Source organism: Pseudomonas sp. Pseu.R1 (assembly GCF_045764065.1).
Taxonomy (GTDB): domain Bacteria; phylum Pseudomonadota; class Gammaproteobacteria; order Pseudomonadales; family Pseudomonadaceae; genus Aquipseudomonas.
The window spans coordinates 1021231-1249323 of record NZ_JBJGEE020000001.1 but is presented as its reverse complement, the minus strand read 5'-3'; the positions used below and the strand labels follow the sequence as shown (position 1 = coordinate 1249323).

The window sequence follows — 228093 nt, the reverse complement described above, 5'->3', positions numbered from 1 at the left end:
CAACCTTGTCGGCTTCGGTGACGACTTCATCCGGGTAGTCCGGAACGTCGTAGCCCTTGGCCTGCAGTTCCTTGATGGCTGCTTTCAGTTGCGGTACCGAGGCGCTGATGTTCGGCAGCTTGATGATGTTGGCTTCTGGGGTGGTCGCCAGTTCGCCCAGCTCGGCCAGATCGTCGGAAACCTTCTTGTCGCCCAGGCGCTCGGGGAAGCCGGCCAGGATACGAGCTGCAAGAGAGATGTCACGGGTTTCGACGGTGATGTCGGCGGAGGCGGTGAACGCTTCGATGATGGGAAGCAGTGAGTAGGTGGCGAGGGCAGGAGCTTCGTCGGTGAAGGTGTAGATGATCTTCGAGCGGTTGGACATTTTTCGGAATACTCTCTTCTTTGCTGAGCGTACACAAAATTTCGAGATGCGCAGGGTAGGCACTTTCGCCCAGATATCAATGAGCCGAAAGTCGAGAATTTCGTCGCGTGATATGGGGTGCATCAGTCGAGCGTCAAGCGGTTGAACCCCGGTAAGAGTTCAGCCTGTCGAGGGCTGAAAGTCTCGTTTCAGATGGCTTGGCCCCCAATGACCCTATGGTCACCGGCGGCGAGTATACCACCGGTCCCGGCCATTAATACGATAGTAGTGTGAACGCTTGACACTCGCGTTGATCGATTCAGCCTCCAGGTCGCTACGCCAGAAAATCCGCAAAACCTTGAAGCCCGCGTCTTACGGGGCCTGCGGCAGACTGTCGCAGTCGTTCAAGCGTAGTGAAGGGCTGTCGAACCGCAAGTCGATTTTCGACTAAAGGAGCATTCTTTCGTCTCTGTGCTCAGGTGCGAGCCAGATGAGTGTCTTTGCGAGCCTGCGGGAAATACGCTGATAAAAAGAAGGGAATGAGCGTGTAGGGCAAAAAAAACCGGTCAGTCCCGGATGGACTTGACCGGCTTTCAGGTCTCGCGCTTGAACGGTCCGGCTCAGGCGTGATCTTTGCTGTGTTCGTGCTGCGGGTGTTGCTGATGAGCGTGCTCTTTAGTGGCCGCAGGCTGTCCGCTGATTTTCACCGCGTGCATGCCTTTGGGACCCTGGATGATTTCGAATTGAACCGGCTGGCCCGCCTTGAGCGTTTTGTATCCGTCCATTTCGATCGCCGAGTAATGAGCGAACAGGTCCTCGGACTTGCCGTCTTCAACGATGAAGCCATACCCCTTGGCGTTGTTAAACCACTTGACCTTACCGCTTAGCATAGTCACATCCCTCTGCAAAGGACTCCGATGGGAGTATCATCACCTCTCATCCGCCGGACCTAAAAAATTTTGGTTGACTGCGCGGACCCTTTTTACCCAATGTGGGTTCTATTGTTTGTAACACCGTTTAGCCGTTAGTCAAGGTCATGCGACGGTCCAATCGATAACGTGCATGATCATGACCAATCTATTTAATTTCGTCCCCAACGAACCTTCTTTACCATGCATGCAATGAGCAAGATTCGACTAACATTCAATCAGGATGACTCGCAGCCTCACGATGACGAGGCGGCGGGCATCGCGGTACAGGAAGCCAAGCCGATATTGCAGGTGCCACCGATGTACAAGGTGGTTTTGTTCAACGATGACTACACCCCGATGGATTTCGTTGTTGAAGTGCTGGAGGTGTTTTTCAACCTGAATCGTGAGCTGGCGACCAAGGTCATGCTGGCCGTCCATACAGAGGGACGGGCAGTGTGCGGATTGTTTACCCGCGACATCGCCGAGACCAAGGCAATGCAGGTCAACCAATACGCCAGGGAAAGCCAGCATCCGCTACTCTGTGAGATCGAGAAGGACGGTTAACGCCGGACACTTGGGTATGAGGTGAAGCTATGTTAAACCGTGAGCTCGAAGTCACCCTCAATTTGGCTTTCAAGGAGGCTCGCTCCAAACGTCATGAGTTCATGACCGTCGAGCACCTTCTGCTGGCCCTATTGGACAATGAGGCTGCCGCCACTGTTCTGCGTGCCTGCGGCGCAAACCTCGACAAACTCAAACACGACCTTCAGGAGTTCATTGACTCCACCACGCCGCTGATCCCCGTGCATGATGAGGATCGCGAGACCCAGCCGACCCTGGGCTTCCAGCGCGTATTGCAGCGTGCCGTGTTTCATGTACAGAGCTCCGGCAAGCGTGAAGTCACGGGCGCCAACGTGCTGGTGGCGATTTTCAGTGAGCAGGAAAGTCAGGCCGTATTTCTGTTGAAACAGCAGAGCGTGGCCCGCATCGATGTCGTCAACTATATCGCCCATGGTATTTCCAAGGTGCCGGGGCATGGCGATCACTCTGAAGGTGAGCAAGATATGCAGGATGATGAGGGCGGCGAGTCTTCTTCTTCGGGCAATCCTCTGGATGCCTATGCCAGCAACCTGAATGAACTGGCTCGTCAGGGCCGCATCGATCCTCTGGTCGGTCGTGAGCTGGAAGTCGAGCGTGTCGCTCAGATTCTCGCGCGTCGCCGCAAGAACAACCCGTTGCTGGTCGGTGAGGCCGGTGTCGGTAAAACCGCCATCGCCGAAGGGCTTGCCAAACGCATCGTCGATAATCAGGTGCCAGACCTGCTGGCCAATAGTGTCGTCTACTCGCTGGATCTGGGCGCCTTGCTGGCCGGGACCAAATACCGTGGCGATTTCGAGAAGCGCTTCAAGGCGTTGCTCGGAGAGTTGAAAAAACGCCCTCACGCCATCCTGTTCATCGACGAGATCCACACCATCATTGGTGCCGGTGCTGCGTCGGGCGGGGTGATGGACGCCTCTAACCTGCTCAAACCGTTGCTGTCGTCGGGAGATATCCGCTGCATCGGCTCGACCACGTTCCAAGAGTTCCGTGGCATCTTCGAAAAAGACCGTGCGCTGGCGCGTCGTTTCCAGAAAGTCGACGTCACCGAGCCTTCGGTCGAAGACACCATCGGTATTCTGCGTGGCTTGAAAGGCCGTTTCGAGCAGCATCACAACATCGAATACAGCGATGAAGCCTTGCGTGCCGCTGCTGAGTTGGCGTCGCGCTATATCAATGATCGCCATATGCCGGACAAGGCGATTGACGTGATTGACGAGGCGGGCGCCTTCCAGCGTCTGCAACCGGCCGACTTGCGCGTCAAGCGCATTGATGTTGCTCAGGTCGAAGACATCGTGGCGAAGATCGCGCGGATTCCACCAAAACACGTCAACAGTTCCGACAAGGAATTGCTGCGCAATCTGGAGCGCGACCTCAAGTTGACCGTGTTCGGTCAGGATGCGGCCATCGATTCGCTGTCCACGGCGATCAAGTTGTCCCGTGCCGGTCTGAAGTCGCCTGACAAGCCTGTCGGTTCGTTCCTGTTCGCAGGTCCGACCGGTGTCGGTAAAACTGAGGCTGCGCGTCAGTTGGCCAAGGCGCTGGGAATCGAGCTGGTGCGTTTCGACATGTCCGAGTACATGGAGCGTCACACCGTTTCGCGTCTGATCGGTGCGCCTCCGGGGTATGTCGGGTTCGATCAGGGCGGTCTGTTGACCGAAGCCATCACCAAGCAGCCGCACTGCGTGCTGTTGCTCGATGAGATTGAAAAGGCGCATCCGGAAGTCTTCAACCTGCTGCTGCAGGTGATGGACCACGGTACGCTGACCGATAACAACGGTCGCAAGGCGGACTTCCGCAACGTGATCATCATCATGACCACCAATGCCGGTGCCGAAACGGCGGCGCGTGCTTCGATCGGCTTCACCCATCAGGACCACTCGTCCGATGCGATGGAAGTCATCAAGAAGAGCTTTACGCCAGAGTTCCGCAACCGTCTGGACACCATCATTCAATTTGGTCGCCTCAGTCACGAGGTCATCAAAAGTGTGGTGGACAAGTTCCTCACCGAACTTCAGGCGCAGCTGGAAGACAAGCGGGTTCAGCTCGATGTGTCCGACGCGGCAAGAAGTTATCTGGCCGAGGGTGGTTACGATGCGGCAATGGGCGCCCGCCCGATGGCGCGTCTTATCCAGGACAAGATCAAGCGTCCACTGGCCGAGGAAATCCTCTTTGGCGAGTTGTCCGAGCACGGCGGTGTGGTGCACATCGATTTCAAGGACGGCGAGATCACGTTCGAGTACGAAACCACGGCGGAAATGGCCTGACGTTTCGATGCAACACAACAAAAAGGCGCCGATGGCGCCTTTTTGCTGTATTGCGAACCCGTACCCTCCTACCATGCGTAGCTGCTTACAATTGTGGACAAACAAAAACGCCCGGCATATGCCGGGCGTTTCTGTCGTAGCCTGTTAGCGAGCGCGGTAGGTGATGCGCCCTTTGCTCAGGTCATACGGCGTCAATTCAACGCGGACCTTGTCGCCGGTCAGAATGCGAATGTAGTTCTTGCGCATCTTGCCGGAGATGTGCGCGGTAACGACGTGCCCATTTTCCAACTCCACACGGAACATGGTGTTGGGCAGGGTGTCGACGACAGTGCCTTCCATTTCGAAGCTGTCTTCTTTCGACATGCAGTAAAGCCCTCGGTATCCAATGAATGGCCCGGTGCAAACGGCAGCCGAGCAAAAGCGGGCTGCATTGTGCCCGAAAAGTGGGGTTCACGCCAAGGGATTCAGTAAAGAGTGACCCATCTTTGATTGGTCAGCAGCTCAATGGGTCGATATTGGGTCTTGTAGTTCATCTTTTTGCAGTTTTTGATCCAGTAACCCAGGTAAACCGCATGCAGTTGCAGACGTGCTGCTTCGGCGATTTGCCAGAGGATCGCGTAGCGTCCCAGGCTACGGCGTTCTTCGGATGGCTCATAAAAGGTGTACACCGCCGACAGACCGTTGGGCAGCAAATCAGTCACGGCGACGGCGAGCAGTCGGCCTTCGGCCCGGAATTCGTAAAAACGGGCAAAGGGCAGGTCACGGACCAGAAAGGTGGAAAACTGTTCACGGCTGGGCGGGTACATGTCGCCATCGGCATGACGTTGCTCGATGTAGCGCTGATAGAGGTCGAAGTATTCTTCGCTGAAATGCGGCTTGGCGCTGGTGACTTCGATGTCGGCGTTGCGTTTGAAGATGCGTTTCTGTTGGCGGTCAGGCACGAACAGGCCGACCGGAATGCGCGCGGGCACACAGGCGCTGCAATTCTGGCAGTGCGGGCGATAGAGATGATCGCCACTGCGACGGAACCCCATGTCGGAAAGGTCGGCGTAGACCTGCACATCCATGGGCTGGCTGGGATCGAGAAACAGCGTGGTGGCCTGTTCCTCGGGCAGGTAGCTGCAGGAGTGGGGTTGAGTGGCATAAAACTTAAGCCGCGCCAGCTCGGTCATGATCAACCCTCGAGAAAACGTTAGCTAAGAGTGTATGCCAGCCGACTCAAACTCGCCTAGGTAACCAGTCGGCGGAGTTTGTCAGATCCAGATGTTTTTTCAGGTAGTGGGCAAAGGTATTTCGAGAAATCGAGCGCGCGCCCAGACTTTGCAAGTGTTGAGTCGGCATCTGGCAGTCGATCATCACGAAGCCCCATTGCTTCAAATGTTCTACCAGGGTGGCAAAACCTGCCTTGGACGCGTTGTCTGCCCGGCTGAACATCGATTCACCGAAAAACAGTTGCCCCATCGCCAGGCCGTAAAGCCCGCCAACCAGTTCATCCTTATCCCAGACTTCAACGCTGTGGGCGTAGCCTCGGGCGTGCAGTTCTATATAAGCAGCCTGCATCGAGCCGGTGATCCAGGTCCCGTCAGCGTAGGCGCGAGGCTCGGCACAGGCGCGAATCACGGCAGGAAAATCCTCATCGAAGGTCACCCGATAGCGTTGTTGGCGCAGGAGTTTGCGCAAGCTTCGGGAGACGTGCAGTTCATCGGGGAATAGGACCGTGCGCGGATCCGGCGACCACCATAGAATCGGTTGCCCTTGCTGATACCAAGGAAAACAGCCGTGACGATAGGCCTGAATCAATCTGTCTGCCGACAGGTCGCCGCCGCCCGCCAGCAAACCGTTGGGCTCGCGCAGCGCTTTTTCCAGGGGCGGAAATTCGAGTGTGTCGCGTTGTAACCAGGTCAGCATGGGATTCCAGCTTGGCGAGAGGGGAGGGGAGTGCGCCCAAGTGTGCAACTACGGCGCGTGATTGCGGTCACACGCGGTTGACCGGCGCTGGATTGTGTAAAGACAGGCAAGTTCGTTCCGTTCACGGGAGTCATGGCCATTCGACAGTTCTGTTACGGGGTAAAAACACGTCATAAGCCTTTGTCAGCAAAGAAAATGCATGCTCAAATCAGCCATTGTCATCGGCGCTTGAAGATCGGCAAGGTCCACGCCAGACTATCGTGGCGTGCAGCGTGCAATTCCGTACAATGCCCGATGTCGTTTAACCTCATTTCAAATCACCTGTCGAGCGTGTATTAAACGCCATCATGTCAGGGACCGGTTTGCGCTATTTCGTCAATGCAGTCGTATATAGTCAACCCTTAGATGTTCGCGCCAACGCGCAGGAATTGAAGCGTTTTGAAGAAATCCACCGCAGCACCCAGCCCCGTTCCGCTCTGGCGGCAGCATTTGCACTACCGACTCAAGGAAGGTGCGCTGATCGCATTCGGCTTTTTGTGCCTGTACCTGATGATGGCCCTGTTGACCTACGATCAGACCGATCCAGGCTGGAGCCACACCAGCAGTTCCGTGCAGGTGCAGAACGCTGCCGGTCGTGCCGGAGCGTTCGCCGCCGACATTCTGTTCATGGTTCTAGGCTACTTCGCCTACATCTTCCCGATGCTGCTGGGCGTGAAGGCGTACCAAGTCTTCCGCCAGCGGCACGAACCGTGGCAATGGAGCGGCTGGCTGTTTTCCTGGCGCATGATCGGTCTGGTGTTTCTGGTACTGGCCGGTGCGGCGCTGGCGCACCTGCATTTCCATTCCATGTCCGGGTTGCCGGGTTCCGCAGGCGGTGTGCTGGGCGAGGTACTGGGCGATCTGGCCAAGCGTGCGCTGAACGTGCAGGGCAGCACCTTGCTGTTCATTGCCCTGTTTCTGTTCGGGCTGACCATCTTCACCGACCTGTCGTGGTTCAAGGTGATGGACACCACGGGCAAGATCACCCTCGACCTGTTCGAGCTGTTCCAGGGCGCGATCAACCGCTGGTGGGCCGAGCGCAACGAACGCAAACGGATGGTCGCCCAATTGCGTGAAGTCGACCTGCGTGTCGACGAGGTCGTGGCGCCGGTCGTGCCGGATCGCCGCGAACAGGTCAAGGCCAAGGAGCGCATCATCGAGCGCGAGCAGGCGCTGACCGAGCACATGAGCGCTCGAGAGAAGCACGTTCCTGCCGTCATCGCCCCTGTTCAAACCCGCCCGCCGGAACCCAGCAAGCGTGTGCAGAAAGAGAAGCAGGTGCCATTGTTCGTCGACAGCGCCGTGGAAGGCACGCTTCCGCCGATCTCCATCCTCGACCCGGCAGAAAAGAAGCAGCTCAACTATTCGCCCGAGTCCCTGGCCGCGGTCGGCCATCTACTGGAAATCAAGCTCAAGGAATTCGGCGTCGAGGTTTCGGTGGATTCGATTCACCCTGGCCCGGTCATTACTCGTTATGAAATTCAGCCAGCGGCGGGCGTCAAAGTCAGTCGCATCGCCAACCTGGCCAAAGACCTGGCCCGTTCTCTGGCCGTGACCAGCGTCCGCGTGGTCGAGGTGATTCCGGGCAAGACCACCGTCGGTATCGAGATTCCGAACGAAGACCGTCAGATTGTGCGCTTCTCCGAAGTGCTGTCGACCCCGGAGTACGACAACTTCAAATCCCCGGTCACCCTGGCTTTGGGTCATGACATCGGCGGCAAGCCGATCATCACCGACCTGGCCAAGATGCCACATTTGCTGGTGGCCGGTACCACCGGTTCCGGTAAGTCGGTGGGTGTGAACGCGATGATCCTCTCGATCCTGTTCAAGTCGGGGCCGGATGACGCCAAGCTGATCATGATCGACCCGAAAATGCTCGAACTGTCGATCTACGAAGGCATTCCTCATTTGCTGTGTCCTGTCGTGACCGACATGAAAGACGCTGCCAACGCCCTGCGTTGGTCGGTGGCAGAAATGGAACGCCGCTACAAGCTGATGGCCAAGATGGGGGTGCGTAACCTGTCGGGTTTCAACCACAAGATCAAGGAAGCGGAAGACGCCGGTACCCCGATTCCGGACCCGCTGTATCACCGCGAAAGCATCCACGACGAAGCGCCGCTGCTGACCAAGCTGCCGACCATCGTCGTGGTGGTCGACGAATTCGCCGACATGATGATGATCGTTGGCAAGAAGGTCGAAGAGCTGATCGCGCGTATCGCCCAGAAGGCGCGTGCTGCCGGTATCCACCTGATTCTCGCGACCCAGCGCCCGTCGGTTGACGTGATCACCGGTCTGATCAAGGCCAACATTCCGACTCGAATGGCGTTCCAGGTGTCGAGCAAGATCGACTCGCGGACCATCATCGATCAGGGCGGCGCCGAGCAGTTGCTGGGGCACGGTGACATGCTCTACATGCCGCCCGGTACCAGCCTGCCGATCCGTGTGCACGGCGCGTTCGTCTCCGACGACGAAGTGCATCGCGTGGTCGAAGCCTGGAAACTGCGTGGAACGCCGCAATACAACGACGACATTCTCAATGGCGTCGAAGAGGCGGGCAGTGGCTTCGAAGGTGGCGGCGGTGGTGGCGGGGACGGCGATGACGCCGAAACCGATGCGCTGTACGACGAAGCGGTGAATTTCGTGCTGGAAAGCCGTCGTGCCTCGATCTCCGCCGTGCAGCGCAAGCTGAAAATCGGCTACAACCGCGCCGCGCGCATGATCGAAGCCATGGAAATGGCCGGCGTCGTGACCGCCATGAACACCAACGGCTCGCGGGAAGTGATTGCGCCAGCCCCCATGCGTGATTGACACTTCCATTCATGACACATGACTGGATGGCGCCCGAGGGCGCCGTCCGTCTTAATCGACCCCAAAGAGGACTCCCATGCGTCTTATCCGCATGTTGTTGGTATCTGCACTGGCTTTTTCCGCTCTTCCGGCCCACGCCGACAGCAAGGACGTGGCGCGCCTGACCCAACTGTTGGAAAACTCAAAGACCCTGAGCGGTCGTTTCTCGCAGATTTCCCTCGACGGTAGTGGCACCCAGATGCAACAGACCGAAGGTGACATGACGCTACAACGTCCGGGGCTGTTCTACTGGCACACCGATGCGCCGCAGGAGCAAACCATGGTCTCCGATGGCCAAAAGGTCACCCTGTGGGACCCGGATCTGGAGCAGGCGACGATCAAGAAGCTTGATCAGCGTCTGACGCAAACTCCTGCGCTGCTGCTTTCCGGTGATGTTTCAAAAATTAGCGAAAGCTTCGACATCACCGCCAAGGAAGCAGGCGGGGTGATTGATTTCACGCTCAAGCCCAAATCCAAGGACACGCTGTTCGATAACATGCGACTGTCGTTCCGCAACGGTGTGATCAACGACATGCAGTTGATCGACAGCGTCGGCCAGCGCACCAACATCCTGTTCACCGGTGTTAAGGCCAACGAGCCGGTGCCAGCGAGTAAATTCCAGTTCCAGATTCCGAAGGGCGCTGACGTCATTCAGGAATAAGCGCCTGCAGCGTCCTTAGGAACACAAGGTAAGAGCGTTATTGATGGACCTGTTCAGCAGCGAACCGATTGCCCAGCCTCTGGCCGCGCGTCTACGGGCGACCAACCTGGACGAGTACGTCGGTCAACAGCACCTGCTCGCCCACGGCAAGCCATTGCGTGAAGCGCTGGAGCAGGGTGCGCTACATTCGATGATTTTCTGGGGGCCGCCCGGCGTGGGTAAGACCACGCTGGCGCGTTTGCTGGCGAAAGTCTCTGATGCGCACTTCGAGACCGTTTCTGCGGTGCTGGCAGGGGTCAAAGAGATTCGTCAGGCGGTCGAGGTTGCCAAGCAGCAGGCCGGGCAATATGGCCGTCGGACCATTCTGTTCGTTGACGAAGTTCATCGCTTCAACAAGTCTCAGCAGGACGCGTTTCTGCCCTATGTTGAAGACGGCACGCTGATTTTCATCGGCGCGACCACCGAAAATCCGTCGTTTGAGCTGAACAATGCGTTGCTCTCAAGGGCGCGGGTGTATGTGCTCAAGAGCTTGGATGAAGCGGCGTTGCGCCAGTTGGTTGATCGCGCGCTCACCGAGGAGCGAGGATTGGGTAAACGCCACTTGAGTGTGGGTGACGAGGCGTTCAAGACGTTGCTGGCCGCCGCCGACGGCGATGGCCGCCGCATGCTCAATCTGCTGGAAAATGCGGCGGATCTTGCCGAAGACGACAGTGAAATTGACCCTGAGTTGTTGCAAAGCCTGCTGGGCGACAGCCGCCGCCGTTTCGACAAGGGCGGCGAGGCGTTCTACGACCAGATATCCGCCTTGCACAAATCCATTCGTGGCTCGAACCCCGACGCTGCGCTGTACTGGTTTGCGCGGATGATCGACGGCGGCTGCGATCCGTTGTATCTGGCGCGTCGCGTGGTGCGCATGGCCAGCGAGGACATCGGCAACGCCGACCCACGCGCGCTGCCGTTGTGCATGTCGGCGTGGGACGTGCAGGAGCGCCTCGGTAGTCCGGAAGGCGAGTTGGCGGTGGCCCAGGCCATCGTCTATCTGGCCTGCGCACCGAAAAGCAACGCCGTGTACATGGGCTTCAAGATGGCCATGCGCGAAGCGACCGAGTTCGGTTCGCTGGAAGTGCCGCTGCACCTGCGCAACGCGCCGACCAAACTGATGAAGCAACTGGGTTATGGCGAAGAGTATCGCTATGCTCACGATGAGCCGGAGGCTTATGCGGCCGGTGAAGACTACTTCCCGCAAGAGTTGGAACCCCGCCAGTATTACCAGCCGGTGCCCCGTGGCCTTGAGCTGAAGATCGGCGAAAAACTCAAACACCTGGCCGCCCTTGATCGCGCCAGTCCTCGTCAGCGGAGAAAGTAGTGATTCAGTTGATTCTTGCTGTGTCCGCAGGGGGCGTGGCTGGTACATTATTGCGCTTCGCCACCGCCAACGTTGTGGCTGCGAACTGGCCGCGGCATTTCTACACCGCGACGCTGGCCGTCAACCTGGTGGGCTGCCTGCTCATCGGCTTTCTGTACGGGCTGTTCCTGATTCGCCCGGACGTGCCGATCGAGCTGCGTGCTGGCCTGATGGTGGGTTTTTTAGGCGGATTGACGACGTTTTCGTCCTTCTCGCTGGACACGATACGTCTGCTGGAAAGCGGTCAGGCGCCCTTGGCCATTGGCTATGCCCTGATCAGCGTCCTCGGCGGCCTGCTCGCGACCTGGGCAGGCCTGTCGCTGACCCGAATTTTATAGTTTCTATTTTCATAGCCCCGAATACCTAAAACGAGAGACCGATATGCTCGATTCCAAACTGTTACGTACCCAGCTTCAGGACGTAGCGGATCGCCTGGCTTCCCGTGGCTTCACACTGGACGTGGCCCGCATCGAAGCGTTGGAAAACCAGCGCAAGACTGTGCAGACCCGCACTGAGCAGCTTCAGGCCGAGCGTAACGCCCGTTCCAAATCCATCGGCCAGGCCAAGCAGCGCGGTGAAGACATCGCGCCGCTGATGGCCGACATCGATCGCATGGCTGAAGAGCTGACCAATGGCAAGAAGGAGCTGGACGGCATTCAGTCCGAACTCGACGCCATGCTGCTGAGCATGCCGAACCTGCCGCACGAATCCGTGCCGGTCGGTGCTGACGAAGAAGAGAACGTCGAAGTGCGCAAATGGGGCACCCCGACGGCCTTCGATTTTGAGGTTAAAGATCACGTCGCACTGGGCGAGAAGTTCGGCTGGCTGGATTTCGAAACCGCCGCCAAGCTGTCCGGCGCCCGTTTCGCCCTGCTGCGTGGCCCGATTGCCCGCCTGCACCGCGCACTGGCGCAGTTCATGATCACCACCCACATCAATGAACACGGTTACGAAGAGGCTTACACCCCATACCTGGTTCAAGCCCCTGCGCTGCAAGGCACGGGTCAGTTGCCGAAGTTCGAAGAGGATCTGTTCAAGATCGGTCGCGAAGGCGAAGCGGATCTGTACTTGATCCCAACCGCTGAAGTGTCGCTGACCAACATCGTGGCCGGTGAAATCGTCGACGCCAAGCAACTGCCACTGAAGTTTGTGGCCCACACCCCATGCTTTCGCAGCGAGGCGGGTGCGTCGGGTCGTGACACGCGCGGCATGATCCGTCAGCACCAGTTCGACAAGGTCGAGATGGTGCAGATCGTCGAGCCGGAAAAATCCATGGAAGCCCTGGAAAGCCTGACCAGCAACGCCGAGCGCATCCTGCAACTGCTGGAACTGCCGTATCGCGTACTGGCCCTGTGCACTGGCGACATGGGTTTCAGCGCCGTGAAGACGTATGACCTGGAAGTGTGGATTCCGAGCCAGGACAAATACCGCGAGATTTCCTCGTGCTCCAACTGTGGTGATTTCCAGGCCCGCCGCATGCAAGCCCGCTGGCGTAACCCGGAAACCGGCAAGCCTGAGCTGGTTCACACCCTCAATGGCTCGGGCCTGGCGGTGGGTCGTACCCTGGTCGCCGTGCTGGAGAACTACCAGCAGGCCGACGGTTCGATTCGCGTGCCGGAAGTCCTGAAGCCGTGGATGGGCGGTATCGAGGTCATCGGCTAAATGGAATTTCTGCCACTGTTCCACAACCTTCGGGGTGCCCGTGTGCTGGTGGTGGGCGGCGGCGAGATTGCCTTGCGCAAGTCTCGCCTGCTGGCCGATGCCGGGGCGATCCTGCGGGTGGTTGCACCCGAGATCGGAACGGAGCTGCGCGAGCTGATCGACAGCAGCGGTGGCGAACAGATTCTGCGTGGCTACAACGAAGCCGATCTGAACGGTTGCGTGCTGATCATCGCGGCCACGGACGACGAATCCCTCAATGCACAGGTGTCCAGCGATGCCCGTGCGCGTGGGGTGCCGGTCAATGTGGTGGACGCGCCTGCGCTGTGCAGCGTGATCTTTCCGGCCATCGTCGACCGTTCGCCGTTGGTGATCGCGGTGTCCAGCGGCGGCGATGCGCCGGTGCTGGCGCGACTGATCCGCGCCAGGATGGAAAGCTGGATTCCGCCGACTTATGGCCATCTGGCCGGTCTGGCGGCGAGGTTTCGCCACCAGGTGAAGAAGCTGTTTCCGAATGTTCAGCAACGCCGGGCATTTTGGGAGGACGTGTTTCAGGGGCCTATCGCTGATCGCCAATTGGCCGGGCAGGGGGCTGAAGCCGAACGCCTGTTGCAGGCCAAGCTCGACGGCGAACCGCCAGTTGCGTCAGGCGAGGTTTACCTCGTCGGCGCGGGGCCGGGTGATCCGGACCTGCTGACTTTCCGTGCCTTGCGACTGATGCAGCAAGCAGATGTCGTGCTGTATGACCGTCTGGTCGCTCCTGCGATTCTCGAACTGTGCCGCCGTGATGCCGACCGTATTTATGTCGGAAAGAAGCGCGCGGATCACGCGGTGCCTCAGGATCAGATTAATCAGCAGTTGGTTGACCTGGCCAAACAGGGCAAACGCGTGGTGAGGCTCAAAGGGGGCGACCCGTTCATCTTTGGTCGAGGCGGTGAGGAAATCGAAGAGCTGGCGGCTCATGGCATTCCGTTTCAGGTGGTGCCTGGTATCACGGCAGCCAGCGGTTGTGCGGCGTACGCCGGAATTCCGCTGACCCATCGCGACTATGCGCAATCGGTGCGTTTCGTGACGGGACACCTGAAGGACGGCACCAGCGATCTGCCGTGGAAAGACCTGGTGTCGCCTGCGCAGACTCTAGTCTTCTACATGGGGTTGATCGGTCTGCCGATCATTTGCAGCGAACTGGTCAAGCACGGGCGTTCTGCCGACACGCCAGCCGCACTGATTCAGCAAGGCACCACGTCGAACCAGCGCGTCTTCACCGGCACCCTGGCCAACCTGCCGCAACTGGTGGCGGAGCATGAAGTGCATGCGCCGACGCTGGTCATCGTAGGGGAGGTGGTGACGTTGCGGGACAAGCTGAAGTGGTTTGAAGGGGCTCAGGGGACCGTTTGACCCCAGCATACCCTTAAGCCAGGAGCAATACCTGTGGGAGCCGGCTTGCTGGCGAAAGCGGTGTATCAGCCACCATCACAGTGACTGAATTACCGGTTTCGCCAGCAAGCCGGCTCCCACAATAATTCGTGTCGTCCTCAACCGTTCTGCAAAATCCCTTGCCCGCTCAACCGCCCACGGTCATGCGCGCCACTGAAATCCTGCTCCGGCCCTTTCGGCACCACGCCCGTCGGGTTGATGGTGGCGTGGCTGGCGTAGTAGTGGTGCTTGATGTGCTGGAAGTCGACCGTGTCGGCCACACCTGGTAGCTGATACAGCTCTCGCAGCCAGTTGCTCAGGTTCGAGTAGTCGGCGATCCGGCGCAGGTTGCATTTGAAGTGGCCGTGATACACCGCATCGAAGCGAATCAGCGTGGTGAACAGGCGTACGTCGGCTTCGGTCAGGTACTCGCCCGCCAGATAGCGCTTCTCGCCCAGCAGCTTTTCCAGAACGTCCAACTCGGCAAACACCTCATCGAACGCCTCTTCGTACGCGCCTTGCGACGTCGCAAAACCTGCGCGATACACGCCGTTGTTCACGGCAGGGTAAATGCGGTCGTTCAGCCGATTGATTTCGGGGCGCAGTGCCTCGGGATAGAGGTCCAGCGTGTTGCCGGTCAAGTCGTTGAACGCCGAGTTGAACATGCGGATGATTTCCGATGACTCGTTGCTGACGATCCGGTTGAGCTTCTTGTCCCACAGCACTGGCACGGTCACACGGCCGGTGTAGTCGGCGGTGTCTGCCAGGTAGCGCTGATACATGTAGGTGTGACTGTCGAGGGCGTCGCCCGTCGACCCGGTCTGTTTGTCGAAGGTCCAGCCGTGTTCGCGCATCAGCCAACTGACCACCGACACATCGATCAGGCCTTCCAGCCCTTTGAGCTTGCGCACGATCAGCGTGCGATGCGCCCACGGGCAAGCCAGGGAAACATACAGATGATAGCGACCGGCTTCGGCCTTGAAGCCACCTTCGCCGGAAGGCCCCGGGCGCCCATCAGCGGTGACCCAGTTGCGACGTTTGGCTTGTTCGCGCTGAAACGCCCCGTCTTTGCTGCTTTCATACCACTGGTCGTGCCAGCGTCCTTCAATGAGAAGGCCCATGTCTGACTCCAATAACTGTGTACGTTCGTACGTTGGAGACCAGTCTAAAGACAATCGTTCGAAGAAATAGCGCAAAGAATGGGGTGTAATGATCGATTAAATCGATTTATCTCGGTTCGCCCAATACTGCTCGGCACGCTCGAAGGCTTCAGCGCGAGGCATTCCAAGGCCTCGCAGGGCCAAAGCGATGGTAGAGATCAGTGCCAGTTGCGGGTAGCTGTCTTCGGTTTCACCCTTCCAGATGGCGATGAGTTGCTGTGGATCAAGGCTGGCCGGTTTGACGTGGCGACGCTCCGACAGCGCGGGCCATTCCTCGTCCCATGGCTGGCCATCCGTAGTGCCATAGAGGTGACTGATGGTGTCCGGGTTGATTTCCACTTCGCCGCCATCGCCCTTGATGACAATGGAGTGATCGCCCAGCAGGCTGCTGGCATCGCGGTGAACGGCCTGATAACCGGGGTGGAAAATGCTTTGCAGGCCACAACGTGCATTTAGCGGGTTGAGAATACGAGCCAACGAATGAATTGGCGAGCGCAGGCCCAAGGTGTTGCGCAAATCGATCATGCGTTGCAACTGCGGCGCCCAGTCACCCAGCGGAATGAAGGCGATGTTGTGGTGCTGCAACGCCTCGTCTACGGCGTTCCAGTGGCGGCAGAGTGGAATGCCCAGCAGGTCCAGCAATTGCTCGCTGTACAGACGGCCCGCTGTGTGGGCACCACCACCGTGCATTAAAACCTTCACGCCATTTTGAGCAAGGCATTTGGCCGCGAGCAGATACCACGGTAAATGGCGCTTTTTACCCGCATAGGTCGGCCAATCGATATCGACTGTTATCGGAGGGGCGGTCAGACGCTGACGCACTGCCTCAGTGAAACCGGCCAGCTCTTCAGCGGATTCTTCCTTGTGACGCAGCAGCATCAGGAAAGCGCCGAGCTGGGTGTCCTCGACTTTTTCGTCGAGCACCATGCCCATGGCTTCGCGGGCTTCCTCGCGGGTCATGTTGCGCGCGCCGCGTTTGCCTTTGCCCAGAATGCGCACGAACTGCGCAAACGGGTGCTCGGCCGGGGTTTCAGTGACGAGGGGGGCGAATTCGGTCATAAGCAATTGGTCGGCTTGGGCAGGCCCGCCAGCTTGGCGGCGAGTTTGGCGGGAGTGCCATTGAACAGACGGTTCAGGTGCAGGCTGTTGCCTTTTTCAGGGCCGAGCTTCTGCGCTGTGTACTTCACCAGCGGACGGGTTGCCGGAGAGAGTTGGTACTCGGCATAAAACGCCCGCAGCACCGTCAGGATTTCCCAGTGATCGGGCGTCAGGGCGATGTCTTCTTCCAGCGCCAGTGCCTCAGCCACGCCATTGGACCAGTCATTGAGGTCGGCGAGGTTGCCGTCTTTGTCCAGCGCGATGGTACGCCCGTCGACGATGAGTTGTTTCATAACCAGGTGTTGACCTTGTCGTAGCTCACCGACAGTTCGACGAAACCGGGGTAATCCACGAGGGTGACCCAGTCTGGCAGTGCAAGGTTTCGGGCCTTGGCGTCCTCATCGAGCACGAACAGGCGCATGCTCTCGGCCCTGGCGTCCAGTAACTGACGTGCTGCCGTTGCCGCGTTCAGGGCATAGGTCGCATCGCCGCACAGCAAAATCGCGTCCTCATGGCCGAGCACCCGCAGGCAACTGCTCAGGCGGGTGTCAGCGAAGGGGGAGTGGGATAACACATGCAAGGTCGACATCAGATCGTGATCACCTGGTCATAACGGTCGATGAGCGCTGCAATCTCTTGATCGCGCAGCCCACCCAGCGACTCAACGCTCAGTTCGGTGGACAACAGGCCGCGTTCCGCCAGGCTGGTGTGGCAGGCGAACAGTTCTTCGACACCGAACATCTCCAGCGCCTGAAGGTTGGCTGTCAGGTCTTTCTGTTGCAGCGTTTTGGCGTCTTGCGAGGGCAACAACTGCAACACGCCATCGTCGAGAAACAGCATGCCCACTGGCAGATCGAATGCGCCGCCCGCCAGCGCGATGTCCAACGCCTCGCGAGCGCTTGGGCCTGACCAGGGCGATTGGCGGCTGATGATCAATAGCGATTTAGGCATCTCAAGGACCTCCAAAGCTGATCAGGCGATCGGCGGCTTGCACGGCATCGTGCAGTTGCCCCAGGCCGGACAAATCCCACGGTGGGGTGAGGTTGGCGGCTGGCCGTGAATAACGGTCGGCTTCCTCCTGATTCAACACGCCGCGCCGCAAGCCGGCCGCGATGCACACCACCCCATCCAACTGATGAATGGTGACGAACTCGCGCCACTGGGCAGGGATGTCTAGCTCGTCCTGGGGCGTCACGACGTTGGCTGACGCGCTGTGCACGCCGTCCTGATAAAAGAACAGCCGCACGATCTCATGCCCGGCGGCCAGCACGGCCTGTGCGAACAGCAACGCACGGCGCGAAGAAGGCGCGTGAGCGGGTGAATAAAGGGCGATGGCGAACTTCATGACAGGCTCGGTCAGCGGATGGCAGGAGTGAATGGAGCCAATGATAAAGAATTCAACGGGCCTACACAGTAACCAGATAGCAAAAAGCCCGCCGAAGCGGGCTTTTTGTCGGGGCGCTATAGCGATCAGTCGTCGCTGCTGCCCATGATGCCGAATATCTGCAACAGGCTGATGAACAGGTTGTAGATCGACACATACAGGCTGATGGTCGCCATGATGTAGTTGCGTTCGCCGCCGTGGATGATGGCGCTGGTCTGGAACAGGATGCACACCGACGAGAACAGGACGAAACCTGCGCTGATCGCCAGTTGCAGCCCACTGATCTGGAAGAACATGCTCGCCAGTACCGCGGCCAGCAGGACGAAGAAACCGGCGGTGATGAAACCACCGAGGAAGCTCATGTCCTTGCGGGTGATCAACACGTAGGCCGACAGGCCACCGAATACCAGCGCAGTCATGGCGAATGCCGAAGAGACGACTTCAGCACCGCCTTGCATGCCCAGGTAGCGATTGAGGATCGGACCGAGGATGAATCCCATGAAACCGGTCAGCGCGAACGCCGACACCAGACCCCACGCTGAATCGCGCAGTTTGTTGGTCAGGAAGAACAAGCCGTAGAAGCCGATCAGCACCACGAACACGTTCGGGTAGCGAACGTTCATCTGCTGTGCGACAAAAGCCATGATGCCACTGAAGGCAAGGGTGAGGGCCAGAAGGCCGTAGGTGTTGCGCAGGACGCGGCTAACCTCTAGCTGCTCGACCTGCACGCGGTTGTTGACTGCGTAATCCTGTTCGCGCATGGCGCTACTCCTGATGGTTGAAATGAGTGGTTTGAAATCTCAAGTTGCAAAGATCATAACAGAGCCTACGGGCGAGGCGAGTCGGAGAGTTTGACAGCTTGTTTCATTACGGTATTATGGCGCCCGCTACGCGATTGGAGGTGTGGCTGAGTGGGTAAAGGCAGTGATCTGGAAAGCTGCCGATTGTGACCGGTATCCGAGTTCTTATCTCAGCCTGGTTGCCCACTACACCTCTGTTATCAGCAGCATCCGGGAAATTGGCAGAGTGGTTGAATGCACCGGTCTTGAAAACCGGCGTACGTTAATAGCGTACCCAGGGTTCGAATCCCTGGTTTCCCGCCACACTCAGTAAAATCAAGGGCTCAGAGCAATCTGGGCCCTTTTTTTGTCCGAGAATCCCCTAGACGGATCGTACTCCTCACCTGTCTCCGGTCGAGCGTGCGTCTGTGTGGGCGCTGTCATCGACTTTTCTTTCACTCGCATCAGCGGCGCGGTCGAGTTTTTCGACATCCTGCTCCTTTGTACGGATGGATGACGGCGTAACGATCTCATCCACGGCACGGGTTTGTTTCTCTTCGTCCGCTATGTCTCGTTTGACAACGTCGACAGGCTTGCCCGACGCGTCCACAGCGGGAGCCTTTGGTGAGAGGTCATCAGAGGGTTTGGATTTATCGATGCTCATGTCATAACTCTCCTGGGAGTTGTAGGTAGGAGACCGGTCACCGGTGTGAGTTCACTCGATTCGTTGTCCGACTGCAGTCGGCCGCGCGGAGCGCTGGGGCGAAAGATGAAGCGGGACCGGCCATCGATCGGGAATGCGAAACAAGTTTAATTTCTCATTCCCTAACGGTTACCTGACCTGCGGATGTAAACGATGCCTGGCATGTACTGTTGGTTGAAGACGAGGAGATGCTTCGCTCATTACTTGTCGAGGTATTGACCCTAATCGAGCTGGACTCCGTTGAATGCGTCAATGCGGAGACTTTTATCGGGTAGTCATTGAGCGCCTGAAAGACTAACGGTGGGCCTATAGTGTTAGGCTATTGAGGCTTGAATTTTTAAGAGAAGGGAGTTTGGGCAGAACGCTGTCGACCGCTTTTAAAGCGATCAGGCATAACGCAATTCAGTCACATACTTGTGCAATAGCTTGCTCGCTGCGGATTTGACATTCCCAAGCGTTCGGAAGATGGAAAGCAGCCATAGACGAAATGGGAGAAGTGCCAAGCTGTTGTCGCGCTGTACCGCTGCGCATTGGTAAACGCTATCCTGAGCCGCTTCCAAGGCAAGCTCTGACGCGGTGAAGGCGTTTACGTCGGCCAGCTCCATTTCCAGCAAGAGCTTCATAGTCTCCAAAACCTCGGCAGAGTCATCCACCAGTAACACCCTTACGCCCTCCAGCATGCCTTCCGATGATTGATCGTCCTCGGAATTCGATAACAATTCGGTCGTCGTGAGCGGGAAACGGACTGTGAAAGTGCACCCCTTACCGATGCCCGCTGAATGGACGTGCACGGTCCCGCCGTGAGCCTCCACGAGCTGTTTTACCAAGAACAGCCCGATTCCCAAGCCTTACCAAAAAGGTCGAACACCTTATCCAGATGCTCTGGTGCGATACCTGCTTCACTGTCAGCGACGTCCAACACGACTTCGTCGTTTGTCTTCCGGCCTGTGATATGGATCGACCCTGATTCAGGGGTGAATTTGATGGCGTCGTTGAAAAAATCATCTCTGCGCCTTTGTTCCAGCCCGTCACGACACCCGCTTCGTCCTGGATGATGATGCGTAATCGCGCGCACTTTCCGCGACCAGGCTGACCCTGCCGTCGAAGGCTGCGTAAGGATGAAGACATGTCGGATGTGGAGGCCAACGATTCGGTGTCTCAGGAGCATCCGCCTCAGCGCTGAGGCATAACCGGATGACAGTTGGGCTGAACTTTGGCGTGCCCTCAGCTTCTCTTCTGGACTCACGCGGATAAACGTACGCCTGGCGAGGGCACTCGAATGAATAGCGTATGGCGCAGTATCCCGGTGTTTTCCGCCTGGTTGGTGTTGATCGTCGGGATCATTCTGTTCGCGGGAGGCGTGTGGCTGGTGGTCTCTGGGGGATCGCCTTATCGCCTCCTGGCAGGGGTTGCCTCGATTGTGACCGGCACAGGGCTGATCAAGGGGCGACATTGATCATTATGGGGCATGGTGTGGCAGGGTCGGGAACAGAGGCGTGGGTACGACTCATCCGTGAAGGGTAACTCCGGACTACGTCTGGAGGCGATGTCGAAGCCTTTGCCCTGTCTGGAGGAGGTGAGTGATGAGCGAGATTATCAGTGCGACGGATCTAGGCATTCAGTTGGGCAAGGATGACGAACATGCCTTGTTCAAATGGTTGATCGCAAGCTTCTTGATGGGCAAGAGAATCCGCGCACAGCTCGCCGTCGAGGCCTATAAGGTGATCGTTGAGCATCATGAGCGTGATACGCCTCGCAAGCTTGTGATGTGCACCCACTCGCAGTTGGTCAAAATGCTGGGCGAGGGCGGTTACGCGCGATATGACGAGTCCACTGCCGAGCGTCTGCTGAAGTTGAGCAAAAAGCTGATCGATGAGTATGGGGGCAAGCTCATCAACATCCGTGAAGCGAGCGAGAATCAGGCGGATTTTGAGATGCGGCTGGCAGCGTTTGAAGGCATCGGCCCGAAGACCGTTGAGATTTTCATGCGCGACGCCCGAGAAGTGCTCTTTTGAACGCCAGGCAGCTATACGTAGGATGCGCCGGCTGGACGCTTGGTCGTGAATATGGGTCAGAGTTTGAAACCGTTGGGAGCCATCTGGAACGCTACTCCAGAAGGCTCGACGCCGTCGAAATCAACAGCTCTTTCTACCGCTCCCACAGACCTGCCACCTACAAACGATGGGCGTCATCGGTGGGTTCCGATTTCAGGTTTTCGGTGAAAATGCCCAAATCGATTACTCATGAATGCCGCTTGGAAAACTGTTTTGATCTCCTCGACAGCTTTCTCTCAGAGTGCGGCGAGCTCGGAGGGCATCTTGGGTGTTTGCTGGTTCAATTGCCCCCTTCCTTGGTTTACGACACGCGCCGTACGAGCCCGTTTTTTGAAAGGCTCCGTGCAAGATTTTCTGGGCATGTCGTTATCGAGCCGCGTCACCCGACTTGGATTGAAGCCGATCGGCTATTGATCGAGCACAAGATCGCACGAGCAGCCGTCGACCCGCCCAGGATGGACGTCGACAGCTCACCGGGCGGATGGCCAGGCCTTCGCTACTGGCGGCTGCATGGCTCGCCCAAAATCTATTACAGCGACTACGCGCAAGGCTGGCTTGAAGAGAAAGCGGCGCAGATCGTGTCCAGCGCCATCGAGGGATCGCCGACCTGGTGCATTTTCGATAACACTGCCCAAGGTGCTGCATTGGGCAACGCCTTGCTCATGCAGCGACTCCTGAATCGTTGAATTTCCCGGCAGCGGTCTAGTCGTTGAGTTCGTGGCAGTCCCGACACCTCGCCCGATGAGGATTAGCCGCATAACGCCTAAAGGTCGGTGACCGAGTGTGTCTGCCATTCAACATCGGTTGCTGATTTTGTGAAAACTGCGAAAAAGGGCTGACCGGCTTTTGCCTCACCGCAAACCCGGGCAGTGCAGGGGCCGCCTACGGTTTCGCCGGTATGGGGCCGTATCAGGGTGGGCAGGCCGAGCTCCTGCGAGTGCCTTATGCAGACTTCAATTGCCTGGTGCTTCCCGAAGATGCGCTGGAGCGCGAGAACGATTACGTCTGCTGTCCGATATCTTCCCCACAGGCTGGCACGCCACCGAGCTGGCCGGGCTCTTGCCCGGGGAAAGTATCGCCATTTACGGGGCAGGCCCAGTGGGGCTCATGGCAGCCCACTCGGCGATGATCAAAGGCGCTTCTCAAGTCTTCGTGGTCGACAATCATCCTGATCGTTTGAAGCTAGCCGCGCAGTTGGGTGCGACACCGATCAATTCGCTGGAGAAGGAAGCGGTCGATCAGATCCTTAACCTGACTCACGGCAAAGGCACTGATCGGGGGGGCGAATGCGTAGGCTACCAGTGTTGCGACAAACACGGGCATGAGATTAACCACCTGACGATGAACAATCTGGTCGCCTCGACCAAACCTACCGGTGGCATCGGCGCGGTCGGGGTCTTTGTGCCGCAGGATCCCGGCGCGCAAAATGACTTGGCGAAAGAGGGCAAGATGGCCTTCGATTTTGGCGCGTTCTGGTTCAAGGGGCAGCAAGTCCGAACCGGGCAAGCCAACGTTAAAGCGTATAACCGTCGTCTGGCCGTGCCAAGCCCTCCCAGATCATCTCTCACAGTCTGAAACTGTCGGAGGGGCCAGACGCTTACAAGCACTTCGATGCCCGGGACGAAGGCTGGACGAAGGTCATTCTCAAGCCAGCAGCCTGAGGTGATCTCACCGGAAATGTTGGACGGCTTTTATGGCCGAGGTGCTTGAGTCCCGTATTCCAAGAGCTTCAGCTACGCGGCAACGCCACGTCACTTTGGCGCGCGCTGATTGCCTCCTTCAGGGTCGACAGCAGCAGCTCTTCGGAAAAGGGCTTGGACAAGCAGGCGTGGGCGCCGCATTCATAGGCTTCGGCCGTGGCTGCGTCGTTCCAGAAGGCAGACATGCAGACAATCGCAGGCCCTGCGGGTGTCGACTGCAAATGACGTTGCACGTCGATGCCTTGCATGCCGTCCATTCTTGAGTCGATCAGCACGCAATCGGGAGCATTCGCCGCCAAGGACTGGATGAATGCGTCACCCGAGGCGAAGCTGGCGGTGGTGTAGCCCACAGCGCTGAGGAGATTGACCAAGCTTTTGCGCACCCGTAAATCGTCGTCAACAATGCTGATAGACCACTCGGCGGGTGAATGGGGCAGTCCTACGTTCGATGAGCACACATTCCTGTTCCTGCGGTCAGTGACCGCCCAATGATCGATAAAACGATGCGAAGCCTCGCGGCACTCAGTTAGCTGGCAATGGGGCGGCCTTTACATCATCGCTTTCCATCGATGCTGAAATAGCAGAAACGTGCGGAAAATATTTCAAACAGACGTTAACCGTTCAGGCACAAAACCTGCTTTGGACGCATACAATGACGCCTCTCCACCGCATTTCTGAAAGGCCAGGCAGTTTATGGCGCTCGACCCTATCACCCTGTTGACCCTCTCGATCGCCCTCGCGGCCGCCGCAGCGCTGTATCTGGCGGCCGAATGGCGTCACGTCAGGGAAGCGTCACTGGTTTTCTGGAGCGCCGGTTTTGCGACGATCACCGTGGGTTCGACCCTGGCGTTGCTGCGCAGCAGCGGCGTTCTGTTGATTGGCATCTGGTTCGCCAATGGCTTGCTGGTGACGGCGCATTGGCTGTTCTTGCTGGGCGTCGCGCGCTTTACCAAAGCGAAGCTGTCCCGAGGCTGGTACCTGATTTTCGCGGTCTGGGTCGGCATGTTGCTGCTGCCGGAAGCGCCCTGGTGGTCGAAGGTGATGCTGGCGGTCAACTCGTCGCTGGTGGCGCTGCTGATGTTCAAGGCCAGCGCGCTGCTGCGGCCCCACGGCAAATCCCTGAGCGTGGGCGCCGGGCAGTTGCGTTACGTGCTGTTGGGACACGGCTTGTTTTATCTGGCCAAGGCGATTACGGCTGTGATGCCGGGGACCTTGATCGATCTGGCGGCATTTCGCGGGGAAATCATTCAGATTTCGCTGGTCGAGGGGGCCATGGCGATCATGATGATTGCGCTGTCGATGACCGGTTCCGAACGCTATCGTCGGGAAAAACGCATCGAACGGCTGGCCGCCCGAGATCCGCTCACGGCGTTGTACAACCGCCGAGCGCTGGAAGTGCGCGCCCCACGTTTGCTTGAGGATGTCTCGGCTTCGCGCCCTGGGGCGTTGCTGCTGATCGACATCGACAACTTCAAGTCGGTCAACGACCTGCACGGGCACATTGCCGGTGATCAATTGCTGATTACCCTCGGCGAGATGATTCGTTCGCTCCTGCCCAACGGCTCGCTGGCCGCGCGGCTTGGGGGCGACGAGTTCGTGATTCTGCTGAACGATGCTTCTCGCGAGCAGGTTGTCGAGTTGGGTGAGCGGTTGCGCCAGCGTTTTCATGACGCCGCATCGCAAGCCTTCGCAACCCCCGAGGCCGTAACCCTGAGCATCGGCGCCAACCTGTTCGATCAGGCGCCAGCCAGCCTGGGGGCGCTGATCGAGCAAGGCGATGCCGCGCTGTATGACTCCAAGCGGGGCGGGCGCGACAGTATTCGTCTGGTGGACCGCACCCACGCTGTTGGAGCCACTTCGCGGGTGTCCTGACGTCACGGGCGTGCAGTTGGTCTGAATGGTTTCACGTCGGCTTGGCACTGGTCTGAACATTGCTATGACCTTGAGGCAGGGCGCCGCAATCACCGGTTTTTGACGTTGACGCCGCCTTGCGACTTCCCCGCAGCCATGTATCGGCGCGCCACCGATCCGCGCGCCCTGGAGCCCGTTGTGAGCACCCTCTCGGAAATTGCAGCAAACCTGTTGAAGCGTGAACGTATGGCAGAAGCGGCCAATGAAAGCAGCGCCGCACCGCAGGGGATGGGCTGGCAGGAACTGTTGGCGTTGTCGCAGGAAAAGGACATTCACAAATGGCAGGCCGCGCTGAATGAACTGATCGCCGATAATCCGGGAAAGCGCCGTGTGACCGTGTTGCGGGTGATTGAGGGCGGACTGGCCTGAGCAGGCTGTCCTTTACGCGCTATTAATGGACTCATTGGCGTTAGTCGGCACTTGTCTTGAGGCGTACAGTCGCAACACTGTCCATGCCTTGACCGGATAACGTCCATGAGTCGTCCTCGCTTTCTCCCTGATAACTTCACCCTGACGCTGGTCGCCGTGGTGATCATTGCCAGCTTCCTTCCCGCCAGCGGCCAGGTCGCGGTCGGCTTCAGTTGGCTGACCAACATTGCCATCGCACTGCTGTTTTTCCTCCATGGCGCCAAGCTGTCCCGTGAATCGATCATCGCGGGCGCCGGCCACTGGCGCTTGCACCTGTTGGTGTTCGGCCTGACCTTCGTGATTTTTCCGTTGTTGGGCCTGGCGCTCAAGCCGGTACTGTCCCCGCTGATCGGCAAAGACCTGTACATGGGTATCCTGTACTTGTGTGCGTTACCTGCCACCGTGCAATCGGCCATCGCCTTCACGTCGCTGGCGCGTGGCAATATCCCGGCGGCGATATGCAGTGCAGCGGCTTCTAGCCTGTTCGGTATTTTCATCACGCCGCTGCTGGTGACCTTGCTGCTGAACGTGCACGGCGACGGCGGCTCGACAGTTGATGCCATCGTGAAGATCAGCATTCAATTGCTGCTGCCGTTCGTGGCCGGTCAGATCGCCCGCCGCTGGATTGGCGCGTGGGTGGGGCGTAACAAAAACTGGCTGAAATACGTCGACCAGGGGTCGATCCTGCTGGTGGTGTACGGCGCGTTCAGTGAGGCGGTGAACGAAGGCATCTGGCACAAGATTCCGCTGTGGGACCTGGCCGGTCTGGTGGTGGTGTGCGGCGTCGTATTGGCGCTGGTGCTGGCCATCTCCACTGTGCTGGGCAAGGCGTTCGGCTTCAGCCAGGAGGACCGCATCACCATTCTGTTCTGCGGTTCGAAGAAAAGCCTGGCGACCGGCGTGCCAATGGCGCAGGTGTTGTTCGCAGGCAGCACCATTGGCGTGTTGATTTTGCCGTTGATGCTGTTTCACCAGATTCAACTGATGGTCTGTGCGGTGCTGGCCCAGCGTTATGCCAAGCGGACCGAGCCGGTGCCGGAGTTGATGGCGCAGGTGGATCCGTAACGAGTGTTGACTCATTCCTGTGGCAGCGCCGAATGGTATGAGTCGAATGCAACTCCTGTGGGAGATTCTATGGTGGCTGGTCAACAGCATTCGCCAGCAAGTCGGCTCCCACAGATTTAGCGTCGAACATTAGATTTGGATTCGGCGTGATACCTGTGGGAGCCGGCTTGCTGGCGAATGCGTCAGATCAGACACTGACGCGTTGAATGACACACTGCCTTCGCCAGCAAGCCGGCTCCCACAAAAGCCACGCAGGATCCCAGAGTCTTCGTCCCACAGAGATGAGGGGTAGCTCAGTCCTCCGCCAACTGCTCTTCATACTCCTTCACATAGCGCCCCGCCAACGCCTCTTTCTGCTTGTCATCCAGCAGCTTCCCGGCCATTTGAAAGAACTTCTGCTCTTCTTCCTTCAAATGGTGATGCACTTTCTCGGACAGCTTCTTCGCCGTCGCCAGCCAGGCTGGGCTGGACATGTCGGTTTGATCGAGTTCTTCCATCATCTCGTCCATTTCATGGTGTTCCGAGATCGCATGGCGGCTGAGGTCGACGCCGTTGTCGTATTCCATCAACGGGATATAAAAGAAACGCTCTTCTGCGGTTTCGTGGGCCTGTAGCTCGGCTTTAAGCTGCTCATAGGCCTCGACCCGTTCTTTACTGTCACCGTGGGTCTTGATCAGGGCGTCAGCATAACCGCGCTGGCGATCATGGCTTTCTCTCAGGGCTTCGAAAATGTTCACGCTTACGTCCTCGGTCAGGTTCGGGTTGCTCAGTGCTAGACCGTTTCGGTCGATCAAGCGTTCCATGGCGCGGCGGGCATAAGCTTAGAGCTATACGTTTCTTTCATAATTCCTGCCTGTTTTTATAATCAAAAGGACTTTGAGAACGTGCGCTCATAGCGTTGTGTACTGAGCGCGTCCGTCCGACACCTCTGAAAACCAAGGATTGTCATGTCCCTCCGAAAACTCTTCGTGGCCGCTGCGCTGCTGTTGACCACTGTTGCGGCGCAGGCCGAGCAGGTCATCAATATTGGCTACCAGCGCTCGTCGACGCTGTGGATCCTGCTCAAGAATGATGGCCAGATCGAACAGCGACTCAAGCCGCTGGGGTTTACCGTCAACTGGCATGAATTCAGCAGCGGCCTGTTGAGTGCAATGAACGCCGGCAGCGTCGATCTGCATGCCGATGTAGCAGACGCTTTCGCGCTGTTCACCCAGGCTGCCAATACGCCGCTGACCTACTACGCCCGCGAAAATCCGTCGCCGAGCGCCCAAGCGATCATTGTGCAAGACGGCTCGCCGATTCACAGAGTGGCTGACCTCAAGGGCAAGCGCGTGGCCGTGTCCAAAGGTTCGGGCAGCAATTTCCTGTTGATTTCGGCCCTCAAGAAAGCCGGATTGACCCTGGCCGATATCACCCCGGTGTACCTCGAAGCGCCCGACGGCGTAGCGGCCTTTTCCAGCGGCAATGTCGATGCGTGGGCGATCTGGGACCCGTTCCTGGCGACGCAGCAGCGCGAGCATCACGTGCGCGTGATCGCCGATGGCAGTGAGGGTGTGGCCAATTACAACCGTTTCTACGTCGCCAATACGAGTTTCGCCAAGGCCCACCCGGAGGTGCTGCAAGTGGTGTTCGACACCCTTCACGATGCCGGGCAGTGGGTCAAAGGCCATCCCAAGGAGGCGGCAAAAAACCTCGCGCCGCTGTGGGGCAATATTCCGCCTGAAACCGTGGAACTGGCCAACAGCCGCCGCAGCTACGACATCGTGCCGGTCAAGATCGACCAGTTGGCCGAGCAACAGCGTATTGCCGACTATTACTACGACGCGAAGCTGATTCCCAAACCGCTGAAGATTTCCGACATCACCGTCTGGACGCCCAAGGCCAAATAACTCAGGAGCAGCTTCATGAGTCGTCAAATTCACCTGTCGGCGTTTCTTCTGAGCGGGCCGGTCATTCACAGTCACGCGGCATGGCGTCACCCGGAAACCGTTGGCGACTACCTCGATCCCGACTACTACGCGCGCACCGCTCGCGTGGTGGAGGAAGGGTTGTTCGATTTTCTTTTCTTCGCCGATCGCCTTGCGGTGGGCGACCAGATGGGCGGCTCTCGCGAGACCGCGCTGCGCTATGGCGCCCAGGACGCCACGCGGCTGGACCCGTTGCCGATCCTGTCGTATCTGGTCGGTCAGACGCGCAAACTGGGTCTGGGTGCCACGCGTTCGACCACCTACTACGAGCCTGCACACATCGCCCGCGAATTCGCCACCCTCGATCATCTGTCAAAGGGCCGTGCGGCGTGGAACATTGTCACCTCGATGAACGACAGCGAAGGGCGCTTGTTCGGCAAGGACAAGCACCTGGAACATGATCTGCGTTATGACCGCGCCGATGAATTCGTCGAAGTCGCGCTCAAACTGTGGAACAGCTGGGCGCCAGGAGCGTTGAAGCTGGACCGCGAAAATGGCGTGCTGGCCGATCCGTCGAAGATCACTTCCGTGCAGCACCAGGGTGAGTGGTTCAAGGTTGAGGGGCCGCTGAATATTCCGCGCACGCCTCAGGGCAGGCCAGTGTTGATTCAGGCCGGATCGTCCGGGCGCGGGCGTCGGTTCGGCGCACGCTGGGCCGAGGCGATTTTCACCATTCATCCGCATTTGAAGGCCATGCAGGCATTCCGCGAAGACGTGCGCGGGCAGGTTGTGCAGCAAGGGCGCAGTGCCGACAGTTGCAAGGTGTTGACGGCGGTGATGCCGTTCATTGGCGGCAGCGAAGCCGAGGCGAGTGCCAAGCGCGATAAGCACAATGCGTTGGCGCGGCCGGAGTTGGGGCTGGTCACATTGGCTTCGCAGTTAAATGTGGACCTGTCACCGTTCTCGCTGTCTTCGACCTTGGCCGAAGTCGCCCGCGCGCCTTCGATTCACCCGGCAGCGGCGGAAAAACTGCTGATGCAGGGACCGGACACCACACTGGAAGAGCTGGGCAGGATCTTTGCCAGCAGCGTCCGCGTGCCCCAATTGGTGGGCACCGGTGCTCAGGTGGCTGATCAACTGGCCGAGTTGTTCACTCAGGGTGGCTGCGATGGTTTTGTGATCTCGCCTGCGTATTTGCCGGGGTCGTTCAGCGAGTTCGTTGAAAGCGTGATTCCGCATTTGCAGCGCAAAGGGTTGTTCCGCACGGCGTATGAAGGCTCCACGTTGCGAGAGCATCTAGGGTTGGCGGCGTTGGATGGTTCATGATGAATGACGCCTTATTGTAGGAGTGAGCTTGCTCGCGATGGCATCCTGTCTGACAAAACATCCGTCACTGACACAACGTCATCGCGAGCAAGCTCACTCCTACAGAATGGCGCGCTTGAGGCAGGGAAATCTTCACGCTGTACAGCGATCTGACAGCATCCCCCGGTCGATTGCGGGCTGACATCCGAAACATGCTGCGTATGATGGGCCGACGTTTTTCTCAAAGGGCCTGTCCTCAATGATGAAGTTTTTTGCCGCGCTGCTCTGTGTCTTCACAGGCTTCGCCCGTGCTGAACCTGCGTTGCTCACCGACCTCGCCCTGCCTTATCTCGCGGCAGCCCCTGCCGATTCCAAAGACAAACCGCTGATCATCTTCCTGCATGGCTACGGCAGTGACGAGGGCGATTTGTTTGGCATCAAGGACGAATTGCCGAAGGACGCCACCTACCTGTCGGTGCGCGCGCCGCTGGAGGTCGATGGCGGTGGCTACAAGTGGTTCACCCAGGACACCGACCAGGCCGAATACGAAGGCGTGACCAGCGATGTCGACAAGAGCACCGACCTGCTCAGGACCTTTATCGAACAGGCCACGGAAAAGTACGCCACGCAGCCGAACAAGGTAATTCTGGTGGGCTTCAGCCAGGGCGCGATGATGAGTTATCAGATCGGTTTGCAGCACCCGGAACTGGTGCGTGGCATTGCGCCGTTGAGTGGCAAGATTCTCGCGTCGCTCAATGCGAAGCTCAAAGCGGAGGACCGACGCAAGGCCTTGAAGGTTTTCATCGGCCATGGTGAAGCAGACAACCGCGTGCCGTTTACTGGGGCGACCGAAGCGCGCACGGTGTTGGAAAATCTGCTGATCAGCCCGGAGTTTCACTCCTACGCGGGGGCGGGGCACACCATTACGTCGGATGAGGTGCGGGATTTGAAGCGGTGGGTTGAGGCGCAGTTGAAGTAACGCGTTCTCCAGCGGTATACACATACCCCCTGTGGGAGTGAGCTTGCTCACGAAGGCAGATGGCCGGGCACTGCATGTGCTGTGACTTTACTGGCCCTATCGTGAGCAAGCTCACTCCCACAGGTCAGGTGATTACTTTGAGCAATCACAACCCCTGACTCCCCCGAATCAACTCATACGCCCGCCGCGCCAGCGGGTTCACGGTGTTGGGGCGGATCCACAGGTGGTAGGTCACGTCCGGCAGCCTCGGCAGGCCATCGGCTTCCCCTAACACCCGCATGTCCGGCCCGAGCATTTCCATGCTGCGGGCCGTCACTCCCAGTCCTGCGCGGGTCGCGGCCTTGATGCCGATCAGGTTCGACGCCAGATACGCCTGCCGCCAGGCAATGTTCGCCCGCTCCAGCGCTTCGATGGCGTAGCGCCGATAGATGCTCGGCTCGTCCACCAGAATCAGCGGAATCGGCTCGTTCGGCACGTGCTGGTATTGCGCCGAGCAGATCCACCACACCGGCGACGTGCGCAGGGCGAAGCCTTCCAGGCCGGGGTCTTCGCGGGTGGAAATCACCATGTCGACCTTGCCGCGGTGCAGGTCTTCCATCAGGAACGGGCTGCGGCCCACGTCGATTTCCAGTCGCAGCTTCGGCGCGGAGCGGGCGATGTGGCTGAGAATCGGCGGCAGGATGGTGTCGGCAATGTCGTGGGGCGAGCCGATGCGCAAGACGCCGCTGAGGCTGCTTTCGCGTAATGAATTCAAGGCGTCGTCGTTCAGCGACAGCATCTGACGGGCGTGGCGCAGCAGTTGGCGACCCGGCTCGGTGAGCTGTTTCTGGCGGCCCTGTTTCTGAAACAGGCTGACGCCGATCTGTTGCTCCAGACGCTGCATGTGCTGGGTCACCGACGACTGCGTGCGCGACAACTGCGCACCGGCCCCGGCGAAGCTGTGGTGGTCGACGACGGCGACGAAGGTGCGCAGCAGTTCGAGGTCGAGGGTGGTGGACATGAATTTTCACTCATCACAGGGGCTGGAATACGGTCTTTGTGGGAGCCGGCTTGCTGGCGAAAGCGGTGTGTCATTCATCATCTCTGAGTCCGGATTGACGCCATTCGCCAGCAAGCCGCTCCCACGTAAATGTGTTTGATCAACCCAGTCTGTTACATCAGTCGAGAGGGTTAATACATTACGGATATTTATGGTTTTTAAAAGCGCTATTCAGATAAGCAGCTTTTCGGCCAATAATTACTGGCTTATTCCATTTTGTTCCACCCTTCAAAACCAGAAAGTTATAACCATATTTGATATTTGAATTTCCGTTCCCCGTATACCCTCCCTAGCATGCCGGTCATGACGAGGCGCTGAGACAAGCGCCCGGCCGATGACCATTCGAGGGGAAAGTCCATGCCATACACGCGCTCGCCAGTTACCCGTTTTCTGCCCTTGCTGATGGGCGCCGCCGTGGCCCTGGGTGCCAGTGTCGCGGCCTATGCCGATGCCACGCTGGACAAGATCGAGCAACGCCACCGCCTGGTGGTCGGCGTGTTGCTGTCGGGCGGGCCGTTCGGCTCCATCGACCCGAGCAACCAGAAACCCAAAGGCCTGAACGTCGACATGGCCGAAGACTTGGGCCGCCGGTTGGGCGCAGAAGTCGAGCTGGTGCCGGTGCTGCCCGCCAATCGCGTGCAGTTTCTGCAACAGGGCAAGGTCGATCTGCTGATTGCCAACATGGAGTGGACCCCGGAGCGCGGCCAGCAACTGGGCTTCGTGCCGACGCCGTTTTATCGCGTTGGCGGCACGGCAGTCGTGCTCAAGGACAGCAAGATCACCCGTTGGGAAGACCTCAAGGGCCAGCCGGTCTGCACCTCCCAAGGCAGCAGCTACGTCAAGCCGCTGACCGAATACGGCGCAGAACTCAAGGCGTTCAAAAGCTCCTCCGAATCCCTGCTGGCCTTGCGCGGTAACAACTGTGTCGCCGCTGTGCACGACGCCACGCTGATCAATCCACTGGTCGCCGACAGCCCTGAATGGAAGGACTACCGCGCCATTGCCCCGGAACTGAACCCGGCGCCATCCGTGATCTGGACCCGTCCCGGCGAGACCGACACCCAGGCCAAACTCGATGCCATCGTCAAAGACTGGCACCGCACTGGCTGGCTAATCGAGGGCGAGAAACGCCACCACATCACCCCGGCGTCTCCGGCGTTGGTCGAGCTGCATGACACATTTCAGGCCGCTGGCGCCTGAGCCGTTCTCTAATAATTAAGGCATTTGGTATGAGCAACGTTTCATTCGGCAAGACGCTGGCGGCTATCGGCCTTTGCATCGGTTTTGCCTTGAGCACCAGCGCGGCCCACGCCGACGCGACGCTGGACAAGATCCAACAGCGCCACAAGATCAGTATCGGCGTGATCCTCAGCGGCCCACCGTTCGGCACCATCGACCCTAAAACCGGTGAACACCTGGGTTACAACGTCGAGCTGGCCAAAGGCATTGCGCAGAAACTGGGCGTCGAGGTCGAAACGGTTTCAGTGTTGGCGCCCAACCGCGTGCAGTTTTTGCAACAGGGCAAGGTCGACATCCTGATCGCCAACATGCAGTACACCGACGAGCGCGCCGAGATTCTCGACTACGTGCCTACGCCTTATGAGGAAGTCGGCGGCGCCGCGCTGATGCACAAAGGCGCGGGCATCACGAAGTGGGAAGACCTCAAGGGCAAGCCGGTCTGCGTGTCTCAGGGCAGCAACTTCATCAAGCCGTTGCAGGAAACCTATGGCGCGCAGATCAAGGCGTTCCGCAGCCAGTCCGAATCGCTGCTGTCCTTGCGCGGCAATGGTTGCGTGGCGGCGGTGCACGTCAGCCCGACCATGCACACGCTGCTGGGTGACCCGGAATGGGCCGATTACAACATCCCGCTGGCCAGCGACCTGATCCCGTCGAAATCGGTGATCTGGGTGCGCAAGGGCGAACACGACACGCAGGCGAAACTCGACGCGATCATCCGTGACTGGCATCGCAGCGGCTGGCTGATCGAGGTGGGCGAGCGCACCGGCATGGCGCCGTCCCAGGCCCTGCGTGATCTGCACGAGCAATTCCGCAACGCCGCGCCATTGGCCTCTCAATAAGGAGTGCGGAAGATGAGCGGTGATCTGTTCAGCACGTTGCAACAGTTGCTCGGCGCCGATTACGTGGTCTCGGGCGATGAACCCAACGACCGGCTGACCGACAAACAGGGCACCTACGTCGGCAAGGTGCTGGCAGTGGTGCGCCCGGCCAATACCGAAGAAGTGGCGGCGGTGGTAAAGGCCTGCGTTGCACATCGCGCACCGGTCGTGGTGCAGGGCGGCAACACCGGGCTGATGGGCGCAGCAACGCCCGACGCGAGTGGCCGTTCAGTGCTGCTGGTGCTGGACCGTCTGAACCGTGTGCGTCAGGTCGACACCGACAACGACACCCTGACCGTCGAGGCCGGGTGCATTCTGCAAAACGTTCAGGACGCGGCCCGTGACGCCGGGCGCCTGTTCCCGCTCAGTCTGGGCGCAGAAGGCAGTTGCACGATTGGCGGCAATCTGGGCACCAATGCCGGAGGCACCGCGGTGTTGCGCTACGGCAATACCCGCGAGCTGACGCTGGGGTTGGAGGTGGTCACCGCTGAGGGCGAAATCTGGAACGGCTTGCGCGGATTGCGCAAGGACAACACCGGTTACGACCTGCGCGACCTGTACATCGGCAGTGAAGGCACGCTGGGCATCATCACCGCTGCGACGTTGAAGCTATTCCCGTTGCCCAAAGCCCAATCCACCGCGTTTCTGGCTTTCGATTCATTGGCTCAGGCGGTGAGTTTTCTGTCCCACGCCCGCGCCGGTTTTGGCGCGAGCCTGACGGCCTTCGAGCTGTTGACCGCCGATTGCCTGGCGCTGTTGCGCGAACAGTTTCCCGAAGGCCCGCAGCCGTTTGCCGACGCGTCGCAGCCTTGGTTCGCGCTGCTGGAACTCTCTGACAACCACAGCGAGGCCCATGCCCGACAGGCGTTCGAAGAGGTGCTCGGCAGTGCGTTCGAAGCCGGGCTGTTGGCCGATGCGTTGATCGCCGAAAGCCTGGCCCAGAGCGAGGCGCTGTGGCTGCTGCGCGAGAACATGAGCGAAGCGCAGAAGCGCGCCGGTCGCAACATGAAGCACGACATATCGATCCCGATCTCGCGCATCGTTGAATTCGTCGAGCACACCGACGCCTTGCTGCAACAGCGCGCTCCCGGTGTGCGCCATTTCACCTTTGGTCATCTGGGCGATGGCAACCTGCATTACAACGTCGCCCACCCGCTGAATTCCACGGTCGAAGCGCACATGGCGCGCTACGCCGAACTCAGTGAAATCGTCCACGACAGCGCCCATGCCTTCGGCGGTTCGATCAGCGCCGAGCACGGCATCGGCCAACGCAAGCGGGCGATGCTGCCGCGCTACAAGAGCCCCGTCGAGCTGGACCTGATGCGCCGCATCAAACAGGCGTTGGACCCGCTCAATCTGCTCAATCCGGGCAAGGTGCTAAACCTTGTCGACCACGGGAGTCCTTCTGCATGAGCATTCGTCTGTCCCGACGCATACAGCGCGTCAACTTGTCTGCCAACGCCGCGGCCAAATCCCGCGCCACCGAGCTGCGCGAGGCCGGTCACGACATCATCGACATGACCACCGGCGAGCCGGATTTCGACACCCCGGAGCACATCAAGCAGGCAGCCTATAAAGCCATCGATGGTGGCGCGACCAAATACACGGCCACCCCGGGCGTGAAAAAGCTGCGCGAAGCGATCCAGCGCAAACTCCAGCGCGAAAACCGTCTGGATTACGCGCTGCCGTCCATCGTGGTCGGCAATGGCGCCAAACAGATCATCTTCAACGCCTTCGCCGCGACCCTGGATGACGGCGATGAAGTATTGGTGCCGGTGCCCTACTGGCCGTCGTTTCCGGACATCGTGCGGGTCAATGGTGGCGAGCCGGTGTTCATCGAATGCGGTCTGGAGCAGGGCTGCAAACTGACGCCACGCCAGCTGGAAGTGCACATCAACGAGCGCACCCGCTGGCTGATTCTTAATGGTCCCGGCAACCCGAGCGGCGCGGTGTACAGCGAAGCAGAACTGCTGGCGCTGGCAGACGTGCTGCGTCGCCACCCGCAGGTGCTGGTGTTGCTGGACGAGTTGTACGAGCACATCCGTTTCGACGGTCAACCGGCTTTGAGCCTGCTCAACGTTGCCCCCGATCTGCAATCCCGCGCGCTGTTGGTGGGCGGGGTCTCCAAGACTTACGCCATGACCGGTTGGCGCATTGGTTTTGGCGCCGGTCCCAAGGAGCTGACCAGCGCCATGGCGGTGATGCAGTCGCAGTCGACGTCCGGCGCGTCGTCGGTGGGGCAGGCCGCTGCGCTGGCGGCATTCGAAGGCGGGTTGGGTTTTTTGCCGGAGCAGGTTCAGGCCTATCAGCAGCGTCGTGATGTGCTGGTGTCGGCCCTGAAAGACGTGGACGGTCTGGATGTGCTGACGCCGGACGGCGGTTTCTTTGTCTTCGTCCGCTGTGGCGGTTTGCTGGGGCGCGTACGTCCGGATGGCCAGCGTCTGAACCATGACGGCGACGTGGTGGATTACCTGCTGGAGCAGGGCGTCGCAGGTGTTGCGGGCAGTGCTTATGGCCTGTCGCCGTGGTTTCGTCTGTCCATCGCCACGGCCACCGACAGCGTGATCGAGGCGGGACGGCGCATTGCTCGCGCCTGTGCCGAACTGCGGGTCGAGGCGCTGGCATGAGTCATTGGTTAGACGTATTCGTACAGTGGACAGCGAAGTTCGGCTTGAACTACAGCTTTCTGCTGGACGCCTATCAGCGCGGTTCGATGGTCGAGGGTGCGATCACCACGGCGTTGCTGTGCCTGTTCACCATCGTGGGCAGCCTGTTGGCCGGGGTGGCGCTGGCGGCGATGCTGACCAGTGGCAAGCCGTACCTGGCCAAACCGGCGCGGGTTTTCATCGAAGTCACCCGCAACACGCCGACGCTGGTGCAGTTGTATTGCGCATTTCTGGTGTTGAACATGCTGTTGACCCAGGCGGTGGGCGCGGCCAACCCGCTGACGCCCTTCGCCTGGGTGGTCATCGTGATTTCGCTGCACAAGGGCGCGTTTCACGCGGAGGCCCTGCGCGCCGGAATCGAAGCAGTGCCTGCTGTCACGCTGGAGGCCGCCAGTTCGCTGGCCTTCAGCAGTCGTCAATTGCTGTGGAACGTGCAACTGCCGCTGGCGTTGCGCTTCGCCTTGCCGTCGCTGATCAACAACCTGATCGACTTGGTGAAAATGACCGCCGTGGCCTCGGCCATTGCCGTGGGCGACATCACCTATGCCTCGATCATGATCTGGACCCAGAGCGACAACGTGCTGGAATTGATGATCCTGCTGCTGACCTTCTTCGGTCTGCTCAGCTTCATCGTCAACTGTGTGGGCCGTGCCCTCGAAGCCAAATTGAGGATGCCCGGTTATGGCCATTGATTCGTCCGCGAGCTTGCCGCTGTCTTGGCCTCGTCGGCATTCGGGCAAGCTGATGGTGCTTGTCGCGCTCCTCGCTTTTGTGCTGTGGGGCGCGCCGCAAAGCCCGGTGTTCGCCGCGCTGTACGAGTGGTCCCCGGCGCTGGCCGTGGGTTTTGGCCAGAACATTCTGATCAGCCTGCTGGCGATTGCCATTGGCTCGGTGCTCGGCCTGTTGATCGGCGCGCTGGCTGTTTCGCCGTTGTGGATCACTCGCTTGCCTGCGCGAATCTGGGTGCAGGTGTTTCGCAACGCGCCGTGGTTGGTGCTGATCTACTTCACCACTTACGTGTTCCCGTTCGAGCTGCACATTGGCAAGTCGTGGATCGCCTTTCCCGACTGGGTGAAAGTGACCCTCGGCCTGGCGCTGCCCGCCAGCGCCAACGTCGCGGAAATCTTTCGTGGGGCCATCGGCTCGATCCCCAGCACCCAGTGGGAAGCCTCGCGCTCGCTGGCGTTCACCCGTGGGCAGATTTTCCGCTCGATCATCCTGCCGCAGTGCTTCAAGCGCATGTTGCCCCCGTGGATGAACCTCTACGCCGTGATCACGATGGGCACTGCACTGGCCTCGCTGGTGGGCGTGCATGACTTGATCGACACCGCGCAGATTGCCAGCAACACCGTCAACCGCACCGGCTTTACCGTGCTGATCTACTTCAGCGTGCTGGCGCTGTTCTTCGCCTATTGCTACCCGATTTCCCGATTCACTCAATTCTTGGAGCGACGTTATGCCTTCTCCTGAAACGCGCGCCGAGCAGCCCCTGATCAGCCTGCGCGACATTCACCTGTCGTTCGGCAGCAACCGCGTGCTCAAGGGCATCGACCTTGATGTGCAGCGCGGCCAGGCGGTGTCGATCATCGGCCCGTCGGGTTCGGGCAAGTCGACCATCCTGCGTTGCATCACCGGTTTGTTGCAGCCCCAGCGCGGCACGATTCGTGTCGGTGAAACCGAGGTGCACACGCTGGCCAACGAGGCCCAGCGCATCGAACTGCGCAAGCGCGTGGGGTTCGTGTTCCAGCAGTACAACCTGTTTCCGCACCTGTCGGTGCTGGAAAACCTGGTGATCGCGCCGCGCAAGGTGCTGGGGCGCAATTCGGTGGACGCCGAAAAAGACGCCCGCGCCTTGCTGGCCAAAGTGCGCATGGAACACAAGGCTGACGCCTACCCGGGGCAGTTGTCCGGTGGGCAGCAGCAACGGGTGGCGATTGCCCGCGCCTTGGCGATGCGCCCCGAGCTGATCCTGTTCGACGAAGTGACCTCGGCCCTGGACCCGGAAACCGTGGGCGAAGTGCTGACGGTGATTCGCGAGCTGACCGAGGAGGGTATGACCTGCGTGCTGGTGACCCATGAAATGCGTTTCGCCGAGGACATCAGTGACGTGGTGTATTTCACCGAAAACGGCCTGATCGTCGAGCACGGCAGCGCCGAACAGATTTTCCAGCGCCCGACGAGCGAACGGACCCAGACGTTTTTGCGCCATGCGCTGGGGGATGCCGGACGGCGGCCTGCTGCCGGTGGGGATCCGTTTCTGTTGAGCAATATCAGCCGGTATAGCTTGTCGGTTTAGCAGGCTACGCAGAACCTTTGTGGGAGCCGGTTTGCTGGTGAGCGCGTCAGAACATACACATTGATGTTGACTGACCTGACGCCTTCGCCAGCAAGCCGGCTCCCACAGGGATTACGTCGAATCCAAATCTCTTTTTCGACGCTGTAACTGTGGGAGCCGCCTTGGTGGCGAAAGCGCTCGGCAGGGCACCGTAGAATTTCCCACAGGGTGAAGCGTCGGGCGAGAAGTATCTATTCCGAGCCCCGAATATCAATAAAAGGAGCACCTGATGAGCATCGAAACCCGCAGTCCTGTGATCGAAGATTTCCTGCAGAAAATCCGCGCCATTCACCAACGCGGTGTGGACCGTGACGCGTTGAAAGAAATCGTCAGCCTGCTGGAGGGGCTGGCCGAGCGTCGCGACTTGTTCAACTTCGACACCTTCCCGTCGCCGGTTCCGGGCGAGGGTGATACCGCTTTCCGCTATCGCTTGAACGACGATGGCGAAAGCCCGACGCTGTACATGAACTCGCTGCTGCCCGGCAAAAGCACGTTGCCGCACAACCACGAAACCTGGGCGGTGATCGTTGCAGTGCAAGGTCAGGAGATCAACTACGTCTGGGCGCGAACCGACGATGGCAGCGACCCGACCTTCGCCAAACTGGAGCTGGAAAAGGAAGTGGTCGTGCAACCGGGCACTTCGATCAGCTTCCTCGGTGAAGACCTGCACGGCATCAAGGTCGATGGCGAAACCCCGACCCTGCATTTCCACCTCTATGGTCGTCCGCTGGAATCGTTGAACGGTCGTTATGGCGTCAACACCGAAGGCAAGATCCTCAATTACAACGCTTCGCAAATGGCCCCTTCGATCAAGGCCTACGCATGATCGACCTCTATTACTGGCCCACCGGCAATGGCCTGAAAGTCGGCATCCTGCTCGAAGAGCTTGAGCAGGAATACCGCGTGCTTCCAGTCAACATCCGCACGGGTGAGCAGAAGCGGGACGGCTTTCAGAAGATCAGCGCCAACGGGCGGATCCCGGCGATTGTCGATCACGCGCCGGAGGGCCTCGATGCGCCGCTGAGCCTGTTCGAATCCGGGGCTATTCTCACGTATCTGGCTGAAAAGGCCGGACGCTTTCTGCCGCCGCACAACAGCGTCGAGCGCCAACGCGTTCAGGAGTGGTTGTTCTGGCAGGTGGGGCACGTCACGCCGTACCTGAGCCAGTGGCAGGTGTTCCGAGAAAAGGCCCCTGAGCCTATTCCGTTCGCCCTTGATCTGCTGGGGGCTGAAGCGGCCCGTTTGTACGGCGTACTGGAAAAGCGTCTGGGCGAGGTGGCCTATGTGGCGGGTGAATACTCGATTGCCGACATGGCGATTTTTCCGTGGATTCAGCCGTTGCGCCAAGGCCAGGACCTGGCGGATTACCCGAACATCAGCGCCTGGCGCGAACGCATCAAGGCCCGCCCGGCGGTGCAGCGCGCGTATGAAAAGGGGCGGGAAGTGGCGGCGGGAGAGCGGTCGTTGGTGTTGCAGTAGAACCCCTAATCGCCACGCTCCTACAACGTTATGCGCAAGCCATTGAATCCTGTTACAAAACAGAATCACGAGAACCCCATGAACCAATACGTCACCCCGCAACTCCTGCAAGCCTGGCTGTTCGACGGGCAGGAAATCGCCTTGTTCGATGTGCGCGAGCACGGCCAATACGGCGAGGCCCACCTGTTTCACGGGGTGAACCTGCCCTTCAGCCGCCTTGAAATCGAGGCTCGCCGACTGGCGCCCAATCCGAACGTGCGTCTGGTGATCTACGACCAGACCGGTCACGACGTGTCGATCAAGGCCGCGCAGCGTCTCGCCGAGCTGGGCTACAACCGCGTGCACGTCCTTGAAGGTGGCGCCGATGGCTGGCAGGCGGCCGGTTTGCAACTGTTCGCCGGGGTGCATGTGCCGTCCAAGGCCTTTGGCGAGTTGGTCGAAGAAGCCAGTCACACGCCGCACATCAGCGCCACCGAGCTCGCGCAATGGCAGGCGGACGGCAAATCACTGGTGTTGCTCGACGGACGTCCCTTCGACGAATACCGCAAGATGACCATCCCTGGTTCCGTGTGCTGTCCCAACGGCGAGCTGGGTTATCGGCTGAAGGAGCTGGTGCCCGACGAGGTTACTCCCATTGTCGTCAATTGTGCCGGTCGCACCCGCAGCATCATTGGCGCGCAAACCCTGATCGACCTGGGTGTGAAAAACCCGGTCTATGCGCTGGAAAACGGCACGCAGGGTTGGTATCTGGCTGACCTGCCGCTGGAGCACGGCAGCACGCGGCGTTATCCGGAAGTTTCTCCGGGCGCATCGCTGACTCAGCAACGCGATGCGGCCCAACGGCTGGCTCAACGCGCAGGTGTGCAAACCGTCAGCGCCGAGCAGGCGCTGGCGTGGTCTCGTGACACTTCCCGCAGCCTGTTCTTGTGCGACGTGCGCACCCCGGAAGAGTTCGCCCTCGGCAGTTTGCCGGGTGCGCAACACACGCCGGGCGGGCAGTTGATTCAGTCCACCGATCTGTATGTGGGTGTGCGGGGGGCGCGCATGGTACTGCTCGACAACGATGGCGTGCGTGCGCCGATTGTGGCCGGTTGGCTGCGTCAGCTCGGGCATGAGGCCTATGTGCTGGAGGGTGGTGTGCAGAGTGGTCTGGCGTTGTCGGTCGACACCTCATCGACCGCACCTGTGTTGCCTGAAATCAGCGCCACGGCTCTTGAAGATGCGTTGCGTGACGACGCCGTTGCGCTGATCGACCTACGCGGCAGCATGGCCTTCCGCAGGGCGCACATTGCCGGTTCGCGCTGGTCGATCCGCTCGCGTCTGGCGCCTGATCTGGCCAGCGAGACGCGCCCGGTGGTGCTGGTCGCCGATCAGGCTCAGGTCGCCGCAATCGCTGCGCTGGAATTGCCCGAATCGCAACGTCAGCAAGTGCGCTGGCTGGACTTCAAACAGTGGCAGTCGGCAGGGCTTGCGCTCAGTGAAGATGCCCAAACGCCGCCGAACGAGCAGTGCATCGATTTCCTGTTCTTCACCCACGATCGCCACTCCGGCAACAAGGACGCGGCGCGCCAGTACCTGGCTTGGGAAATCGGCCTGTTGGGGCAGATGACCCAACAGGAAATCGCCAGCCTCACACCGCTGGCCTCCCAAGGCGATCAAAGCCGGGTGCGCACGCGCCTCATTCATGCGGCTCGCCGCGAGAAGGGCAGTGGTACGCGCTGGGTCAACCCGCCGGTCTCGCGCATGAGCACGGTGTTGTTCGACAGCCTTGGCGAGATGCGTGACGCCCGCAAACGTCGGGACACCGAGCGCGTGTTGAGCTACGGCGCCCGTGGTAACCCGACCGCATTTGAACTGGAAGACCTGGTGACCGAGCTGGAAGGCGGTTATCGCACCCGGCTGTTCAGCACCGGTCTGGCGGCGGTGGCGCAAACGTTCCTGGCGTACCTGCGGCCCGGCGATCATGTGCTGATCACCGACGCGGTGTATTCGCCGGTGCGACAAGTGGCCGAGGAGTTTTTGAAACCGTTCGGTATTCAGTACAGCTATTTCAATGCCGATGGCAGCGGCTTGGAACAGCAAGCGCAAGCCAACACCAAAATGGTCTACGCCGAAGTCCCGGGTTCGCTGCTGTATGAACTCGCCGATCTGCCCGCCATGGCTGCGGTGTGCAAGTCGCGGGGGATTCTGTTGGCCGTCGACAACACCTACGGCTCGGGCTATCAGTACCGACCGCTGACGCTGGGCGCGGACATCTCCATCATGGCGCTGACCAAATACCTGGCCGGCCACAGCGACGTGGTGATGGGCAGCGTCTGCACCACGCAAGCGGTGTGGCAGCCACTGGCGGTCATGACTGACACCTTTGGCAGCGTGGTCAGCCCGGACGATGCGTACCTCGTCCTGCGCGGCGCCCGCACCTTGGCCACTCGGTTGGACGTCCATCAGCGCCAGGCGTTACAGGTCGCCCATTGGTTGCAGCAACACCCGCAGGTCAAACGCGTGTTCCACCCGGCGTTGCGCGATCACCCGAACCATGCGCTGTGGAAGCGCGACTTTACCGGCAGCAACGGCCTGCTGACCTTCGAGCTGGCGGACAACGACCCCAAGCACCTGGACGCCTTCATCGACGCCCTGCATCTGTTCGGCCTTGGTGCGTCTTGGGGAGGGTTCGAAAGCCTGATCATCGTCGCCAACGTGCGGGATCGAACGAACGCCAATGACAAGACGCTGAACCCGCTGCTGCGGCTGCACATCGGGCTGGAGGATGTCAGTGCGTTGATCGAGGATCTTGAGCGAGGGTTTGCGGCGATTCGGTGAGTTGCAGATCGTGCCTGCTTCTCGGACCAGGGGGCGGTCGATAAATATGTACCGCACATGCTTTTCTTCATGCCGTCATCATTCGCCCTTGAGTTTTCAATGAACACTGGCAATGAGACGACATGGAAAGGCCACGGCGCTAAGGGATCAGATTTTTCGGTCCCGAGCCCGTGCACTCATTAACGAAAAAATGGGCAGTGTGTTCGCAGCGGGCGTGCTCGGCATTGACGGTCGACAGGTGAAATTCGAGCCTATTGATCGAACTGCCATCTCAGCCTGCGAACACTGGGAAGGCAGCACTTACCCTTGGGAAAATGTTTCAAGTTGGAAGAGGTTGGATGCAAAGGGTTTTGACCTCGCCATTTGGTACAACCAGACACTGTGCGGCTTGTGTTATGCGACGCCACGTCAAAGTCGGCTTACGATCAAAATTATTCTTCTCGAAGGAAAACCGGGAAGTGAGCATCCGCTCAAAGGGCTTATTGCGCCGCTCGCCTTAATGGGAGTCGACCTATACGCACAAATGTTGGGTTGTCGCGAGATTGAGATACAGCAGCCAGCGGTGAATGCCATTAAGTATTACAAGGCTCTGGGATTCCAGTTTGACGAGGCCCGTCGCCTTGTCATTTCAGTAGGTGGCTCCTAAGATAGCCGTCATTGGGCAGACGCAGGAGGTGTCTATGACCGCCAAAAAACGCAAAGCAAAAATGCAGTCAATGGTTGAGCTAAAAGCAGAGGCACGGATGCTTGCCGATGTTTTTTCAGAGAATCAGAAGCGTTTTCTACAAGTAGGGCTTGCTCTTGGTAAAGAACTTGAGCCAACAGGCCCGCTGGCAGGGCCTAGCGCTTGAGTACTCAAATAAAAACCGCCGAAATCGGCGGTTTTTATTTGCAGTCATAGTCGTTCGCTTAAATCCCCGCCTTACCCACCGAAGCCCCGCCATCGACAAACAGCGTCTGCCCGGTGATGAACCCACTCTGTTCCGACAGTAAAAACGCAATCGCCGAGGCAATTTCGTCCGGCTGGCCGAAGCGGCCCATGGGCACGCCTGAGAGGTAGCGTTTTTCACCTTCGCTGCCCACCGGGTTGTTCTGGCGGAACAGTTCGGTTTCAGTCGGGCCGGGGGCGATGGCGTTGACGGTGATGCCGGTTTGCGCCAGTTCCAGCGCCCAGGACCGGGTGAAGCTGATCAGTGCAGCCTTGGCGGCGGCGTAGGCGGTGCGTTGGGTGATACCGAGCACCGTCAGGCTGGAAATGTTGACGATACGGCCCCAGCCTTTTTCACGCATGTTCGGCAGCAATGCTTGAGTGGCAAGCAATGCGGAGTGCAGGTTGACGCTCATCACCGCGTCGAAGTCGTCCAGCTCGATCTGCCCCAGCGGCTGCGGGCGCACGAGGCCGACGTTGTTCACCAGACCGTCGAATTGATAATGCTGCGCGAGTTCGGCCAGGCCGCCGCGGGTCTGGTCCTTGTCACTCAGGTCCAGTGCCTTGAGTACGCCGGGAAAGGTCGGATCGTCGGCATTGCGGGCGATGCCCACCACGGTGTGGCCTGCGGCGGCCAGGTGTTCCGACAGTGCGCGGCCAATGCCTTTGCTGGCGCCGGTGATGAGGAAGGTGCGGGTGGTCATATGAAGCTCCGTAGATATCAGGTCCTATAGGAGTGTGTCGGTTAGCGCGATCCCGCCGAATTCTTCAAAAACACCAGCAACGCCAACAGCGGAAACGCGCTGCCTGCGATCACGATCCAGCCCCAGCCGCCGTGGTCGTAGAGGGCGCTGGCGATCACCGAACCGCTGGCTCCGCCGATGAAAATACTGGTCATGTACAGCGCGTTCAGGCGACTGCGGCTTTTGGCATCCAGCGCGTAAACCGCACGCTGGCCGAGGACCATGTTCATCTGCACACAGAAATCCAGCACCACGCCGGTCACCGCCATGCCAATCACTGCGTAAGCCGGTTCGATCAGGCTAGGCAGAAAACTCAGCGCCGCGAACAACATGGCACAGAGGCTGGCGACACGGGTGTGCCCGGCATCCGCCAGACGCCCGGAAATCGGCGCTGCCACCGCACCAATCGCCCCGACCAGCGCGAACAGCGCGATCTGGCTTTGCGACAGCCCATGATTGCGCGCCAGTTCCAGCGGCACGGCCGTCCAGAACAGGCTGAAGGTGGCGAACATGCAGGCCTGATAAAACGCCCGCTGACGCAACACCGGCTGCTTGCGCAACAGCGTCCACAGGGATTTGAGCAGTTGCCCGTAACTCGCGTTGTGGGCCGGTTGGTGCTTGGGAATGGTGGTGGTCAGCACCAGGCTGATGACCAGCATCACCACCGCCGCCGTGCCGAACACCGCACGCCAGCCAAAATGGTCGGCAATCAGGCTGGAGGCCGGACGCGCTAGCAGAATGCCCAGCAACAGGCCGCCCATGATGCTGCCGACCACGCGACCGCGGGTTTCTTCAGGCGCCAGATGGGCCGCAAGAGGAATCAGAATCTGCACCGCCACCGAACTGAACCCCACCAACAGCGACGCCAGCAAAAACACGTTGGGCGACTGCGAAAAGGCAGCACTGAGCAAACTCAGAATCGCCACACCTGTGGTGACGATCATCAAACGGCGGTTCTCCAGCAAATCGCCCAGTGGCACCAGGAAAAACAGGCCCAGCGCATAACCGATCTGCGTCAGCGAAACGATGAAGCTCGCCAGCGTGCTCGACAGTCCGATGTCCGGCGCAATCAGCCCGATGATGGGCTGGGCGTAATAGATGTTGGCGACGATCGCGCCGCAGCAGAAGGCGAACAGCATCGCCAGCCCCTTGGTCATGGTCGCGGTGTGTGATGTTTGGCTCATGGCGTTCATGGTGTGCTCAACCGGGAGTGGAGGCGTGGATGCAGTGCGTATCCAGGCGCTCATCAATGGAATGTCGCAGAGGCTAACGCGTTTTCGTTGCGTTAAGAAGGTGGGTCGAGGGGATAAGGGTTATGCCTTGCAGGAATAGGCAATCATCCGGCGCGCAGTCATCGTGCCATCGAAACTTTTCGCTCTCCGCCCCGGTCATTCCAGTATCTACCCCTTGGGAATTCACACCATGGCTCGGGCAATCTGGAAGGGCGCGATCAGTTTCGGGCTGGTGCATATCCCTGTGGCGCTGGTGTCGGCGACGTCGCAGCAGGGCGTCGACTTCGACTGGCTGGACAAGCGCAGCATGGACCCGGTCGGTTACAAGCGCGTCAACAAGAAGACCGGCAAGGAAGTGAGCAAAGAACACATCGTCAAAGGCGTGCAGTATGAGAAGGGCCGCTATGTGGTGATCAGCGAGGAGGAGATTCGCAAGGCTCATCCTCAGTCTACCCAGACCATCGACATCTTCGGCTTTGTCGACAGCGCGCAGATTCCCCTGCAAAACATCGACACGCCGTACTTCCTGGCACCCGACAAGCGCGGCGAGAAGGTCTACGCTCTTCTACGACAGACGCTGGTGGACACTGGCAAGGTGGCGCTGGCCCATGTGGTCATCCGTACCCGCCAGCATCTGGCAGCCGTGATGCCACTGGAGTCGGCGATTTTGCTGGTGTTGTTGCGCTGGCCCTCGGAAGTGCATGGGCTGGACAGCCTGGAGCTGCCTGAGGGCGTGACCGATGTAAAGCTCGGCAAGAGCGAGCTGGACATGGCCAAACGATTGGTCAAAGACATGAGCGCTGACTGGACACCGGATGCTGACGAGTACCGCGACACGTTCCAGGACCAGATCATGAAGCTGGTCGAGACCAAGGCCCGGGAAGGCAAGATCGAAGACGTGGAAGCCGACGCCGATCAGGCCGAGCGCAAATCCGCTGATGTCATCGATCTGACTGAATTGCTCAAACGCAGTCTGGGCGCCCGCGGCGGTTCTACCAAGGCCCCAGCTAAAACCAAACCTGCCGGCAAGAGCAAAACCGTAACCGTTGATGATGCAGTTCCGGCCAAACGGCGAGCCCCTGCAAGGAAGAAAACGACCAAGGCGTCCTGAATGCAGATGCCTTGCTCAAGGCCGATCCTTGAAATCAAACCTTGAAATCAAGGCGCAGAGGTTGAATCGATCATGGCAAAACCCGTGAGTGAATACACCCGCAAGCGCAATTTCGACATCACGTCCGAACCTCCCGAAACGCCCGGCCGTGTTCGCAGCAGCAAAGGCCGCGCGCTGACGTTCGTAATTCACAAGCACGATGCCCGCAACCTGCATTACGACTTTCGCCTCGAACTGGATGGCACCCTGAAAAGCTGGGCCGTGCCCAAGGGGCCGAGCCTGGACCCGAAGAACAAGCGTCTGGCCGTGCATGTCGAAGATCATCCGCTGGGTTACGGCAGTTTTGAAGGTCACATTCCCGAAGGGCAATACGGCGCAGGCGATGTGATCGTCTGGGATCGGGGCATCTGGCAACCCCACGGTGACCCGCGAGAAACCTACAAGGCGGGCAAGCTCAAATTCACCCTGATCGGCGAAAAACTCACGGGGGATTGGGCGCTGGTGCGCACTCATCTGCCGGGCAGCGGTGACAAGGAACAGTGGCTGCTGATCAAGGAGAAAGATGCCGCCGTGCGTTCGGCGCAAGATTACGACATTGTGGTCGACAAGCCACAAAGCGTCGTCAGCGGCACGACGGTGGGTGATGATCGCAGGTCGGGCAAAGCGGGAAAGCGCAAGGTGGCGGCTTCAGCGCCTGCCAGGTCGCCCACGACCAAACCCGCGCGTAAAACGGTCTCGGCGAAGAAGACGTCTGTTCCAGAGAAGCTTTCACCACAACTGGCCACGTTGATGGACACCCCGCCAGAAGGGGATTGGCTGTACGAGATCAAGTTCGACGGCTACCGGATCATGACCCGGATTCTCGATGGCGAGGTGCGCATGATCACTCGCAATGGTCACGACTGGACCGAGCGCTTGCCGTTGCAGGCCAGGGCGATCAGCGAACTGAACCTGGGCGATGGTTGGCTTGACGGCGAAGTGGTGGTGCTCAACGACGCCGGGCTGCCGGATTTTCAGGCGTTGCAGAATGCGTTCGAGACGGGGCATGCCAAGGACATCGTGTATTACCTGTTCGACGTGCCATTCCTGAATGGCGAAGACCTGCGGCAAAAGCCTGTGGAGGAGCGCCGCGCCGCGCTGAAAAAGCTGCTGGGCAAGTCAAAAAAGGGCCTCTTGCGGTTTTCCGATGCATTTTCTGCCAGCCACCGGGACATCATCGAGAGCGCGTGTTCGCTGTCCCTGGAAGGGGTGATCGGCAAGCGAGCGGGCAGCGTTTATCAGTCCCGCCGTAGCGCTGACTGGATCAAACTCAAATGCAAGCTGCGTCAGGAGTTCGTCATCGTCGGCTACACCGCGCCGCAAGGCGCGCGCAGTGGGTTTGGCGCGCTGTTGCTGGCGGTGAACGAGGAGGGCGCAGGCCTGGTGTACGCCGGGCGCGTCGGCACCGGGTTCAAGCACAAGACCCTTGATGACGTGCTCGAACAGATGAAACCGCTGGCACGGGACGCCTCGCCCCTGGCGAAAAAACTTACCTCTGCTCAGGCCCGGGGCGTGCACTGGATCAAGCCGACGCTGGTGGGCGAAGTGGAGTTCAGCGAGTGGACCCGCGAGGGCATCATCCGCCACTCTGCCTTTATCGCGTTGCGCAAGGACAAGCCTGCCAGCGAGGTGGTGCACGAGTATCCCAAGACCCCGAAAGACATCAAGGCGCCGTTCAAACCCAAAGCGAAGGCGGCTAAACAGGATGAGGAGCGAGTTCCCGAGAAGCCCAGACCCGCAGCCAAGCGCACAAGCAAAGATACCTTTGAGGTGGCGGGTGTGCAGATCACCCATCCCGAGCGGGTTATCGACACCCAGAGCGGGTTGCACAAGATCGATCTGGCGCATTACTACGAATCGGTGTCCGACTGGATCCTGCCCCATCTTGATCACCGCGCCGTCGCGCTGCTGCGTTGCCCGGACGGTGTCGAGGGCGAGCAGTTCTTTCAGAAACACACCCAGCGGATGGCTATTCCCAATATCAAGCAACTGGACCGCAAACTGGACCCTGGCCATGCCCGGCTGATGGAAATCGACAGCGTGCAGGCGTTGGTCGGTGCGGCACAGATGGGCACCATCGAGCTGCACACCTGGGGTTCGACCTACGACAAGATCGAGTTGCCGGACCACTTCGTCCTCGACCTTGATCCGGACCCGGATTTGCCGTGGCGCAGCATGATCGAAGCGACCCAGTTGACGCTCTCGGTGCTCGATGAACTGGGGCTGGAGGCGTTTCTCAAGACCAGCGGTGGCAAGGGTATGCACATCATCGTGCCGCTGGCGCGCAAGGCCGATTGGGATGAGGTGAAAGCGTTCAGCAAAGCGCTGGCTCAATTCATTGCACAGCCGTTGCCAGAACGCTTCACTGCCATCTCAGGACCGAAAAACCGCGTGGGCAAAATCTTCATCGACTACCTGCGCAACGTCCGAGGCGCCAGCACCGTCGCTGCCTATTCCGCACGTGCAAGACCGGGACTGCCGGTGTCTGTGCCCGTTACACGAGAGGAGCTCACCAGCCTCAAATCCTCGGCGCAGTGGAACATCGGCAACCTGCTCAAACGCTTGCGCAAGCTTAAGGCTGATCCGTGGGCGGGATACAAGAACACCCAGCGCATCACCAAGACCATGTGGAAGCGGTTGGGCGGCAGGGCGCCGAAGGCAACATAAACATGTGCCCACTCACGCTCGTCTATGGACCTGTGGGAGCGAGCGCTCTCACGAATGGAGCAGGCAACGCTCGAAAAGGGGGGGGCTTGGACTGCTGCTTCGTGAGCAAGCTCACTTCCACAAACACCTCATCCTTGCAGCATAGTTCTGTTGCCGGCCTCCAACTGTCGCCGCATCTGCCCCGGCGCCATGCCGTAGGTCTCCTTGAACACCTTGCTGAACGCCGCCTGTGATTGATAGCCCACCTCGGCGGCGATGTCGCTCAATCCGCTTTTCGACCGGCTCAACAACCCGTACGCCATCTGCATACGCACTTGGGTCAGCAACGCCCAGGGTGAGCTGCCGCTGAGTTTGCTGAATGCGCGCATGAACGTGGCGCGGGACATGGTTGCCAAATCGGCCAGCGCGTCGATGGTCCACTCCCGAGCGGGGTCGGCGAGCATGGCTTGCCAGGCGCGGCTCAAACGACGGTCGCCCAACAACGCCAGGCTGCCCTCGCTCTGGGGTGATTGCGAAAGATGAGCGCGCAACACCAACGTGAACAGCGCCGAGGTCAGCGCGTTGAGCATGTATTGACTGCCTGCCTGATTGAGATTGGCTTCGCTGCGCAGCAGTGCGACCAGTGAGGGCAGGGCGTGGCCGCCATCCAGGGTTTGGGTGGATATCAGCAAGTGGTCAGGCAATGCCGAAAACAGCATCGACCCCTGCTGATAATGAAAACTACCGCACAGCAGATCCAGATCATCGCCGTTGCCGAACCGCTTCACGTCCAGTAATCCGCCAGACTCCAGGCGCGGGACGGACGGCATGACCCGATTCCCGGGGCTGAGCAGCAAATGAGGCAGCCCCTCAGGCAGTACGAGGATGTCGCCGGCCACCAGTTTCAACCGGCGCCCATCGCGCAATTCCACCCCGCATTCGCCCGCCAGAACGATGTGATAGGGCGCAAGCCCCACGGCGCGTTGGTCGTGATCCAGCGCCCAGTCGCCCTGAAACTGGCAGCGCAGGTCCAGACTGCCCCGGACGTCGGCTAGCGTAATGAGCGTATCGATGGCGTTCATATGAGATTTTCGGACAAAAAAATGAGCTAAACGTGCAAGTTACACCAACGCAGTTGGACCAGACTGATCGTGTTCCCGGCGCAGTCTAGTCGCCGCTCTCAGGAGATACCACCATGTTCAGCAATTGGCCCGACCTTGTTTCTACCATCAAGAAATCCTTTGGCTCCCTGTCCAAATCCAACCCGAAAATGGTCAAGGCCTACATGGCCCTTGGCGATGCTGCGGCGGAGAACAATGTCCTCGACGCCAAGACGCGCGAGCTGATTTCCATCGCCGTGGCCATCACCACCCGCTGCGACGGCTGTATCGGCGCCCACTCCGAAGCGGCCATCGCCGCTGGCGCGACTCGCGAAGAAGTGGCGGCGGCGCTGGCCACCGCGATCTCGCTGAACGCGGGCGCGGCGTACATCTACTCGATGCACGCGTTGGAGGCGTATGACGCGTTGAAGAAGTGAGGGGGGCTTTCGCGCTTTAGGTAAGCGTTCGGCTTGTCGAAGGTTGCGATCATAAGGCGCTCGCCCTGTAACAGTACGGCTTACCGGCGGTGGCGGTTTTGCGGACGCCACCGCCCGGCCGGGCCGCTACAGGGAGAGGTCTATCTTGTCGGTAACAACCCCCAGGATGAATGCTGCCAGCAAGATGAATGCTCCTCCAACATTGGGAATCACAATCCAACACTTAAGTGATTTCGGCATGCGCTTCACATCGTCAGGATCGACCAGTCCATGCTTGGCATAGAGTTTTGTGAACAGCACCGCGCTCGTCGCCATGGCTAGCCGGTATTGACGACCCACCAAGCCTGCGTTTCGCCACTGCCGTTTGGCATCAGTATTGAGCTTGCTGTTCGCCAATGCCTGCTCAACTTGGTCCAGTCTGTAGATCGCTGCCCATATCAAAGCTGCCACCCCAACAATCAAAAGAAAGGCGGTCAAGACAGTGGCAAGTTTCAGGATGAAATCAACGCTCATGGGTCGCCTCGTACAAAATGGTGGCCGAGCCATCTCCAATTTCCGAGCCCGCTTTTCCTCCACCCCATGCCAACAGCGCACCTCCTACTATGGCGCAGGCTACGGTAATCGTGCCACCTGAAGGAAGTCCAAGCCCGATACAAATCGTTGGACCTGCTGACGCCCCAAGAGCGCCTCCATACCATGACCCGGCGATTCCTCCCGCTGCTTTCCCTGTCTCCACATACTTAGCCCTGCTACATTCCTCTTCTCGCCCAGTCGAACAAGCCTCCTTGATCTCCAACGCCCCCGCACCGACATCCAGCGCTATACCCACGTAAGTTCCCTTGCTCATCGCACTCGCCACTTTGGAAACGCCCTTAACGTTCTTGGCATAGTCTGCAATCTCGCCGGTGTGCAAGTAGCTCTTGCTCGAAATCCCGAGAATGCGCTTCATCTTCCCTTGATTATTCAGCCCGGTCCCAAATCGTCCGATGCCTTTCAAGTGGGTCTCCATCCGGGTGAACAATGTGCGGCGCTGCGCGAAAAACTGGTCATTGCTCAATCCACCAGCTCTCCAACGCTGATGGAGCGCTTCGATTTCCTTGAGCGTGCTTTCAACTTGGTTAAGGTGCTTGTTCCACGCCCCGGTGGCGGCACCGATTCCGATCGAGCCATAACTCATGATGCTCTGGATCATGTCGTAGTTGCGCAACATGACTTCATGTTCGCTGGGTAACGTCCACATCATCGACCAGCGCACGTCCTGCGCGAGCTGCATCAACTGCGCTTCTTCGAACGTGCACATATGTGCAGGTCCGTCACCTACGATAACCACATCGCCGGGCATGACCGTGCCATTGACAAGCTGGGGATTGAGTTGATCGACCTTGGCACGTGCGCTGACAGGAATGTCCAACAGGTGGTTGCGCAGGTAGGTGTAGTTCTGAACTCGCTCATTGACGAACGCATAGGGTTTGGACATGGCCGGGTCTCCTTTTCGGCGAAATGAGGAGGCGACCATAGGGGCGGAAATTGGCCGATGTCATTAAACAAACCGCTGAAAACGGCATGACTACGATACTTTCGGAAAGCTCCTACGCAGAGCTTCCCGAAGTCTCATTCGGCTGAATCCTTAGCGCTCCGGCAACTCAGCCACCGGCCCTGTTGCACTGAAATCCACCGACGCACTTACCGCTTTCCAGCGCTCGGCTGTCTCAGCCCTGTTGGCTTCCACCGGCGCCAGGTAATGCAGGGCGTCACTGCCCAGCAGCAGGCGCAGCGGCGGCTGTGCGTGCTCAGCCACTTTGAGGACGACCTGTGCAACGCGATCCGGGTCGCTGTTTTCGTTGCCTGCAATCTTGCGCAACAGGTCCCGCATCTGGCCGACGTTCTGCTCGTAAGCCGCCATGAATGGCACGTTGCTGCCACGGGCGCGTACCGCCCAGTTGGTGCGCATGCCGCCCGGTTCCAGGGTGGTGACGTGTATGCCCAGCGGTTTGACTTCTGCCGCGAGTACGTCCGAGAACCCGCCCACGGCCCATTTCGCCGATTGATAGGCGCTCATGCCCAGTGTCGCCAAGCGCCCGCCCACTGAGGAAATCTGGACGATGCGGCCCGCCCCCTGTTCCCGCATCACGGGCACAGCGGCGCGACACAGATTCACGACGCCAAAGAAGTTGGTTTCGAACTCCAGGCGGAAATCCGCTTCTGCGGTTTGTTCAAAGGGCAGCATGTGACCGAAACCGGCGTTGTTGACCAGTACGTCCAGACGGCCGAAGCGTTCCACCGCTGCCTGCACTGCAGCTTCGGCGGCGGTGGGGTCGGTGACGTCCAGTTCGAAGGGCAGGATGTGTGAGGGGTAGCGTTGGAGCAGATCGTCGAGTCGCTGAATGTCGCGGGCCGCCGCGAGCAGGCGGCCACCCGATTGCAGGACGGCTTCGGCGATGTTGCGACCCAGGCCGCTGGCACTGCCGGTGATCAACCAGACTTTGGACATGATGAATCTCCCAGTGGATTAGCTTGTGAGTGAGTAATCACTCAATTAATGGGTAAATAAAAACTCAATCCTTTGCGATTGCATTCCAATAGGCGGCGAAGCCCGCGTCGCAGTAACGCTCGGCGTGCTCCGGTTCGTTGCTCATGAAATCCATGGTGGTCTCGGCCAGCGAGCGCATGATCGCCGCGATAAAGGCCGTGGGCTGATCACGCAGTGCGCCGCAGGCAGTGCCTTCCTGCATGTGGCGATGGATGTCGTTGAACGCTTCGCTGCCAGACTGCTTGCTGGCATCGGTTACGCGGTCGGACATCATCAGCAGGGCCATGGCCTTGCGTTCCTGTGGATGGGCCACGCCCCAGCCGACATAGGTGTGCCAGGCATGGTGCAGTCGGGATTTGAGGTCGTGATCGCTCGGATAGCCCGGCATCATCACGTCGCGCAATTGGGCCTTGAGTTGCAGATAGACCTGATTGAGCAGGTCGTCCTTGGTTTCGAAATAATTGAACAGCGTCCCCTCGGACACACCCGCGCGTTTGGCGATCTTCGACGTCGGCGCGCCCAGGCCCTGTTCGGCGAACACGCGCAGAGCAGAGTCGATGAGGGCGTTGCGTTTGTCTTCGCTTTTCGGGCGTGCCATGAGAAATATCAAGTAATAAGTGAGTGATTGCTCATTTATACGCCCGGTTTGGTGTAACTGCAAATGTCAGCCCATCGACGCCTGCCCATCGCCGATCTCCGCCGGGTAGAATTCGCCCTTCAGCCCCAGTGCATTCAGGCGTTCTCGCACGCTGTCTTCGATCGCCATGATTTGCTCCGGGTCATCGATATCGTCCACCACCAACCAGACGCCGTAGAGGTTCTGATCGTGGGTGCCTTCGCTGAGCATGTCGTGGGTGAACGCCTGGTCCGCGCGCCAGAGGCACATTTCGTCTTCGCGATGTCCGCTTTCGGCCAGCGCTTCGGCGGAAGTCAGCCAGACTTCCTTGTACGGCCTCAGGTCCGCTTCGGCGAGTTCTTGCAAGGTGATCACTGTTTTCATGTCGTGGCCTCCCGGGTCAGTGCTTAAGGTGTGACGCGCGAAGACGCGGTGCGTTCCATTCTCATGTCCGGGCGCGAGGCAGGGATGTTGAACCGATGCCGATCATCGAAGGTCGACCAATCTTTGTCCGATCAGGAGACTCCCATGACCGGCTCGCAGCTCTTTACCCGCAGGCGGTTGCTGACGCTCGCGGCGGGCGTTTCGGCAGCACTGGCGTTCGATTCGGCAGCGGCGGCCAGCAACGAACCTTCGACATCCAGCCCATCAGGAGGCCGAACAATGCTGACCCGAGACATCCCTTCCAGTGGCGAAGCGCTGCCAATGATCGGCGTAGGCACCTATCGCAATTTCGATGTCGGGCCTGGTCGCGAGGAATACCAGTCGTTGCCTCAGGTGCTTGACGCGCTGTTTCGGGCAGGCGGCACGGTCATCGACAGCTCGCCCATGTACGGTCGCGCCGAGCAGACGACCGGAGAATTGCTGTCGATCCATCGGCCACGCTCTCCCGCGTTTCTTGCCACCAAGGTATGGACCCGCGGGGCGAAAGAGGGTATCGCGCAGATGGAGGCCTCTTTTCGTCTGTTGCAGACCGATCGCATCGACCTGATGCAGATCCACAATCTGCTCGACTGGAAAGCCCACTTGCCGACCTTGCGCCAGTGGAAGGAGCAGGGGCGCATTCGCTACATCGGCATCACCCATTACACCTCGTCGGCCTATGACGAGGTGGAGGCGGTGCTCAAGGCTGAAAAGCTGGACTTCTTGCAGATCAACTATGCGCTTGACGACCGGGCTGTCGAAGCGCGGCTGTTGCCGTTGTGCCGGGAGCGCGGCGTGGCTGTCATCTGCAATCGACCGTTTGGCGGCGGCGGCTTGCTTGGGCGCTTGCGTGACACACCCTTGCCGGGCTGGGCGGGGGAGGTGCAGGCGACCAGTTGGGCACAGTTGGCGCTGAAATTTCTGATTTCCCACCCGGCGGTAACCTGCGCCATTCCGGGAACGGGAAATCCGAAATACATGAAGGAAAATGCCGCCGCTGCGCAAGGACCATTGTTGACCGATGCGCAGCGGCAGCAGTTGATGGCGTTAGTGGGGTGAAATAGGAAGACGGATGTACATTCTGTGGGAGTCGCGTCGGTGGCGAATGCGGTGTGTCAGTCACCCAATGTGATGCTGACCCAACGCATTCGCCACCAAGGCGGCTCCCACTGAGGAGCAGACGTGATCTGTTCAGCGCTTCACCGGCGCAGGCAGCGTCACCAGGTTCACGTACTCATCCCAGAACTGCTTCTGATCGACTGCGTACACCACTTTGGCCTTCTGCGTGCCCACTGGCGCGCCTTTCTTGTAGCCCATCGAACGCCCGTAATCCGGGCCGAAATGGGTGTCGACATCGACCCACAGATCCTTCGATTCGGTGATCAGTTCCGGGTGCACCAGGTACAGCGCAGGCAGGCTGTCCCAAGTGAAGCTGTGGTAATTCGGATCGTTGGCGAATTCAGGTCCGAGCACAGCTTTGTACAGGTCCGGGATGACCCCGGCTTTGGCCGTGATGCGCTGATAGACCGAAGCGTCGAAGATGACCTTCTCACACACGTCATTCGGGAAGATCACGTGCTCGATGGGCGAGCGTAGGACAATCCTTGCGGCTTCCGGGTCGAACCACCAGTTGAATTCCGCTGCCGGGGTGGTATTGCCGGGAATCTCGATGGCGCCGCCCATGTACACGATTCGCTTGATCAATGGCACGATTTCCGGCGCGCTGCGAATGGCCAGCGCGATGTTGGTCAACGGACCGACGGCGAGAATCGTGACTTGGTGAGGATTCTTTTTCACGCTGTCGACGATGAACTGAGCGGCGGATTCACTGCGCAGTTTCGTGTGCGTGGCCAGGCCGTCCGGCGGGGCAACCAGTTGCGAAGTCGAAGTAGGGCGAGGGTTCTTGAACGCCCCCGGCCAGCCTGCGCCGAACAGGGCTTTTTCCTGTTCATAGCTGGCGTAGTCGTGAAGCAGCGGGTAGGCAGCGCCCGAGTACACGCCGATGTCCTTTTCCACGCCCATACGCTCGACGGCCCTGAGCGCGTCGACCTGTTCCTGATCGACCCACGCGTTGCCACTGACCAGCGTCATGCCCAGAAGGTCGATGCGTTTTTGTGCGTGCAGTTGCGCCAGCATGATGAAGGCCTGGCCGTCGTCGTTGAGAACGTTGAAATCAGTGTCGAAGATGATCTTTTCTGCGGCCTGCAAAGACGTGGCAGACAGGCCCAGGGTCAGGGCGAAGGCGCAGCGTTTGAGGAATGTGTGCATCATTTTTCCTTGTAGATGCGATCGGGCGAATACGTTTTGTGGAGCCGGCTTGCTGGCGAAAGCGGTGTGTCAGTCAATACTGATGATGCTGATCCACCGTATTCGCCAGCAAGCCGGCTCCCACAGATTGACGCGGTACGTCTGTTTATCGGTTAACCAGTTTCGCAGGCAACGCCACCACCAACAGGCTGCTCAACACCAGGCACCCGGCGAAGAACCACAACGCGCCCGCGCTGCTGCCGGTGACGTCGATGGCGATGCCCATCATCGAGTTGCTCACCAAACCGGCAATGTTCGCCAGCGAACAGGCCAGGGCAAAACCGGTCGCTGCTGCGCGGCCTTTGAGGAAGGTCGCAGGCAGGCTGAAGAACACCGGCACCGCGCCGATGATCGCGGCGGAGGCAACGGCGAACAACGCAACGGTCGCCACCACGTTATGGGTGAAAAAAGGGCTGGCACCCATGGCCACGGCACCGATCCAGAACGGAACGATGATGTGCCAGCGACGCTCGCGACGGCGGTCGGAACTGGCGCCGATCATCAGCATGCCAATCAGCGCGGCGACACTCGGCAAGGCGGTCAACACACCAATGTGAAACGTGTCAGTGACGCCTGCGTTCTTGATGAAGGTCGGCATCCAGAAGCCCATGGCGTAGGCGCTGAGCAGGATCGAGAAGTCGATACCGCCGAGCATCCACACTTTCAGGTTGAAGAAGCCGTCACGGAAACTGTGTTTGCTGTCCTTGCCCTCGGCCTCGTCCAGGCGCAGCTCGCCTTCCAGCAGGGTCTGTTCCTGGCTGTTCAGCCATTTGGCGTCTTTGGGTGCATTCGGCAACGCCCAGAAGGTCAGGACACCCAGCAACACGCTCGGCACGCCTTCGATCAAGAACAACCACTGCCAGCCGCGCAGACCGGCCGTCTGGTCGAAGTGGCCCATGATCCAGCCCGACAGCGGACCGCCGATGACGCTGGACAGCGGCAGGCCGATCATGAACAACGCGATGATGCGGCCGCGGCGGTAGGTCGGGAACCAAGTGGTCAGGTAAAACAGCACACCCGGCAGGAAGCCTGCTTCGGCAGCACCGAGGAAGAAGCGCAACACATAGAACTGCATCGGCGTGGTGACGAACAGGGTGCATACCGACAGCGCGCCCCACGTGATCATGATGCGGGCGATCCAGATCTTTGCCCCGATTTTTTCCAGCACCAGATTGCTCGGTACTTCAAACAGGATGTAACCCACGAAAAACAGCCCGGCACCGAGGCCGAATGCGGTTTCGCTGAAGTGCAGTTGGTCGAGCATCTGCAGCTTGGCGAAGCCGATGTTGATGCGGTCCAGGTAGGCAGCCAGGTAGCAGAAACACAGGAACGGAATGAGCTTCCAGGTGATCTTGTGGTACAGCGCTTTGATCGGGTCCGCGGCGTCAGCCGCAGAGGTTTCTACATTCGCAGAGGGCATGGGTGTCTCCTGGCGGTTCTTCGACCGTTGAGTGCAGTGGCGGCTGATAGTGCCTGTGTTCGCTGCATACTCATACGGCCTGTTGTGGTTTTTGTTTGCCGCGCATTCAGTACTTTGGCAAGCACCGGATGGCGACTTCCAAAGGCAGTGTCAGAAGACTGGACGGAGCACGCTGTCCAGTGGTGTGCGCATCCAGGTTGCGCGACCCGTGCTCTGTGGCCGGGTTCTATGGGTGAGCATTGCAATACGCGGTCGATCACCGATCTCTTTGTGGGAGCGAATTCATTCGCGATGAGGCGGTGGCAGGCGATAGATGAACATCGGCTGTACAGACGTCTCGCGAGTGAATTCGCTCCCACAGGGTCAGGACAAACCGCACCTTATTTGCTGAACTGTGTGATCGCCTCCTGTTTGCTGACGACATCCCCATACTTGCTGTCGATGTCGAACAGGTTCGCCTCATGGGGATCGGGGTGGCGATCGCCCACGCATTCGCGCACGACGATGGTCCGAAATCCGTGTTGCACGGCGTCTACCGCTGTGGCGCGGATGCAGCCGCTGGTCGAGCAGCCTGCCAGCACCACGGTGTCGATGCCTTGGGCGTGTAGCATCGAAGCCAGCGACGTACCGAAAAACGAACTGGCGTATTGCTTGCTGATCACCACTTCTTCCGGGAGTGGCAGCACTTCCTCGCAGAACGCCGCCAGCGGATTGCCTTCCACCATGTCTTTCATCACCGGGGCTTTTTTCACCCAGATGCCGCCGTCGGCGAAATGCGCCGGGTGGTAGCGGATGTTAGTGTGCACCACCGGAATGCCATGCTTGCGCGCGGTAGCCAGCAGCTCGACGCTCTCGGCCACTGCACTGACCACACCGGGCGCAAACAACGGCGCGCCGGGTTGGGTGTAGCCTTGCATGAAGTCGATCATCAGCAGGGCTGGTTTCTGCCCGAAACCGATGCGGTTGCCCCACACGCCCTGATAGTTGGCGTTGGCGGTTTGTTGTTCAGTCATTCCGTTCTCCTTGACCCGGTTGGGGGGCTGGTGAAATTCCTGTGGTAGTCGGCTTGCTGGCGAATGCTGCGTGTCATTCACAGATGCATTACCTGACACCCTGCATTCGCCAGCAAGCCGGCTCCCACGCGTTGAGTTCTGCGTTAACTCAGCGGCGTACCCAGAAAATCCCCAAACGCGGCAAAGAACCCCGGCAGGTTGTCCCATGGAATCATGTGCCCGGCGTCTTCCACGCGAACGATCTGAATCGCAGGTTGCAGCGCGCGAATTTCGGCTTCGTCCTCCGCCAGAATCACCCCGCCGCGTGTCGCGACGATCAGCAGGGTAGGGACCGGCAACTTCGGCAGGTCCTGATGGAAATCCTCTTCGTGGAAGTCGTTGAACGCGCGCACGATGGCCGGCTCGTAGCAGGTGTGCAGCCACTCGGCGCGCAACTGCAATTGCTCCTCGGTCCAGGTTGCGCAGAACGCGCGCATGTCGTCAGCCGTCATGCCTTGCTGCGACTGGCGAATCGAATCGACGTACCACGGCAGCTTCGACGGGTACTCGCGACGACCCGGCCCCGAGACCGGCGGGTCGATCAGCACCAGGCTTTTCAGGCCCTGGGCATTGCGAACAGACATACGTGCCGCGAAACGGGCGCCCATTGAATGACCGAGCAGGTGATAGCTGTCGATGCCCATGGCCTCGGCAAACGCGCTGATGTCATCGGCGCAGGTGTCGACGCTGTAATCCAGCTCCGGCCCGGTGGACGACAGGCCGCGACCGCGCGCGTCGAGCACGTAAGTGTCGAACGACTGGCCCAGATGCTCGGCCACGAAACCCCAGGTGATCGCCGGGCTGGTGATGCCGGGGATCAGGATCAGCGCCGGTTTGCCTGTGTGTTGCGGGCCACCGTAGCGCAAGTAGTGTTGACGAATGCCGTTGGCCTGGACGTTGCCGCCGTGGATAAAAGTGCTCACGCAGGCACCTCCGATTTCAGTGCTTGGCCGTAGAGGTCATAACCAAAGACCCACGCCGGATCTTCCTGAGTACGCAGCCAGGTGTTGGCGTTCGACACGGCCTGCACCCGGGAAGCGCGTTCCTTGCGGTTGGCTTCGTACAGGCTGAATGCGGTGCTGTAATCGGTCAGCCCTGTTTCTTGCAGGCAGCGAGTAAGCATCGCGGCGTCTTCGATGGCCATGCCTGCGCCCTGGGCCATGTGTGGCTTCATCGGGTGGCAGGCGTCGCCCAGCAGCACCAGACGGCCACGGCTCCACAGCGGCAGCGGGTTGCGGTTGAGCAATGGCCACTTGGTCACGGTTTCGGTGGACTCGATAAGCGCCTGAACGGTGGGGTGATAACCGGCGAAGGCTTCGTACATCTCTGCCTGGCTGCTGTCGACGAAGTTACCGTCGAAGTCCCACGCCGGGTGCGGCACGCCGGTCACGTAGTAGTACTCATCGCGCTTGCCGGTGGTGTGGTAGACCATCATGTGACGGTCCTCGCTCCACCATTTCACGCAGTTTTCGAAGTCCAGGTTGTACTTGGTCAGCACGTCGCTGCGGATCAGCGCGCGATGGGCGACCCAGCCGCTATACAGCGGTTTTTCAAAGCCGAGCAGTTCTTCGCGGATCTTGGAGTTGATGCCATCGGCGCCGATCACGATGTCGGCGTCGGCGTGGGTGCCGTCGGCGAAGTTCAGGCGCACGCCGTTGTCGCGTTCTTCAAGGGTGGTCAGGCATTTGCTGAAGTGCACGCTGCCCGGTGCCAGGGTCGACATTTGCAGCGCGTGCAGGTCGCCACGGTGCACGGTTATGTAGGCCGCGCCGTATTCCTTACGTGAGAACTCGCCCAGTTTGATGCGCGACAGGTAGTCACCGCTGGCGCCATCGCGGCTGAACCAGAAATCCGGGTGCGAGCCCATGTCGCTCAGTTGCTGCTCGATGCCCATGCGGCGAAAGATTTTCATGATGTTCGGACCCATGTGGATCCCTGCGCCAATACGCGAAAACGCCGGTGCCTGTTCGTAGACATCCACCTGGAAGCCCGCTTGCTGCAACAGCGTGGCGGCGGCAGCGCCCCCCAGACCGGCTCCGACGATGGCGATTTTTTGAGAATTTGGCATGGCGCGCATTCCTTCGTATTTCGTGAATCAGTGATGGACGGAGTGGCGAATCGGGTCATCGCCGTTTTGCGTTTTTAAAGTGTATACGCTGTTTTTTTGAAATGTGAATAGGTATTTCAAAAAAGACCTTATGACGTCGCAAATAGGTATGTCACCCTTTGTAACCCTCAAATTACGCGGGATGTGTGCATGAGTAACAAACTGGCGCGCCTATTGCAGACGGCCTTCAATTGATGTCTTATCGCTTTTAATTAGTGTGTACGCTTTAAAAACGCACTAGTCTGAAGCGCGATGCCTTTCAATGGTGCATTTGGGCTGTATAGATAAATAAGGCCGAATGACGAGGAGACGAGAGATGCCGGTAAGCGATTGCGAATTGACCCAGATGTTCGAGCACGTGCTGAAACTGTCGAAAGTCGACACGACCCAGAGCGTTGCAGTGCTCAAGAGCCACTACTCCGATGCGCGCACCGTGCGTGCCGCCATGGATGCCGCCCAGCGCCTGGGCGCCAAGGTGTATGCGGTGGAACTGCCATCGTTCAACCATCCCAAGGCGATGGGCAACGACATGACCGCCTACTGCGGCGACACCGCCTTGACCGGCAATCTCGCTGCGCAACGGGCGTTGGAAGCGGCGGACCTGATCGTCGACACCATGATGCTGCTGCATTCGCCGGAGCAGGAGCAGATCCTCAAGACGGGTACGCGGATTCTGCTGGCCGTCGAGCCGCCGGAAGTGCTGGCGCGCATGTTGCCGACCCTGGCCGACAAAGAGCGGGTGTTGGCGGCAGAGCAGGTGCTGAAAGGGGCACGCTCGATTCATGTGAAGTCCCGCGCAGGCAGCGATTTCCGTGCGCAACTGGGGCAGTATCCTTCAGTCACCGAATACGGTTTCGCCGATGAGCCGGGGCGTTGGGACCACTGGCCGAGCGGCTTTCTCTTCTCTTGGCCGAATGAAGAAACCGCTGAGGGCACGTTGGTCATCGACGTCGGGGACATCGTGCTGCCGTTCAAGAACTACGCTCGCGAGCAGATCACGCTGGAGATCGAAAAGGGCTTCATCACCAGGATTCACGGTGGTTTCGAAGCCGAATACCTGCGCGATTACATGAAGTATTTCAACGATCCGGAGGTTTACGGCATTTCCCACATCGGCTGGGGCCTGCAACCTCGCGCGCAGTGGACTGCCATGGGCCTGCACGACAAGAACGATGGCATGTGCATGGACGCCCGGGCGTTCTACGGCAACTTCCTGTTCTCCACCGGGCCGAACACTGAGGTCGGCGGGACGCGCAAAACGCCGTGTCACCTGGACATTCCGCTGCGCCATTGCGACATCTATCTGGATGATCAGGACGTGGTGCTGGGTGGGGATGTGGTGGCGCCGGAGGCGTCGAAGGCCTGATCGAGACTTGGCATTGCGTCGCGGCATTCGCCAGCAAGCCGGCTCCCACGGCCTTCGGCCAGAAACAGATCTGCTTGAGACGCAAGATCTGTGGGAGCCGGCTTGCTGGCGAACGGCTTTTCCGGCAACGAAGATTCCCCTGTCACCCCACACCCGCTAATGTACCCACCATTCCCCACAGCCCGCCGAACGAGTCATCTGTGTCCACTGACAACCCTTTCAATAACGATCAGTCCTACACCTTTTCCGAGCAGGTCGGCCATTTGCTGCGCAAGGCCTACCAGCGGCACCTGGCGATCTTTCAACAGAACGTTGGCGATTCACAGCTCACGGCGGTGCAATTCGTCACCCTCTGCGCCCTGCGCGATCACGGTCCCAGCTCACAGACCGAACTGGTCAAGGCCACAGCGGTGGACCAGGCGACCATTCGCGGCATTGTCGACCGGCTCAAGGCCCGCGACCTGATCAGCCTCGACCCGGATCCGCAGGACCGGCGCAAGGTCATTTGCAGCTTGACCGACAGCGGCCTCCAATTGGTGCAGGAAACCGTCCCCCGCGCAGCGCAGATCAGCGAAATCACCCTCGGCAAGCTCAACCCCGCCGAACGCGTGGCGGTGTTGTTTTTGCTGCGCAAGTTGATTGATGAGCCGGAAGAGTAAGGCCGGAGCGTTCCGTTTGTAGGAACGGTCTGCGTTTCAGCAGAACTACCTCCCATTTCTTACAGCCATTTCCCCGCTGGCACGCTTCCTGCTCTCTTTTCATGAAGTAAGCACTTCATTAAAAGCCGGATACGGCCAGTAACACATGGGGAAGCAGAATGAGCGAGCAACAGGTGGCGGGGGAGAAGACCCTGACGCTACAGGTCAACGGTCAGGCCGCGTCGGTCACGGCCATGGCGGACACGCCGCTGTTACTGGTGTTGCGCAATGATTTGCAGCTCAACGGCCCCAAATACGGCTGCGGTCTGGGCGAATGTGGCGCCTGCACGGTGATCATCGACGGCGTGGCCGCGCGCTCGTGCGTGTTCCCGCTGGCAGGCGCCGAAAACCGGGAAATCACCACCCTCGAAGGCATCGGCTCCCGTGCATGCCCGCACCCGGTGCAGCAGGCGTTCATCGACGAGCAGGCTGCGCAATGCGGTTACTGCATGAACGGCATGATCATGACCGCCAAGGCCTTGCTCGACCGCAACCCGCATCCCAGCGAAGCCGAGATCCGCAACGAACTCTCGTCCAACCTCTGCCGTTGCGGCACCCACATCGAAATTCTGCGTGCGGTCATGCGGGCCGCCCGTCACCCGCTTTGAACCGGATGCACTCATGACCCAGACCACGCCCACCCGCGATTCCCTGTTGGCCAAAAACGGCGTCCTGCTCGTCGTCGATGACATCCTGCCGCCGTCCGGCCCGGTCGCCAAAGGCGGCACGCCCACTGTCAAACCCAAGGAACTGGGGCTGTTCATCGCTATCGATGAAGACAACACGGTCTACGCCTTCAATGGCCACGTTGACCTTGGCACCGGCATTCGCACCTCGCTGGCGCAGATCGTCGCTGAAGAGCTCGACCTGCGAATGGATCAAGTGACCATGATCCTTGGCGACACCGAGCGGGCGCCGAACCAGGGCGCGACCATCGCCAGCGCCACCTTGCAGATTTCCGCGATTCCGTTGCGCAACGCCGCTGCCGAGGCTCGCCGCTATCTAATAAAGGAAGCGGCGGAGCGCTGGGCGGTCGATGCCGAGTCGCTGGTGATCGAAAACGGAGTGATCAATACGCAAGACGGCCGTAGCTGCCGCTTTGGTGAACTCATCACCGGCCAACACATCGAGCTGCGCATCTCCGGCGACGCACCGCTCAAACGCCTTGAAGACTACAAGCTGGTAGGCACTGTCGCACAACGGGTGGACATTCCGGGCAAGGCCACCGGGGAACTGACCTACGTGCACGACATGCGCCTTCCCGACATGCTCCACGGTCGAGTCGTGCGCCCACCGTACGCCGGTTACGACACCGGCGAGTTTGTCGGCACCAGCCTGCTGGGCGTCGACGAGTCGTCCATTGCGCACATCCCCGGCATCGTCAAAGTGGTGGTGATCGGCGATTTCGTCGGCATCGTGGCGATGCGCGAGGAGCAAGCCGCCAAGGCTGCGAAAGAGCTGAAAGTCAGCTGGAAGCCCTGGCAGCATCAATTGCCGGACCTGTCGGACATTGAACAGGCGATTCGCGACAACCCGCGCATTCAACGGGTGGTGCTGGATAAAGGCAATGTCGATGAAGCCCTGGCCAACGCCAGCGAACGGATAACCCGCACCTACCTGTGGCCCTATCACATTCATGGCTCCATCGGCCCTTCTTGCGGGTTGGCGGACTACCGCGAAGACGGCATTCGCATCTGGTCCGGTACGCAGAATCCTCACATGCTGCGCGCCGACATCGCCTGGCTGCTGGAATACCCGGAAGAGCAGATCGAGATCATTCGCATGGAGGCGGCGGGCTGCTATGGCCGCAACTGCGCCGATGACGTGTGCGCCGATGCGGTTCTGTTGTCAAAGGCGGTCGGGCTGCCGGTGCGCGTGCAACTGACCCGCGAGCAAGAGCACGCGTGGGAGCCCAAAGGCACTGCGCAGTTGATGGAAGTCGATGGCGGCCTCAGCGCCGAGGGCGGCATCGCCGGTTACGACTTCAGCACCAGTTACCCCTCCAATAACTCGCCGACCCTGGCCTTGCTGTTGACCGGTCGAGTGGAGCCGGTGCCTGTGATGTTCGAAATGGGCGACCGCACCTCGATTCCGCCTTACGACATCGACCACATGCGCGTGACCATCAACGACATGGCGCCCATCGTGCGCGCCTCGTGGATGCGTGGCGTGTCGGCCTTGCCCAACACTTTTGCTCACGAATCCTATATCGATGAACTGGCCTTCGCGGCAGGCGTCGATCCAGTCGAGTACCGACTGCGTTACCTGCATGACGACCGTGCCTCCGATCTGGTGAAAGCCACCGCCGAGCGGGCGCAATGGTCGCCGCGCACCCAGCCAATGCAAACCCCTGAAGAAAATGGCGTATTGCGCGGGCGTGGCTTTGCGTACGCCCGTTACATCCATAGCAAGTTCCCCGGCTTTGGTGCAGCGTGGGCGGCGTGGGTCGCGGATGTGGCAGTGGACAAGCACACCGGCGATGTCTCTGTGACGCGGGTGGTGATCGGTCATGACGCGGGGATGATGGTCAATCCGGCAGGGGTGCAGCACCAGATTCACGGTAATGTCATCCAGTCCACCAGTCGCGTGCTCAAGGAACAGGTGACGTTCGAGGAGTCGACCATCGCCAGCAAGGAGTGGGGCGGTTATCCGATCCTGACCTTCCCCGAGGTGCCGAAAGTCGACGTCATGATGATGCCGCGTCAGGCCGAACCGCCCATGGGCGCGGGTGAATCGGCGTCGGTGCCCAGTGCGGCGGCGATTGCCAACGCGATTTACGACGCCACCGGGATTCGGTTCCGAGAGTTGCCTATTACGCCAGAGCGGGTGCTCGCGGCATTAAAAGCCACGGGTGATGCGGCCAACAGTGCGCCGCCCGAGTCGCCGAAAGCCAAACGTTCGAAATGGCTGTTTGGCTCGTTGTTCGCGGCGTTCGGCGCGGTCCTGTGCATGGCGGCAACCGCCTTGCCTTGGCGTGCCGAGATTGCGCCGATCACGCCGCCCAGTGCGGGCACCTGGTCAGCCGCAACGCTGGAGCGCGGGCGATTGCTGGCCTCGGCAGGGGATTGCGCGGTTTGCCACACCGCGCCGGGCGGGGTCAAGAATGCGGGCGGGCTGGCGATGGACACGCCGTTCGGCACCTTATATAGCAGCAACATCACGCCGGACCCTGAAACCGGCATCGGCAACTGGTCCTATCCGGCCTTCGAACGGGCGATGCGTGACGGCATCAGTCGCGATGGCAAACACCTGTATCCGGCGTTTCCCTACACCGCGTTTCGCAACATCGACGATGCCGACATGCAGGCGCTGTATGCCTACCTGATGTCGCAAACCCCGGTCAAACGGGTGCAACCGGCCAATGACATGCAGTTTCCGTACAACGTCCGGCCTTTGATGGCGGGCTGGAACGCGCTGTTTCTGCGCAAGGGCGAAGTGCAGGCTCAGCCGCTGCAAAGCGCGCAGTGGAATCGCGGGCAGTATCTGGTCAACGGTTTGGGCCACTGCGCCGCGTGCCACTCGCCGCGCAATTTCATGGGGGCGGAGAAGGGCGGAACGTCGTTTTTGGCCGGGGGCATGGTCGATGGTTGGGAGGCACCCGCGCTCAACAGCCTGTCAAAAGCGCCAACGCCGTGGACCGAAGATCAGCTTTTCAATTATCTGAGCACGGGCTATTCCGATGCCCATGGCGTGGCGGCAGGGCCGATGGGCCCGGTGGTGTCTGAACTGTCGAAGTTGCCGAAATCGGATGTGCGGGCGATGGCGGTGTACCTGGCGTCGTTGAATGGTTCAGCGGATGCGGCACCCATTACCGCGAGCGAGCCTATTGCGAAGCCGAGCGTTTCAGCCCAGTCGCTGAGCAACGGCCAGCGGGTGTTTGAAGGGGCTTGTCAGGGGTGTCACGCCGATGGGTTGGGGCCAAAGCTGTTTGGGGTAAGCCCGTCGCTGGCCAGCAACACCAACGTGCACAGCGCCTTGCCGGACAACCTGATCAAAGTGATTCAACAGGGCATTGCCAACCCGGCGACGCGGGATTTGGGCTACATGCCAGGATTCAAGGACAGCCTGACTGACACGCAGATCAGCGATCTGGCGGCCTACCTGCGCAACCGCTTCGCGCCGAACGAGCCGCAGTGGACGGGGTTGCAGGAGAAAGTGGCGTATCTAAAAGCCAATCCCGGTACTCACTGACTTCGGTGGCTATTGGATATCCGCGGTTGGATACGCTTCTCGTGGGAGCCGGCTTGCTGGCGAAAGCGTTAGGTCAGATAAGCAGGTGTCGACTGATGCACCACATTCGCCAGCAAGCCGGCTCCCACAGTTTTAGCGTCGATATCAATATCTGGATTCGCCGCAAACCTTGTGGGAGCCAACTGGGTGGCGAAGGCAGTTGACCATGCAACATAGAATCTCCCACGGGTGTGGTGGTGTACCTGAAGTGTCGCGGTCGGGGTCAAGCCGTGGCATCGGGCAACACCCGAACCCCCCGCACCACCAGATCCTGAATGAACGCCAGCCAGTCCTGCCGTTGCCCCTGAGCGCCCATGTCCTGTCCCAGAAATGAGGTCAGGGTGTGCAGGTTGGAGTTATAGAAGTAGCAGAGCGAGGCGATCATCAGGTACACGTGCTTGAGGTCAACGTCGTGGCGGAACAGCCCTTGCTGCTGACCCGCTTCAATGATCGGCCGCAACACGCCAACCGCCTCACCCGACAAGCGACGCAGTTCGCTGGACTGCTTGGCATGTTTGCCTTTATGCAGGTTCTCGATACTGAGAATGGCGACGAATTCCGGGTGGGTGACGTAGTAGTTCCAGACGAACGCCACCACTTGACGCAAGGTTTCAACCGGAGTCGACGGGTCGAGCTGCAACTGGCTCTCAGCAACGTTGAAACGCTCGTACGTGTGCTCCAGCACTTTGACGAAGAGCTTTTCCTTGCTGCCGAAGTAGTAATAGATCATCCGGTCGTTGGACTCGGCCTCTGCCGAAATCTTCTCGATGCGGCCCCCCGAATACCCGTCGCGGGTGAACACCGTAATGGCCGCTTGCAGAATCCGCGCGCGGGTTTCCTCGGCCTGTTGCGCACGCACCCCTGTGTTTTTGCTCATCTGCCCTTGCTCATCAGAGAATCCGGTACAGCAGGCGTTCGACGCGCACCCGGCTGACACGACGCAAGAACGTGCGCACGCCAAGGGGGTATTCGCTGAGGGTGTCCAGTTCGTCGAACTTGCCCACGCGGTGGGTGTTGCGCATCAGTTGGCTGATTTCTTCGGCGCGAGGAGCGAGCCACTCGCCTTTGGGGTCGTCGATCAGCACCGCGTTTTCCAGATCGAGCTGGAAGGCACGCGGGTTCAGGTTGTTGCCGGTGAGCAGGGTGTAGCGCTCATCCGCCCACAAGCCCTTGAGGTGAAAGGTGTTGTCGCCGTCTTTCCACAGGTGAATGTTCAGCTTGTGTTTCTCTACAGCAGTCTGATGCTTCTGCATGAAGCGGCGCAGGCTGATTTCGTACAGGTACGGCAGCGCCGAAATGACCTTGAACGGCTCTTGCGGCGGGATGAAGAAGTCGTTGGCGGTCTTGTCACCGATGATGATGTCGATTTTCACGCCGCGCTTGAGGGCGCGGTTGATCTCGCGTTTGACCACCAGCGGCATGTTGAAATATGGGGTGCACAGCGTCAGTTGCTGGCGCGTTCCGGCGATCAGGTCGCACAGCACCTTGCTCAGCGGGTTCTTGTTGCCGATGCCCAACAGCGGAATCAGGCGGAATTCGCCATTTTCACGAATTCCTTCGTTGATGTCATAGCTGGCGCGCTTGAGGCGCTGACGGAACTGACGGATTTCCCCGCGAATGCTGCGCGAGGAGGGCGGCGAAGGCAGATCGAGGCGATGCACGGCGTCGGACGGCAGAATCTCCTTGTGCACCAGGCGCAGAAACGAGTCGGCCAGGTCCTTGTTTTCCAGCACCTGATAGCGGTCCAGACGGTACTTGCCCAGTTTATGCAGGTACACGTTATTGATGCTGGCGCCGGTATAAATCACGCAGTCGTCGATGATGCTGCCTTTGAGGTGCAGCACGCCGAATAGCTCGCGGGTTTGCACGGGCACGCCGTAGATCGGCACCTCCTGATCGTGCTCCAGGTTCTGCGCCTGATACCACGCCGAGTTCCCCGCCTGCTTGCCTGCGCCGATCAGCCCGCGTTGAGCGCGGAACCAGTCCACCAGTACAACGATTTCCAGCTCGGGTCTTGCCGCTTTGGCGGCGTAGAGCGCGTCGAGGATTTCCTGACCTGCTTCGTCCTGCTGCAAATACAACGCAACGATGCAGATACGTCGGGTCGCCGAAGCGATCTTCTCCAACAGCGTGCGCCGGTAATCGGCAGCGCTCGGCAGAAGGGTGATCGCCGCGCTGGACGATTCGAAGCCGCGCAGCGCTGCAAGGGTAGAACGTCGGAAGGGAGCCCGCATAAGCCTCTCGATGGATCGAAAATCAACAGCGCACGAGCTTACACCAGAGTGCGCCTTGTGGTGGCTTTGGCAGCAGTATCAGTGACGTGTTCAGCGCAATTTCAGCAAATGAACAGGCGAACCCCCGATCTCTATAGTTACGCGCTCGCCCGCGACAGCCGGGTGTCAGCCAATGTCTATGTCACAGGCATGTCACATCCGCGGGCAAGCGCGCCCTCACCACAACCCGCTCGCGTCAGACCTTCAACACCAACTTCCCGTGGTTCTCGCCGTTGAACAGCATCTGCAGGGTCTCGGGGAACGTCTCCAACCCATCCACCACATGCTCCTTGCTCTTGAGTTTGCCCTGCGCGAGCCATCCCGCCATTTCCAGGCCCGCCTTGCCGAAGTGCTCGGCGTGGTCCATCACCACAAACCCCTCCATACGCGCCCGGTTCACCAGCAGTGACAGGTAGTTGGCCGGACCCTTGACTGCCTCTTTATTGTTGTACTGACTGATCGCGCCGCAGATGACGACGCGGGCCTTGAGCGCCAGACGAGTCAGCACGGCGTCGAGAATATCGCCGCCGACGTTATCGAAATACACGTCCACGCCCTTGGGGCACTCGCGCTTCAGCCCCGCGTGGATGTCTTCGTTCTTGTAGTCGATAACACCGTCGAAACCGAACTCGTCGATCAGGGTCTGGCATTTGTCTTGGCCGCCCGCGATACCGATCACCCGGCAGCCTTTGATTTTGGCGATTTGCCCGGCGACGCTGCCCACCGCACCCGCTGCGCCGGAAATGACGACCGTTTCCCCGGCCTTGGGTTGGCCGACTTCCAGCAGCGCGAAATACGCCGACATGCCGGTCATGCCCAACGCGGCAAGGTAGACCGGCAGCGGCAGCAATTTGGGGTCGACTTTATGAAAACCTCTGGGTTCTCCGACGAAATAGTCCTGCACGCCCAGCACGCCCTGCACGTAATCGCCCACACTGAATTTTGGGTTCTGCGATTCGATGATTTTGCCGACCCCCAGCGCCCGCATGACTTCGCCCAGACCCACCGGCGCGATGTACGACTTGCCCTCGTTCATCCAGCCGCGCATGGCCGGGTCCAGCGACAGGTATTCGCTCTTCACCACCACCTGACCTGGGCCTGCTTCGGCGACGGGTACAGTCTGGAAAGTGAAGTCATCACGACTGGCCGCACCTTTCGGGCGGCGGGCCAGCAGGAATTGGCGGTTGTTCAAAGCGGTCATGGCAGTGTCCTGAGCGAAGAGGAAAAGCCAGTCATAGCTCCGCTCCGGGGCGCCTCGCAAGCAAAGCCGGTTCAGCGAATGCGCACCGATCCATTGGAATGATGTGAGCGCAGTCGCGCTATCACCACAATGCATGAACCGGTAACCGGGGCTTTGATAGTGCTGATGCAGATACAACCTCCCTCGCTAGACTCACGTCATTCCTTGTGGGAACCGGCTTGCTGGCGAATGCGGTGTGTCATTGAGCGGGGATGTGTCTGGCAAACTGGATTCGCCAGCAAGCCAGCTCCCACAACATCGAGTTGCCTATACCCAATAACAAAAAGGACTCATCCATGAGCATGACGTTTTCCGGGCAGGTCGCCCTCGTCACTGGCGCCGCAGCGGGCATTGGCCGGGCCACCGCGTTGGCGTTTGCCGAACAGGGCTTGAAAGTGGTGGCGGTCGATCTGGACGCCGACGGTGGGGAGCAGACCGTCGAACAGATTCGTCAGGCCGGTGGCGAGGCGCTGTTCCTGCGCTGCGATGTGACCAAAGAGGCCGATGTGCAACAAATGACGGCCAAAGCCGTCGATGCCTATGGCCGGGTGGATTACGCGTTTAACAACGCTGGAATCGAGATCGAGAAAGGCCGTCTGGCCGAAGGCAGCGAAGCGGAGTTCGACGCGATCATCGGGGTCAACGTCAAAGGCGTCTGGCTGTGTATGAAATACCAGTTGCCGGTCATGCTGGCGCAGGGCGGAGGGGCTATTGTCAACACCGCGTCGGTCGCGGGCCTCGGCGCAGCGCCAAAAATGAGCATTTACGCGGCGTCGAAACATGCGGTCATCGGCCTGACCAAGTCAGCGGCCATCGAATACGCCAAGAAGCACATCCGGGTCAACGCCGTATGCCCGGCAGTCATCGACACCGACATGTTCCGCCGCGCCCACGAAGCGGACCCGCGCAAGGCCGAATTCGCCGCCACCATGCACCCGGTCGGCCGCATCGGCAAGGTCGAGGAAATCGCCAGCGCGGTGTTGTACCTGTGCAGCGACGGGGCTGCGTTCACCACCGGGCATTCGCTGGCGGTGGATGGCGGCGTAACAGCGTTCTGAAGCACGGCAAAATCCTGTCGCCGCACGGCTTGTATTTAAATGCACCGCCGAGGGTATGCCGGACTGCTACGCTGCATGAGCCATTCACTGCCAGAGTCCCTCGATGGATCACCTGTGGTTCGCCTATCCACTCCTCAGTGCGTCGGTCTTGCTGATCATCGATCTGGTGCTCTGGCAATGGATGCACCCCCGTTTTCTGCGGCGCAAGCTGGCCTGTCGGCTGGTGCTGTTCCTGCTGTTCAGCATGGCGCTGCTCGACGGCGGCCTGAGTCCGCTGTATCAGGTGCCCGCCGAATGGTCGGTGGCCCGGCATGTGCTGGCGACGATCCTGACCATTGCCTGGTGGCTGTTCGGCGCGCGGGCGCTGACGGTGTTGATCGTGGTGATCATGGAGCCCCGCATCGGCGGCAAGGGCCATCTGCTGCAGGACGTCATGGGTGCCATCATCTTTCTCGTCGCGGCGGTGGCTGCGGCGGGTTACGTGCTCGATCTGCCCGTCAAAGGCCTGCTGGCAACCTCTGGCGCGGTGGCGATCATCTTTGGTCTGGCGGTGCAGAGTACGTTGGGCGATGTGTTTTCCGGGATCGTGCTCAACGCCACCAAACCGTTTCGTGTCGATGACTGGATTCGCGTCGATGACATCGAGGGCAAGGTCATCGAAATCGACTGGCGTTCCACCCACCTGCTCACCTCTGAAGGCAGCATGGCGGTCATTCCGAACGCGATGGCGGCCAAGACCCGAATCGTCAACTTCAGCCGCCCCGACCACTTTCATTCCATCACCCTGAGCATTGAACTTTCGACCCGCTTGCGACCCAGTCTGGTGCTCGACTCGCTGGACAAGGCCATCCTCGGTTGTCGCGAATTACTGCCACAGCCCAAGGCTTCAGCCGTGGTCGTGAGGTCGGGGCTGCGCAGCGTGGAGTACGAAGTCACCGGCTATGTGAAATCCCGTGATCGGCGCTCAGCGGTGCGCAATCAGCTCTATGACCTGATCCACCGGCAACTGGCCGCCACCGAGACCCGGGCCGATCAGACACGCCCGGCCACGCGCCAGTCGGCCGTGCTCAATACGGTGGGCGCGCTGCGCATGCTGGGCGATGATGACCGCGCCCAACTGGAGCAGCACATGCACCTGGGGGCTTATGCGGCCAAGGACGTGGTGCTGGCCGAAGGGGTCATCCCTGAGGCGCTCTACATCATTGAGTCCGGCGTGATGTCGGTGTCTATCCAGCGCCCCGATGGCTGGCTGGAAGTCGGGCGCATGGGGCCGGGCGAGCTGTTCGGCGAGACCGGTTTCGTCGACGGAACGCCCACCGTCGGGCGCTTCTGTGCCTACACCGACTGCATGATCTATCGGATTGACAAGGCCGACCTTGAACCCTGGCTGCAGGAACACAGTGAGTTGATCGGTGCTCTGGCGGGGCTGGCGAAATTTCGTAGCAAGGCGCGGGCCGCGATGCTGGAAACCAAGCCGGTGGTCGTGGACCCGAGAGGGTTCATGGGCTGGCTGCGCAAAAACGTCACGCGCTTTCAGGTCAACCGTGGGCCTGGGCCGAACGACAGGATGAGTTGACTTTTCTCACGCCGTTTCTGGGTATGTCCGGACTGTCACGGCGGCGTTCGCCACTGGATTCAATGCAGGGACTGCTCTAAATTGCCAGCTCATTCGAACATCAGCCGAGTTGTTGAAATGCCTGTTTCCCGTCCCGTCCTGAACCCCTCCGTCCTCCGTGCAGGCGATGCCGTTGCGCTGGTGTCGCCTGCCGGACCCGTCGCCGAGTCGAGGGTGCAGGCCGCGGTGCGTGAACTGACGTCGTGGGGGTTGCAGCCCAGGATTTATCCTCACGCGCTGGATGCCGAGCACTACCTGGCGGGCAGCGATGCTCACCGCACGGCAGACCTGAACGACGCCCTTGCCGATCCCGAGATTCGCGCCGTGCTGTGCAACCGAGGTGGCTACGGTGTGCAACGGATTCTTCAACACCTTGATTACGACGCCGTGCGGCGGGATCCGAAACTGGTGACGGGTTTCTCTGACATCACTGCATTGCATGCCGCGTTGTGGCATCACACCGGTCTGGCGACTGTCCATGGTCCGGTCGCCGCGCAACTGGAGCGGGGCGGGCTATTCGCCAGTACCTTGAAGCATGCGCTGATGAGCACCGAACCGACGCGGATACAGGCCGATCCCGATGAACCCACTTACCGCGTCCGCACCTCCGGTGTCGCCAGGGGCACGTTGCTGGGCGGCAATCTCAGTATCCTGAGCACCTGCGTGGGCACGCCGTTCATGCCCGACCTGGACGGCGCGATTCTGCTGATCGAAGACGTGGGCGAATTGGCTTACCGAGTCGATCGGCTGCTCACTCATCTGGGCAATTGCGGGCTGTTGCAGCGCGTGGCGGGCATTGCCGTTGGGCAGTTCAGTGAGCCGGGCCATGGCAACAACCCGATCCGTCCGCCGGACGTATTGATGGAGCGCCTGGGCTCACTGGGTATCCCGTTGCTGGGCGGACTTTCCATCGGCCATGGCGACCGCAATCTGGCCGTGGCGCTGGGTCGCGAGGCGACGCTGGATGCCGATGCCGGAACGCTGACCGTGGCTGCGGCAGCGCGCTGATGTCCCGGCCTGATCGTCCTCGGGTGATGGGCCGGCGAAAACGAGCGTTACCTGCGCACAGGTGTCACTAAAACGCCCGCTTGCGCGCCACTTTCGCCCATCACCTTCTGTCGCTTTTCCGCTGTTTCCGGGCATGGGGAGCCATTGACGGCCTGTTGAACATTCAGGATACGCCGATAACCATTCTGGAAGCGACCTTGGCGTAGCTATTTGCCATTAATCCGACGTCAAACTCTTGTTTTGCCGCTGACCCGTTGCGAATCTGCACGAAAATTGAATGGCCGTGCTGAACATGGCCTCGCCTTGGGCGCCTTTTACGCTGTGATTGGGGATGATCGTATGATGTCGGCCGTGCAATCGCGTTTTGCCAATCTCGGTATGGCAAAGAAACTGGGTATCGGATTTGTCCTCGTTTTGCTGCTGACCGCGCTGGTCGCTGCGATTGGTGTCTGGTCGCTGCGCTCGATCAGCGTGCACTTCGACAGCCTCAAGGAGATGACGGCGCTCAACACCGGCCTCAATCGCGTGCGCCTGATGGAGCAGGATTACGCCTTGCACAGCGACCCGAAAGTGGCGGACGCAGTGCATGCGGGGCTGGATGCGCTGAATACACAGGCCGAACAACTCAAGGCCAGCTCCGCCGTCAACTTGCGGGTCATGGGCGAAGTGCAGCAAGCGCTGTCGGCCTATCGCAAGTCCTTCGATGAATTCGTCAGCATCAGCCAGAGCAAGGACTTGGCGCTGGAAATGGCCAGTTGGTCGGTGTCCAGCGTGGCCAACAACCTTGACGTGTTGCAGGCCGGTCTTGCCGATGACGGCGCCTACAACCTCAAGGACTCCCAGGGGCAGCAGGGCTCGGAATTCATTGAGCAATCCGGGCAGATCAGCCAGATCTCCAAGTTGATGATGCAGGCCATGGACGAGGCGCGGGTGCGTCTGGACAAGAGCCGCAAGACGGGGTCCGGCGAAGAGGCCAAGACCGGCAAGATCGAGCAGGCGGTTCAGGCCCAGGACATGGCCAATCAGCTCAAGGACGTGATCAAGGACCCGGGTTACCTGACCGTGCTGACGGAAGTCATCGGTCACATCACCAATTTCAGCGACAAGCTCAACGAATACACCGGCCTGCTGACGGACGAAGCCAAGGTCTCCCAGCAATTGGCCAGCAATGCCAAAACCGTGGTGCAGCAGGTCAATCAAGCCTACGACGCCGAAGACCAGTCGATGCTCGGCGAGTTGCAGGCCAACTCGCTGAAGATCATCGGCTCATCGATTCTGGCGCTGTTCGTCGGCCTGATTGCGTCATTCGTCATTACCCGGATCATCGTTGCTCCGTTGCGCAGCGTGATTGCCATTGCTCAGCGCATTGCGGCGGGCGATCTGAGCGGCAACGTGCAGGTCACGCGCAAGGATGAAATCGGCCAGTTGATGCAGGCCATGCAGCAGATGGGCGCGGGCCTGAGCGGCATCGTCAGCGGGTTACAGGCGGGGATCGAGCAACTGGCCACTGAAGCGCATTCACTCTCGGCAGTGACAGAGCAAACCAATCTGGAAGTCAGCACCCAGAAAGAAGAGACCGAGCAGGTCGCGACCGCCATGAACCAGATGACCGCCACTGTGCACGATGTGGCGCGCAACGCCGAGGAAGCCGCATTGGCCGCGCAGACCGCCGACACCAAGGTCGACAGCGGCCAGGCGGTGGTGCGTCAGAGCATGCAGCGTATCGAGCAACTGGCGACATCGGCGAACTCGGCCAGCGACAGCATCGAAAGTCTTAGCGCCGAGATTCAGAACATCGGCAAGGTGTTGAGCGTGATCAAAAGCGTGGCCGAGCAGACCAACTTGCTGGCCCTCAACGCGGCCATCGAAGCGGCGCGGGCGGGCGAGCAGGGCAGGGGCTTTGCGGTGGTGGCCGATGAGGTTCGCGCACTGGCCAAGCGCACTCAGCAATCGACCGAAGAAATCGAGCGTCTGGTTACCCGTCTGCAAACCGGTGCTCAAGCGTCGGTGACCCAGATCCAGAGCAGTGGCGAATTGGTGAAACTGGCGGTCAGCGACGCGTTGCAGACCGAAAGTGCGCTGGGCAGTATCGCGGCGGCCGTGTCGTTGATTCAGCAAATGAACCAGCAGATCGCCGCTGCGGCGGAAGAGCAAAGCTCGGTGGCCGAAGAGATCAACCGCAGCGTCACCAGCATCCGCGCCAGTGCCGACCAGTCAGCGCTGGCCATGCAGGGTAACGCCGCGTCGAGTATTCAACTGGCGTCGCTGGGGATGGAATTGAAAGGGATGGTGGGGCATTTCAGGCTTTGATACCAAGCGCATCACCTTGTGGGAGCCGGCTTGCTGGCGAAGGCGTTGGGTCAGTCACCTCTATGTTGCATGACACACCGCTTTCGCCAGCAAGCCGGCTCCCACAGGTTCAACCGCAGGGCATGAGAATCAGAAATGCATCACTTCCGGTAATTCAAGATCACCAGCGTCAACACCCCCGCCACGATCCCCCAGAACGCTGAACCGATGGAGAACAGCGTCAGGCCTGAGGCCGTCACCATGAAGGTGATCAGCGCTGCCTCACGTTCCTTGGGTTCGTTCATCGCCACGGTCAGGCCGTTCATGATCGAACCGAACAATGCCAGTGCGGCAATCGACAACACCAGTTCTTTTGGAAACGCTGCGAACAGCGCCGCCAGCGTTGCGCCGAACACCCCGGCGATGGCGTAGAAAATCCCGCACCAGATGGCCGCCGTGTAACGTTTGTTGCGGTCTTCGTGCGCGTGGGGGCCTGTGCAGATTGCGGCGCTGATTGCCGCCAGGGTGATGCCGTGGGCACCGAACGGTGCGGTGAGCATCGAAACCAGGCCCGTGGCGGAAATCAACGGTGAGGCGGGCACGTGGTAATCGTCTGCCCGCAAGACGGCAATGCCAGGCATGTTCTGGGATGTCATGGCCACCACGAACAGCGGGATGCCGATGCTGATGGTCGCGCCTAGCGAGAACGACGGTGTGGTCCATTCAGGAATGGCGACTTCCAGTGTAAAACCACTGAAGTTCAGCATGCCGAGCATCGCGGACAGCCCCACGCCGACCAGCAATGCCAGCAACACGGCATATCGCGGCGAGTAACGTTTGACGATCAGGTAGGTGAAAAACATGCTCAGCACCAGGCCCGTGCGATGCTGGGCAGCGACGAAAATCTCGCTGCCGATCTTGAACAGGATCCCCGCCAGCAGTGCCGCCGCAAGGGAGGTCGGCAGGCGTTTGACCATCTTTTCGAAGCTGCCGGTGATGCCGCAAATGAACACCAAGGCTGCGCTGGTGATGTACGCGCCAATGGCCTCTGGGTACGCCACGTGCCCGAGGCTTGTGATCAGCAGGGCTGAGCCGGGCGTCGACCAGGCCACCGAAATCGGCGAGCGATAACGTAGCGACAGGCCGATGCTGCACACCGCCATGCCCATGAACAGCGCCCAGATCCACGAGGAAATCTGCCCCGACGTCAGCCCGGCGGACTGGCCCGCCTGAAAGATCAGCACCAGCGAACTGGTCACGCCGGTCATCATCGCGATGAAGCCTGCCACGATGGCCGAAGGGGAGGTATCGGCCAGAGGGCGCAGCGGCGTGTGGGTCGCGTCGGTCATGCGGTGTTTCCTTGGGACGATGAGTGAGGGGAGTGGCAAGCCTATACGCAGTTGTCACAATTCATTGCAATACAGCCGTAAACGCATTGATCGGCACAGTTGAGCAGGCGTGCCGATACCCTTCTGTGGGCTCACTCCTACAGCCGTCAGCCGCGACTTAAGGTATTACCCAACGCCTGATTCACCGCCAGCCAGCCATCCACCGCTTCACGACCGGCCTCCGCGAACACCCGTTGCAGCAGTTTCACCTGCTCGCGTCGCAACGACTCTTCCAGTTTCGCCCCCTCCGCGGTCAGCTGCAGCAGACGTTTGCGCTTGTCGTCCTCGGGGGCAACGCTGAGCACCAGTTCCATTTCCACTAATTGGCGCAGCGGCGTGTTCAGCGCCTGCTTGCTAACGCCCAGAACGGTGAGCAGTTCCTTCACGCTCAGGCCGGGGTAGCGTGCGATGAAAAACACGATGCGCTGGTGAACACGGCTCAGGCCTCGACGATCGAGCATCTCGTCGGCCTTGGCGGTAAACGCCTGATACCCGAAAAAGAACGCCTCCATGGCGATCTGCTGGGTCGATGAATTTTTAAGGTCAAGCATATTGACGTATCCGGGTGTGTCGTCGTAAGTTCGGTCAACCAGTTTGACGTATTTCCAATTATGTCCGCCAGTGGTGATCTCATGGCTTTTTCCGAACGCGTCACCCGTTTGAAGAGTTCCCTGATTCGCGAAATCCTCGCGGCTGCCCAGCGCCCGGAGATGATGTCCTTCGCCGGTGGCCTGCCCGCCGAAGCGATGTTGCCGCAAACCGAATGGGCAGAAATGCCTCGTAGCATCGGCCAATACGGTATGAGTGAAGGCGAGCCTCAACTGCGCGAGGCGCTGGCAGCACAGGCCCGAACGCTGGGCATTGAGTGCGAGGCGAGTCAGGTGATGATCGTCAGCGGCTCGCAACAGACCCTGGATCTGGCGGCCAAGCTGTACATCGACAAAGGCACCGAAATCCTGCTGGAAGGCCCGACCTATCTGGCTGCCCTGCAGATTTTCCAGTTGTTCGGCGCCGATTGCCTGACCGTGCCATTGCTCGCTGACGGACCGGATCTGGATGTTCTGCGCCAGCGTCTTGAGCGCCACAAGCCCTCATTCGCCTACCTGATTCCGACATTCCAGAACCCGTCCGCCGTGCGTTACAGCGAAACGGCGCGGGTCGCGGTGGCGGCCTTGCTGGACGAGTTCAACGTTACGCTGATCGAAGACGAACCCTATCGCGACCTGACCTTCGATGGTGGCAGCGCTCGACCGATTGCCGGGCGTCTGAAGAAGGCCAGTTGGATCTACACCGGCACCGTATCGAAAACGTTGATGCCCGGCCTGCGCGTGGGTTTCCTGATCGCCTCTAAAAACCTGTTCCCGCATCTGCTCAAACTCAAACAGGCCGCCGATCTGCACACCAATCGAGTCGGCCAGTGGCAGGCGTTGCAGTGGATCGGCAGCGAGCGCTACGAGCGGCATTTGGCGGATCTGCGGGACTTTTATCGCACCCGCCGCGATCTGTTCGAAGCGGCATTGCAGCGCCATTTCAGCGATTTGGCCGAGTGGAACAGTCCTCGGGGCGGCCTGTTTTTCTGGCTGGAACTCAAAGAAAAACTCGACACGCGCACACTGCTCAACACGGCGCTTGCACAGAACGTCGCGTTCATGCCCGGCGAGCCCTTCTTCACCGAACCGGACGCCAACCCCGGCTATTTGCGGCTGAATTTCAGCCACATCGATCCGACACGACTTGACGAAGGGCTGAAGCGACTGGCGGCGGTCATCCGACAGGCACAAGCGGCCCTTGCGGCCTGATACATTACGCACACGCACCATCTGAGCGGCATTGAGGGGAGAGCAGCAGATGTACAAGGTTTACGGCGATTACAACTCGGGCAACTGCTACAAGATCAAGCTGATGCTCAACCTGCTGGGCGCAGCTTATGAATGGGTGCCGGTGGACGTTCTCAATGGCGAAACCGAGACCGAAGCGTTTCTGGAAAAGAACCCCAACGGCAAGATCCCCGTACTGGAGCTTGAAGACGGCACTTGTCTGTGGGAGTCCAACGCGATCCTCAATTTTCTCGCCGAAGGCACGCCGTACCTGCTGACTGAACCGCGCCTGCGTACGCAAATGTTGCAATGGCAGTTTTTCGAGCAGTACAGCCACGAGCCGACCATCGCCGTGGCACGTTTCATCCAGTTTTATCTGGGCCTGCCGGAAGAGCGTCTGGAGGAATACCGCGTGCTGCACAAGCGCGGCTACAAGGCGCTGAAAGTGATGGAAAAGCAGTTGGTGCGCACGCCGTTTCTGGTGGGCGAACGGTTCTCCATCGCCGACATCGCGCTGTACGCCTACACCCACGTCGCCCATCAGGGCGGTTTCGACTTGAGCCAGTTCCCGGCAATTCAAGCCTGGCTTGAGCGGGTGAAGGAGCAGCCGGGTTACGTCGGCATGCTCGACTGATTACAGGCGCGAGTTAAAAAAGCCGGCCATGGCAACAGTGGCCGGTTTTTTTATGTCTGAATGTTGTGCCTGACCTGTCAGGTGACTGAAGCGTTTAAGCTGCGCGCCCGCTGGGCAGCCGTCCCGGACGATCAATCAAGAAACAGGGAGATTTAAATGCGCTACGCGATGATGGCAATGGGCATATTCATGACACTGGGCATCGGTTGCTCGGCTCAGGCAGCCGAATGTGACGACACGCAAACCTCGATGAATCAGTGCGCGGGTCAACAGTACGCAGCGCTGGATGCCGCGTTGAACACGCAATACAAGGCGCAGATGGCCTTTCTGAAGAGCCCGGCGCAGAAGAAGGCACTGCAAGACGCACAGAAGAAGTGGATCGCCTTTCGTGATGCTGACTGCCTGTATCAAGTTGGCAAACGTGAGGATTCAGGTTCCATCTGGCCGATGGAGCAGGCGCAGTGTCTGGCTGAGCACACCAAGGTTCGCGTCGAGCAGTTGAAGGCGTTCGTGGCCTGTCGCCAGGAAGGCTGCCCGCGCTGAGGCGGGCAACCGAACAGGGCGGGGCTTAGACGCGGAACTGTCGCAGCAGCCCGTTCAACTGCTCGCTCAACCCTTTGAGTTGCGCGCTGGCCGCGCTGGATTGTTCGGCGGCGACGGCCGTGCTTTGTGACAGTTGCGCCGCCTGCGTCACGTTCTGGTTGATGTCCTCGACCACGTGGGACTGCTGCAACGTGGCGCTGGCAATCGAAGCGTTCAGGCCATTGAGGTTGCGCAGCGCCTGGCTGATGGAGGTCAGGCTCTGGCCCGCGAGGTTGGCCTGTTCGATGGTCAGTTGCGACGCGCGGCTGCTGTCGCCGATCACTTTCACGGCAGCGTCGGAGTGGGATTGCAGGCGTTCGATCATCGCTTGAATCTCGGCGGTCGACTTCTGGGTGCGTTGCGCCAGCAGCCGCACTTCGTCTGCCACCACGGCGAAGCCGCGGCCCTGATCGCCTGCGCGCGCCGCTTCGATGGCCGCGTTCAGCGCCAGCAGGTTGGTCTGTTCGGCGATGGAGCTGATGACCTCCAGCACTCCGCCAATCTGCGTACTTTCACTGGACAGCGTGCGAATCACGTCCACGGCCTGGTCGATGGTCCCGGACAGGTGACCGATCTGCTTCAGGCTGCTCTCGATATTGGCTTGACCCTGCTGGGCCTGGGACTCGGCGTTACGCATCTCGCTGGCGGCGTGTTCGGCGTTCTTTGCGACGTCCTGCACGCCGTAGGTCACTTCGTTCACGGCCGTTGCGACTTGCTCCATCTGCAGCGATTGCTGCTGGCTGCGCTCCTGGGCCTTAACTGCATTGTTCCCCATGTCCCCGGAAGCCTGCCCCAATTCAGTGGCTGACAACTGCAGGTCATGGATGACTCGGCGCAACTTGGCGGTGAAGGCGTTGAAATGGGTCGCCAGTTGCGTGATCTCGTCCCGACCTTGGGTTTGCAGGCTTCGGGTCAGGTCACTTTCGCCGCTGGCAATGTTGGCCATGGCCTCTACCGTGGCCTTCAGTGGCCCGGCGATGCTGCGTCCGATCAGGGTCAGCAGCAGCGCCATGACCAGAATGATCCCGGCACTGATCGACAGCGCCTTGATCACTTGTTGCCGGAATTCTGCCTGTACGTCATCGACATACACGCCAGAACCGATGATCCAGCCCCACGGCGTGAACAGCGAAATATAGGAAGTCTTCTCCACGGCATCGCTGGCCCCGGGTTTCGGCCAGCGATAATTGACTACGCCCGCACCCTTGGCTTTGGCCAGGGTGACCATTTCATTGAAGACCTGAAACCCGTCGGGATCCTTCACCCCCGAGAGGTCCTGCCCCACGAGCTTGGGGTTGGCCGGGTGCATGATCATCACCGGGCGCAGATCGTTGATCCAGAAGTAGTCGGTCTGGTTGTAGCGCAGGCCGCGAATGGCATCCATGGCCTGCTGTTGGGCCTGTTCGCGGGTTAACGTTCCGGCGGTTTCCAGGCCATGGTAGTAGTCGAGCAGGCCGCTGGCGGTCTGAACCACATGCATGGTCTTCTGGGCTTTGGCGTCGTACAGGTCGTCATGGATTTGTTTGAGCATGGCCACGGCCAGCGTGAACAACATCAACACAGCGACGATGAGGATCAGCCACAGACGCCGACTGATCGAGAGATTGCGCATATTCATGACCGTCACTCCGTTCATTGTTCTTGTTATGGCGCGAACCGTTTCGATACCGGCTCACCGACAGCGAATCGCTTCCCCGGCGAAGCGTTGATAAAAGCGCCGCTGTCATAAAGCATCTCGGCGTTGATGAGATAAACCTGAGCGCACAGACCCTATTTAGGCTGCTAGCCGTCGGGTAAGGCCGAATCATCGTATATGTTCTTCAGGGGTGACCAAAAAGTGACGTCAGATTTTTTACAGGTATGGCGAAAGGCTTACACGAAGTGGAGATTTTTGCTCTATGTTGGATCCCATCGGCGCAGTACATTGGATCCATCAACTGCAGCAACGGACCGCTGCAGGATCAGGGACGATCGACCGTTGCCAGGCATTGGCGGCCGACAGGAAGTTGGACGGTCTTGCACAAACCCGCTTCGGCGGGTTTTTTTATGGCTGCAGGAAAGTGGCGGATTTCCTGGACGCCCACGTTGTACGCTGTAGCAGCATGGGTTGCCTGCGGTGAGGTCCTCAACACCGCTGCTGCCGACAAGCCGGACGGCTACAGGTGGCGAGGCCTTCAAAATCGCTGTTGTCAGCAAGCCGTGTCTACGGCGCATTTATCTCCAACCCCCCATTCTTTAGAACAAATCTGTCGACTGGATGGAATTTCCGGCGCGTGCGTCGCTCACAGTACCGACAACAACCCGAGTCCAGGATTGGGCCGACCGGGCAGGCAATGGGAAGAATTATGGTGGGTGCAGCGCAAATGGCAGCGAACGGACAGCAAAAGGGACTCATTCTGGTGGTGGAAGATGAGTCGATCATTCGTGATTTCGTCTGTGAAATTCTGGGTGATGAAGGGTTTAGCACCTACGCCCTGGAAAACGCGGACGACGCCGCGAAGTTTCTGGACGATCATGCAGACCGCGTGTCATTGCTGCTCACCGACATCCTCATGCCTGGCACGTTGAACGGTGCGGATCTGGCGAATCTGTCTGGCAACAAATGGCCGCAGATTCCGATCCTGATCATGTCCGGTCACGAAACACCGGAGAGTTCGGGCGTTCAGTACCCCGTGACGTTCATCCGCAAGCCGTGGAGCTTCGGTCAATTGCTCGACGGCGTGGACAAGGCGCTGCAAGCAGGCAAGGCCTGATCAGCACTCCGGTTCACAGCCTTTGAGCACCATGCGGATGATGGTTTGGGCGGCGGCTTCGTAGTCGGCGTCGTCCAGCTTCGCCTTGCCGGTCACGGTGGAAATCTGCCAGTCGAAGTCTGCGTAAGTCTGGGTCGCTGCCCAGATGCTGAACATCAGGTGATGAGGGTCGAGCGGGGCGATCAGACCGTCGTCGATCCAGCCCTGAATGCATTCGATGTTGTGCCGGGCCTGGTCGTTGAGCTGGGCCACTTGCTCAGGCGTCAGGTGCGGCGCGCCGTGCATGATTTCGCTGGCGAACACCTTGGACGCGAAGGGCAGGTCACGGGAAATGCGAATCTTCGAGCGGATGTAGCCGCTCAACACCTCGGCAGGAACCCCCTCGCGATTGAAGGGTGTTGACGCCTGCATGATCGGCTCGATGATGCTTTCCAGCACCTCGCGATAGAGGTTGTCCTTGGATTTGAAGTAGTAATAGACGTTGGGCTTAGGCACACCGGCCTTGGCGGCGATGTCGCTGGTCTTGCTGGCGGCGAAGCCTTTATCGGCGAATTCTTCACTGGCTGCGCGCAGGATCAGTTCTTTGTTGCGCTCGCGGATGCTGCTCATAAAGCGGAATGTCCTTGCCTGCTCGGCGGTGGCGAATGTTAGCACCGGCCTCCTGACAGGCTCAAGATTGGGGCCTGATGACGCTGCGCTGTAATCCATGTGAGCGCCAATGGTATGGTTGCGCAAGCCGGAACAATCTGGCGCCTTTCAAGGCCTGAACGGGTAGTGGGTGACGAGGTGCGAGTATGAACAGTCCTTTGTTTTCCAGCGTGGTCGCCTATGCCCAGCACTGCGAGCGGCAGTTGGTGGAAATTCTGCATCGCCGGCCGAGCCTGGACCGGCAGCAGGTCATGACGTGGGTCGATGAACAGAGCCATGCCATGAAAGATACCGATCCGCTGGATCTACTGCGTTCGCTGAACGCCCGGGTCAGGGCGGGCAAACCATTGCCGTGGGAGGTCAATTAAGGGACTACGTGTCAGTCCTCTGTGGGAGTCGGCTTGCTGGCGAATGCGTACTGTCAGGCGATTCATCTGTGACTGCACCACCACGTTCGCCAGCAAGCCGGCTCCCACAGTGGGCATGCGTACCGGCAACTGGCTCACTCCCGCTGGTGGGCGAAGCGTGCTGATCAATTCTCTGCGATTTCTCCATAAGCCGTTTCTGGCTTGCGGTTGTAGTACGCCGCCATGCCCACCAGCACCACCAGAATGCTCAGCAGTACCAGCGATGAACCCACCGTGCCGAAGTCCAGGCCGCCTTTTTCGTAGGGTTTGGTCAGCACGTCGCCCAGCGTCGCGCCGAACGGCCGTGTCAGGACAAAGGCGATCCAGAACAGCGCCATTGACGACAGGCGCGTGGTGTAGTGCAACAGTGCAACCACGGCGATGGCGGTGCCGATCAGCGAGGCGCCGCCCATGAAGCCCAGCCCCGAGTCGTCGGCCAGGAAGTCACCCAATGCGGTGCCCAGCGTGTTGGAAAACAGAATCGCGAACCAATAGAACAACTCTGCCTTGAGCGTGGTCACGCGGGTCACCGACAAGGATTTTTCGCTCAGGTACCAGACGCTGAAAATCGCCAACAGAATGGCCACCAGAATCGCTGAACCTGCGGCATAGCCCAACCCCAGCGTACGGTCCATGAAATCCGACATCGTGGTGCCTGCGGTGCTTGTCGACAAAATCACGATCCAGTACAGCACAGGGTTATAGCGTTTTGACGCCAGTTGCGTGATCAGCGTGACGACGAACACGCTGATCAGGATCAGCGAACTCATCAAATAGCCGACATCCAGCGTCATCGACAGCAAGTCACCCGCCGTTTCGCCCAGTGTCGTGGCGCATATTTTCATGACCCAGAACGCAAGCGTGATCTGTGGAAGTTTATTCATTGTTAATACCCGCAAAGGTCGACAGCGTTTCAAGAATGCCCGCCAGCCAATGGCTGACGATGCCGCATGATCGGGGGGCGGGTGTTAAAAATAGGTCGTACGAACATGAAAACCCCATGAAAGAACAGATGCGTTCAACCGCGCCTTACAGTTCCAGACCAAGGGCATTCATTACGCGGGCGTGGGGTGTAAACTGACCGACGGCTTTCCAAGGACCGGAGCGCCACGTCACGACCGAAGATATAAAAAAGGAGATAGACCGATGCATGGATATGGCATGTCCGGTGATTTATTACACTTGGCGTTTTATTTACTGACCATCGTCGCCTGGTTGTACTTGTGGCTGGTCTGTTTGTTCAACGCAAAGATGTCGCTCAAGCGCAAGTTGGGCACGCATGCGTTGTTGATCTGCGCGCTGGGTGTGCCGAGTCTGGCGACCGTGATGGTGGGCGGAGCGTTTTTGTTGTTCGGGCTGGAATATCTTTTGTGGAGTCTGGCGGTCGTCGGCGTCGGGATGCCGATTGTGGGGGCCAGGCTGGTGAGCAAGGATCTCTCTGTAGAAACCCGCTGAAAAGCCGCATTTGCGGCGTGGGTAGTTGATACCCACGCCGCTCATGATCAGAAGAACACCTTCACCAACAGGCTCGCCGTGTTCTGGTCAGTATCGAAGTAACGAGTGTCATTGATCCCGTACTTGTTGGTCCAGTAGTCATACTCGATACCCACGTACAGTTGCTTCTCCGGCAGACTCATCGCTTTGCCCAGGTCATATTTGATCTGGGGGTTGAAGTGCAGGTTGGAGTGGTAGTCGCCTTTGGTGTTGGACTGTTTGTTGTCCACGACCCAGTCCATGAAACCGTCGATCAGGATGTCCGACTTGCCCACCGGGATGGTGTACGACCAGACCGGGGTGATCTGCCAGGCGCCGTAACCGGCACGGTGGCCATCGTTGTAGCGCTTGTAGAAGTTCAACTGGAAATAGTCAAAGCCGGGAATGTCCAGGTCGAAGCCCGGGCCGATCAGGGTGGACTCGACATCACCTTCGCCGAATTCGTAAGTGCCTGCCAGCAGCACGTCCTTGATAGGGCCGAGTTCAAACTTGCGGTCGAAAATCTTGCCCATCGACAGGCGAGGAGAGAATTCGCCGTACAGGGTGTTGTTGCCCACGCCCGCATCTTTCTTGCCGTTGTAGAAGATGTTGTCGACGAACAGGAAGTTGTCGCCGTATTTCCAGCTGTCCGCGTGTTCGAAGGTGAACGTTTGCTGAATTTCCGGGTTCACGGCGAAGTTCTTGCCGTAGAGGTAGGTCAGGCTGTTGCTCTGCCATTGCAGCAAATCGCCGGACATTGCCGGGGCGGCGGCCAGCAGACTACCTGCGGCCAAAAGGCTGGAAAGCGTGCGGTTCATTTGTTTACTCCCTTCGTTAAAAGTCGTTGTTTCTGGTGGTTGACGCTCTGTCGTGGCGTCTTCTTTTTTGCTGATTTAGTTGTCCATTTGGTCAACTTGTTACGCACAGCAAGACCTGCGCCAAGACCCTGAAAAAAGACAAAAAAGTCTCGTCAGCTGTCGTGAAAACAACCGATAACGGAATTTTTCGTTGCCTTTTCGAGGTCGCAGGCGCTGATCGGTTTGTTGTCCGGTCAGTCAGATTATGAATGGTTGTTGTCGAGCACTGAATTCGAGCGGCGGCGGAGGATACTGACTCACGCCGTCGCCCTCAAGTGCTCTGCGACAGAGCACCCGAGTCGAAAACAGGGCAGCGTTGATTAATGCGAGTGCAGCGGCCCGGCCATGGCCGCGCGTTCGGCCCCGCCGAGTACGTTGAACAGCAGGTTCAACAGCACCGCGCTGAGGGTTGCCATGGCGATACCGCTGTGGGTGATGGGCCCCATCCAGTGGGGTAATTGGCTGAAAAACTCCGGACGCACCACCGGGATCAGGCCCATGCCGGTGCTCACGGCGACCAGCAATTGGTTGCGGCGGTCGGAGATATCGGCTTCCTGCAAGATCTTGATGCCTGTCGCCGCGACCATGCCAAACATCGCGATAGCGGCGCCCCCCAAAACGGCGGGCGGAATCGAGGCCACCAGATACGCTGCTTTCGGCAGCAGGCTCAGCAGCACCAGAAAGCCACCGGCGACCATGGTCACCGAACGGCAGCGCACGCCGGTCATTTGCACCAGGCCAATGTTCTGGGCGAACGAGGAATGGGTGAAGGTGTTGAAGAAGCCTGCGACGAACGAGGCCGCGGCATCGCACAGCAGGCCCCGGCGCAGCATGCCTGGCGTGACTTCACGATCGGTAATCTTGCCCAGCGCCAGGAACATCCCGGTGGACTCGACAAAGATGATCACCACCACCAGGCACATCGAGAGGATCGGCGCGAGGCTGAAGGTCGGCATGCCGAAATGCAGCGGGGTGACGACTTTGACCCAGTCGGCCTGCGCCAGACCGCTCAGGTCTACCATGCCGATGAAGCCCGACAGAATGTAGCCCAGCCCCATGCCAATCAGCACCGAAATGTTGACCCAGAAGCCGCGCATGAAGCGGTTGATCAGAAGGATGGTCAGCAGCACCAGCGCCGCGACGCCCAGGTACAGCGGGTCGCCGAAGCTTGAGGCCTTGCTGCCGCCACCGGCCCAATTTACCGCCACCGGGAACAGTGACAGGCCGATGGACGTGATGACAGTGCCGGTCACCAGCGGTGGGAAAAAACGCACGATTTTCGACATGAACGGCGCGATCAGCATGCCGAAGAAACCGGCAGCGATGGTCGCACCGAAGATCCCCGGCAGGCCGACGCCGGGCATGCCCGCCATGGCGACCATGCTACCGACCGCGGCAAAGCTGGCGCCCATCATGATCGGCATGCGAATGCCCAACGGGCCGATGCCGAATGACTGCACCACGGTGGCGATGCCTGCGACGAGCAGGTCGGCATTGATCAGAAAGGCGATTTCTTCACGGGAGAGGCCAGCGGCCTGGCCGATGATCAGCGGCACCGCAACGGCACCCCCGTACATCAACAGGACGTGTTGCAGGCCTACCAGAATCAGTTGCATCAAGGGCAGGGGCTGTCGTGGTGGCGCAGCAGGGATGCGCGCGTGAGTTGACTCGGACATGCAACACCTCATTGTTCTTATTGTTGAGTACGCCCGTTGCGGCTGGGCGGTGGAACGTGTGAATCAGGTAAAGCTGTTGCGGTCCCCTGTGGGAGCCGGCTTGCTGGCGAATGGGGTCTATCTGACACAGGGTTGTCGACTGACACACCGCTTTCGCCAGTAAGCCGGCTCCCACAGGAGTTGGGTCCATCAGGGGCATCAGCGACACCCCGTCACATCAGTTCGTCTGCGCCCCTTTATCAATCCACTGCCCCAACAGATCACGTTCCTGTTGGGTCATCTGGGTGATGTTGCCCAGCGGCATGATCTGCGCAGTGACGGCCTGGGCCTGGATGCGCGGGGCCAGTTGCTGGATCTGTTGCGGGGTGTCGAACATGATCCCGGCCGGTGCGCTGCTGAACAGTGGGCTGGTTGGTTTTGCCGAGTGGCAGACCGCGCAGCGCTCTTGAATCACGCTGTGAACCTTCCCGAAATCCACGCCACCGGCATTGCTGGCCTGGGCAGGTGCAGCGGCAGGGGCTTTTTCCGGCTGAGGTTCATCAGCGCGATGGCCACCAATAGCGGTCGCTGGCAACGGCTGGTACTGGATCTTTGCCACGTCAGGGCCGTTGTTCAGTTGCGCAGGACCTGTGACGTACGCCAGGCAGATCATGCCCAACGCACCAACCGGCAATGCCCAGGCGAACTTGTTGCTGTCGTGACGGGTGTTGAAATAGTGACGCACCACCACTGCACACACCGCGATGCCCGCCAGAATCAGCCAGTTGTACTGGCTGCCGTAGGTGCTCGGGAAGTGGTTGCTGATCATGATGAACAGCACCGGCAGGGTGAAGTAGTTGTTGTGGCGGGAACGCAACAGGCCTTTGGCGGGCAGCGTCGGGTCTGGCGTGCGGTTCTGCTCGATGGCTGCCACCAGCGCGCGCTGGGCAGGCATGATGATGCGGAACACGTTACCGACCATGATCGTGCCCATGATCGCGCCGGTGTGCAGATAGGCACCGCGACCGCTGAACACCTGAGTGAAGCCATAGCACGCGCCGATGATCAGCACGAACAGTACCAGACTCAGCAGACCAGGACGTTTGCCCAGGGGCGAATCGCACAGCACGTCGTAAATGAACCAACTGGCGATCAGCGCGCCGACACCGATGGCGATGCCTTCAGCGCCGCTCAGGCTGCTGCCCGGAGCCAGCAGGTAAAGGGTCGGGTTGGAGTAGAACACGATGCACAGCAGCACGATGCCCGACATCCAGGTCCAGTAGGCTTCCCATTTGAACCAGTGCAGGTTGTCCGGCATCTTGGGCGGCGCCAGTTTGTATTTTTCCAGGTGGTAGATACCGCCACCGTGGATCGCCCACAAGTCACCGGACAGGCCGTCGCGGGGGTTAACGCGGTTGAGGTTGTTCTCCAGCCAGACAAAGTAAAAGGATGCGCCGATCCAGGCGATCCCGACGATCATGTGAATCCAGCGCACGCCCAGATTCAGCCATTCCATCAGATGTGCAGCCACAGTCTTTACCGTTCGCTTGTCCCTCTTGCCGGAGGGATAAGCCCTTCTTATTAGTGGGGATCGAGAATCATCTTCTGACTCTCTTCGAAGAAATGCTCATCGCAGTTATGGCCACTGCCACTGCGATCAACCACCAGGAAGTCATCCCGCTTTTCGATCGTCAGCACCGGGTGGTGCCAGACGCCGCGATGGTAATTAACACCCTGCCTGCCATTGGTGATGAAGGCACGGGTCAGCTCTGGTTCAGGTACATCGCCAAATGGCGCGACCACGACCAGAAAAGGGTTGCCGAGCAGCGGAATGAACGCCTGGCTGCCCAGCGGATGGCGTTCCAGCATGCTCACGGTGAGCGGCATGTCTTGCGCGTCGGCGCGGAAGATGCTGATGATCGCGCTGTCGTCCGGCATGGCCGTTTCGACGGTCGCCAGCTTGTGAAAGCGCATGGTCGAGCCGTTGTTGATCATGAAATGATCGCTGCCATCGGTTTCGATGACATCACCGAAAGGGGCGAAGGCTTCTTTGGTCAACGGCTCGATAATCAGTTTGCGCATGCGGGTTCTTCTGTTCTCAGGTTCAAGATTCATGTGCGTCAGGCCCAATCACGGATCCGGGGTCTGACACATTTCCTGTGGGAGCCGGCTTGCTGGCGAATGCGCCTTACCAGACACCGATGTGTTGAATGACACACCGCCTTCGCCAGCAAGCCGGCTCCCACAGGGTTCATCATCGGCCAGTCACGCCTGCGTTATTTCGCAACCTTACCCAACACACGCAAACGGCTCACGCCGCCATCCGGGAACACGTTCAGGCGGATGTGGGTAATCGGGCCGAGCGCCTTGATCTGCTCGACGAAGGTGTGTTCAGCGTGCATCTCCAGCTTCTGGCTCGGCAGCAGTTCGCGCCAGAACAGGCTCTGGGTTTCGATCTGGCTGTCGGTGCCGCCTTTGACGAACGCGCCCTGGATCGAGCAGCTGTCCGGGTAGTTGCCTTTGAAGTGCAGGGTATCGACGACGATCTGCTCGACTTCACCGGCATGGCCCAGCGCTACGATTACCCAGTCATTGCCAGGGGTGCGGCGGCGTGCAGTTTCCCAACCATCGCCCATGTTTACGCCACGGCCCGGGTTGAGGATGTTGCTCATGCGCCCGAAGTGCTCGTCGGAGCAGGCCAGTGCGCGACCCCCGTTCAGGGCGGCGGCCAGGTCCACTTGCTCGTTGTCACCCACGGCCGACCAGTCACGATGCGGCACGCCGTACACGCGCAGACGCGCCACGCCGCCATCCGGGTAGATGTTGAAGCGCAGATGGCTGTAAGCCTGAGTGTCGCTGATTTCGTGGTAGTGGTGGCTGTCGCCTTTCAACTCGACGGCCGGCAGCACTTCGGTCCACACGGTGTTTTCGTCCGGCTCGCCCGAGGCCAGGAAGCAGGCTTCCAGCGAGGCCGATGGCGGGTAGTTGCCGGTGAAATAAGAGGTGTCGATGTCCACGCCCTTGATCGAACCGGCTACGCCCAGACGGATCACGGCGCTGTCATAACCTTCGAAACGCTTGCGGCGCGATTCCCAGCCGTCCATCCATTTGCCGTTGTCGTCGAACACGCCTTCTTTCCACACCGCCGGGGTCGGCTGAAAAAGGCGGTTGGCGTCGGCGAACCAGTCATCGGTCACGGACAGGATTTTGGTGCCCAGACGGGCGTCGGCCAGGTTGACGAATTTTTCGAAGGGTACGGCGTAAGCTTTCATTCTTTTTGTCTGCCTTGAGTAATGGGCGTGGGAGAAGGTCGGTCAGAGGGCTTGCAATCGGAACATCGCGATCTTGTTGATCTCGGCCAAGGCGCAGGCGAACTCGGTCTCGACCGAGTTGTGAATGCGCGTCTCGAAGGCCGCGAGGATCTGATGCCGATTGCTGCCTTTCACCGCCATGATGAAGGGGAACTTGAACTTCGCCTTGTAGGCGTCGTTCAGCTCGGTGAAGCGTGCAAACTCTTCAGCCGTGCATTGGTGGATACCGGCGCCAGCCTGTTCGTTGGTGCTGGCTTCGGTCAGTTGGCCTTGCACGGCGGCTTTGCCGGCAAGATCCGGGTGAGCGTTGATCAGCGCCAGTTGCGAGGCGTGATCGGCGCTCAACAGGATGTCGCTCATACGGGCGTGCAGGACGTCGATGTCGTCAATGTCGCTGCCTTGCCCAAGGTCGTAGGCTTTTTCAGCGACCCAGGGCGAATGCTCGTAGATGTCGGCGAAGGCTTTGACAAAGGCTTCGCGGCTCAGGGATGACGGAGTCAGGGTCTGAAAGCGGCTCACTTGGCATCTCCATTGAACGGGTGCACGTCATGCCAGTGGCGCGCGATTTCGACGCGGCGGGCGAACCACACCTGCTCGTGACCTTTGACGTATTCCAGAAAGCGTTGCAGCGAGGCCAGACGGGCAGGGCGGCCGATCAGACGGCAGTGCAGGCCGATGGAGAGCATTTTCGGCGCTTCGGCGCCTTCGGCGTAGAGCACGTCGAACGCGTCTTTCAGGTAGTCGAAGAAATCATCGCCCTTGTTGAAGCCTTGCACCTGGGTGAAGCGCATGTCGTTGGTGTCCAGCGTGTAGGGAATCACCAGATGTGGCTTGCCGGTGGGGGTGTTCGGCTCCCAGTAGGGCAGGTCATCGTCGTAGGTGTCGCAGTCGTAGAGGAAACCGCCTTCTTCCATCACCAGACGCCGGGTGTTCGGGCCGGTGCGCCCGGTATACCAGCCCAGTGGCCGCTCGCCCGTCAGTTCGGTGAGGATGCGGATCGCTTCGAGCATGTGTTCGCGCTCTTGCGCCTCGTCCATGTTCTGGTAGTCGATCCAGCGGTAGCCGTGGCTGCAGATTTCATGACCCGCTTCGACCATCGCACGGATCACATCCGGGTGACGCTGAGCGGCCATGGCCACGGCGAAGATGGTCAGCGGGATGTCGAATTGCTTGAACAGCCTGAGAATGCGCCACACGCCCGCACGGCTGCCGTATTCATACAGCGACTCCATGCTCATGTTGCGTTGGCCTTGCAGCGGTTGCGCCGCCACCATCTCGGACAGGAAGGCTTCGGATTCCTTGTCGCCATGCAGAATGTTGCGCTCGCCGCCTTCTTCGTAGTTGAGTACGAACGACAACGCGATACGGGCATTGCCTGGCCAGTGTGGGTGGGGCGGGTTACTGCCGTAACCGATCAGGTCGCGTGGATAGTCGGCGCTCACTGCAATCTTCCTTATCTACGTGTTGTCTGTGGCGGTGGTCGATTCGAATCTGGCAGGGCCACCGCAGCGATGGGTAGATTGTATACAACTTTATTTGCGATTTGTAAGCCTGTTTTTCGCTTTTCTGATGACGAACGTTACTGCAAGAAACTTGCCTGAGTGGTCAGAAACTATCGAAAAACTTCAATATTATCCGCTGCGCTCGCCATTTCAGGGGTTTCGCCAGGGGCGCGGCTTTTGTGGTAAGAAAAGTGATTTTTATTGTGTACAATTTTCTTTGAAAGTGTCTTAATTGCTCATTGCTCGCCCTTTTCAATGCCCCTTGGCACCGAAACAGTGCGACCTTCGAATCCAATCACCTAGCGAGGCTCCGACAAGCCATGGGAAGACTGACCACACACGTACTGGACGCCGCGCACGGCTGCCCCGGCAGTGACATCCGCATCGCCCTGTATCGGGTCGAGGGCGACCAGTTGGAAAAGATTGCCGAAACACAGACCAACAGCGATGGCCGTTGCGATGCTCCTTTGTTACAGGGCGATGATTACCGTTCGGGTGTCTACCAGTTGCAATTCAGCGCGGGCGACTATTACCGCGCCAAGGGCGTGAAGCTGGGCGATCAGGCATTTCTCGATGAAGTGGTGCTGCGTTTTGGCATCGACGGCAGTCAGGATCACTACCACGTGCCCCTGCTGATTTCGCCCTACAGCTACTCCACGTATCGCGGCAGCTAAGCGATACGCTTCATCGCTTTGCCCCTGTTCCTCTTGCCCGCCCCACACTGCGGGCTTTTTTTCGTCTGCTCAAGCGTGTCGCCTGGACATACGCATGGCACTTGTAGCAGTCCGGCTTGCCGGCGGTGGGTCAGCGGCACCTCTGTCACTGAGACACCGCCACCGCCGACAAGCCGGACTGCCACAGAGGAGGGATCAACGGCTGAGCAATGCAGCAGTCCCTGCGCCACCAAATAACCCGGCGCTGATGCGGTTGAACCAGCTCTGGCCCTTGCCGGTGCGCAAGTAGCGCGCGGCGGCCTGAGCGCTGAGGCCGTAGAACAATTTGCAGCCAAGGTCCAGGAGAGTCCAGGTGACGATCATGGTGATCAACTGGCTCAGAAACGGTTGGTCAGCCTTGAGGAACTGAGGCAGGAAAGCGGCGAAGAACAAGATGTCTTTCGGGTTGCTCCCGCCCAGCACGAAGGCCCGTCCGAACAACGAGGCGAATCCTGGGTTGCTTGCGGCAGTAGGCACTTCGGCGCCGGTTGCGGGTTGGCGTGACTGCTTCCAGCTTTGCCAGGCGAGGTAGAACAGGTACAGACCACCGAGGATTTTCAGCGCGCTGAACAGATGTTCCGACGCCATCAGCAGGGCACCCAGCCCCAGCGCCGACGCGCTGAGCAGGCAGATCGACGCGCACACACCGCCGAGAAACGCCGGGTAGGCGCGCAGCAAGCCATAGTTGAGGCTGTTGCCGATCATCAGCAGCGAAAGCGGGCCGGGGATCAGGATCACCACCAGCGCCGCGCCGCTGAACAGCAGCCAGGTTTCCAGGGTCATGTTTTTCTCCTTTTCTGAAATGCCACAACGTCATCCAATGGATGACGTTGTGAACGGGTATGCGCAACAGCCTGTGGGAGCGAATTCATTCGCGATGCGGTTTGTCAGGCGACATCAATGTCGGATGTTCAGACGCCATCGCGAATGAATTCGCTCCCACAGGTGTGTCAACTTGATCGTTTACAGGAACACAAACTTGGCAATGAAGATCGCGCACAGCGCCCACAGGCTGACCGAAATCTCTTTATGGCGCCCCGTGCCTGCCTTGAGTACGACGTAAGTGATGAAGCCCAGCGCGATACCATCGGCGACCGAAAAGGTCAGCGGCATCATGATGGCCGTGACGATGGCCGGAATCGCATCGGTGGCTTCTTCCCAGTCGATGTGCGCCATGCCACCCATCATCAGCATGGCCACGTAAATCAGCGCGCCTGCGGTGGCGTAGGCAGGAATCATGCCTGCCAGCGGGGCGAAGAACATCGCCGCGACGAACAAGATGCCAACGGTCACGGCGGTCAGACCCGTCCGACCGCCAGCAGCCACGCCGGACGCACTCTCTACATAACTGGTGACGGGCGGAACACCGACCATCGCACCCGCCACGCTCGACGCACTGTCCGCCTTGAGCGCACGAGACAGGTTCTCGATCCGGCCGTCGTCACGCACCAAACCGGCGCGCTGTGCCACACCCATGAGCGTCCCGGCGGTGTCGAACATGTGCACGAACAGGAACGCCAGCACCACGCTGATCATGCTGACGTTGAACACGCCCGCGATGTCCATCGCCATCCAGGTCGGCGCCAGACTCGGCGGCATGGAGAAAATGCCGTTGTAATGCACCAGCCCCAGACCCCAGCCCGCCAGCGTCACAGTGATGATGCTGATCAGGATCGCGCCAAACACACGGTGGTAGCTGAGCACCGCGATCATCAGAAAGCACACGGCGGCCAGCAGCGGGCCGGGTTCACGCAGCGAGCCAAGCTTGATCAGCGTGGCCGGGCTGTCCACCACGATGCCGGCGGTTTTCAAACCGATCAGGCCGAGGAACAGGCCCACTCCCGCACCCATCGCGAAACGCAGGCTCACTGGAATGCTGTTGAGCAGCCATTCGCGAATGCGTGAAAGGGTCAGGATCATGAAGATCACGCCCGAGATGAACACCGCGCCCAAGGCTGTTTGCCAGCTATAGCCCATGGTGCCGACCACGGTGTAGGTAAAGAACGCATTCAGTCCCATGCCGGGTGCCAGACCCACCGGCCAGTTGGCGTAGAGGCCCATCAACAGGCAACCCAGGGCGGCGGCGATGCAGGTGGCGACGAAGGCCGCACCGTGATCGATCCCGGCGTCGGCCATGATGTTGGGATTGACGAAGATGATGTAGGCCATGGTGATGAAGGTCGTGAGGCCTGCCAGCAGCTCGGTTCGGACGGTCGTGCCATGCAGGCTCAGCTTGAACAGGCGTTCGAGCAGACCGGTGCGTGAAGACCTGAGTTCGTCTTGAGTGGCATCCAGCGGCGCGGCTTCGGTTTTGCGACTTTCCACAGTGAAATCCTCGGGACGTTTTTGTTGTTTTTTTCAGAGCCGGTAACTGCTCTTTGTAGCGAGTCGACCGTCAGTTCAATTTGTTGACTGAAAGGTCAGGAACGTGCACGGGTGGATTATCCTTTTGTATACAAAAAATGCAAATAATGTTTTTGATTTTGTCGTGCGAAATTTGAGGATTGTGTGCATAACGCAAGGCTGAGCAGAAAAGTGTTCAGACGTTGCGCACTGTGTACAATGCGCCATTACTTTTACTGTGACTTTGCACTGATATCTGCTATTGCTTTTGTCATCCGCAGTCACGGTCACGGCGTCAATGCCGGATCCAGTTCTCACGAGTGCCCATGAACGATCAGTTGCAACCCCTCAAGAAACAGCCTCGCGCCGCCAAGGCAGGCCGCAGCGGCACCCAGGACGACATCGTCTACGCGCACATTTTCGAGGCCATTCTCGAACAGCGGCTGGCGCCCGGCACCAAGCTGAGCGAAGAGGCGTTGGGTGAGATTTTCGGCGTCAGCCGCACGATCATTCGCCGTGCGCTGTCGCGGCTGGCCCATGAAGGTGTTGTGCTGTTACGCCCGAACCGTGGCGCCGTGGTGGCCAGTCCGAGTGTCGAGGAAGCGCGGCAAGTGTTCTTCGCCCGACGCATGGTCGAGAAGGCCATCACTGAGTTGGCGGTCGAGCACGCCACCACCGAACAGCTCAATGAACTGCGCAAGATGGTCAGCGACGAACGCGACAGTTTCTCTCGAGGGGATCGCGGAGCGGGTATTCGTCTATCCGGCGAGTTCCACCTCAAGCTGGCGGAAGCGGCAAAGAATGCGCCGTTGGTGAGCTTCCAGCGCAGCCTGGTGTCGCAGACCTCGTTGATCATCGCCCAGTACGAAAGCGGCAATCGCTCGCACTGTTCCTACGATGAGCACACCCAGTTGATCGACGCCATCGAAGCCCGCGATGCGACGCTGGCGGTGAGCTTGATGATGCACCACATGGATCACATCGACAGCAAGCTCAACCTTGATGAAGAAAGCGCTTCGGACGATTTGCACGCGGTGTTCTCGCACCTGATGCTGCCGAAGAAAAAACCGGGGCGCAGCACGGCGGTTTGATGCCCTGGCGTTTTCGATTCTGGCCGTAGGCTGTAGGAGCTGATCGTTCCCACGCTCTGCGTGGGTACGCATCCCGTGACGCTCTGCGTCACATTCAGCGGCGGACCCGGAGCGTCCATTTCGGCATTCCCACGCGGAGCGTGGGAACGATCATAAGAAGCAGAGATGCGTTGTATCAGCGCTTATGCACCAAAACCCCCGCCGAATACGTTTCGCTCACTGTCCGGTCATCCCCCAGCGTCATCAACACGAACAACTGCTCTTCGATGCTGGTCGCCTGTTTCATGCGATAGGACAGCAGCGGCGTGGCGTTGAAATCCAGCACCACGAAATCCGCTTCGGTGCCTGCATGCAGGTTGCCGATCTTGTCCTCCAGACGCAGCGCCCGTGCGCCGCCGAGCGTTGCCAGGTACAGCGATTTGAACGGGCTCAGCTTGGCGCCCTGAAGTTGCATCACTTTGTATGCTTCATTCAGCGTTTGCAGCAGCGAAAAACTCGTGCCACCGCCGACGTCGGTGCCCAGTCCCACATTCACTTTGTGTTTTTCCGCCATCGGCAGGTTGAACAGGCCGCTGCCCAGGAACAAGTTGGAAGTCGGGCAGAAAGCGATGGCCGACCCGGTTTCCGACAGGCGCTGACATTCCTGGTCACACAAATGTACGCCGTGGGCAAACACCGAGCGCTCGCCTAGCAGCTTGAAGTGGTCGTAGACGTCCAGGTAGTTCTTGCGCTCCGGGAACAGCGCTTTGACCCATTCGACTTCCTTCAGATTTTCACTGATGTGGGTCTGCATATAGAGGTCGGGGTATTCGCTCAGCAACTGACCGGCGAGTTGCAACTGTTTCGGGGTGCTGGTCGGTGCGAAGCGCGGCGTAACCGCGTAATGCAAGCGACCTTTGCCATGCCAGCGTTCGATCAGCGCCTTGCTGTCGACATAGCTCGATTCGGCGGTGTCCACCAGATAATCCGGGGCGTTGCGGTCCATCATCACCTTGCCTGCGATCATGCGCAGGTTGAGCTTTTCCGCTGCGGTAAAGAACGCATCCACTGACTCCTTGTGGCGGCTGCCGAACACCAGTGCGGTGGTGGTGCCGTTGCGCAGCAGTTCCTGAATGAAGATGTCGGACACCTCCGCTGCGTGGGCCGCATCGGCGAACTGGCTCTCCACGGGGAACGTGTAGGTGTTGAGCCAATCGAGCAGTTGCTCACCGAAAGAGCCGATCATGCCGGTCTGCGGCAAATGGATGTGGGTGTCGATGAAACCGGCGGTGATCAGCGCGTCTTCATAGGTCACCACCTCGACATCGCTGGTCAGCGTGCTCAGCAGGTCCTTGGCGTGGCCGACGACGCTGATCTTGTCGTTCTCGACGATCATCAGGCCGTCTTCGAAATACTCGTAGGACGCCTCGATCACCACTTCAGCCGGGTCGGCGATGCTGTGAACGATGGCGGCGCGGTAGGCTTTTTTCTGTGGGGTCATGTTCACGTTTCGTTCTTTTAAAAATTAGGCCAGATTGCGGCGCGATGCCGGCAGCAGCTTGGCAACGGGTTCAGAGGTCGAGCCTTGCTCACCGAAATTGACGTTGTACGTGGCGATCACTTCAGCGGCGACCGAGACAGCAATCTCGATCGGCAATTTGCCTTTCACTTCGGCCAGCCCCATCGGGCAACGCATGCGCTGCACCAGTGCCGGGTCGAAGCCACGATCACGTAGGCGGTGTTCGAATTTGGCGCGTTTGGTCTTTGAACCGATCAGGCCGAACCAGGTGAAGTCACCGCGTTTGAGGATCGCGGCGGTCAGCTCCAGATCCAGTTGGTGATTGTGGGTCATGACGATGCAGTAACTGCCGGGGGGCAGATTATCCACTTCATCGACGACTTCTTCGTTGACGATTTTGCTCACGCCTTCGGGCAGCTGCGCCGGGAATTCGGCCTCGCGCGAATCGATCCAGCGCACGCGGCAGGGCAAGCTGGCCAGCAGCGGTACCAGTGCGCGCCCCACATGGCCTGCGCCAAACACGGCGATCTGCGCTTGCGGCTGGCCCATGGGTTCGAACAGCAGCACATTCACGCCGCCGCAGCATTGGCCCAGGCTGGCGCCGAGGCTGAAGCGCTCAAGGCGGGTTTGCTGGCTGCCACTGGCGAGCATCTCGCGAGCGATCTCCATGGCCTTGTATTCCAAATGGCCGCCGCCGATCGTGTCGTAGATCCGCTCGGCGCTGACCACCATCTTCGACCCCGCATTACGCGGCGTCGAGCCACGCTCTTCGATGATGGTCACCAGCACGCAGGCTTCACCCTGGGTTTGCAACTCGGCGAGGGCGCTGATCCAGTTGTTCATGGGGTTCTCCTGATCGAGTCAGACGATGATCGTACCCACGCTCTGCGTGGGCACGCCTCCTGTGACGCTCCGCGTCACGCCGGTTGAATCAATCGACGCGAAGCGTCTCGGGCTGCATTCCCACTCGGAGCGTGGGAACGATCTCCTGATCTCGCTTCAACCTGCGCATCTGCTCACACCCCCACAACACCCGCTCCGGTGTGGCAGGCGCGTCGATCTTCGGTTGGTGTTTGTAATCGCCCAGACTGGCCACCGCGTCCTTGATCGCGCACCACGCCGCGATCCCCAGCATGAACGGCGGCTCGCCCACGGCCTTGGAATGGAACACCGTGTCTTCCAGGTTCTTGCGGTTTTCCACCAGTTTCACGCGCAAATCCGCTGGCATGTCCGCCACTGCAGGGATCTTGTAACCGGCCGGGCCGTTGGTCATCAGCTTGCCCTTGGCGTTCCACACCAACTCCTCGGTGGTCAGCCAACCCATGCCCTGAATGTAGCCGCCCTCGACCTGGCCGATGTCGATGGCCGGGTTCAGCGAGGCGCCGACGTCGTGGAGGATGTCAGTGCGCAGCATCTTGTATTCACCGGTCAGGGTGTCGACCACCACCTCGGTGCAGGCCGCGCCGAAGGCGAAGTAGTAGAAGGGACGACCCCGAGCCTGGCTGCGGTCGTAATAGATTTTCGGCGTTTTGTAATAGCCGGTGCTGGACAGCGACACCTGACCCATCCACGCCTGCTGCGCCAGGGTGTCGAAGCTGATGACCTGCTCGCCGACACGCACATGGCCGTTACGAAATTCGACCTGGGATTCCTCGCACTTGTAGTGCTTCGCCGCGAACTCGATCAGGCGCTTTTTGATGGTTTCCGCCGCGTTCTGCGCGGCCTTGCCGTTCAAATCCGCGCCGCTGGACGCCGCCGTTGGCGAGGTGTTCGGCACCTTGTCGGTGTTGGTGGCGGTGATCTGCACGCGGCTGATGTCTACCTGGAACACCTCGGCCACGACTTGCGCCACTTTGGTGTTCAACCCTTGGCCCATCTCGGTGCCGCCGTGGTTCAGGTGGATGCTGCCGTCGGTGTAGATGTGGATGAGCGCACCGGCCTGGTTGAGAAAACTGGCGGTGAAGGAGATGCCGAATTTCACCGGGGTCAATGCCAAGCCTTTCTTCAGGATCGGGCTGTTGGCGTTGTAGGCCATGATCGCCTTGCGCCGCTCGGCGTACTGGCTGCTTTCTTCCAGTTCGGCGGTCATTTCTTCCAGCAGGTTGTGCTCGACCTCTTGGTAATAGTGGGTGACGTTGCGCTCGGTTTTGCCGTAATAGTTGGCCTTGCGCACCGCCAGCGGGTCTTTGCCCAGATGCCGGGCGATGGCGTCCATCACTTCCTCGATAGCTACCATGCCTTGCGGGCCGCCGAAGCCGCGATAGGCCGTGTTCGACGCGGTGTGGGTCTTGCAGCGATGGCCGTTGACCGTGGCATCGCCCAGGTAATACGAGTTGTCGGCGTGGAACATGGCGCGGTCGACGATGGATGCCGACAAATCCGGCGAGCAGCCGCAGTTCCCCGCCAGTTCCAGTTGGATGCCGTGCAGGCGACCGTCGTTGTCGAACCCCACGTCGTATTCCACGTAGAAGGGATGACGCTTGCCGGTCATGATCATGTCTTCCATGCGTGGCAGGCGCATTTTGGTCGGCTGACCGGTCAGGCGCGCGACGACGGCGCACAAGCAGGCCGGGCTGGCGGCTTGCGTTTCCTTGCCACCGAAACCGCCACCCATGCGGCGCATGTCCACGACCACTTTGTTCATCGACACGTCGAGCACTTCGCTGACCAGCTTCTGCACTTCGGTGGGGTTTTGCGTCGAGCAATAGACGATCATGCCGCCGTCCTCAGTGGGCATCACCGAGGAAATCTGCGTTTCCAGATAAAAGTGCTCCTGCCCGCCAATGTGCAGCGTGCCTTGAATGCGGTTCGGCGCTGTGGCCAGGGCACTATCCGAATCGCCACGTTTATGGGTGTGGCTGTCGAGCACGAAATGCTTCTTGCGATAGGCTTCGACCACGTCCAGCACCGGCTCCAGGTCTTCGTACTCGATGATCGCCGCCATCGCCGCCTTGCGCGCGGTTTCGTGATCCCGAGCGGCGACCGCGATCACCGGCTGCCCGACGAATTCCACCTTGTCAATGGCCAGCAACGGATCGCCCGGCAGTAGCGGGCCGATGTCTTTCAGGCCCGGAATGTCTTCGTGGGTAATGGCAATGCGCACACCCTCGAAGTCGTAGCAGGGCGACACATCGACGCTGACGATGCGCGCATGGGCACGATCCGACATCCGTGCATAGACGTGCAACTGATTGGGGAATTCCAGCCGGTCATCGATGTAGATCGCTTCGCCGGACACATGCTTGTCGGCGCTGTCGTGCTTGACGCTGCGGCCAACGCCGGTGGTGAGGTCCTGCTGAAACAGGGCCACCAGTTCTTCTTGAGTTTTTTGCGGGGCGTGATTAGACATAAGCGGTCACCCGAGTCTCGATGTGCGGCGTTTGCAGCTCGATGAAGTATTTGCGCAGCAGGTTCTGCGCACTCAGCAGGCGGTATTCCTTGGTGGCGCGGAAGTCCGACAGCGGGGTGAAATCCTGCTCCAATGCGGCGCAGGCGCGTTCGACGGTGGCCGACGTCCAAGGCTGGCCAATCAAAGCCTGTTCGCAATTGGCTGCGCGTTTCGGAATCGCGGCCATACCGCCGAAGGCCGCTCGTGCATCGACGATGGCACCGTTTTCGACCTGTACGCGAAAGGCGGCGCACACGGCGGAGATGTCGTCGTCCAGTCGCTTGGAGACCTTGTAGGCGCGGAACGCCTGTTTGGCGCTGGCCTTGGGCACGATGATCTTCTCGATAAACTCGCTTTCCTGACGTGCGGTCACGCGGTAATCGATGAAGTAATCTTCCAGTGCGAGCATGCGAGTGTTCTCGCCTTTGCGCAGGACGATCTTCGCGCCGAGGGCGATCAGCAGGGGAGGCGAGTCACCAATCGGCGAAGCGTTGCCGATGTTGCCGCCCAGGGTGCCCTGATTGCGGATCTGCAATGACGCAAAACGGTGCAGAAGTTCGCCGAAGTCCGGGTATTCGCGGCTCAGGGCGTCATAGCAATCGGTGAGTGGGGTGGCCGCGCCGATCTCGATGCGGTCGTCGAAGTCCTCGATTTTCTTCATCTCGGCCACGTGACCGACGTAAATCATCACCGGCAAGGTGCGATGGAATTGAGTGACTTCCAGCGCCAGATCGGTGCCCCCCGCCAACAGACGGGCTTGGGGATAGGCGTCGTAAAGGCCCGCCAGATCGGCCACGGTCAGCGGCACCAGGCAGCGCTTGTCGCCGCTGTTCAATTCGGCGGTTTCCTTGGGCGCGATGGCCTTCAGGCGAGCGATGGTCTGGGCTTTGCGAGCGTCGAACTGATCGGGCTGGCGTTGTTGGCCACAGGCCTGTTCGGCGGCGGCCAGAATCGGGCGGTAGCCCGTGCAGCGGCATAGGTTACCGGCCAAGGCTTCGTGGGCCTGTGCACTGTCGGCATCTGTGCTGTTCTTTTGCAGGGCGAACAGCGACATCACAAAGCCTGGCGTGCAGAAGCCGCATTGCGAGCCATGGCACTCGACCATGGCCTTTTGCACGCTGTGCAGTTGGCCTTGATGCTTGAGGTCTTCGACGCTGATCAGTTGTTTGCCGTGCAGGGAGGCGACGAAGGTCAGGCAAGAGTTGAGGCTGCGATAGCTCAGCCGGTCCTGACCTTCATCGTCGGTATTCAGTTCGCCCACTACCACGGTGCAGGCCCCGCAATCGCCGCTGGCGCAGCCTTCCTTGGTGCCGGATTTGTGCACGTGCTCGCGCAAATAATTGAGCACCGTCATGTTGGGGTCCAGAGCATGCTCGGTTTTCAGCTCTTGGTTCAGCAAAAACTGGATCACGGGTCGCGCCTCGTCTTCTTGTAATAGAAAGCTGTCGTGGAAAGGTGTTGCGGAATCTGTCATCGAACCTGTCGATGAATCTATCAGTTCTGACTATTGGGTCAATTAAAATCTGACCTTTAAGTCAAGAAAACTGATTTTCCGAACCCATACCGATCAACGGCAGCATGACGTTGCAATGAATCGTTGTGGCGATGCTCAAAGTTTTGCTTATTTCGTGCCAGTTTTCCGTGACATGGCCCTGCGCCACAGGTATCCAGTGCGATACACTGCGCCGCTTGTGTGCAGCTATTGGTTGAAAGGAAAGAAATGACGTTCAAGGCACCGGACAGCCTCGCTGAGCAGATCGCTCATCACCTCGCCGAGCGGATCATTCGTGGCGAACTCAAGCCAGGGGAGCGAATTCAGGAGCAGAAGGTCACGCAGGCGCTCAATGTCAGCCGTGGATCCGTGCGCGAGGCGCTGCTGATTCTCGAACGTCGTCACCTGATCGTGATCCTGCCGCGCCGGGGCGCTCAGGTGTCGATCCTCACGCCGCACAACATCCAAAGCCTCTGCGCGCTGATGAGCGAGTTGTACATCTTGCTGGGCCTGGCGGTGGCCAGGAGCTGGCAGGAACAGCTCGACCTCGCGCCATTCCTGCAAATCCAGCAGCGACTGATTGCCAGTTGCGAGCGCGGCGATATCAAAAGTTTCGTCGAAGACAGCTTCAACGTAATGCGCGCGGCGTATCCGTTCGCCAACAATCCGTACCTGGAAGAGACCGTCGAAAACCTGCAGCCGTCCATGAGTCGCTTCTATTACCTGGCGCTGGATCAGCGGCAGGCGGAAATGAGCGAATACCTGACCCTGTTCGCCCAGTTGCTGGAAGCGGTGATTGCACGCGATCTGTCGCGCATCCGCGACGTGTTGGCCGCGTACGCCCACCGCAGCTGCCAGTCCGTGCTCTCTGCCCTGGCGGCTGGCTGATCCATGCGTCTGAAGTGCATCAGGCTGGCCGGGTTCAAGTCGTTCGTCGACCCGACGACGGTGAACTTCCCCAGCAACATGGCGGCCGTGGTCGGTCCCAATGGGTGCGGCAAATCCAACATCATCGACGCGGTGCGCTGGGTCATGGGCGAAAGCTCGGCCAAGAACCTGCGCGGCGAGTCGATGACCGACGTCATTTTCAATGGCTCCACCAGTCGCAAACCGGTGAGCCAGGCCAGCATCGAGCTGGTGTTCGACAACTCGGACAACACCCTGGTCGGCGAATACGCCGCCTACGCGGAAATTTCCATTCGCCGCAAGGTCACCCGCGACAGCCAGAACACCTATTACCTGAACGGCACCAAATGCCGTCGCCGTGACATCACCGACATTTTCCTCGGCACGGGCTTGGGACCGCGCAGCTACTCGATCATCGAGCAGGGCATGATCTCCAAACTGATCGAAGCCAAGCCCGAGGACTTGCGTAACTTCATCGAAGAAGCGGCCGGCATCTCCAAATATAAGGAGCGCCGTCGTGAAACCGAGAACCGCATTCGTCGCACCCACGAAAACCTCGCGCGCCTGACTGACCTGCGCGAAGAACTTGAGCGCCAGTTGGAGCGTCTGCACCGTCAGGCCCAGGCCGCTGAGAAGTATCAGGAATATAAAGCCGAGGAGCGTCAGCTCAAGGCGCAACTGTCGGCGCTGCGCTGGCAGGCGTTGAACGAGCAGGTAGCCCAGCGCGAATCGATTATCGGCAATCAGGAAATCAGTTTCGAAGCGCTGGTGGCCGATCAGCGCAGCGCCGATGCGGCCATCGAACGGTTGCGCGATGGGCATCACGACTTGTCCGAGCGCTTCAATCAGGTGCAGGGCCGCTTCTATTCGGTGGGCGGCGACATCGCCCGTAACGAGCAAAGCATTCAGCACGGCCAGCAGCGTTTGCGCCAACTGCAGGACGACCTGCGCGAAGCCGAGCGCGCGCGGCAGGAAACCGAATCCCATTTGGGTCATGACCGCACGTTGTTGGCGACCCTTGGTGAAGAGCTGGAAATGCTTGAACCCGAGCAGGAAATGACCCTGGCCGCCGCTGAGGAGTCCGCAGCGGGGCTGGAAGAAGCCGAAGCGGCCATGCACGGCTGGCAGGAAAGATGGGACGCTTTCAACCTGTCGTCCGCCGAGCCTAGGCGCCAGGCCGAGGTTCAGCAGGCGCGCATCCAGCAACTGGAAACCAGCATGGAGCGTCTGGCCGAGCGTCAGCGTCGTCTGGCCGAAGAGCGTCAGTTACTGGCTGCCGACCCGGAAGATGCTGCGATTCTCGACCTCAGCGAAGACCTCGCGGCGCGGGAAATGGCCTTCGAGGAACTGATTGCCGAAGAAGAGCAACTCGTCGAACGCATTGAGCAACTGCGCCTTGAATTGCAGCAGGCCACGCAGGCCCAGCAGCAGGCGCAGGGTGATCTTCAACGCCTCAACGGCCGCATCGCCTCGCTTGAGGCTTTGCAACAAGCCGCCCTCGATCCGGGCGCTGGCACCGCTGAATGGCTGCGCAATCATCAATTGAGCGAGCGCCCGCGACTGGCCGAGGGCTTGCGCGTCGAGGCCGGTTGGGAGCTCGCAGTGGAAACCGTGCTCGGCGCCGATCTAAACGCGGTGCTGGTGGATGATTTCGCGGGGCTGGATCTGGCCGGGTTCAATCAGGGCGATTTGCGTCTGGTCAGCCCTACTAAAGATCTCGCACGAATCCCCGGTAGCCTGCTGGACAAAGTCGACACCGATATCGACCTGACTCACTGGCTGGGCCAGGTCAAACCGGTCGAAACCCTTGACGACGCGTTGTCTTTGCGTGCTCAGCTGGACGCCGGACAAAGCCTGATCAGTCGCGACGGCTATTGGGTCGGCCGCGATTTTCTGCGGGTGCGCCGTGCCAGTGAAGCCGAGAGCGGTGTTCTGGCCCGGGGGCAGGAACTGCAGCGCCTGGAAGCCGAGCGGGATGAACGCGAAGCGACCCTCGCGGTGCTGGAAGAACAACTGCTGACCCTGCGCGAGCAGCAGCGCTTGCAGGAAGACAGCCGTGAGCAACTGCGTCGGCGCCTGCAAGACGAGACGCGCCAGCAAAGCGAGCTCAAGGCCCAGCTATCTGCCGCCAAGGCCAAGGTCGAGCAATTGACCCTGCGTCGCACTCGTCTGGACGAGGAACTGGCCGAACTGGGCGAGCAGCGCGCCATCGAGCAGGAAAGCCTGGGCGAATCCCGTCTGCAATTGCAGGACGCGCTCGACAGCATGGCGCTGGACACCGAACAGCGTGAGTTGCTGCTGGCCCAGCGTGACAGCTTGCGCGAGCGTCTGGACCGCGTGCGTCAGGAAGCCCGTCAGCACAAGGACCACGCCAACCAGTTGGCCGTGCGTCTGAGTTCGCTGCGCGCCCAGCACGATTCCACGCGTCAGGCGCTGGAGCGTCTGGAGATGCAGTCCGAGCGCCTCACCGAGCGCCGCGAGCAACTGAGCCTGGGGCTGGAGGAGGGCGCTGCACCGCTGGAAGAGCTGCGCCTGAAACTCGAAGAGTTGCTGGAAAAACGCATGGTCGTCGACGACGAAATGCGCACCGCCAAAAATGCGCTGGAAGACGCCGATCGCGAACTGCGTGAAGCGGAAAAGCGTCGCACTCAAGCCGAACAGCAATCCCAGTTACTGCGTGGGCAACTGGAACAGCAGCGCCTGGAATGGCAATCGCTGACCGTACGACGCAAGACGTTGCAGGAGCAATTGCACGAAGACGGCTACGATCTAAACGGCGTCCTCGCCACATTGACTTCCGAGGCCAACGAAAAGGACGCCGAGGAAGAGCTGGAGCGTATCGCCGGCCGGATTCAGCGTTTGGGCGCGATCAACCTTGCGGCCATCGACGAATACCAGCAACAGTCCGAGCGCAAGCGGTATCTGGACGCGCAGGACGCCGATCTGGTCGAAGCGCTGGAAACCCTGGAAAACGTCATTCGCAAGATCGACAAGGAAACGCGTAATCGCTTCAAAGAGACCTTTGATCAGATAAACAGCGGAATTCAGGCACTTTTTCCAAAAGTTTTCGGTGGCGGCAGCGCTTATTTGGAACTGACGGGCGAAGATTTACTCGATACAGGGGTGACGATCATGGCGCGCCCGCCCGGCAAGAAAAACAGCACGATCCATTTGCTGTCCGGTGGCGAAAAAGCCCTGACCGCACTGGCGCTGGTATTCGCCATTTTCAAACTCAACCCGGCGCCGTTCTGCATGCTCGACGAGGTCGATGCGCCACTGGACGATGCCAACGTGGGCCGCTATGCCCGACTGGTCAAGGAGATGTCGCAAACCGTGCAGTTCATCTACATCACCCACAACAAGATCGCCATGGAGATGGCCGACCAGTTGATGGGCGTCACCATGCATGAGCCGGGGTGTTCGCGCCTTGTGGCGGTGGACGTAGAGGAGGCGATGGCGCTGGTGGATGCATAGCGGACTGCCTCGCAGTCAACGAATTAACGAGAGAAAAGTGGCGTTGTGATGGCTCAGTACAGAAACATCTCGCGAGACCCGACAGAAGAACGCGACATGCCAGATGTAACTGACGGTGTAAAGTTACCTTTGGTCGTGCTAGCTTAATGTCCACTTTTTTCATTTGCGTGGGTAAAAGGCCATTCAGAACATAGAGTTGGCTCCACGTTTTAAAGGGGTTTACGCCCTTAATTTTCAGAATTTTCAGTAGAGGCACGGGATTACATGGAAATCGGTCTGCGAGAGTGGCTGATCGTCATCGGCATTATTGTCATTGCCGGTATTCTTTTTGACGGCTGGCGCCGGATGCGCGGCGGCAAAGGCAAACTGAAATTCAGGCTGGACCGCAGCTTCTCGAACCTGCCGGACGACGATGACAGCTCGTCCGCCGAGGTGCTCGGTCCGTCACGCGTGCTCGAAACCCAGAAAGAACCTCAACTCGACGAGCAAGACTTGCCGAGCATGAGCGCGGCCCGCGAACGGCCGGAACGCCCTGAGCGCGAAAGCAAGCGCAACAAGCGCAAGGACGAACCGCAGCAGGGCGACCTGAATCTGGACACTGATGGCCCGAGCCTGTTCAGCGCCCGTGATGATGACTTCCCGGATGACAAGCCGCCACAGCGCATCACCGAAGACAAGGATCAGGCCCCGGTTGAAGAAGTGCTGGTCATCAGTGTGATTTCCCGTGACGAAAGCGGCTTCAAAGGCCCGGCTTTGTTACAAAATATTCTCGAGAGTGGTCTGCGCTTCGGCGAAATGGACATTTTCCATCGTCACGAAAGCATGGCCGGTAACGGCGAAGTGCTCTTCTCGATGGCCAATGCGGTGAAACCGGGCGTGTTCGATCTGGACGACATCGACCATTTCAGCACCCGTGCCGTGAGCTTCTTCCTCGGCTTGCCAGGCCCGCGTCACCCGAAACAGGCGTTCGACGTGATGGTCGCCGCGGCGCGCAAACTGGCTCACGAACTGAATGGCGAATTGAAGGACGATCAGCGCAGCGTCATGACTGCGCAGACCATCGAGCATTACCGCCAGCGCATCGTCGAATTCGAACGCCGCGCACTGACACAGCGTCGTTGAGCTACATGCGCTCCCACAGGGAGGGACGACGTTGAGCCGACGATGCACTGCAACAGACCTGAATTGAGCAGCTCCGGCTGCTCTTTTGCTTTTCGAGAACACCTTTATGAACGCCGAACAACGAATTCTGGAACTGCGCGCAGAGCTGGACCTGCACAACTACCGCTACCACGTCCTCGACGAGCCGAGCATTCCGGACGTCGAATACGACCGCCTGTTCCATGAGTTGAAGGCGCTGGAAGCGGAGCACCCGCAACTGGTCACCCCGGACTCGCCGACTCAGCGCGTCGGCAGCGCGGCCTTGTCGGCATTCACTCAGGTGCGTCACGAAATTCCGATGCTCAGCCTGGGCAACGCCTTCGAAGAAATCGACATGCGCGAATTCGATCGTCGTGTGACCGAAGGGCTGGACCTTCCGGCGGGCGATCTGTTTGGTGCCGGTGCCAAGGTTGAATACAGCTGCGAGCCCAAACTCGATGGCCTGGCCGTGAGCCTGCTCTATCAGAACGGCGCGCTGGTGCGTGGTGCCACCCGTGGCGACGGCACCACCGGCGAAGACATCAGCGTCAACGTGCGCACCGTGCGCAACATCCCGCTCAAGCTGCACGGCGAAGGCTGGCCTGAAACGCTGGAAGTGCGCGGCGAAGTGTTCATGTCCAAGGCCGGGTTCGACCGCCTCAACGAGAGCCAACTGGAAATCGGCGGCAAGACCTTCGCCAACCCGCGTAACGCGGCGGCAGGCAGCTTGCGCCAACTGGATTCCAAGATCACCGCCAACCGCCCGCTGGAGTTTTGCTGCTACGGTATCGGCCAGGTGTCCCACGACATCGCTGACACTCACATCGGTAACCTCAAGCAACTGAAAGAATGGGGCATGCCCATCAGTCGCGAGTTGAAAGTGGCGCAAGGCATTGAGGACTGCCTGGCGTATTACCGCGACATCGGCGAGCGTCGTCTGTCGTTGCCCTATGAAATCGATGGCGTGGTGTTCAAGGTCAACAGCATCGCTGCGCAGCGCGAGCTGGGCTTCCGCGCCCGTGAACCGCGCTGGGCCATCGCCCACAAATTCCCGGCGATGGAAGAGCTGACGGAACTGCTCGACGTTGAATTCCAGGTCGGCCGTACCGGCGCAGTCACCCCGGTGGCGCGTCTGAAGCCGGTCAAAGTGGCAGGTGTCACGGTGGCCAATGCCACGCTGCACAACATGGACGAAGTGGCGCGTTTGGGCCTGATGATCGGCGATACCGTGATCATCCGCCGCGCAGGCGATGTGATTCCGCAGGTGGTGCAGGTGGTGCTGGAACGTCGTCCTGAAAATGCGCGCCCGGTCGAGATTCCACAGACCTGCCCGGTGTGTGGTTCGCAGGTCGAGCGCACGCAATTGATCAAGCGCAGCAAAGGCAAGGAAACCGTCAGCGAAGGTGCGGTGTACCGGTGCGTCGGTCGTCTGGCCTGCGGCGCGCAACTCAAGCAGGCAATCATCCATTACGTGTCCCGTCGCGCGATGGACATTGAAGGGCTGGGCGACAAGACCATCGAGCAGTTGGTGGACGAAAAACTCATTGGTTCGCCGGCTGATCTTTACAAGCTTGAGTACGAGCAAATCATCGATCTGGAAGGCTTTGCAGAGGTCTCCAGCAAGAAGCTGCTCAAGGCCATCGACGACAGCAAGAAACCGACCTTGGCGCGCTTCATTTATGCGCTGGGGATTCCTGACGTCGGCGAGGAAACGGCCAAGGTGCTGGCTCGTTCCCTTGGGTCGTTGGAGAAAGTCAAAGTCGCGTTGCCGGAAGTGCTGACCTACCTGCCGGACATCGGCCTGGAAGTCGCCCACGAAATTCACAGCTTCTTTGAAGACGATCACAACCAGAACGTCATTGGCGCACTGCTGGGCGAGTGTCAGATGGCGTTGCAGGACGTTGGCGAACTGGGTGCAGAATTTGCCGCCAGCGCGACCTTGGGCGCAATGCTCGACAAGCTGAACATCCCTTCGGTCGGGCCGGGTGCCGCGCAAAAGCTGGCAGACAAGTTCGGCACGCTGGAAGGCGTGGTCAAGGCCGACTGGTTAGACATGCGCCAGACGCTGCCGGAAAAGCAGGCGCAGGCGGTCAGAGCGTTCTTCGATATTGAGGAAAACGCCGAGCGCGCGTTGAAGATCGAGCAACAGCTCAAGGACTTCGGCATGCATTGGCAAAGCGAGAAAAAGTTCGTCGAAGGATTGCCACTGACCGGCCAGACCTGGGTGCTGACCGGCTCGCTGGAACTGATGAGCCGTGACGTCGCCAAGGACAAACTCGAAAGCCTGGGCGCCAAGGTGTCAGGCTCGGTGTCGGCCAAGACCCACACCGTCGTCGCCGGACCGGGGGCGGGGTCGAAGCTGACCAAGGCCAATGAGCTGGGTCTCAAGGTGCTGGATGAAGAGGCGTTTGTGGCGTTTCTGAAAAAGCACAACGTCGCCGTTGACTGAGGCCCGAGTAAAAGCGCACTTGCTGGCGAAAGCGGTTTGTCTGTATTTCTTGGGGCGACTGACACGACGCTTTCGCCAGCAAGCCGGCTCCCACACTGATCTGTGTCGAGCCATGAATTCAGGAACGACGCCGATTCTGTGGGAGCCGCTTTGGCGGCGAAGACGTCATTACAGGCACTGCGTCGAGCAATGAATCACCGCTCCTACACTGCATCTCCAGGAAATCCACGGAACCGCCACACACGCCAATGATCTAGTGCTTGCAGCCCATTCAGGAGATCGCCATGTTCCGGTTCTTCGAGCAACTCAGCACACGGATCGCGGCGCCTTTTGCCGCAGACACCACGCGCAACAGCAAGGTCTGGCAATGCCGATGCGGCCAGTCGGTGTTCTTCCGCAACAGTCAGTGTCTGGCGTGCTCGGCGTCACTGGGCTACCTCCCCGAACAGAGCAAGATCGCCGCGCTGGACCCCGGCCCCGATGGCAGCACCTGGCGTCTGAGCGACGATCCTCAGGCTGGGCTTTACCGCCGATGCGCCAATCTCGACACGCCAGCGGCCTGCAATTGGCTTTTTCCGGCGCTAAATGCTGGAGATTTCTGCGTGGCCTGTAGCCTGAATCGCACCATCCCCGATCTATCGGTCCCGGAAAACCCCGAACGCTGGCGCAAGATCGAAATCGCCAAGCGGCGACTGGTCGCGCAACTGATCACGCTGGGGCTGCCTGTCATTCCCAAATCCGTTGATGAAGAAAAGGGCTTGGCGTTCGAATTTCTGGGCGTCGATCTGGAAGGCAACCTGCCGACCACCGGCCACGCCAACGGCCTCATTACCCTAAATGTCGAAGAAGCCGACGACGCGATCCGTGAGAAGGTTCGCGTGCAGATGCATGAACCCTATCGCACGCTGCTGGGGCATTTCCGCCATGAAGTCGGGCATTACTACTGGGACCGTCTGATCGCCGACACCTATTGGCAGGACGGTTTCCGCAACCTGTTCGGCGACGAGCGAGCCAGCTACGCCGAGGCCCTCGATCATCATTACCAGCACGGTGCTCCGGTGGATTGGCAACAGCATTACGTCAGCGCTTACGCCACCATGCACCCCTGGGAGGACTGGGCCGAAACCTGGGCCCATTACCTGCACATGATGGATGCCGTTGATACGGCGCTGAGTCTGGGCATGAGTGCCCGGGACATGGACCTCGACTATCAGCCGTTCGAGCTGAACACCCTCTACGATCCCCAGCATCCGGGCGGTCCGTCGTTTCTGGCGTTCGTCAACGCGTGGATCGAACTAGCGGGTATGCTCAACGAGTTGTCTCGCGCCATGGGCCAGCCGGATTTCTACCCGTTCGTGCTGCCGCCCGCCGTCATCACCAAGCTTCATTTCATTCATTTGGTTGTACAAGGCATAGGCGGCAAGGCGGATGAAGTGCTTCAAGTGCAGTGAATCATTCATTTGAGGGGAATGGCGCAGACTGCAACTTTGCGCCCCCGTATCTGTCGCCACCGCCGGTCTGCGAAACTCTGCACGGGTGTGGATCTGGTGCTACTTTGGCTACCAATATCGTTTTGATACTACTGGCGTAGAGCAGTTGCACAGGGATCCGCATTTATGGCCAATAGCGCACCACTTCCGTTGAACGAGGCCTCGCGGCTGTCCCGCATCACTCATATGGGTTTGCTCAATTCCACCTCCGACGACGTGCTGGATCACATCGTCGATATGGTGGCCCATTACTTCGAGGTGCCGATTGCGCTGGTGTCCATTGTCAGTGAACACCGCCAGTGGTTTCGTGCCGGGACCGGGCTGGACGAAAAAGAAACGCCTCGGGAAATCTCGTTCTGCGCCTACTCGATTCTCTCCCCTGACGTGTTGCAGGTGCCCGACGCCCGTCTCGATCCGCGTTTCATGGACAACCCGCTGGTGGTGGGCGAGCCGCACATTCGCTTCTACGCAGGCGTGCCGCTGGTGACGGCCGACGGGCTGGCCCTTGGCACCCTCTGCGTCATCGACAATGAGACCCGTGCGCCCCTCGGTGACCGCGACATCGCCATGCTGGAAATGTACGGCCAACTGGTGATGAAGCGCCTGAACAACCTGCGCAACGCCAGCTACGTCGATCAGCCAACGGGGCTGTTCAATCGCCTGCGGCTGGAAGAGGACATCCTCGCGCTGGCCAATCGTGCCGACTATGCCCTGGTGGCCCTGGACATGGTCAACCCGGTGTTTCTCGACAGCATCATCAAGGCGCTGGGCTACAACTTTGCCCAAGAGCTGGTGCGTTGCATGGTCGACGCCTGTCGCGAACAACTGCCCGCCGACACGGCGCTGTACAAGGTCAGCCCGACCCGCATCGCGTTGCTCACGCACCATGCCGGGCCGGAGCAGGCCGAAATGCTGTTTCGGCGCCTGATCAAACACTTTCAGCGCCCCTTGGTGTGCCGCAACATCCCGATTCAAATGGAGCTGGGCATCGGTGTATTGCCACTGGGCCTTGAACGCAGCGACGAAAAGGACTGGATCAGGCTGGTCGTCGGCGCAGCGGACGAAGCGCGGGGCAAGGCCCCCGGTTGGCGCTGGTATGAACCTCATCTGGACTTCGCCCAGCAGCGGGCGTTCTTGCTACTCGCCTCGTTGGCCGACGCCGTGCGCAGCCCGGATCAGCTGTCACTGGTGTTCCAGCCCCGTCTGGAGGTGAGCACCGGGCGCATCGTCACCGTCGAAGCGTTACTGCGCTGGCAACACCCGGTGCTGGGGCCGATCAGCCCTGCCGAATTCATTCCGTTGGCTGAGAAAACCGCGTTGATTCGTACTTTGAGTCTGTGGGTGCTGCGCCAGGCCGTCGAGCAGGCGCGCACCTGGCAACGGCAGGGGTACGCCTTCAAAGTGGCAATGAACGTTTCGGCCATCGACCTGGCCAACTCGCACTTCAGCGATGCGCTGTTCGAACAACTGGACATCAGCGGCCTGGACCCAGGCCGTTTCGAACTGGAATTCACCGAAAGCGCCCTGTGCGACAACCCGGACCTGACGCGGCAGCAACTCGAACGCCTGCGCGCCTTGAACATCGACATCGCCATCGACGATTTCGGCACCGGCTACAGCAACTGGACCTACCTGCGTCAGTTGCCGGCCACCACCGTCAAGCTCGACAAGTCGCTGGTGGAAAACCTTGATGCCAATGAAAAAGACCGCCGGCTGGTCGAAGCCATCGTCGACCTCGCCCGGCGCCTGGGCTACCGCGTTGTCGCGGAAGGGGCTGAGACCGAAGACGTCTACGAAATCCTTTGCCAGCTCGGCTGCCACGAAGTGCAGGGCTACCTCATCGCCCGCCCGATGACCGTCAGCGCGCTGGAACACTGGGTCAACGGCGAACACAACAGCAAGGTCAGCCAACTGCTCGCACTGGGCCGTTAACAGCCTTTAACGAAGGGGAAAGGGAAACGTTCACTCAAGTGCTTGAGTGAACTCGGATTTTTTATCTGAAACCAGAGGTTGTAACTTCGCGCCAGACCGGTACAATGGCCCCGCTCGCCGACTGGCGAGTGTCGTTATGGTGACCCCATCGGTCCCCCCGCAACGATTACCCGTCAACCTGGTCAGGCCCGGAAGGGAGCAGCCATAGCGGGGACATTGTGTGCCGGGGTGTGGCTGGTGGGGGCACCACCTGTCTTTAAGTCCTTGATTTTACAAGGATTTTTCTGCGAAAAACTCAAGAGTGGAACAGCGTTTAGGTACACCTAAGTGGTGCACTGTACTGGCCATTCTATCTCTCCTGTGATTTCCGTCCAATACCGTCAACCCTGCTCACCTCTCCCGTCCTGACACTCTGCACTACCCTTCAACTTTACTGTGGCGATGAGCTATCATCGGTGTGCAAGAGGTGCGATGCGTCTGGGAAATCGATATTGGGCAGTTGGCTTTCCAAGTGTTCGTCCCGCCCATTGGCCCTGTGCATCGCCGCCGCTCAGGCGACACACGTAGCTTCGACAATTATCAATTACAGCAAGCAAAGGAATGTATGTCGCAGGTATCCATCCCTCACGTTGTGTTTCTGCCACTAGAAAACCAGCCAGCGTATGTGCCCCCGTGGGACCTTGTTGAGGCCCAAAAGCTTCCGCCAGAAATCTACATTGATGATGAGCATCATGGGCAAATTTACTGCCCGGACTGCGGCGTGATGTGCAGTCGGCGTCCTCGTAAAACCCCTAAACGGAAAGATGGCGTTCCTGCGTTTTACTTCCATATGCCAGGATTTGACACGATCGAATGCCCTCACAGGAAGAAGGCTGGGGCGGGAGGCGGGGATGAAGATGGTGGCAAGGAGAAGAGGGCCATCAATCTTGTTACCTTCGCGGGCTGGAAAGACATCTCCGACGATGATGATCAGGATGGTGATGAGGATGATCCGGATCAGAACAAGCGTCAACGTCGGGAGGTTCAGGGCGGCAGATCAGTAGCAGGTCGGGGATTTGAAAATTTCTACGATGCTGATGGTAATTTGCTGAATCCGGGACACTTCCGGACCGTAGGCAGACTCGTCCGTTTGGCTCAGATCAATCTCAACATCGCCATTCAGTTCGAGGGGGAAGAAGCCATTCGGTTGCACGATCTCATAGTCTCTATCGAAAAAGCTCAGCGAGATATCAGCAAGTATCTGGGTAAGAGCTTTCTGTTTTTTGGGCAGCCGACATCGATTGTCAAGGGCAAGTTCGAGCGAGTATTCTTCAACTTCAAGTCGCCACAGCATGAGTTGAGCGGGCACTGTGAGCTAAGCATTTTCGATAATCGTGGCTGGAAAACATCCGATAGAGATCGTTACTACCTTTTCTATGGGAAAGTTGAGGGCGACGAGAATCATTCAATTGTTAGGGTGCTTCAGTCTGGTCAGATAGACCGGGTTCCATCAACCGCTCGACATCTATTCGATAAGCTGCGGTGATGTTTTAATGCTGTGATTTACGTCTAAGCTGCCTCGTGAGGCAGGCTTCGTAAGCGCTAGAGGGCAGGAAGGATAGGGGAAAGCCCCGGTTTGAAACCATCTACATGGCGTCTCCTTCGCAGATCAAGCTGTCTCGGGATCAACGGCGATACACAATTCCCACAAAAGTCATGCTCTGCCAGCATTCAGCTCGTAGCCAAGCGAACAGGTCTCGCCAGCTTATATTGTAGTTGTCCGCCGGGTAGTTGATGTACTCAAAAAGCGTGATAGATCGTCTAAAGGCCGCGTAAATCAGAGCCCTTTCCCAAGGGGGTGAATGGGAAATGTATCAGCAAGGGGGATACCATGAAAAGCCCGCACGTGGAGCTTTGTTCGCCTTATGGTATCAATCACCAACGATACTAATTCAGTTGCCAATAGTGGAAATTTACAACTCGCATGCTCAGATAGCGCTCCGCAGGCGCCTGCAAGTGAGCGAGTGGACGTCCGCCTAGGAGCACATAGCGTTCTAGCAGCATTGTGAGTTGAGTGGATTCCTTATCATTCTGAATGGTCATGAATGATTGTAGTTGTAAATTGATCGGATTTTGAATATTTAATGTGACTGATTCCTCAGCAGAAGAGTATACGTAATGCGTTCAGGAACTTTGATCGGAAGAGCGATGTCGCAAAAACTATACTTTGATGTTTGATTGCTTCCGCCCCTGATTAGGGGCGGAGGTCAAATCTCGATTGTGCCTACTGAAGCAAGCTAGGATCGTTGCTTAAGTGATATTTCTGGTGTTCTTTCAAGAGATACACCAGATTTGCCTTTATGCGGCGGTCAGTGATGTTAGGGGAAATCATTATCTCGTATATGAAACGTTCGGTGGCATTGGTATAGATGTTACGCGATTGGAGTGAGCTTAGTAGTTCGTAAAGCAAATCTACGCCATTTTGTTGGCTAGCGTATAGCTCTGTCATCATTGTCGCCCACCTACTCGCATTCTCCGGCGTGCAGTTTTGATCGCAAATTCCCAAAGTGATATATGCTAGAGCTAACGCCGGTTTCGATTCTGTCGGCACTTTACTTGGAGGGAGAGAGAATTTCAGCTGGCGTCCGACATATGTTAGCTTTGATAGCAATATGATTGCGCTTTCCATTGGTTGAGCAGCTGAAGCCAGCGAGTCAATGTGTTCGATATCAACATCCGGGGCTTCAAATGTATAATTGTCCGGTGATGACGCGAGAAACTCTATGACCGATTTTCCTGCTTCACTGTACCAATAGTGCGGTGGCAAGATGTTTAAAACTCTGATGTCGAACCAGTCCGTTGACGTTGCTTTGCATATGCCTAAGAATTTGTCGTATAGCAAACTAGGGATTTGGTATTCATCATCCTCTTCAAGGCTCGAAACCATTGATATAAGGGCAGCGGAAACGACCTGTGCTGATTGAGGCGTCAAGTCGGAACATGATAGTATTAAGAGTTCGTCTATAACTTCGGGAAGTGTCTCTCTTGGTGAGAACGTTGGGTGGAATGCTAAGCTTGGAAACCCTATTGTGTCAATCTGGTGGTCATAAGGAAGCTTGTTCTTCGGCAGATATGTTAGATCGGCTACAAGAATTTTTGAGTTTTGCCAACGCTCCATCGCACGTTTCCAAGTTTCTTCATCGCCAGCAAAGCCTTCATCTACAAGTTTAGAGTATTCCCGAAAATCTTCGGAGCTGTTTGACATTTTTACAATTGTGCCTAACTGCCAAGGCAGTAACCACAACCAGTTGCCAAGGGGCAGCGAGCCATTGGCGTCATAGATATCTGCAGCTTCTGAAAGAAGTTGCGCAAGCATGGGTCTGCTCGGCGTCTGAGAAAATATAATCGCCTTTAATAACCATCTCCACACTGGTTGCGTACATACAGTCACATCGGGTGGTGCTGGTTCTGTTGGGAAACTTGATCTTAATTGTAAGTGAACTCCATGTTTAACTCCTTCAATGCTTGTTCTAAGAGAGTGTGGGTTTCGTATGCTGCTCACTAGGTATCTCAACCACTGTGGTACGTCTAGACGTTCGTGATAAAGAAATTCTCGCCCTTCGTTAACGCCTGGAATCATATGCAATGCGGTTTCAGAAGGGTTGCTTGAGAGTACGGCATTGAGCCAGCTTTCAATAATCCAGGTGCTTCTGCATGCCCTGATGGGAGAGGTCGTTGCTACTTTTAGTATTTTACGGGGTGACGTTGGCCAATAGTGTTTTGCTAAACCAGACGCCCAGCCTACGTTTCTGTTGATTAGGTTAAGTAGCAAGTGCCAAGCACCGAAATGCTCATCTTCATTGACTCTATTTAATCTTGCTTCAATAGCCTCTACGTATAAGTCTTTAAGCTCTTCTTGATACACGCCTGCTAGTCTCATTTGTTCGTCGCAAGGAGGTAGCTCGACAAGTCGAATAGCAAGTCTTGCAAATATCCGCAATTGGGCTGGTTGATTTGAGATTGCGCCATCATCGATTATATCCAACGCGATTTCGCTACCGGACAATATCAATTTGTTAACATCATACGGAAGGCTTTGGTCCATTCCATCGTTGAGCTGTGAGCAAATCGAAAATATGCTATCACGAAGGTGCTGCCGCTCATGGAAGCATCGACCTGCCGCAAAAAGAAATACGTTTCGCCAGTGAGTGGCGTGGGCAATAGACTTTAGCCGATTGCTTACGTCAATATCATTCCCTGATGAAATATACTGCGCCGCCATGAATTCCTGTAAAGATCGAATTTCAAACCCGATTCTACCTTCCTGTGGTGCGACTAAGAATACAAGCCTAAGCAAGGCAGCTTCTATCACATCATTTTTAAACTTCTCTCCCTTCTCCCCGTCGTGACCTTCGTCCTTCAGTCGATTTATAATGATTTCTGAAAACTCTTGCTCTGATAGAAGAGCTTCTGTTCCACCTTTTTTCTCTGATTTTATCTGAAGGTTTGCCCCTACTTTTTGATGTATGAAATCAATGTCCGCTTGGAAGCTGTTGAGTAGTTTCGCGGCTGGGATGTCTCGTTCTTTTTCGCGGCGGTTAATTACTTGGTAGTATTCATTGAACAGTCGCCACCGTTCCTTTGGAGGCTCACCTAGGCTTTCAACTAATAGCGCCATGATCGTAACTTGCAACGGGCTTTTCATCAGTCGTATGGTTGCTGGTTCATTGCTTGCTCTTTCCATACGACTAGTTAGAGTCTGTATTTTATCGGTGTCATCGCCGCATTTTCGTACTATCAGCCTTTTAGCATAATGCAGTGCTTGATCTGCTGTGAGCTCGCATAGTCGGTAGTGGTTATAGTACATGTCTGAAAAGTCATCATCGTAACCTTGAGGGCGGCTAGTTGCGATTAGTAACAGGTCGGCATTGCAATCGTTTGCATCGATGAGGAAGTCGTGAACGCTATCAAGTACTTGACTTCTATTGGAGGATGCCGGTACTTCGTCAAGTCCGTCTAGGGCTATGATCCACGGATAACTTGATAGCCATTTTCTTAGGTCCTCACTTTTTAGATCGCGTTCGCTCTTTTCTTTTATTCTGTGCAGGATGTAGTTGAATAATGATGAGCATTTTTCGTTGGCTAGAGCGGCCGCAAATTTATTTAGTTCTATGCGAAGTGGGAATCTTGGTAGTTTTGGAGGCGATATTGATTCTTCAGAGCACTGGTCGAAGATTACGTCGCATGCCTCTTTTATCTCACTGGTTATCACCTTTTGCGAATGTTGTATGATAAAAGCTGATCGATGAAGTTGGCAGAAAAACTGGGTGAGAGTACTTTTGCCTTGACCTGGTCCACCAATGAATACAATTTTTCCAGGGGGCTTTGTGGATGCTTTCGGGACTAATACATTATGTCTTCTGCTGGTTGTTTCTGGGTCCAGCTTTTGTCCCGCGATTATACTCAAAGCATGTATTACTCCGATGGTTGCTCTTTCCTCATCGGGATGCTCGACAGGGCCGCTTGAGAAACCGGCCGTGAAAGATGTTTCTGCAATTGGTAAGTCCACAAATACACTTGCTAGCTGGACTCTATCCTTTCCACTGTGTCCTGCTTGACCTAGATTTACATACTGTTCGCCCCTAAGCTCTTTTTGCACAAAGTTGAGCATGACCTCCCGGAAGTCTTGAGTTTTCGGAGCCATGTGCTCAAGTATTTTAGACAGAACGTCCCCTGGCGTAATCCAAGCTCTGTACGCCGTACGCACATCGGTGCAGATGTCAAGAAAAGCGCATAGCTGATCTCTATCCCAAATTCTAAAATCTTTTAATCCCAGTGTTTTTTTATATTTGTTCAAAACTGCTGTTAATTTGTCTTTTCCACCTGTGTTGGCCACTGGTGTGAGTACGACGTTAGTAACGAATATATAATACTCTGGCTTTCGTGCCGTGTTTGTGCTGATTTTATCAAGCTCGTCCTTTAGCTCTTTGACAGCCCAAGAGCTATCCTTTACTCCCGGCTTTTGTCTGAATTTTGCCTGAATGACTCCATAACCAGTCCAAGGGGCTGTCGAATCTGGGAAGGACTTAACATCTTCAAATGTTGCTTCTCTGCCTCCATCGGGACCATCTCCGAAGATGTTTACTCCTCCCCCCATGATCGTCAGTGCTAGCGACTGAACCATTTGTTCGAAGGTGCGTGTTGATAGTCTTGAAAAATCGTAGTCCATAAAGAAATCCCTATCTTTTACAATTGTGTGCTTTGGTTTGCTCAGTAATTAGGTTTTCAGGTCTGCTGAGTGGATGTTGCAGCCTAATCAACGAAAGATTGTGAGATGATATCAATTCGCCACGCTTATGCAAATGGACTCGTCGTGTGCTAACAATTTTATTCACTGGTTTTTGAGGTGGGGTCATTCAGCTTAACGCAATCTGCTGAACCGATGATCATAGCCATACCCTTTGTCCCTCGAACGAATGCACCCGTTTGTGAGTTTCAACCCCCGTGTCTGTTGAGTACCCTGTCGTTTTCGAAGGAGGCAAGCCCGTGGACACATATCACGCGATCATTCTCTGGAACACTCGCTGGACACTGGTAGGCGGCTTTGTCGTCTGTGGGCAATGCTTGCAAGGGCAGAGCTTGTCCGAGAGTGATCAACCGTTCGATCATGAGCCGGGTTGTGAGAATGCACGTGCAGGAGACTTGCCTTGGGTCTTCCTGCACAACATTCAAGATGCTGCGAGAGGGTAAGGTGGCAACACTATCACCGACTGCACGTACATCGTTGCCAGAGGAGAGGGCAAATGAAGTGTCCATCCGATAGAGAAATACTTTCGATTATCTACAAGATGTATTATGAAGAATTTCAGAACTTCTCACATGTAGTTGAGAGTGGGCGTGCCAGCAAAATTTATATTCAGATTAGTTGTCAGGCAGTCGCTGAGCGTTTGAATGTGGATAAGGATATTGTGTTTGGAAGGCTCTACTACCATCTTCAGAAAAAGCACGGCTACACCCAAGATGATGGAAGTAAGGTGCTATTCTTCGGCACCGTAGAGAATGATTTGCACTGTGTTAATTTTCCGTTGCTTGGGTCGGTGCTTGCCGGGCTTCAGGAGGAGGCAAGTAAGTTTCGTCTGGCAACTGGGATATCCTTCCTCGCTATGGCAGTCGCAATTGTTGCGCTATTCTACAAGCCGTAGTCAGTCTATGCGGCGCCATGCGAGCCGCTCACAGTCCGAGTAATGTGGGTCGAACTCAAAGCTGGTTCTCATGCTATCCAGCATCCAGTGACTGCGAAATCAGAATATCACGGGCGTCTCATACCGCCCGTAAAGTGCGGGGTGTGCCGCTGCCTGAGAGCCACTGGCATGACGTATGTATTTAGCAATTGCTCCGGTTCAGTCTTCAACTGCCTGCTCGTGCCCCGGAGTTCCTGTAAGCAGCCATTCAATCTCCGCCAGAACTCCATCTATACGGACTCTCAAGTCCTCCCCTGAAATGGCGAGGTAAGACAAGTCAGGCCTGAATCGCAAGATACGCTTCAAGTCCTGTCGGATCTGCTCGCTGAGCTGCGTAGACGCCCTTGGATTTTCAAATAGCAAGACTCCATCACTGACAAGTAACATAGCGGCTGAAGCTTCGGGGCGCTCTCTGAGCAGGCCTTCTCGTTGTTGTTTATAAACGGTGCACTGCTCAAGATAGCGTAAATCTGTACGCTCAGTTGCTAATGAACACCCTCGGTTCCCGTAAAAGCTGTGCCAGATGCCAAAACTACCGACGTACGTATTTTCCCCCTTGAGAATGCTTGCAAATGGCTTAGTGTCCTGACTTTTTACACCAAAGCCGTGCAAAAGATCCAACCACAGAATATTCTCTCTGCCTGCTTCGAATTGATTCTTGTCGCGTTTCCCACTCACAGCATGATCAATGACCACGTTGGTCGTATACTGTAAAGCAAGCGGGCTTGAGCCGGTAACTCGTGGAGAGCTTTCAGCAATTCGATCTTCGACCTCGCTGCAACCAGCTAAAAGATAGTGACGCCTCACCGTGGGCGGGTCTGCACGAATCGGGATGTCACGAGGGGCTGATGGATTCATATCCCTATCTCTCCGCCACCATTCAGAAATCCACGCAAGTCGTTGATTTTCTTGGCTTTTTTCTTTTTCGGTTATTTATCAATTTGACCACTCACTTTGACCACTCTAAGCCCTGTCAGCCACTTCTCGCGTTGATCAGTGTACTGTTGATTCATCCAGTGCTTGTCGCTACCCTTCGAGGAGAACATTTGTACTCTTGTGGATGACCCGACCATGACTGATGACCTGATCGACTGCACCGGCTTTGAGGATTTGGGCGTTCCCACGCCACTTGAATGCTGGAAACAGCAAGCTCACCTGCTGGCCTGCGAGGTCGGTGACCTCCAGAAAGACCTGTCTTCTGCACGCCGCAACATTCATAAACTTGTTGGGATGCACACGGCGGTCGCGAAGGAGCGCGATGCATTGGCATTGGAGGTTATTGAGCTGAAGTGGCGGGTGAGCGACATGCTCAGGGAGCAGGACATGGCGGCGGCAGCCAAGAACAACCCGTTCGAGAATTGTCATCACCATGGGCCTGACGTGCGAGGTTTAATGGGCTGAAATCTGCCTGCTTCTGCAACATTTCCCTCGACTGAGTGAATCGTTTCGAGCGTTTCAACCTCTCTGTACTAGCGGTACGCTTCAGCTTTCTCAGGGAAGCGACATCATGACCGCGAATCAATCATTGATCCTCTGGAACACACGCTGGTCGCTGGTGGCTGGAATGGTTGTTTGCAGCGGCTGCCAGCGAAAGCAAACTCTTCGGGAGAGCGAGCAGCCCTTCAATCACGGACCTGGCTGCAACAACCTCAAAGATGCTAGGACTTCACCGTGGGCGGATCTACACGACATTCTGGATGTCGCGAGGGGCTGAGAGCACTGTGACGAATCGGCTTCCTACGTCTCCAAGACTGTGTAGATGTACACCATCATAGAAAACAACGCGGTCTAAATACTGAAGCAAAAAACAGTGATCAGCGGCACATCCCAGCAGCTGTGCGGCCTACAAGGATTTTCCCCAATTCCCATACACATTACACACAGACTTATCCACAGGACGCACGTTGCATTTCGTCTCCGAAGCGCATTATCTTGTATCTCGTCGCCTATAGAGACCCTACATGTAGGGTTTTGGTTTGGAGCCTCCCCGAGCGGGGGCGGAAGGAGTCTGCGAGTGATCGTGTCGGTCTGGACAACTGAGATCACGATCACCCGCACCATCTAAAGCCAAACAGTAGCGATTACGTTAGCCCTAGGGGGCAGACATTGAGCCAAACATTGACTAGATCGTCAACGGCTCGCTGCTGGCCGGTAGTCCTAGGTCTGACAAAACCATCCTTCTACATAGGTAATTGTCATGCCCAGTAATTCCAAGCAAACCTCAGCGGACGTTGCCAAGCTGGCTTCTGAAACTCTCCGCGATCCTCACGCTTCGGCGATTGCGAAAAGCTTTGCCGCATCCGCGTTGGCCCAAACTCACACCGGGAAGCAAACAGGTGCTGACATGGAGGCCAAAGCGGGTAGGGCGCTACAAAGCGAGAAGTACAGCGAAGATACGAAGACCCTTGCAGGAACTCTCGTCTCTCAATCCAACAAAGCTCGGGGGAAATGAGCCATGTCTCTGAACGCATCCCTCACAGTTGATCTTGATAACTTCGTCAGCTCTAAGGCTCGCGAGAAATTCTACGAGGAGCTGAAGAAAAAGCAGTTCGTCAGGCGCAAGCTCACAACGCTTTGGACGGTCTCATTCACTCCGACTACATCACGGGCGTGGGTAGAACGCTACGTTCGAGATAGCGTCGAGGCGGCTGCTCTGTCAGCAGGTATTTCGACGTACGAAGCTTTCGTGTCAATCAGCGAGACGCCACCGATCGAGTGGAGGACAGGCACGAACAATACGCTGCTAGCTGGGTTGTTGCGGTTCCAGAACTAAAACCCTTCAGACCCCACCTCGGTGGGGTCTTTTGCGTGTGGCTATATCCGTGGATGGTGTCTGAAGATTTGCTGATCCCCGAATAATGGGGAGCGGTGTTAAATGCCAATTTCGTGCTAGCTTGCCCACCGCAAATAGGATTTCAAAATATCGCAGACATGAAAAAGCCGCCTCAAGGCGGCTGATGTCAAGCCTGGCTGAGAATGAAGGCTTTGCCTTTGTTCCAGTGCCGCTTGACTGTTGCGATACCGATGTTGAGTTCGCTTGCTACCTCTATTTGTGTCATGTCTCGCGCCTTAAGCTTCTGTACTGCATCGGTAGTCGCTTTTGCCTCTGGTCTACCCAGCCTCTTGCCTTCTGCCCTAGCACGCTTCAGGCCGGACTGGGTGCGTTCAATCAGCAGATCCCGTTCAAACTCCGCAACTGCCCCTAGCACCTGCATTGTCATCTTGCCCGCTGCACTGGTCAGGTCAACGCCACCAAGGGCGAGGCAGTGAACGCGTATACCTGTTGCGGCCAGATGCTCAACGGTCTGGCGTACATCCATCGCATTCCGACCAAGTCTGTCTAGTTTGGTAACGATCAGCACATCACTTGATTCCATGCGATCAAGCAGCTTCTGAAAGCCTGGACGTTCCTTTGCAGTGGTGCTGCCAGAGATGGTTTCCTCGATTACCCGGCTGGCCTGAACATCGAAGCCTGCGGCTTTCACTTCTTGAACTTGGTTCTCAGTGAACTGGCCTGAGGTACTGACACGGCAGTACAGGAACGTGCGGGACATGGTAGATGATTCCTTGGTATCACTTAAGGAGGTATCAGTGTACCAGGGTATCATCATGTGTGGAGCCCTATTTTGATGATTCCTTTTCGGGCTGTTTTTCTCGGGCTCATTTAACGGACGATAAATGATCCGCTGAGCCGCGACATCTCGATGGGAGGGGCAAAGCTGATGGGCGGCTCGTTCCATGCAGCTAGAGAACGAATGACAGGCCTACACCTAAGGCGATGCCTGCGGAAGTGAGAATACTTGCGACGAGCACGGCACGATAAATCTCCCGATCTGATACAGGCTTGGTGGATGCGGCGTGCAGCCGCATGGTTTCAGCCCTCAGTCTTTTGATATCAGCATGTATTTGTCGCAGTTCACTCTGTTCAAATCCGGATTGATACGGCATTAGTTCCTCCTGTCCGCTTGCTGGGCTACGCTGAAAACCTCTCGATTCGCCGTAGATGTTAGCTTGTCAGGAGGTGGTAGAGCGATCCTGCGTCCGAGGTCGCTTCACCGCGTTGAAACTACAGCGAGAACTGCCTGGAAGTGTTTCGATTGCCATACTTCTTTCGTATTGCTGAGCGAAGTACAGAGAGTGTCTGCTTGATCCCTCCAGCGGCGATCATGCCCTTAGTAAAGTCATCCATGCCCGAAATGACACACCTGCTGGATCGAAGAACGGGCCTCGGCAGACCTCTCGTCCGAGTGGATGAGGGAGGCGATCCGAGTCGCCCATGTGGGAGGGCGATCGCACGCCAACAACGCCGAAGCAATCTCTGGTGTCAGATCGAAGTGCTTTCCGCACTATTGAGCGGAACGCGGTGAGGGTGTGCTTCGGCTTAACCGCAATGACGGGAATCCCACGGAAACTGGCAGGTACACTGATACACAAGCCATGTAGGAGCCGTGCAAGGGCTATCGTGGAATAGGATGTTGATTAGTTTTTTGACCAGTCGGAACCGCTGTAACGCAATGGACACCTTCTAGTCTGTCGGTTCTACAAGTGCTTCGACTTCAGCGATCAGATCCGAGGATCGACACTTCAGCCCAGCCGCGAGCTTGAAAATGATCGTGATGGTCGGCTGATTGACCCCCCGTTCTATCAGACTGACGTAGTTACGCTGGACATCAGACTCAAGTGCCAGTTGTTCCTGGGTCAGTCCCGCCCGCTTACGCCGCTCTTTCAGAACCTTACCGAATGCTGCCCCAGCGTCCAAACCGAATCCCCTCTATCGAGGACGCACTTTCGGTTTGCCAGCATTGAGAGTCTTCCCAATATACTGTGAATATTCATCCTTTCGTGGCACCATTCTCCGACGTACTGGCATGACGCCAGTGCCAATGGATAACCTGGCCCGTTTGGTGGGCCGACCGGGGAAAGGAGTAGGGCACGTGAAGGCTGGATTTCAGGGCTTGGCAGTAATCGGCTATTTGGCGGTGCTCGCAGGGTGTGCCGCTCAGCCTCAGTACAAGATGATGAAGAGCGGGGTATCGGCTCAGGAGACTGCCCAAGACGAGGCCCAATGCCAGATGCAAGCGGAGTACGTGCAGGCTGCCGACTGGGAATACCGGGGGACGATCATGGAAGGGGTGAACATCAAGCAGAAGCAGCAGAAAACTTACGGCTTGTGCATGAACAGCAAGGGTTACGCAGCTATCAGGGTGCAGTGACGAGGCGCGTCACGACAATCCAAACGCATCAGTAACCACGCCCGATGACCACGGAAGTAACCACATGAAAACCGTTCTTCACGCTGTCGCACTAGCCAGCATTGTCCAAGCGTTGGTGGGATGTACTCAGCAGCGATACGAACCGATAGTGTCAACAGCTGAGGCACCGGCTGAGCAATGGTCATTCAAGCCGGTCGAAACCAAGTACCTGAGCACCCAGTCCTCGGTCTGGAACTTCCAGCACGTTCTTGAGCAGTCCGCTGAACAGTGCGGGCAAGAGGCTGCGATGGGCTACATCCTCTCCAGCCAGCTCCGTGACTACGGTTCGAGTAAGCGGCCAAACGACCGTGCCCAGTCACTAGCGGATTGCCAGCAGTACGCGAACCAGCAAGGCAATGAAGCCATCGCCCGACTCAACTCATCCGTAGTTTCCCCCAAAAGCCTTGAACTCAGTAAGGCGCTGTACTCCCAATGGAAGGTCTACCTGACCGGGATGACGATCTACTCCCCAAAAGACAGGTCGGCTGAAGCTCGTTATCAGACCAGCAGGCAGGCACTACTGGCAGAAGACAAGTTTGCGAAGTAACCATCAGGAACACGAACTGAATCACAAGCCATTGCATACGAGAGGGCACACCAATGATCAGCAACGACGTTTCAAGTTCTAACCCAATCCACGACCAGAATGACGACATCTATCTCCAGCCAATCGTGTACGAAAAGATCGCGGACTTAATCCGCCCCAGCCCGTACGCTGCACAAGTGATGCTGACTCTGATGATGATGATAGACAAAAAGGGCGCCGTGAACACGACGCAAGCGGTGGTGGCTCATCGTTGCAACATCACACTACAGAATGTTGAATGGGCAATTCGCGACCTTACCTCTGCTGAGCTTATCGTTTCTGTTGACGTAAGTTCCGAACCCGGTGGTCCGTTCGCCTGCCTTTTGAACCCTGACCTCGTGCGGGGCGAACTGCCTGTCGAGCAGGTGCAGGGTTAACTCTTGCGTCAGGATTGAGAGCTATCAGATGGTTGATCGAAATCTGGCTGGTGATCAGGTGGTGCATGCCCCTGATATGCCTTCGAAGTTATGGCTGCTATGACGGCGCTTGGCGAAGATGACGTGGCAGTAATGCTGCTCCTCTTAGCTCGAATGGACAGCAGGGGCGTAGTGGAACTCGACATGGACGTGTTACCAGACTTCCTTACCGTCAGGCGGGAGAGGGTGGAGCGGGCTGTGTCGGGCATCATCAAACGCGGCTGGATCAGCTCGGTGGACGAGGCAGCTATGCAATCTCGCTTTCTTGCCTGCACCGTACATCCGGCGTTCTTGCATTCGAACTTCCACACTCTGATGAAGGTGGTGACCGTTCGCATGTTCAAGTCTGAGGTGCACTAGGGTGGGGCAGGGCCAGCTACGCTCTTTTGCTGGCCGTGATCGCACCATGGGGCAGCTATGATTGGTGACGGTTTCGTCACAGCGGATTAACTTCCAAAGTATATAGCCTGTGCTTTTGAGCACGGATGATTCCTGTACATGTTCAGAGGAGGGTGGGGTGGTATACCCCCCTCCCTGTAGCTGGTAAGACTTACATTATGTTCTGGTGCCCATAAGGCACGGGTGAGTATGGTCAAAGCTTTCTCCTAGTCATAATCTAACTGTGGCTGAGGCCACAAGGTAATTCTGCAAAGGTAGATCAAAGCATGGAGGAGCCTGGTTGCTCCTCATCCTCTGTACTTACAAAGTGTAACCTGTGTCATGAGACACGTTATTGGAGGTGGGGCAGAGGGCAGAAAGCCCCACATACTTTTAATTTCGGCTTCACAAGCTATCCGTGACGTGCCGTCACCACATGCAATGTGAGGAATATCTCTACAGTTAAGATCAAGAGCGAGGAGGGCTGTACTGCCCTCTGCTCCTCTCTTCTTGTTGGTTGTAATCGTGCCCAGCGGCACGGCGTGTGACTCCGTGGCGTAAACGCCACAAATAGCCAAGTAGAGTTATTGATGTTGATGTTGATGTTAATTCAGAGCGCATGTGATGCAGGCCATTATTTAGGGTATACCTCTAGTCTGCTTCATTTATTTTCGCGTCACTTAGTTATAAAGAAGGTGAATCAACCCGTCATACCCGTCATGACTTCGCTGAAGCCCTTGTTGCATGGGGCTTGTGGCTATGACGGGTGATTCTGCAACTTGTCATCGTCCCGTCACACCCGTCATCCTTCGATCATGCAGCGTAAGCCTGCTGCAACTCGGTGGGTGTCGAACTGTCAGAAAGGCCGCTTGCCCGCCCGAGTGGGGTGATCCATGCACGGAAAGTGCTGGTTCTCTTCTGTATACACCCTAACTTTGAGAGTTCTGAAGGTACGGTGCGGTTTCCCAGAGGTCGTCCAGTCTGCTTGCGGTATGCGTCTTCGATATCTAGAGCTCTCACGATTTGCAGGTCGGTAATGTAGTCTGCTACGAATTGTCCAGGTCCGTCGCTGATACCGATCATATCTTTCTTGCTGTCCGTCATTGGAGGGTCGCCCCATGGTTGGAATCCCGACAAGTCAATCGTCTCTAGTAAGTCGCGGACTGTCTGCATCCCGCCATCATTCATGAGCCATGGTTTTAATTTTGTATTGATGAACAACATTGTTTCGTTCTTCGACACTCGATGCTTGATGAACTCCGGAATCCAGAAACGACGGTCTTCTGGCTCAATCGGCAGTGGCATGCGGTCATTGCTAGTCATGATAAAATTCAGATAGTTATCTACAGTAGTGTCAGGGGTGTGCTTCCGTCGTAGAGTGATCGTCTGGTTGCCTTGGATGGCTTTCAATGCGTTGACGGTGGACTCTGGGTTTTTGTAAACCTCGTCGATCATGACCAGTGTCTTGCCTACCAAGGCATCGTTGAAGGTGCCTACCACGTCGCCAAGAGCGACCGTGCCCACGCTGGCTTTCCCCAAGAGCCCAGGCAGCAAGGTTTCCGCCATAAAGCCCTTTCCCACACCTTGCTCAGATCGAAGCAGTACCGTCGCGTTGATCCGGTGCTCGGGGTAGCGAACGGCGTGAGCTAGCCAGTCCCTAAAGTACAGCCTCTCTTTCTCTACCGGAAACAGACGTTGCAGGAACTCGATGAAGAGCGGTGCATCTTTTGGGGACTTTGAGGCTCCACTAGGGCGAATCGTAGGGCCTGTCCACAGATTCAGTAGTCTGTTGCCGCCTTCAGCGATGATCCGTTGGTGGTTGCCCGGTCGAAAGGTTTCGGAGTACACGACCGGAAGGGCGTTCATGAGTTGATCGCTCGAAATTTCACCAGTCCCGCCAGCGTCTCGATATGCCTGGCGCAGTATCATCGGATTGCCTTGAGGAGCTACTTGCATGTTGTGAGTGTCCCTGAACTTTGGACGAGTGTCAGTGGTAGGCACGATCACGAATCTTTTTTGTACTGATCGGATGGCTGCTGCGTTTTGATCTGTTGTTTTGTTGTATGACATTTGATGGTGTTGAAGTGAGAGCGGCTTTTGTTTTAGGGGAGAGAATCTGAAAGATAACTAGGGGTGGGACGATCTTGCACTGGTTTTGAGAATGCGTCCGATAGGTTAGTGGTTTTGATGATGTCGCCTGTGAATTTTTTATTAGTTAAGCTGCTGTGGGGTCTCTGTCATCCATGTGTTGGTCAAGCTCCTGCCTTGTCTTCTGTTTCAACAGCTTCTGGGCTTGCTCGATCAGTGCTTGGATGTACTTCAGCGGATTGTTCAGCAGATCCTGTGCGGCATTCTCGTGGACGGCAACACCCTCTGTAGCCAGGCGGTTGTACGCACGAATGACCTTGAGGTGGTACTCAGCACTGATCCACATCGCATAGGCATAGACCAGCTCTTTCACGGCGTACGTGCCGGTGACGCCGTAGCCCTTCCGCACATAAAGGACTTTAGGAACCGAATTTTCGGTTTCTAGTTTTTCTAGTAATTCCTGTGTACTGGCGTTGTCTTTCCAGCGTACAGGTGTGTGCCGGGGATGGCCGCCGCTGGCCTTGTGGACATCGTTTAGACAGAACAGGCCATCTTTGTCCTGCTTGATTGTGATGCCGTCGATTACAACTTCTTTTGTCTGGTAATCAGAAAAATTTACTACGTTTGACAATTACTAGTGCGCTCCTTGGGCGTTGTTAGAGACGTCTGTTTGTCGGCAGACGTCAGTTGAATGCAGCTTTTTGCTGTTCACTAAGTTAAGGTTCTGTTGTCTCATTGGTGATTGCCAGTCTTCACTTGAGTTAGTTAGGCTTGGGGCGGTGCAGGTTTTTTGTGGAACCCACACCTTCCCGACTAGACCTTGATCACTGTTCTGCTTGTGGCTAGTTGAGCAATACTGGTGAGCATGAAAGGGTTACGCGGCCAACCGTGCGTTCTTCTCAATCAGTTTCTTAATCCAGATAATGCCCTTTCCGGTGAAGAGGGGGACAGGCGTCGGCTTCCACTCACCGGTTTGGCGGTTCACGACCTCAACCCATCTCACATCCAGATGACCAGCATTGATATATTTCTGAAGTGGCAGGTTTTTGCTGTTTCCGCTTGGCATCAAGATTTTCAGTTCGCGGAGGAGGCGCATAAAGCTGTATTTGCCCATCCCTACTGTTTTGGCAACCACACCGGCATTATACAGCTCGGTAGTGTTGGTCACGTCCTCGTAGAATTTAACCTTTTCGGCGTCATTCTTCACTTTCTCTCGGAGCAGAGCTAATTCGTAAGCTAGCGATGCACGCTCTGCCTCCAAGTTTGATGCGGCAAGCGTTAATGCTCCGTAGTGTGAAAGATTCTGTGCGGTGACGGCGAGTGTATGGTCCTTCTGTTGATACCCTTTCTCGCTTGTGCTTTCCAATGGCGACGGATCGTCGGTTTCGTCGCTGGGTGAAGAGCCGTCATTCGTCGCGAACATCACGCGGGTGGAGAACTTTGCATTTGTGAGTGTTTTGAAGCTTTGTTGCTTGGTCATTCCGTGATTCTCTTTTTTTAGTAAAGTGTGCCCGCACTGCTTATGTGGTTTTGAGTCGGGCAGAGGGGGTGTTGCATGAGTTTTGCTCTAAGTTCGATTCTTGCGTGGTTGTCATCTTAAATCATGAATCCGTACTCCTGTTAAGTCGGTTGTGCGTTACAGTAGCGCTTCCAGGCTTGGCTGCGGCGTTCTGGTATTAGGTGTGTGCTCCATTCAGTTGTGGATTGAGGTTGTCGAAGTTCAGCAGCAGGCCACGAAGAGTTGCTGCATCAGTCAGGTCGTAGGACTCTTCGGCGTTAGTGATGTCATCATAGAGTTCCGGCTTTTCCGCGTTGTATTGGGCCATCTCCTCTAGCTGCTTCACTAATAAAGTCAGGGCTACCCGTTTCGCTTCCAGCTTTGCGGCAAGCTTTAGAGCAGAGCAAAGAGTTAGAGGTTGTTCGGTATTTGTTGTGGTTATCTCGTTTTTCTCGTTGTGCAGGAAAGGACTAGCGGTGTTGATGTGTGTTGCGATCTGATGAATCTTTTTTACTTTCATAATGTTCGTATCTCAAATTTGAAGCAAAGTTTGCCCGCACCAGTTATCAGGTGTAAGTCGGGCGGCAAGGGAGTGCTGCGTTTGGAGCGGTTGTAGCGTGGAGGTCTAGCCCATTGTTTTGGTTCCTATCTGTCATGTGAGGAGCGCGCCAGCAGTTACTGGTATTTGCGTGAGGTTGTTATCTGACTACTGCATCGTTCTGTGTCCTTTGTGTGCAAGTGTTGAACGCTTGCTTCCGTGCTTGGCGTCTTTATGTAAAACAACTCCGTCCGAACGTCATTTTTTTGGGGCGTAGTTGTGCCTTGTTCTAACTTTTGATTTAAGAAATGTATACTTTAATTCTGAATTGCAGGCGTGGTTGTGACGTTGTGCTGAACTCTTAGCATTGTATTGTTATAACCTTAAAGGGTGAGATTGCGGTATTGCAGCGGCTTAGGGCTTGGAGACTTTCAATGTTGTTATAGTTGTAATTTAAATTGCTTCTGAACTTGGACGAACTAGGGCTAGGCTACCTTTTTGAAGGGCGTGTGTAGAACTGGTTCGGGTGGGTGGAGCTGATGTTGCTTCGTACTTGGCGTCGCTGCCGCAGAGTTCGCCTCGGTCGTCGATATCACGAGGTCAAACGAGTGGCGTACGAACGATAAGACTTAAATTGATTTTGTGACGCGATTTGTTACTGAGGTGGCCTGTTGGCCGTTTGGATCACCTGACACGCTGGTGATGGCTCGCATTCTAGACCATTTGTCTGAAAAAGCAATCCTTCGTTCGAAAAAATTGTGACCGCAGCTGGGGTACAGGCGCGGAGCACCCATACACCCGTCTTCGGGCTTCCTTATTAGCAGTCAGATTTCTGTGGTGCTACCAGCTTTCGGCACCACCTGAACATGGCCCAACGCCTCTGCCATCGCCTTTAGTGGGCTGCGACTGCCATAAACGCTGAACGTGACCGCCCCGTCTTCGTGCCCGACGATGCGTTTGATCAGTGAGTCCTGCACTCCGGCATCCCGCAGATCGTCAATGAGCGTGTGACGGAAGCTGTGGAACGTTTTCCTCGGGTCGGTTATGCCTCGTTTCGTCTTGTACCGCCCGAACCATTTGGATGGAGCGTGGCCCAGCTTCCCTCGCACCGGCTCAAGGTCAGGGAAAAGACGATCTGCTCCGGTTATGCGAACAGATTCCACATGGGCCAACAAGCCCATGTCGATCAGAGCAGGATGTAACGGAAGGATGCGGCGGCTGCTTGAATTCTTCAGGTTCTGGCCTTCGCGAGTGTCATCAATGCGGATGCACGGGATGCCATGTTGTTCAATGAAGTCGTCCAGTCGCAACTGGCAAAGTTCTTCCAAGCGAGCGCCGGTAGCCCGTCCGAGAAATGGCAGCCAGTACCGCCAAGGATATTTACGTGCTTCCTGCCGCAGGGGTTCTGCGTTCAGCAGTACGATCAGATCCTTTTGTTCGAATGACAACCGTGCCTCTTTGGCAGACCCCGTCATCACTTTCATTCCTGCGAGCGGGTTATCAGAGATGTATCCATTCGCTTTGCACCAGCTCATGAAGGCAGTGATCTTGCGTAGTCGGTTGTTCACCGTGACAGCGGTAATCGTCTTATAAGCGCTGCCGGAGGCGATCACCTCCTTCAGTGACTTGCCTTTGAATTCAGGCCGTAAGCCAAAATACTGCGGACAGCGGCTCAGCCGTTCTTTCAATGTGCGAGCCTGTTGCAGATCGAATGCATCGGCAGCCATGTCGCCCATCAGCTCGAAGAAGTCAGACAAAGCGCGTTCGACGTCTGCTGTACTAACCTCACGCCATGTGCCGCCACGCTTCCCTTCTTCTATGTAGAGCTTGGCGAGGTAAGACAATGTGGGACCGTTGTTCGTCTGCACCCTAGGGGCGCTTGGAGCCGTTTTAGGGGTTAGCCGAATCATCGGAGCAGGGGCGGCGTCCCTCCACTGTGAGCAAAGCCCACGAAGCGTTTGGAGCGATGTGAGAGGGTGCTCGCCCAAGTGCCGCTGTACTTGCTCGGCGAGCGAAACTGCCAGAAATAACGCCGCTTGGCGCTCTCTGGCGTTGAGGCATAAACGAAGAGTGGACCGATTGGGAAACAGGTGCTTGGGTAGCCGCAAGTTCAGGTAATAGACGGCTTGGCGACGGACGATGTAGGCCATGAGTGGAACACCAGAGTGGAACAACCGAGTGGAACAATTCTGGTCACACCCCAGTGCATTTCGCGTTCCTGCGGCACATCCGCACGGTAGGTATCTTTCACCCTCATCAGCCTGAAACCCTTGACCCATATGGCCCGCAACGATTACCCGTCAACCTGGTCAGGCCCGGAAGGGAGCAGCCATAGCGGGGACATTGTGTGCCGGGGTGTGGCTGGTGGGGGCACCACCTGTCTTTAAGTCTTGGGTCTCAAGGCTTCTTTCGCAAAACATCCATCAGTACCGCAATTCTCGTCTCTGCTGTGCGACCTTGTGTCTCTGTGTATTGTCCCTCTCCCTCTGTACGCCCTCTCAGCCCTGGTACAGAACAATGTCATACTTCACCCCCTGACAACCTGAGGCCGTACTTGTGGAAAAAATCGACGACCTGACCCGAGCCAAACTGCGTGAATGGCAGATGCGTCGTCTGGAGATCAAAGACCAGATGCAGTCGCAGCCTGAGCGGACGCTGGAGCTGTCGCGGTTGCTGGATCTGATGGACGAGGAACACGCTGCGATTCTGGCGGCCTCTTCACGCCAGGAAATCCCCGACGCTGCTGCGCCTTCGGTCGCTCCTGAGGCCGATGGCTTCGCGCTGCAATTGAGCATTTCGGCGACCAGCCTCGACGACCTGCACAGGCTGCTCGACATGGCCGTCCATGAGTTAAAGCGTGAGATGGGGGCGGGCGATCAGCGACGTTCGGCGGGCGGGATGTCAGGTTCGATGGGCGACTACCGTTTCGAACTGAGCGCGCCATCCGTTTCTCCGGAGCCCTGAGGCTGTATGCAACCTGAACATCAGAATCTCGACAGCCCCGTTTTTCTCCCCGTCACCGCCGAGACCTGTGAGCGTTTGAAAGCCGAAGGCGCTGCTGCCCTTGACACCCTGACCGATCCTGAACTGGCCGCTGTGCTGGTCATCCAGAATCTGGCTCAGGCGGCGGAAAAAGACCTGACGTGCGATGCGGCAGAGAAGGTGCTGGCGCGGTTGCTTGCGTGGTCGGTCTCGGCGCGGCGATCTACCGAAGCGGCTTTGCTGCCTGAGGCGCGGCGATTGTTCGATCCGCGCCAACTGTATTTCGGTCTCAACGCGATCAAGGGGTTGAATCTGCGTTTGTTGCTGGATGAGGAGGTGGCGGCGCGCAATTACTTGCTACCTGACGGTCAGTGGGACCTTGAATACAAGGTTCGCCATCATCGCCAGAACGATCCGTTCAGTGAACAGGTGATCACGCCGCGTTATCGCGAGCGGTGGTTGAGCGCGGCGCAGGACAAGCTGGTCAGGACGTTTCGAGCCAATCTGGATGAGGACCTGCATGTTCAGGGTTATGCGGGAATCGGCAAGAGCCATCTGCTTGGCGTGTTGATGGAGTGCCTGCCACCGGCCAAGACACTGTTGTTGGCGCGCACGCCGGGCAAGCTCAGTGCGCTGCGTGAACGATTGAAGGGCACGCAAGACAAGGGCAAGGGGCCGGGGTCGACCTTCAAGGCGTTCGCTCAAGCATTGTTGCGAGGACCACGTTTTCAGCCTGAGCATGAGGCATTCAAGGGGCCGGGCAAGCTGGGGTTGGCGCAGGAGTTGAACATTCTCGGCTTTCGCGATCACGGAGCGCAGGCGACGCTGGATCTGTGCCTCAAAACCCTGGAGAGCTACTGCCAGTCGTGGGATCACAGCCTGTCGAGCAAGCACCTTCCGCATTTCAATCTGGCTATGAGCAGCCTGGAAAATCAGGTGTTGCTGGAATACGCCAGTCGGCTCTGGGTGTACCTGGAACGGCATCCCGAGTGGGCGGGTCAGACCGGTTTCGAGGCGTTATGGCTGCTCAAGCGCGCGAATCTGGAAGGCTGCGTGATGCCGGATCGCTACACCCATGTGCTGATCGACGAGAGTCAGGACATCCCGCCCTCCCTGTTGAAGATCATCGAGCGTGGCAAGCAGGTACTGATCACCTTGGGCGACGAATACCAGCACCCCGGGCGGGCGATGGTGAAACGCGGTCAGCGGGTGCGCCAGACCGACATCAGTTACTCGGTGCGTTCGGGGCGCAATGTGGAGCGACTGGTCAATCCGTTGATCCACCAGCATTCGGAGAAGGGCAAATTGCCGTTCGAAGGGGCACGGGATGCGGACGTCAGTATTGAGGAATACCCGCAAGGCTTCGTGCCGCCCGAGGGCTGTGTGATCCTCACCGCTTCGCCGTGGGACACGATGAAATGGGCTATTGAGTTGCACGCCGCCCGCTGTGCGTTTGGGTATCCGGATGCGGCGACGCAGCGGGATGTCGAGCATTTCATGAACACCGCAGTCGGCCTGTTCAAACCGGATTTCTACGCCCCCGAACGCAGCGCTCTGGGGTTGCATCCTTATTTCAGTGACATGGCCGACTGGCAACGTGTGCGTGACGCCAACCGTTACGATGAAGCGTTCTTGTGGGTGGAGCATCAACTGGATCAGGGCTTCAACATCGCCGATGTCACGCGGCTGAGCCGCATGTCCGGCGACCCTGCCAAGCGGTGCGTGTTGATGCGGGCAGAAGAGGCAGGGGGCATGGAATTCGAGCAGGTGCTGCTCACCCCCGAGTTGCTGACCAACGTGAAGTTCAAGGATGCCTACGACTTCGACCAGCGCATTTGCGCGGTGTACATCGCCATTTCACGGGCGACCCGGCAGTTGTTCGTGCCGTACGACGTGGTGGCGTGGATCGAGTACCACAATTTCCAGAAATTCCGAGAATCCCACGGCTACTGACGCTCCTGGCTACGCGCGACGCCCCGTCCGTTCACTGGCGAACTGCTTGCCAGCGGCCGTGCGCTCGGCCACCACGCAACCCTCCTTGACCGACACCTCGACGTATCCCTGATCTCGCAGATACAGCAGGGCAGTGAAATCCAGCGGGCAGATTTTCGAGGCAGCGCCGTCGGTCAGGGTGGCAAGCAGACTCAGTGCAAGGGATTCAAGCCGCATTAAGGAGCGCCTCTGGTTTGAGTAGTGGCTATTCGTCACCAGAGGAGAGTCGGGAGTTCAATCTATTTACAGTGCCGCCGACGAGGTTGGCGTGGGCGCGAGCAGGGCGTGAACCGCTCCGTCAACGTCGTAGCCGTCCCGAATCAACCCCGCAAACCGCTCAAGCATCTGCGGGCCGGTGTCGTTGGCCAGCGCTTCGCACAGCCATCGCCTGACCGCTTCAGGCGGCAGCATCGCGTTTTGCGGTTCGCAATGTTCAGCGCGCGACGCATTAAGCAGTGCGAGCACGTCAGCGCCCGGCGTGTCTTCATCGATGCCGAACAGCTCGGTGAAGAGCATGCCCAGCGCGCCTGAGGGTTGGTGATCGGGACGGTCCCATTTGCGAATGACGGTTCCTTCCTTTTCAGCTTTTTCCAGCGTGCGGCGGACTTTTCCGGGGAGGGTGGCGGTGGCCCGTTCTTCGGTGTAGTACACCAGTCTGGCCAGGCTCGCGGCATCTTTCACACATTTCCAGGCCACGAACCACACTTGCGACACGCTCAAGGTTTTCAGCGCTTCGCGCAGTGTACTGCGCACTTCGCTGTACTGCTTGGCGTCCAGGTCGTGGTTGAACGCCGTGCATTTGTCGAAGAAATAGCGCATGGCATCGGCGGTGGCGAAATCCAGCCAGAGGTTGAACAGGGCAGAGGCGTCTGCATACTCCCGTTCGATCAGCAGAGATAGGGCTTCGTCGTTTGCGCCAAGATGGATGTCGGGTGTCAGGCGGTAGGAAAGGGCTCGGGTGTGGAACATCAATTCGCCGTCGCGCAGGAAGTACGTACCAGGCATCGCATCCAGCGGGGCTTCGCGAATCGCGTGAGCCATTTCCAGTTTGTCGATGAACGCACCCACGTCCAGTGGGGCCAGGGCCGTGCAATCGTTGACGCTGAAGGCGGCAGAACCCAGGCGCGGCGAAAGTGCGACGTTGAGCGCCAGTAACAACAGGGCGTGGTCATCGCTCAACTGCGTGTAATCGATAGGGCCTGAGGGCAGCTGCGCCCGGTAGGCGCTCAGTTCCCTTTCCAGCGCTTCGGCTTCAGCGGCGCGTGCCTCACGTTCCTGGCGTTCGCGCGTTTTTTTGCATTCCGGGCACGGCCACGGAGATTGTTGAGGGAATTTCTTGACCGCCGAACGGCTGGTCACTTCCAGATAAGTGCCGCAATCGCGGCAGGTCAGGTTCTCGTCGTAGGCGCGACACCATGTGCGTACATGGGCGGCCAGGGTGCCGCTGTGGGTGATGTCACGAAAGGGCACCAGGTCCATGACTTTTTCCACGAACTCGCCAGTTTCACTCATCGCCCAGTAGCGGACGGCAAGTTTCATTTCTTCCGGGTCGGTGGTCTTCATTTCCAGCGTGATCGGCATGTTCAGGGCAATCCATTGTTTATTCATCGATAAGGGCAGGGCCGTCGGCGTTATGCAGCAGCGGTACCTGCCCAAAGTAGAAACAACCTGTAACTACTGACGTCATGATCGTGGGTGAGTGGATGTCGGGATGTAGGGCGGGCCTCATCCGGTGTGTAGGCAGAGTCTGGAAACTGTCCTGTCCGATGGGGTGAATCTGTGGGCGGGTGATGCTGGGCGCTTGTTTCTACCGGGGCGACGCTGCAAAATGCCGCTCATTATAGGTAGGGGGGGTATGGTATGGCGCATCTTCAGGCCGAGAAAGACGACTTGCTCAAGCGCGTACGGCGTATTGCCGGGCAGGTTCAGGCCATCGAGCGGGGGCTGGAGTCGGAAGTGGACTGCGCCAAGACCCTGCATCTGGTGGCCGCCACGCGAGGGGCCATCAACGGTTTGATGGACGAAATCATCGAAGCTCATGCCCGCGAGCATGTGGCCCATCCCGGCTTGAGTGACGAAGAGCGGGCCGAGGGCCTTGAAGAACTGCTCGAAGCCATCCGCCGTTATTCGAAATAAGGAGGCCGTATGGTCATTGCACGGAAACACGCCCATGAGCATGTTTTCCTCAGCCAGTCTCACGATGAGAACGCCCGCCGCACGCTGTGGGTGGTGGCGCTGACGTTCGTCATGATGGTCGGTGAAATCGCGGCCGGTTACATGACCGGTTCCATGGCGTTATTGGCCGATGGTTTTCACATGGCGACCCACGCAGGGGCGCTGGGCATTGCGGCGGCGGCCTATTCGTTTGCCCGGCGTAACGCCAATAATGGCCGCTTCAGTTTTGGTACGGGCAAGGTGGGCGACCTGGCGGGCTTCGCTTCGGCATTGATTCTGATGTTGGTGGCGCTGGGCATTGGTGCCGAGTCTCTCCTACGCCTGTTCCAGCCAACGCAGGTGGCCTTTGGCGAGGCGACGCTGATTGCGGTGGCGGGGCTGTTGGTCAACATCGTCAGCGCATTCATGCTGTCGGGCAGTCATGGGCATCACCATGGGCACGATCACGGCCATCATCACGATCATGGGCACCACGACCACGGTCATCACGGCGATTCCCATGGTGGTGACAACAACCTGCGCTCGGCGTACATGCATGTGTTGGCTGACGCACTGACCTCCGTACTGGCCATCGCAGCCTTGCTGGCGGGGCGCTATCTGGGCTGGGTCTGGCTTGATCCGATCATGGGCGTGGTGGGCGCAGCGGTGATCGCCAAGTGGTCCCTCGGTCTGATCCGGCAAAGCGCCAACGTGCTGCTGGACGTGACCGACGAGCAGGTTGCAGACGAAATTCGTGCGGTGGTCGAAGCGCAGGGCGATGTGCAGATCACTGATCTGCATGTGTGGAAAGTCGGCCCTGAGGCGAGGGCAGCGATTGTCAGTGTGCTGGCAAGTGGTCAGGTGGCGGCTGAAACGATTCGCGAGCGGCTGGGTGTGGTGCATGAGGTGTCGCACCTGACCATCGAATACCGCACGGCGTAGGTTGCGTCACCGCGCATGACGTTGATCTGGCGCAATCGCAGCCGCCGGATCAACGCCGATCCCGCCAATAATGCGTGGGAAATCAAAGAAATCTGCCCGGTTTTTGGGTCAATACGATAGTCTTCGCACCATTGTCGATACCGACACCTGGATTGGAAGGCTATAGATGGCGCCTGATGACTATCTCGTAATGACCAGCAAGGAGTGGGCGGGGCTGCGTGCCAGCACCCCACTGACGTTGTCCGAAGAAGACCTGGCGGCGTTACGAGGCGTAAACGAAGATATTTCCCTGGAAGATGTCGTCAACATCTACCTTCCCCTGTCTCGCTTGATCAACCTGCACGTCAACGCGGCGCGCAACCTGGCCAGCATCAAGGACACCTTTCTGGGGCGTCCGGCCAAGAAACAGACCTACGTGGTCGCCGTGGCGGGCAGTGTTGCGGTGGGCAAGAGCACCTTCGCCCGCGTTCTGCAGGCGCTGATGGCGCGCTGGCCTGATCATCCGCGGGTCGATCTGATCACCACCGACGGTTTTCTGCACCCCAACGCAAAGCTCGCGGCGGACGACATCATGCACCGCAAGGGCTTTCCGGAAAGCTACGATCGCAAACGCATGGTCAAGTTTCTCTCGGACCTCAAGGCCGGTGTCGCGAATATCAGCGCCCCGGTCTATTCCCACATCAGCTATGACATCGTGCCGGACAAGTTTCTGGAGGTCAGCCAGCCCGACATCCTGATTTTCGAAGGCTTGAACGTGTTGCAGACCGAAGGGACCGACGGCCAGAAACCGGGCACTATCGTTTCGGATTTCTTCGATTTCTCGATCTATCTGGACGCGGATGAGGGCGACATCGAGCGCTGGTACGTTGAGCGCTTCCTGATGCTGCAACGCACCGCATTCCGGGCTCGCGGCGCCTATTTCCGTGAACTGGCCGACCTGCCGCCGGAAAAATCCCCGGACGCTGCGCGCAAGATCTGGCGTGACATCAACCGCCCGAACCTGCTGGAAAACATCTTGCCGACCCGTGAGCGCGCCAGCCTGGTCGTACGCAAGGCGGCTGATCATTCGGTCAAGGAATTGTGGCTGCGTTAACGGCTGGACATTCCCTGTAGCAGTCCGGCTTACCGACGGCCGCGATCTCGAGGGCGTCACCGCCGGCAAGCCGGACTACTACAGAGGCCTCTCGCCAATCCCTTAACGTTTCGTCGCCCGATGCAATGTCGGGCTGGCGTTTTTACAATTTGCCATTATCCTTACCGGTCAGTACAGTTCTGATTCGAGGATTGATTCATGGCGACTTCCCGCGACGCCAGCGCCAACCACCAGCGCCTGATCGACGCTGCGTCCACGCTGTTTTTCCGCGACGGCATCAATGCGACAGGCATCGCCGCCGTGGCGGAGTTGGCGGGCATGTCGAAGATGACGCTCTACGCGCACTTCGCTTCCAAGGATGAGTTGATTGTGGCGTTCCTCGACAAACGCAACGAGCGCTGGGAGGCCGCGGTGCAACAGACATTGGCCGCCAGCGACTCGCCTGACCAGAAGCTGCTCGGCCTGTTCGACCTGCACCGGCAATGGTTGCGTGAAGGAGGCCTGCGCGGTTGCCCCTATGTGAATTCCGCTGCCGAGTTCCCGGACCGTGCCCACCCAGTGCGTCAAGCCGTGGACCGGCACAAGTGCGGCGTGAAACAGCACTTGCTGGAGTTGGCGGTCATGGCGGGGCTCAAACAGCCTCAGGTGCTGGTCCGCCGACTTTTCCTGTTGTTGGAAGGCGCGTTTCTGACAGGTGCACTGGAAAACGACGACAGCGTTTTTCTGCTGGCCAAAGACCTGGCCGCCGAACTGATCGAGGCTGCTCAACCTGCGGCCTGATCCGGATCAGGGCAGTGTCTCACTCAACTCACGAAAGGATGCCGACGATGCGTATCAATGCGTTGATTGTGGTGTTGTTGACTGGATTAGTGGCCGCGACCTTCGGTTTCGGGATCTACCTGTTCTCGCAACTGGTACCGGACATGCGCGCCAGTCTGGGGTTCGACATCTCCTATGTGGGCAGCATCACGGCGGCGGGCCAGTTCGGTTATCTGATCAGTGCCTTGCTGGCCGCCTGGCTGACGGCCCGCGTGGGGGGCGGCTGGGTCATTCTCGGCTCGGGGGCGGTTTGCGCCGTTGCGTTGCTTTGGCTGTCCCAGGCGCACAGCGTCCTGCTGATCGGTGCGTTGCTGACGATACTGGCCGGTACGGCCGCGTCGGTGTTTGTGCCGATGGTCGATGTCATTGCCCGCTCGGTGGCGTTCAGATATCGCGGGATGGCCATGGGGCTGGTGTCCAGCGGCACCAGTTATGGCGTGTTCATCAACAGTCTGCTGGTGCCGATGTATGCGCCTCAGGGTGAGTGGCGGAGCGTGTGGTGGATCGTCGGCCTGATCACGATGTTGCTGGCTGTCGCGGTTGTGCTGGTGTTCAAGAAGGCCCGATTGTTCGTTTGCCCGTCTGACGCGACGACCACGAATGAGCCTACACAACGTATCGGGATTTCCGCCTTGATGCAGCCTTGGGTGCTGACTGTCTGGACCATGACCTTCCTGCTCGGCTTCTCGACATTTCCGTTCCAGAACTACCTGTCTTCCTACCTGCGCACGGAACTGAACTTCGACGTGGCTTACACCGCGCAGATCTGGGCGAGCATCGGCTTCGTGGGTATGTTCGCCGGACTCGCCGTGGGCTGGCTGTCGGACCGCATCGGTTTGCGGGTCACGATGATGCTGGTCTACATCTGCGTCGCGCTGGCTGCGTTGATTCTCGTCGTGCACCCGGCCGGTTATTGGCCATTGGTGGCAGGGGTGCTGTTCTCGGTGGCGTTCTACCCGATCTTCGGTCTGATCCCCGCCTACGTGTCGAAAATGGCCAGTAACGCGGCGTTGGCTGTGACGCTGTTTGGCGTGGCCAACATCATGCAGGGCGTGGGCGGAATGATGGGGAATTTCTGCGGCGGCTGGCTGGCCAGCGCCAATGGCTCGTTTGTCAGCGTTTATGTAGCGATTGGCGTGGTTGCGGTGGTACTGGCGCTGCTGACGCTGCGCTTGCCAGGAGAAGAACGAGCGGTTCAGAAAAGGGAATCGACGGCTGTCGCGGGGTCTTGAGGTGCTGGAGGACGCCGTAACCTGTGGGAGCGAATTCATTCGCGAGGCGTCAGTACGTCCAATACACATTCATCGCCCATGCCTATGCATCGCGAATGAATTCGCTCCCACAAAGCGATCTGTGCCGAGACATGTGCATTCGGCAGATCACCCTGGTTAAAGGGTTACAGTGCCCGCAACACAACGCTGCACATCACCGCCAACCCAGATCCGTTCGCTGATCTGTTCGACGTTGATTCGTCCGCAGTGCCCCATCGCGGTGCCTTGGCGCGCGGTATAGCGGCTCGGCGCAAGCCCCGCCGGAATCAGCCATTGAGCGAGGCTAGCGTTGAGGCTGCCGGTGACCGGGTCTTCGGCGCCCAGGTCGCCGGTAAACGCGCGCACTTCAAAGTCGGCTTCGGCATCGTGGCCCGTCCACGGCGCGATGGCGCCGACATTGAGGCCTTTGAACGCCGGGTAGTCCGGGCGAATCGCGAGCAACTCATTGCGGTTTGCGAGCATGACGGCCACCCAACCCGGGCCGTTGTCTGCCCATTGGCTGGCGACGATTTTTTCGACCGGAACGCGCAAACCGGCAGCAATGGTGTGCAACACGCCGTCCTCTACCGAACCGCTGCGCATCAGTGGCGGTGCAGAAAACGCCAGGCGCGAGCCATTGCGGCGAATTCGTACCAGCCCGGCGCCACATTCCTGAACGATCTCGTCGCCCTTGGCGACGCCGCCGTTGTCGAGCCAGACGAAGCAACTGCCCAGCGTCGGATGACCGGCAAACGGTAATTCGCGTGTGGTGGTGAAGATGCGCACGCGGTAATCGGCGTCCGGGTGCGTGGGACGCAGTAGAAAGGTGGTTTCGCTGAGGTTGGTCCAGCGTGCGAAAGCGGCCATTTGCGCGTCAGTCACATCGTCGGCGGCGCTCACGACGGCCAGCGGATTGCCTTCGGTGGCCGCGCTGGAAAAGACGTCGACTTGCTGGAATTTCAGTGTCTGGGGCATGGCACTCTCCTCAATTGTGCAGTAGGGCGCGGTCACTCTAGGCAGCAGTGGCCGCGCTGTACATGCACAGATCCCCACTCAATTTCGGCAAATGTGTGTGGTCAGGCGAGTGCTTCAACGCTCATCGGTTTTGCGCGAGCCAGGTCGCGACGTCAAAGCTCGGGCACGCCTTGATGAACTCGTCGGGGGTGATCTTTCCATCGTTGTTCAGGTCGGGTGACAAATCCCGATGGCCCAGAACGCGCGTGGTGGGGTACCGGCTGCGCAGTTGCCGCAGTAATGCGCGCAAGGCTGCAAATTGATGGGCGGTGAAGTTGTTTTCGGGTTTCCCTGCGGCGTTCACGCCGCCGACGAGGCAAACGCCGATGGAGCTTGCGTTGTGCCCTTTGACGTGGGCGCCGATGGCGGTTTCAGGCCGACCGGCTTCAACCTCGCCGTTGCGGCGAATGATGTAGTGATAGCCCGCGGTGTCAAAGCCCCGCTGGCGATGCCATTGGGTGATTTCTTTGACGCCGATGTCTTGTGTGGGACGGGTCGCCGAGCAGTGTACGACCAGCAGTTCAGTGGCCGTGCGATGTTTCGGAATGTAGGAGGGGGATGGTGCGTTCATGGTGCTGCTTCCTTGCAGAGTGAATGAGGCTCTGAAGGAATATGTTCCAGGCGGGCGGGTCAACCGGGCAAACGTTGCAGAACGTCTCGGAAACGTTCTGCAACGCAGGGCTCAGTCAGGCGGGGAAGTGCAGCGCGTTGGTGAGATCGCCCATCGGGGCCTGCCCGCGCGCGGCCATGGCGTCGTCCCGTTCCTTGAGGCCATCGAGCTTTTCCAGGCCGTGGACGCGGGTGATCAGTCGCAGGATCGACGCGGTGTCGTAGACCGTGTGATCCACCGTTCCCTTGCGGGCGAACGGCGACACCACGATGGCCGGAATGCGTGTACCGGGTCCCCAGCGATCACCTTTCGGTGGCGCGACGTGGTCCCACCAACCGCCGTTTTCATCGACCGTGACGATGACCACCATGTTCTTCCATTGCGGGCTTTCACGGAGGATCTTTATGGCGCGGTCGATGTGCCGATCACCGGCGGCGACGTCGGCGTAACCCGCGTGCATGTTCAGGTTGCCCTGCGGCTTGTAGAACGTCACCGCAGGCAGCTTGCCCGCCTGGGCGTCGGCGAAGAACTTGTTGGTGCTGAAGTCATCGCCCAGACCACCGTCACGCAGACGCTTGTTGCGCTCGGCAGGGTTCTGCGGGCCTTGCTGTTTGAAGTAGTTGAATGGCTGGTGGTGGTACTGGAAGTTCGGGATCTTGGGGATGCCCGCCGAATCCTTGTACTCGTCCAGCGTGACTTGCCAGGCGCCGGCGTACCAGGCCCAGTCGACGTTCTTTTTCGATAGCTTGTCGCCAATGTGGTCGTGGCTTTGCGGCACCAGCACGTTGGCCAGATTGGGTTGCGAGTAGTCCGGTTTTTCCTTGTCACGCAGCCAGGTCGGCCAGTAGGGCGGGGCCATAGTGTTGACGGCGTAGCCATCTGGCGTCAGGGCGCTGGGGCCGAACTGGGGTGGGCCGGACATCGCGCTGGCCGGGGATTTTTCCAGTGGCTTGAGGCGGTAATCCAGCGGGTCGCTGCTTTCCAGCGTGGCAATCTGGGATTTGGCCGCAGAGTTGGCCGCGTCCGGGTAGAACGGGACCTTGGCCGAGATCAGGTACTGGTGATTGAGGAACGAACCGCCAAACGCGCCCTGGAAGAAGTTGTCGCAGAGCACGAATTCTTTAGCGACGTCCCACAAGCGCAGGGAATACTGGCTCTGGGCGTAGTAGCCCATGGGCAGGCTGCCGGAGTCGGCCCAGGCCACGAAACCGTCGTTCTTGCCGCCGTTGATCTGCATCTGGTTCTGATAGAACACGTGCCACAGATCGCGAGTCACCACACCCAGTGGCAGGTCTTCACCGCTCGGCCCTTTAAGCGGGAAGGGCGCGTTGGGCAAATTTTCCTGATATTGCACGCCAGTGGCGTAGGTGACGCCGTCCAGACTCTGCGGGCCGATCTGGCACACGCCACCCCAACAGGACGGCAGGTATTCCAGCACCTCGCCGTCGCGGTCCTTTTGCCGGTAGTCGTCCGGCTTGACCGCCGAAAGCGGCTTTTCCACCCCCGGAAAATTCGCGAACAAGTTGTTGAAGCTGCGGTTCTCGGCGTAGATCACCACGATGGTTTTGACGTTGTCGTGCAATGCCTTGTCCAGCGCATGGCCGCTGAGGGATGTGTCCAGCGTGGCGGATTTGCCTTTGCCCATCGATTCACTGGCGGCCACGACATTGCTCAGCGTGGCCCCCGCCCCCAGCACGGCAACACCACCGAGGAAGCGACGACGGCTGGTGTCGGTAGGGGAGTCGCTGGAGATGTCGCTGGCGGATGGCTGGTTTGGATCTTGGGGTGTGTCGCTCATCACGGCTCCTGCTCGCTGACCGAAAGGTGTTACCAATTATGTCGACGGAGCCTAATCCTGCAATGTGACGGTATTGCTACAGCGCTGAGAGCAGCGAATGTGAGCCCTTACGTTGATCCGCATGGTGCGCTCGGCTCTGTGGGGCAGCATCGGACCTGTGGGAGCGTTCACCCGAGACAGAGCGGTGTGGGCTACCGTAAGACCCCGATCACGGTGCCGCAGGTCCGTCCGCTGGCAACCCGGACACCGTGTTATAGCGGCTCATGATCCGGTCGATCTCCCCGGACATGCGCATGCGCAGCAAAATTCGCATCAGCTTTTGCGCCGGAATGTCGGTGTCGTTGCGCACGATGCAACCCACCGGCTGTTCGTCGATGACTGCCACGCCGCGCAGTTTCTGGTCTTCCGGCAGGTTGCGGTTGAACCAGTCGAGCGACCATTGATTGCCGACCGCGTAGCGATAGCGATGGATCTGAAGTTTTTGCAGGACCTGGACTTCACTACGGGCATCGTCGCGGGTGAGCCGGTGCTGGTCGAACGCGGTTTGCAGGGTGGGGTAGGCGTAACCCAGGACGGTGCCGATGGTCTCACCGTTCAGGGAGTCGGGCGTTCGCGGGCTCGCATTGTCCGGTGTGCTGATGAGCAGGTCGCGCTGGATCAGCAGCGGCAGGCTCCAGGTGTAATCGCCGGACAAATTGGGCATCCACGATTGCGCCGCATAACAGCGCACGTCAATGCCGCCGCGCTCCAGGGTGCGTTGCACGCGCTGGATGGGCACCACGCGGTATTCCGCTGACAGGTTCGCCTGAGCAGCCATGCTTTGCATGATGTCGAAAATGATGCCACTGGTAGGCTGATGGTCTTCGATCTGCACCAGAGGCATTGCCCAGGCGTCGGCGATGGAGAATCGCAACGGCGCCTGACCTGCCTGAACGGCCCCACTCAATAGCCACACGGCGCTCAACGTCAACAGACGCATTCAAGTCCCTCATACGAGCCTGGCGAAGCGATTGGGCAGTGATGGCATTCTAGCGTCAGATTGTTTCTATGCGTGTTTTCATATTGATCGCGCGGATGCAATTTTGCCCCCGCTCCGCTAGGATTAGCGGTCTTCCGCAACCCAGTCGCGACGGTTTTCAATGAGTTATCAGGTTCTTGCACGTAAATGGCGTCCGCGCTCGTTCCGCGAAATGGTCGGCCAGACCCATGTGCTCAAGGCCTTGATCAACGCGCTGGACAGCCAGCGCCTGCACCATGCCTATTTGTTCACCGGCACGCGCGGGGTCGGCAAGACCACCATCGCGCGGATCATCGCCAAATGCCTGAACTGTGAAACCGGGATCACCTCGTCGCCCTGCGGCGAGTGTTCGGTGTGCCGCGAGATCGATGAAGGGCGTTTCGTCGACCTGATCGAGATCGACGCCGCGAGCCGCACCAAGGTCGAAGACACCCGCGAACTGCTGGACAACGTGCAGTATGCGCCGAGCCGTGGCCGCTTCAAGGTCTACCTGATCGACGAAGTGCACATGCTCTCCAGCCACTCGTTCAACGCCTTGCTCAAAACGCTGGAAGAGCCGCCGCCCTACGTCAAGTTCATTCTGGCGACCACCGACCCGCAGAAGCTGCCTGCGACCATCCTGTCGCGCTGCCTGCAGTTCTCGCTGAAGAACATGACCCCGGAAAGGGTAGTCGAGCACCTGACTCACGTACTGGGCGCCGAAAACATTCCGTTCGAAGACGACGCGCTGTGGCTGTTGGGCCGCGCCGCCGACGGTTCGATGCGTGATGCCATGAGCCTGACCGATCAGGCGATTGCCTTCGGTGAAGGCAAAGTGCTGGCCGCTGACGTACGGGCGATGCTCGGCACGCTGGATCACGGCCAGGTCTATGACGTGCTCACGGCGCTGATCGACGGCGATGCCCGCGCATTGCTGGAGGCCGTGCGTCACCTGGCCGAGCAGGGGCCTGACTGGAATGGCGTACTCTCGGAAATTCTCAACGTGTTGCACCGCGTGGCCATTGCTCAGGCGCTGCCGGATGGTGTCGACAACGGTCATGGCGATCGCGAGCGCGTACTGGCGCTGGCCCAGGCGCTGCCTGCCGAAGACGTGCAGTTCTATTACCAGATGGGCCTGATCGGTCGTCGCGACCTGCCGCTGGCGCCGGATCCGCGCGGGGGCTTCGAAATGGTCCTGCTGCGCATGCTGGCCTTCCGCCCGGCGGACAGCGATAACGCACCACGACAGCCGTTAAAGTCAGTGGGGATCAGCCCGGCCACGGCTGATTCCCAAAAAACGGTGGCCGGTGCGGCATCTGTTGCGCCGGCCCCGGCGTACATTCCGGTCCCGGTTGTGCCTGTCGCGGAGCCGCCCGCGCCTGTTGTCGCTCACGTGCCTGCGCCTGTTGCAGCGCCCGTGCCTGAGCCAGTCGATGAGGCCGATCTGCCCTGGAATGAACCCAAGTCTGCGCAACCTGCCCGGATCGAGGCGCCTGCGCCGGAACCCGAGTACGAGCCTGTTGCCGCCCCGGTCGTGGAAGAGGTTCCGGAACCGGTGCTCGACACCGTTGCCGAGCAGCCGGAACTGACGCCGATGCCCGCGCCTGCTCCGGCCAGTCCTGTGCCGGACGCCCCGGAAATCGAGTCACAGGAGCAGCGGCAAGCGGCGGCCGACGTGGTGACGCCAGGCATGCTCGAACACGTGCCGGACGCCGTGCCTTATGTGCCTGCACCGATGGAGCGCGACGACGAGCCACCACTAGACGACGACTATTACGAGCCGGATGTCGACATCGACCCGGCCTCGTTCGCCTATCTGGACGATCTGGCCCACGATACTGTCGAAGCGGTGGAGAAAGAGCCTGAATTGCTGCCCGCTGCCAAGCCTGCCACGGGCCTTGCGGCGGACTGGCTGGAACTGTTCCCGAAACTGCCGATTTCCGGCATGACCGGCAACATCGCCGCTAACTGCACGCTGATCTCGGTGGAGGGCGACAACTGGTTGTTGCACCTGGACCCGGCCCACAGCGCACTGTTCAACGCCACGCAACAGCGCCGTTTGAACGAGGCGTTGAACCAATATCATGAACGCACCCTCAACCTGACCATCGAGCTGATCAAGCCCGAGCAGGAAACCCCGGCCCAGGCAGCGGCTCGTCGGCGTGCCGACCGTCAGCGGCAGGCAGAGGCGTCGATCAACAGTGATCCGTTCATTCAGCAGATGATGGAACAGTTCGGCGCGTTCATTCGCGAAGACACCATTGTCCCGGTGGATGCTGCCGTAACCCCTTAATGACCGCGAGGCGCTAAGCTCAACTGGCGCCCCGCAATGACCCATCGACTTTCGAGGAGAACTCCCATGATGAAAGGTGGCATGGCTGGCCTGATGAAGCAGGCCCAGCAAATGCAGGAAAAAATGGCCAAGATGCAGGAAGAGCTGGCCAATGCCGAAGTGACCGGCCAATCGGGCGCAGGCCTGGTGAGCGTGGTGATGACCGGTCGTCACGACGTCAAGCGCGTCAGCCTGGACGACAGCCTGATGCAGGAAGACAAGGAAATCCTCGAAGACCTGATCGCTGCCGCCGTGAACGACGCCGTACGCAAGATCGAGGCCAACAGCCAGGAAAAAATGTCCGGCATGACCGCTGGCATGCAACTGCCTCCGGGCATGAAACTGCCGTTCTGATTGAGCGGCTGTTGCTACACCCCAAATGCCAGGCCTCGCGCCTGGCATTTTTGTTTTTATCTTGTGACGCGCGCGTAATCTGTGGGAGCCGGCTTGCTGGCGAAGGCGCAAAGCCAGTCAACTGAGCCATAACTGACCACCGCCTTCGCCAGCAAGCCGGCTCCCACAAAATCGGCATCCGGCAGAACTGCCGTTAGCTGCAACAGTCTGCTTTCTATAATCCGCTCTGCTCAGCCAAGGAGTTTTCCGTCATGCCACAAGAATTGATCCTCAACCAGCGTATCGTGCTGGCCTCCCGCCCGCAGGGCGCGCCGACGCCGGAAAACTTCCGACTTGAGCGCGAGGCGTTGCCCGACTTGCAAGACGGGCAGATTCAACTGCGCACGCTCTATCTTTCCCTTGACCCTTACATGCGCGGTCGCATGAGCGATGCGCCGTCCTACGCGCCGCCGGTCGAAATCGATGCGGTGATGGAAGGCGGCGCGGTAAGTGTGGTCGAACAATCCCGCCATCCGGCGTTCAATGTGGGCGATCTGGTGGTGGGGCAGACCGGTTGGCAGAGTCACAGCATTTCCGATGGCAAGAACCTGCTGCCCGTGCCCAAGGACTTGCCCAGCCCCTCGATGGCGATGGGTGTACTGGGTATGCCCGGCATCACGGGCTACATGGGGCTGATGCACATCGGCCAGCCCAAGGCGGGGGAGACGCTGGTGGTGGCTGCGGCGTCGGGTGCGGTGGGTTCGGTGGTCGGTCAAGTGGCCAAGCTGCATGGCCTGCGAGTCGTGGGGATCGCAGGCGGCATCGATAAATGCCGCCATGTCATCGATGAGCTGGGTTTCGACGATTGTATCGACCATCGCAGCGAGCATTTCGCCGAGCAGTTGAGCGAAGCCTGCCCCAGTGGTATCGACATCTATTTCGAGCTGGTGGGCGGCAAGGTGTTCGAAGCCGTCATCCCGTTGCTCAATGAGCATGCGCGGGTGCCGCTGTGTGGCGTGATCGCGCAGTACAACGCCCAGCGCCTGCCGGACGGGCCGAATCATCTGCCATTGCTGCTGCGCACGCTGCTGACCAAGCGGGCGAGGATTCAGGGCTTTATCGTTTACGAAGAGTACTACCACCGTCTGGATGAATTCATGCAGGCCATGGTGCCGCTGGTGAAGGAGGGCAAGGTCAAGTTCCGTGAAGACGTCGTCGAAGGGCTTGAGCACGCGCCGGACGCATTCATTGGTCTGCTGGAAGGCAAGAACTTCGGCAAGCTGGTGGTCAAAGTGTCTTGAGCCTGATTTGACGCTTGCCAGAGGCGCGGGTATAAACCGCGTCTCGTGTTTTCGTGAGATTTTTCCTCGATGAGCTTCAGCCCTCTGATTCGCCAGTTGATCGACTCCCTGCGCATTTTGCCGGGCGTCGGTCAGAAAACCGCTCAGCGCATGGCCTTGCAGTTGCTTGAGCGTGACCGCAGTGGCGGCTCGCGGCTGGCGCAGGCCTTGAGCCAGGCCATGGAGGGCGTCGGTCATTGCAAACAGTGCCGCACCCTGACTGAAGACGAACTCTGCCCGCAATGCTCCGATGTTCGTCGCGACGACACCTTGCTGTGTGTGGTGGAAGGTCCGATGGACGTGTATGCCGTCGAACAGACTGGCTACCGCGGGCGTTACTTCGTGCTCAAAGGGCACCTGTCGCCGCTGGACGGTCTGGGACCTGAGGCCATCGGAATTCCGGAACTGATGGCGCGGATTGAGGCGCAGGGCACGTTCGCCGAAGTCATCCTGGCCACCAACCCGACCGTGGAAGGTGAAGCCACCGCCCATTACATCGCCCAGTTGCTGACCAACAAAGGCATCGTCACCTCGCGTATCGCTCACGGTGTTCCCTTGGGGGGCGAACTGGAATTGGTCGATGGCGGCACGCTGGCGCATTCGTTTGCGGGGCGCAAGCCGATCAAGCTTTGACGGGCGACTCAAATCTTTTGTAGCAGTCCGGCAAGCCGGACTGCTACAGAGAAACGTGTTGGCGGTTTACTTATCCGTCAACGCAAACTGCGTCAGGCAGAACGTCGGGATTTCCATGTCTTCCAGGCGCTGGGAGCCGCCCAGTTCGGGCAGGTCGATGATCGCGGCCGCTTCGTGGACTTTGGCGCCCATGCGGCGAATCAGGTTGGCCGCGGCGATCAGGGTGCCGCCGGTGGCGATCAGGTCATCGAACATCACCACCGAGTCGCCGTCGCACAGGCTGTCGGCGTGGACCTCCAGAAACGCCTCGCCGTATTCGGTCTGATACCCTTCGGCCAATACGTCGGCAGGCAACTTGCCCTGTTTGCGGAACAGCACCAGCGGCTTGTTGAGTTCATAGGCGATGATCGAGCCGATCAGAAAACCCCGCGCATCCATCGCGCCGACGTGGGTGAAATCCGAGTCGATATAGCGCTGCACAAAGCTGTCGATCACCATACGCAGGGCCTTGGGCGACTGGAACAGCGGGGTGATGTCGCGAAAGATCACGCCAGGCTTGGGAAAATCCACCACGGGGCGGATCAGGGATTTGAAGCTGAATTCGTCGAAAATCATCGAAAGGGTCCTGGCAGGCAACGCGCACAAAGAGCGTAGTTTAAGCCTGCCCGGACCTGACCGCCATATCAGCTTTCCAGCGAACCGCCCGCCAGCGCGCACAACTGGATCGGGTCCAGAATATGGATTTCCTTGCCTTCGGCGGCGATCAGTTCGTTCTGCTGAAAGCGCGTGAATACCCGCGAGACGGTTTCCACTGCCAGCCCCAGGTAGTTGCCGATTTCATTACGCGACATGCTCAGGCGGAACTGGTTGGCGGAAAAGCCCCGGGCGCGGAAACGCGCCGACAGGTTGACCAGGAAGGTGGCGATGCGCTCGTCGGCAGTCTTTTTCGACAGCAGCAACATCATTTGCTGGTCGTCGCGAATCTCGCGGCTCATGACCCGCATCAATTGCCGACGCAACTGCGGCAATTGCACCGACAATTCGTCCAGACGCTCGAAGGGGATTTCGCAGACTGACGTCGTCTCCATCGCTTGAGCGGAGACAGGGTACGCTTCAGCGTCCATGCCTGACAGGCCGACCAGTTCGCTCGGCAGGTGAAATCCGGTGAGCTGCTCTTCGCCGCTGTCGCTGAGGCTGAAGGTCTTCAGGGCGCCAGAACGCACGGCGTAGACCGAATCGAAGCCATCGCCCTGACGGAACAGAAACTCGCCTTTTTTCAGCGGACGGCCACGTTTGACGATCTCGTCCAGTGCGTCCATGTCTTCCATGTTCAATGAAAGCGGGAGGCACAACGGGGCCAGGCTGCAGTCCTTGCAGTGAGCCTGGGTGTGAGCTCGCAGTTTGACTGGCTCAGACATCGGGGTAATTCCTTGTGAGAAAACACACATCAGTCGTAAGGGTAGCCCAGGGCCTGTCCCTACGACCAGCACGCGCCCTCCGTGGCGTGAAAATGATTCCTGCCGTCTTCGCGGAAATTTCCTAAATAACTCGGGAAAAACGCTGACGATTTTGTAGGTCCAGGTACGCGTCGAATACCATGCACACCGAGCGCACCAATAGCCGCCCGGCCGGTGTGACCTGAATGCCGGTGGCATCCAGATGAATCAGGCCATCTTTGGCCATGGTGAGCAATTTCGGCCAAATGTCGTTGAAATAGCCACGAAAGTCGATGCCGAACGCTGTCTCGATGGCGGTGAAATTCAGGGTGAAATGACAGATCAGCTGTGAGATCACCGCGCGGCGAAGGCGGTCGTCGGCGTTGCACATCAGGCCGCGCCGGGTGGCCAGTTGGTCGCCACCGAGCAGGTTCTGATAGTCGTTCAGGTCGCTGCTGTTCTGCGCATAAAGGTCGCCCACCTGACTGATGGCGGAAACGCCCAGACCGATCAGGTCGCAGTGGCCGTGGGTGGTGTAGCCCTGAAAGTTGCGTTGCAGCGTGCCTTCTTCCTGCGCGATGGCCAGGTCGTCGTCGGGCAGGGCGAAATGGTCCATGCCGATGTAGCGATACCCCGCGCCAGTCAGTTGCTCGATGGTGCGTTGGAGCATTTCCAGCTTGTGTTCGGCGCTCGGCAGTTGCGCGGTGTCGATGCGCCGTTGTGGCATGAAGCGTTCCGGCAGGTGCGCGTAGTTGAACACTGACAGGCGATCGGGCTGCAACGCGATGACTTCCTCCACGGTGCGGGCGAAACCTTCGGGAGTCTGTAGGGGCAGACCGTAAATCAGGTCGATGTTCACCGAGCGGAATTGCAAGGTGCGCGCGGCTTCGACGATGGCGCGGGTTTCCGACAGGCTTTGCAGGCGATTGATGGCGCGCTGCACCATCGGATCCAGGTCCTGCACGCCGAGGCTGACGCGATTGAAGCCCAGCTCGCGCAGCAGGCCCATGGTCGACCAGTCGGCTTCCCGGGGGTCGATTTCAATGCTGTAGTCCCCGGAGTGTTCGTCCAGCAGGGTGAAGTGTTTGCGCAGGTGGCCCATCAACTGCCGCAGCTCGACATGGCTGAGGAAGGTCGGCGTACCGCCACCGAAATGCAGTTGCTCGACCACCTGACGCTCGTCGACATGGCAGGCGATCATCTGGATTTCCTGCTCCAGACGTTGCAAGTAGGCCTGCGCACGGCCACGGTCCTTGGTAATCACTTTGTTGCAGGCGCAGTAGTAGCAAATGTTGGCGCAGAAGGGGATGTGCACGTAGAGCGACAACGGGGCCACCGATTTGCGGCTTTCACGCAGCGCGTGGAGCAGATCGAAGGCGCCAACCTGAGGGTGAAATTGCACCGCAGTGGGGTAGGACGTGTAACGCGGTCCTGTCAGATCGTGGCGGCGGATGAGATGAGAGTCCCAACGAAGGTCGTCGAGCATGCGGGCATTCCCGAAAAGGCTGGCGGTAAAGGCAGTTTAGGGAAGGCGTGGGTGAGGTTTATTGATCTGGGTCAAGGTTGAGAGGGGCGGAGTTGATCGTGCTTCGGAGGCTGGTCAACCGCTTTCGCCAGCAAGCCGGCTCCCGCACTGTTCCCGTGTCGAGCTATGAACTCAGGACTGGCGAAGATTCTGTGGGGGCTGGCTTGCTGGCGATAGCGGTGAAGCGATCAGCATCGAAATGACGGGTTCAAAGCGGTTGCTCAGAACAAATGCTGACGATCCAGCTCGATCGCCTTGTCCAGCGTTTCAAGGAACGCCTTGCGCACCTTGAGTTTGGTCTGGTGATGAGCCTTCATGTTGATCTTCTTCAATTGCAGGGCCACGGTCCGTGCCGTGTCGGTCAATTCTTCCGGGGCCACGATCTTGTCGAGGAAACCCGCCTGCACAGCGCCTTTGGGGTCGTACATTTCGCCGTTGATCACCGAGCGGCCAAAGGCGCGCTTGCTCAGGCGATCACGGGCCAGTTCGATCCCGGCGTGGTGCATGGTCATGCCGATCTGCACTTCGTTCAGGCCAATGCTGAACGGGCCTTCAACGCCGATGCGGTAGTCCGCCGACAGCAGCAGGAATGCGCCTTTGGCCACGGCATGGCCGGTGCAGGCGACGACGATGGGGAAGGGGTGCGAGAGCATGCGACGGGCCAGGGTGGAACCGGCAGCGACCAGGTCCATCGCCGCTTGCGGGCTAGAGGTCATGATTTTCAGGTCATAGCCGCCCGAGAGAATGCCTGGGCCGCTGGTGATGATGACCACCGCGCGGTCTTTTTCAGCCTGATCCAGCGCGGCATTGAACGCGGCGATGACCTCGTTGCTGATAGCATTGACCTTGCCGTTGCTCAGGGTCAGCGTGGCGACGCCGTCGTCCAGTTGATACGCGACCAAATCACTCATGGAGCGAGTCCTTTTTTGTTGTGAAGTGGCGCAGACGTTACCCACCCGCACGAGCAAGGTAAAGCGCTAAGGGTGACCGGCAAGTCAGGGGCTTCAAGGCATCTGGCGCTTTTTATAGCAGTCCGGCTTGCCGACGGCAGCAGTCTCGCAGCCAATACCAGAAAGCCGGACCGGCAGCCGGTACAACGACGGCAGAAGGCTACTCCTCGACGTCATTCAACTCGCGGTACTCGTCCCACTCCATGCCCAGTGCATCGGCCGCCTCTTTGTGGGCCGCCAGGCGCAGCGTCTTGAGCTGTTCCGGGCTTTCTGCGATGAATTGCAGCGCCAGATCCCAGGTCGGGATGCCCAGGTCCTCGGCTTCGTCTTCGAAAGCCCAGAGAATCTGTTGCTGTTGCTCCTTGGGGTCCAGTTCCTTGATCTCGTCCTGAAGGGTGGGGTTGGTCACGATGTATTTCGCCAAGGCAGCTTCGGTCCAGTCGTTTGCGTTCATGCGAGGAAATCTCCAATAGGGCGAGCTGACAATTTCTAATTTTAGGGTGGCTAACGTGAAGGACGATTGTGCGGGATGTCATGGGTTGATGCCACCCGCCGATGCGCCGCCGGTCGTGCTTACAAACGAAAAAGGCCCGTTGAGACGACGAGCCTTCTGGTTATAGCTGATTTGTGCTTAGCCGATAGTCATCGGCTTTTTCACATTGCGATGCGCATTGCTGCCCAGCAGCGGATGAGGGCCGTGGTCGCCATAAACACCCACCGGTTCGGGGAAGGTGCGCAGCAGGGTGACGTACAACAGCGCAGCCAGGCCCAGGGTGATCGGCAGACTGATGTCGATGCCACCCGCCAGATTCCCCAGCGGGCCGACAAACTGCCCCGGCAGGTTGACGAAGCAGAGGCCCACTGCCGCGCTCGGAATCCAGGCGCCCAGACCGCGCCAGTTCCAGCCATTTTCGAACCAGTAATGGCCGCCGCTCTGACCGCGGGTGAACACCTGCAGGTCTTCGGGGTGGTAGAAGCCGCGACGGATGATCAGGCCCAGCACCATGATCACGATCCACGGCGAGGTGCAGGTGACGATCAGCACCGCGAAGGTCGACACACTCTGCACCAGATTGAAGGCGAAACGGCCGATGAAGATGAAGGCGATGGCCGCGACGCCGATCAGAATCGTCGCTTGAGCGCGGTTCAGCAGGCGCGGGAACATGCTCGACATGTCCAGACCCGTGCCGTACAGCGATGTGGTGCCGGTGGACATGCCTCCGATGATGGCGATCAGGCACACGGGCAGGAAGAACCAGCTCGGCGAGACCGCCAGCAGGCCACCGACATAGTTGTTGTCGGTGATGTACTGCGGTGCTTGCGTGGCGACAATGGTGGCGGTGCACAGACCGAACAGAAACGGGATCAAGGTGCAGACCTGCGCCAGGAACACCGAGGCCATGATGCGTTTTTTCGAGGTATGGCGCGGGATGTAGCGCGACCAGTCACCCAGAAACGCGCCGAACGACACCGGGTTGCTCATCGCCAGCAACGCTGCGCCGATAAACGCTGCCCAGAAGCCTTCGCTGCCCTTATTCACGGTGCCCGCGAACCCTGCATCGAAGCTGCCGCTGAAGGCGAAAATACCCAGCAAGAACAGAAGGCTGGAGGCGAAGACTGCAACCTTGTTGACCCACAACATGAAGCGGAAGCCATAGATGCAAACCACCAGCACCAACACGGCGAACACGCCGTAGGCGATGGCCAGTGTCAGGTCGTTTTCCGGCAGGCCGGCCATGCGCTTGGCGCCGCCGATCAGCGCATCGCCCGAACTCCAGACCGAGAGCGAGAAGAACGCCACAGCGGTGAGCAGCGACAGGAATGAACCGACGATCCGCCCGTGCACGCCGAAATGCGCGCCCGAGGACACGGCGTTGTTGGTGCCGTTGAGGGCGCCGAACAGGCCCATCGGCGCGAGGATGATCGAGCCCAGGACGATGCCCAGAATGATCGACCAGACGCCCGCCTGGAACGACAATCCGAACAACACCGGAAAGCTGCCGAGTACCGCCGTGGCGAAGGTGTTGGCGCCGCCGAAGGTCAGGCGAAACAGGTCGATGGGCGAGGCGTCGCGCTGATCGTCCGGGATTTGTTCGACACCGAACGTTTCGATGCTGGTGGTGGGTTGTGACATGACGGTTTCCTGCGCGCTGTCGTGTTGTTATGAGGCTCTGCACCCGAGGGGCTGGCCCGTTTTGTTCGACCGGAACGTGTCCGGTCGTGGCGTTGGCAGTGGTCGGTAAGCCGACCGAAAGAATTGAAGCGTTTTGGTTGTTATGAATGAAGCCGCCCGGCGTGCTCGCTCGGGTCAGTCCGGTTGTGCGGACAGATGTTCGTGACAGGCCAGCCAGCGATTGCCGTCGTGGCGAAAGACGATGGTTTCACGTTCCTGAAACTGATTTTCCTCGGTGCCAAAGCGTACCCGCGTGGCGACATCGTGCATGAAGATCGCCACATTGCCTTGCAGATTGATGTGGGCATTGCTCGACTGGCAATCGAGCACGGCGAAACCGTCGGCCTGCCAGCCATTCCACACCTCACGATAGGCGGCACGGGACAGCAGTGGGGCGGGCAGGGTGTAGAACAGAAACGTGGCGTCTTCGCTGAAGGCGGCGAAATAGGCTTCGGTATCGTTGCTGGCAAACGCGGCCACCAGATCGTTGGCGGCTTGCTGAACGTGCTCTTTGCGATGTGCGGTGGAGGTCATGGCCGTCTCGTTGTTGTGATTCTGGCGATGGGGCATGACTTTAAGCAGCTCTTACATCCGGTAACATCGTTGCCGATAAATATTCAGTTCAGAAATTTTGGAAGTAAAGGCAGCGGTCGATTGCTGTCCTCAATGGCCGTCTGACTTGAACAGGCTGCCCTTGACCGGCTGGCGGACCCTCCCGCCGGACGGATCGAAACAGGCGCTGTTGTAAATCGGCGCCACGCATGTGGAGGGCACCCCAGGCGGTGGCGGACGAATGGCCTGCATGTGGTCGGAGATTTCTTTCTCGTTGGTAATGATGATTCGGCGACGTCGGCTGACTTGCAGGATGTCGGTGGCATTCTTGTTGACCCGATCCGGGAAGTCGGCCTCCTCCCAATCGCTGGACAGCCGTTGAGCCGGGCGCTGTGGCATCGTTTGACCCATGTAGTCCGGGCACGGTGTCGAGGCAAAACTGACCTTGCCGTCATGGCTGACGCACTTGAACACGTCGCCATGGCTCATGGCGCTCACGCTCAACGTGAGCGCCGCCAGTGCGATTGCCGATCCTTTCATTAAAGCCCTCCTCAGGTGGCGCAAGGCTACCACTTAGCGAGAAGGGCTGTCAGCGAAGGCGGGCGCCTCAATGGGCTTTGTAAGCGGATTTCTGCACGCGGGACAACGCCAGCGCCACAAACATGTCGGCATCGCCCTGCAGCACTCGCAGGTGATCTTCGACGTGATCACTGACTTCAGGTTGCTCTCGCGAATCGATCAACCTCGTCACCTCACACAGGGCGTTGGCAGTGACCCAGAGGCTCTGGCGCAACTGGCTGATGATTTTCACCACGCTCTCGGCGCTGTCGCAATCCTCATCATGGGGCAGCGACGGCAGGGTCGGCATTTCCAGTCGATTGTTCGAGTCGATGCCTGTGATCACGCGGCTGATATCGACCCCTGCCGCCGCGATGCGAAACAGGTAGTCGGCCCTGGGCAGGCGCTGCCCGCTTTCATAATGGCCCTGGGCATTGGCTTCCACGCCTCCAATGGCGCCGAGTGCGCTTTGCGTAAGCTTCAGCCGTTTCCTTTCTTGTCTCAGACGTTTGCCAATACTGTTCATTACCTACTCCTGCGAAATCCGCGCCCTGGCTTTGGTGTCAGTCGAGCGCGCAATGGGGGCTGGAATACGGGCGGGGTCATCGAGTATCGAACGAGCCTCGTACTAAGTGGCTACTCCAAAGGTAGAAGCAACGCATAGACATTAGCTGGTCAATTGGCGGGATGACGGGGTTTCCGATGTTCTGCGGTAAGTAAATGAATTAAATCGTGAACTCGTAGGAATAATCTGACGAGTTGGATAGGTCATCCCTCCGAATGGATGGATAAATGCTCAATTGTCGCGGGGTGAATCAAGGCGTGACGGGACGATCCTGGGCATTCAAACGGGTGATCAGCGGCACCATCTCGGGTCGGCGCGCTTCCCATTCCTCTTGAGTGATGCCCAGCAGTACAACATTCACCCGGCTGCCTTCCTTGATGATGTTATGGCGCCGGACGCCTTCGATCTTAAAGCCGAACTTCTGGTGCATCTTGATGACGGCCGCGTTCATCTCCAGCACTTCGCAGTTCAGTTTTTCAAGTCCGGCTTCATTGAACGCGTGATCGAGCATCCAGAACTCCACCAGGCTTCCAAGGCCTTTGCCGCGCAGCCGGGTGTCGAGGTAGAACGCCCAGTCGGCGGTTTTCTGCGTCGCATTGATCGCACTCAGCGATACGACCCCCGCCAGTTCGCCGTCGCGCATTGCCGCGAACACGGATTGCCGAGGGTTGCCCTTCAACGAGCGCAGCCACTGTTCGTGCTCCTGCGGACTGATTTCGTGGGAGGTGTACATGAATTTGCGCACTTCCTCCTGATTGCGCAGGGTGCGCACGGCAGACTGGATTGACGGGCTGGCTTCGATCAGTGGCAGGAACTGCATGGGATGACATCCTTGGATCGGCGAGGGCGAGGGGGATGATAGCGTGGTGGCGACTTCTGTGCCTTCATGGCCGGATGCACATCATCGTGGGAAATGCCCGAGCAGTACCCCGGTTGCTGGGGAAGGCGATGGGTCAGTCGATGACGATGGTGATCGGATGCATTGGTCGGTAAGTCGGCTCCTACCGGACCGCCGGTTGCAGGATGAGCCTAAAAACGAAAAAACCCTGAATTCTCAAGGAATCTCAGGGGTTTCGTTTACATCGAATATGGCGGTGAAGGAGGGATTCGAACCCTCGATACAGTTTCCTGTATACACACTTTCCAGGCGTGCTCCTTAAGCCACTCGGACACCTCACCGTATCTCGCTAGACGTTCAGTCTGTCGAGGCGCGCTAATGTAGTCGAAAGCTTCGGCGAACGCAAAACTTTTTTTCAGAATTTTCATGCGCTTAAGCAAAAAAGTGCAAAGCCCTCGGGTTCCTGGTGGAACGCGAGGCTTGATGCAACGGCAGTCGACGGAGGGATCAGGCGCCAAAGCCGCCGTCGATGGTCAGGCTCGAACCTGTGACGTAACCCGCCTCAGGGCCTGCGAGGTAGGCGACCATGGCGGCGATTTCGTCCGAGCGGCCGTAACGCGGCACAGCCATCAGGCCCATCAGGGACGCGGCGAAATCGCTGTCGGCCGGGTTCATGTCGGTGTCGACCGGGCCGGGCTGCACGTTGTTGACGGTGATGCCGCGTGGGCCGAGGTCGCGGGCCAGGCCTTTGGTCAGGCCCACCAGCGCCGATTTGCTCATGGCATACACGCCGCCACCGGCGAAGGGCATGCGGTCGGCGTTGGTGCTGCCGATGTTGATGATGCGGCCGCCTTCTTTCATGTGGCGTGCAGCTTCCTGGCTGGCGATGAACACGCTGCGTACGTTGATGGCCAAGGTCCGGTCGAAGTCTTCGAGGCTGAACGCTTCCAGTGGGCCAATGGCGAGGACGCCTGCGTTGTTGACCAGAATGTCGACCCCGCCGAAGGCTTCGACGGTTTTCGCCACGGCGCTGCGAATGTCCTGTTCTTTGGCGCTGTCGGCTTTGATGGCCAGTGCTTTACCGCCGACTGCGGTGATGCTGTTCTGCAATTCCCGGGCTTTGTCTTCGGAACTGACAAAGGTGAAAGCGACCGCTGCGCCTTGCTCGGCCAGACGCTTGACGATGGCCGCGCCGATGCCGCGCGAACCGCCTTGTACTAGTGCTGTTTTACCGCTGAGGTTGGTTGGGTGAGTCATGTCAGTCTCCTGTAAGCCTGCACATTGATGTGAGCCAGTGAGTGGATGGGCGTCAGTATCCGTCGATGATTAGGTTCTCGGTAGCCAGTAATCGCTATAGTCTGTGTAAACCAAAAGTTGTGAATGAGTGCGATGGAAAACTTCAGCAGCATCGAGTGCTTTGTCCGCAGTGCCGAGGTCGGCAGCTTCGCCGAAGCCGCACGCCGTCTGAGCCTGACGCCTGCCGCGGTGGGCAAGAGCGTGGCCAAGCTGGAAGCCCGACTGGGCGTGCGGCTGTTCCAGCGTAGTACGCGGCGGCTGACCTTGACGGAAGCCGGGCAACGATTTCTCGACGAGGTGCGCGCCAGCTTCAATACCATCCAGAACGCCGTGGCCAATCTGGCCAGCGCCCAGGGCAGTCCGGCAGGGACGCTCAAGGTCAGTGTCGGGACGATTTTCGGCTGCTCATACGTAGTGCCGCTGCTGGGGGAGTTTCTGCGGCGCTTTCCGGCGATCACGCCAGACTGGCATTTCGATAACCGCCAGGTCGATCTGATCGGGCAGGGCTTCGATGCCGCCATCGGCGGTGGGTTCGACTTGCCCCAGGGGGTCGTGGCACGCAAGCTCGGCCCGGCCCATCGGGTGCTGGTCGCCGCGCCTGACTGGCTGAGCGCCCACCCGCAGGTTCATCATCCTGACGATCTGCGCGAGTGCGACGGGATTCTGATCCGCTCGCCACAGACCGGGCGCATTCGTTCATGGCCGTTGACCCACCGCAATCACGAGCAGACCCCGCTGCGTCTGAAGGTGCGCATGACCATGAGCGATTCGGAAGCGGCATGTCGCGCGGCGATTCAGGGCCTGGGGGTGGCGCTGGTGAGCATGCCGTTTGCGTTACCTTACCTGCGCAGCGGCGCGTTGGCGCGGGTGCTGCCGGACTGGTACGTCGAGGACGGCCACTTGTGCATTTATTACAGCGAGCACAAGTTGCTGCCCGGCAAGACCCGAGCCTTCGTCGATTTCATCATCGAGCAGTTTGCCGAACAGCAGTGGGCGCGGCATTTCAGCGCCATTTGAACAGGAACATCACCATGGACATTTCTCGCAAGGCCGCGCTGGTCATCATCGACATGCAGCAAGGCATCAACCACCCCAAGCTGGGGCGGCGCAACAACCCGGACGCCGAACAGCAGATGCTGGCGCTGTTAAACGCCTGGCGTGACACCGGGCGTACCGTCATCCATGTGCGGCATTTTTCCCGATCCGAAGACTCGGTGTTCTGGCCGAAGCAATCGGGGGTGGAATTCCAGCGCGAGTTTCTGCCGTGGGACGGGGAAGGGGAACTGCACAAACAGGTGCCGGACGCCTTCTGCCATTCGGCGCTGGAAGGCTGGTTGCGCGCGGACGGAATCAATCAAGTAGTGATCGTGGGTGTGGTGACCCACAACTCCGTTGAATCCACGGCGAGAACCGGGGGCAATCTGGGGTTTGAGGTGATCGTGCCCCATGACGCCTGCTACACCTTCGACGGTACGGATTTCTTTGGGCAGGCGCGCAGTGCTGAGGATATTCATGCCATGTCGCTCGCTAACCTGCAGGGTGAATATGCGACAGTGGTGGGGACGGAGCAGGTGTTGCGGGCGCTGTAACAAAGCAATCACCGCTGAACCTGTGGGAGATTCTATGTTGTCTGGTCAACTGCATTCGCCAGCAAGCCGGCTCCCACAAGGATCGCGTCGAACAAAACGCCCAGGTCTGGCACGGTCATTGTGGGAGCCGCCTCTGGTGGCGAAGGCGCTTGACCAGACAACAGAGAATCTCCCACAGGTTTGTATTCCGAATGGAGAGAGGTGCCGCGCCTTACAGCCTGAACCGCGCCATCTGCGCCGCGAGGTGCTCGGCCTTCTGCGTCAGCTTCTGACAGTCCTCACGGCAGGTACTGACATCGCTCACCGTCGATTGCGCCAAATCCGCGATGCCCTGCACGTTGCGGTTGATCTCTTCGGTCACGGTGCTTTGTTCTTCGGTGGCGGCCGCGACCTGATGGTTGCGGTCGGTCAGCTCTTCCACGTGCCCCGCGATGGCGTCCAGCGAGTGGCCAGTGCGGCGGCTGGCTTCCACGCCCGTACCCGTCGCGGCCTGACCGGCCCGCATCGAGGTCACCGCCTGTTCCGCGCCGTTCTTCAGTTCACCCATCATCTGCTGGATTTCCGAGGTCGCGCTCTGGGTGCGACCGGCCAGGGTGCGCACCTCATCGGCCACCACGGCAAAGCCGCGGCCCATTTCCCCGGCTCGCGCCGCTTCGATGGCCGCATTCAAGGCCAGCAGGTTGGTCTGTTCGGAAATGCTGCGAATCACGCTCAGCACCTGGTCGATGGTGGAAATCTGCGTGGCCAGGTTTTCCACCGCGCCTGCTGCTGTACCCACACCATCCGACATGCTTTGAATGTGGTCGATGGATTCACCGACCACGCGCTTGGCTGACACCGCTTCCTGATGGGTATTACGCGATACGTCGGCGGCCGCTCCAGCGTTGCGAGCGATTTCCTGCACGGTCAGGCCCATTTCATGGACGGCCGTGGCGACCATGTCGGTCATCTGCTGTTGCTTGAGCGCACGTGATGAAGTGCTGTCGACCACTCGAGCCACATCCACCACGCTGTGGCGCAGTTGTTCGCTGGTCTGCAACACATCGCCGATCAACAGGCGCAGGCTCTCGATGAAGCGGTTGAAGCCTCGGGCCAGATCCCCCAGTTCGTTGGTGCGGCTGTCATCCAGACGGCGGGTCAGATCGCCCTGGCCGCCGCCGATGTCCACCAATGCAGTAGTGACCTGCTGAATCGGCCGCACGATGCCACGTGCAATCCACGCGACAAATCCGAGGAAGCACAGCACCACCGCCAGGCTGATGGCGGAAATGGTGGTCAACGCCTCTTTGGCCGGGCCGTAGACTTCTGCCAACGGCACCTCGCTGACCAGCGTCCAGCCCAGCGATTCGACGGGTTTGGCGACCGCCACATAGGCCTGGCCATTGCGTTCGAATTCAAGCGCCTGGCCGTTGCGAGTCTGGCTAAGCAGGGCGCGTGCAGCGCTGTCGCCTACCAGTTGAGTCAGGGATTCTCGGTCATTGAAGTCCGCATTCGGATGCACCTTGATCTTGCCATCCGGGCTGACCAGATACACTTGGCCCTGCTTGCCGAAGTGGAAGTCGCGGACCATCTGCGACAGCGCGCTCATGCTGAAACCCAACCCCGCGACGCCCACCACGTTGCCGTTGTGTTCGATGCGCTGGTTAATGAACAGCGTCGGCACTTTGGTCGTGGCGTCGATATCGATGTCCAGCGAGCGCTGTTTGTTGCTGTCCAGGAAACCGTAGAACCAGTCGTTCTCGGCAGGCCCCCGTTGCAGCGTGCGATCCGCGCCCTTGTTGGTGATGTAGTGGCCGCTGTCCTTGGCGACGATGAAGGTGGTCAGCGCGTTGTGCTGTTCTTTGATCTTTGCCAGGTAGCGGATGAAGGCAGGTTGTTGTGTCGGATCTTCGCCGTTGCCCAGCCAGTCGGCGACCAGAGTGTTGTCGCCGATGTCGCTGGCGGCTGTCAGAGGCGCCGCCAACAGGCGTTCAAGGTCATTGCGGATCGCTTCGACGCTGGCCGGCATGGCCTGTTGCAGTAGGTAGCGATCCGTCAGTTTGTTTAAGGCAAAGGCGTAAATGCCGATGACGATCAGGCTGCTGATGACCAGCGCGGCCCCCATGCTCAGGGTCAGTTGCCACTGAATACTCTTTCGCCAGACAGGCATAGAAAACTCCGCAAATACGAGCGCACGACCACGATGGAACAGTGCCAGTGGCTCGCACCGAGCAATAAGCGAGCCAGTAAGTTGATCGAGTGGTCAGGTTGTGAGGGCGAAGCACGGTTGTAGGCCCTTGAATAGAAGGGCGTGACCCGTTCGGCGGATTGTCTCAGCGATGTGTCAGAAGATAGTTGTGTACAAGATGTGAGTTGTTTTGTAGCAATTTTTCTCACAGTGCGCGAAAAGGTGGCGAATAGCAGTGAGAATTGCCCTCGATTCTGCCATTCGAATGACGCAGGATTCAGGTGATCTGCAGGGCAGGCGTTTTCCTTGTGGGAGCGAATTCATTCGCGAGGCGGGGTGTCAGGCAATGATGATGTCTGGTGTGCCGACGTCATCGCGAATGAATTCGCTCCCACACGTGTATTGCAGTGCCAGCAATCAGGCGTGCTGCACACCCGCACGCTTCAACAGCTTCTTGCAACGCTCCGACAGGTGCACCACGCGCAGGTGTTTGCCGGCCTTTTGATAGCGCTCGCGCAGGGTTTTCAGCGCCGCAATCGCCGAGTAATCGACAAACCGCAAATGGCGGCAATCGAGGGTCACTTGCTCGGGGTCGTTCAGGTGATCGAACTGATCGAGAAACGGAGTGGTGGAGGCGAAGAACAGCGTCCCGTGAAGTTGATACAGCTTGCTACCGTCGGCTTCGGTATGGGCGTCGGCATACAGCTCGCGGGCCTGTTGCCAGGCGAAGTTCAGTGCGGCGATCAGGATGCCGAACAGCACGGCGGTGGCCAGATCCGTCAGCACCGTGACGATGGTCACCGCGATGATTGCCAGCACGTCGTTCAGCGGCACTTTGCGCAGCACCCGCAGCGACGCCCAGGCGAAGGTCTGTTGCGCGACCACGAACATTACACCCACCAGCGCGGCCAGTGGAATGCGCTCGATCAGTGGCGACAGGAACAGCACGAACATCAGGATCATCACCCCGGCCACAATCCCCGACAAACGCCCGCGCCCGCCTGAGCTGAGGTTGATCACGGTCTGGCCGATCATCGCGCAGCCGCCCATGCCGCCACACACGCCCGACGCGATGTTGGCCACACCAAGGGCCACGCATTCGCGGTCCGGGTAGCCACGGCTTTCAGTGATTTCGTCGGTGAGGTTCAGGGTCAGCAGGGTTTCCAGCAGGCCGACCAGCGCCATCAGCACGGCGTACGGCGCGACGATGCGCAGGGTCTCCAGATTCCAGGGCACATCAGGTAGTGCGAGGCTCGGTAGGCCGCCGGCGATGTGGGCCATGTCGCCGAGGGTGCGGGTCGGCAGGTCAAGCAGGTAGACCAGAAGGCCCACGCCAAGAATCGCCGCCAGCGCAGGCGGCACGGCGCGGGTCAGGCGCGGCAGAACGTAAACGACCGCCATGGTCAGCGCGACCAGACCCATCATCAGGTACAACGGCGTGCCGCTAAGCCAGTGTTCGCCGGTCTTGAAATGCTCAAGCTGAGCCATCGCGATGACGATGGCCAGGCCGTTGACGAAGCCGAGCATTACCGGGTACGGCACCATCCGCACCAGTTTGCCGAGGCGCAGCACACCGAAGGCGATCATCACCAGCCCGCCGAGCAGTACCGTCGCCAGCAGGTATTGCACGCCGTGTTGCACCACCAGCGCGACGATCACCACGGCCATCGAACCCGCCGCACCCGACACCATGCCGGGCCGCCCACCGAACAGGGCGGTCAGGGTGCAAATGATGAACGCACCGTAAAGCCCCATCAGCGGGTTGAGGTGGGCGACGAGGGCGAAGGCGATGCACTCGGGCACCAGAGCGAAAGAGGTGGTGAGTCCGGCAAGGACATCATCGCGTAAGCGAGCGGGTTTCATGGAGTACCTGAAGAAAGGGAGCGCAAAGGGTGGGGATGTTACGGAATGTGTGACAAACCGGCCATCCGGTCGACGCGGTATATGCGGTGAAATGATGACCCTGTGGGAGCGAATTCATTCGCGATACGGTGGTACAACCATTGAAAATGTGTCGGGCACACTGGCGCATCGCGAATGAGTTCGCTCCCACAGGGGACAGTGTCAGCCATGTGCAAATGAATTTATCTCAGTGTCCAGTCAAGCGGCTTTGTGTAACGATGTTTGGCCAGATTGAACACTGCTCATTGCCAAGGACAGCACACAGATGCTCGCCGCTCTCAGACATTACCCTGCCTCGGTCAACCTCCTGCTGGCGTCGTCGTTGTTTCTGACGTTGGGGCGGGCGATCACCTTGCCGTATCTGGTGATTTACCTGTCCTCCAGCTTCACCCTCGGCATCAGCGACATCGGCATGATCGTCGGCAGTGCCCTGATCGTCGGTTCGTTGCTGAGCCTGTACGGCGGCTACCTCACCGACAAATTGTCGAGCTACAAGCTGATCCTGGCGTTCACCGGGTTCTTCTTCGTCGGCTTCGTCGGCATGTGCCTGACCGGCAAGCTGTGGCTGTTTTTCCTGTTTCTGGTGTCGTTCAACTTTGCTTATTCGGTGATCGACGTGGTGGTCAAGGCCGCGTTCGGCAAGCTGCTGCCGGTGGCCGAGCAGAGCAAGGTGTTTTCGGTGCGCTACACCCTGATCAACATCGGTTATGCGGTCGGGCCGTTCATTGGTGCGGGGCTGGCGCAGTGGAACATGAAGCTGCCGTTCATGATGTCGGCGGTGTTGGGGCTGGGTTACTTCATCGTTTACGCCATCTACGGCGACCGTAAATTGAGTTCGGCTGACCCGACGAATGCGCCGGTCTCGTTCCTCGCCGTCGGCAGGATTCTGCTCAAGGATTACCGGCTGGTCTGTTTCACCATTGGCGGCGTGCTCAGCGCTGTGGTGTTCGGCCAGTTCACCGCGTACCTCTCGCAGTACCTGGTGACCACCAACACGCCGGAATTTACTTACCAGGTCATCAGCTCCGTGGTGGCGGTCAATGCCACGGTGGTGATCTGCCTGCAATACTTCGTCGGCAAACACATCAGTCATCAGTATTTGAATCAGTGGCTGACCTCCGGTTTCAGCCTGTTTCTGATGGGCGTGGTGGGCTTCGCGATGTCGAGCACGGTGCTGCACTGGTCGCTGGCCGTGGCGATTTTCACCCTGGGCGAAATCATCGTGTTCCCGGCTGAATACATGTTCATCGACCGCATTGCCCCGACCCACCTGCGCGGCATGTATTACGGCGCGCAAAACCTGTCCAACCTCGGCGGCGCGCTGGGGCCGGTGTTGTGCGGTTTTGCCCTGGCGGCGCAGCCACCGGCGTTCATGTTCTATATGCTGGCGGGCTTCATCGTGGCGGGCGGCTGTTTCTACTTGTTGGGGGCTTCGTACTCGCGACGTCACGATCAATCTTCCAGCACGCGGTGATTTGTTTTCGATGAGTGCGCTTTCTCCATTGCAGGCCTGGCAGCAGGCCGTCGACACCCAGGGTTTTCAGCCAGATGAGGCTCAGCGCCTTGCCGCCGCACAATTGCAGACCTGCTGGCAGGCGTTGAACGACGGAAAGTCTCACACCGTGCTTAAAGGCGTGTATTTGTGGGGCCCGGTCGGGCGTGGCAAGACCTGGCTCATGGACCGGTTTTTCGATGGCTTGCAGGTTCCGGCGCGGCGTCAGCATTTCCATCACTTCATGCGTTGGGTGCATCAGCGGCTGTTCCAGTTGACCGGCGTGCCCAAGCCCCTTGAGGTGGTCGCCCATGAGCTGGCGCAAGAAGTGCGCGTGCTGTGTTTCGACGAGTTGTTCGTCAACGACATCGGCGATGCGGTGATTCTCGGCGGCCTGCTGCGGGCGATGTTCGAAGAGGGCGTGGTGCTGGTTTGCACGTCTAACCAGTTGCCCGAGCAGTTGTATTCCACCGGGCACAACCGCGAGCGTTTCGTCCCGGCAATCACGGCCATCAACCATTACATGACAGTGGTCTCGGTGGACGGTGGCGAAGATCATCGTCTGCACCCCGGTCAGGCGCAGCAGCGCTACTGGGTGACGCCTGAGCAGGGCCGCAGTGCGTTGGTCGAGGTGTTCGAAAGCCTGAGCGAAGGCGAGTCGGTGTCGATTCAGCCGGTGCCGGTGGGGCGTCGTCATTTGCCGGTGGTGCGTTGCAGCAAGACGGTGCTGTGGTGCCGTTACAAGGACCTGTGCGAGCAGCCATTTGCCGCGATGGACTTCATCGAGCTGTGCGACCGTTATCGGGTGGTCATGTTGAGTGAGGTGCCTGCCCTGAGCGCGCCGCAACGCGAGGGGCGTATCGCTCGGGGCACTGAAGATGGTGTGGAGCAGGTGACCGCCGGGGACCGGGAGTTGCCGCAGCTGTCACCTTACGATGACGGCGTGCGGCGTTTCATTGCGTTGGTGGACGAGTGCTACGACCGCAAGGTGCCGCTGTACGTCGAAGCGGCGATGCCGATGCAGGATTTGTACACCGAGGGCTACCTGGCGTTCGCTTTTCGCCGGACCTTGAGCCGGTTGCAGGAGATGCAGTTGGCAAGATTTGGGAAGTGATGCACGTGTCTCTGAATGCACACGGTCGTTATCTGTGGGAGTGAGCTTGCTCACGAAGGGAATGGCCAGGCGCAGAAAATGTGCTGAATGTACCGACCTCTTCGTGAGCAAGCTCACTCCCACAATGTGGTGTTCATTTAGTCATTGATGTGAGTCGAAAGACCGTATCAAGCACGCATCCTTCGCTTCTGCGCCAGCACATGCTTGGCGCCTTCACCCACCAGCACCATGACCCCCAGCCAGATCGGCAGGTACGTCATCCACTCGTCACGGCCAATGGTTTCGCCCAGCAACAGCGCCACGCCCACCAGCAGCACCGGTTCGACATAACTCAACAGGCCGAACACGCTGAACGCCAACAGGCGGCTGGCCAGAATGTAGCTGACCAACGCCAGCGCACTGATCGCGCCAAGGACCGGGATCAACAGGTAAAAACGCTGATTGGCTTCAACCACACCCGGATCACCCTTGCAGATGAACAGCACCGCCACCGGCAGGATCATCAGCATGTCCCACCACAGACCGCCGAGATTGTCGGTCTTGAGCTTGCGCCGCAGGATGAAGTACAGCGGATAACCCAGGCACACCAGCAGGGTTTCCCAGGAAAACGTCCCCAGCCGCCACAGCTCGTTGCCCACGCCGACCACTGCACAACACGCGGCAATCTTTTGCAGATGAGACAGCCGTTCGCCATAGACCACGCGCCCGGTGAGGATCATGGTCAGCGGCAGCAGGAAGTAGCCCAGCGACACCTCCAGGCTGCGCCCATGCAGCGGCGCCCACAGGAACAGCCACAATTGAACACCCATCAGCGATGCCGACAGGGCAATCGCGCCCAGCAGGGCAGGGGTTTGACGGATACGCGCGCCCATGGCCCTGACCAGTTTCCAGTCGCCGCTGGACAGCATGAAGATCGTCACGCAGGGCAGGGTCAGCAACATGCGCCAACCAAATATTTCTTCTCCACTCAAAGGTTTCAGCAATGAGGTGTAGTAGTACATGACCGCGAAGAGGCAGGAGGCCATGACCGATAACGCAACACCCTTGTACACAGGGGCTCCTTGGTTCGGTTCAATCGATAGGGTTTGGATGACTTCCGGTGCAAGGCTCTAATGGCCCGCTTGCAGGAAGCCCGCGCAGTTTATCCGAAGCCCCGGGCGGCGTTCGCTCGCATTCTGGTAAACATCACTGCGGCTGGCAGTAAACGATGCACGTTTGGCAGAGAACGAGACCGCGCGCCGATTGAGGCCAAAACCGCTGTCCCTCACACTTTTCCTCAACGCGCCACACCGACGCGACTTATCGAGGAATACGCCATGACCCAAGAAATCGCCGGTATCAAAATCCCTGACAGCGCCCTGGCTCGCGCAACCACCGAATACATCCGTGATGAAGAAGACGATCTGCTCTTCAACCACTCCCGCCGCGTGTTCCTGTGGGGCGCGTTGACCGGCGAGCGTAAAGGTCTGAAATACGACGCCGAGCAACTGTACGTCGGCGCCATGTTCCACGATCTGGGTCTGGTGAAGAAGCACAGCAGCCCGGACCTGCGCTTCGAAGTCGACGGTGCCAACGCGGCTGCCGCGTTCGCCAAGCCGTTCGGCCTGTCGGAAGGTGACCTCGAGCAGATCTGGTTGTCGATTGCGCTGCACACCACGCCGGGCGTTCCCGAGCACCTGCGTCCCAACGTGGCGCTGGTGACCGCAGGCGTCGAGATGGACGTGCTGGGCATCAACTACGACACATTCAGCGATCAGCAGCGTGAAGTCGTGACCCACGCTCACCCACGTGGCGAGGAATTCAAAGAGTGCATTCTCTGCGCCTTCGCTAACGGCTTCCGCCACAAGCCGGACACCACCTTCGGCACCGTGAACGCCGACGTGCTGGTGGATGAAGATCCTAAGTTCAAGCCGCTGAACTTTGTGGAGATCATCCGTAAGTCGCCGTGGAAGGCGTAAATACGACTGCTTTACCCTTGTGGGAGAGTCTATGTTGGCTGGTCAACACCATTCGCCACCAAGGCGGCTCCCACAGTGATTGCGTCGAATTCAAATCTTGTATTCAACGCTGACACTGTGGGAGCCGGCTTGCTGGCGAATGCGTCAGGTCAGAGACGTCGATGTTGCTGACCCTCCGTTTTCGCCACCAAGGCGGCTCCCACAACTCCAGGATCGACACTCATGTTGAGGCGCTCCTGACGCCATTCCCCTCAACATCCCCACTTCGGCATCCCGCCACCTTTTGTTAGGCTTTCTTTATTGTGTGTCGGCCCATGACGGGCAGGCGGGTACCTAAAGGGAGCGGCAATGACCTCCATTGGCACTGCAACGCCGGTCGTGCCAGGTCGGCTGGAACAGTTCTCCACCCGTGTGGCGTTTTTCATCGCCGGTTTCAGTATTTCCGCCTGGGCGCCCATGGTGCCTTATGCCAAAGCCCGTCTTGGGCTGGATGACGCCAGCCTCGGCCTGTTGCTGTTGTGTCTGGGCATCGGTTCGATTCTCTCCATGCCATTGGCCGGTGCGATGACAGTGCGCTGGGGCTGTCGGCGCATCATCATCTGGGTCAGTTGCCTCACCTGCCTGTGCCTTCCGCTTTTGGCCACGCTGTCGAGTCTGCCGATGATGGTCGCGACGCTGTTTGTGTTCGGGGCCAGCATGGGGGTGTTGGACTGCGTCATCAATTTCCAGGCGATCATCGTCGAGCGCGCCAGCGGCAAGACCATGATGTCGGGCTTTCATGGCCTGTTCAGCTGCGGCGGGATTGCCGGAGCGGCTGGCGTTTCGGCGTTGCTGAGCGTGGGTGTCTGGCCGTGGTTGACGATGGTGATCGTCGCACTGCTGATCGGCTTTGCACTTTATAGAGCCGCGCCGAATCTGATCGCGTATGGCAGTGAGTCGGGCGGTCCGGTGTTCGCGGTGCCGCAAGGTGTGGTGCTGTTCATCGGCTTATTGTGCTTTACCGTATTTCTCACCGAAGGCGCGATGCTGGACTGGAGCGCCGTGTTCCTCAGTGCGCAGCGCGGTGTCGAGGCGTCCTATGCCGGGTTTGGCTACGCGGTGTTCGCGCTGGCCATGACCATCGGCCGGGTGTGGGGCGACCCTGTGGTACGACGGCTGGGCGCGCACAAGATTATCCTGTTTGGAGGGGCGTGCGCGGCAGCGGGCATGGCGATTGCCACCTTGATTCCGTATTGGCAGGTGGCACTGTGCGGCTATGCGTTGATCGGCATCGGTTGTTCGAACATCGTCCCGGTGTTCTACAGCGCGGTGGGACGGCAGAAGACCATGCCGGAAAACGTCGCGGTCCCGGCCATCACCACGCTGGGTTACATGGGCATTCTCATGGGGCCGGCCGGGATCGGTTTTGTCGCGCATCTGAGCAGCCTGAACGTGGCGTTCATGATCATCACGTTCATGCTGCTGGGGGTGGCGGCTAGTGGGCGTTATCTCAAAGTCTGAGCCGTAACGACTTTTTTTCCGTTGGTCATTATGCGGGGATCATCGCAAAGCCCACACCAAAGCGGTTCCAGGCGTTGATGGTGGCGATGGCCAGGGTGATGTTGGTCACATCGGCTTCGCTGTAGTGTTCCAGCAGCGCCTCGTATTGATCCTGCGGGGCGTGGTGGATCGACAGTTGGGTGAGGCTTTCCACCCAGGCCAGCACGGCCTTTTCCTTGTCCGTGAAGAAGGTGGTTTCGGCCCAGACGCTCAGGGTTTGCAGGCGGGCTTCGGTTTCACCGGCCTTGCGCGCATCGTTGGCGTGCATGTTCACGCAATAGGCGCAGCCGTTGATCTGCGAGGCGCGCAGGCGAATCAGCTCCAGCAGCGAGTTGTCGAGGCCTGACTTGGCCAGTGCGGTTTCCAGACCGACCATGGCTTTGTAGGCTTCTGGCGATTTCTGTGCCCAGGCGATGCGCTTGTTCATGTGTGTCACTCCGTTGGAGAAGGTAGGAAATGTCGTTGGACGTGGCACTACCTTACGACGGGCTGCGCAAGGCCCGAATAGCCAATGGATCTGGATTTCTGGAGACCAATTGCGCCACATCTTCTCCATTGGCCCAAGGCGAGCCAACACGCTTCATGAACGCCGCTGCCACGATTCGCGCCTTGCCGTACAGGCTCACGGCTTTAGGATATGGGCCTGCAATCACCCAGCAATCATCCAACAATCACAAGGACTCACCCATGTTTGCCGGATTCCAGAAAGACCATCGCCTGGTCAATGGTGTGCAGATCGCCTACCGCATTGGCGGTACAGGGCCGGGCCTGCTGCTGTTGCACGGGCATCCTCAGACCCACGTCATCTGGCACAAGATCGCCGAGCGCCTGAGTCAGCACTTCACGGTGGTGGCGGCGGATTTGCGCGGTTACGGCGACAGCGGCAAACCTCTGGCTACTGAAGACCACTCCAGTTATTCCAAGCGCGAAATGGGCCGTGACATGGTGGCGCTGATGCGTGAACTGGGCCTGTCGACCTTCTCGGTTCTGGCTCACGACCGGGGCGCGCGGGTTGCCCACCGACTGGCGCTGGACCATCCACAGGCCGTCACGCGCATGGCCTTGCTCGACATCGCTCCGACCCTGGCCATGTACAGCCAGACTGACGAGGCGTTTGCCCGGGCCTATTGGCACTGGTTCTTCCTGATCCGCCCGGCGCCGCTGCCGGAGACGTTGCTGGAGGCCAATTCCGAGCAATACCTGCGCAGCGTGATGGGCACTCGTAGCGCCGGGTTGACGCCGTTCACCGATGAAGCCTTCGCCGAGTATGTGCGCTGCGCCAGCCTGCCGGGTGCGGCCCGTGGGGTGTGTGAAGACTACCGCGCCAGCGCCAGCATCGACCTGGAACACGACCGCGCCGACATCGCTGCGGGCCATCATCTGCATGTGCCATTGCTGGTGCTGTGGGGCGCGGAGGGCACGGTGGGTAAATGCTTCGATCCGCTCAAGGAGTGGCAGCAGGTCGCGACCGACGTGCGCGGCAAGGCGCTGCCGGGTGGGCATTATCTGGCGGAGGAAATACCGCAAGAGCTGTTGGCAGAGGTGTTGCCGTTTTTGATGTGAGCCGCCTCTGCGCCGGGCACCGCTCCCGCAGGGATTAGCGGCGTGATCAGCGGTTTGCGCTCGCACACGACATCCGTCGCGCCACCACCCGTTCGCGCACTTTGTCGTACACGATGTTGAACAGCAGGGTGTACGGCAGGAACAACAGCAGCAGGCCGATATCCAGCAAAAACGCTTCCCAGAAGCTGACCGACAGCCACCACGCCGCCAGCGGCACGACAGCGACAACCAGACCGGTTTCGAATGCCATCGAGTGCAATGCCCGCACTTTCAGGCTAAGCGCAAACCCCCACCGCGCACGCAACCGGTCGAAGCCTGCGTTGAAGACCATGTTCCAGAGCATCGCCACGGTGGAGATCATCACCGTCATCGCCCCCATCTTCCCCAATGATTGGCCGAACACCCACGCCAGACCCGGCGCAAACATCAACACACCGATGAGTTCGAACAGCAGCGCATGAAACGCGCGCTCCTTGATGGATTTTGCAGGGACAACCGACTTCGCAGCGTTATGGACAGGCATGATGACATTCACTTTGTTGCGGGCAGGGCTGCATTGTCACTGCGCAGTCGGCTACAGTGAAAATCGATACCATCGGAAAAACCGATGGATGAGCGCAAGGACCTGCCATGAGTTATTCCCCCGAAGCCCTCGAAGCCTTCACCCAGGTGGTGGCTCTGGGTTCTTTCAGTGCGGCGGCGCGTCGGCTGGGCAAGAGCCAGTCGACCATCAGCGAAGCGATTTCCCGGCTGGAAATCGATCTGGGTGTCGAGCTGTTCGATCGCTCCTCCAAGCAACCCACGTTGACTGAAGCGGGCAAGGCGCTGGAAGGTCGGATCGAAGAAGTGCTGGCGTCGTCCGATAAGTTGCGCCGTGCCGCAGGCCGGTTGGTGGAGGGCATCGAGCCGCGCTTGACGTTGGTGCTGTCGGACGCTAACCAGTTCGCCGAATTCGAAGCGCGGATGACCGAGCTCGATCAGCGTTTTCCGGACATCGAGCTGGAGTGCGTGTTTGCCGAACACGGCGATGCCATCAATCTGATCCAGACCGGGCGAGCGACGCTGGGGCTGTTGTCCGCGCAGCCCGGTTATCCGCCGGAGGTGGGTTACGCCACGATCGTCGAGCGGGCGGACTTTGGTCTGTTCGTGGCGCACTGTCATCCGTTGGCCAGCGAAGAGCGGGTGGACTATCGGCAATTGGCCGAGCATCGGGCGTTGCGCCTGAACACCCTCATCGACGAATGCGTGACCACCGATGATCTGCCCGAGGGCGCTCAGCGAACTTGGTCAGCGCCCAATTACCTGTTGCTGATGGACATGGCCGTGTTCGGTTTTGGCTGGTCGGCCTTGCCTCGCTGGCTGGTGCGCGGTTACGCCCAAGGGCGCCTGAAAGAGCTGCAAGTGCCGGGTTGGCCGCGCAGCTCGGCGGTGGACGTGATCTGGTCGCGACAGCGGAGTCTGGGGCCTGCGGCGGCGTGGTTGCTTGACACATTGCTGGAGGGGCGGGGGGATTATTGAATTGACGCCCCGGACTCTGTGCCGACTGCCGATGCGTTGTGGGAGTGAGCTTGCTCACGAAGACTGACTGCCAGGCGCAAAAGATGCAGCGACCAATCATTCCTTTCGTGAGCAAGCTCACTCCCACAGGGGATGGTGGTGGGATTCAATCCCTATAAGGGACGGTAGGCGGACTCAATCCTCACCCGCTTCAAGCACAAACCCCTCCGGCATCTCCCGCGCATACTCACCCACCACCTCCCGCGTCAGGCCGACGATGTCTTCCACCAGCTCCATGCCCGCGCCCGTGCGCCAACTGGCGACGATGTCCATCGTCGGTGGCAGGGGCACGTTTTCGATTCGCGTCAGCACCCCTTGGGCCAGCTCACCGCGCACCAGCGTGACTGGCAATGCACCAATGCCGAAACCGTCTCGCACCAATCGGGTGATCGCCGAGGCCGAATTCACGCAGTTGATGCGCGGCGTGATGATGTCGGCGGTGTGCAGCATGTTGAGGATGTCCTGATGCGGCCGCGAGTTGCGCGAGAAGGTGACGATCCGTTCCTGGGCGATCTCTTCCAGCGTTACGCCTGGCCGGTCGAAGGCGGATCCGGCGGGCACCACCCAATGCAGCGGATAGCGTGCCAGCATGGCGTTACGCACGCTGTCGAAGCGCAGCACGTCGGTCTGGAAAATGATGTCCTGATAACCCTTTTCCAGTTGGGCGCACAGGTTACTGGCGGTCTCGGCGGTCAGCTCGATTTCCAGATTCGGGTAACACTTCATCAGCCGTGTTACCAGCGGGCTGAGCCAGGTGTGTATCACCGTATCCATGGCGCCGATGCGGATCCGGCCGCGCACTTGTGTGGGGTCTTTGATCGCCGCCTTCATGCTTTGCATCGTGTCTAAGATGTGCTCGGCGTATTCCAGCACCCGCACACCCTCGGTGGTCAGCGAGACACCCTTGGAGTCGCGGACGAACAGGCGCACGCCCATTTCGTCTTCCAGCGCGGCGATCCGGCTGGAGATAGAGGCCTGGGTGCTGAACAGTTTTTCCGCCGTGAGCCGGAAGCTTTTCAGCCGCGCGACCCAGACAAAGGTTTCCAGAAACTTGAGGTTCACCGAGCGTTTTCCTTGAGCGATTGAGCGGCGCCGAACGGGACGTGGGCCACAACGCCCACCGCGAACGGCGATCATCAGCCAGGGAAAAAAGCAGGTTGCATGCCAGTGAAACAATGGAAATTCTGATCGAGCGCTACGGTTTTATTTGTTGGACGCCCGATCAAATCCGTGCGAGCGGCTACGTCACCAGGCGTAGCGCAGGCCGAGGGCGCTGCGCCTGATGTTGCTGACGGAGGATGTCCTGCATCCTCAGGTTCAGCGCCTCGGTGGCTCTGAGCAATTGGCGCAGGGCGTCGAGCAGGGTCTTTTGGCCATGGATGTCCAGATCGTGACGCGATCCGGCGATGCTCTCCAACAGGCTGGTCAGGCTTTGGGTCAGTTCGTCGATCGGTTCCATCGCAGCATTCCATGTCATTGGAAGGTAAACCCGTCAAGGCGCTGTTTGAGCGCCACCGCGATTTGTGCCAGTTCTTCGCTCGCCGCCCGGGTCTGGTCGGCGCGCACGGACGACTGCGTGGACAGGTCGCGAATGCGGATGATGCTGCGATCCACGTCCTTGGCCACCAGCGCCTGTTGCTCGCATGCGGTGGCGATCAAGGTATTGCGCTCATCGATGCGGTTCACCGACGTGGTGATGCCCTGCAACGCGGCATTGGCGGACGCTGCCTGTTCCCGTGTCTGGGCGGCCTGGGTTGCACTGTCGGTCAGGGCTGTGACGGTTTCGCGGGTGCCGCTCTGGATGTGGCCGATCATGCGCTCGATGTCCATCGTCGACGTGCTGGTGCGATGGGCCAGTGAGCGCACCTCATCAGCCACCACGGCAAAGCCGCGACCGGCCTCGCCGGCACGCGCCGCTTCGATGGCCGCGTTGAGCGCCAACAGGTTGGTCTGCTCGGCAACAGAGCGAATCACCTCGAGCACTTTGCTGATTTCGAGCGTGTTGCTCGCCAGCACACCTGCGCGTTCGGAAGCACCGCTGACGCTGCTGTCCAGGCGCGTGATCGCGCCCAGCGTGGCGTTGAGTTCCTCTTGGCCGTCCTGGGCCAGGTGCAACGAACTCCTCGATTCATCGGAAGTGCTCAAGGCATTGCGCGCCACTTCGTCCACCGCTTGACTCATCTCGGTGATGGCGGTGGCGGCCTGCTCGATTTCGCTGTTCTGGGCCAGCAAATCGGTGTGACTGCTGCTGACCAGTGTACTCAGTTCCTCGGCGGCGGCCGAGAGCTGGCCTGCGGCGTGGTAGACACCTGCCAGCGTGCCACTGAGGTTGTCGCGCATGACGATCACCGCCCGCAGCAGTTGAGCGGCCTCGTCCTGTTCCTCGATGTGCTCAGAGGTCGCCCGCAGATCGCCCTGCGCGATATTTTCGGCAAACGTCAGCGCTTGGGAAACGGGCTGAGCGATGCTGCGAGTCAAATTGTGTGCGATGAGCGCTGCACCCAGCGTTACCACAATGATCACCCCCAGCGTGACTTGCAGTGACATCCGGTAAGCCGCAGCGCCCGACTCACTGGCTGCCTGTTGAGAAGCGTCGTTCATACGCTCCAGTTCGCCCAACGCATCATTCATCTGCTGTGCAAGGGTGGTCAGTTCATTTTCAATGAACGCCTGAGCCTGTGCGGTGCGGCCTTGCGCCAGTTCATCATGCACCTTGAGGGCGCCCGCCCGGTATTGATCGAACAGCGTGCCGACACGGTTGAAGATCTGCCCCTCGTGTTCAGTGGAAATCAACGGACGGTAAGCCTCTTGCGCGGTCTTGAAGTCGCGGATGTCATCCATCAACAGCTGATAATTCTTGGTCAGGGCCGCTTCATTGGTGGACACCAGCAAGCGCAGGGTGCTCAAGCGTGCCTTGGCCACGGCGAGAATGATGTCATCGCCAAAGGCAATGCCCGGCAGGGCATCTTGTTCAATCACCAAACTTGCCTGGCGGATCACTTTGGATTGATACATGGCGAAGGCACCGACCCCGATCAACGCGAGGATGACCAGTGCAAAACACAGTCGAATACGTGTGGCGAATTTGAAGCGTCTGAGCATCATTGAATGTTCATCCCCGGTGAACGGCAAGTCCCGTCCCGGGGTTGTACAGTGTAAGCGGTAGGTTTTAACCGGGGCGTCAGGCCCGGGATAAACGAAAACAGCTCGCGGATAACAATAAGGGCATCAGTGATCCTCGCGAGATGGAACTTGAACGGAGTTTCACTTGGTATCGGCCGAGGTGTTCCCCTGTTCGATCCGATAACTTCCCGGCGACATCGAAAACCATCGCTCGCATGCTTTATTGAAGGCGCTCTGGTTTTTGAATCCGATGCAGTAAGCCACTTGTTTCAGACTCAGGTCGGTATTCAGCAGCAAATGACGGCTGTGTTGCTGACGCACTTCATCGAGCACTTTGTGAAAGCGCTGCCCCTCTTTTTCCAATGCACGGGATAACTGATGCGCCGACATTTCCATGCCTTGAGCCACCTCCTCAAGCGCCAGTGTCTTGCCCTGAATCAAATATTGGAGGATGAGTTGCCTGAGGCGCGTGGTGATCACGTCCGCTTGCCATTCTCGTTGGCGCCGCCGCAAGTAATCGTCATGGATCTGCTGCAGTGACGGGTCGAAGGTCGCCACCGGCAGTTCGCCGTCGCAGCGTCGGAAGGTCAGCGATGTGACCGGGGCGGAAAACTTCAGGTTGTTGCCGAACAGTCGCTCCAGTTGGCGCTTGTCGGTGGGTTCGCGGTAGCTGAATTCGGCTTGAATCGGCTCGATACGGGTCTTGGGCGCCAACCAGTGCAGCAGGCCGAGCGTAAGGGCTGCCACCGCGTCGATGAAAGCCCGTGGCAGCGCTGTGTTGCACGGGCTGGTAGACAATCCGGCAATCTTCATCGCGGTCGGGTGAACTTCCAGATACAGGCTGAAGCCACTTCCGATCAGGGTATGGTACTCGGCGATCCTGGCCAGCGCGTCGTGCAGCGTCGGGCACGACATGATGGCGTAGCCCAAGACGCCCAGATGCCCGGGATGCGCGCTGTGATAGGCCAGCAGACCGATATCTTCGTTACCACTCTGCTGGTGCGCTCGGGTAAAGAATTCTGTGAGCTCATTCATGGGGACATGGGGCGGTGGCGGTAACTCACGCGCCTGCTCCGACGAATGAACTAGATGGTGCTCAACACCTTTTTCGACGTGACAAATAGCGTCGATAAACGCTTGCGCGAAAACCGGAGAGATACTCTGCATGGTCATTCCGTATCGTGATCGGTCGGCCGGTGACGGTGTTGTTATAAGGCCTGGTTTGTTGACTGATTGCTCAGGATTTAAGAAGGAAAGTTGCGTGGTGAATCGGAGGACGTCTTGCGCTCCTTGGAAAAAATATTTAGCGGTCGATAAAAATCGGTTCTCGAACGAACTATTTGGCTATCCGCCTACAGGGGGGCCTAGTTCCAGGTCCCTACACTAGCGAAAGAGACACAAGTGTAAAGTGAACAGGATTACCGCGTCACTCATCGTCCTCCAAATCAATGGAGAGCGATGAACGGTGCCTGAACAGAATTTCTTATGGGGCATAGCGGTTTTTTCCCGTTGGACGGCAGGCGGCGGTCTGCCGAAAGATGCTCGGCGACACGAGAAAGGCACGACGCCGCGTCGGTAGACACCGATGCAATCCACGCGCCAAGCCTTCAGGGTCGTGGTGTCCAGGCGCCCGATCTCATTCATTAGCTGCGCTCTGCCAAGCAGTCGGTCGACACCGCTGCGCGCTCACGGGAAGAGGCTTCAATGACCCATAACAATCAAAAATATATTCGCGCATTGCTCTTTGGCGGCGCCACGCTTACCTACGGCGTGACCGCTCAGGCTGGCTTTTTCGCTGACAGCAAAGGCGAACTGGAAACCCGCAATTTCTACTTCAATCGCGACTTTCGTCAGGAAGGCGCCCGGGACAAGGCCGAGGAGTGGGCGCAGGGTTTCCTGTTGCGCCTGCGGTCGGGCTACACCGCAGGCACCGTCGGTTTTGGCCTGGATGCACTGGGGATGGTGGGCGTGAAGCTGGATTCGGGGGACGGCACGGCGGGCACCGGTTTGTTGCCTGCGGATCGGTCATCGGGCGGCTCGCAGGACGACTACGCCAAGTTAGGGCTGACGGCGAAGATGAAAGTCTCGAAGACCGAATTGAAAGTCGGCTCACTGTTTTTCAAGGACCCGGTGATCAACTCCAACGACACTCGCCTGTTGCCGCAGACCTTTCGCGGCGGGCTGTTGACCTCGCAAGAACTGAACAACTTCACGTTCACGGGCGGCCACATCGACCGGATCAAGGCCAACAGCTCCAGTGACTTCACTCAGATGACCGGCAACCGCATCGGCGGCACCAGCAACAGCTTCAACTTCGGCGGCGGCGATTACCAGGTCACCCCGCAACTGGCGCTGAGCGCCCACTATGGACAACTGGAAAATGTCTATCAGCAGTATTTTGGCGGGCTGGTGCATGTGCTGCCGTTGGGCGCGGGGCAGAGCCTGAAGTCGGACCTGCGCTACGCCAGCAGTCGAGAGGACGGCAACTTTCGCGACCTGGACAACAAGGCATTCGGGTCGATGTTCACCTACAAACTCAACGCCCATGCCTTCGGCGTCGGCTACCAACGGATGACCGGGGACGATCCGTTTCCCTACATCGCGGGCAGCGATCCTTACCTGGTCAACTTCATTCAGATCGGTGACTTCGCCAACGCCAAAGAGCGTTCGTGGCAACTGCGTTACGACTACGACTTCGCCGCGTTGGGGCTGCCGGGGCTGACGTTCATGAGCCGTTATGTATCGGGGGACAACGTCGAGCGTGCAGCGGGGGGAGAGGGCAAGGAGTGGGAACGCAACACCGACATCGGTTACGTGTTTCAGAGCGGGGCGCTGAAGAACCTCGGGGTGAAATGGCGCAACGCGACGGTGCGCTCCAACTTCGGCAATGACCTGGATGAGAACCGTTTGATCGTGAGTTACACCGTGCCGCTTTGGTAAAGGGCAGGGCACCGTGTGGAACCCTTTGTGGGAGCCGGCTTGCTGGCGAAAGCGCTGGGGCAGTCACCCCTGATGTCACGGATGTACCGCATTCGCCAGCAAGCCGGCTCCCACAGGGTCGCATTTCAACCTGTTTTGGCGTGGTTCCCGCCAGACATTCTTCACTGAGACGAGATTCTCACCATGCAAACCGCTATCAATCTATGGCCGCTGCTCGGCGTGCTGGTCATCGTTCTGGGCTTTGTCCTGCGTTTCAATCCGATGCTGGTGGTGGCCTTGGCTGCACTGGCGACCGGTCTTGCCGCCAGCATGCCGCTGGAAGCCATTCTGGCCACCATCGGCACCGGCTTCATCAAAACCCGCACCTTGCCGCTGATCATCCTGCTGCCACTGGCGGTCATTGGCCTTTTGGAGCGCCACGGTCTACGGCTTCACGCGCAGAACTGGATCGCACGGTTTACCCGCCTCACCGCCGGGCGACTGCTGATCGCCTACCTGTTCGTACGGGAAAGTACGGCGGCATTGGGCCTGACCAGTCTGGGCGGGCATCCGCAAATGGTCCGTCCGCTGCTGGCACCGATGGCCGAAGGCGCTGCCGAATCCCGTTTCGGCAAACTGCCGCACGCTCTGCGTATCAAACTGCTCTCACTGTGTGCGGCCACCGACAACGTGGGGCTGTTCTTCGGTGAGGACATTTTTGTGGCCTTCGGCGCGATTGCCCTGATGCACACCTTCCTGCTCGGCTCGGGCATCGATGTCGACCCGATGCACATCGCGTTCTGGGGCATTCCCACAGCGATCTGCGCTTTTGTGATTCACGCCATTCGCCTGCATCGTTTCGACCAGCGCCTGAGCCGCGAACTGAGGGCTTTGCCGCAGGCGTCGGTTTCTGCTCAGGAGGTCACGCCATGATTCTGTCCATTCAATACCTATACTGGCTGGCGGGCGTGATTCTGGCGATCACCGCCGTGATGACGATCACCGACCGCAGCAATCCCAAGCGTTGGAGCACAGGCTTGTTCTGGGGCCTGTTCGCCGTCGCGTTTCTGGTCGGTGATCACCTGCCGCCGGTGTGGGTCGGCGTCGGCGTGTTGGTGATGGCGCTGATCGCAGGTCTTGGCGGGGTGGGTTTTGGTCAGCACGACAACCTGCCGGACAAGGCCCGGCGCGAAAGTGCAGGGCGCTTGAAGAACAAGCTGTTCATCCCCGCGCTGGCAATTCCGTTGGTGACGGTGATCGGCGCGGTGTTGCTGAAAAACATCAAGTTCGGTGACGTGTATCTGCTCGATCCGGCCAACAGCACGTTCGTGTCATTGGGCATTGGCAGCCTGGTGGCATTGGCTCTGGCCTGCTGGCTGACCCGTGACACGCCGGTGCAGGCCATGCGTGAGTCCCGTCGTTTGACTGAGGCGTTGGGTTGGGCGCTGGTGCTGCCGCAAATGCTAGCGATGCTCGGCCTGGTGTTCAATGATGCAGGTGTCGGCAAGGCGGTGGCGCATCTGGCGACGGCCTACATCAACCTGGACTTTCGGCTGATCGCGGTGATGGTCTATGTGCTGGGCATGGCGCTGTTCACGATTGTCATGGGCAACGGCTTTGCGGCGTTTCCGGTGATGACCGGGGGGATCGGCGTCCCCGTGCTGGTCGGCATGTACGGCGCCAATCCGGCGGTCATGGCGGCCATCGGCATGTTTTCCGGTTATTGCGGCACGCTGATGACGCCCATGGCAGCGAACTACAACCTCATCCCGGCGGCGCTGCTGGAGTTGCCGGATAAATACGCGGTGATCAAGGCGCAGATTCCCACGGCGTTGGCGATGTTGGTGGCGAATATCCTTTTGCTTTATTTCCTGATGTAAGGCGCTTTTCGGTCAAACGAATTTGCCCGATAGAACGCCAACCTGTGGCCGGCTTGCTGGCGAATGCGGTACCTCCGTGGCAGCAGGGGTGACTGACACAGCGCTCTCGCCAGCAAGCCGGCTCCCACAGTTTCGGCGTCGAAACCAGGCAACATATATTTTCCACAGGTCGTCAGCACCGCAATGATCGGGTGATCGCAAACGATTGCGACCACCGACTGTCTCTATAGACCAATGGTCCAACCCCCTCTAAATCCGGGCTTTCAACGGGTCAGACAGCGATATCTGGCCCGTTTTTGCCGTGGCGCGATGAAGCCCTAAAAAAAAGAGGTTGAATAGTCACAATAAATGTTATTTAAATAACAAAAATAATAACGCCCAAGCGGTTCGATTTTTTTGGTCCGTGGGTGCGTGCACAAGGTAATGACACACATGAACAAGATCGCGGTCATCGGCAGCAACATGGTGGATTTGATCACCTACATCGACCGGATGCCGGTTCAGGGCGAGACCCTGGAAGCGCCGGATTTCGCCATGGGCTGCGGCGGCAAGGGTGCCAATCAGGCCGTCGCGGCGGCCAAACTGGGCGCTGACGTACTGATGCTGAGCAAGGTTGGCGACGACATGTTCGCCGACAACACCCTGGCCAACTTCAAACGCTTCGGCATCGACACCCAGTTCGTTCAGCGGGTGCCGGGCGTGTCCAGCGGCGTCGCGCCGATCTTCGTGCAGAGCGATTCCCACAACAGCATTCTTATCGTCAAAGGTGCCAACGCCCACCTTAAACCCGCTGACATCGACGCCGCCCAGGCGGCTTTGCGTGATTGCTCGCTGATCGTGCTGCAACTGGAGATCGAGCTGGAAACGGTCTACTACGCCATCGATTTCGCCAAGGCCAACGACATCCCCGTGCTGCTCAATCCGGCGCCTGCGGTCAAAGGTTTGAGCCGTGAGCACCTGCTGAAACTGGACTTCTTCATCCCCAATGAAACCGAGTTGGCGCTGATCACCGGTCAAACCGTCGATTCCCTCGAGGCTGCCCGTTCTGCCGCGTTGCAGTTGACGCAGGACGGCATTCGCCACGTCATCGTGACCCTCGGTGAAAAGGGCGCGCTGTACGTGGGCGAGGAGGGCGAGTTCCGCGTGGACGGCATCAAGGTCGATGCCCGTGATACCACCGGCGCAGGCGACGCGTTCATCGGCTGTTTCGCCCGCCACTGGAGCGAAGACGGCGATATGCGCCGCGCCATGACCCAGGCCGTGGCCTATTCCGCCTGTTCGGTCACCGGGCTGGGCACCCAGAGCTCCTACCCGGACGCCGACACGTTCGCACGCTTCCTCGACACGCTGTAAGCCTTTCTTGAGCCGCCGCGCCCTGACCGGATGTTTCTGACCGGCAGGGCGAGGTATTTCCTGCATTTGACGGAGAACAACAATGACAAAGCCCGCGCTCCAACAGTCCCCGGACGGGTTCTACCTGAACCGCACGCCGTGGTTCGCTTTTATCCTGCTGTGTTGCTGCTTCGCGTTGTGGGCGGCGGCCGCGAGCATGAATGACGTGCTCATCGCGCACTTTAAAAAGGCCTTCCTGCTCAGCGATTTCCAGACCGCGTTCGTGCAGTCGGCGTTCTACCTGGGCTACTTCTTCGTGGCCATTCCGGCGGCGATGGTCGTCAGGCATTTCAGCTACAAAACCACCATCCTCATCGGCCTGCTGCTGTACATGGTGGGCTGTTCGCTGTTCTTCCCGGCGGCCTCGATGGCCAAGTACGAGATGTTCCTGATGGCGCTGTTCGTCATCGCGGCGGGCCTGTCGTTTCTGGAAACCGCCTGCAACACCTACTCGACGCTGATGGGGCCGCGTGAAACCGGCACCCGTCGCCTGAACATCTCTCAGACTTTCCACCCGTTCGGCGCCATGGCCGGGGTGTATGTGGGCAGCTTCGTGATGTTCAAGGACACCGACGCCACCCGCGAGCAACTGACCCAGATGAGCGCGTCCGAAGCGGCGATTCAGCAACTGGACATGATCCAGTCCACACTGCTGCCGTACAAATGGATGATCGCGGTGCTGATCCTGATGTTCGTGCTGATCGCCTTCACCAGATTCCCGGCGTGCAAAGGCAACATCAAGGACATCGCCAAGAAGAGCGGCGTGGCTCAGAGCCTGTCGCGCCTGTGGCGTAACCCGCGTTTCACCTTTGGCGTGTTGGCGCAGTTTCTGTACGTCGGCGCGCAAGTCGGCGTGTGGAGTTTCACCATTCGCCTGGCCATGCAGATGGGCGGGATGAACGAGCGCAGTGCGTCTTGGTTCCTGCTGACCACCTTTGCCGCTTACTTCGTCGGCAAGATGATCGCCAACCTGCTGATGCGCAAACTGCACCCGGCCAAGGTGTTGGCGATTTATGGCGTGCTGGCCATCGTGCTGCTGGCCTACACCATTCTGGTGCCGAACATCAGCGCGGTGTACGCAGCGGTGGGCGTGAGCATCTTCCTCGGCCCGTGCTGGCCGACCATTTACGGCCTGACCATCGATGGTCTGGGTGAAGACACGGGCGTTGGCGGTTCGCTCCTGGTGATGAGCATCGTCGGCGGCGGCGTGATGCCGATCTTCCAGGGCCTGCTGTCCGACGCCACTCACGGCAACATGCAAATCGCCTACAGCGTGCCACTGCTGTGTTTCGTGGTGATCGTCGCCTACGCAATCAAATGCCTGCGTGATCCGCGCAGCGAAACGGCGCCGGTCGGTGCGGTGACCGCCTCATGAGCACGATTATTTCGCTCTATCCCGAACTGTTCGGCAGCGTTGAAAAAACGCTGCTGGAATCCGCTGATTTTCGCGTGCCGGCCTGGACCTACCCCAGCGGCGTGAAAGCCCTGGCATTGGAGAACGACCGTGGCCGTGTGACAGTGCTGCCGTATCAGGGGCAGATGATCTGGTCGGCGGTCTTCGACGGCTGCGACCTGACCATGCGCAACATGTTCGAGCAGCCGCGCCCAAGCCCGACGGTCATCGGCACCTACGGCTGCTTCATGTTCCACAGTGGCCTGCTGCGCAACGGCTGCCCAACGCCGGAAGACGATCATCCGCTGCACGGCGAAATGCCCTGCGCGCCGATGGACAGCGCCTGGCTGGAGGTCGGCACAGATACAACCGGCGCGTTTCTGCGTGTCGGGGGCGAGTACGAATACGTCATGGGCTTCGGTGACCACTACCGCGCCCGCCCCAGCGTGAAATTGCGTCCGGGTTCGGCGTTGTTCGACATCGACATGGACGTGCAGAACCTCGCAGGCAAGCCGATGGAGCTGATGTACATGGCGCACATGAACTACGCGTACGTCGCCAATGGCCGGTTTGTCGAGCCTTTGGGTATTGAAAGGACGAGGGTGCGCACCAGCGTACCGGCCCACGTGAAACCCACACCCGCGTGGTCGGCGTACATGGCTGAGTTGACGGAAGATCCTGCGCGTTTGCAGGTGCTGAATACCCCGGAATTGTACGACCCGGAAATCGTCTGCTTCTTCGACGGTGTGAAAGCGGATGCCACCGGTGACGCCCATTTTTTGCTCGCGCATCAAGATGGCGCGGCGTTTTACACCCGCTACAAGCCTGCCCAATTCGATCATGCCGCGCGCTGGATTCTGCACAACGCCGATCAGCAGGTCGCTGCGTTCGTGCTGCCTTCGACCTGTGAGCCAGAGGGCTATCGGGCGGAAAAGGCAAAGGGCAATGTGCGGGAATTGGCGGCGGGGGAGAGCGCGTCGTTCAGTGTGACGACGGGGTACCTGGCGTCTGGGGAGTTCTTGCAACTGGAAAGTGATTTGAAACGCTGATGGCCCTGTCGCGAATGAATTCGCTCCCACAATGTGACCGCGTTCTGGCTGACGGTACACGTTGCCCTGTAGGAGCGAATTCATTCGCGATGGCGGTGGATCAGGCGCGGAAGATCCAACGCCTGACTAAATCACCAACTGCGCCCCATACCCCTGAATCAGATCGCGATACACCTTGGGCACTTTCTTGTCGCTGACCACCACATGAAAGGCATCCAGCGTTGCGAAATGCGCGGTGCGCACGGCGTCGAACTTGGAGTGGTCGGCCAGCAACATGCAGTGGCGGGCCTGGCGCAGAACTTTCTGCTTGACCTCCACTTCATTGAAGTTGAAGCAGGTCACGCCAAACTCGTCGCTGACGCCTGCAGCGGAAACGAACGCCCAGGTCAGACGAATGCCATCCAGAATGCTCGCTTCAGCATGGTGCTCGAAGACTTGGTTCTTGCGATGAAAACTGCCACCGCACAGCACGATGTTGCAGTTGGGTTTTTGTTGCAGTTTGAGCAGCACGTTGAGGGAGTTGCACACGGCGGTGAATTCCAGCTCATCGGGGATGAAATCGATGACGAAGGGAATCGTCGTGCCGCAATCGAAAAACACCGTGTCGCCAGGCTTGATGAAAGCAGCGGCCAGTTTGCCGATACGACGCTTCTCCTCGACGTGTCGCGTGCCTTGCTCGGTGACTTTGTAATCGCTGGCTTCAGACGGATCGAACGCCAGTGTGATGTGCCCGCCCAGCAGGTGGAATTTCTCGGGATGACGGCCCAGATCGCGCCGTAGGGTCATTTCCGAGACATCCAGCAGCGCCGCCATTTCACGCAGGTGAATGGCTTTCTGGTCCTGCAAGGCTTGCTGAATCAGTTTGATGCGGTCGGATTTCTTGTTATCCACGGTCATCCCGGCTGTCGATTGATTTGATGTAAAAGTAACACAATATGTTATATTTAAAACAATGTTGGGCAGCAGGCGAATCACCCTCGCTTGCTGCTCGAAGCTTACCGCTAATCGCTGCTCTTGAAGGAATGAGTCAATGAAGATCGAACCCGCCGCCCTCGCGCAGTACATCGACCACACCTTGCTGGCCGCCGACGCTTCCCGCGCGCAGATCGCCACGTTGTGCCGTGAGGCGCAGGAGCACGGATTCTATTCGGTGTGCGTGAACTCTGGACAGGTGCCGTATGCCGCATCACTGCTCAAAGGCCAGGCAGTGAAGGTGTGCGCCGTGGTTGGCTTCCCTCTGGGCGCCGGGCTGAGCGACACCAAGGCCTTCGAAGCGCAACAGGCTGTTGCGGCCGGTGCCGGTGAGGTCGACATGGTGCTGAACGTCGGCGCGCTGAAAGAGGGTTTGCTGGACGTGGTGCGCGACGACATTGCCGCCGTCAAACAGGCCTGTGGCGCGGTGCCGCTGAAGGTGATTCTGGAAACCTGCCTACTGGACGATGCGCAGAAAGTTGCCGCCTGCGAAATCTGCCGCGAACTGAACGTAGCGTTCGTCAAGACGTCCACAGGATTCAGTAAAAGTGGCGCGACCCTGGACGATGTGGCGTTGATGCGCAAGGTCGTGGGGGCTGGCGTGGGCGTCAAGGCGTCCGGTGGCGTGCGGGATTACGCAACCGCGGTGGCGATGATCGAAGCGGGTGCTACACGTTTGGGCACCAGTTCCGGGATTGCCATTGTCAGCGGCGCCCCGGCGTTGGGTTCGGAGTACTGATCCTCTCTGGCGGTACGTGAAACTGTGGGAGTGAGCTTGCTCACGATAGCGGTGCGTCAGTCAACGATGTCCTCATCTGATCCACTGCTTTCGTGAGCAAGCTCACTCCCACAGAAGGGCGCCGGGTGTCCGGAAGATCGTGGCCCGGCGGCTCCGCTCGGCTGAAGGACATGACCACCCACGGCAATGAATGGCACACTGCCGGTGTCATCGTTTCTTCACACCGGACACCCCATGCCGCAACTCACCCTGGCGCACCTCAAAGCACGCTGGTTCTTCTGGCTGTGCATGCTGCTGATCGTCGTTGGTCTGCCGGTCGGCTGTGCGGCCTTGCAACATAAGGAGCGCGAGCTGGTGTTCATGATCGAACCCGGCACCGCCAGTTGGTATCACGGCATTCCGTCAGATGTACAGGAGCTGGAACTCAAGGCCCCGTCCTTTGGCGTCTCGCAAAATATCCACGCCTGGTGGTGGCTGGCCGACAAGAAAGACGCCCCGGCGATCCTTTACCTGCACGGCTCGCGCTGGAACCTCACCGGGCAGTTTTTCCGCATCGAGCAATTGCACGCGCTGGGCTTTTCCGTACTGGCCATCGACTACCGTGGTTTTGGTGAAAGCAAAGGGCAATTGCCCTCGGAAGCGTCGGTGTACGAGGACGCCCGCATCGCCTGGGCGCGTTTGAAGCAATTGCAACCGGATCCGCGCAAGCGCCTGATCTACGGCCACTCGCTGGGCGGCGCCGTGGCAGTTGACCTGGCCGCCGAGCTGGGGCGGGACGCGCAAACCGCAGACGAGCCGATTCAGGCGCGAGGGTTGATTATCGAATCGACCTTCACCAACCTGGCCGATGTCGCTGCCTCGGTGGCCAGCACTCGTACCTCCTTGCCCGTGCGCTGGCTGGTGTCGCAGAAGTTCGATTCTATCGACAAGATCGCCGACATCCACATGCCTGTCCTGATTGTCCACGGCAGCGCCGATCAATTCGTTTCGCCGCGCTTCAGTGAAGAACTGTTTCAGGCCGCCCAAGAGCCAAAAAGTCTGCTGATGGTGCCCGGCGGTAATCACAACAACAGCATGAACCTCGGTAAACAGGCCTACACCCAAGCCATACAGGCATTGCTCAATGCGAAGGCACCTGCGGTGCACGCGTTGAATGAGGCGCCTGCGGGCGAGAAACGCTCGGGCTAGCGGGGGCGCGTGCCGATTGGTGGCTCACTGAAAACGGCTTGTTGCACACCGTCACCGTCTGTGGATGGCTGTCTGGAATCGCTTCGCCCTTCAGGGCGTCGAGCAGCTTTTCGGGATCCTCCATCGGCAACTCGGCCAGTTGTGGCGGCGTGAGGTTCCACCACTGGCTGGCCAGCAGCCCCTCGATGATGTGCGGCGCGAAGCGATAGCGCAGCACCTTGGCAGGCGAACCCACGACGATCGCATACGGCGGCACGTCGCATGTCACGAGGGATTGCGCACCGATGACCGCGCCGGTGCCAATCGTGATGCCCTCCAGAATCAGCACATCCATGCCGATCCACACGTCATGGCCGATGACCGTCTGTTTCACCGCGTCCGGTGTAGCGAGTCGCTCAGCCTGACCGTGACGCAGCGCGGCCAGCGCGCTGTGAGTGCTGAGCCATTCCAGTGGGTGCGATTTGCGGTTCTGTCCGATGGTGACGTTACGGGCGATGGAGCAGTAGCGGCCGATGCGGGCAACATTCTGCAGCTCGGTGCCACTGACGATGTCGGTGTAGGCGCCCACGCTCAATTCGCGGGCGTTGATCTTGACCTGATGCAGCTTCACGCCGTGTTCCAGGGTCAGGCGCATGTCTCGCCGTAGCCCTCGTACTCCGCTGTCCAGTCGGCATTTGTTACGGGCGAGGGCGCGTTTGAGCTGATGGTCCAGGAGCAGTCGGCGAAAGTAATTCATGGGTGAACATGTCTCGATGGGGCGAGCCTCATGCCGAGTTCTGGCCGGGCGCACTTTGTTATTGGAATCAGAGGCGGATAATCGCATAACTGCCAATGGCTTGGAGTGCGAGAACCGTTCGGTCACAAGGTCGGCAGGCGCCGTTCGTCGCCTGGCGGGGCATTCACAACGGCGGCGGCAAGTGGTATCTGTGTGCACCTGCTGTCAATTCGATTTCGAGCCTGTGCCATGGACAAATACTCAAACGGCGAAGCCCATCTGACCCATTGCGAGCGAGACTGGGTCGTGCGTGCTGAACCCTTGCCGCAGATGGAGCGCATCGAGGCGTATTTCCATGGACATGGCTTTGACATGCACCGCCACGACACCTACGCCATTGGTCACACCCTGTCCGGGGTGCAGAGCTTTCGCTACGGTAAGGACATGGTGAACAACCTGCCGGGGCAGACCATGGTGCTGCACCCTGACGAACCTCACGATGGGCGTGCAGGCACCGAGGACGGCTTTCGTTACCGGATGTTTTATCTGGAACCGGCGATGATCCAGCAGGTACTCGGCGGCAAGCCGCTGCCGTTCATCAAAGGCGGCGTGTCGAGCGATCCGCGTCTGTTCAAGGCTTCGCAGGCTTTGTTGCGCGACCTGCACTCGTCCCTCGATCCGTTGGAACTGGACGACGCTGTCTACGACATCGCCATCGCCCTGCAAGACGCCGCAGGCGTGCGCAAAAGCCGACAAAGCGTGGATTACGCCGCCGCTCAACGAGCGCGTGAACTGCTGCTGGCGAGCCTCGAACAGGGCGTCAGTCTCGATGAATTGGAACAGGCCAGCGACACCGACCGTTGGCGCCTGTCCCGGGATTTTCGCGTGCTGTTCGGCACCAGTCCTCATCGCTATCTCACCCTGAGACGACTGGATCTGGTGCGCCATTCCATCTCCTGCGGCATGTCCCTCAGCGATGCCTCGGCCATGGCCGGGTTCGCCGATCAGAGCCACATGACGCGGCATTTCGTGAAGACGTTCGGCTATCCGCCGGGGAAGTGGTTGCGGATGTTGGGGCAGTCGGTGCACGGCTCTCCTACTGAGAGGGCGTCGCTTCCGGCATCAACACGTTGATCAACGCCCTGACCACCCCCGGCAGGGCGTCCAGTTCCCGCACTAGAATACTCCGCTCGCGTACCGCCCATGGTTCATCCAGTTCAATCGTCACCAACTTCATCGTCCGGCTGTGCCGCATCGCCGCAGACTCGGGAATGATGCCGATCCCCACCCCCGCCTCAACCATCCGGCAGATGGCCTCAAAGCTCGACACCTGAATCCTCAACGACAGATTCAACCCCAGCCGCTCGACGTGATCGCGTAAAAAACTCAGCAACGTGCTGCCTTCGTGCAGGCCGATGTGCTGAAACGCCAAGGTTTGCTTCAAGGTCACTTTTTTCTGGGCGGCCAGTTCATGGCCTTCCGGGACCGTTAGCACCAAGCGGTCGGTGCTGAAGTGCATCACCTGCAAGCCCGCCGCTTCAACCGGCCCGGCGATGATGCCCATGTCGGAACTGCCGTCGAGCACGCCGCGCACGATGTCTCGCGACAAACGCTCTTGCAGATCGACCGTCACGCCGGGCCTTTCAGCGAGAAAACCTGCGAGCACCTCGGGCAGGAATTCGGTGACGGCGGTGGTGTTGGCGAAGATGCGAATGTGGCCCGCCGAATCGGTGCCGTACTGGGTGAATTCGCTTTTCAGGTAATCGACCTGGCTCATGATCAATCGCGCATGCTTGAGCAGGCGCTGCCCGGCAGGGGTCAGTTCGACACCACGGCTGTCGCGGTACAGCAGTCGGGTGTCGAGCTGGTTTTCCAGGGCCTTGATGCGTGCGCTGGCAGCGGCAGGGGAGAGAAAGGCGCGGCGGGCGCCCTGGGTCAGGCTGGGGGATTCGCCGATGTGGATGAAGAGGCGCAGGTCAGCCAGGTCGAAGTGCATGGTGGGGTCCGGATGTTGTTGTCATTGGAAGGATCGCGTTCAGCATACATGAACGCCGGTATACGCAAATGCAAATTCACAGAATGCCCGCGCGCTCGCATGATCGGCCCATAACAACAAACGCAGAGGCTGCTCCCCCATGAGTGATTCAGATTCGCCGGTGGATTTCAGTGCCTGGATCGGACGGTCCGAAGAGGCGCAGGATCACCTGAGTCACAACCTGATCAAGCGTATCGCTGCCACGTTTGGCGAACCCGTGCCTGCCGCTGGCGAGGCGCTGCCGCCGCTGTGGCAATGGTGCTTCTTTCAAGAACCGGTGTTCGAAGCCCAGCTCGGCGCTGATGGCCATCCTGCTCGCGGCGGGTTTCTGCCACCCGCCGACAACCGCAATCGCATGTGGGCCGGCGGCCGGGTCGAGTTCATTCAGCCGCTGAAAGTCGGGGCCGATGCCCATCGCCTGTCGACCATCCTGCACATTGAAGAAAAGCATGGCCGCACGGGTTCGCTGCTGTTCGTCACCCTGCGCCACGACTACTCGCAAAACGGCGAGCTGTGTGTACGTGAAGAGCAGGACATCGTCTACCGCGAACCCAATCCGCCAAAACTCAACAGCGGTGAAGCGCCAGAGCAGGGCGACTGGAGCGAGACCGTCGAGCCGACGCCAACCCTGTTGTTCCGCTACTCCGCCGTGACCTTCAACGGCCATCGCATTCACTACGACTACCCCTACGTCACTGAAACCGAAGGTTACCCAGGGCTGGTGGTGCACGGGCCGATGATCGCGACGTTCAACCTGCGAGCGTTCATCCGTGCCAACCCGGACAAACGCGTGCGCCACTTCGCCTATCGCGGCATGCGCCCGCTGAACGTGCCGACGCCGTTCCGTGTCGGTGGCCGCATCAGCGAGCCAGGCAAGGCGCAGTTGTGGGCAGGCAACGAAGCCGGTGTCGCGCAAAGCGCCGAAGTGCTTTTTGACTGAGCCGGGTTCGATCCAAATATCTTCCTTTATATAGGCATGGCCAGCCCCGCACTTGCGACGGGGCTTTTGGCAGACGCGAGTGAACACCATGAGTCCATACGATAACGAAGACCTCAATGCCATCCGCGAAGGCGTGCGCGCCCTGTGCGCTGAATTCCCGGCTGAATACTGGCGCAAGATCGACGAAGAGAAGGGCTTCCCGGAAGCCTTCGTCAAGGCGCTGACTGACGCGGGGTGGCTGTCGGCGATGATCCCCACCGAATACGGCGGCTCGGGACTGGGCCTGGCCGAAGCCTCGGTGATTCTCGAAGAAGTGAACGCCTGTGGCGGTAACTCCGGCACTGTGCACGGCCAGATGTACAACATGTTCACCCTGCTGCGTCACGGCAGTGAGGCGCAGAAAAGCTACTACCTGCCCAAACTCGCCAGCGGCGAACTGCGCCTGCAATCGATGGGCGTAACCGAACCGACCACCGGCACAGACACCACCAAGATCAAGACCACCGCCGTCAAACAGGGCGACAAATACGTGATCAACGGCCAGAAGGTCTGGATCTCGCGCATCCAGCACTCTGACTTGATGATCCTGCTGGCGCGCACCACACCGCTGGCCGACGTGAAGAAGAAATCAGAAGGCATGTCGATTTTTCTCGTTGACCTGCGCGAAGCCATCGGCAACGGCCTGACCGTTCAGCCGATTGCCAACATGGTCAACCACGAAACCAACGAGCTGTTCTTCGACAACCTCGAACTGCCTGCTGACAGCCTGATCGGTGAAGAGGGCAAGGGCTTCAAGTACATACTCGACGGCTTGAACGCCGAGCGCACTCTGATCGCCGCCGAGTGCATTGGCGATGGCCGCTGGTTCACCGAAAAATCTGCCGCGTACGCCCGCGATCGCGTGGTGTTCGGCCGCCCGATCGGGCAGAACCAGGGCGTGCAATTTCCGATTGCCGAGGCCCACATCGAAATCGAAGCGGCGGACCTGATGCGCTGGCGCGCCTGCGAGGAATACGACAGCGGCAAGAACGCTGGCGCTGCCGCGAACATGGCCAAGTACCTTGCGGCCAAGGCGTCTTGGGAAGCGGCCAACGCCTGCCTGCAAACCCACGGCGGTTTCGGCTTTGCCAACGAGTACGACGTGGAGCGCAAATTCCGCGAGACCCGCCTGTATCAGGTCGCGCCGATCTCCACCAACCTGATTCTTTCCTACGTCGCCGAGCATTTGCTCGAACTGCCACGCAGCTTCTGAGGATTTAGAAATGACCCACACTCAAGCGTTAGCGGGCTTTCTTGCCGAGCTGAAATACGAGCAGATTCCCGGCCACGTGCTCGACCGCACCGAAGACCTGTTTCTGGACTGGATCGGCTCGGCACTGGCGAGCAAGGGCGCGCGGCCGATTCCGATTTTCGAGCGCTACGCCGAGCGCATGGGGCCTGCGAGCGGCAAGGCGAAGATTTTGGTGAGCGGGCGTGATACCACGGCGTATTTTGCGGCGTTGGTGAATGGGGCAGCCTCGCATTTGGTCGAGCAGGATGACCTGCACAACAGTTCGGTATTGCACCCAGCGACGGTGGTGTTTTCAGCCGTGCTGGCAGCGGCGCAGGAACTGAGCAAGACCGGGCAGGATTTCCTGTTGGCGTCGGTGGCCGGTTATGAGGCCGGGATCCGCATCGGCGAGTTTATGGGCCGTTCGCACTACCGCATCTTTCACACCACGGCCACGGTCGGCACGCTGGCGGCGGCTGTTGCGGTGGGCAAGTTGCTGGACTTCAATCAGGAACAGTTCATCAACCTGCTCGGCACCGCTGGCACGCAAGCGGCGGGGTTGTGGGAGTTCCTGCGTGATGCGGCGGACTCGAAACAACTGCACACCGCCAAGGCCGCCGCCGATGGCTTGCTGGCGGCGTACATGACCGCCGACGGCCTGACCGGTGCGCGCAACATTCTGGAAGGCGACCAGGGCATGGCGGCGGGGATGTCCACCGACAGCGATCCGTCGAAGCTGTCGGATCGGCTGGGTTCGCGCTGGGCGTTGGTCGAGACCTCGTTCAAGTTCCATGCCTCCTGTCGTCACACCCATCCCGCCGCCGATGCACTGCTGCACTTGATGCAGCGCGAAGGGCTGAGCCATGAGCAAATTGCCAAGGTCGTGACCCGAGTTCATCAAGGCGCCATCGATGTGTTGGGCCGAGTGGATGTGCCTCAGACCGTGCATCAGGCGAAGTTTTCGATGGGTGCGGTGTTGGGCCTGATTGCTGTGCATGGCAGTGCGCAATTGATCGAATTCCGCGATCTGGCGCTGACCGATGCCGCCGTTGCGGCCTTCCGCGAGAAAGTGACGATGGAGCTGGACCCTGAAGTCGACGGTGCTTATCCCGCGCGCTGGCTGGGCCGGGTGATCGTCACCACCACCGATGGCCGCACCCTGAGCGCCGCTATCGACGACCCGAAAGGCGACCCGGGCAACACCCTGTCGCGGCCGGAGTTGGAAGATAAGGTCCAGCGCCTGTTGGCGTTCTCCGGTGCTCGCACGGTGGCGCAGGGCAAGGCGCTGACCGAGCGGGTCTGGCAACTGCGCGATGCGCGGGATCTGGCGGATTTGATCTGATAGCACATACGTGATCGTTCCCACGCTCCGCGTGGTAACGATCATGGGAAGAGGTTAATAGCATGACTCAACAAAACCCCCGTCCTCTGGACGGCATCACTGTCATCAGCCTGGAACACGCCATTGCGGCGCCGTTCTGCACGCGGCAACTGGCCGATCTCGGCGCCCGTGTGATCAAGGTCGAGCGTCCCGGCGTCGGTGATTTTGCCCGAGGCTACGACCAGCGTGTCGATGGCCTGGCCTCGCACTTCGTCTGGACCAACCGCTCGAAAGAAAGCCTGACCCTAGACCTGAAACAGGACGCCGCGGGCGACATTCTTGAATCCCTGCTTGGCCAGGCCGATGTGCTGGTGCAAAACCTCGCGCCGGGCGCCGCTGCGCGCATGGGCCTGTCGTTCGAGGCGCTGCATGAACGCTTCCCGCGGCTTATCGTCTGCGACGTGTCCGGCTACGGCGAAGGCGGGCCGTATGAAAAGAAGAAAGCCTATGACCTGCTGATTCAAAGCGAGGGCGGCTTTCTTTCGGTGACCGGCGGCCCCGGCGAAAACGACATGGCCAAGGCCGGTTGCTCCATTGCCGACATCGCGGCGGGCATGTACGCCTACACCGGTATTCTTTCGGCGCTGTTGCTGCGAGACAAGACCGGCGAGGGTAGCCGTATCGACGTCAGCATGCTGGAAAGCCTGGTGGAGTGGATGGGCTACCCGATGTATTACGCCTACAACGGCGCGCCCCAACCGCCACGGGCCGGGGCGTCTCACTCGACGATCTACCCTTATGGGCCGTTCCCCACCGGCGGGGGCGGCACGATCATGCTCGGCTTGCAGAACGAGCGTGAATGGGCGCTGTTCTGCGAGAAGGTCCTGCTGGACAAGGCGCTGGCCACTGACGAACGATTCTCGGCCAACTTCAAGCGTTCGGAAAACCGCGAGGTGCTGCGGCAGATCATTGTCGATGGCTTTGCGGCGTTGAGTCTGGATGAGGTGGTAGCACGCCTTGAAGACGCGCAGATTGCCAACGCCCGGGTCAACGATATGCACGGTGTGTGGGAGCACCCGCAACTCAAGGCCCGCGACAGTTGGCGTGAAGTGGACAGCCCGTCCGGCCCGTTGCCGTCGTTGTTGCCCCCAGGGCGCAACGCAGCGTTCACCCCGCGCATGGACGGCGTGCCGGGGTTGGGGCAGCACACGGCGAGTATCCTCAGCGAATTGGGGTTTAGCGCTGAGGAACAGGCGCGGATGAGTGACGCCGGGGTGGTTTGACACATCGCCAATTTGTCTGGCGCCTGGCTCCCACACTGCTCGGTGTCGAGCCATGAATTCAGGACCGACATCGATTCTGTGGGAGCCGCCTTGGTGCGGGCGGCGTTCCGACGAAAGCGGTTGATCGGCCAACATAGAATCTCCCACAAAGACCGTGCGCACCAAACCAGCCGTTTGTGATTAACAAGGAAGCCACCATGCCACCATCCATCATCCGCTCCGCGCTCTTCGTGCCCGGCAGCCGACCCGAGCGTTTCGCCAAGGCGCTGGCCGCGGGCGCTGACGCGGTGATCGTCGATTTCGAAGACGCCGTGGAAGAACCCCTCAAACGTCAGGCCCGCGACAACCTCGCGGCTTTTCTACAGAGCAATCCTCAGTCTTCTGTCTGGGTGCGTGTCAACGCGCCGGACCACGCCGAGCATCTCGCCGACCTGGCCTTTTGCACGCAGCACAACGGCGTGGTCGGCGTGCTGCTGCCCAAGGTCGAAAGTGCGGCCCATGTGGTGGCGGTGCACGCCACCGGTAAACCCGTATTGCCGATCATCGAAAGCGCCAAAGGTTTACTGGCGCTGGAGCAGATCGCCCATGCGCCGGGTGTCGAACGCCTGTCATTCGGTGGGTTGGACCTGGCGCTGGACCTGAACCTCAACAGCGGCACTCCCGCCGCGCAGCTGTTTCTCGATCAGGCGCGCATGTCGGTGCAACTGCACTCCAGAGGGGCGAACCTGGCGCCACCGTTGGATGGTGTACACCCGGCCATCGGCGACCCGGACGGCCTGCATCGGGCGGTTCGTCATGCCTACGACATGGGTTACGGCGGCGTGCTGTGCATTCATCCCAAACAAGTGCCGGTGATTCACGCGGCGCTGGCGCCCAGCGCCGAAGATTTGGCCTGGGCGCAGCGGGTGGTCGATGCCAGTGCTGCTGCCAATGGCGCCGGGGCGTTTCAACTGGATGGCCAGATGGTCGATGCGCCTGTGTTATTGCGGGCGCAGCGGTTATTGGCGTTGGCGACTACGCAGTCATAGACGCAGATGCCCCGCGGGAGCGAATTCATTCGCGAGAGGGCGGTTCAGCCGACGCGGATTTGTCGTTAGTGAAACCTTATCGCGAATGAATTCGCTCCCGCAGGAGACTGAGGTGGCCGTTTCGATGGTGGCACTTTTTCATTAGCCTGCTAATTTTCTGAAGGCGTTGCGTCTGGCCTGCAGTTCGGGGAGGGTGGGGGACATACCGTTGGCGTTCAGCTCCGCCGAACGCTGGCTTATCGAAAAGCTGATTCTCGAAACACATCCTGTTGGGCATCGTTAGATGGCACAACGCTCATGCATAACCGATTTCCTTATACAAAAATAAAAAGGTGATATCGATGTTGAAGCTGACCAAGGCGCTGTTCTGCGCCGCTGCAGTGTCCGTGGCCGGTATGGCGTATGCGGACCCGATCGTGATCAAGTTCGCCCACGTCGTGGCGGAAAACACCCCCAAAGGCCAGGGCGCCTTGCTGTTCCAGAAAATGGTCGCCGCCGATCCGGCCTTGAAAGACAAGGTCAAGGTCGAGGTCTATCCAAACTCCTCGCTGTTCGGCGACGGCAAGGAAATGGAAGCCCTGTTGCTCGGTGACGTGCAGATGCTTGCGCCGTCGCTGGCCAAGTTCGAGCAATACACCAAGAAAACCCAGATCTACGACCTGCCGTTCCTGTTCAACGACCTGGCGGCCGTCGACCGCTTCCAGCAAGGCCCGCAGGGCAAGGCGCTGCTGACCTCGATGGACGACAAAGGCATTCATGGCCTGGCCTACTGGCACAACGGCCTGAAGCAACTGTCGGCGAACAAAAAGATGGTCGACCCCAAAGACGCCCGTGGCCTGAAATTCCGCGTACAGGCGTCCAGCGTCCTGGAAGCGCAGTTCGTGGCGCTGCACGCCAACCCGCGCAAGATGAGCTTCGCGGAGGTTTATCAGGGTCTGCAAACCGGTACCGTCAACGGCACCGAGAACACCTGGTCGAACTATGAAAGCCAGAAGGTCAACGAAGTGCAGCCGTACTTCACCGAGTCCAACCACGGCCTGATCGACTACATGGTGATCACTAACTCCAAGTTCTGGAACGGCCTGCCCGCCGATGTGCGCGATGAGCTGCAAAAGATCATGGATGAGGTCACTGTGGAGGTTAACAAGCAGGCTGAAGCCCTGAACCAGACCGCCAAGCAGAAGATCATCGATTCCAAGACCAGTGAAATCGTGACCCTGACCCCCGAGCAGCGGGCCAAATGGCGCGAAGTCATGAAGCCGGTCTGGGACAAGTTCTCCGATGAAATCGGCGCTGACCTGATCAAGGCCGCTGATGATTCGAACAAGGCGCCTTGAGCCCTCAAGAGTTGGCTTGATCGATACAGGCCCTGATGCCTGCGTGGCCACCTCTTTGTAAATGAGGTGGCCGCTCTCTCGACGTTCGGAGAATTCTTATGCAATCGCTGACGCGACTCTGGGAGCATCTGGAGGAAGGCTTCATCGCTTTCCTGCTGGCTGCCATGACGCTGGTGACTTTCGTCTACGTGGCGCTGAACAACATCTACACGCTGTTTTACACCCTCAGCGATCAGTGGGCGGTCAGCAGCGACTTTTTCGCAGGGATTGGCGATCACTTGATGGGCTATGCCCAAAGCATGACGTGGAGCGTGGCCCTGACCAAGGCCATCTTCGGCTGGCTGATTTTCTTCGGCATCTCATACGGGGTGCGCACGGCCGGGCACCTGGGGGTCGATGCGCTGGTGAAAAAGACCAGCAAACCGGTGCAACGCATTCTGGCGATGCTCGCCTGCGCTTGCTGCCTGGCGTATGCGGGGCTGTTTTTGGTGGCCAGCTACAAATGGGTTTCGGCGCTATTCGTCGCAGGGATTGGCGCGGAAGACCTGGACCGCTACGGCATCAAGATCGCCTACATCACGATCATCGTGCCCATCGGCTTCGCGCTGGTGATCGCTCGCTACCTGGAAATTCTCTATCGCATCTGGACCCATCGTCAGACCGGCCTTGGCCTGGCTGACGAAGCGGCAGAAGCCAGCAAACTGGCCAATCCTGACGGGGAGCCACACTGATGACCGTGCTTTGTCTGTTTCTGTTGCTGTTCGTTTTCATGTTTCTGGGGGTGCCCATCGCGATCTCGCTGGGCCTGTCCGGTGCGGTGTCGATTCTGCTGTTCAGTCAGGACTCGTTGAGCTCGCTGGCGATCAAGCTGTTCGAAACCTCCGACAGCTACACCTTTCTGGCGATTCCGTTCTTTCTGCTCTCCGGCGCGTTCATGACCACTGGCGGCGTGGCGCAACGTCTGATCGATTTCGCCAACGCGTGCGTCGGCCATATTCGCGGTGGCCTGGCGATTGCGGCGGTGTTGGCGTGCATGTTGTTCGCAGCGCTGTCGGGTTCGTCGCCTGCCACCGTGGCGGCCGTGGGTTCGATTGCCGTGGCGGGGATGGTGCGTTCCGGGTATCCGAAAGAATTCGGTGCCGGGATCATCTGTAACGCCGGTACGTTGGGGATACTGATTCCGCCGTCCATCGTGATGGTGGTCTACTCGGCGGCAACCGAGACCTCGGTGGGCAAGCTGTTCATCGCCGGTGTCGTGCCGGGAATCCTGCTCGGCGTGATCCTGATGGTGGTGATCTACATCGTCGCCCGGGTGAAAAAGCTGCCTGCGCAACCGCGTGTTTCGTTCCGTGAGTGGCTGACCACCGCGCGCCGGGCGTTCTGGGGGCTGCTGTTGCTGGTGATCATCCTCGGCGGGATCTACAGCGGCATGTTCACCCCGACCGAGGCGGCGGCGGTGGCGGCCGTGTATTCGGCGTTCATTGCGCTGTTCGTCTACAAGGACATGCGGTTTCGCGATTGCCCGAAAGTGCTGCTGGAGTCCGGGCGTCTGTCGATCATGCTGATGTTCATCATCGCCAACGCCATGCTGTTCGCCCATGTGCTGACGACCGAGCAGATTCCTCAACAGATCACCAACTGGGTGATTTCTGAAGGACTGACGCCGATCGGTTTCCTGATCATGGTCAACGTGGTCCTATTGGTGGCGGGCAGTTTCATGGAGCCGTCGGCCATCGTGCTGATTCTGGCGCCGATCTTCTTCCCGATTGCGACCAAGCTGGGCATCGATCCGATTCACCTGGGCATCGTGATGGTGGTGAACATGGAAATCGGCCTGGTGCATCCGCCGGTGGGCTTGAACCTGTTCGTGACCTCGGCGGTGACGGGGTTGACCCTGGGGCAGACGATTCGAGCGGCGTTGCCGTGGCTGTCGATCCTGCTGCTGTTCCTGATTCTGGTGACCTACGTGCCGTTCATTTCGTTGGCCTTGCCGAACTGGCTGGGGATGCCGTAACGGCCCTGACCGAACTGTGAGCGCAGTGCCTTGGCCCCCGATGGCGTGAGTCTTCGGGGGCTTTTTTCGTACTCCGGGCGGCTACGGGAAGTATGTTTCCAGCGCACATAAAAAATCCGCACAGGCCCAGTGTTGACAAAGGCGCTGCGCGGATCGTCTACGACGCGGTCAATGCATGAACAGGGCGATCAGGATAATCACCGGAATCGGTACACCCAGGAACCACAGCAGTAATGAGCGCATGATATTTCTCCTTGATCAACGGACGGTGGAAGCGGTGTAGGAGCGGACTTCAACGTAGGTCACCGCGTCACGGCGACGACCTCCCCAAATGGCCGCCAGGCTGGCAACGAAAGCGCCGCAAAGCAGGGCGACGAAGGTCCACAGCGCGGTCGCGGCGGCGATTTTTGCAGCAGTGTCGGCCGCCTGTTGGGCTTTCAGCTTGGCGTCGGCCACGGCTTGTTTGGCTTGGCCGTAAACCTGATCGACACGGGCTTGCGCGTCGGCCTGGCTCAGATTGGTACGTTGTGCCACCAGTTGCGCCAGATAGGCGCGGTCTTCGGGCGCTAGTTGCCCGTCATTGGCCAGCGTTTTGGCGAAAATACGTACCACGACACCACGGGCCGCATCATCGCTGACAGCGGCGGGGCGGTCGTCACGAAACAGCGAATCGACGAAATAGCCGTACTGATCACCCTGAGTATTGCCTGCGGCCACAGCGGCAGTTCCGGCCACTCCCGCCACCGCACTGGCCCCAGCTTTAACGCCGTTGCCAACGGCGCCGCTGACAGAACCGACGATCAACACCGCCGCCACCAGCGTGGCGATCGCCCACGACAAAAAGCCGTGAGCGGTGTCGCGGAAGTACACTTCATCGCCATGCATGTTCGACCACTTCACTCGCAGGCGACCGGCCAGATAGCCTCCTAACCCCGACGCGAGAATCTGAGTGATGGTCAGCCAGATAATCGTCGAGATTCCGAGGGTTTTCGCGCTCGCTCCTTCATTGGCCCAAGGGGACATGGCAGAAAAGCCAAGACCTGAACCCAGTAAAACGAGAATCATGGATAACGCTGCGGCGCCCGCAGCACCGGCCAGGATTGCGCCCCAGGACACACCCGAGGCAGAAGTGGTTTCTTCAACAGCGGCAGGATAGGCATCAGGTGAAACGTTCATCGTTGTCGTGCTCCGTGCAAATAATGTTTTGCTTCGTGCAGGACATTGCAGCACCTGTGCCAGCGGCAGTTAATTAATAACTCGTTTTAAATCATATGGTTATGAATTTTTCGGAGTTGATGGTTCATGCAAATTGCATGAGCGCGGCTCTGCACACAGGCGTAATGCCCGGTCGTTGAAAGTTCAATTCTGCCAAACCGTTGCGCCCTGTTTTTAGCGTATTGTGCAAAGGCGGCGAAACACTTGGGCACAATTGGCGTGACCAGCGGTCAGAAAAGGTCCGTGACCTAGGGTCATCCATCGCCGTACTGACACATAAATAAGCTTCAGAACCGCACAAGGTCAGGCCTGCGCATGGCGTTTGGCCTATAGTTTCTGCTCTGGCCCCGTCTCTTCGAGAGGTAATTTCCATGTTTCATCACCGTCCCCTGGAAGAAAAAGACATCCCGGCCGTGTGCGACATGCCACAGAGTGTCGACGAACTGTTTTACATGTTCCCCAAAGCGGTTTTTCCTTTGACGCCTGCGCAGTTGAGGGACGCCATCGAGCAGCGATCAGACAACACCGTGATCGAGCTGGATGGCGAGGTCGTGGGCTTTGCCAATTTCTCCCGGTACGACTTCCGCGGTCGCTGCTCGATGGGCAACGTGATCATCGCGCCCCACGCGCGCTCCAAAGGCGTGGGGCGCTACATGCTCGGGTGCATGATGGAACTGGCCTTCGGCAAGCATGAGGCCAAGGAGCTGACGGCCTCCTGTTTCAACCACAACGTGCCAGGGCTGCTGTTCTACCCCAAGCTGGGTTTCAAGCCTTTCGCGATAGAAGAGCGCCTGGACAAGCGTGGTAATCGGGTCGCGCTGATTCATTTGCGTCTGCCCCATGCCTGACGTCTCCCTGTCATTCGTCGGCGTGCGTTACAGTGGCCGACGAATGGCTGCCCTCTTTTAAGGCCTGCCGTCCTCGTTTTTTGCCACGCCTGTCAGCGATCAACATTTAAAACAGCGTTTTTTCCTGTTTCAGATCAATGATGAAACGTTTTTTCTGTGGGTAAAACATTCAAAGGCCCTGCTGAGGCGCACAATAAATGTTGTATTGCTTCATTAGAGGGCGAAGCGTATAAGTTGGGTATTCGCCTAACGACGCCATGTGCTTCTGACGAATCGGGATGAAGGTAATTATCCAGGGAAGTTATTAATAAAAGATCTGGCGCTTCACTGTTTGCAATGCCGCAGTGTTCGCCTCAGGAGGATATCGCCAATGATCGCATGCACCCTCTCGAATCTTGAATTACGCAGCATTATCGAAAGTGGATTTCTGCCGAAACGTTGCAACTGCACGATCATGGCCGACACCATGACCGTTGAAGTCATCGATCCTCTCACCGAACGCGTAGAGCTGCTGACCAGCGGTATCAAGCTAGACCGGCTGGACACCAGCCGCGCCATCTGTGAGCTGATTTCCGAGTTGCGTGCCGAGCTGCTTAATACCCAACAGGCTCAACGGCACGCACTGGCCAGTTAGTCTCTTTCACCCGACTGGCATAAAACAGCACGCCCATGCCGCTCTGCCGCATGGGCGTTTTTATGGCATGGCTTTTTCAGAAAGTGATAAAGCATTAATGCTTTCTATATAGCATTGCTCAGGCGTTGAAGTTGTTCATGAGTCTTCACGCCGATGAAAGGATGGGGGTTGAGCAAGGCCTTCAAGTGAGTGCTCGTTGAATACAGATCTGAATAATTAAGTAACAATTTGTGAGTCTTTGGAATTTTCGACAGGAGTGCTTACCACCGAGCGCTGCCTGTGTCCACTCAGCTTCTGTTCACATCCCGCTGGAAAAGGTTTGCATTACCTTTTATCTTAACGGCGCCGCCGACGGCTCGACGCCCATCTCAATTCGAGGGACATGCATGGCCGACCACCTACCCGAGAGCCCCTATGGGCACGCTCAGGGGAACGATCACAGACACATGCTGCGCCGTCGCAAGGTGATGCTGGGCATGGGTCTGTTACTGACGATTGTCGTGATCTGTGTGGCTGCCATTTTGACGATGCTGCAACGCCTGGAGGCGAGGAACGCCACGTTTCAGCCGCCCATGACGGCATTGGAGCGCCAGCGCCTATTGCCCCAGGATCCGGTCCTCAACACCGCGCCCAGACTCGATGGCTTGCGTTACCGCGATCAGGTGGAACGCACGCCGGAAGATTTCTCCCCGGCAGAAGACGATCTTCAGGTGGATCCTCCTCCTCTCAGTCATGCGCTGATCCTCCCGGCAGGCGACTTGCGCGCCGATGCCCATGCCAACCTGCATTCGACCCGTCAGACGCCTTGAGGGCGTCAATGCACCCGTCGACGGTGCTCATTTTCAAACAGCAACCTGAAAGCCTCCTTTTCCCCCTCCTTGATAGCCCCGTGTGCGCGAATCGGACCCGCCTCGATCCGTCCGTCCAGTGCCACGCGAATCACGGCTGAGCGGGCCAGGTAGTCCGGCACGTCGCCGATGATCACCAGCTCACGCAGTGATTGACCGTTCTGCTCGACGGTCGCCAGCCTGACGCGACAGGTCGCCTGCATCGGCACGGGCCCGAACAGGGTGTCCCGGGAATAATCGATTTCGGCAATGCTGGACCGACGGTTTTTCTCAGCATTCATGTCCACGGCTCCTTAATCCATTGAACGAAGGCAACAGCCTGATAATGGAGCGCAATCGAAACGCAATAGTTCTGCGTTTTTTACCAATGGCATTGCCGCCTATCGGCAACAGGTTCCTCTGCTCAGGAGACAAAACCCATCCGTGCGGAAATTCCGGCGTCATTATTTTGCCCGGCGGGGTGTGTACATGAACGGCAAGAGCAACGGCGGGATTTTTCAATGGGCACGTGAAAAGACGTGACGGAAAAATGGCAACTTTCAATGTGAGACTTCTCGCACTCATGAAGATAGTTAGTTGGCTAAAGGATAATTAACGTCTTTTTTGATTTTAAAAATGCATGAATGGAGGTAAACAGAGATTTATTTTGGCGTCAAAAAATAATCATGAGTAATATCAGTGGTTTAGTGAGTGTGATTACGGTATTGACGTTTTTCTCGAAAATTTGACACTTTGGGTCTTTTTTGAAACCATCACTCCATGAATTGTTTGTTGAAATAGTTTGTAACAGGTTTTTGCGGTTTCTCTTCCCCTTACAAAACGCTTGACTCAGGGCGCCTGGCGAAAGGGCGGTAGCGTCTCTGAATGCCTGAAAATTTGCAGTGTAGAAGGGAAGTCCGCACTCGAAATCCTTTTCCATAACCACCTGTTTGTCGCTGCCGATCCACACTCTTTCAATACGGAGTTCTCGGCGTTCGGCTAAACAGGAAGTGTTCACATAACCCGTTATCACGCAGTCGTTAATGACCTCTGTGGTGGCAGTCGTGTTTGCGTTTTTTTTGTAAGTCCATCGTATGTATTCAGTGAGACACACATAAAAAGCACGTCAGGGCGGGCGGTTGGTTGTGCCTGTTATTCAGGGTCCCGGTAGAGATTGGGCAGCGCCCAATGCATCGACTAAGTTCGGAGTCACGATTATGTATGGAGATCATCTGGAAACCGTTTGCGGTTGTGTTGTAGGGGGAGCCGGACCTGCAGGCATGGGTCTGCTGTTCAACGCGTTGAAGAGCGGCGCCATGCCTGAACTGGCCAGGGAAGGCCTGATCATTGTCGATGCCAGTCCCAACCCCGGCACAGGCCGATTGGGGGAATACCGGATCACGGCCAACTCCGTGGGCGATGTCTTTCTCGATTGCCTGCGCGATCCTGCGCTGCGTGATGTGTTCGAGCCGCTGGAGCATTCTCCGGCGTACTGGCGCATCCGTCGTCAGGCGCAAAGTGCCCCGCAACTGGCCGATGTGGCCGAGCTGCTGGCGGAAGCTTCCACCCTGGTGCTGAACTTCATCGTCGAACATTACGGCGTGAAGTTATGGACCAGCACCACCATCACCGAAGTGGTGCATGAGGACGACGAATATCAGGTCTGGGTCGAGTCCGAAGGACGTAGCCGGCGCATCCGCTGCCGCGCGGTGGTGCTCAATCTGGGTGGTCGTCAGGACCCGCAGCACCTGCTCGACAGCCTGGCCGATCAAGGCTTGGCCGTGCCGCCCACCGCCAAAGTGCAGAGTGCCGATGCATTGTTGCGCATGAACGGCGTGCAACTGCGAGACTTTTTTGCACCGACGCTGGCGCGCAAAGGCCGTATCAGTGTGGTGGGTGGCTCTCACAGCGCGTTTTCGGTGCTGGAAAACCTCGCCGACGCGCTGGAGTTTGCCGGACTGGAAGAGGTGACACTGGTGCATCGTTCACAGATCCGCTTGTTCTATGAAACCGCCGAAGCGGCAATCGAGGCCGGGTATCGGTTCGACCCTCAGAAAGATGTCTGCCCGGTATCTGGCCGGGTCAATCGTTCGGGGGGGCTGCGTTATCGGGCGCTGGACATCGGGCGTGAAGCCCTGGCCAATGGGCACATCGGCAAGACCGGCGTGCGGGTGAATCTGTGGCAAACCCGCAATGGTCCGCAGGGGCATTTCGAACAGGCGCGTCAGGCGCTGGCCGAGTCGGAGGTGGTGGTGCAGTGCACCGGTTATCAACCGCTGCTGCCACCGTTGAATTACGCAGGCGGCGGGGCGATTCGCTTGATGGAAGTCAAGGGCGGGCTGGATTCCGACCCGTCCGGATGCCCGCTGGACAGTAAGGGACAACGCTTGTACGGCCTGCATTTGTTCGGGCTGGGTGCTGGTCTGGGCGTCGATCCACGCTTGGGCAGCGAGGCATCTTTCGACGGGCGCATTTATGGCGTCTGGCAATTCCATAACGATGCCAGTGGGGCGGTCATTGATGCGGTGCTGGCGCGCTTGCAACAGCCTGTGGTTCAGCCGGTCAGCTTGGCGCGTCGGCTGGCGGCCAACCGCGAAGAACAGCGCCAGCCCTTTATCTGGCCGGTGCTGGCGAACGCGCAATCCTGACTCTCCTGCAGATCTTGCATCCCGAACGCTCACTGAGGGTTCGGGATTTTTTTTGCCCGTTATTTTTTCAGAGCGCCTGAAGAAACAATATGTTGGTCATCATCCTGCTTTTGGATAGAGTCGCAGGCTTCATCTATTCTGGGGTGTCCGGACACCTCCGACAGACCCGACAAGGAACCGACAGAACATGCGTATTTTGATCGTGGGTGCAGGCGCGATAGGGGGCTATTTTGGCGGTCGGTTGCTGGAGGCGGGGCGCGACGTGACGTTTCTGGTGCGTCCCTCGCGCGCCGAGGAACTCGACCGCAACGGCCTGATCGTGCGCAGCCCGTTGGGCAACATTCTATATCCGTCACCGCCCCACGTGATGACACCGATGCTCGACCAGGCCTTCGATCTGATCCTGCTCAGTTGCAAGGCCTATGATCTCGATGCGGCCATGGAGTCCTTCGCGGCCGCCGTTGGGCCTGAAACGGTCATCCTGCCGTTGCTCAACGGCATGGCGCATCTGGACCGGCTGGCGGAGCGCTTTGCCCCTGAAAATGTCCTGGGCGGACAGTGTCTGATCTCTCTGGATCGAGACGCGTCCGGCACGATTCTGCATTTGAACGACACCAATCAATTGTCATTCGGGGAACTGAGCGGAGGGTTGACGCCGCGCATTCTGAAAGTCGCCGAAGCGTTGGCCGATGCCGGATTCGACGCCAATCTGAGTCAGCAGATTGTTCAGGAAATGTGGGAAAAATGGTGTTTCATCGCAACGGGCGCGGGCGTCACCGGTTCCATGCGCGCGAGCATTGGCGATGTGATTGCCAGCGGCGGGGAAGCGGTGGTGCTCAAGTTGCTGGCCGAATGTGCCAGTGTCGCCGAGCGCGCAGGGTACGCGTTGCGAAGTGAGGTGCGTCAGCGCTTTCAGACGATGCTGACCCTGCCCGGATCGAAGATGACCGCCTCCATGCTGCGCGACATCGAGCGAGGCGCGCCGATAGAAGTCGAGCACGTGATCGGCGACATGGTCGCCCGAAGAGCCAGCACCGACAAACCGGCCAAAGGGCAGTTGTCGGTACTGGATGTGGTGTATCTGCACCTCAAATCCTATGAGGCGCGGCGTGTGCGAGAACAGGGCTAAAGGCTCTCGGCGGACGGGCGGTGAATGCTGTTGCTATCGACCACGACGCGAACCACCCCTTCCAGTAGCAGCGCCAGAATCAATGCCCCGGTGCCGATCAGGAACAACAGGCGATGATTGCCGCCGCTGGCATTGAACAACAACGAATAGCCATAGCCTGAAACAGCTTGAAGCAGTGCGAATGCAGTGGTTGCACGGCTCCAGGCCGCGCCTTGCGCGCTGGCGTCGTGAGGCAGCAGTTCATGGACGCGCGCCAGCACCAGCGGCACGATGCCAGGCGGGAAGGTGCCGATGATCAGGGTCAATGCGGCGATCAGCAGGCTGTTGTGGGAGGTGTACAGCGCGCCAACCACCAGCGCCTGAACGACCAGCACCCAACGAATGCCGCGAGTCGGGCCGAGCCTGTCGGCGATGTAGCCGTAGAGCATCGGCCCGGCCAGCGCGCCGATGCCATAGACGACCCAGTACAGCGCACCGATGTGTGCGCCCTTGCCCAGATCGCGGGCGACGAAATCCACGAGAAACACCATCAGCGGCACCAGGCCGATCGCCATCAGACCGAATTGTGTGTACGTCAGATTCAGGTACAGCGTGTGCCGGGGAGGGCGTGGCGTCGGCGTCGCAGTTTCGTAGGTGTGTGCCGTGGGGATAACGGCGGTCGGCCAGCCCGTCCAACTGATGGCGGTCAGTATGGCGCAGAACAGGCTCAAGCCCAGCCAGGTGACTCGCAGTCCCAGGTCCAGCAACAGCGGCACCAATGTGCCCGACGCCGCAATACCCAGTCCCAGACCGAAAAAGATCGCGCCACTGGCCAGCCCTTTGCGCGTGCCGGGGATGTGCGGCAGGACCGTTGACGCCACCAGCACCATGATTGCGCCTCCGGCCAAGCCTGAAATGAAGCGCCAGCCAAAGAACCACAGGGTGGAGAGCGGAACGGCGCAACCGGCGAAGGACAAGGTCACCAGTACCATCATCAGCCGTAGCGTGTGGCGGTGAGTCAGCCTGCGCGCGATGGGGCGCCCGAGCAGGGCGCCGATGAAGTACCCGCCCAGATTGGCGGCACTGAGGATGATGATGTCGGAGGTGGCGAACCAGTGATTCTCGATCAACGGAGGAATCAGTGGCGTATAGGCAAAGCGCGCCAGGCCGATGCCCACCAGCGTGGCGCAGAGGCCGGCGATGATCGCGTGCCATGGAATGGCCGCACGCTGAGGCGAGGGGTTGGGCATTGTGTCCGCTGAAATCGGTTCTGAAATCTGAGGAGGCTGCATAAGACTGACCCGAATATAAGAGGTGAGGTATGTTTGACAGCGCTGTCATGTTTGCCATGCTAGTCAAAATTGACAGCCTTGACAAGAATGAGGTCAACTCATGCCTTACCCGCTCATCAAGTCGATGACGGAATGTGAAATTGAACGTCTGGAGAGCAGGGAAATGGCGGGTGTAAGGCAATTCGACGAAGAGCGGACGCTGGATCTGGCGTTGAACGTGTTCTGGCAAAAAGGCCTCAGCGCGACGTCGATGCAAGATCTGGCCGAAGCCACAGGCGTGTTGCGCGGCTCGCTGTACAACGCGTACCAAGGCAAAGAGCAGCTTTTTCTCAAGGTGTTCGATCGCTATCGGCAGCGCATGACCGGCAACATGGCCGCAGCGCTGGCTGATCCGTCGATCAAAACGGCGTTGGAGGGCTTTTTCGATTTCATCATCACGTCGATGATTGAAGGAACGCCGACCCGTGGCTGTCTGACCACCAAGACCGCAGTGGATGGCATCTCCGAGATAGACACCATCCGTGCAGCCTTGCAGGGCATGCTCGATGACATCGAGTCTTTGTTGCAGGCCCGTTTCGCCCTTGAAGAACAGCATGAAACGCTGAATTTACCTGCGCATGAGGCCTCGCGCCTGGTGTCCACCTTTACCCGTGGTGTGGTGGTGATGGAACGGGTGTATCAGGATGAAGCGCGCCTGCGCAGCACGGCGGCGTCCATGGTCAAGGTATTGATCAAAGCCTGATGCGCTGTCGACAGGTGAGCTAACCTCAGTGTTTCATGAGTTGTCAGAGGAGAGGCGCACCATGCCGGTCAAGCACGATTTGTACGCGGATTTGAGTATCACCAGGGATGAACTGGTCAGGCTGCGTAGCCAGGACGCCAAGCTCAATCAACTGGTCGATCGCTACGACACCCTTGATGCCGACATCGTCAAAGCGGAGGCGGGATCGGCGGGGGATGTCTCCGAGGATCAACTCAAACGACTGAAAGAAAAGCGCCTGCTGGCCAAAGACGAAATTGTCAGGCATCTCCCCAATAGCGTTTGACTTCGCTCCACACCGAGTGACAAAGCGGCGAGTGTTCTACAGCTCACCCGCCGCTTTTTTGTTTCAAGCTTTAACCTTGTCTGATTGTCTGGACTGTGTCTGAAGTGCGAAATAGAGCGCTTTTCCGCGCAGGGCAGAGTTCTGTTCGTGCAGACACGTTAGTTCTCCACGCTAAGAAAAGAATGCTGTAGCAATGGATCCAAAAGTTCAGGCGAAAAAAAACGGCGTCGGGGCGTACGCCGTTTATTTTTGTCTGCCGCCGAAACGGCAGACACGTTTCGAAGAAGATGAACCGGGTGGTTCACTGCTGCTCTTGGTTGTTCGGTGCAATCTCGGCCTGGATGCGTTTGTAAATCTCTTCACGGTGCACCGAAACGTTCTTCGGCGCGTTGATTCCGAGCCGGACCTGCAGGCCCTGAACGCCCAGAATGGTGACGGTGATTTCGTCACCAATGTTTATGCTTTCGCCGACTTTGCGGGTGAGTATCAACATAATCTTTTCCTTGATGGCCTCTTGAAGCGCCTCTACCAGGAGGCTGGCGTTAGCCTTTGGGTGGTGGTAATTGCCGATTGCATCCAAATGCGTCATCCGTAAGACGCCCTTGGCATGATTTTAATTCCCCAGGTTCATCTTCTTGTCATTGGCTTGGGTTCTCCTGAGGCCAGACGGCATGCGAATGTTGCCTGCTTTTGGCAGTAAATCCCCGTATGGATTCGCTATAACGCTGATAGCCAGATCCGGGGCGGCGCCTATTGCACACTCCTTTCGCATTTATTGCAAAGAACTCGTGCCAAGTGGCGATGAAATTTTCATTAGTCAGCCTTGTACGCGATCTCCTAGAGCAGTGTAGGAGAATTCCGCATAGCGTGAAGGCAAAGTAAGAATGAGCGTGTGGAAATCTTTCAAACCCGCAGCACGAGAGGCTTTGAGCTGAACGAGGGCGGTGCTTGGGAGGCAGAAATGACATGCCCACCGCGAGGGTGGGCATGCGTGTTGCGCAGAACGTGTAGCGATCAGCGAATCAGACCACCAGCGACAGCAGCATGATCAGAATGATGCCGACTACGGACAGAATGGTTTCCATCACCGTCCAGGTCTTCAGGGTTTCGGTCACGGTCATGTTGAAGTACTGCTTGACCAGCCAGAAGCCTGCGTCGTTTACATGGGACAGAATCAGAGAACCCGCGCCGGTCGCCAGTACCAGCAGCTCACGGTTCACGCCCGGCACCAGTGCGACCACTGGCGCTACGATACCGGCACCGGTAATGGTGGCGACTGTGGCGGAGCCGGTGGCGATGCGGATCACTGCGGCCACCAGCCAGGCCAGCAGAATCGGCGAGATCTGCGCCTGCACGGCCATGTGACCGATCAGGTTACCCACGCCACTGTCCACCAGCATCTGTTTGAAGCCACCACCCGCACCGACGATCAGAACGATCGCCGCCACCGGCGCCAGGCTTTGATCCAGTAACTTGATGATCTGCTCGCGGCTGAAGCCACGGGCCGAGCCAAACGTGTAGAAGGCCAGCAGCAGCGCGAAGAGCAGGGCGGCGATCGGGTGGCCGATGAAGTCCATCCACAGACGGAAGGTGTGGCCATTCGGAAGAGCGACGTCCGCGAAGGTTTTCAGCAGCATCAGGAAAACCGGCAGCAGGATGGTCAGCAGCGTGATGCCGAAGCTTGGCAGGTTCTCGTTGGTCGATTCCTTGGCAATCTGGTCCATCAGCTCTTTGGATGGATTGCCAGGAATGTGCTTGGCGATCCATTTACCGAAGATCGGACCGGCAATGATCGCCGTAGGAAACGCCACGATCAGACCGTAGAAAATGGTCTTGCCGATGTCAGCATTGAAGATGCCGATGGCCAGCAGCGGGCCCGGGTGCGGTGGCACCAGGCCGTGAACCGCCGACAGACCGGCCAGCAGTGGAATACCGATCTTGACGATGGACACACCGCTGCGACGGGCCACGATGAACACCAGCGGGATCAGCAGCACGAAGCCGATTTCGAAGAACAGCGGGATGCCCACCAGAAACGCCGAAAACATCATGGCCCAGTGCACACGCTCCTTGCCGAAGCGGCGAATCAGGGTCTGGGCGATCTGGTCAGCGCCGCCGGAGTCGGCCATCAATTTGCCGAGCATGGTGCCCAGGCCGAGAATGATGCCGACGAAGCCCAGCACGCCACCGAAGCCGTCCTGGAAGGATTTCATCACTTTATCGACCGGCATCCCGGAGGTCAGCCCGAGAAAACCTGCCGCAATGGTCAATGCAATAAAAGGGTGGACCTTGAACTTGGTGATCAACAGCACAAGGCCAAGGATGGTCACCAGCGCATCTACAAGTAGATACGTGTCTTGAGTCATACCAAACATGGGGTGTCTCTCCGTTGTATTTTGTTTTTTTGGAGCTACTGCTCAGCGCTGTTGTTCACTGCCCTGTGCACACGATAAGACAGCGCTATCTTTGTCGCTCACGCCGGATCGTGGATCAGGAGCCGGTGAGAGCGGTGGCAGATGGGGTTTGCGATGCGTTCCACCATTGCGCCGCTTCGGCACCGATAATTTCGATCGGTTTCGTGGCGTCGACGACCAGTGTGCGGTCTTCGCCGTAAGGCGGCTCCAGCGTGGCGAACTGGCTGTCTACCAGGCTGGCGGGCATGAAATGTCCGGGGCGGTGGGAGCAACGCTCGGTGGCCAGCTCCTTGGTCAGTTCCAGAAACACAAAGCCCAGGCCCGGCACGGCAGCGCGCAGACGCTCGCGGTAAATCAGCTTGAGGGAGGAGCAGGTCAGGACGGGTTTCTCGCCGTTGCGCAGTGCGGCTGCGACTTCTTCGCCCAGGCGGGTCAGCCAGCCGGCTCGGTCTTCGTCGTTGAGGGGGTGGCCTGCGCTCATCTTGTCGATGTTGGCCTTGGGGTGAAAGGCGTCGCCTTCGATGAGGCGGCCGCCGCTGTGTTTGGCGATTTCAGCGCCCACGGCACTTTTGCCGCAGCCGGAAACACCCATGATCACGAGGGCGGAGATAGCGTGTGGAGCAGTAGTCATAAAAACCTCGCCCCGAAGACAGCGCTGTCTTGCCGAGTGGTGTGCAAGCACGGCAAGGCTGTTTCCGGGTGTAGTCATTGTTATGGGTATCTCGCTTGTCCATGAGATGCACCACTCCAATCATCAAGATGATCGAAAAGTTGCGGGCCTCCGTGAGATAGCGCTACCTTAGAGCCCCTCCGAGACAATCGCAACCCCTTCAGCTTTTCCTTCCTTTCAGTTGGCAACGCATGACACGCATTGGTTCCCGCTCCACCGGTCGTCCCACCCTCAACGAAGTTGCGAAACTGGCCGCTGTGTCGCCCATTACGGCCTCTCGGGCACTACGAGGCGTGGCCACGGTGGCGCCCGATCTGGTGGAAAAAGTCCAGGCCGCTGCGCAGAGTCTAGGCTATGTCGCCAACCCTGCTGCCCGGGCGCTGGCTTCGTCCCAAAGCCAGTCGGTGGTGGTGCTGGTGCCGTCGCTGTCCAACCAGTTGTTCATCGAGACCCTCGAAGCGATTCAGAACGTATTGCGCCCGCGCGGGCTGGAAGTGGTGATCGGCAACTACCATTACTCGCCTGTCGAAGAAGAGAACCTGCTGCGCAGCCACTTGGCCAATCGTCCGCGCGGGATTTTGCTGACCGGCTTCGACCGCAGCCAGGCGTCGCAACAGTTGCTGGCCGCCAGCGGTGTGCCCTGTGTGCACATGATGGAACTGGACCCCGGCCGGGCCGAGCCTTGTGTGGGGTTTTCTCAACAGCAGGCGGGGGCGGCAGCCGCGCAGCATCTATTGAATCGCGGGCGTCGGCGGCTGGCGTATGTGTCGGCGCAACTGGACCCGCGAGTGATTCAGCGCGGCGCGGGTTTTCGCAGTGCGCTGGAGGCTGAAGGGCTGTACGACGAAGCGCTGCAAATGGCCACGCCACTGCCGTCGTCCATTGGATTGGGCGGGGAGATGTTCGCCCGTCTGCTGGATGAGCACCCGGACGTGGACGGCATCTTTTTCTGTAATGACGACCTGGCGCAAGGTGCGACGCTGGAAGCGTTGCGTCGCGGGATCAAAATCCCCGAGCAGGTTTCGTTGATCGGCTTCAATGATTTGCCCGGCTCGGCGCACATGGTGCCGCGCCTGACCTCGATCCGCACCCCTCGCGAGCAAGTGGGTCGGCGTGCTGCCCAGTTGCTGCTGGGGTTGCTGGACGGCAATGTGCAGCAAGCGCAGGTGGATCTGGGGTTTGAGCTGGTGGTGCGGGAGAGTACCTGAGAGTCTGTAGTTCCGATGATGGCGAGACGTGTCAGGAAGTTTTCAGCGCCTGACTCACCGCCTTCGCCACCAAGCGGAGCGCCGCCCGGCCGTCGCGCACAGGTTTAGCGTCGGATACGAAATGTGGATTCGGCGTGATCCTTGTGGGAGCCGCCTTGGTGGCGAAGACGATGGGGCAGTGATGGATGAGTTCGCTGACAAACCGCGATGCAGAGAATCAGCCCACCTTCTTCGGCAATTTCAACTCTGCGCACAATCCCCCACCTTCACGGTTGGACAGGGTCAGGGAGCCGCCCAGTGCCATCGCCAGTTGCTGGGAAATTGCCAGGCCCAGTCCCGTGCCTCCGGTGTCGCGATTGCGTGAGCTTTCCACGCGATAGAACGGCTTGAGCACTTCACTCAGCTCGGCTTCGGAAATCCCCGGGCCGCGATCCAGCACCTGAATCGCAAAGCCCTGATCGCCGCGCGCTTGCACTTGAATTTGCGCCGCACCCGCGAATTTCAGTGCGTTGTCCGTGAGGTTCACCAGCACCCGGCGCAAGGCGTGGGGACGGGTGTCGATCACTGCGCCATTCTTGCCGCACAGCTCGACTGACTTGTTCATGTCCTGATAGTCGAACACCAGGCTGTCGAGGAATGAATCCAGATGCACCCGTTTCGGCGCTTCGGTAGAGGTGTCCATGCTGCGCGCATAGGCCACGCCTTCCTGCACCAGATGCTGCATTTCGCTCAAATCGCTCCACAGTTTCTCTTTCTCGATGCCCTCATCCATGAACTCGGCGCGCAGTTTCATGCGCGTGATCGGCGTTTGCAGATCATGGGAAATCGCTGCCAGCAGTTGCATGCGCTCCTTCACGTAATTGGCGATGCGCTGCTGCATGGTGTTGAACGCAACGGCAGCGTAGGCCACTTCGGTAGGGCCGCTTTCATCGAGGCGGATGCCATCGCCATTGGGGTCCAGCCTATCGACGGCCTCGGACAGACGGGTCAGCGGACGAATTGCGGTTCTCACCGCCAGCCAGGTGCACGTCACCAGCAGCACCAGTTGCCCGATCAGCAGCAGCGGCAGCCAGGGCGACAGCGGGGTGATGGCGGGGCGCACGTCAATGGTCAGCGGATTACCGTCGCGCAGGGTCAAGTGCGCCTGATAGTGGGGGCGTGCATCGGCGATGTCGTTGAACGACAGTTGATAGTCGCGGCCCAGGGTAGCTTCCATCGAGCGCACCGAGATCGGCGCCTTGCTCATGTCCATCGGCGTTCCGGGCTGGCCGGTGCCGAGCATATAGCGGTAATTGGGGTGTTCGAAGCGCGGCAGCCACGCCTCGCGCTCGTCAGCGGGCAAGCGTTCGAGCACCGCCACTGTGGTCGTGAGGTCCTGCTCCAGATTCCCGAGCATCAGGGTCATCGCGCTTTGGTAGCGTTCGTAAAATTGCAGGCCGAACGACATGCCGTGGGCCAGTACCAGACTGATCAGGAAAATCAGCGACAGGCGTGAGGCCAGGGTGCGGGGCCAGCCGAAGCCGAGTTTCATACGGTGTCCCCGAGAATTTCCACCGGGTAGGTGAACACATAGCCTTCACTGCGCACGGTCTTGATGTAGGCCGGATCGCGGGCGTCGTCCAGCAGGCGTTGGCGCAGACGGCTGACCAGCAGGTCGATGGAGCGGTCGAATAGATCGGCGTCACGGCCTTGAGTCAGATTGAGCAGTTGATCGCGGCTTAACACCCGTTGCGGATGATCGAGAAAGGTGCGCAGCAGCCGGTATTCAGCGCCGCTCAGGGCCACCACCGTCCCTTCAGCGTCCAGCAGATGGCGCGCCGTGGTGTCCAGGCGCCATTTGCCGAACGCCAGCAAACGCCCGGCTTCGCTGACGATCAGGTTCGGCGGCAGCATGCGTGTGCGGCGCAGGACGGCGTTGATGCGGGCCAGCAGTTCGCGGGCGGCGAAGGGTTTGACCAGGTAATCGTCAGCGCCCATTTCCAGGCCGATGATGCGGTCTGTTTCGTCGCTGCGCGCAGTGAGCATCAGCACCGGGGTGGTCTTGTGTTTGCCGGTACGCAGTTCGCGGCACAACACCAGGCCGTCGTCACCGGGCATCATGATGTCCAGCACGATCAGATCCACAGGGGTCGATTCGAGAAAGGAGCGCATCTGCCTGCCGTCGGCCACCACCGTGGTGCGCAGGCCGTTTTTCTTCAGGTAGTTGCCCACCAGTTCCCGGATCTCGCGATCGTCATCGACAATCAGAATGTGGTCGACGTGCTCCATGGTTCCCGCTCCCCCTCATCATTGATGTGTGGCGCATCTTAACCAGCCGCGAACGGCTTGCCTTCCACGCTTTGTATTGCACTGTATCTGGCACCGCGACACATACATGGCGATGCAAAAAACAGATGTTCCCGTGCGAATGTAGCGTCCGGTGGCGGGCGCCCGCTATGACACTTAGGGGTTACATGAGAGGTTCAGCCAGACGTGCAGAGATGACGCGCCAATGCTTCGATGGCGGTTTCAGCGGTTGTGTGGCGTCCTGTCCAGGTACAGGCGAGCATCAGGTTTCTGGGCAACTGGAAGTCTTCGACCAGAAAGCCCTGAGCGTCGAAGCCTGCCGCGTCGTGTTCGACCTGTTCGCGCAACGATCCGCTGTCCTCGAAATACGCCCAGACCGGCTTGCCCAGCGCCACGGCCATGCCGACTTCGAAGGCGGTCCCGGAATCCGGCTCGACGCCACGAAAGGGGTTGAGATTGGCCAGTACCGCATCGCAGCGGCGGATCATGGCGATGTTGGCGTTGCAGATCAGCGCGGCTGTTTCTTGCGGGGGCAGGTCAGGGGCGACCTCATTGTCGAAGGGATACAGCCCTTCAAGACCGTGGGCGTCGCACAGTGCCTTGAGGTAACGCCCCTGTTCGACGGCGTCTGCGCGAAAGACTTCGAATCCGGCGAGGTAGACCTGTGGTTTGCGAGAACGCGGCATTGGGATGTCCTGTTTGGGAGATGACGACATTCTAGCGACAACCCCAAGTGCCATTGATCAGGCAGACGCTTGTGCGCCGTAAAATGGGGCTGAAATCTGTACGGATAACCAGTATTCTGCCGACCTTCCCATTACATCGACCTGAGCCGCCGTGAGCACCTCGCCCCTCGACAATCCCTTTTATTACCTGGAGAACTTTCATCGGGTCTTGAACTGGATCGCCTGCCGTTACGACGATTTGCTCGACGATCAGGAGCAGCGTTTCATCGCGGATTTCAGCCGCCTCCCGCAGGCCGCTCAAGCGTTATTGGTGCGCATGATCATGCGCAAAGGCACGTTGTTTCGCGCCAGCAAGCTGGAGTATGCCGAGATCGGTGATGCCCGGATCGCCGTCGAGTCGCTGCTTGAGCAGGGATGGGTCGACCGTGAGCCGTATCTCGATCTGCAAACGCTGTTCGCGTTGCTGCGCAAAGAAGAACTGGCTCACTGTTTCAAGGCCCACGGCATCAAGAGCGCCGAAAAAAAGGCCGATCTGCTGGCGCGTCTGTCGCCGCACTACGACGCGCCTCAACGCCTGACGCAGTGGTTCGAAGGCTTTGACGACACGATTTTTTCGCTGGGCATCATGCCGCTGTGCGATCGCCTGCGGTTGCTGTATTTCGGCAATTTGTATCAGGAGTGGTCCGAGTTCGTGCTGGCGGACCTGGGCATCTACCGCTACGAGAAGGTCGAGTTTTCCCTCGAATCGCGGGGTATCTATCAGCGAGCGGATATCGACGTTTGCCTTGAGCTGCACCAGTGCCGACAGACGCTGGATGAGGGGGGCATGCTCACTGAGCTGGCGACCCGGGCGCTGGCGATCCGGACGGATAATCCGTGGTTGTCCATGCGTCGCGCGAAACTGCTGTATCAAATCGGTTACCGGGCCGAGCGCGACCAGGACGCGGTACTGGCGCTGGCGGTTTATGAGCAATGCAGTTACCCCGGCGCGAGGGTGCGCAGGATCCGGATCTGGGAGCGTTGCGCGCAGTATTCCGAAGCTATGGCCTTGTTGCAGCAGGCTCAGGCTGCCCCGGAAAACGATGAGGAAGCCCAGCACCTGTTGCGCATCCAGCCTCGATTGCTGAAAAAACTGGGGCACGGTGGCGTGCGCAAGCGCGTCACACGGGCGGTGACCCGGCTGGACGTGAGCGTGCTGCCATCGGCAGATCACAGCGTCGAGCAATTGATCCAGTCGCACCTGTCCGAAGAGGGCAGTGAGGTGCATTACGTTGAAAATACGTTGATCAACTCGCTGTTCGGCTTGCTTTGCTGGCCTGCTGTGTTCGCGCCACTGCCCGGGGCGTTCTTTCATCCGTTCCAAACCGCGCCGAGCGACCTGTACAGTCCGGACTTCTACCCACGTCGCGCCGCATTGTTCGAGGCGTGTCTGGCACAACTGGAGGACGGGGGTTACCTGTCGACGATCCGGCAGTGCTACGTGGACAAGTTCGGCCTGCAATCGCCGTTCGTGTTCTGGGGCGCGCTGACGCCAGACCTGCTGGAGCAGGCGTTGCACTGTTTTCCGGCGCAACATCTCCTACGCTGGTTCCGCCGTCTGCTGCACGACATCAAAGCCAATCGCACCGGCATGCCTGATCTGATCCAGTTCTATCCCGAGCAGCGTCGTTACCGGATGATCGAGGTCAAGGGGCCGGGGGACCGTTTGCAGGACAACCAGTTGCGCTGGCTGGACTTCTGCGCCGAGCATGAAATGCCGGTGGTGGTGTGTTATGTGCAGTGGGCGGAGGATGCGATTTTGGCGGAGTGACCGAACAGGCCGAACACAAACCTCTGTAGCAGTGCAGCCGCGCTGCTACAGGGTATGGGGGCACGGCTCAGCGCTTGCCCTTCTTCGGCGGCGCTGGCAGCGGAGCGAACAGCGCTTCGATGTCTTCGTCCTGCAGCTTCCAGTCCCCCGCCTTGCGCCCGTCCAGCACCCCCGACGCCAGTGCCGACTTTTCATCCTGCAAGTGCTGGATTTTCTCTTCCACTGTGCCACGGGCGATCATCTTGTAGACGAACACCGGTTTTTCCTGGCCGATGCGATAGGCGCGGTCGGTGGCCTGGTTTTCGGCCGCAGGGTTCCACCACGGGTCGTAGTGGATCACGGTGTCGGCCGCCGTGAGGTTGAGGCCCGTGCCGCCCGCCTTGAGGCTGATCAGGAAGATCGAGCGTTTGCCGCTCTGGAACTCCTGCACCGGGGTACGCCGGTCCCGCGTCTGCCCGGTGAGCAGCGCGTATTCGATGCCACGCTGCGCCAGTTCTATCTCAATCAACTCCAGCATCGATGTGAACTGCGAGAACAACAGGATCTTGCGGTTCTCTGCCAACAGTTCCTCGACCATGTCCATCAGGCTTTCCAGCTTGGCCGAGCTTGAATGTTTGCCCGAGGCCGGGGCGCTCTTGACCAGGCGCAGGTCGCAGCACACCTGCCGCAGCTTGAGCAGGGCTTCGAGGATGATGATCTGGCTGCGCGCCACGCCCCTCGTGGTGATTTCATCGCGGACTTTCTTGTCCATCGCCAGACGCATGGTTTCGTAGACGTCCCGTTGGGCGTCGTTGAGTTCGACCCAGTGCACGATTTCGGTCTTGGGTGGCAACTCGGTGGCGACCTGTTCTTTGGTACGCCTCAGCAGAAACGGTTTGATCCGCGCGTTCAGGTGCTGCAAGCGAGTCTCGTCGCCCAGCCGCTCGATGGGGGTGCGATAGTTGCTGCCGAATTGCTTGGCGTCGCCCAGCCAGCCGGGCATCAGGAAGTGGAACAGTGACCACAGTTCGCCCAGGTGGTTTTCCAGCGGCGTACCACTCAGGCACAGGCGCTGGCGTGCGTTCAACTGGCGCGCGGCCTGGGCCGCCTTGCTGCTCGGGTTCTTGATGTACTGCGCTTCATCCAGCACCAGCACATGGAACACCTGCTTGCTGAGCGTTTCCACGTCACGGGGCAGCAACGCGTAGGTGGTCAGAATCAGGTCGTAGTCGGTCAGGTGCTTGAAGTCCGTGTGTCGATTGGCGCCATACAGGGCCAGCACCTTGAGCTGTGGCGTGAAATGTTTCGCCTCATCCGCCCAATTGGGAATCAGGCTGGTGGGCATGACCGCCAGCGCCGGGGACGTCAGGCGACCGGCCTGCTTTTCTTTCAACAAATGAGCGAGGGTCTGCAGGGTTTTGCCCAGCCCCATGTCATCGGCCAGCACGCCGCCGACTTCCAGCTCGCGCAGCGCCTGCATCCAGCTCAACCCTTCGAGCTGATAGGGGCGCAGCTTGGCGTTCAGGCCTTTGGGCACCGTGACGGTGGTGTTCTTGATGTTCACCAGCCGCTCGGCGAACTGACGCAAACGGTCGCCGCCCTGCCACACCAGTGGCAAGTCATCCAGGTGGGTGAGGCGCCCGGCATCGGCGGTTTTTACCCGAATGGAGTAGTTACCGTCCTCGCGCCAGTAGAAGTCGCCCAACGTCGCCAGTACAGGCCGCAGGCGTCCGTAGGGCAGGGCGACCTGAATCGGGCCGCCGCCACGCTGGGTGAAGTGATTGAGCTGCACCAGCAACTGTTCGTCATCGTGGCGCTTGGCGATGCCTTCAAGGCTCATCAATTCCGGGTGCGTGCGCAGCAGGTTGACCAGAATCGGCAGCAGGCTCAGGCGCTCGCCATTGACGATGATGCCCAGTTCCAGATCGAACCAGTCGCGCTCCGGCTGTTCGTCGACCACCGCGTACCAGTCGTCAACCGGCGTCACGTCGAACCCGAAGTCGGCGTTCATCTCGATTTCCCAGCCTTGGTCCCTCAGCTTGGGCAGTTCGTCGAGCATGAAGCTCAGCCAGGCCTTGTCGTTGGGCAGTTCGAACATTTCACCGGCACTGTCGGGCAGCGCCTTGCTTTGACGCGTGGCGATGCGAAAGCCCAGTTCCTGCAGTTGTTTGCGAAACTGCGCCTCGATGTCCAGGTGGCGGCGCAGGCGCAGGGTTTCTTCCTTCAGGTGCCAGAGCAAATCGCTGGGACGGCCTGGCGCCGGAATGCCGGAGGCATACAGCTCGCGATAACGGAAGGCCAGTGCAGCACGGTGCTGGATATGCCGCTGCATTTTGCCATTGCGTGGCTCGTAGGCGCTGAATTCGAAGCTGGCCAATGTCAGGCGAGGCTTGGGTTTGATTTTTTTCTCGATGCGTTCGCGAGGCTTGGGTTTGACCACTTCAACCTGTACGGGAGGAGGAAGCCCTTGGTTGACGGCGGCCAGAATGCCTTCCTTGTTCTCCGGATGATCCAGATAGAACAGCGCCGCCGCACAGTGCTTGCAGTTGTTTCTGACCGGGCAGGTGCAAATGCCGACGATGAAGTTGCGCGTGCGATCAGGGTCCTTGAACTGCAACGTCTGGGTATAAACCTCATCGCCTGAGCCTCGGCATGAGGTGCGGACCAGATCGGGGGCCAGTTGTACGACGCGAATGCGATGTTCGCGGGCATAGATATACCCGCGCTGTACGCTTTGTTCCTTGAACAACGGTTCCCATGGCAGGGAGAGGGCTTTTTCCAGTAGCGATGACACGTCTTGCCCTTCGTTAACGCGGTGCTTGAAGCGGAGAGACCTTGATCAACATCGCAAGGCTTCCGTTATCCATGTAAGTCAATTCGCCATTTCTGACCCGTGTGGCCTGTCGCATGCGCTCGCTGGTTACCAGCACGCCGTGATCGTCCAGTTGATTGACCCAGAAATTGGCGTCGATGTCGGTAAAGCGCGCCAGACCCAGGCTCACGGTGCCTTCGATGGGGAAGTGGCCGAATTGCTTCTGGCCGCTGCTGATTGCGACTTTGCTCGGGGTGGGGCTGAGGTCCTGCTGCCAAGCCCGGTGCAACAACACTTTGTAGCCTTCGCTGGACTCCAGCTTGCTGACCAGAGTATCCAGCGTCGTCGACGTCTGGTTGTCTGCCCCCAGCGTCTGCGCACCCGCGGCCCAGTCTTCGGGGGCGGCCTGATTGGTGGCGGCCGGTTCGCCGTTCTGGCGGAACAGGATCAATTCCACCGAATACGTGCCATCGGCAAACGCTGCAGGCGCAATCAGCACCAGCAGCAGGGTGAGCGAGCGAAACACACGCATGGAGGATCCTTAAGACGATTGTGTAGAGGGCAGCGGCGTCAGGCGTTCGAGCAGCGCTTCAAGGTGAT

Annotated in this window: 210 protein-coding genes, 2 tRNA genes, 2 other RNA genes and 6 pseudogenes (2 of these 220 cut by a window edge); 114 read left to right on the top strand and 106 right to left on the bottom strand. The window is 59.0% G+C overall.

Annotation, left to right across the window (positions count from 1 at the left end; translation table 11 throughout):
* Positions 1-364: the beginning of an NADP-dependent isocitrate dehydrogenase gene (locus ACI5GA_RS05945; RefSeq protein WP_404631019.1), read on the bottom strand. It extends 1862 nt beyond the left edge of the window; the window shows 364 of its 2226 coding nt (coding positions 1-364); it begins with the start codon at positions 362-364; its stop codon lies beyond the left edge, outside the window.
* 599 nt (positions 365-963) lie between these two features.
* Positions 964-1233 carry a cold shock domain-containing protein CspD gene (gene cspD, locus ACI5GA_RS05940; protein ID WP_404631017.1) on the bottom strand — a complete coding sequence of 90 codons (270 nt, stop codon included), beginning with the start codon at positions 1231-1233 and terminating at the stop codon, positions 964-966.
* A gap of 222 nt (positions 1234-1455) precedes the next feature.
* Here cspD and clpS point away from each other — a divergent pair, with 222 nt between their 5' ends.
* A complete protein-coding gene (gene clpS, locus ACI5GA_RS05935; protein ID WP_108239270.1) occupies positions 1456-1818 on the top strand; it encodes an ATP-dependent Clp protease adapter ClpS in 363 nt (120 codons plus the stop codon).
* A gap of 29 nt (positions 1819-1847) precedes the next feature.
* Positions 1848-4118 (top strand): ATP-dependent Clp protease ATP-binding subunit ClpA, encoded by a 2271-nt coding sequence (gene clpA, locus ACI5GA_RS05930; protein WP_421422168.1) that lies wholly within the window; start codon positions 1848-1850, stop codon positions 4116-4118.
* Positions 4119-4262: 144 nt separating this feature from the next.
* Here the strand turns inward: clpA and infA are convergent, their stop codons facing one another.
* From infA to aat, 3 genes are all read right to left on the bottom strand, one after another.
* Positions 4263-4481, bottom strand: coding sequence for a translation initiation factor IF-1 (gene infA, locus ACI5GA_RS05925; RefSeq protein WP_002553999.1), 219 nt, complete (start codon positions 4479-4481; stop codon positions 4263-4265).
* 101 nt (positions 4482-4582) lie between these two features.
* A complete protein-coding gene (locus tag ACI5GA_RS05920) occupies positions 4583-5290 on the bottom strand; it encodes an arginyltransferase (RefSeq protein ID WP_404631013.1) in 708 nt (235 codons plus the stop codon).
* A gap of 46 nt (positions 5291-5336) precedes the next feature.
* Positions 5337-6026 carry a leucyl/phenylalanyl-tRNA--protein transferase gene (gene aat, locus ACI5GA_RS05915; RefSeq protein WP_421422166.1) on the bottom strand — a complete coding sequence of 230 codons (690 nt, stop codon included), beginning with the start codon at positions 6024-6026 and terminating at the stop codon, positions 5337-5339.
* Between the two features lie 438 nt (positions 6027-6464).
* Between aat and ACI5GA_RS05910 the strand changes: the two genes are divergently transcribed.
* The 6 genes from ACI5GA_RS05910 to cysG all read left to right on the top strand — a co-directional run bounded on the left by ACI5GA_RS05910 (position 6465) and on the right by cysG (position 14035).
* Positions 6465-8873: a DNA translocase FtsK 4TM domain-containing protein gene (locus ACI5GA_RS05910; protein WP_421422164.1), complete on the top strand. Its 2409-nt coding sequence runs from the start codon at positions 6465-6467 to the stop codon at positions 8871-8873.
* Positions 8874-8949: 76 nt separating this feature from the next.
* The gene (lolA, locus tag ACI5GA_RS05905) at positions 8950-9573 is read left to right on the top strand and encodes an outer membrane lipoprotein chaperone LolA (RefSeq protein ID WP_404631007.1); all 624 of its coding nucleotides are present in this window, start codon (positions 8950-8952) and stop codon (positions 9571-9573) included.
* Positions 9574-9616: 43 nt separating this feature from the next.
* A complete protein-coding gene (locus ACI5GA_RS05900) occupies positions 9617-10939 on the top strand; it encodes a replication-associated recombination protein A (protein ID WP_404631005.1) in 1323 nt (440 codons plus the stop codon).
* Positions 10939-11316 carry a fluoride efflux transporter CrcB gene (crcB, locus tag ACI5GA_RS05895; RefSeq protein ID WP_404631003.1) on the top strand — a complete coding sequence of 126 codons (378 nt, stop codon included), beginning with the start codon at positions 10939-10941 and terminating at the stop codon, positions 11314-11316. The genes ACI5GA_RS05900 and crcB overlap by 1 nt, the downstream gene beginning before the upstream one ends.
* A 43-nt stretch (positions 11317-11359) precedes the next feature.
* The gene (serS, locus tag ACI5GA_RS05890; protein ID WP_404631001.1) at positions 11360-12640 is read left to right on the top strand and encodes a serine--tRNA ligase; all 1281 of its coding nucleotides are present in this window, start codon (positions 11360-11362) and stop codon (positions 12638-12640) included.
* Positions 12641-14035, top strand: coding sequence for a siroheme synthase CysG (gene cysG, locus ACI5GA_RS05885; RefSeq protein ID WP_421422160.1), 1395 nt, complete (start codon positions 12641-12643; stop codon positions 14033-14035).
* A gap of 137 nt (positions 14036-14172) precedes the next feature.
* Here cysG and ACI5GA_RS05880 read toward each other — a convergent pair whose 3' ends face one another.
* The 7 genes from ACI5GA_RS05880 to ACI5GA_RS05850 all read right to left on the bottom strand — a co-directional run bounded on the left by ACI5GA_RS05880 (position 14173) and on the right by ACI5GA_RS05850 (position 18456).
* Entirely contained in the window at positions 14173-15174 is a 1002-nt protein-coding gene (locus ACI5GA_RS05880) for a glutathione S-transferase family protein (RefSeq protein WP_421422159.1), read from the bottom strand.
* Between the two features lie 96 nt (positions 15175-15270).
* Complete coding sequence (locus ACI5GA_RS05875) at positions 15271-16272, bottom strand: glycosyl transferase family protein (RefSeq protein WP_421422157.1); 1002 nt, start codon at positions 16270-16272, stop codon at positions 15271-15273.
* A complete protein-coding gene (locus ACI5GA_RS05870; RefSeq protein WP_404630993.1) occupies positions 16269-16604 on the bottom strand; it encodes a TusE/DsrC/DsvC family sulfur relay protein in 336 nt (111 codons plus the stop codon). Before ACI5GA_RS05870 ends, ACI5GA_RS05875 begins: the two co-directional genes overlap by 4 nt.
* Positions 16601-16900 (bottom strand): sulfurtransferase complex subunit TusB, encoded by a 300-nt coding sequence (tusB, locus tag ACI5GA_RS05865; protein WP_421422154.1) that lies wholly within the window; start codon positions 16898-16900, stop codon positions 16601-16603. The genes ACI5GA_RS05870 and tusB overlap by 4 nt, the downstream gene beginning before the upstream one ends.
* Positions 16900-17262: a sulfurtransferase complex subunit TusC gene (gene tusC, locus ACI5GA_RS05860; protein WP_404630989.1), complete on the bottom strand. Its 363-nt coding sequence runs from the start codon at positions 17260-17262 to the stop codon at positions 16900-16902. Before tusC ends, tusB begins: the two co-directional genes overlap by 1 nt.
* Before the next feature lies 1 nt (position 17263).
* On the bottom strand, positions 17264-17656 hold the full coding sequence (tusD, locus tag ACI5GA_RS05855) for a sulfurtransferase complex subunit TusD (protein WP_404630987.1): 393 nt from the start codon (positions 17654-17656) through the stop codon (positions 17264-17266).
* A 125-nt stretch (positions 17657-17781) separates the two neighbouring features.
* Entirely contained in the window at positions 17782-18456 is a 675-nt protein-coding gene (locus tag ACI5GA_RS05850; protein ID WP_404630985.1) for a Bax inhibitor-1/YccA family protein, read from the bottom strand.
* Positions 18457-18707: 251 nt separating this feature from the next.
* On the opposite strand from ACI5GA_RS05850, the gene ACI5GA_RS05845 reads away from it, so the two are divergent.
* A tRNA-Ser gene (locus tag ACI5GA_RS05845) sits at positions 18708-18798 on the top strand.
* Between the two features lie 76 nt (positions 18799-18874).
* Here ACI5GA_RS05845 and ACI5GA_RS05840 read toward each other — a convergent pair.
* The 3 genes and pseudogenes from ACI5GA_RS05840 to ACI5GA_RS05830 form a co-directional block, all read right to left on the bottom strand.
* On the bottom strand, positions 18875-19138 hold the full coding sequence (locus tag ACI5GA_RS05840) for a hypothetical protein (protein ID WP_421422152.1): 264 nt from the start codon (positions 19136-19138) through the stop codon (positions 18875-18877).
* A gap of 425 nt (positions 19139-19563) precedes the next feature.
* Complete coding sequence (locus ACI5GA_RS05835) at positions 19564-19896, bottom strand: hypothetical protein (protein ID WP_421425562.1); 333 nt, start codon at positions 19894-19896, stop codon at positions 19564-19566.
* A gap of 21 nt (positions 19897-19917) precedes the next feature.
* A pseudogene (locus tag ACI5GA_RS05830) lies at positions 19918-20345 on the bottom strand (sensor histidine kinase); the annotation flags it as partial.
* Positions 20346-20456: 111 nt separating this feature from the next.
* On the opposite strand from ACI5GA_RS05830, the gene ACI5GA_RS05825 reads away from it, so the two are divergent.
* From ACI5GA_RS05825 to ACI5GA_RS05810, 4 genes and pseudogenes are all read left to right on the top strand, one after another.
* A complete protein-coding gene (locus ACI5GA_RS05825) occupies positions 20457-20633 on the top strand; it encodes a hypothetical protein (protein WP_404630981.1) in 177 nt (58 codons plus the stop codon).
* Positions 20634-20760: 127 nt separating this feature from the next.
* Positions 20761-21192, top strand: coding sequence for a DNA methylase (locus ACI5GA_RS05820; RefSeq protein ID WP_421422150.1), 432 nt, complete (start codon positions 20761-20763; stop codon positions 21190-21192).
* Entirely contained in the window at positions 21189-21917 is a 729-nt protein-coding gene (locus ACI5GA_RS05815; RefSeq protein WP_421422149.1) for a DUF72 domain-containing protein, read from the top strand. Before ACI5GA_RS05820 ends, ACI5GA_RS05815 begins: the two co-directional genes overlap by 4 nt.
* 74 nt (positions 21918-21991) lie before the next feature.
* Positions 21992-22892: pseudogene (locus ACI5GA_RS05810) on the top strand (glutathione-independent formaldehyde dehydrogenase); the annotation flags it as partial.
* Positions 22893-22960: 68 nt separating this feature from the next.
* On the opposite strand, the gene ACI5GA_RS05805 reads toward ACI5GA_RS05810, so the two are convergent.
* Positions 22961-23389 carry a response regulator transcription factor gene (locus ACI5GA_RS05805; RefSeq protein WP_404630975.1) on the bottom strand — a complete coding sequence of 143 codons (429 nt, stop codon included), beginning with the start codon at positions 23387-23389 and terminating at the stop codon, positions 22961-22963.
* 235 nt (positions 23390-23624) lie between these two features.
* On the opposite strand from ACI5GA_RS05805, the gene ACI5GA_RS05800 reads away from it, so the two are divergent.
* From ACI5GA_RS05800 to ACI5GA_RS05790, 3 genes are all read left to right on the top strand, one after another.
* A complete protein-coding gene (locus tag ACI5GA_RS05800; RefSeq protein ID WP_404630973.1) occupies positions 23625-24803 on the top strand; it encodes a GGDEF domain-containing protein in 1179 nt (392 codons plus the stop codon).
* 105 nt (positions 24804-24908) lie between these two features.
* On the top strand, positions 24909-25211 hold the full coding sequence (locus ACI5GA_RS05795) for a hypothetical protein (protein WP_404630971.1): 303 nt from the start codon (positions 24909-24911) through the stop codon (positions 25209-25211).
* A 105-nt stretch (positions 25212-25316) separates the two neighbouring features.
* Complete coding sequence (locus ACI5GA_RS05790; RefSeq protein ID WP_404630969.1) at positions 25317-26315, top strand: bile acid:sodium symporter family protein; 999 nt, start codon at positions 25317-25319, stop codon at positions 26313-26315.
* Positions 26316-26608: 293 nt separating this feature from the next.
* Here ACI5GA_RS05790 and ACI5GA_RS05785 read toward each other — a convergent pair whose 3' ends face one another.
* Entirely contained in the window at positions 26609-27052 is a 444-nt protein-coding gene (locus ACI5GA_RS05785) for a hemerythrin domain-containing protein (RefSeq protein ID WP_404630967.1), read from the bottom strand.
* 210 nt (positions 27053-27262) lie between these two features.
* Here ACI5GA_RS05785 and ACI5GA_RS05780 point away from each other — a divergent pair, with 210 nt between their 5' ends.
* The 3 genes from ACI5GA_RS05780 (at position 27263) to ACI5GA_RS05770 (ending at position 30506) form a co-directional block, all read left to right on the top strand.
* Positions 27263-28204: an aliphatic sulfonate ABC transporter substrate-binding protein gene (locus ACI5GA_RS05780; RefSeq protein WP_421422146.1), complete on the top strand. Its 942-nt coding sequence runs from the start codon at positions 27263-27265 to the stop codon at positions 28202-28204.
* Between the two features lie 15 nt (positions 28205-28219).
* Positions 28220-29548 (top strand): LLM class flavin-dependent oxidoreductase, encoded by a 1329-nt coding sequence (locus tag ACI5GA_RS05775; protein ID WP_421422145.1) that lies wholly within the window; start codon positions 28220-28222, stop codon positions 29546-29548.
* A gap of 238 nt (positions 29549-29786) precedes the next feature.
* Positions 29787-30506: an alpha/beta hydrolase gene (locus ACI5GA_RS05770; RefSeq protein WP_421422143.1), complete on the top strand. Its 720-nt coding sequence runs from the start codon at positions 29787-29789 to the stop codon at positions 30504-30506.
* Between the two features lie 145 nt (positions 30507-30651).
* Here the strand turns inward: ACI5GA_RS05770 and ACI5GA_RS05765 are convergent, their stop codons facing one another.
* Complete coding sequence (locus ACI5GA_RS05765) at positions 30652-31506, bottom strand: LysR substrate-binding domain-containing protein (RefSeq protein WP_404630959.1); 855 nt, start codon at positions 31504-31506, stop codon at positions 30652-30654.
* 396 nt (positions 31507-31902) lie between these two features.
* Between ACI5GA_RS05765 and ACI5GA_RS05760 the strand changes: the two genes are divergently transcribed.
* The 12 genes from ACI5GA_RS05760 to ACI5GA_RS05705 all read left to right on the top strand — a co-directional run bounded on the left by ACI5GA_RS05760 (position 31903) and on the right by ACI5GA_RS05705 (position 43813).
* Entirely contained in the window at positions 31903-32745 is an 843-nt protein-coding gene (locus ACI5GA_RS05760; protein WP_421422141.1) for a transporter substrate-binding domain-containing protein, read from the top strand.
* Between the two features lie 29 nt (positions 32746-32774).
* Positions 32775-33623, top strand: a complete 849-nt coding sequence (locus tag ACI5GA_RS05755) for a transporter substrate-binding domain-containing protein (protein WP_421422139.1) — start codon at positions 32775-32777, stop codon at positions 33621-33623.
* 12 nt (positions 33624-33635) lie between these two features.
* On the top strand, positions 33636-35075 hold the full coding sequence (locus ACI5GA_RS05750) for an FAD-binding oxidoreductase (protein WP_421422138.1): 1440 nt from the start codon (positions 33636-33638) through the stop codon (positions 35073-35075).
* Positions 35072-36289 (top strand): aminotransferase class I/II-fold pyridoxal phosphate-dependent enzyme, encoded by a 1218-nt coding sequence (locus ACI5GA_RS05745; RefSeq protein ID WP_404630951.1) that lies wholly within the window; start codon positions 35072-35074, stop codon positions 36287-36289. The genes ACI5GA_RS05750 and ACI5GA_RS05745 overlap by 4 nt, the downstream gene beginning before the upstream one ends.
* Positions 36286-37020, top strand: coding sequence for an amino acid ABC transporter permease (locus ACI5GA_RS05740; protein WP_421422136.1), 735 nt, complete (start codon positions 36286-36288; stop codon positions 37018-37020). Before ACI5GA_RS05745 ends, ACI5GA_RS05740 begins: the two co-directional genes overlap by 4 nt.
* Positions 37010-37798, top strand: coding sequence for an amino acid ABC transporter permease (locus ACI5GA_RS05735; protein ID WP_404630947.1), 789 nt, complete (start codon positions 37010-37012; stop codon positions 37796-37798). Before ACI5GA_RS05740 ends, ACI5GA_RS05735 begins: the two co-directional genes overlap by 11 nt.
* Complete coding sequence (locus tag ACI5GA_RS05730; RefSeq protein WP_404630945.1) at positions 37785-38624, top strand: amino acid ABC transporter ATP-binding protein; 840 nt, start codon at positions 37785-37787, stop codon at positions 38622-38624. The genes ACI5GA_RS05735 and ACI5GA_RS05730 overlap by 14 nt, the downstream gene beginning before the upstream one ends.
* Positions 38625-38892: 268 nt before the next feature.
* Positions 38893-39489 (top strand): cysteine dioxygenase, encoded by a 597-nt coding sequence (locus ACI5GA_RS05725; RefSeq protein WP_421422134.1) that lies wholly within the window; start codon positions 38893-38895, stop codon positions 39487-39489.
* Entirely contained in the window at positions 39486-40142 is a 657-nt protein-coding gene (locus ACI5GA_RS05720; RefSeq protein ID WP_404630941.1) for a glutathione S-transferase family protein, read from the top strand. The genes ACI5GA_RS05725 and ACI5GA_RS05720 overlap by 4 nt, the downstream gene beginning before the upstream one ends.
* Before the next feature lie 78 nt (positions 40143-40220).
* Entirely contained in the window at positions 40221-42962 is a 2742-nt protein-coding gene (gene metC / locus ACI5GA_RS05715; protein ID WP_421422132.1) for a cystathionine beta-lyase, read from the top strand.
* 190 nt (positions 42963-43152) lie between these two features.
* Positions 43153-43608 carry an N-acetyltransferase gene (locus tag ACI5GA_RS05710; protein WP_404630937.1) on the top strand — a complete coding sequence of 152 codons (456 nt, stop codon included), beginning with the start codon at positions 43153-43155 and terminating at the stop codon, positions 43606-43608.
* Between the two features lie 34 nt (positions 43609-43642).
* The gene (locus ACI5GA_RS05705; RefSeq protein WP_404630935.1) at positions 43643-43813 is read left to right on the top strand and encodes a hypothetical protein; all 171 of its coding nucleotides are present in this window, start codon (positions 43643-43645) and stop codon (positions 43811-43813) included.
* 58 nt (positions 43814-43871) lie between these two features.
* Here ACI5GA_RS05705 and ACI5GA_RS05700 read toward each other — a convergent pair whose 3' ends face one another.
* Positions 43872-44594: an SDR family oxidoreductase gene (locus ACI5GA_RS05700; protein ID WP_404630933.1), complete on the bottom strand. Its 723-nt coding sequence runs from the start codon at positions 44592-44594 to the stop codon at positions 43872-43874.
* 41 nt (positions 44595-44635) lie between these two features.
* Positions 44636-45817, bottom strand: coding sequence for an MFS transporter (locus ACI5GA_RS05695; RefSeq protein ID WP_404630931.1), 1182 nt, complete (start codon positions 45815-45817; stop codon positions 44636-44638).
* Between the two features lie 238 nt (positions 45818-46055).
* Here ACI5GA_RS05695 and ACI5GA_RS05690 point away from each other — a divergent pair, with 238 nt between their 5' ends.
* Both ACI5GA_RS05690 and ligD read left to right on the top strand, forming a co-directional pair.
* A complete protein-coding gene (locus ACI5GA_RS05690) occupies positions 46056-46976 on the top strand; it encodes a Ku protein (protein WP_404630929.1) in 921 nt (306 codons plus the stop codon).
* Positions 46977-47048: 72 nt separating this feature from the next.
* Positions 47049-49682 (top strand): DNA ligase D, encoded by a 2634-nt coding sequence (gene ligD, locus ACI5GA_RS05685; RefSeq protein ID WP_421422128.1) that lies wholly within the window; start codon positions 47049-47051, stop codon positions 49680-49682.
* A gap of 128 nt (positions 49683-49810) precedes the next feature.
* On the opposite strand, the gene ACI5GA_RS05680 is transcribed toward ligD, so the two are convergent.
* On the bottom strand, positions 49811-50743 hold the full coding sequence (locus tag ACI5GA_RS05680; RefSeq protein ID WP_404630925.1) for an AraC family transcriptional regulator: 933 nt from the start codon (positions 50741-50743) through the stop codon (positions 49811-49813).
* A gap of 113 nt (positions 50744-50856) precedes the next feature.
* On the opposite strand from ACI5GA_RS05680, the gene ACI5GA_RS05675 reads away from it, so the two are divergent.
* On the top strand, positions 50857-51198 hold the full coding sequence (locus ACI5GA_RS05675) for a carboxymuconolactone decarboxylase family protein (RefSeq protein ID WP_108239170.1): 342 nt from the start codon (positions 50857-50859) through the stop codon (positions 51196-51198).
* A 126-nt stretch (positions 51199-51324) separates the two neighbouring features.
* Here ACI5GA_RS05675 and ACI5GA_RS05670 read toward each other — a convergent pair whose 3' ends face one another.
* The 5 genes from ACI5GA_RS05670 to ACI5GA_RS05650 all read right to left on the bottom strand — a co-directional run bounded on the left by ACI5GA_RS05670 (position 51325) and on the right by ACI5GA_RS05650 (position 54728).
* Positions 51325-51711 carry a hypothetical protein gene (locus ACI5GA_RS05670; protein ID WP_421422126.1) on the bottom strand — a complete coding sequence of 129 codons (387 nt, stop codon included), beginning with the start codon at positions 51709-51711 and terminating at the stop codon, positions 51325-51327.
* Positions 51701-52675 carry a hypothetical protein gene (locus tag ACI5GA_RS05665; protein WP_421422124.1) on the bottom strand — a complete coding sequence of 325 codons (975 nt, stop codon included), beginning with the start codon at positions 52673-52675 and terminating at the stop codon, positions 51701-51703. The genes ACI5GA_RS05670 and ACI5GA_RS05665 overlap by 11 nt, the downstream gene beginning before the upstream one ends.
* Positions 52676-52825: 150 nt before the next feature.
* Positions 52826-53689: an SDR family NAD(P)-dependent oxidoreductase gene (locus tag ACI5GA_RS05660; protein WP_421422122.1), complete on the bottom strand. Its 864-nt coding sequence runs from the start codon at positions 53687-53689 to the stop codon at positions 52826-52828.
* A gap of 64 nt (positions 53690-53753) precedes the next feature.
* On the bottom strand, positions 53754-54326 hold the full coding sequence (locus tag ACI5GA_RS05655) for a TetR/AcrR family transcriptional regulator (RefSeq protein ID WP_404630917.1): 573 nt from the start codon (positions 54324-54326) through the stop codon (positions 53754-53756).
* Between the two features lie 66 nt (positions 54327-54392).
* Positions 54393-54728: a hypothetical protein gene (locus tag ACI5GA_RS05650; RefSeq protein WP_404630915.1), complete on the bottom strand. Its 336-nt coding sequence runs from the start codon at positions 54726-54728 to the stop codon at positions 54393-54395.
* A 144-nt stretch (positions 54729-54872) separates the two neighbouring features.
* Here ACI5GA_RS05650 and ACI5GA_RS05645 point away from each other — a divergent pair, with 144 nt between their 5' ends.
* Positions 54873-55826 carry an aldo/keto reductase gene (locus ACI5GA_RS05645; protein ID WP_421422119.1) on the top strand — a complete coding sequence of 318 codons (954 nt, stop codon included), beginning with the start codon at positions 54873-54875 and terminating at the stop codon, positions 55824-55826.
* A gap of 132 nt (positions 55827-55958) precedes the next feature.
* On the opposite strand, the gene ACI5GA_RS05640 is transcribed toward ACI5GA_RS05645, so the two are convergent.
* From ACI5GA_RS05640 to ACI5GA_RS05620, 5 genes are all read right to left on the bottom strand, one after another.
* Positions 55959-57035, bottom strand: coding sequence for a nucleoside hydrolase (locus tag ACI5GA_RS05640; RefSeq protein WP_404630911.1), 1077 nt, complete (start codon positions 57033-57035; stop codon positions 55959-55961).
* A gap of 145 nt (positions 57036-57180) precedes the next feature.
* Positions 57181-58494 (bottom strand): MFS transporter, encoded by a 1314-nt coding sequence (locus ACI5GA_RS05635; RefSeq protein ID WP_404630909.1) that lies wholly within the window; start codon positions 58492-58494, stop codon positions 57181-57183.
* 380 nt (positions 58495-58874) lie between these two features.
* Positions 58875-59507 carry an N-carbamoylsarcosine amidohydrolase gene (locus ACI5GA_RS05630; protein ID WP_404630907.1) on the bottom strand — a complete coding sequence of 211 codons (633 nt, stop codon included), beginning with the start codon at positions 59505-59507 and terminating at the stop codon, positions 58875-58877.
* Between the two features lie 143 nt (positions 59508-59650).
* Entirely contained in the window at positions 59651-60469 is an 819-nt protein-coding gene (locus ACI5GA_RS05625; protein ID WP_404630905.1) for an alpha/beta fold hydrolase, read from the bottom strand.
* Positions 60466-61614, bottom strand: coding sequence for an FAD-dependent monooxygenase (locus ACI5GA_RS05620; RefSeq protein ID WP_404630903.1), 1149 nt, complete (start codon positions 61612-61614; stop codon positions 60466-60468). Before ACI5GA_RS05620 ends, ACI5GA_RS05625 begins: the two co-directional genes overlap by 4 nt.
* 355 nt (positions 61615-61969) lie before the next feature.
* Here ACI5GA_RS05620 and ACI5GA_RS05615 point away from each other — a divergent pair, with 355 nt between their 5' ends.
* The 4 genes from ACI5GA_RS05615 (at position 61970) to ACI5GA_RS05600 (ending at position 67908) form a co-directional block, all read left to right on the top strand.
* On the top strand, positions 61970-63019 hold the full coding sequence (locus tag ACI5GA_RS05615; RefSeq protein ID WP_421422116.1) for a 2,5-dihydroxypyridine 5,6-dioxygenase: 1050 nt from the start codon (positions 61970-61972) through the stop codon (positions 63017-63019).
* 200 nt (positions 63020-63219) lie between these two features.
* Positions 63220-63678 (top strand): MarR family winged helix-turn-helix transcriptional regulator, encoded by a 459-nt coding sequence (locus ACI5GA_RS05610; RefSeq protein ID WP_404630899.1) that lies wholly within the window; start codon positions 63220-63222, stop codon positions 63676-63678.
* Between the two features lie 158 nt (positions 63679-63836).
* Complete coding sequence (locus ACI5GA_RS05605; protein ID WP_421422114.1) at positions 63837-64325, top strand: (2Fe-2S)-binding protein; 489 nt, start codon at positions 63837-63839, stop codon at positions 64323-64325.
* Positions 64326-64338: 13 nt separating this feature from the next.
* On the top strand, positions 64339-67908 hold the full coding sequence (locus ACI5GA_RS05600) for a molybdopterin cofactor-binding domain-containing protein (protein WP_421422112.1): 3570 nt from the start codon (positions 64339-64341) through the stop codon (positions 67906-67908).
* A gap of 262 nt (positions 67909-68170) precedes the next feature.
* On the opposite strand, the gene ACI5GA_RS05595 is transcribed toward ACI5GA_RS05600, so the two are convergent.
* The 3 genes from ACI5GA_RS05595 to ACI5GA_RS05585 form a co-directional block, all read right to left on the bottom strand.
* Positions 68171-68824 carry a TetR family transcriptional regulator gene (locus ACI5GA_RS05595; RefSeq protein ID WP_421422109.1) on the bottom strand — a complete coding sequence of 218 codons (654 nt, stop codon included), beginning with the start codon at positions 68822-68824 and terminating at the stop codon, positions 68171-68173.
* A 13-nt stretch (positions 68825-68837) separates the two neighbouring features.
* Entirely contained in the window at positions 68838-70181 is a 1344-nt protein-coding gene (gene pssA, locus ACI5GA_RS05590) for a CDP-diacylglycerol--serine O-phosphatidyltransferase (protein ID WP_404630891.1), read from the bottom strand.
* A gap of 235 nt (positions 70182-70416) precedes the next feature.
* Complete coding sequence (locus ACI5GA_RS05585) at positions 70417-71421, bottom strand: NADP-dependent oxidoreductase (protein ID WP_421422108.1); 1005 nt, start codon at positions 71419-71421, stop codon at positions 70417-70419.
* Between the two features lie 335 nt (positions 71422-71756).
* Between ACI5GA_RS05585 and ACI5GA_RS05580 the strand changes: the two genes are divergently transcribed.
* From ACI5GA_RS05580 to ACI5GA_RS05560, 5 genes and pseudogenes are all read left to right on the top strand, one after another.
* Complete coding sequence (locus ACI5GA_RS05580) at positions 71757-72518, top strand: SDR family oxidoreductase (protein ID WP_404630887.1); 762 nt, start codon at positions 71757-71759, stop codon at positions 72516-72518.
* A gap of 103 nt (positions 72519-72621) precedes the next feature.
* Positions 72622-74094: a mechanosensitive ion channel domain-containing protein gene (locus ACI5GA_RS05575; RefSeq protein WP_421422106.1), complete on the top strand. Its 1473-nt coding sequence runs from the start codon at positions 72622-72624 to the stop codon at positions 74092-74094.
* Positions 74095-74211: 117 nt separating this feature from the next.
* Positions 74212-75141 carry a S66 peptidase family protein gene (locus tag ACI5GA_RS05570; protein ID WP_421422105.1) on the top strand — a complete coding sequence of 310 codons (930 nt, stop codon included), beginning with the start codon at positions 74212-74214 and terminating at the stop codon, positions 75139-75141.
* A 339-nt stretch (positions 75142-75480) separates the two neighbouring features.
* A pseudogene (locus ACI5GA_RS05565) lies at positions 75481-76590 on the top strand (HAMP domain-containing protein); the annotation flags it as partial.
* Positions 76570-77451 (top strand): methyl-accepting chemotaxis protein, encoded by an 882-nt coding sequence (locus ACI5GA_RS05560; protein ID WP_404631719.1) that lies wholly within the window; start codon positions 76570-76572, stop codon positions 77449-77451. The pseudogene ACI5GA_RS05565 and the gene ACI5GA_RS05560, both read left to right, overlap by 21 nt.
* A gap of 140 nt (positions 77452-77591) precedes the next feature.
* On the opposite strand, the gene ACI5GA_RS05555 is transcribed toward ACI5GA_RS05560, so the two are convergent.
* Together ACI5GA_RS05555 and ACI5GA_RS05550 are read right to left on the bottom strand one after the other, a co-directional pair.
* Positions 77592-78779, bottom strand: coding sequence for a benzoate/H(+) symporter BenE family transporter (locus ACI5GA_RS05555; protein ID WP_404630881.1), 1188 nt, complete (start codon positions 78777-78779; stop codon positions 77592-77594).
* A gap of 146 nt (positions 78780-78925) precedes the next feature.
* Complete coding sequence (locus ACI5GA_RS05550; RefSeq protein ID WP_421422104.1) at positions 78926-79369, bottom strand: MarR family transcriptional regulator; 444 nt, start codon at positions 79367-79369, stop codon at positions 78926-78928.
* Between the two features lie 81 nt (positions 79370-79450).
* Between ACI5GA_RS05550 and ACI5GA_RS05545 the strand changes: the two genes are divergently transcribed.
* From ACI5GA_RS05545 to ACI5GA_RS05535, 3 genes are all read left to right on the top strand, one after another.
* Positions 79451-80617, top strand: coding sequence for a PLP-dependent aminotransferase family protein (locus ACI5GA_RS05545; protein ID WP_421422102.1), 1167 nt, complete (start codon positions 79451-79453; stop codon positions 80615-80617).
* A 49-nt stretch (positions 80618-80666) separates the two neighbouring features.
* Entirely contained in the window at positions 80667-81269 is a 603-nt protein-coding gene (locus ACI5GA_RS05540; protein WP_421422100.1) for a glutathione S-transferase family protein, read from the top strand.
* A 156-nt stretch (positions 81270-81425) separates the two neighbouring features.
* Positions 81426-81812, top strand: a complete 387-nt coding sequence (locus tag ACI5GA_RS05535) for a lysozyme inhibitor LprI family protein (protein WP_421422099.1) — start codon at positions 81426-81428, stop codon at positions 81810-81812.
* A 25-nt stretch (positions 81813-81837) separates the two neighbouring features.
* Here the strand turns inward: ACI5GA_RS05535 and ACI5GA_RS05530 are convergent, their stop codons facing one another.
* Together ACI5GA_RS05530 and ACI5GA_RS05525 are read right to left on the bottom strand one after the other, a co-directional pair.
* The gene (locus ACI5GA_RS05530) at positions 81838-82572 is read right to left on the bottom strand and encodes a methyl-accepting chemotaxis protein (RefSeq protein ID WP_404631717.1); all 735 of its coding nucleotides are present in this window, start codon (positions 82570-82572) and stop codon (positions 81838-81840) included.
* A gap of 123 nt (positions 82573-82695) precedes the next feature.
* Positions 82696-83382 (bottom strand): annotated as a pseudogene (locus ACI5GA_RS05525) (cache domain-containing protein); the annotation flags it as partial.
* 832 nt (positions 83383-84214) lie between these two features.
* On the opposite strand from ACI5GA_RS05525, the gene ACI5GA_RS05520 reads away from it, so the two are divergent.
* On the top strand, positions 84215-84604 hold the full coding sequence (locus tag ACI5GA_RS05520; RefSeq protein WP_404630871.1) for a response regulator: 390 nt from the start codon (positions 84215-84217) through the stop codon (positions 84602-84604).
* On the opposite strand, the gene ACI5GA_RS05515 is transcribed toward ACI5GA_RS05520, so the two are convergent.
* The gene (locus ACI5GA_RS05515) at positions 84605-85213 is read right to left on the bottom strand and encodes a TetR/AcrR family transcriptional regulator (RefSeq protein WP_404630869.1); all 609 of its coding nucleotides are present in this window, start codon (positions 85211-85213) and stop codon (positions 84605-84607) included.
* Between the two features lie 185 nt (positions 85214-85398).
* Between ACI5GA_RS05515 and ACI5GA_RS05510 the strand changes: the two genes are divergently transcribed.
* Positions 85399-85620: a hypothetical protein gene (locus tag ACI5GA_RS05510; RefSeq protein ID WP_404630867.1), complete on the top strand. Its 222-nt coding sequence runs from the start codon at positions 85399-85401 to the stop codon at positions 85618-85620.
* Between the two features lie 164 nt (positions 85621-85784).
* Here the strand turns inward: ACI5GA_RS05510 and ACI5GA_RS05505 are convergent, their stop codons facing one another.
* Entirely contained in the window at positions 85785-86543 is a 759-nt protein-coding gene (locus ACI5GA_RS05505) for a hypothetical protein (RefSeq protein ID WP_421422097.1), read from the bottom strand.
* A gap of 277 nt (positions 86544-86820) precedes the next feature.
* Here ACI5GA_RS05505 and ACI5GA_RS05500 point away from each other — a divergent pair, with 277 nt between their 5' ends.
* The gene (locus ACI5GA_RS05500) at positions 86821-87114 is read left to right on the top strand and encodes a hypothetical protein (protein ID WP_404630863.1); all 294 of its coding nucleotides are present in this window, start codon (positions 86821-86823) and stop codon (positions 87112-87114) included.
* A gap of 47 nt (positions 87115-87161) precedes the next feature.
* Here ACI5GA_RS05500 and ACI5GA_RS05495 read toward each other — a convergent pair whose 3' ends face one another.
* From ACI5GA_RS05495 to puuE, 7 genes are all read right to left on the bottom strand, one after another.
* Positions 87162-87950, bottom strand: coding sequence for an outer membrane protein OmpK (locus tag ACI5GA_RS05495; RefSeq protein WP_404630861.1), 789 nt, complete (start codon positions 87948-87950; stop codon positions 87162-87164).
* A gap of 359 nt (positions 87951-88309) precedes the next feature.
* On the bottom strand, positions 88310-89665 hold the full coding sequence (locus ACI5GA_RS05490; RefSeq protein ID WP_404630859.1) for a nucleobase:cation symporter-2 family protein: 1356 nt from the start codon (positions 89663-89665) through the stop codon (positions 88310-88312).
* A gap of 217 nt (positions 89666-89882) precedes the next feature.
* Complete coding sequence (locus ACI5GA_RS05485; protein WP_421422095.1) at positions 89883-91175, bottom strand: urate hydroxylase PuuD; 1293 nt, start codon at positions 91173-91175, stop codon at positions 89883-89885.
* Between the two features lie 50 nt (positions 91176-91225).
* Entirely contained in the window at positions 91226-91726 is a 501-nt protein-coding gene (locus tag ACI5GA_RS05480) for an ureidoglycolate lyase (protein WP_404630855.1), read from the bottom strand.
* Between the two features lie 194 nt (positions 91727-91920).
* Positions 91921-92916, bottom strand: coding sequence for an allantoicase (gene alc / locus ACI5GA_RS05475; RefSeq protein WP_404630853.1), 996 nt, complete (start codon positions 92914-92916; stop codon positions 91921-91923).
* Between the two features lie 42 nt (positions 92917-92958).
* The gene (gene uraD, locus ACI5GA_RS05470) at positions 92959-93474 is read right to left on the bottom strand and encodes a 2-oxo-4-hydroxy-4-carboxy-5-ureidoimidazoline decarboxylase (protein ID WP_421422093.1); all 516 of its coding nucleotides are present in this window, start codon (positions 93472-93474) and stop codon (positions 92959-92961) included.
* Positions 93471-94397: an allantoinase PuuE gene (gene puuE / locus ACI5GA_RS05465; RefSeq protein WP_404630849.1), complete on the bottom strand. Its 927-nt coding sequence runs from the start codon at positions 94395-94397 to the stop codon at positions 93471-93473. The genes uraD and puuE overlap by 4 nt, the downstream gene beginning before the upstream one ends.
* A gap of 380 nt (positions 94398-94777) precedes the next feature.
* Between puuE and uraH the strand changes: the two genes are divergently transcribed.
* Positions 94778-95131: a hydroxyisourate hydrolase gene (uraH, locus tag ACI5GA_RS05460; RefSeq protein WP_404630847.1), complete on the top strand. Its 354-nt coding sequence runs from the start codon at positions 94778-94780 to the stop codon at positions 95129-95131.
* A gap of 195 nt (positions 95132-95326) precedes the next feature.
* Here the strand turns inward: uraH and ACI5GA_RS05455 are convergent, their stop codons facing one another.
* Entirely contained in the window at positions 95327-95953 is a 627-nt protein-coding gene (locus tag ACI5GA_RS05455; protein WP_421422091.1) for a LysE family translocator, read from the bottom strand.
* A gap of 180 nt (positions 95954-96133) precedes the next feature.
* The gene (locus ACI5GA_RS05450; protein WP_421425444.1) at positions 96134-97465 is read right to left on the bottom strand and encodes an NCS2 family permease; all 1332 of its coding nucleotides are present in this window, start codon (positions 97463-97465) and stop codon (positions 96134-96136) included.
* Between the two features lie 374 nt (positions 97466-97839).
* On the opposite strand from ACI5GA_RS05450, the gene ACI5GA_RS05445 reads away from it, so the two are divergent.
* Positions 97840-98604 (top strand): GntR family transcriptional regulator, encoded by a 765-nt coding sequence (locus ACI5GA_RS05445; protein WP_404630843.1) that lies wholly within the window; start codon positions 97840-97842, stop codon positions 98602-98604.
* 175 nt (positions 98605-98779) lie between these two features.
* Here the strand turns inward: ACI5GA_RS05445 and guaD are convergent, their stop codons facing one another.
* The 4 genes from guaD to xdhA all read right to left on the bottom strand — a co-directional run bounded on the left by guaD (position 98780) and on the right by xdhA (position 104901).
* Complete coding sequence (gene guaD / locus ACI5GA_RS05440; RefSeq protein WP_421422089.1) at positions 98780-100084, bottom strand: guanine deaminase; 1305 nt, start codon at positions 100082-100084, stop codon at positions 98780-98782.
* 24 nt (positions 100085-100108) lie between these two features.
* The gene (xdhC, locus tag ACI5GA_RS05435; RefSeq protein ID WP_421422088.1) at positions 100109-100945 is read right to left on the bottom strand and encodes a xanthine dehydrogenase accessory protein XdhC; all 837 of its coding nucleotides are present in this window, start codon (positions 100943-100945) and stop codon (positions 100109-100111) included.
* A gap of 88 nt (positions 100946-101033) precedes the next feature.
* Positions 101034-103451 carry a xanthine dehydrogenase molybdopterin binding subunit gene (gene xdhB / locus ACI5GA_RS05430; RefSeq protein WP_421422087.1) on the bottom strand — a complete coding sequence of 806 codons (2418 nt, stop codon included), beginning with the start codon at positions 103449-103451 and terminating at the stop codon, positions 101034-101036.
* Positions 103444-104901 carry a xanthine dehydrogenase small subunit gene (gene xdhA / locus ACI5GA_RS05425; RefSeq protein ID WP_421425443.1) on the bottom strand — a complete coding sequence of 486 codons (1458 nt, stop codon included), beginning with the start codon at positions 104899-104901 and terminating at the stop codon, positions 103444-103446. The genes xdhB and xdhA overlap by 8 nt, the downstream gene beginning before the upstream one ends.
* A 309-nt stretch (positions 104902-105210) precedes the next feature.
* Between xdhA and ACI5GA_RS05420 the strand changes: the two genes are divergently transcribed.
* The 8 genes from ACI5GA_RS05420 to ACI5GA_RS05385 all read left to right on the top strand — a co-directional run bounded on the left by ACI5GA_RS05420 (position 105211) and on the right by ACI5GA_RS05385 (position 117898).
* Complete coding sequence (locus ACI5GA_RS05420; RefSeq protein ID WP_404630835.1) at positions 105211-105870, top strand: GntR family transcriptional regulator; 660 nt, start codon at positions 105211-105213, stop codon at positions 105868-105870.
* Positions 105871-105873: 3 nt separating this feature from the next.
* Positions 105874-109362, top strand: a complete 3489-nt coding sequence (gene smc / locus ACI5GA_RS05415; protein ID WP_404630833.1) for a chromosome segregation protein SMC — start codon at positions 105874-105876, stop codon at positions 109360-109362.
* 264 nt (positions 109363-109626) lie between these two features.
* Positions 109627-110484 carry a cell division protein ZipA gene (gene zipA / locus ACI5GA_RS05410; protein WP_404630831.1) on the top strand — a complete coding sequence of 286 codons (858 nt, stop codon included), beginning with the start codon at positions 109627-109629 and terminating at the stop codon, positions 110482-110484.
* Between the two features lie 106 nt (positions 110485-110590).
* Positions 110591-112951 (top strand): NAD-dependent DNA ligase LigA, encoded by a 2361-nt coding sequence (gene ligA / locus ACI5GA_RS05405; protein WP_421422086.1) that lies wholly within the window; start codon positions 110591-110593, stop codon positions 112949-112951.
* A 284-nt stretch (positions 112952-113235) separates the two neighbouring features.
* Entirely contained in the window at positions 113236-114402 is a 1167-nt protein-coding gene (locus ACI5GA_RS05400) for a zinc-binding metallopeptidase family protein (protein WP_421422085.1), read from the top strand.
* A 165-nt stretch (positions 114403-114567) separates the two neighbouring features.
* Complete coding sequence (locus tag ACI5GA_RS05395) at positions 114568-116373, top strand: EAL domain-containing protein (RefSeq protein ID WP_421422084.1); 1806 nt, start codon at positions 114568-114570, stop codon at positions 116371-116373.
* 146 nt (positions 116374-116519) lie between these two features.
* Positions 116520-116616: signal recognition particle sRNA small type (ffs, locus tag ACI5GA_RS05390), an RNA gene on the top strand.
* A 214-nt stretch (positions 116617-116830) separates the two neighbouring features.
* A complete protein-coding gene (locus tag ACI5GA_RS05385; RefSeq protein ID WP_421422083.1) occupies positions 116831-117898 on the top strand; it encodes a hypothetical protein in 1068 nt (355 codons plus the stop codon).
* Between the two features lie 738 nt (positions 117899-118636).
* Here ACI5GA_RS05385 and ACI5GA_RS05380 read toward each other — a convergent pair.
* Positions 118637-122581: an NACHT domain-containing protein gene (locus ACI5GA_RS05380; protein ID WP_421422082.1), complete on the bottom strand. Its 3945-nt coding sequence runs from the start codon at positions 122579-122581 to the stop codon at positions 118637-118639.
* Between the two features lie 574 nt (positions 122582-123155).
* On the opposite strand from ACI5GA_RS05380, the gene ACI5GA_RS05375 reads away from it, so the two are divergent.
* Positions 123156-123554 carry a hypothetical protein gene (locus tag ACI5GA_RS05375; protein WP_421422081.1) on the top strand — a complete coding sequence of 133 codons (399 nt, stop codon included), beginning with the start codon at positions 123156-123158 and terminating at the stop codon, positions 123552-123554.
* A 198-nt stretch (positions 123555-123752) separates the two neighbouring features.
* Here the strand turns inward: ACI5GA_RS05375 and ACI5GA_RS05370 are convergent, their stop codons facing one another.
* Entirely contained in the window at positions 123753-124451 is a 699-nt protein-coding gene (locus ACI5GA_RS05370; protein WP_421422079.1) for a hypothetical protein, read from the bottom strand.
* A gap of 213 nt (positions 124452-124664) precedes the next feature.
* Here ACI5GA_RS05370 and ACI5GA_RS05365 point away from each other — a divergent pair, with 213 nt between their 5' ends.
* The 3 genes from ACI5GA_RS05365 to ACI5GA_RS05355 all read left to right on the top strand — a co-directional run bounded on the left by ACI5GA_RS05365 (position 124665) and on the right by ACI5GA_RS05355 (position 126366).
* Entirely contained in the window at positions 124665-124994 is a 330-nt protein-coding gene (locus ACI5GA_RS05365; RefSeq protein ID WP_421422078.1) for a hypothetical protein, read from the top strand.
* A gap of 796 nt (positions 124995-125790) precedes the next feature.
* On the top strand, positions 125791-126045 hold the full coding sequence (locus tag ACI5GA_RS05360) for a hypothetical protein (protein WP_421422076.1): 255 nt from the start codon (positions 125791-125793) through the stop codon (positions 126043-126045).
* 3 nt (positions 126046-126048) lie between these two features.
* The gene (locus tag ACI5GA_RS05355) at positions 126049-126366 is read left to right on the top strand and encodes a hypothetical protein (RefSeq protein ID WP_421422074.1); all 318 of its coding nucleotides are present in this window, start codon (positions 126049-126051) and stop codon (positions 126364-126366) included.
* 187 nt (positions 126367-126553) lie between these two features.
* Here ACI5GA_RS05355 and ACI5GA_RS05350 read toward each other — a convergent pair whose 3' ends face one another.
* From ACI5GA_RS05350 to ACI5GA_RS05340, 3 genes are all read right to left on the bottom strand, one after another.
* Entirely contained in the window at positions 126554-127147 is a 594-nt protein-coding gene (locus ACI5GA_RS05350) for a recombinase family protein (RefSeq protein ID WP_421422073.1), read from the bottom strand.
* Positions 127148-127337: 190 nt separating this feature from the next.
* Positions 127338-127541, bottom strand: a complete 204-nt coding sequence (locus ACI5GA_RS05345; RefSeq protein WP_421422072.1) for a hypothetical protein — start codon at positions 127539-127541, stop codon at positions 127338-127340.
* Between the two features lie 577 nt (positions 127542-128118).
* Positions 128119-128352, bottom strand: coding sequence for a helix-turn-helix domain-containing protein (locus tag ACI5GA_RS05340; protein WP_421422070.1), 234 nt, complete (start codon positions 128350-128352; stop codon positions 128119-128121).
* Between the two features lie 175 nt (positions 128353-128527).
* Here ACI5GA_RS05340 and ACI5GA_RS05335 point away from each other — a divergent pair, with 175 nt between their 5' ends.
* The 4 genes from ACI5GA_RS05335 (at position 128528) to ACI5GA_RS05320 (ending at position 130207) form a co-directional block, all read left to right on the top strand.
* Entirely contained in the window at positions 128528-128806 is a 279-nt protein-coding gene (locus ACI5GA_RS05335) for a hypothetical protein (RefSeq protein WP_421422068.1), read from the top strand.
* Between the two features lie 64 nt (positions 128807-128870).
* The gene (locus ACI5GA_RS05330) at positions 128871-129392 is read left to right on the top strand and encodes a hypothetical protein (protein WP_421422067.1); all 522 of its coding nucleotides are present in this window, start codon (positions 128871-128873) and stop codon (positions 129390-129392) included.
* A gap of 53 nt (positions 129393-129445) precedes the next feature.
* Entirely contained in the window at positions 129446-129808 is a 363-nt protein-coding gene (locus ACI5GA_RS05325) for a hypothetical protein (RefSeq protein ID WP_421422065.1), read from the top strand.
* A 183-nt stretch (positions 129809-129991) separates the two neighbouring features.
* On the top strand, positions 129992-130207 hold the full coding sequence (locus ACI5GA_RS05320; RefSeq protein ID WP_421422063.1) for a hypothetical protein: 216 nt from the start codon (positions 129992-129994) through the stop codon (positions 130205-130207).
* A gap of 831 nt (positions 130208-131038) precedes the next feature.
* On the opposite strand, the gene ACI5GA_RS05315 is transcribed toward ACI5GA_RS05320, so the two are convergent.
* From ACI5GA_RS05315 to ACI5GA_RS05295, 5 genes are all read right to left on the bottom strand, one after another.
* Positions 131039-132181, bottom strand: a complete 1143-nt coding sequence (locus ACI5GA_RS05315; protein ID WP_421422061.1) for a primase-helicase family protein — start codon at positions 132179-132181, stop codon at positions 131039-131041.
* 259 nt (positions 132182-132440) lie between these two features.
* Positions 132441-132944, bottom strand: a complete 504-nt coding sequence (locus tag ACI5GA_RS05310) for a KilA-N domain-containing protein (protein WP_421422059.1) — start codon at positions 132942-132944, stop codon at positions 132441-132443.
* Between the two features lie 243 nt (positions 132945-133187).
* The gene (locus ACI5GA_RS05305; protein WP_421422058.1) at positions 133188-133793 is read right to left on the bottom strand and encodes a phage antirepressor KilAC domain-containing protein; all 606 of its coding nucleotides are present in this window, start codon (positions 133791-133793) and stop codon (positions 133188-133190) included.
* A gap of 196 nt (positions 133794-133989) precedes the next feature.
* On the bottom strand, positions 133990-134331 hold the full coding sequence (locus ACI5GA_RS05300) for a hypothetical protein (protein WP_421422056.1): 342 nt from the start codon (positions 134329-134331) through the stop codon (positions 133990-133992).
* 842 nt (positions 134332-135173) lie between these two features.
* Positions 135174-136499, bottom strand: coding sequence for a site-specific integrase (locus ACI5GA_RS05295; protein WP_421422054.1), 1326 nt, complete (start codon positions 136497-136499; stop codon positions 135174-135176).
* Positions 136500-136626: 127 nt separating this feature from the next.
* Between ACI5GA_RS05295 and ffs (ACI5GA_RS05290) the strand changes: the two genes are divergently transcribed.
* From ffs (ACI5GA_RS05290) to ACI5GA_RS05280, 3 genes are all read left to right on the top strand, one after another.
* Positions 136627-136719, top strand: an RNA gene (gene ffs, locus ACI5GA_RS05290) — signal recognition particle sRNA small type.
* A 186-nt stretch (positions 136720-136905) separates the two neighbouring features.
* On the top strand, positions 136906-137313 hold the full coding sequence (locus tag ACI5GA_RS05285; protein ID WP_404630823.1) for a hypothetical protein: 408 nt from the start codon (positions 136906-136908) through the stop codon (positions 137311-137313).
* Positions 137314-137319: 6 nt separating this feature from the next.
* Positions 137320-139284, top strand: coding sequence for a hypothetical protein (locus ACI5GA_RS05280; protein ID WP_421422052.1), 1965 nt, complete (start codon positions 137320-137322; stop codon positions 139282-139284).
* A 9-nt stretch (positions 139285-139293) separates the two neighbouring features.
* Here the strand turns inward: ACI5GA_RS05280 and ACI5GA_RS05275 are convergent, their stop codons facing one another.
* Together ACI5GA_RS05275 and ACI5GA_RS05270 are read right to left on the bottom strand one after the other, a co-directional pair.
* Positions 139294-139500 (bottom strand): hypothetical protein, encoded by a 207-nt coding sequence (locus tag ACI5GA_RS05275; protein WP_404630819.1) that lies wholly within the window; start codon positions 139498-139500, stop codon positions 139294-139296.
* A gap of 66 nt (positions 139501-139566) precedes the next feature.
* On the bottom strand, positions 139567-140931 hold the full coding sequence (locus ACI5GA_RS05270) for a hypothetical protein (RefSeq protein ID WP_421422050.1): 1365 nt from the start codon (positions 140929-140931) through the stop codon (positions 139567-139569).
* 252 nt (positions 140932-141183) lie between these two features.
* On the opposite strand from ACI5GA_RS05270, the gene ACI5GA_RS05265 reads away from it, so the two are divergent.
* The 5 genes from ACI5GA_RS05265 (at position 141184) to ACI5GA_RS05245 (ending at position 145563) form a co-directional block, all read left to right on the top strand.
* Positions 141184-141459, top strand: a complete 276-nt coding sequence (locus ACI5GA_RS05265) for a metal/formaldehyde-sensitive transcriptional repressor (protein ID WP_421422048.1) — start codon at positions 141184-141186, stop codon at positions 141457-141459.
* Between the two features lie 9 nt (positions 141460-141468).
* Positions 141469-142419 carry a CDF family Co(II)/Ni(II) efflux transporter DmeF gene (dmeF, locus tag ACI5GA_RS05260; RefSeq protein WP_404630811.1) on the top strand — a complete coding sequence of 317 codons (951 nt, stop codon included), beginning with the start codon at positions 141469-141471 and terminating at the stop codon, positions 142417-142419.
* Positions 142420-142585: 166 nt separating this feature from the next.
* Positions 142586-143512 carry a type I pantothenate kinase gene (coaA, locus tag ACI5GA_RS05255; RefSeq protein WP_404630809.1) on the top strand — a complete coding sequence of 309 codons (927 nt, stop codon included), beginning with the start codon at positions 142586-142588 and terminating at the stop codon, positions 143510-143512.
* A 198-nt stretch (positions 143513-143710) separates the two neighbouring features.
* Positions 143711-144292 (top strand): TetR/AcrR family transcriptional regulator, encoded by a 582-nt coding sequence (locus ACI5GA_RS05250; protein ID WP_404630807.1) that lies wholly within the window; start codon positions 143711-143713, stop codon positions 144290-144292.
* Between the two features lie 47 nt (positions 144293-144339).
* Positions 144340-145563, top strand: a complete 1224-nt coding sequence (locus tag ACI5GA_RS05245) for an MFS transporter (RefSeq protein ID WP_421422045.1) — start codon at positions 144340-144342, stop codon at positions 145561-145563.
* A 156-nt stretch (positions 145564-145719) separates the two neighbouring features.
* On the opposite strand, the gene ACI5GA_RS05240 is transcribed toward ACI5GA_RS05245, so the two are convergent.
* From ACI5GA_RS05240 to ACI5GA_RS05225, 4 genes are all read right to left on the bottom strand, one after another.
* Positions 145720-146556, bottom strand: a complete 837-nt coding sequence (locus tag ACI5GA_RS05240; protein WP_421422043.1) for a PhzF family phenazine biosynthesis protein — start codon at positions 146554-146556, stop codon at positions 145720-145722.
* Between the two features lie 121 nt (positions 146557-146677).
* Positions 146678-147166 carry an N-acetylmuramoyl-L-alanine amidase gene (locus ACI5GA_RS05235; RefSeq protein ID WP_404630801.1) on the bottom strand — a complete coding sequence of 163 codons (489 nt, stop codon included), beginning with the start codon at positions 147164-147166 and terminating at the stop codon, positions 146678-146680.
* 115 nt (positions 147167-147281) lie between these two features.
* On the bottom strand, positions 147282-149003 hold the full coding sequence (locus ACI5GA_RS05230; RefSeq protein ID WP_421422040.1) for an acid phosphatase: 1722 nt from the start codon (positions 149001-149003) through the stop codon (positions 147282-147284).
* Between the two features lie 208 nt (positions 149004-149211).
* Positions 149212-149982 (bottom strand): substrate-binding periplasmic protein, encoded by a 771-nt coding sequence (locus ACI5GA_RS05225; RefSeq protein ID WP_421422039.1) that lies wholly within the window; start codon positions 149980-149982, stop codon positions 149212-149214.
* 160 nt (positions 149983-150142) lie between these two features.
* Between ACI5GA_RS05225 and dnaX the strand changes: the two genes are divergently transcribed.
* The 4 genes from dnaX to recR all read left to right on the top strand — a co-directional run bounded on the left by dnaX (position 150143) and on the right by recR (position 154638).
* Complete coding sequence (dnaX, locus tag ACI5GA_RS05220; protein WP_421422038.1) at positions 150143-152293, top strand: DNA polymerase III subunit gamma/tau; 2151 nt, start codon at positions 150143-150145, stop codon at positions 152291-152293.
* Positions 152294-152359: 66 nt separating this feature from the next.
* On the top strand, positions 152360-152686 hold the full coding sequence (locus tag ACI5GA_RS05215) for a YbaB/EbfC family nucleoid-associated protein (RefSeq protein WP_404630794.1): 327 nt from the start codon (positions 152360-152362) through the stop codon (positions 152684-152686).
* Between the two features lie 251 nt (positions 152687-152937).
* A complete protein-coding gene (locus tag ACI5GA_RS05210; RefSeq protein WP_421422035.1) occupies positions 152938-153966 on the top strand; it encodes an NADP-dependent oxidoreductase in 1029 nt (342 codons plus the stop codon).
* Positions 153967-154035: 69 nt separating this feature from the next.
* A complete protein-coding gene (gene recR / locus ACI5GA_RS05205; protein ID WP_404630790.1) occupies positions 154036-154638 on the top strand; it encodes a recombination mediator RecR in 603 nt (200 codons plus the stop codon).
* Positions 154639-154704: 66 nt separating this feature from the next.
* Here the strand turns inward: recR and ACI5GA_RS05200 are convergent, their stop codons facing one another.
* From ACI5GA_RS05200 to ACI5GA_RS05145, 12 genes are all read right to left on the bottom strand, one after another.
* Positions 154705-155253 (bottom strand): adenine phosphoribosyltransferase, encoded by a 549-nt coding sequence (locus tag ACI5GA_RS05200; RefSeq protein ID WP_421422033.1) that lies wholly within the window; start codon positions 155251-155253, stop codon positions 154705-154707.
* Between the two features lie 68 nt (positions 155254-155321).
* Positions 155322-156056: a fumarate/nitrate reduction transcriptional regulator Fnr gene (fnr, locus tag ACI5GA_RS05195; RefSeq protein ID WP_404630786.1), complete on the bottom strand. Its 735-nt coding sequence runs from the start codon at positions 156054-156056 to the stop codon at positions 155322-155324.
* A gap of 121 nt (positions 156057-156177) precedes the next feature.
* Positions 156178-157560 carry an oxygen-independent coproporphyrinogen III oxidase gene (gene hemN / locus ACI5GA_RS05190; protein WP_421422031.1) on the bottom strand — a complete coding sequence of 461 codons (1383 nt, stop codon included), beginning with the start codon at positions 157558-157560 and terminating at the stop codon, positions 156178-156180.
* A 260-nt stretch (positions 157561-157820) separates the two neighbouring features.
* Entirely contained in the window at positions 157821-158510 is a 690-nt protein-coding gene (locus ACI5GA_RS05185; RefSeq protein WP_421422029.1) for a crotonase/enoyl-CoA hydratase family protein, read from the bottom strand.
* A 199-nt stretch (positions 158511-158709) separates the two neighbouring features.
* Positions 158710-159003 (bottom strand): DUF6388 family protein, encoded by a 294-nt coding sequence (locus ACI5GA_RS05180; RefSeq protein WP_404630781.1) that lies wholly within the window; start codon positions 159001-159003, stop codon positions 158710-158712.
* Positions 159004-159180: 177 nt separating this feature from the next.
* Positions 159181-160683 carry a purine-cytosine permease family protein gene (locus tag ACI5GA_RS05175; protein WP_421422027.1) on the bottom strand — a complete coding sequence of 501 codons (1503 nt, stop codon included), beginning with the start codon at positions 160681-160683 and terminating at the stop codon, positions 159181-159183.
* Positions 160684-160857: 174 nt separating this feature from the next.
* Positions 160858-161256, bottom strand: a complete 399-nt coding sequence (locus ACI5GA_RS05170; RefSeq protein WP_421422026.1) for a YybH family protein — start codon at positions 161254-161256, stop codon at positions 160858-160860.
* Positions 161257-161385: 129 nt separating this feature from the next.
* A complete protein-coding gene (locus ACI5GA_RS05165) occupies positions 161386-161814 on the bottom strand; it encodes a DUF4124 domain-containing protein (protein ID WP_421422025.1) in 429 nt (142 codons plus the stop codon).
* A 67-nt stretch (positions 161815-161881) separates the two neighbouring features.
* Positions 161882-162358: a helix-turn-helix domain-containing protein gene (locus ACI5GA_RS05160; protein ID WP_421422023.1), complete on the bottom strand. Its 477-nt coding sequence runs from the start codon at positions 162356-162358 to the stop codon at positions 161882-161884.
* Between the two features lie 289 nt (positions 162359-162647).
* Positions 162648-163217, bottom strand: a complete 570-nt coding sequence (gene pseH / locus ACI5GA_RS05155; RefSeq protein ID WP_404630771.1) for a UDP-4-amino-4,6-dideoxy-N-acetyl-beta-L-altrosamine N-acetyltransferase — start codon at positions 163215-163217, stop codon at positions 162648-162650.
* Between the two features lie 269 nt (positions 163218-163486).
* Positions 163487-163576 (bottom strand) — tRNA-Ser (locus ACI5GA_RS05150).
* A 166-nt stretch (positions 163577-163742) separates the two neighbouring features.
* Positions 163743-164492 carry a 3-oxoacyl-ACP reductase family protein gene (locus tag ACI5GA_RS05145; protein WP_404630769.1) on the bottom strand — a complete coding sequence of 250 codons (750 nt, stop codon included), beginning with the start codon at positions 164490-164492 and terminating at the stop codon, positions 163743-163745.
* A gap of 132 nt (positions 164493-164624) precedes the next feature.
* Here ACI5GA_RS05145 and ACI5GA_RS05140 point away from each other — a divergent pair, with 132 nt between their 5' ends.
* Together ACI5GA_RS05140 and ACI5GA_RS05135 are read left to right on the top strand one after the other, a co-directional pair.
* Entirely contained in the window at positions 164625-165548 is a 924-nt protein-coding gene (locus tag ACI5GA_RS05140) for a LysR family transcriptional regulator (RefSeq protein ID WP_404631711.1), read from the top strand.
* A 14-nt stretch (positions 165549-165562) separates the two neighbouring features.
* Positions 165563-166120, top strand: coding sequence for a cysteine hydrolase family protein (locus ACI5GA_RS05135; RefSeq protein ID WP_421422021.1), 558 nt, complete (start codon positions 165563-165565; stop codon positions 166118-166120).
* Between the two features lie 211 nt (positions 166121-166331).
* On the opposite strand, the gene ACI5GA_RS05130 is transcribed toward ACI5GA_RS05135, so the two are convergent.
* The 3 genes and pseudogenes from ACI5GA_RS05130 to ACI5GA_RS05120 all read right to left on the bottom strand — a co-directional run bounded on the left by ACI5GA_RS05130 (position 166332) and on the right by ACI5GA_RS05120 (position 170150).
* Positions 166332-167060 carry a methyl-accepting chemotaxis protein gene (locus tag ACI5GA_RS05130; RefSeq protein WP_404631709.1) on the bottom strand — a complete coding sequence of 243 codons (729 nt, stop codon included), beginning with the start codon at positions 167058-167060 and terminating at the stop codon, positions 166332-166334.
* A 129-nt stretch (positions 167061-167189) separates the two neighbouring features.
* Positions 167190-168128, bottom strand: a pseudogene (locus ACI5GA_RS05125) (HAMP domain-containing protein); the annotation flags it as partial.
* Positions 168129-168704: 576 nt separating this feature from the next.
* Positions 168705-170150, bottom strand: coding sequence for a SulP family inorganic anion transporter (locus ACI5GA_RS05120; protein WP_421422020.1), 1446 nt, complete (start codon positions 170148-170150; stop codon positions 168705-168707).
* Positions 170151-170454: 304 nt separating this feature from the next.
* On the opposite strand from ACI5GA_RS05120, the gene ACI5GA_RS05115 reads away from it, so the two are divergent.
* Both ACI5GA_RS05115 and zapE read left to right on the top strand, forming a co-directional pair.
* The gene (locus ACI5GA_RS05115; RefSeq protein ID WP_421422019.1) at positions 170455-171663 is read left to right on the top strand and encodes an MFS transporter; all 1209 of its coding nucleotides are present in this window, start codon (positions 170455-170457) and stop codon (positions 171661-171663) included.
* A 10-nt stretch (positions 171664-171673) separates the two neighbouring features.
* Positions 171674-172795 (top strand): cell division protein ZapE, encoded by a 1122-nt coding sequence (gene zapE, locus ACI5GA_RS05110; RefSeq protein ID WP_421422017.1) that lies wholly within the window; start codon positions 171674-171676, stop codon positions 172793-172795.
* A gap of 167 nt (positions 172796-172962) precedes the next feature.
* On the opposite strand, the gene rarD is transcribed toward zapE, so the two are convergent.
* Complete coding sequence (gene rarD / locus ACI5GA_RS05105; RefSeq protein WP_421422015.1) at positions 172963-173847, bottom strand: EamA family transporter RarD; 885 nt, start codon at positions 173845-173847, stop codon at positions 172963-172965.
* A gap of 264 nt (positions 173848-174111) precedes the next feature.
* On the opposite strand from rarD, the gene ACI5GA_RS05100 reads away from it, so the two are divergent.
* Both ACI5GA_RS05100 and ACI5GA_RS05095 read left to right on the top strand, forming a co-directional pair.
* Positions 174112-174753, top strand: coding sequence for an HD domain-containing protein (locus ACI5GA_RS05100; protein ID WP_421422014.1), 642 nt, complete (start codon positions 174112-174114; stop codon positions 174751-174753).
* A 348-nt stretch (positions 174754-175101) separates the two neighbouring features.
* Positions 175102-176253 carry an MFS transporter gene (locus tag ACI5GA_RS05095; RefSeq protein ID WP_404630755.1) on the top strand — a complete coding sequence of 384 codons (1152 nt, stop codon included), beginning with the start codon at positions 175102-175104 and terminating at the stop codon, positions 176251-176253.
* A 28-nt stretch (positions 176254-176281) separates the two neighbouring features.
* Here ACI5GA_RS05095 and ACI5GA_RS05090 read toward each other — a convergent pair whose 3' ends face one another.
* Positions 176282-176719, bottom strand: coding sequence for a carboxymuconolactone decarboxylase family protein (locus tag ACI5GA_RS05090; protein WP_404630753.1), 438 nt, complete (start codon positions 176717-176719; stop codon positions 176282-176284).
* 260 nt (positions 176720-176979) lie between these two features.
* Here ACI5GA_RS05090 and ACI5GA_RS05085 point away from each other — a divergent pair, with 260 nt between their 5' ends.
* Positions 176980-177855 carry an alpha/beta fold hydrolase gene (locus tag ACI5GA_RS05085; protein WP_421422011.1) on the top strand — a complete coding sequence of 292 codons (876 nt, stop codon included), beginning with the start codon at positions 176980-176982 and terminating at the stop codon, positions 177853-177855.
* Positions 177856-177901: 46 nt separating this feature from the next.
* Here the strand turns inward: ACI5GA_RS05085 and ACI5GA_RS05080 are convergent, their stop codons facing one another.
* On the bottom strand, positions 177902-178378 hold the full coding sequence (locus ACI5GA_RS05080) for a multidrug/biocide efflux PACE transporter (RefSeq protein WP_404630749.1): 477 nt from the start codon (positions 178376-178378) through the stop codon (positions 177902-177904).
* 107 nt (positions 178379-178485) lie between these two features.
* Here ACI5GA_RS05080 and ACI5GA_RS05075 point away from each other — a divergent pair, with 107 nt between their 5' ends.
* Positions 178486-179373 (top strand): LysR family transcriptional regulator, encoded by an 888-nt coding sequence (locus ACI5GA_RS05075; RefSeq protein WP_421422009.1) that lies wholly within the window; start codon positions 178486-178488, stop codon positions 179371-179373.
* Positions 179374-179547: 174 nt separating this feature from the next.
* Here ACI5GA_RS05075 and ACI5GA_RS05070 read toward each other — a convergent pair whose 3' ends face one another.
* The 4 genes from ACI5GA_RS05070 to ACI5GA_RS05055 all read right to left on the bottom strand — a co-directional run bounded on the left by ACI5GA_RS05070 (position 179548) and on the right by ACI5GA_RS05055 (position 183702).
* On the bottom strand, positions 179548-180474 hold the full coding sequence (locus ACI5GA_RS05070; RefSeq protein WP_421422007.1) for a LysR family transcriptional regulator: 927 nt from the start codon (positions 180472-180474) through the stop codon (positions 179548-179550).
* Positions 180475-180652: 178 nt separating this feature from the next.
* Positions 180653-180871 (bottom strand): hypothetical protein, encoded by a 219-nt coding sequence (locus tag ACI5GA_RS05065; protein WP_404630743.1) that lies wholly within the window; start codon positions 180869-180871, stop codon positions 180653-180655.
* A gap of 14 nt (positions 180872-180885) precedes the next feature.
* Positions 180886-182514, bottom strand: coding sequence for a methyl-accepting chemotaxis protein (locus tag ACI5GA_RS05060; RefSeq protein WP_421425442.1), 1629 nt, complete (start codon positions 182512-182514; stop codon positions 180886-180888).
* Positions 182515-182676: 162 nt separating this feature from the next.
* Positions 182677-183702 carry an AraC family transcriptional regulator gene (locus ACI5GA_RS05055; protein WP_421422005.1) on the bottom strand — a complete coding sequence of 342 codons (1026 nt, stop codon included), beginning with the start codon at positions 183700-183702 and terminating at the stop codon, positions 182677-182679.
* A gap of 537 nt (positions 183703-184239) precedes the next feature.
* Between ACI5GA_RS05055 and ACI5GA_RS05050 the strand changes: the two genes are divergently transcribed.
* From ACI5GA_RS05050 to ACI5GA_RS05025, 6 genes are all read left to right on the top strand, one after another.
* Positions 184240-185475 (top strand): OprD family porin, encoded by a 1236-nt coding sequence (locus ACI5GA_RS05050; protein WP_421422004.1) that lies wholly within the window; start codon positions 184240-184242, stop codon positions 185473-185475.
* Positions 185476-185658: 183 nt separating this feature from the next.
* A complete protein-coding gene (locus tag ACI5GA_RS05045; protein WP_421422002.1) occupies positions 185659-186387 on the top strand; it encodes a DUF969 domain-containing protein in 729 nt (242 codons plus the stop codon).
* Positions 186384-187334 carry a DUF979 domain-containing protein gene (locus tag ACI5GA_RS05040; protein ID WP_404630735.1) on the top strand — a complete coding sequence of 317 codons (951 nt, stop codon included), beginning with the start codon at positions 186384-186386 and terminating at the stop codon, positions 187332-187334. Before ACI5GA_RS05045 ends, ACI5GA_RS05040 begins: the two co-directional genes overlap by 4 nt.
* A 432-nt stretch (positions 187335-187766) precedes the next feature.
* The gene (rbsK, locus tag ACI5GA_RS05035; RefSeq protein WP_421422001.1) at positions 187767-188687 is read left to right on the top strand and encodes a ribokinase; all 921 of its coding nucleotides are present in this window, start codon (positions 187767-187769) and stop codon (positions 188685-188687) included.
* 82 nt (positions 188688-188769) lie between these two features.
* Positions 188770-190101: an L-fucose:H+ symporter permease gene (fucP, locus tag ACI5GA_RS05030; RefSeq protein WP_421422000.1), complete on the top strand. Its 1332-nt coding sequence runs from the start codon at positions 188770-188772 to the stop codon at positions 190099-190101.
* On the top strand, positions 190098-191168 hold the full coding sequence (locus tag ACI5GA_RS05025; RefSeq protein WP_421421998.1) for an aldose 1-epimerase family protein: 1071 nt from the start codon (positions 190098-190100) through the stop codon (positions 191166-191168). Before fucP ends, ACI5GA_RS05025 begins: the two co-directional genes overlap by 4 nt.
* A gap of 126 nt (positions 191169-191294) precedes the next feature.
* Here ACI5GA_RS05025 and deoR read toward each other — a convergent pair whose 3' ends face one another.
* Entirely contained in the window at positions 191295-192065 is a 771-nt protein-coding gene (gene deoR, locus ACI5GA_RS05020) for a DNA-binding transcriptional repressor DeoR (RefSeq protein ID WP_404630727.1), read from the bottom strand.
* A gap of 133 nt (positions 192066-192198) precedes the next feature.
* On the opposite strand from deoR, the gene deoC reads away from it, so the two are divergent.
* Both deoC and ACI5GA_RS05010 read left to right on the top strand, forming a co-directional pair.
* Positions 192199-192879, top strand: coding sequence for a deoxyribose-phosphate aldolase (gene deoC, locus ACI5GA_RS05015; protein WP_404630725.1), 681 nt, complete (start codon positions 192199-192201; stop codon positions 192877-192879).
* Between the two features lie 234 nt (positions 192880-193113).
* On the top strand, positions 193114-194067 hold the full coding sequence (locus ACI5GA_RS05010) for an alpha/beta hydrolase (RefSeq protein WP_404630723.1): 954 nt from the start codon (positions 193114-193116) through the stop codon (positions 194065-194067).
* Here the strand turns inward: ACI5GA_RS05010 and ACI5GA_RS05005 are convergent.
* The gene (locus ACI5GA_RS05005) at positions 194000-194803 is read right to left on the bottom strand and encodes a CatB-related O-acetyltransferase (protein ID WP_404630721.1); all 804 of its coding nucleotides are present in this window, start codon (positions 194801-194803) and stop codon (positions 194000-194002) included. The two genes, ACI5GA_RS05010 and ACI5GA_RS05005, sit on opposite strands and share 68 nt — an antisense overlap.
* A gap of 228 nt (positions 194804-195031) precedes the next feature.
* Here ACI5GA_RS05005 and ACI5GA_RS05000 point away from each other — a divergent pair, with 228 nt between their 5' ends.
* Entirely contained in the window at positions 195032-195916 is an 885-nt protein-coding gene (locus ACI5GA_RS05000; protein ID WP_404630719.1) for an AraC family transcriptional regulator, read from the top strand.
* Here the strand turns inward: ACI5GA_RS05000 and ACI5GA_RS04995 are convergent.
* Positions 195879-196778: a LysR family transcriptional regulator gene (locus ACI5GA_RS04995; protein ID WP_404630717.1), complete on the bottom strand. Its 900-nt coding sequence runs from the start codon at positions 196776-196778 to the stop codon at positions 195879-195881. The genes ACI5GA_RS05000 and ACI5GA_RS04995 overlap by 38 nt on opposite strands.
* A gap of 139 nt (positions 196779-196917) precedes the next feature.
* Between ACI5GA_RS04995 and ACI5GA_RS04990 the strand changes: the two genes are divergently transcribed.
* The 8 genes from ACI5GA_RS04990 to dctM all read left to right on the top strand — a co-directional run bounded on the left by ACI5GA_RS04990 (position 196918) and on the right by dctM (position 206010).
* The gene (locus ACI5GA_RS04990) at positions 196918-197757 is read left to right on the top strand and encodes an FAS1-like dehydratase domain-containing protein (protein ID WP_404630715.1); all 840 of its coding nucleotides are present in this window, start codon (positions 196918-196920) and stop codon (positions 197755-197757) included.
* 88 nt (positions 197758-197845) lie between these two features.
* Positions 197846-199009, top strand: a complete 1164-nt coding sequence (locus tag ACI5GA_RS04985; RefSeq protein ID WP_421421996.1) for an acyl-CoA dehydrogenase family protein — start codon at positions 197846-197848, stop codon at positions 199007-199009.
* A 10-nt stretch (positions 199010-199019) separates the two neighbouring features.
* Positions 199020-200369, top strand: coding sequence for an MmgE/PrpD family protein (locus ACI5GA_RS04980; protein WP_421421995.1), 1350 nt, complete (start codon positions 199020-199022; stop codon positions 200367-200369).
* Between the two features lie 62 nt (positions 200370-200431).
* Positions 200432-201631 (top strand): CaiB/BaiF CoA transferase family protein, encoded by a 1200-nt coding sequence (locus ACI5GA_RS04975; RefSeq protein WP_404630709.1) that lies wholly within the window; start codon positions 200432-200434, stop codon positions 201629-201631.
* 197 nt (positions 201632-201828) lie between these two features.
* The gene (locus ACI5GA_RS04970; protein WP_421421994.1) at positions 201829-202659 is read left to right on the top strand and encodes an HpcH/HpaI aldolase/citrate lyase family protein; all 831 of its coding nucleotides are present in this window, start codon (positions 201829-201831) and stop codon (positions 202657-202659) included.
* A gap of 341 nt (positions 202660-203000) precedes the next feature.
* Positions 203001-203996 (top strand): TRAP transporter substrate-binding protein, encoded by a 996-nt coding sequence (locus ACI5GA_RS04965; protein WP_404630705.1) that lies wholly within the window; start codon positions 203001-203003, stop codon positions 203994-203996.
* Positions 203997-204094: 98 nt separating this feature from the next.
* Entirely contained in the window at positions 204095-204727 is a 633-nt protein-coding gene (locus tag ACI5GA_RS04960; protein WP_404630703.1) for a TRAP transporter small permease, read from the top strand.
* On the top strand, positions 204727-206010 hold the full coding sequence (gene dctM / locus ACI5GA_RS04955) for a C4-dicarboxylate TRAP transporter large permease protein DctM (protein WP_404630701.1): 1284 nt from the start codon (positions 204727-204729) through the stop codon (positions 206008-206010). Before ACI5GA_RS04960 ends, dctM begins: the two co-directional genes overlap by 1 nt.
* 258 nt (positions 206011-206268) lie before the next feature.
* Here the strand turns inward: dctM and ACI5GA_RS04950 are convergent, their stop codons facing one another.
* Positions 206269-207186 (bottom strand): hypothetical protein, encoded by a 918-nt coding sequence (locus ACI5GA_RS04950; protein ID WP_421421989.1) that lies wholly within the window; start codon positions 207184-207186, stop codon positions 206269-206271.
* Between the two features lie 410 nt (positions 207187-207596).
* Between ACI5GA_RS04950 and ACI5GA_RS04945 the strand changes: the two genes are divergently transcribed.
* The 3 genes from ACI5GA_RS04945 to ACI5GA_RS04935 all read left to right on the top strand — a co-directional run bounded on the left by ACI5GA_RS04945 (position 207597) and on the right by ACI5GA_RS04935 (position 209516).
* Positions 207597-208073, top strand: coding sequence for a GNAT family N-acetyltransferase (locus ACI5GA_RS04945; protein ID WP_404630697.1), 477 nt, complete (start codon positions 207597-207599; stop codon positions 208071-208073).
* Between the two features lie 370 nt (positions 208074-208443).
* Positions 208444-208707, top strand: a complete 264-nt coding sequence (locus tag ACI5GA_RS04940; protein ID WP_404630695.1) for a DUF1652 domain-containing protein — start codon at positions 208444-208446, stop codon at positions 208705-208707.
* Between the two features lie 446 nt (positions 208708-209153).
* Entirely contained in the window at positions 209154-209516 is a 363-nt protein-coding gene (locus tag ACI5GA_RS04935; RefSeq protein WP_421421987.1) for a hypothetical protein, read from the top strand.
* 5 nt (positions 209517-209521) lie between these two features.
* On the opposite strand, the gene ACI5GA_RS04930 is transcribed toward ACI5GA_RS04935, so the two are convergent.
* Positions 209522-209836 carry a hypothetical protein gene (locus ACI5GA_RS04930; RefSeq protein ID WP_421421985.1) on the bottom strand — a complete coding sequence of 105 codons (315 nt, stop codon included), beginning with the start codon at positions 209834-209836 and terminating at the stop codon, positions 209522-209524.
* Positions 209837-210751: 915 nt separating this feature from the next.
* On the opposite strand from ACI5GA_RS04930, the gene ACI5GA_RS04925 reads away from it, so the two are divergent.
* Positions 210752-212182, top strand: a complete 1431-nt coding sequence (locus ACI5GA_RS04925; RefSeq protein WP_421421983.1) for a pyridine nucleotide-disulfide oxidoreductase — start codon at positions 210752-210754, stop codon at positions 212180-212182.
* A gap of 187 nt (positions 212183-212369) precedes the next feature.
* Positions 212370-213311 (top strand): ketopantoate reductase family protein, encoded by a 942-nt coding sequence (locus ACI5GA_RS04920; protein WP_421421982.1) that lies wholly within the window; start codon positions 212370-212372, stop codon positions 213309-213311.
* On the opposite strand, the gene ACI5GA_RS04915 is transcribed toward ACI5GA_RS04920, so the two are convergent.
* Positions 213308-214540, bottom strand: coding sequence for a YbfB/YjiJ family MFS transporter (locus ACI5GA_RS04915; RefSeq protein ID WP_404630685.1), 1233 nt, complete (start codon positions 214538-214540; stop codon positions 213308-213310). The genes ACI5GA_RS04920 and ACI5GA_RS04915 overlap by 4 nt on opposite strands.
* A gap of 142 nt (positions 214541-214682) precedes the next feature.
* On the opposite strand from ACI5GA_RS04915, the gene ACI5GA_RS04910 reads away from it, so the two are divergent.
* Both ACI5GA_RS04910 and ACI5GA_RS04905 read left to right on the top strand, forming a co-directional pair.
* Positions 214683-215324: a TetR/AcrR family transcriptional regulator gene (locus ACI5GA_RS04910; RefSeq protein ID WP_404630683.1), complete on the top strand. Its 642-nt coding sequence runs from the start codon at positions 214683-214685 to the stop codon at positions 215322-215324.
* Positions 215325-215385: 61 nt separating this feature from the next.
* Positions 215386-215628 (top strand): YdcH family protein, encoded by a 243-nt coding sequence (locus ACI5GA_RS04905; RefSeq protein WP_421421980.1) that lies wholly within the window; start codon positions 215386-215388, stop codon positions 215626-215628.
* 301 nt (positions 215629-215929) lie between these two features.
* Here the strand turns inward: ACI5GA_RS04905 and csrA are convergent, their stop codons facing one another.
* The 3 genes from csrA to ACI5GA_RS04890 all read right to left on the bottom strand — a co-directional run bounded on the left by csrA (position 215930) and on the right by ACI5GA_RS04890 (position 218634).
* Complete coding sequence (gene csrA / locus ACI5GA_RS04900) at positions 215930-216121, bottom strand: carbon storage regulator CsrA (RefSeq protein WP_108238392.1); 192 nt, start codon at positions 216119-216121, stop codon at positions 215930-215932.
* A gap of 529 nt (positions 216122-216650) precedes the next feature.
* Positions 216651-218003, bottom strand: coding sequence for a GntP family permease (locus tag ACI5GA_RS04895; RefSeq protein ID WP_404630679.1), 1353 nt, complete (start codon positions 218001-218003; stop codon positions 216651-216653).
* 115 nt (positions 218004-218118) lie between these two features.
* A complete protein-coding gene (locus ACI5GA_RS04890; protein ID WP_404631704.1) occupies positions 218119-218634 on the bottom strand; it encodes a gluconokinase in 516 nt (171 codons plus the stop codon).
* 269 nt (positions 218635-218903) lie between these two features.
* Between ACI5GA_RS04890 and ACI5GA_RS04885 the strand changes: the two genes are divergently transcribed.
* Positions 218904-219920: a LacI family DNA-binding transcriptional regulator gene (locus ACI5GA_RS04885; RefSeq protein WP_421421978.1), complete on the top strand. Its 1017-nt coding sequence runs from the start codon at positions 218904-218906 to the stop codon at positions 219918-219920.
* A 217-nt stretch (positions 219921-220137) separates the two neighbouring features.
* Here the strand turns inward: ACI5GA_RS04885 and ACI5GA_RS04880 are convergent, their stop codons facing one another.
* From ACI5GA_RS04880 to ACI5GA_RS04870, 3 genes are all read right to left on the bottom strand, one after another.
* Positions 220138-221451: a sensor histidine kinase gene (locus tag ACI5GA_RS04880; protein ID WP_404630675.1), complete on the bottom strand. Its 1314-nt coding sequence runs from the start codon at positions 221449-221451 to the stop codon at positions 220138-220140.
* Positions 221448-222188 carry a response regulator gene (locus ACI5GA_RS04875; RefSeq protein ID WP_421421977.1) on the bottom strand — a complete coding sequence of 247 codons (741 nt, stop codon included), beginning with the start codon at positions 222186-222188 and terminating at the stop codon, positions 221448-221450. The genes ACI5GA_RS04880 and ACI5GA_RS04875 overlap by 4 nt, the downstream gene beginning before the upstream one ends.
* A 194-nt stretch (positions 222189-222382) precedes the next feature.
* Positions 222383-222892 carry a nucleoside 2-deoxyribosyltransferase gene (locus tag ACI5GA_RS04870; RefSeq protein WP_421421975.1) on the bottom strand — a complete coding sequence of 170 codons (510 nt, stop codon included), beginning with the start codon at positions 222890-222892 and terminating at the stop codon, positions 222383-222385.
* Between the two features lie 151 nt (positions 222893-223043).
* On the opposite strand from ACI5GA_RS04870, the gene ACI5GA_RS04865 reads away from it, so the two are divergent.
* Positions 223044-224702, top strand: a complete 1659-nt coding sequence (locus ACI5GA_RS04865; RefSeq protein WP_421421973.1) for a VRR-NUC domain-containing protein — start codon at positions 223044-223046, stop codon at positions 224700-224702.
* A gap of 67 nt (positions 224703-224769) precedes the next feature.
* On the opposite strand, the pseudogene ACI5GA_RS04860 reads toward ACI5GA_RS04865, so the two are convergent.
* The 3 genes and pseudogenes from ACI5GA_RS04860 to mfd form a co-directional block, all read right to left on the bottom strand.
* Positions 224770-226905 (bottom strand): annotated as a pseudogene (locus ACI5GA_RS04860) (DEAD/DEAH box helicase); the annotation flags it as partial.
* Positions 226906-227488: 583 nt separating this feature from the next.
* Complete coding sequence (locus ACI5GA_RS04855) at positions 227489-228025, bottom strand: CsiV family protein (protein WP_404630667.1); 537 nt, start codon at positions 228023-228025, stop codon at positions 227489-227491.
* 9 nt (positions 228026-228034) lie between these two features.
* On the bottom strand, positions 228035-228093 hold the 3' portion of the coding sequence (gene mfd, locus ACI5GA_RS04850; protein WP_421421971.1) for a transcription-repair coupling factor. 3406 nt of this gene lie beyond the right edge of the window; 59 of the gene's 3465 nt are visible here — the last part of the coding sequence; its start codon lies beyond the right edge, outside the window; it ends in the stop codon at positions 228035-228037.

Bases quoted from the DNA above. Each gene is read 5' to 3' on its own strand.
- ACI5GA_RS04855 (WP_404630667.1), bottom strand. From the start codon at position 228,025: ATGCGTGTGTTTCGCTCGCTCACCCTGCTGCTGGTGCTGATTGCGCCT.
- ACI5GA_RS05655 (WP_404630917.1), bottom strand. From the start codon at position 54,326: ATGGCACGCCCGAAAAGCGAAGACAAACGCAACGCCCTCATCGACTCT.
- guaD (WP_421422089.1), bottom strand. From the start codon at position 100,084: ATGACCCCACAGAAAAAAGCCTACCGCGCCGCCATCGTTCACAGCATC.
- ACI5GA_RS05645 (WP_421422119.1), top strand. From the start codon at position 54,873: ATGACCGGCTCGCAGCTCTTTACCCGCAGGCGGTTGCTGACGCTCGCG.
- ACI5GA_RS04910 (WP_404630683.1), top strand. From the start codon at position 214,683: ATGCCTTACCCGCTCATCAAGTCGATGACGGAATGTGAAATTGAACGT.
- xdhC (WP_421422088.1), bottom strand. From the start codon at position 100,945: ATGAACAACTGGATCAGCGCCCTCGCCGAGTTGCAAACCCAGGGTGAA.
- ACI5GA_RS04975 (WP_404630709.1), top strand. From the start codon at position 200,432: ATGACTCAACAAAACCCCCGTCCTCTGGACGGCATCACTGTCATCAGC.
- ACI5GA_RS05040 (WP_404630735.1), top strand. From the start codon at position 186,384: ATGATTCTGTCCATTCAATACCTATACTGGCTGGCGGGCGTGATTCTG.
- ACI5GA_RS05395 (WP_421422084.1), top strand. From the start codon at position 114,568: ATGGCCAATAGCGCACCACTTCCGTTGAACGAGGCCTCGCGGCTGTCC.
- ACI5GA_RS05725 (WP_421422134.1), top strand. From the start codon at position 38,893: ATGAGCATCGAAACCCGCAGTCCTGTGATCGAAGATTTCCTGCAGAAA.
- uraH (WP_404630847.1), top strand. From the start codon at position 94,778: ATGGGAAGACTGACCACACACGTACTGGACGCCGCGCACGGCTGCCCC.
- ACI5GA_RS04940 (WP_404630695.1), top strand. From the start codon at position 208,444: ATGATCGCATGCACCCTCTCGAATCTTGAATTACGCAGCATTATCGAA.
- ACI5GA_RS05675 (WP_108239170.1), top strand. From the start codon at position 50,857: ATGTTCAGCAATTGGCCCGACCTTGTTTCTACCATCAAGAAATCCTTT.
- ligD (WP_421422128.1), top strand. From the start codon at position 47,049: ATGGCAAAACCCGTGAGTGAATACACCCGCAAGCGCAATTTCGACATC.
- ACI5GA_RS05630 (WP_404630907.1), bottom strand. From the start codon at position 59,507: ATGACTGAACAACAAACCGCCAACGCCAACTATCAGGGCGTGTGGGGC.
- ACI5GA_RS05875 (WP_421422157.1), bottom strand. From the start codon at position 16,272: ATGACCGAATTCGCCCCCCTCGTCACTGAAACCCCGGCCGAGCACCCG.
- ACI5GA_RS05605 (WP_421422114.1), top strand. From the start codon at position 63,837: ATGAGCGAGCAACAGGTGGCGGGGGAGAAGACCCTGACGCTACAGGTC.
- ACI5GA_RS05490 (WP_404630859.1), bottom strand. From the start codon at position 89,665: ATGTCCGAGTCAACTCACGCGCGCATCCCTGCTGCGCCACCACGACAG.
- ACI5GA_RS05165 (WP_421422025.1), bottom strand. From the start codon at position 161,814: ATGAAAGGATCGGCAATCGCACTGGCGGCGCTCACGTTGAGCGTGAGC.
- ACI5GA_RS05010 (WP_404630723.1), top strand. From the start codon at position 193,114: ATGCCGCAACTCACCCTGGCGCACCTCAAAGCACGCTGGTTCTTCTGG.
- ACI5GA_RS05180 (WP_404630781.1), bottom strand. From the start codon at position 159,003: ATGAACGCAAACGACTGGACCGAAGCTGCCTTGGCGAAATACATCGTG.
- ACI5GA_RS05775 (WP_421422145.1), top strand. From the start codon at position 28,220: ATGAGTCGTCAAATTCACCTGTCGGCGTTTCTTCTGAGCGGGCCGGTC.
- ACI5GA_RS05215 (WP_404630794.1), top strand. From the start codon at position 152,360: ATGATGAAAGGTGGCATGGCTGGCCTGATGAAGCAGGCCCAGCAAATG.
- ACI5GA_RS05355 (WP_421422074.1), top strand. From the start codon at position 126,049: ATGTCTCTGAACGCATCCCTCACAGTTGATCTTGATAACTTCGTCAGC.
- cysG (WP_421422160.1), top strand. From the start codon at position 12,641: ATGGAATTTCTGCCACTGTTCCACAACCTTCGGGGTGCCCGTGTGCTG.
- xdhB (WP_421422087.1), bottom strand. From the start codon at position 103,451: ATGTCTAATCACGCCCCGCAAAAAACTCAAGAAGAACTGGTGGCCCTG.
- ACI5GA_RS04925 (WP_421421983.1), top strand. From the start codon at position 210,752: ATGTATGGAGATCATCTGGAAACCGTTTGCGGTTGTGTTGTAGGGGGA.
- ACI5GA_RS05000 (WP_404630719.1), top strand. From the start codon at position 195,032: ATGGACAAATACTCAAACGGCGAAGCCCATCTGACCCATTGCGAGCGA.
- ACI5GA_RS05695 (WP_404630931.1), bottom strand. From the start codon at position 45,817: ATGAGCCAAACATCACACACCGCGACCATGACCAAGGGGCTGGCGATG.
- ACI5GA_RS05900 (WP_404631005.1), top strand. From the start codon at position 9,617: ATGGACCTGTTCAGCAGCGAACCGATTGCCCAGCCTCTGGCCGCGCGT.
- tusB (WP_421422154.1), bottom strand. From the start codon at position 16,900: ATGTCGACCTTGCATGTGTTATCCCACTCCCCCTTCGCTGACACCCGC.
- ACI5GA_RS05650 (WP_404630915.1), bottom strand. From the start codon at position 54,728: ATGAAAACAGTGATCACCTTGCAAGAACTCGCCGAAGCGGACCTGAGG.
- ACI5GA_RS05530 (WP_404631717.1), bottom strand. From the start codon at position 82,572: ATGGAGCAAGTCGCAACGGCCGTGAACGAAGTGACCTACGGCGTGCAG.
- ACI5GA_RS05100 (WP_421422014.1), top strand. From the start codon at position 174,112: ATGACCCAAGAAATCGCCGGTATCAAAATCCCTGACAGCGCCCTGGCT.
- cspD (WP_404631017.1), bottom strand. From the start codon at position 1,233: ATGCTAAGCGGTAAGGTCAAGTGGTTTAACAACGCCAAGGGGTATGGC.
- clpS (WP_108239270.1), top strand. From the start codon at position 1,456: ATGCATGCAATGAGCAAGATTCGACTAACATTCAATCAGGATGACTCG.
- ACI5GA_RS05740 (WP_421422136.1), top strand. From the start codon at position 36,286: ATGAGTCATTGGTTAGACGTATTCGTACAGTGGACAGCGAAGTTCGGC.
- ACI5GA_RS05320 (WP_421422063.1), top strand. From the start codon at position 129,992: ATGGACGTGTTACCAGACTTCCTTACCGTCAGGCGGGAGAGGGTGGAG.
- ACI5GA_RS05760 (WP_421422141.1), top strand. From the start codon at position 31,903: ATGCCATACACGCGCTCGCCAGTTACCCGTTTTCTGCCCTTGCTGATG.
- ACI5GA_RS05790 (WP_404630969.1), top strand. From the start codon at position 25,317: ATGAGTCGTCCTCGCTTTCTCCCTGATAACTTCACCCTGACGCTGGTC.
- ACI5GA_RS05745 (WP_404630951.1), top strand. From the start codon at position 35,072: ATGAGCATTCGTCTGTCCCGACGCATACAGCGCGTCAACTTGTCTGCC.
- ACI5GA_RS05400 (WP_421422085.1), top strand. From the start codon at position 113,236: ATGTTCCGGTTCTTCGAGCAACTCAGCACACGGATCGCGGCGCCTTTT.
- ACI5GA_RS05560 (WP_404631719.1), top strand. From the start codon at position 76,570: ATGCAGGCCATGCAGCAGATGGGCGCGGGCCTGAGCGGCATCGTCAGC.
- alc (WP_404630853.1), bottom strand. From the start codon at position 92,916: ATGAAAGCTTACGCCGTACCCTTCGAAAAATTCGTCAACCTGGCCGAC.
- recR (WP_404630790.1), top strand. From the start codon at position 154,036: ATGAGCTTCAGCCCTCTGATTCGCCAGTTGATCGACTCCCTGCGCATT.
- ACI5GA_RS05690 (WP_404630929.1), top strand. From the start codon at position 46,056: ATGGCTCGGGCAATCTGGAAGGGCGCGATCAGTTTCGGGCTGGTGCAT.
- ACI5GA_RS05265 (WP_421422048.1), top strand. From the start codon at position 141,184: ATGGCGCATCTTCAGGCCGAGAAAGACGACTTGCTCAAGCGCGTACGG.
- csrA (WP_108238392.1), bottom strand. From the start codon at position 216,121: ATGTTGATACTCACCCGCAAAGTCGGCGAAAGCATAAACATTGGTGAC.
- ACI5GA_RS04880 (WP_404630675.1), bottom strand. From the start codon at position 221,451: ATGAAACTCGGCTTCGGCTGGCCCCGCACCCTGGCCTCACGCCTGTCG.
- ACI5GA_RS05065 (WP_404630743.1), bottom strand. From the start codon at position 180,871: ATGGAACCGATCGACGAACTGACCCAAAGCCTGACCAGCCTGTTGGAG.
- ACI5GA_RS05250 (WP_404630807.1), top strand. From the start codon at position 143,711: ATGGCGACTTCCCGCGACGCCAGCGCCAACCACCAGCGCCTGATCGAC.
- ACI5GA_RS05245 (WP_421422045.1), top strand. From the start codon at position 144,340: ATGCGTATCAATGCGTTGATTGTGGTGTTGTTGACTGGATTAGTGGCC.
- ACI5GA_RS05145 (WP_404630769.1), bottom strand. From the start codon at position 164,492: ATGACTCACCCAACCAACCTCAGCGGTAAAACAGCACTAGTACAAGGC.
- ACI5GA_RS05520 (WP_404630871.1), top strand. From the start codon at position 84,215: ATGGCAGCGAACGGACAGCAAAAGGGACTCATTCTGGTGGTGGAAGAT.
- ACI5GA_RS05275 (WP_404630819.1), bottom strand. From the start codon at position 139,500: ATGCGGCTTGAATCCCTTGCACTGAGTCTGCTTGCCACCCTGACCGAC.
- ACI5GA_RS05680 (WP_404630925.1), bottom strand. From the start codon at position 50,743: ATGAACGCCATCGATACGCTCATTACGCTAGCCGACGTCCGGGGCAGT.
- ACI5GA_RS05200 (WP_421422033.1), bottom strand. From the start codon at position 155,253: ATGATTTTCGACGAATTCAGCTTCAAATCCCTGATCCGCCCCGTGGTG.
- ACI5GA_RS05345 (WP_421422072.1), bottom strand. From the start codon at position 127,541: ATGCCGTATCAATCCGGATTTGAACAGAGTGAACTGCGACAAATACAT.
- tusD (WP_404630987.1), bottom strand. From the start codon at position 17,656: ATGAAGTTCGCCATCGCCCTTTATTCACCCGCTCACGCGCCTTCTTCG.
- ACI5GA_RS04970 (WP_421421994.1), top strand. From the start codon at position 201,829: ATGCCACCATCCATCATCCGCTCCGCGCTCTTCGTGCCCGGCAGCCGA.
- ACI5GA_RS05045 (WP_421422002.1), top strand. From the start codon at position 185,659: ATGCAAACCGCTATCAATCTATGGCCGCTGCTCGGCGTGCTGGTCATC.
- ACI5GA_RS05375 (WP_421422081.1), top strand. From the start codon at position 123,156: ATGAAGTGTCCATCCGATAGAGAAATACTTTCGATTATCTACAAGATG.
- ACI5GA_RS05700 (WP_404630933.1), bottom strand. From the start codon at position 44,594: ATGACCACCCGCACCTTCCTCATCACCGGCGCCAGCAAAGGCATTGGC.
- ACI5GA_RS05095 (WP_404630755.1), top strand. From the start codon at position 175,102: ATGACCTCCATTGGCACTGCAACGCCGGTCGTGCCAGGTCGGCTGGAA.
- ACI5GA_RS04895 (WP_404630679.1), bottom strand. From the start codon at position 218,003: ATGTTTGGTATGACTCAAGACACGTATCTACTTGTAGATGCGCTGGTG.
- ACI5GA_RS05115 (WP_421422019.1), top strand. From the start codon at position 170,455: ATGCTCGCCGCTCTCAGACATTACCCTGCCTCGGTCAACCTCCTGCTG.
- ACI5GA_RS05050 (WP_421422004.1), top strand. From the start codon at position 184,240: ATGACCCATAACAATCAAAAATATATTCGCGCATTGCTCTTTGGCGGC.
- dctM (WP_404630701.1), top strand. From the start codon at position 204,727: ATGACCGTGCTTTGTCTGTTTCTGTTGCTGTTCGTTTTCATGTTTCTG.
- ACI5GA_RS05330 (WP_421422067.1), top strand. From the start codon at position 128,871: ATGAAAACCGTTCTTCACGCTGTCGCACTAGCCAGCATTGTCCAAGCG.
- ACI5GA_RS05080 (WP_404630749.1), bottom strand. From the start codon at position 178,378: ATGCCTGTCCATAACGCTGCGAAGTCGGTTGTCCCTGCAAAATCCATC.
- ACI5GA_RS05140 (WP_404631711.1), top strand. From the start codon at position 164,625: ATGGAAAACTTCAGCAGCATCGAGTGCTTTGTCCGCAGTGCCGAGGTC.
- ACI5GA_RS05780 (WP_421422146.1), top strand. From the start codon at position 27,263: ATGTCCCTCCGAAAACTCTTCGTGGCCGCTGCGCTGCTGTTGACCACT.
- ACI5GA_RS04870 (WP_421421975.1), bottom strand. From the start codon at position 222,892: ATGCCGCGTTCTCGCAAACCACAGGTCTACCTCGCCGGATTCGAAGTC.
- ACI5GA_RS05660 (WP_421422122.1), bottom strand. From the start codon at position 53,689: ATGTCCAAAGTCTGGTTGATCACCGGCAGTGCCAGCGGCCTGGGTCGC.
- ACI5GA_RS05280 (WP_421422052.1), top strand. From the start codon at position 137,320: ATGCAACCTGAACATCAGAATCTCGACAGCCCCGTTTTTCTCCCCGTC.
- ACI5GA_RS05075 (WP_421422009.1), top strand. From the start codon at position 178,486: ATGAGTTATTCCCCCGAAGCCCTCGAAGCCTTCACCCAGGTGGTGGCT.
- ACI5GA_RS04915 (WP_404630685.1), bottom strand. From the start codon at position 214,540: ATGCCCAACCCCTCGCCTCAGCGTGCGGCCATTCCATGGCACGCGATC.
- ACI5GA_RS05545 (WP_421422102.1), top strand. From the start codon at position 79,451: ATGGCTTTTTCCGAACGCGTCACCCGTTTGAAGAGTTCCCTGATTCGC.
- ACI5GA_RS05640 (WP_404630911.1), bottom strand. From the start codon at position 57,035: ATGCACACATTCCTCAAACGCTGCGCCTTCGCCCTGACCCTGGGCCTG.
- ACI5GA_RS05820 (WP_421422150.1), top strand. From the start codon at position 20,761: ATGAGCGAGATTATCAGTGCGACGGATCTAGGCATTCAGTTGGGCAAG.
- zipA (WP_404630831.1), top strand. From the start codon at position 109,627: ATGGAAATCGGTCTGCGAGAGTGGCTGATCGTCATCGGCATTATTGTC.
- ACI5GA_RS05210 (WP_421422035.1), top strand. From the start codon at position 152,938: ATGCCACAAGAATTGATCCTCAACCAGCGTATCGTGCTGGCCTCCCGC.
- fnr (WP_404630786.1), bottom strand. From the start codon at position 156,056: ATGTCTGAGCCAGTCAAACTGCGAGCTCACACCCAGGCTCACTGCAAG.
- ACI5GA_RS05555 (WP_404630881.1), bottom strand. From the start codon at position 78,779: ATGACCGACGCGACCCACACGCCGCTGCGCCCTCTGGCCGATACCTCC.
- ACI5GA_RS05550 (WP_421422104.1), bottom strand. From the start codon at position 79,369: ATGCTTGACCTTAAAAATTCATCGACCCAGCAGATCGCCATGGAGGCG.
- rbsK (WP_421422001.1), top strand. From the start codon at position 187,767: ATGAACAAGATCGCGGTCATCGGCAGCAACATGGTGGATTTGATCACC.
- ACI5GA_RS05135 (WP_421422021.1), top strand. From the start codon at position 165,563: ATGGACATTTCTCGCAAGGCCGCGCTGGTCATCATCGACATGCAGCAA.
- ACI5GA_RS05225 (WP_421422039.1), bottom strand. From the start codon at position 149,982: ATGCGTCTGTTGACGTTGAGCGCCGTGTGGCTATTGAGTGGGGCCGTT.
- ACI5GA_RS05230 (WP_421422040.1), bottom strand. From the start codon at position 149,003: ATGAGCGACACACCCCAAGATCCAAACCAGCCATCCGCCAGCGACATC.
- tusC (WP_404630989.1), bottom strand. From the start codon at position 17,262: ATGCCTAAATCGCTATTGATCATCAGCCGCCAATCGCCCTGGTCAGGC.
- ACI5GA_RS04985 (WP_421421996.1), top strand. From the start codon at position 197,846: ATGAGTCCATACGATAACGAAGACCTCAATGCCATCCGCGAAGGCGTG.
- dmeF (WP_404630811.1), top strand. From the start codon at position 141,469: ATGGTCATTGCACGGAAACACGCCCATGAGCATGTTTTCCTCAGCCAG.
- ACI5GA_RS05420 (WP_404630835.1), top strand. From the start codon at position 105,211: ATGACGTTCAAGGCACCGGACAGCCTCGCTGAGCAGATCGCTCATCAC.
- ACI5GA_RS05705 (WP_404630935.1), top strand. From the start codon at position 43,643: ATGACCGCCAAAAAACGCAAAGCAAAAATGCAGTCAATGGTTGAGCTA.
- ACI5GA_RS05235 (WP_404630801.1), bottom strand. From the start codon at position 147,166: ATGAACGCACCATCCCCCTCCTACATTCCGAAACATCGCACGGCCACT.
- ACI5GA_RS05535 (WP_421422099.1), top strand. From the start codon at position 81,426: ATGCGCTACGCGATGATGGCAATGGGCATATTCATGACACTGGGCATC.
- ACI5GA_RS05510 (WP_404630867.1), top strand. From the start codon at position 85,399: ATGAACAGTCCTTTGTTTTCCAGCGTGGTCGCCTATGCCCAGCACTGC.
- ACI5GA_RS05920 (WP_404631013.1), bottom strand. From the start codon at position 5,290: ATGACCGAGCTGGCGCGGCTTAAGTTTTATGCCACTCAACCCCACTCC.
- ACI5GA_RS05495 (WP_404630861.1), bottom strand. From the start codon at position 87,950: ATGAACCGCACGCTTTCCAGCCTTTTGGCCGCAGGTAGTCTGCTGGCC.
- ACI5GA_RS05295 (WP_421422054.1), bottom strand. From the start codon at position 136,499: ATGGCCTACATCGTCCGTCGCCAAGCCGTCTATTACCTGAACTTGCGG.
- ACI5GA_RS05300 (WP_421422056.1), bottom strand. From the start codon at position 134,331: ATGAAAGTAAAAAAGATTCATCAGATCGCAACACACATCAACACCGCT.
- ACI5GA_RS05175 (WP_421422027.1), bottom strand. From the start codon at position 160,683: ATGTCACAACCCACCACCAGCATCGAAACGTTCGGTGTCGAACAAATC.
- ACI5GA_RS04965 (WP_404630705.1), top strand. From the start codon at position 203,001: ATGTTGAAGCTGACCAAGGCGCTGTTCTGCGCCGCTGCAGTGTCCGTG.
- ACI5GA_RS05240 (WP_421422043.1), bottom strand. From the start codon at position 146,556: ATGCCCCAGACACTGAAATTCCAGCAAGTCGACGTCTTTTCCAGCGCG.
- ACI5GA_RS05750 (WP_421422138.1), top strand. From the start codon at position 33,636: ATGAGCGGTGATCTGTTCAGCACGTTGCAACAGTTGCTCGGCGCCGAT.
- ACI5GA_RS05130 (WP_404631709.1), bottom strand. From the start codon at position 167,060: ATGGTCGCCACGGCCGTCCATGAAATGGGCCTGACCGTGCAGGAAATC.
- ACI5GA_RS05670 (WP_421422126.1), bottom strand. From the start codon at position 51,711: ATGAGCGTTGATTTCATCCTGAAACTTGCCACTGTCTTGACCGCCTTT.
- deoC (WP_404630725.1), top strand. From the start codon at position 192,199: ATGAAGATCGAACCCGCCGCCCTCGCGCAGTACATCGACCACACCTTG.
- dnaX (WP_421422038.1), top strand. From the start codon at position 150,143: ATGAGTTATCAGGTTCTTGCACGTAAATGGCGTCCGCGCTCGTTCCGC.
- ACI5GA_RS05315 (WP_421422061.1), bottom strand. From the start codon at position 132,181: ATGCAAGTAGCTCCTCAAGGCAATCCGATGATACTGCGCCAGGCATAT.
- ACI5GA_RS05025 (WP_421421998.1), top strand. From the start codon at position 190,098: ATGAGCACGATTATTTCGCTCTATCCCGAACTGTTCGGCAGCGTTGAA.
- ACI5GA_RS04935 (WP_421421987.1), top strand. From the start codon at position 209,154: ATGCTGCGCCGTCGCAAGGTGATGCTGGGCATGGGTCTGTTACTGACG.
- ACI5GA_RS04875 (WP_421421977.1), bottom strand. From the start codon at position 222,188: ATGGAGCACGTCGACCACATTCTGATTGTCGATGACGATCGCGAGATC.
- clpA (WP_421422168.1), top strand. From the start codon at position 1,848: ATGTTAAACCGTGAGCTCGAAGTCACCCTCAATTTGGCTTTCAAGGAG.
- ACI5GA_RS04890 (WP_404631704.1), bottom strand. From the start codon at position 218,634: ATGGGTGTTTCCGGCTGCGGCAAAAGTGCCGTGGGCGCTGAAATCGCC.
- ACI5GA_RS04885 (WP_421421978.1), top strand. From the start codon at position 218,904: ATGACACGCATTGGTTCCCGCTCCACCGGTCGTCCCACCCTCAACGAA.
- fucP (WP_421422000.1), top strand. From the start codon at position 188,770: ATGACAAAGCCCGCGCTCCAACAGTCCCCGGACGGGTTCTACCTGAAC.
- lolA (WP_404631007.1), top strand. From the start codon at position 8,950: ATGCGTCTTATCCGCATGTTGTTGGTATCTGCACTGGCTTTTTCCGCT.
- ACI5GA_RS05060 (WP_421425442.1), bottom strand. From the start codon at position 182,514: ATGCTCAGACGCTTCAAATTCGCCACACGTATTCGACTGTGTTTTGCA.
- ACI5GA_RS04980 (WP_421421995.1), top strand. From the start codon at position 199,020: ATGACCCACACTCAAGCGTTAGCGGGCTTTCTTGCCGAGCTGAAATAC.
- zapE (WP_421422017.1), top strand. From the start codon at position 171,674: ATGAGTGCGCTTTCTCCATTGCAGGCCTGGCAGCAGGCCGTCGACACC.
- ACI5GA_RS05585 (WP_421422108.1), bottom strand. From the start codon at position 71,421: ATGACCGCTTTGAACAACCGCCAATTCCTGCTGGCCCGCCGCCCGAAA.
- ACI5GA_RS05665 (WP_421422124.1), bottom strand. From the start codon at position 52,675: ATGTCCAAACCCTATGCGTTCGTCAATGAGCGAGTTCAGAACTACACC.
- ACI5GA_RS05575 (WP_421422106.1), top strand. From the start codon at position 72,622: ATGGATCACCTGTGGTTCGCCTATCCACTCCTCAGTGCGTCGGTCTTG.
- ACI5GA_RS05120 (WP_421422020.1), bottom strand. From the start codon at position 170,150: ATGAAACCCGCTCGCTTACGCGATGATGTCCTTGCCGGACTCACCACC.
- ACI5GA_RS05185 (WP_421422029.1), bottom strand. From the start codon at position 158,510: ATGAGTGATTTGGTCGCGTATCAACTGGACGACGGCGTCGCCACGCTG.
- pssA (WP_404630891.1), bottom strand. From the start codon at position 70,181: ATGCGGGCTCCCTTCCGACGTTCTACCCTTGCAGCGCTGCGCGGCTTC.
- ACI5GA_RS04995 (WP_404630717.1), bottom strand. From the start codon at position 196,778: ATGCACTTCGACCTGGCTGACCTGCGCCTCTTCATCCACATCGGCGAA.
- ACI5GA_RS05720 (WP_404630941.1), top strand. From the start codon at position 39,486: ATGATCGACCTCTATTACTGGCCCACCGGCAATGGCCTGAAAGTCGGC.
- ACI5GA_RS05455 (WP_421422091.1), bottom strand. From the start codon at position 95,953: ATGACCCTGGAAACCTGGCTGCTGTTCAGCGGCGCGGCGCTGGTGGTG.
- ACI5GA_RS05305 (WP_421422058.1), bottom strand. From the start codon at position 133,793: ATGACCAAGCAACAAAGCTTCAAAACACTCACAAATGCAAAGTTCTCC.
- ACI5GA_RS05515 (WP_404630869.1), bottom strand. From the start codon at position 85,213: ATGAGCAGCATCCGCGAGCGCAACAAAGAACTGATCCTGCGCGCAGCC.
- serS (WP_404631001.1), top strand. From the start codon at position 11,360: ATGCTCGATTCCAAACTGTTACGTACCCAGCTTCAGGACGTAGCGGAT.
- ACI5GA_RS05380 (WP_421422082.1), bottom strand. From the start codon at position 122,581: ATGGACTACGATTTTTCAAGACTATCAACACGCACCTTCGAACAAATG.
- ACI5GA_RS05055 (WP_421422005.1), bottom strand. From the start codon at position 183,702: ATGCAGAGTATCTCTCCGGTTTTCGCGCAAGCGTTTATCGACGCTATT.
- ACI5GA_RS05480 (WP_404630855.1), bottom strand. From the start codon at position 91,726: ATGCGCAAACTGATTATCGAGCCGTTGACCAAAGAAGCCTTCGCCCCT.
- ACI5GA_RS05765 (WP_404630959.1), bottom strand. From the start codon at position 31,506: ATGTCCACCACCCTCGACCTCGAACTGCTGCGCACCTTCGTCGCCGTC.
- ACI5GA_RS05365 (WP_421422078.1), top strand. From the start codon at position 124,665: ATGACTGATGACCTGATCGACTGCACCGGCTTTGAGGATTTGGGCGTT.
- ACI5GA_RS05540 (WP_421422100.1), top strand. From the start codon at position 80,667: ATGTACAAGGTTTACGGCGATTACAACTCGGGCAACTGCTACAAGATC.
- ACI5GA_RS05270 (WP_421422050.1), bottom strand. From the start codon at position 140,931: ATGAATAAACAATGGATTGCCCTGAACATGCCGATCACGCTGGAAATG.
- ACI5GA_RS05710 (WP_404630937.1), top strand. From the start codon at position 43,153: ATGGGCAGTGTGTTCGCAGCGGGCGTGCTCGGCATTGACGGTCGACAG.
- ACI5GA_RS05840 (WP_421422152.1), bottom strand. From the start codon at position 19,138: ATGAGCATCGATAAATCCAAACCCTCTGATGACCTCTCACCAAAGGCT.
- ACI5GA_RS05770 (WP_421422143.1), top strand. From the start codon at position 29,787: ATGATGAAGTTTTTTGCCGCGCTGCTCTGTGTCTTCACAGGCTTCGCC.
- ACI5GA_RS05160 (WP_421422023.1), bottom strand. From the start codon at position 162,358: ATGAACAGTATTGGCAAACGTCTGAGACAAGAAAGGAAACGGCTGAAG.
- ACI5GA_RS05730 (WP_404630945.1), top strand. From the start codon at position 37,785: ATGCCTTCTCCTGAAACGCGCGCCGAGCAGCCCCTGATCAGCCTGCGC.
- ACI5GA_RS05620 (WP_404630903.1), bottom strand. From the start codon at position 61,614: ATGCCAAATTCTCAAAAAATCGCCATCGTCGGAGCCGGTCTGGGGGGC.
- ACI5GA_RS04905 (WP_421421980.1), top strand. From the start codon at position 215,386: ATGCCGGTCAAGCACGATTTGTACGCGGATTTGAGTATCACCAGGGAT.
- ACI5GA_RS04990 (WP_404630715.1), top strand. From the start codon at position 196,918: ATGAGTGATTCAGATTCGCCGGTGGATTTCAGTGCCTGGATCGGACGG.
- ACI5GA_RS04945 (WP_404630697.1), top strand. From the start codon at position 207,597: ATGTTTCATCACCGTCCCCTGGAAGAAAAAGACATCCCGGCCGTGTGC.
- ACI5GA_RS04930 (WP_421421985.1), bottom strand. From the start codon at position 209,836: ATGAATGCTGAGAAAAACCGTCGGTCCAGCATTGCCGAAATCGATTAT.
- ACI5GA_RS05600 (WP_421422112.1), top strand. From the start codon at position 64,339: ATGACCCAGACCACGCCCACCCGCGATTCCCTGTTGGCCAAAAACGGC.
- ACI5GA_RS05850 (WP_404630985.1), bottom strand. From the start codon at position 18,456: ATGCGCGAACAGGATTACGCAGTCAACAACCGCGTGCAGGTCGAGCAG.
- ACI5GA_RS05360 (WP_421422076.1), top strand. From the start codon at position 125,791: ATGCCCAGTAATTCCAAGCAAACCTCAGCGGACGTTGCCAAGCTGGCT.
- ACI5GA_RS05735 (WP_404630947.1), top strand. From the start codon at position 37,010: ATGGCCATTGATTCGTCCGCGAGCTTGCCGCTGTCTTGGCCTCGTCGG.
- ACI5GA_RS05325 (WP_421422065.1), top strand. From the start codon at position 129,446: ATGATCAGCAACGACGTTTCAAGTTCTAACCCAATCCACGACCAGAAT.
- metC (WP_421422132.1), top strand. From the start codon at position 40,221: ATGAACCAATACGTCACCCCGCAACTCCTGCAAGCCTGGCTGTTCGAC.
- ligA (WP_421422086.1), top strand. From the start codon at position 110,591: ATGAACGCCGAACAACGAATTCTGGAACTGCGCGCAGAGCTGGACCTG.
- ACI5GA_RS05870 (WP_404630993.1), bottom strand. From the start codon at position 16,604: ATGAAACAACTCATCGTCGACGGGCGTACCATCGCGCTGGACAAAGAC.
- ACI5GA_RS05800 (WP_404630973.1), top strand. From the start codon at position 23,625: ATGGCGCTCGACCCTATCACCCTGTTGACCCTCTCGATCGCCCTCGCG.
- deoR (WP_404630727.1), bottom strand. From the start codon at position 192,065: ATGACCGTGGATAACAAGAAATCCGACCGCATCAAACTGATTCAGCAA.
- ACI5GA_RS05090 (WP_404630753.1), bottom strand. From the start codon at position 176,719: ATGAACAAGCGCATCGCCTGGGCACAGAAATCGCCAGAAGCCTACAAA.
- ACI5GA_RS05370 (WP_421422079.1), bottom strand. From the start codon at position 124,451: ATGAATCCATCAGCCCCTCGTGACATCCCGATTCGTGCAGACCCGCCC.
- ACI5GA_RS05085 (WP_421422011.1), top strand. From the start codon at position 176,980: ATGTTTGCCGGATTCCAGAAAGACCATCGCCTGGTCAATGGTGTGCAG.
- ACI5GA_RS05880 (WP_421422159.1), bottom strand. From the start codon at position 15,174: ATGGGCCTTCTCATTGAAGGACGCTGGCACGACCAGTGGTATGAAAGC.
- pseH (WP_404630771.1), bottom strand. From the start codon at position 163,217: ATGCAGTTCCTGCCACTGATCGAAGCCAGCCCGTCAATCCAGTCTGCC.
- aat (WP_421422166.1), bottom strand. From the start codon at position 6,026: ATGCTGACCTGGTTACAACGCGACACACTCGAATTTCCGCCCCTGGAA.
- hemN (WP_421422031.1), bottom strand. From the start codon at position 157,560: ATGCTCGACGACCTTCGTTGGGACTCTCATCTCATCCGCCGCCACGAT.
- ACI5GA_RS04920 (WP_421421982.1), top strand. From the start codon at position 212,370: ATGCGTATTTTGATCGTGGGTGCAGGCGCGATAGGGGGCTATTTTGGC.
- ACI5GA_RS05825 (WP_404630981.1), top strand. From the start codon at position 20,457: ATGAATAGCGTATGGCGCAGTATCCCGGTGTTTTCCGCCTGGTTGGTG.
- ACI5GA_RS05500 (WP_404630863.1), top strand. From the start codon at position 86,821: ATGTCCGGTGATTTATTACACTTGGCGTTTTATTTACTGACCATCGTC.
- ACI5GA_RS05445 (WP_404630843.1), top strand. From the start codon at position 97,840: ATGAACGATCAGTTGCAACCCCTCAAGAAACAGCCTCGCGCCGCCAAG.
- ACI5GA_RS04950 (WP_421421989.1), bottom strand. From the start codon at position 207,186: ATGAACGTTTCACCTGATGCCTATCCTGCCGCTGTTGAAGAAACCACT.
- ACI5GA_RS05505 (WP_421422097.1), bottom strand. From the start codon at position 86,543: ATGAATAAACTTCCACAGATCACGCTTGCGTTCTGGGTCATGAAAATA.
- ACI5GA_RS04960 (WP_404630703.1), top strand. From the start codon at position 204,095: ATGCAATCGCTGACGCGACTCTGGGAGCATCTGGAGGAAGGCTTCATC.
- ACI5GA_RS05580 (WP_404630887.1), top strand. From the start codon at position 71,757: ATGAGCATGACGTTTTCCGGGCAGGTCGCCCTCGTCACTGGCGCCGCA.
- ACI5GA_RS05635 (WP_404630909.1), bottom strand. From the start codon at position 58,494: ATGCCCTCTGCGAATGTAGAAACCTCTGCGGCTGACGCCGCGGACCCG.
- smc (WP_404630833.1), top strand. From the start codon at position 105,874: ATGCGTCTGAAGTGCATCAGGCTGGCCGGGTTCAAGTCGTTCGTCGAC.
- coaA (WP_404630809.1), top strand. From the start codon at position 142,586: ATGGCGCCTGATGACTATCTCGTAATGACCAGCAAGGAGTGGGCGGGG.
- ACI5GA_RS05570 (WP_421422105.1), top strand. From the start codon at position 74,212: ATGCCTGTTTCCCGTCCCGTCCTGAACCCCTCCGTCCTCCGTGCAGGC.
- ACI5GA_RS05755 (WP_421422139.1), top strand. From the start codon at position 32,775: ATGAGCAACGTTTCATTCGGCAAGACGCTGGCGGCTATCGGCCTTTGC.
- infA (WP_002553999.1), bottom strand. From the start codon at position 4,481: ATGTCGAAAGAAGACAGCTTCGAAATGGAAGGCACTGTCGTCGACACC.
- ACI5GA_RS05595 (WP_421422109.1), bottom strand. From the start codon at position 68,824: ATGAGCAAAAACACAGGGGTGCGTGCGCAACAGGCCGAGGAAACCCGC.
- ACI5GA_RS05005 (WP_404630721.1), bottom strand. From the start codon at position 194,803: ATGAATTACTTTCGCCGACTGCTCCTGGACCATCAGCTCAAACGCGCC.
- ACI5GA_RS05350 (WP_421422073.1), bottom strand. From the start codon at position 127,147: ATGTCCCGCACGTTCCTGTACTGCCGTGTCAGTACCTCAGGCCAGTTC.
- ACI5GA_RS05615 (WP_421422116.1), top strand. From the start codon at position 61,970: ATGCCGGTAAGCGATTGCGAATTGACCCAGATGTTCGAGCACGTGCTG.
- ACI5GA_RS05170 (WP_421422026.1), bottom strand. From the start codon at position 161,256: ATGACCTCCACCGCACATCGCAAAGAGCACGTTCAGCAAGCCGCCAAC.